Annotated in this window: 242 protein-coding genes, 10 tRNA genes and 1 pseudogene (1 of these 253 only partly in view); 157 read left to right on the top strand and 96 right to left on the bottom strand. The window is 44.4% G+C overall.

The features are described from left to right. Both WOA13_RS04435 and WOA13_RS04430 read right to left on the bottom strand, forming a co-directional pair. Window positions 1-487 carry the 5' portion of a phosphatase PAP2 family protein gene (locus WOA13_RS04435; RefSeq protein ID WP_342126757.1) on the bottom strand. The gene continues 383 nt to the left of window position 1, outside the view, so the window shows 487 of its 870 coding nt (coding positions 1-487); its start codon is at window positions 485-487; its stop codon lies beyond the left edge, outside the window. A 310-nt stretch (window positions 488-797) separates the two neighbouring features. Beyond that, window positions 798-1,001: a DUF5371 family protein gene (locus WOA13_RS04430; RefSeq protein ID WP_048204870.1), complete on the bottom strand. Its 204-nt coding sequence runs from the start codon at window positions 999-1,001 to the stop codon at window positions 798-800. 232 nt (window positions 1,002-1,233) lie between these two features. Between WOA13_RS04430 and WOA13_RS04425 the strand changes: the two genes are divergently transcribed. From WOA13_RS04425 to WOA13_RS04415, 3 genes are all read left to right on the top strand, one after another. Then, window positions 1,234-1,311, top strand: a tRNA-Arg gene (locus tag WOA13_RS04425). Between the two features lie 41 nt (window positions 1,312-1,352). After that, entirely contained in the window at window positions 1,353-1,805 is a 453-nt protein-coding gene (locus tag WOA13_RS04420; protein WP_342126756.1) for an N-acetyltransferase, read from the top strand. An 82-nt stretch (window positions 1,806-1,887) separates the two neighbouring features. Then, window positions 1,888-2,823 carry a nucleotidyltransferase domain-containing protein gene (locus tag WOA13_RS04415; protein ID WP_342126755.1) on the top strand — a complete coding sequence of 312 codons (936 nt, stop codon included), beginning with the start codon at window positions 1,888-1,890 and terminating at the stop codon, window positions 2,821-2,823. Window positions 2,824-2,923: 100 nt separating this feature from the next. Here the strand turns inward: WOA13_RS04415 and WOA13_RS04410 are convergent, their stop codons facing one another. Next, window positions 2,924-3,238 (bottom strand): DUF2098 domain-containing protein, encoded by a 315-nt coding sequence (locus tag WOA13_RS04410; protein ID WP_342126754.1) that lies wholly within the window; start codon window positions 3,236-3,238, stop codon window positions 2,924-2,926. Between the two features lie 14 nt (window positions 3,239-3,252). Next, window positions 3,253-4,206 (bottom strand): GTP cyclohydrolase MptA, encoded by a 954-nt coding sequence (gene mptA, locus WOA13_RS04405; RefSeq protein WP_342126753.1) that lies wholly within the window; start codon window positions 4,204-4,206, stop codon window positions 3,253-3,255. A gap of 320 nt (window positions 4,207-4,526) precedes the next feature. On the opposite strand from mptA, the gene WOA13_RS04400 reads away from it, so the two are divergent. Then, complete coding sequence (locus WOA13_RS04400) at window positions 4,527-4,823, top strand: non-histone chromosomal MC1 family protein (RefSeq protein ID WP_048204875.1); 297 nt, start codon at window positions 4,527-4,529, stop codon at window positions 4,821-4,823. 229 nt (window positions 4,824-5,052) lie between these two features. Beyond that, entirely contained in the window at window positions 5,053-5,943 is an 891-nt protein-coding gene (gene argB / locus WOA13_RS04395; RefSeq protein ID WP_342126752.1) for an acetylglutamate kinase, read from the top strand. A gap of 45 nt (window positions 5,944-5,988) precedes the next feature. On the opposite strand, the gene WOA13_RS04390 is transcribed toward argB, so the two are convergent. Both WOA13_RS04390 and guaA read right to left on the bottom strand, forming a co-directional pair. Next, on the bottom strand, window positions 5,989-7,029 hold the full coding sequence (locus tag WOA13_RS04390) for an archaeosine biosynthesis radical SAM protein RaSEA (protein ID WP_342126750.1): 1,041 nt from the start codon (window positions 7,027-7,029) through the stop codon (window positions 5,989-5,991). Beyond that, the gene (gene guaA, locus WOA13_RS04385; RefSeq protein ID WP_048204878.1) at window positions 7,029-7,943 is read right to left on the bottom strand and encodes a glutamine-hydrolyzing GMP synthase; all 915 of its coding nucleotides are present in this window, start codon (window positions 7,941-7,943) and stop codon (window positions 7,029-7,031) included. Before guaA ends, WOA13_RS04390 begins: the two co-directional genes overlap by 1 nt. Before the next feature lie 287 nt (window positions 7,944-8,230). Between guaA and recQ the strand changes: the two genes are divergently transcribed. Then, window positions 8,231-10,189, top strand: coding sequence for a DNA helicase RecQ (gene recQ / locus WOA13_RS04380; protein WP_342126749.1), 1,959 nt, complete (start codon window positions 8,231-8,233; stop codon window positions 10,187-10,189). A gap of 5 nt (window positions 10,190-10,194) precedes the next feature. On the opposite strand, the gene WOA13_RS04375 is transcribed toward recQ, so the two are convergent. Then, window positions 10,195-10,953, bottom strand: coding sequence for an A24 family peptidase C-terminal domain-containing protein (locus tag WOA13_RS04375; protein WP_342126748.1), 759 nt, complete (start codon window positions 10,951-10,953; stop codon window positions 10,195-10,197). Next, entirely contained in the window at window positions 10,953-12,176 is a 1,224-nt protein-coding gene (locus tag WOA13_RS04370) for a bifunctional hexulose-6-phosphate synthase/ribonuclease regulator (protein WP_342126896.1), read from the bottom strand. The genes WOA13_RS04375 and WOA13_RS04370 overlap by 1 nt, the downstream gene beginning before the upstream one ends. A gap of 178 nt (window positions 12,177-12,354) precedes the next feature. Between WOA13_RS04370 and WOA13_RS04365 the strand changes: the two genes are divergently transcribed. From WOA13_RS04365 to pyrI, 3 genes are all read left to right on the top strand, one after another. Further along, entirely contained in the window at window positions 12,355-12,801 is a 447-nt protein-coding gene (locus WOA13_RS04365; RefSeq protein WP_342126747.1) for a DUF5788 family protein, read from the top strand. An 80-nt stretch (window positions 12,802-12,881) separates the two neighbouring features. Further along, window positions 12,882-13,808, top strand: coding sequence for an aspartate carbamoyltransferase (gene pyrB, locus WOA13_RS04360; protein ID WP_342126746.1), 927 nt, complete (start codon window positions 12,882-12,884; stop codon window positions 13,806-13,808). After that, window positions 13,805-14,284: an aspartate carbamoyltransferase regulatory subunit gene (pyrI, locus tag WOA13_RS04355; protein WP_342126744.1), complete on the top strand. Its 480-nt coding sequence runs from the start codon at window positions 13,805-13,807 to the stop codon at window positions 14,282-14,284. The genes pyrB and pyrI overlap by 4 nt, the downstream gene beginning before the upstream one ends. A gap of 134 nt (window positions 14,285-14,418) precedes the next feature. Here the strand turns inward: pyrI and dapB are convergent, their stop codons facing one another. The 4 genes from dapB to WOA13_RS04335 form a co-directional block, all read right to left on the bottom strand. After that, window positions 14,419-15,210 carry a 4-hydroxy-tetrahydrodipicolinate reductase gene (gene dapB, locus WOA13_RS04350; RefSeq protein ID WP_342126743.1) on the bottom strand — a complete coding sequence of 264 codons (792 nt, stop codon included), beginning with the start codon at window positions 15,208-15,210 and terminating at the stop codon, window positions 14,419-14,421. Next, window positions 15,210-16,082 (bottom strand): 4-hydroxy-tetrahydrodipicolinate synthase, encoded by an 873-nt coding sequence (gene dapA / locus WOA13_RS04345; protein ID WP_342126742.1) that lies wholly within the window; start codon window positions 16,080-16,082, stop codon window positions 15,210-15,212. Before dapA ends, dapB begins: the two co-directional genes overlap by 1 nt. Window positions 16,083-16,102: 20 nt before the next feature. Further along, window positions 16,103-16,297: a 30S ribosomal protein S17e gene (locus WOA13_RS04340; protein ID WP_048204886.1), complete on the bottom strand. Its 195-nt coding sequence runs from the start codon at window positions 16,295-16,297 to the stop codon at window positions 16,103-16,105. Between the two features lie 126 nt (window positions 16,298-16,423). Next, the gene (locus WOA13_RS04335) at window positions 16,424-16,711 is read right to left on the bottom strand and encodes a hypothetical protein (protein WP_342126741.1); all 288 of its coding nucleotides are present in this window, start codon (window positions 16,709-16,711) and stop codon (window positions 16,424-16,426) included. Between the two features lie 158 nt (window positions 16,712-16,869). Here WOA13_RS04335 and dinB point away from each other — a divergent pair, with 158 nt between their 5' ends. After that, complete coding sequence (gene dinB, locus WOA13_RS04330; RefSeq protein WP_342126740.1) at window positions 16,870-17,961, top strand: DNA polymerase IV; 1,092 nt, start codon at window positions 16,870-16,872, stop codon at window positions 17,959-17,961. Between the two features lie 57 nt (window positions 17,962-18,018). On the opposite strand, the gene WOA13_RS04325 is transcribed toward dinB, so the two are convergent. Both WOA13_RS04325 and WOA13_RS04320 read right to left on the bottom strand, forming a co-directional pair. Further along, window positions 18,019-18,828 carry a heparan-alpha-glucosaminide N-acetyltransferase gene (locus tag WOA13_RS04325; RefSeq protein ID WP_342126739.1) on the bottom strand — a complete coding sequence of 270 codons (810 nt, stop codon included), beginning with the start codon at window positions 18,826-18,828 and terminating at the stop codon, window positions 18,019-18,021. Window positions 18,829-18,940: 112 nt separating this feature from the next. After that, on the bottom strand, window positions 18,941-19,378 hold the full coding sequence (locus tag WOA13_RS04320) for a Zn-ribbon domain-containing protein (RefSeq protein ID WP_342126738.1): 438 nt from the start codon (window positions 19,376-19,378) through the stop codon (window positions 18,941-18,943). Window positions 19,379-19,556: 178 nt separating this feature from the next. Here WOA13_RS04320 and WOA13_RS04315 point away from each other — a divergent pair. The 3 genes from WOA13_RS04315 to WOA13_RS04305 all read left to right on the top strand — a co-directional run bounded on the left by WOA13_RS04315 (window position 19,557) and on the right by WOA13_RS04305 (window position 21,386). Then, a tRNA-Met gene (locus tag WOA13_RS04315) sits at window positions 19,557-19,631 on the top strand. A gap of 148 nt (window positions 19,632-19,779) precedes the next feature. Beyond that, window positions 19,780-19,854: transfer RNA gene (locus WOA13_RS04310), tRNA-Met, on the top strand. 212 nt (window positions 19,855-20,066) lie between these two features. Further along, window positions 20,067-21,386 carry a signal recognition particle protein Srp54 gene (locus WOA13_RS04305; RefSeq protein WP_342126737.1) on the top strand — a complete coding sequence of 440 codons (1,320 nt, stop codon included), beginning with the start codon at window positions 20,067-20,069 and terminating at the stop codon, window positions 21,384-21,386. A gap of 158 nt (window positions 21,387-21,544) precedes the next feature. Here the strand turns inward: WOA13_RS04305 and WOA13_RS04300 are convergent, their stop codons facing one another. From WOA13_RS04300 to mbhE, 9 genes are read right to left on the bottom strand one after another with little or no spacing between them, the layout of a single operon-like run. Continuing rightward, entirely contained in the window at window positions 21,545-21,781 is a 237-nt protein-coding gene (locus tag WOA13_RS04300; RefSeq protein ID WP_342126736.1) for a hypothetical protein, read from the bottom strand. A 14-nt stretch (window positions 21,782-21,795) separates the two neighbouring features. Further along, complete coding sequence (locus tag WOA13_RS04295) at window positions 21,796-22,848, bottom strand: L-threonylcarbamoyladenylate synthase (protein WP_342126735.1); 1,053 nt, start codon at window positions 22,846-22,848, stop codon at window positions 21,796-21,798. A 19-nt stretch (window positions 22,849-22,867) separates the two neighbouring features. Next, window positions 22,868-23,227, bottom strand: a complete 360-nt coding sequence (gene mnhG, locus WOA13_RS04290) for a monovalent cation/H(+) antiporter subunit G (RefSeq protein WP_342126895.1) — start codon at window positions 23,225-23,227, stop codon at window positions 22,868-22,870. Between the two features lie 23 nt (window positions 23,228-23,250). Then, a complete protein-coding gene (locus WOA13_RS04285; RefSeq protein WP_342126734.1) occupies window positions 23,251-23,517 on the bottom strand; it encodes a cation:proton antiporter in 267 nt (88 codons plus the stop codon). After that, the gene (locus WOA13_RS04280; protein WP_342126733.1) at window positions 23,514-24,008 is read right to left on the bottom strand and encodes a Na+/H+ antiporter subunit E; all 495 of its coding nucleotides are present in this window, start codon (window positions 24,006-24,008) and stop codon (window positions 23,514-23,516) included. The genes WOA13_RS04285 and WOA13_RS04280 overlap by 4 nt, the downstream gene beginning before the upstream one ends. Continuing rightward, entirely contained in the window at window positions 24,005-25,543 is a 1,539-nt protein-coding gene (locus tag WOA13_RS04275; RefSeq protein WP_419095406.1) for a proton-conducting transporter transmembrane domain-containing protein, read from the bottom strand. Before WOA13_RS04275 ends, WOA13_RS04280 begins: the two co-directional genes overlap by 4 nt. Continuing rightward, entirely contained in the window at window positions 25,543-25,965 is a 423-nt protein-coding gene (locus tag WOA13_RS04270; protein ID WP_342126730.1) for an NADH-quinone oxidoreductase subunit K, read from the bottom strand. The genes WOA13_RS04275 and WOA13_RS04270 overlap by 1 nt, the downstream gene beginning before the upstream one ends. Beyond that, the gene (locus tag WOA13_RS04265; protein WP_342126729.1) at window positions 25,958-26,377 is read right to left on the bottom strand and encodes a monovalent cation/H+ antiporter subunit B; all 420 of its coding nucleotides are present in this window, start codon (window positions 26,375-26,377) and stop codon (window positions 25,958-25,960) included. The genes WOA13_RS04270 and WOA13_RS04265 overlap by 8 nt, the downstream gene beginning before the upstream one ends. Continuing rightward, window positions 26,374-28,746, bottom strand: a complete 2,373-nt coding sequence (mbhE, locus tag WOA13_RS04260; RefSeq protein WP_342126728.1) for a hydrogen gas-evolving membrane-bound hydrogenase subunit E — start codon at window positions 28,744-28,746, stop codon at window positions 26,374-26,376. The genes WOA13_RS04265 and mbhE overlap by 4 nt, the downstream gene beginning before the upstream one ends. A 118-nt stretch (window positions 28,747-28,864) precedes the next feature. Here mbhE and WOA13_RS04255 point away from each other — a divergent pair, with 118 nt between their 5' ends. The 4 genes from WOA13_RS04255 (at window position 28,865) to WOA13_RS04240 (ending at window position 30,114) form a co-directional block, all read left to right on the top strand. Further along, entirely contained in the window at window positions 28,865-29,638 is a 774-nt protein-coding gene (locus WOA13_RS04255; protein WP_342126727.1) for a HesA/MoeB/ThiF family protein, read from the top strand. Between the two features lie 174 nt (window positions 29,639-29,812). Further along, window positions 29,813-29,889: transfer RNA gene (locus WOA13_RS04250), tRNA-Val, on the top strand. Between the two features lie 66 nt (window positions 29,890-29,955). Beyond that, window positions 29,956-30,027: transfer RNA gene (locus WOA13_RS04245), tRNA-Phe, on the top strand. A 15-nt stretch (window positions 30,028-30,042) separates the two neighbouring features. Then, window positions 30,043-30,114 (top strand) — tRNA-Gly (locus WOA13_RS04240). A gap of 316 nt (window positions 30,115-30,430) precedes the next feature. Here the strand turns inward: WOA13_RS04240 and WOA13_RS04235 are convergent. Both WOA13_RS04235 and WOA13_RS04230 read right to left on the bottom strand, forming a co-directional pair. Continuing rightward, window positions 30,431-30,694 (bottom strand): winged helix-turn-helix domain-containing protein, encoded by a 264-nt coding sequence (locus WOA13_RS04235; protein WP_342126894.1) that lies wholly within the window; start codon window positions 30,692-30,694, stop codon window positions 30,431-30,433. A gap of 248 nt (window positions 30,695-30,942) precedes the next feature. Beyond that, window positions 30,943-31,590, bottom strand: a complete 648-nt coding sequence (locus tag WOA13_RS04230; RefSeq protein WP_342126726.1) for a cobalamin B12-binding domain-containing protein — start codon at window positions 31,588-31,590, stop codon at window positions 30,943-30,945. 233 nt (window positions 31,591-31,823) lie between these two features. Here WOA13_RS04230 and WOA13_RS04225 point away from each other — a divergent pair, with 233 nt between their 5' ends. Then, complete coding sequence (locus WOA13_RS04225) at window positions 31,824-32,057, top strand: sulfurtransferase TusA family protein (RefSeq protein WP_048204905.1); 234 nt, start codon at window positions 31,824-31,826, stop codon at window positions 32,055-32,057. Window positions 32,058-32,219: 162 nt separating this feature from the next. On the opposite strand, the gene WOA13_RS04220 is transcribed toward WOA13_RS04225, so the two are convergent. The 3 genes from WOA13_RS04220 to WOA13_RS04210 are packed head-to-tail and all read right to left on the bottom strand — an operon-like array spanning window position 32,220 to window position 34,713. Continuing rightward, window positions 32,220-33,227: a DUF169 domain-containing protein gene (locus WOA13_RS04220; protein WP_342126725.1), complete on the bottom strand. Its 1,008-nt coding sequence runs from the start codon at window positions 33,225-33,227 to the stop codon at window positions 32,220-32,222. Continuing rightward, a complete protein-coding gene (gene pscS, locus WOA13_RS04215; protein WP_342126893.1) occupies window positions 33,224-34,405 on the bottom strand; it encodes an O-phospho-L-seryl-tRNA:Cys-tRNA synthase in 1,182 nt (393 codons plus the stop codon). Before pscS ends, WOA13_RS04220 begins: the two co-directional genes overlap by 4 nt. A gap of 59 nt (window positions 34,406-34,464) precedes the next feature. After that, entirely contained in the window at window positions 34,465-34,713 is a 249-nt protein-coding gene (locus tag WOA13_RS04210) for a thioredoxin family protein (RefSeq protein WP_342126724.1), read from the bottom strand. Between the two features lie 98 nt (window positions 34,714-34,811). Between WOA13_RS04210 and WOA13_RS04205 the strand changes: the two genes are divergently transcribed. After that, a complete protein-coding gene (locus WOA13_RS04205; RefSeq protein ID WP_342126723.1) occupies window positions 34,812-35,039 on the top strand; it encodes a hypothetical protein in 228 nt (75 codons plus the stop codon). Window positions 35,040-35,166: 127 nt separating this feature from the next. Here WOA13_RS04205 and WOA13_RS04200 read toward each other — a convergent pair whose 3' ends face one another. Next, window positions 35,167-36,126 (bottom strand): inorganic phosphate transporter, encoded by a 960-nt coding sequence (locus WOA13_RS04200; RefSeq protein WP_342126722.1) that lies wholly within the window; start codon window positions 36,124-36,126, stop codon window positions 35,167-35,169. Between the two features lie 218 nt (window positions 36,127-36,344). Here WOA13_RS04200 and WOA13_RS04195 point away from each other — a divergent pair, with 218 nt between their 5' ends. The 4 genes from WOA13_RS04195 (at window position 36,345) to cysN (ending at window position 40,657) form a co-directional block, all read left to right on the top strand. After that, window positions 36,345-37,205 (top strand): 4Fe-4S binding protein, encoded by an 861-nt coding sequence (locus tag WOA13_RS04195; RefSeq protein WP_342126721.1) that lies wholly within the window; start codon window positions 36,345-36,347, stop codon window positions 37,203-37,205. A 135-nt stretch (window positions 37,206-37,340) separates the two neighbouring features. Further along, window positions 37,341-38,084, top strand: coding sequence for a phosphoadenylyl-sulfate reductase (locus WOA13_RS04190; RefSeq protein ID WP_342126720.1), 744 nt, complete (start codon window positions 37,341-37,343; stop codon window positions 38,082-38,084). A 120-nt stretch (window positions 38,085-38,204) separates the two neighbouring features. Then, window positions 38,205-39,113 carry a sulfate adenylyltransferase subunit CysD gene (gene cysD, locus WOA13_RS04185; RefSeq protein WP_342126719.1) on the top strand — a complete coding sequence of 303 codons (909 nt, stop codon included), beginning with the start codon at window positions 38,205-38,207 and terminating at the stop codon, window positions 39,111-39,113. Continuing rightward, on the top strand, window positions 39,110-40,657 hold the full coding sequence (gene cysN / locus WOA13_RS04180) for a sulfate adenylyltransferase subunit CysN (RefSeq protein WP_342126718.1): 1,548 nt from the start codon (window positions 39,110-39,112) through the stop codon (window positions 40,655-40,657). Before cysD ends, cysN begins: the two co-directional genes overlap by 4 nt. A 148-nt stretch (window positions 40,658-40,805) precedes the next feature. Here cysN and WOA13_RS04175 read toward each other — a convergent pair whose 3' ends face one another. The 3 genes from WOA13_RS04175 to thrC all read right to left on the bottom strand — a co-directional run bounded on the left by WOA13_RS04175 (window position 40,806) and on the right by thrC (window position 43,347). After that, window positions 40,806-41,714, bottom strand: a complete 909-nt coding sequence (locus tag WOA13_RS04175) for an ABC transporter substrate-binding protein (protein ID WP_342126717.1) — start codon at window positions 41,712-41,714, stop codon at window positions 40,806-40,808. 88 nt (window positions 41,715-41,802) lie between these two features. After that, window positions 41,803-42,078, bottom strand: coding sequence for a ubiquitin-like small modifier protein 1 (locus WOA13_RS04170; protein WP_342126716.1), 276 nt, complete (start codon window positions 42,076-42,078; stop codon window positions 41,803-41,805). A gap of 21 nt (window positions 42,079-42,099) precedes the next feature. Next, window positions 42,100-43,347 (bottom strand): threonine synthase, encoded by a 1,248-nt coding sequence (gene thrC, locus WOA13_RS04165; protein WP_342126715.1) that lies wholly within the window; start codon window positions 43,345-43,347, stop codon window positions 42,100-42,102. 312 nt (window positions 43,348-43,659) lie between these two features. On the opposite strand from thrC, the gene moeB reads away from it, so the two are divergent. Next, window positions 43,660-44,478: a molybdopterin-synthase adenylyltransferase MoeB gene (gene moeB, locus WOA13_RS04160; RefSeq protein ID WP_342126714.1), complete on the top strand. Its 819-nt coding sequence runs from the start codon at window positions 43,660-43,662 to the stop codon at window positions 44,476-44,478. Between the two features lie 76 nt (window positions 44,479-44,554). Here moeB and WOA13_RS04155 read toward each other — a convergent pair whose 3' ends face one another. Then, on the bottom strand, window positions 44,555-44,791 hold the full coding sequence (locus tag WOA13_RS04155; RefSeq protein ID WP_342126713.1) for a sulfurtransferase TusA family protein: 237 nt from the start codon (window positions 44,789-44,791) through the stop codon (window positions 44,555-44,557). A gap of 227 nt (window positions 44,792-45,018) precedes the next feature. Here WOA13_RS04155 and WOA13_RS04150 point away from each other — a divergent pair, with 227 nt between their 5' ends. From WOA13_RS04150 to WOA13_RS04135, 4 genes are all read left to right on the top strand, one after another. Beyond that, window positions 45,019-45,429 carry a threonyl-tRNA synthetase editing domain-containing protein gene (locus WOA13_RS04150; protein WP_342126712.1) on the top strand — a complete coding sequence of 137 codons (411 nt, stop codon included), beginning with the start codon at window positions 45,019-45,021 and terminating at the stop codon, window positions 45,427-45,429. A 96-nt stretch (window positions 45,430-45,525) separates the two neighbouring features. After that, the gene (locus WOA13_RS04145; RefSeq protein ID WP_342126711.1) at window positions 45,526-46,158 is read left to right on the top strand and encodes a hypothetical protein; all 633 of its coding nucleotides are present in this window, start codon (window positions 45,526-45,528) and stop codon (window positions 46,156-46,158) included. Between the two features lie 9 nt (window positions 46,159-46,167). Beyond that, window positions 46,168-46,863, top strand: a complete 696-nt coding sequence (locus WOA13_RS04140; protein WP_342126710.1) for a tetratricopeptide repeat protein — start codon at window positions 46,168-46,170, stop codon at window positions 46,861-46,863. 329 nt (window positions 46,864-47,192) lie between these two features. Beyond that, window positions 47,193-48,443, top strand: coding sequence for a PGF-pre-PGF domain-containing protein (locus WOA13_RS04135; protein WP_342126892.1), 1,251 nt, complete (start codon window positions 47,193-47,195; stop codon window positions 48,441-48,443). A gap of 166 nt (window positions 48,444-48,609) precedes the next feature. Here WOA13_RS04135 and WOA13_RS04130 read toward each other — a convergent pair whose 3' ends face one another. Genes WOA13_RS04130 through WOA13_RS04120 form a run of 3 tightly spaced genes read right to left on the bottom strand, consistent with a single transcriptional unit; the run spans window position 48,610 to window position 51,317 of the window. Next, complete coding sequence (locus WOA13_RS04130) at window positions 48,610-49,545, bottom strand: UDP-N-acetylglucosamine 3-dehydrogenase (RefSeq protein WP_342126709.1); 936 nt, start codon at window positions 49,543-49,545, stop codon at window positions 48,610-48,612. A 1-nt stretch (window position 49,546) separates the two neighbouring features. Continuing rightward, the gene (locus WOA13_RS04125) at window positions 49,547-50,623 is read right to left on the bottom strand and encodes a DegT/DnrJ/EryC1/StrS family aminotransferase (RefSeq protein ID WP_342126708.1); all 1,077 of its coding nucleotides are present in this window, start codon (window positions 50,621-50,623) and stop codon (window positions 49,547-49,549) included. Between the two features lie 40 nt (window positions 50,624-50,663). Further along, window positions 50,664-51,317: an acyltransferase gene (locus tag WOA13_RS04120; protein WP_342126707.1), complete on the bottom strand. Its 654-nt coding sequence runs from the start codon at window positions 51,315-51,317 to the stop codon at window positions 50,664-50,666. Window positions 51,318-51,636: 319 nt separating this feature from the next. On the opposite strand from WOA13_RS04120, the gene WOA13_RS04115 reads away from it, so the two are divergent. The 10 genes from WOA13_RS04115 to ftsY all read left to right on the top strand — a co-directional run bounded on the left by WOA13_RS04115 (window position 51,637) and on the right by ftsY (window position 57,775). Then, window positions 51,637-52,908, top strand: coding sequence for an adenylosuccinate synthase (locus WOA13_RS04115; RefSeq protein WP_342126706.1), 1,272 nt, complete (start codon window positions 51,637-51,639; stop codon window positions 52,906-52,908). Window positions 52,909-53,111: 203 nt separating this feature from the next. Then, window positions 53,112-53,561, top strand: coding sequence for a 30S ribosomal protein S19e (locus WOA13_RS04110; RefSeq protein WP_342126705.1), 450 nt, complete (start codon window positions 53,112-53,114; stop codon window positions 53,559-53,561). A gap of 108 nt (window positions 53,562-53,669) precedes the next feature. Further along, the gene (locus tag WOA13_RS04105) at window positions 53,670-54,023 is read left to right on the top strand and encodes a DNA-binding protein (RefSeq protein WP_048204924.1); all 354 of its coding nucleotides are present in this window, start codon (window positions 53,670-53,672) and stop codon (window positions 54,021-54,023) included. Between the two features lie 2 nt (window positions 54,024-54,025). Then, window positions 54,026-54,619, top strand: coding sequence for a DUF7411 family protein (locus tag WOA13_RS04100; RefSeq protein ID WP_342126704.1), 594 nt, complete (start codon window positions 54,026-54,028; stop codon window positions 54,617-54,619). Window positions 54,620-54,765: 146 nt separating this feature from the next. After that, the gene (locus tag WOA13_RS04095; RefSeq protein WP_135612636.1) at window positions 54,766-54,921 is read left to right on the top strand and encodes a 50S ribosomal protein L39e; all 156 of its coding nucleotides are present in this window, start codon (window positions 54,766-54,768) and stop codon (window positions 54,919-54,921) included. 10 nt (window positions 54,922-54,931) lie between these two features. Beyond that, window positions 54,932-55,198, top strand: coding sequence for a 50S ribosomal protein L31e (locus tag WOA13_RS04090; RefSeq protein WP_342126703.1), 267 nt, complete (start codon window positions 54,932-54,934; stop codon window positions 55,196-55,198). A 49-nt stretch (window positions 55,199-55,247) separates the two neighbouring features. Beyond that, on the top strand, window positions 55,248-55,901 hold the full coding sequence (locus WOA13_RS04085) for a translation initiation factor IF-6 (protein ID WP_342126702.1): 654 nt from the start codon (window positions 55,248-55,250) through the stop codon (window positions 55,899-55,901). A gap of 45 nt (window positions 55,902-55,946) precedes the next feature. Next, window positions 55,947-56,123 carry a 50S ribosomal protein L18Ae gene (gene rpl18a, locus WOA13_RS04080; RefSeq protein WP_342126701.1) on the top strand — a complete coding sequence of 59 codons (177 nt, stop codon included), beginning with the start codon at window positions 55,947-55,949 and terminating at the stop codon, window positions 56,121-56,123. A gap of 5 nt (window positions 56,124-56,128) precedes the next feature. Continuing rightward, the gene (pfdA, locus tag WOA13_RS04075) at window positions 56,129-56,545 is read left to right on the top strand and encodes a prefoldin subunit alpha (protein ID WP_342126700.1); all 417 of its coding nucleotides are present in this window, start codon (window positions 56,129-56,131) and stop codon (window positions 56,543-56,545) included. 60 nt (window positions 56,546-56,605) lie between these two features. Then, a complete protein-coding gene (gene ftsY, locus WOA13_RS04070; RefSeq protein ID WP_342126699.1) occupies window positions 56,606-57,775 on the top strand; it encodes a signal recognition particle-docking protein FtsY in 1,170 nt (389 codons plus the stop codon). A 183-nt stretch (window positions 57,776-57,958) separates the two neighbouring features. On the opposite strand, the gene trpA is transcribed toward ftsY, so the two are convergent. From trpA to WOA13_RS04045, 5 genes are all read right to left on the bottom strand, one after another. After that, window positions 57,959-58,738 carry a tryptophan synthase subunit alpha gene (trpA, locus tag WOA13_RS04065; RefSeq protein WP_342126698.1) on the bottom strand — a complete coding sequence of 260 codons (780 nt, stop codon included), beginning with the start codon at window positions 58,736-58,738 and terminating at the stop codon, window positions 57,959-57,961. Window position 58,739: 1 nt separating this feature from the next. Then, on the bottom strand, window positions 58,740-59,924 hold the full coding sequence (gene trpB / locus WOA13_RS04060; RefSeq protein WP_342126697.1) for a tryptophan synthase subunit beta: 1,185 nt from the start codon (window positions 59,922-59,924) through the stop codon (window positions 58,740-58,742). Beyond that, window positions 59,921-60,769, bottom strand: a complete 849-nt coding sequence (locus WOA13_RS04055) for an indole-3-glycerol-phosphate synthase (protein WP_342126696.1) — start codon at window positions 60,767-60,769, stop codon at window positions 59,921-59,923. The genes trpB and WOA13_RS04055 overlap by 4 nt, the downstream gene beginning before the upstream one ends. 67 nt (window positions 60,770-60,836) lie before the next feature. Next, complete coding sequence (locus WOA13_RS04050) at window positions 60,837-61,199, bottom strand: hypothetical protein (protein ID WP_048204934.1); 363 nt, start codon at window positions 61,197-61,199, stop codon at window positions 60,837-60,839. Then, the gene (locus WOA13_RS04045) at window positions 61,192-61,980 is read right to left on the bottom strand and encodes a hypothetical protein (RefSeq protein WP_342126695.1); all 789 of its coding nucleotides are present in this window, start codon (window positions 61,978-61,980) and stop codon (window positions 61,192-61,194) included. Before WOA13_RS04045 ends, WOA13_RS04050 begins: the two co-directional genes overlap by 8 nt. Window positions 61,981-62,218: 238 nt before the next feature. Here WOA13_RS04045 and WOA13_RS04040 point away from each other — a divergent pair, with 238 nt between their 5' ends. From WOA13_RS04040 to WOA13_RS04005, 8 genes are all read left to right on the top strand, one after another. Continuing rightward, complete coding sequence (locus WOA13_RS04040; protein WP_342126694.1) at window positions 62,219-63,004, top strand: archaellin/type IV pilin N-terminal domain-containing protein; 786 nt, start codon at window positions 62,219-62,221, stop codon at window positions 63,002-63,004. Between the two features lie 40 nt (window positions 63,005-63,044). After that, window positions 63,045-63,821: an archaellin/type IV pilin N-terminal domain-containing protein gene (locus WOA13_RS04035; RefSeq protein ID WP_342126693.1), complete on the top strand. Its 777-nt coding sequence runs from the start codon at window positions 63,045-63,047 to the stop codon at window positions 63,819-63,821. A gap of 200 nt (window positions 63,822-64,021) precedes the next feature. After that, on the top strand, window positions 64,022-64,963 hold the full coding sequence (locus tag WOA13_RS04030; protein ID WP_342126692.1) for a hypothetical protein: 942 nt from the start codon (window positions 64,022-64,024) through the stop codon (window positions 64,961-64,963). Window positions 64,964-65,067: 104 nt separating this feature from the next. Then, a complete protein-coding gene (locus WOA13_RS04025; protein ID WP_342126691.1) occupies window positions 65,068-65,310 on the top strand; it encodes a glutaredoxin family protein in 243 nt (80 codons plus the stop codon). A 12-nt stretch (window positions 65,311-65,322) separates the two neighbouring features. Further along, entirely contained in the window at window positions 65,323-66,243 is a 921-nt protein-coding gene (gene trxB, locus WOA13_RS04020; RefSeq protein ID WP_342126690.1) for a thioredoxin-disulfide reductase, read from the top strand. Between the two features lie 134 nt (window positions 66,244-66,377). Then, the gene (locus tag WOA13_RS04015; RefSeq protein WP_342126689.1) at window positions 66,378-66,770 is read left to right on the top strand and encodes a DUF2111 domain-containing protein; all 393 of its coding nucleotides are present in this window, start codon (window positions 66,378-66,380) and stop codon (window positions 66,768-66,770) included. A 167-nt stretch (window positions 66,771-66,937) separates the two neighbouring features. Then, window positions 66,938-67,825 carry a serine/threonine-protein kinase RIO2 gene (locus WOA13_RS04010; RefSeq protein WP_048204942.1) on the top strand — a complete coding sequence of 296 codons (888 nt, stop codon included), beginning with the start codon at window positions 66,938-66,940 and terminating at the stop codon, window positions 67,823-67,825. A gap of 45 nt (window positions 67,826-67,870) precedes the next feature. Then, on the top strand, window positions 67,871-69,847 hold the full coding sequence (locus WOA13_RS04005) for a DUF460 domain-containing protein (RefSeq protein ID WP_342126688.1): 1,977 nt from the start codon (window positions 67,871-67,873) through the stop codon (window positions 69,845-69,847). A gap of 39 nt (window positions 69,848-69,886) precedes the next feature. Here the strand turns inward: WOA13_RS04005 and WOA13_RS04000 are convergent, their stop codons facing one another. After that, window positions 69,887-70,432, bottom strand: a complete 546-nt coding sequence (locus tag WOA13_RS04000; RefSeq protein ID WP_342126687.1) for a ferredoxin domain-containing protein — start codon at window positions 70,430-70,432, stop codon at window positions 69,887-69,889. A gap of 88 nt (window positions 70,433-70,520) precedes the next feature. Between WOA13_RS04000 and mobA the strand changes: the two genes are divergently transcribed. The 3 genes from mobA to WOA13_RS03985 all read left to right on the top strand — a co-directional run bounded on the left by mobA (window position 70,521) and on the right by WOA13_RS03985 (window position 75,754). Then, window positions 70,521-71,135, top strand: a complete 615-nt coding sequence (gene mobA, locus WOA13_RS03995) for a molybdenum cofactor guanylyltransferase (RefSeq protein WP_342126686.1) — start codon at window positions 70,521-70,523, stop codon at window positions 71,133-71,135. Between the two features lie 618 nt (window positions 71,136-71,753). Further along, on the top strand, window positions 71,754-72,578 hold the full coding sequence (locus WOA13_RS03990) for a CbbQ/NirQ/NorQ/GpvN family protein (RefSeq protein WP_342126685.1): 825 nt from the start codon (window positions 71,754-71,756) through the stop codon (window positions 72,576-72,578). Between the two features lie 5 nt (window positions 72,579-72,583). Beyond that, on the top strand, window positions 72,584-75,754 hold the full coding sequence (locus WOA13_RS03985; RefSeq protein WP_342126684.1) for a nitric oxide reductase activation protein NorD: 3,171 nt from the start codon (window positions 72,584-72,586) through the stop codon (window positions 75,752-75,754). 91 nt (window positions 75,755-75,845) lie between these two features. Here WOA13_RS03985 and WOA13_RS03980 read toward each other — a convergent pair whose 3' ends face one another. The 12 genes and pseudogenes from WOA13_RS03980 to WOA13_RS03925 all read right to left on the bottom strand — a co-directional run bounded on the left by WOA13_RS03980 (window position 75,846) and on the right by WOA13_RS03925 (window position 86,916). Further along, window positions 75,846-77,081: an MBL fold metallo-hydrolase gene (locus WOA13_RS03980; RefSeq protein ID WP_342126683.1), complete on the bottom strand. Its 1,236-nt coding sequence runs from the start codon at window positions 77,079-77,081 to the stop codon at window positions 75,846-75,848. Window positions 77,082-77,102: 21 nt separating this feature from the next. Beyond that, on the bottom strand, window positions 77,103-79,325 hold the full coding sequence (locus WOA13_RS03975; RefSeq protein WP_342126682.1) for a DNA topoisomerase I: 2,223 nt from the start codon (window positions 79,323-79,325) through the stop codon (window positions 77,103-77,105). A 145-nt stretch (window positions 79,326-79,470) separates the two neighbouring features. Then, window positions 79,471-80,259 (bottom strand): succinate dehydrogenase/fumarate reductase iron-sulfur subunit, encoded by a 789-nt coding sequence (locus WOA13_RS03970; protein WP_342126681.1) that lies wholly within the window; start codon window positions 80,257-80,259, stop codon window positions 79,471-79,473. Next, window positions 80,259-81,935, bottom strand: coding sequence for an FAD-dependent oxidoreductase (locus tag WOA13_RS03965; protein ID WP_342126680.1), 1,677 nt, complete (start codon window positions 81,933-81,935; stop codon window positions 80,259-80,261). The genes WOA13_RS03970 and WOA13_RS03965 overlap by 1 nt, the downstream gene beginning before the upstream one ends. Then, on the bottom strand, window positions 81,932-82,282 hold the full coding sequence (locus tag WOA13_RS03960) for a hypothetical protein (protein ID WP_342126891.1): 351 nt from the start codon (window positions 82,280-82,282) through the stop codon (window positions 81,932-81,934). Before WOA13_RS03960 ends, WOA13_RS03965 begins: the two co-directional genes overlap by 4 nt. Before the next feature lie 30 nt (window positions 82,283-82,312). Then, window positions 82,313-83,287 (bottom strand): annotated as a pseudogene (locus WOA13_RS03955) (lyase family protein); the annotation flags it as partial. An 80-nt stretch (window positions 83,288-83,367) separates the two neighbouring features. Continuing rightward, on the bottom strand, window positions 83,368-84,858 hold the full coding sequence (locus WOA13_RS03950; RefSeq protein ID WP_342126679.1) for a glutamate synthase-related protein: 1,491 nt from the start codon (window positions 84,856-84,858) through the stop codon (window positions 83,368-83,370). Window positions 84,859-84,907: 49 nt separating this feature from the next. After that, the gene (locus WOA13_RS03945; RefSeq protein WP_342126678.1) at window positions 84,908-85,069 is read right to left on the bottom strand and encodes a rubredoxin; all 162 of its coding nucleotides are present in this window, start codon (window positions 85,067-85,069) and stop codon (window positions 84,908-84,910) included. 31 nt (window positions 85,070-85,100) lie between these two features. After that, window positions 85,101-85,538 (bottom strand): DsrE/DsrF/DrsH-like family protein, encoded by a 438-nt coding sequence (locus WOA13_RS03940; protein WP_342126677.1) that lies wholly within the window; start codon window positions 85,536-85,538, stop codon window positions 85,101-85,103. Between the two features lie 14 nt (window positions 85,539-85,552). Next, entirely contained in the window at window positions 85,553-85,774 is a 222-nt protein-coding gene (locus WOA13_RS03935) for a sulfurtransferase TusA family protein (protein ID WP_342126676.1), read from the bottom strand. Between the two features lie 100 nt (window positions 85,775-85,874). Beyond that, window positions 85,875-86,330 (bottom strand): TIGR00725 family protein, encoded by a 456-nt coding sequence (locus tag WOA13_RS03930; RefSeq protein ID WP_419095402.1) that lies wholly within the window; start codon window positions 86,328-86,330, stop codon window positions 85,875-85,877. A gap of 64 nt (window positions 86,331-86,394) precedes the next feature. Next, complete coding sequence (locus tag WOA13_RS03925; RefSeq protein WP_342126675.1) at window positions 86,395-86,916, bottom strand: DUF367 family protein; 522 nt, start codon at window positions 86,914-86,916, stop codon at window positions 86,395-86,397. Between the two features lie 389 nt (window positions 86,917-87,305). On the opposite strand from WOA13_RS03925, the gene WOA13_RS03920 reads away from it, so the two are divergent. The 4 genes from WOA13_RS03920 to WOA13_RS03905 all read left to right on the top strand — a co-directional run bounded on the left by WOA13_RS03920 (window position 87,306) and on the right by WOA13_RS03905 (window position 90,034). Continuing rightward, window positions 87,306-87,653 (top strand): DUF5518 domain-containing protein, encoded by a 348-nt coding sequence (locus WOA13_RS03920; protein ID WP_342126674.1) that lies wholly within the window; start codon window positions 87,306-87,308, stop codon window positions 87,651-87,653. A 70-nt stretch (window positions 87,654-87,723) separates the two neighbouring features. Beyond that, a complete protein-coding gene (gene sfsA, locus WOA13_RS03915; protein ID WP_342126673.1) occupies window positions 87,724-88,464 on the top strand; it encodes a DNA/RNA nuclease SfsA in 741 nt (246 codons plus the stop codon). Between the two features lie 33 nt (window positions 88,465-88,497). Next, complete coding sequence (locus WOA13_RS03910) at window positions 88,498-89,124, top strand: class I SAM-dependent methyltransferase (RefSeq protein ID WP_342126672.1); 627 nt, start codon at window positions 88,498-88,500, stop codon at window positions 89,122-89,124. Window positions 89,125-89,197: 73 nt separating this feature from the next. Continuing rightward, entirely contained in the window at window positions 89,198-90,034 is an 837-nt protein-coding gene (locus WOA13_RS03905) for an MBL fold metallo-hydrolase (RefSeq protein WP_342126671.1), read from the top strand. Window positions 90,035-90,068: 34 nt separating this feature from the next. Here the strand turns inward: WOA13_RS03905 and WOA13_RS03900 are convergent, their stop codons facing one another. Beyond that, a complete protein-coding gene (locus WOA13_RS03900; protein WP_342126670.1) occupies window positions 90,069-91,277 on the bottom strand; it encodes an MFS transporter in 1,209 nt (402 codons plus the stop codon). Window positions 91,278-91,403: 126 nt separating this feature from the next. Here WOA13_RS03900 and WOA13_RS03895 point away from each other — a divergent pair, with 126 nt between their 5' ends. After that, entirely contained in the window at window positions 91,404-91,580 is a 177-nt protein-coding gene (locus WOA13_RS03895; RefSeq protein ID WP_342126669.1) for a PLDc N-terminal domain-containing protein, read from the top strand. 135 nt (window positions 91,581-91,715) lie between these two features. On the opposite strand, the gene WOA13_RS03890 is transcribed toward WOA13_RS03895, so the two are convergent. The 3 genes from WOA13_RS03890 to WOA13_RS03880 all read right to left on the bottom strand — a co-directional run bounded on the left by WOA13_RS03890 (window position 91,716) and on the right by WOA13_RS03880 (window position 95,937). Next, a complete protein-coding gene (locus WOA13_RS03890; protein ID WP_342126668.1) occupies window positions 91,716-91,934 on the bottom strand; it encodes a hypothetical protein in 219 nt (72 codons plus the stop codon). 231 nt (window positions 91,935-92,165) lie between these two features. Then, window positions 92,166-93,440, bottom strand: a complete 1,275-nt coding sequence (locus tag WOA13_RS03885) for a Glu/Leu/Phe/Val family dehydrogenase (protein ID WP_342126667.1) — start codon at window positions 93,438-93,440, stop codon at window positions 92,166-92,168. A gap of 199 nt (window positions 93,441-93,639) precedes the next feature. Then, on the bottom strand, window positions 93,640-95,937 hold the full coding sequence (locus WOA13_RS03880; RefSeq protein WP_342126666.1) for a CDC48 family AAA ATPase: 2,298 nt from the start codon (window positions 95,935-95,937) through the stop codon (window positions 93,640-93,642). Between the two features lie 267 nt (window positions 95,938-96,204). Here WOA13_RS03880 and WOA13_RS03875 point away from each other — a divergent pair, with 267 nt between their 5' ends. After that, a complete protein-coding gene (locus WOA13_RS03875) occupies window positions 96,205-97,329 on the top strand; it encodes a hypothetical protein (RefSeq protein WP_342126665.1) in 1,125 nt (374 codons plus the stop codon). Between the two features lie 217 nt (window positions 97,330-97,546). Here WOA13_RS03875 and WOA13_RS03870 read toward each other — a convergent pair. The 5 genes from WOA13_RS03870 to WOA13_RS03850 form a co-directional block, all read right to left on the bottom strand. Then, a tRNA-Glu gene (locus WOA13_RS03870) sits at window positions 97,547-97,624 on the bottom strand. A 71-nt stretch (window positions 97,625-97,695) separates the two neighbouring features. Next, window positions 97,696-98,049 (bottom strand): helix-turn-helix transcriptional regulator, encoded by a 354-nt coding sequence (locus WOA13_RS03865; protein ID WP_342126664.1) that lies wholly within the window; start codon window positions 98,047-98,049, stop codon window positions 97,696-97,698. A 25-nt stretch (window positions 98,050-98,074) separates the two neighbouring features. Then, window positions 98,075-98,299 (bottom strand): LSM domain-containing protein, encoded by a 225-nt coding sequence (locus WOA13_RS03860; protein ID WP_048204964.1) that lies wholly within the window; start codon window positions 98,297-98,299, stop codon window positions 98,075-98,077. 218 nt (window positions 98,300-98,517) lie between these two features. After that, window positions 98,518-98,889, bottom strand: a complete 372-nt coding sequence (locus WOA13_RS03855) for a DUF3467 domain-containing protein (RefSeq protein ID WP_342126663.1) — start codon at window positions 98,887-98,889, stop codon at window positions 98,518-98,520. Window positions 98,890-98,977: 88 nt separating this feature from the next. Continuing rightward, a complete protein-coding gene (locus WOA13_RS03850) occupies window positions 98,978-101,455 on the bottom strand; it encodes a DUF5814 domain-containing protein (RefSeq protein WP_342126662.1) in 2,478 nt (825 codons plus the stop codon). Between the two features lie 170 nt (window positions 101,456-101,625). Here WOA13_RS03850 and WOA13_RS03845 point away from each other — a divergent pair, with 170 nt between their 5' ends. Continuing rightward, complete coding sequence (locus WOA13_RS03845; protein WP_342126661.1) at window positions 101,626-102,660, top strand: RAD55 family ATPase; 1,035 nt, start codon at window positions 101,626-101,628, stop codon at window positions 102,658-102,660. A gap of 121 nt (window positions 102,661-102,781) precedes the next feature. Here WOA13_RS03845 and WOA13_RS03840 read toward each other — a convergent pair whose 3' ends face one another. From WOA13_RS03840 to WOA13_RS03820, 5 genes are all read right to left on the bottom strand, one after another. Continuing rightward, complete coding sequence (locus WOA13_RS03840; RefSeq protein WP_342126660.1) at window positions 102,782-103,546, bottom strand: MTAP family purine nucleoside phosphorylase; 765 nt, start codon at window positions 103,544-103,546, stop codon at window positions 102,782-102,784. Window positions 103,547-103,564: 18 nt separating this feature from the next. Continuing rightward, on the bottom strand, window positions 103,565-104,692 hold the full coding sequence (locus tag WOA13_RS03835; protein ID WP_342126659.1) for a DUF373 family protein: 1,128 nt from the start codon (window positions 104,690-104,692) through the stop codon (window positions 103,565-103,567). 254 nt (window positions 104,693-104,946) lie between these two features. Continuing rightward, a complete protein-coding gene (locus WOA13_RS03830) occupies window positions 104,947-105,570 on the bottom strand; it encodes a 6-hydroxymethylpterin diphosphokinase MptE-like protein (RefSeq protein WP_342126658.1) in 624 nt (207 codons plus the stop codon). A 14-nt stretch (window positions 105,571-105,584) separates the two neighbouring features. Then, a complete protein-coding gene (ileS, locus tag WOA13_RS03825; RefSeq protein WP_342126657.1) occupies window positions 105,585-108,761 on the bottom strand; it encodes an isoleucine--tRNA ligase in 3,177 nt (1,058 codons plus the stop codon). Between the two features lie 187 nt (window positions 108,762-108,948). Then, window positions 108,949-110,100 (bottom strand): KamA family radical SAM protein, encoded by a 1,152-nt coding sequence (locus WOA13_RS03820; RefSeq protein WP_342126656.1) that lies wholly within the window; start codon window positions 110,098-110,100, stop codon window positions 108,949-108,951. 541 nt (window positions 110,101-110,641) lie between these two features. Here WOA13_RS03820 and WOA13_RS03815 point away from each other — a divergent pair. The 25 genes from WOA13_RS03815 to WOA13_RS03695 all read left to right on the top strand — a co-directional run bounded on the left by WOA13_RS03815 (window position 110,642) and on the right by WOA13_RS03695 (window position 127,952). Beyond that, window positions 110,642-111,130 (top strand): RNA-binding protein, encoded by a 489-nt coding sequence (locus tag WOA13_RS03815; RefSeq protein ID WP_342126655.1) that lies wholly within the window; start codon window positions 110,642-110,644, stop codon window positions 111,128-111,130. Between the two features lie 195 nt (window positions 111,131-111,325). Further along, window positions 111,326-111,706 carry a cell division protein SepF gene (locus WOA13_RS03810; protein WP_048204973.1) on the top strand — a complete coding sequence of 127 codons (381 nt, stop codon included), beginning with the start codon at window positions 111,326-111,328 and terminating at the stop codon, window positions 111,704-111,706. Continuing rightward, window positions 111,703-112,368, top strand: coding sequence for a ZPR1 zinc finger domain-containing protein (locus tag WOA13_RS03805; protein WP_342126654.1), 666 nt, complete (start codon window positions 111,703-111,705; stop codon window positions 112,366-112,368). Before WOA13_RS03810 ends, WOA13_RS03805 begins: the two co-directional genes overlap by 4 nt. A 70-nt stretch (window positions 112,369-112,438) precedes the next feature. Continuing rightward, window positions 112,439-113,875 (top strand): proline--tRNA ligase, encoded by a 1,437-nt coding sequence (gene proS / locus WOA13_RS03800; protein WP_342126653.1) that lies wholly within the window; start codon window positions 112,439-112,441, stop codon window positions 113,873-113,875. Window positions 113,876-113,903: 28 nt separating this feature from the next. Next, window positions 113,904-114,950, top strand: coding sequence for a nicotinate mononucleotide-dependent phosphoribosyltransferase CobT (cobT, locus tag WOA13_RS03795; protein WP_342126652.1), 1,047 nt, complete (start codon window positions 113,904-113,906; stop codon window positions 114,948-114,950). 187 nt (window positions 114,951-115,137) lie between these two features. Then, window positions 115,138-115,336: transfer RNA gene (locus tag WOA13_RS03790), tRNA-Trp, on the top strand. 197 nt (window positions 115,337-115,533) lie between these two features. Then, a complete protein-coding gene (locus WOA13_RS03785) occupies window positions 115,534-116,127 on the top strand; it encodes a 50S ribosomal protein L15e (RefSeq protein ID WP_342126651.1) in 594 nt (197 codons plus the stop codon). Next, a complete protein-coding gene (locus WOA13_RS03780; RefSeq protein ID WP_342126650.1) occupies window positions 116,124-116,579 on the top strand; it encodes an RNA-binding protein in 456 nt (151 codons plus the stop codon). The genes WOA13_RS03785 and WOA13_RS03780 overlap by 4 nt, the downstream gene beginning before the upstream one ends. Next, complete coding sequence (rnp3, locus tag WOA13_RS03775; protein WP_342126649.1) at window positions 116,572-117,303, top strand: ribonuclease P protein component 3; 732 nt, start codon at window positions 116,572-116,574, stop codon at window positions 117,301-117,303. Before WOA13_RS03780 ends, rnp3 begins: the two co-directional genes overlap by 8 nt. Next, window positions 117,300-117,662 carry an Rpp14/Pop5 family protein gene (locus tag WOA13_RS03770; protein ID WP_342126648.1) on the top strand — a complete coding sequence of 121 codons (363 nt, stop codon included), beginning with the start codon at window positions 117,300-117,302 and terminating at the stop codon, window positions 117,660-117,662. Before rnp3 ends, WOA13_RS03770 begins: the two co-directional genes overlap by 4 nt. A 114-nt stretch (window positions 117,663-117,776) precedes the next feature. Beyond that, window positions 117,777-118,550, top strand: coding sequence for an archaeal proteasome endopeptidase complex subunit alpha (gene psmA, locus WOA13_RS03765; protein WP_342126647.1), 774 nt, complete (start codon window positions 117,777-117,779; stop codon window positions 118,548-118,550). Between the two features lie 37 nt (window positions 118,551-118,587). Further along, window positions 118,588-119,280, top strand: a complete 693-nt coding sequence (locus WOA13_RS03760; protein ID WP_342126646.1) for a ribosome assembly factor SBDS — start codon at window positions 118,588-118,590, stop codon at window positions 119,278-119,280. Window positions 119,281-119,291: 11 nt separating this feature from the next. Beyond that, window positions 119,292-120,080 carry an exosome complex RNA-binding protein Rrp4 gene (gene rrp4, locus WOA13_RS03755; protein WP_342126645.1) on the top strand — a complete coding sequence of 263 codons (789 nt, stop codon included), beginning with the start codon at window positions 119,292-119,294 and terminating at the stop codon, window positions 120,078-120,080. A gap of 50 nt (window positions 120,081-120,130) precedes the next feature. Next, complete coding sequence (gene rrp41 / locus WOA13_RS03750; RefSeq protein ID WP_342126644.1) at window positions 120,131-121,156, top strand: exosome complex exonuclease Rrp41; 1,026 nt, start codon at window positions 120,131-120,133, stop codon at window positions 121,154-121,156. Further along, a complete protein-coding gene (rrp42, locus tag WOA13_RS03745; RefSeq protein ID WP_342126643.1) occupies window positions 121,137-121,928 on the top strand; it encodes an exosome complex protein Rrp42 in 792 nt (263 codons plus the stop codon). The genes rrp41 and rrp42 overlap by 20 nt, the downstream gene beginning before the upstream one ends. A gap of 92 nt (window positions 121,929-122,020) precedes the next feature. Continuing rightward, complete coding sequence (locus WOA13_RS03740) at window positions 122,021-122,308, top strand: 50S ribosomal protein L37ae (protein ID WP_048204984.1); 288 nt, start codon at window positions 122,021-122,023, stop codon at window positions 122,306-122,308. A gap of 4 nt (window positions 122,309-122,312) precedes the next feature. After that, window positions 122,313-122,453: a DNA-directed RNA polymerase subunit P gene (locus WOA13_RS03735; RefSeq protein ID WP_048204985.1), complete on the top strand. Its 141-nt coding sequence runs from the start codon at window positions 122,313-122,315 to the stop codon at window positions 122,451-122,453. A 5-nt stretch (window positions 122,454-122,458) separates the two neighbouring features. Next, entirely contained in the window at window positions 122,459-122,926 is a 468-nt protein-coding gene (locus WOA13_RS03730; RefSeq protein ID WP_342126642.1) for an rRNA maturation protein, read from the top strand. After that, window positions 122,923-123,177 carry a KEOPS complex subunit Pcc1 gene (locus WOA13_RS03725; RefSeq protein WP_342126641.1) on the top strand — a complete coding sequence of 85 codons (255 nt, stop codon included), beginning with the start codon at window positions 122,923-122,925 and terminating at the stop codon, window positions 123,175-123,177. Before WOA13_RS03730 ends, WOA13_RS03725 begins: the two co-directional genes overlap by 4 nt. An 84-nt stretch (window positions 123,178-123,261) precedes the next feature. After that, window positions 123,262-123,615 (top strand): prefoldin subunit beta, encoded by a 354-nt coding sequence (locus WOA13_RS03720; protein WP_342126640.1) that lies wholly within the window; start codon window positions 123,262-123,264, stop codon window positions 123,613-123,615. A gap of 81 nt (window positions 123,616-123,696) precedes the next feature. Further along, on the top strand, window positions 123,697-124,662 hold the full coding sequence (locus WOA13_RS03715) for a DHH family phosphoesterase (protein ID WP_342126639.1): 966 nt from the start codon (window positions 123,697-123,699) through the stop codon (window positions 124,660-124,662). 50 nt (window positions 124,663-124,712) lie between these two features. Continuing rightward, window positions 124,713-126,017, top strand: coding sequence for a phenylacetate--CoA ligase family protein (locus WOA13_RS03710; protein ID WP_342126638.1), 1,305 nt, complete (start codon window positions 124,713-124,715; stop codon window positions 126,015-126,017). Window positions 126,018-126,062: 45 nt separating this feature from the next. Beyond that, window positions 126,063-126,500: an ACT domain-containing protein gene (locus tag WOA13_RS03705; RefSeq protein WP_342126889.1), complete on the top strand. Its 438-nt coding sequence runs from the start codon at window positions 126,063-126,065 to the stop codon at window positions 126,498-126,500. A gap of 107 nt (window positions 126,501-126,607) precedes the next feature. After that, on the top strand, window positions 126,608-126,955 hold the full coding sequence (locus WOA13_RS03700; RefSeq protein ID WP_048204992.1) for a DUF2103 domain-containing protein: 348 nt from the start codon (window positions 126,608-126,610) through the stop codon (window positions 126,953-126,955). A 19-nt stretch (window positions 126,956-126,974) separates the two neighbouring features. Further along, entirely contained in the window at window positions 126,975-127,952 is a 978-nt protein-coding gene (locus WOA13_RS03695) for a methanogenesis marker 12 protein (protein WP_342126637.1), read from the top strand. Window positions 127,953-128,046: 94 nt separating this feature from the next. On the opposite strand, the gene WOA13_RS03690 is transcribed toward WOA13_RS03695, so the two are convergent. Further along, a complete protein-coding gene (locus WOA13_RS03690; protein WP_342126636.1) occupies window positions 128,047-128,838 on the bottom strand; it encodes a carbon-nitrogen family hydrolase in 792 nt (263 codons plus the stop codon). Window positions 128,839-128,975: 137 nt separating this feature from the next. Here WOA13_RS03690 and WOA13_RS03685 point away from each other — a divergent pair, with 137 nt between their 5' ends. The 4 genes from WOA13_RS03685 to WOA13_RS03670 are packed head-to-tail and all read left to right on the top strand — an operon-like array spanning window position 128,976 to window position 132,143. Beyond that, window positions 128,976-130,115, top strand: coding sequence for a methanogenesis marker 9 domain-containing protein (locus tag WOA13_RS03685; protein WP_342126635.1), 1,140 nt, complete (start codon window positions 128,976-128,978; stop codon window positions 130,113-130,115). Further along, entirely contained in the window at window positions 130,105-131,076 is a 972-nt protein-coding gene (locus WOA13_RS03680) for a triphosphoribosyl-dephospho-CoA synthase (protein ID WP_342126634.1), read from the top strand. Before WOA13_RS03685 ends, WOA13_RS03680 begins: the two co-directional genes overlap by 11 nt. Beyond that, complete coding sequence (locus WOA13_RS03675) at window positions 131,076-131,672, top strand: DUF447 domain-containing protein (protein ID WP_342126633.1); 597 nt, start codon at window positions 131,076-131,078, stop codon at window positions 131,670-131,672. The genes WOA13_RS03680 and WOA13_RS03675 overlap by 1 nt, the downstream gene beginning before the upstream one ends. 3 nt (window positions 131,673-131,675) lie before the next feature. Next, window positions 131,676-132,143, top strand: a complete 468-nt coding sequence (locus tag WOA13_RS03670; protein WP_342126632.1) for a nucleoside deaminase — start codon at window positions 131,676-131,678, stop codon at window positions 132,141-132,143. Here WOA13_RS03670 and WOA13_RS03665 read toward each other — a convergent pair whose 3' ends face one another. Next, entirely contained in the window at window positions 132,144-133,049 is a 906-nt protein-coding gene (locus WOA13_RS03665; protein ID WP_342126631.1) for a tetratricopeptide repeat protein, read from the bottom strand. 360 nt (window positions 133,050-133,409) lie between these two features. Between WOA13_RS03665 and WOA13_RS03660 the strand changes: the two genes are divergently transcribed. The 9 genes from WOA13_RS03660 to WOA13_RS03620 all read left to right on the top strand — a co-directional run bounded on the left by WOA13_RS03660 (window position 133,410) and on the right by WOA13_RS03620 (window position 142,452). Continuing rightward, window positions 133,410-135,929: a PAS domain-containing protein gene (locus WOA13_RS03660; protein ID WP_342126630.1), complete on the top strand. Its 2,520-nt coding sequence runs from the start codon at window positions 133,410-133,412 to the stop codon at window positions 135,927-135,929. 160 nt (window positions 135,930-136,089) lie between these two features. Then, complete coding sequence (locus WOA13_RS03655) at window positions 136,090-136,935, top strand: hypothetical protein (protein ID WP_342126629.1); 846 nt, start codon at window positions 136,090-136,092, stop codon at window positions 136,933-136,935. A gap of 216 nt (window positions 136,936-137,151) precedes the next feature. Continuing rightward, on the top strand, window positions 137,152-137,505 hold the full coding sequence (rpl7ae, locus tag WOA13_RS03650; RefSeq protein WP_342126628.1) for a 50S ribosomal protein L7Ae: 354 nt from the start codon (window positions 137,152-137,154) through the stop codon (window positions 137,503-137,505). Window positions 137,506-137,527: 22 nt separating this feature from the next. Further along, the gene (locus WOA13_RS03645; RefSeq protein WP_048205001.1) at window positions 137,528-137,743 is read left to right on the top strand and encodes a 30S ribosomal protein S28e; all 216 of its coding nucleotides are present in this window, start codon (window positions 137,528-137,530) and stop codon (window positions 137,741-137,743) included. Window positions 137,744-137,748: 5 nt separating this feature from the next. Next, on the top strand, window positions 137,749-137,937 hold the full coding sequence (locus WOA13_RS03640; protein WP_048205002.1) for a 50S ribosomal protein L24e: 189 nt from the start codon (window positions 137,749-137,751) through the stop codon (window positions 137,935-137,937). Window positions 137,938-137,950: 13 nt separating this feature from the next. Then, a complete protein-coding gene (gene ndk / locus WOA13_RS03635) occupies window positions 137,951-138,400 on the top strand; it encodes a nucleoside-diphosphate kinase (protein ID WP_342126627.1) in 450 nt (149 codons plus the stop codon). A gap of 159 nt (window positions 138,401-138,559) precedes the next feature. Further along, the gene (gene infB / locus WOA13_RS03630; protein ID WP_342126626.1) at window positions 138,560-140,335 is read left to right on the top strand and encodes a translation initiation factor IF-2; all 1,776 of its coding nucleotides are present in this window, start codon (window positions 138,560-138,562) and stop codon (window positions 140,333-140,335) included. Window positions 140,336-140,421: 86 nt separating this feature from the next. Continuing rightward, window positions 140,422-140,829 (top strand): 30S ribosomal protein S6e, encoded by a 408-nt coding sequence (locus WOA13_RS03625; RefSeq protein WP_342126625.1) that lies wholly within the window; start codon window positions 140,422-140,424, stop codon window positions 140,827-140,829. Window positions 140,830-141,060: 231 nt separating this feature from the next. Then, the gene (locus WOA13_RS03620) at window positions 141,061-142,452 is read left to right on the top strand and encodes a tetratricopeptide repeat protein (protein WP_342126624.1); all 1,392 of its coding nucleotides are present in this window, start codon (window positions 141,061-141,063) and stop codon (window positions 142,450-142,452) included. Between the two features lie 110 nt (window positions 142,453-142,562). On the opposite strand, the gene WOA13_RS03615 is transcribed toward WOA13_RS03620, so the two are convergent. After that, the gene (locus tag WOA13_RS03615; protein WP_342126623.1) at window positions 142,563-143,927 is read right to left on the bottom strand and encodes an MATE family efflux transporter; all 1,365 of its coding nucleotides are present in this window, start codon (window positions 143,925-143,927) and stop codon (window positions 142,563-142,565) included. Window positions 143,928-144,166: 239 nt separating this feature from the next. On the opposite strand from WOA13_RS03615, the gene WOA13_RS03610 reads away from it, so the two are divergent. Next, a complete protein-coding gene (locus WOA13_RS03610) occupies window positions 144,167-146,065 on the top strand; it encodes a formylglycine-generating enzyme family protein (protein ID WP_342126622.1) in 1,899 nt (632 codons plus the stop codon). Between the two features lie 96 nt (window positions 146,066-146,161). Next, entirely contained in the window at window positions 146,162-146,554 is a 393-nt protein-coding gene (locus WOA13_RS03605) for a thioredoxin family protein (protein WP_342126621.1), read from the top strand. A gap of 129 nt (window positions 146,555-146,683) precedes the next feature. Here WOA13_RS03605 and WOA13_RS03600 read toward each other — a convergent pair whose 3' ends face one another. The 3 genes from WOA13_RS03600 to WOA13_RS03590 are packed head-to-tail and all read right to left on the bottom strand — an operon-like array spanning window position 146,684 to window position 149,353. Next, entirely contained in the window at window positions 146,684-148,327 is a 1,644-nt protein-coding gene (locus WOA13_RS03600) for an AMP-binding protein (protein ID WP_342126620.1), read from the bottom strand. A 35-nt stretch (window positions 148,328-148,362) separates the two neighbouring features. Continuing rightward, window positions 148,363-148,764, bottom strand: a complete 402-nt coding sequence (locus tag WOA13_RS03595) for an acyl-CoA thioesterase (protein ID WP_342126619.1) — start codon at window positions 148,762-148,764, stop codon at window positions 148,363-148,365. 10 nt (window positions 148,765-148,774) lie between these two features. Continuing rightward, window positions 148,775-149,353 carry an XRE family transcriptional regulator gene (locus tag WOA13_RS03590; RefSeq protein ID WP_342126618.1) on the bottom strand — a complete coding sequence of 193 codons (579 nt, stop codon included), beginning with the start codon at window positions 149,351-149,353 and terminating at the stop codon, window positions 148,775-148,777. A gap of 137 nt (window positions 149,354-149,490) precedes the next feature. Here WOA13_RS03590 and WOA13_RS03585 point away from each other — a divergent pair, with 137 nt between their 5' ends. The 4 genes from WOA13_RS03585 (at window position 149,491) to WOA13_RS03570 (ending at window position 152,554) form a co-directional block, all read left to right on the top strand. Then, entirely contained in the window at window positions 149,491-149,937 is a 447-nt protein-coding gene (locus WOA13_RS03585; protein WP_342126617.1) for a cupredoxin domain-containing protein, read from the top strand. 29 nt (window positions 149,938-149,966) lie between these two features. Beyond that, window positions 149,967-151,127, top strand: a complete 1,161-nt coding sequence (locus WOA13_RS03580; protein ID WP_342126888.1) for a tRNA (guanine(10)-N(2))-dimethyltransferase — start codon at window positions 149,967-149,969, stop codon at window positions 151,125-151,127. A 134-nt stretch (window positions 151,128-151,261) separates the two neighbouring features. Then, window positions 151,262-151,840, top strand: a complete 579-nt coding sequence (locus WOA13_RS03575) for a MarR family transcriptional regulator (protein ID WP_342126616.1) — start codon at window positions 151,262-151,264, stop codon at window positions 151,838-151,840. A gap of 24 nt (window positions 151,841-151,864) precedes the next feature. Next, a complete protein-coding gene (locus WOA13_RS03570; protein ID WP_342126615.1) occupies window positions 151,865-152,554 on the top strand; it encodes a DUF2110 family protein in 690 nt (229 codons plus the stop codon). A gap of 1 nt (window position 152,555) precedes the next feature. Here the strand turns inward: WOA13_RS03570 and WOA13_RS03565 are convergent, their stop codons facing one another. Further along, window positions 152,556-153,290 (bottom strand): transcriptional factor MsvR, encoded by a 735-nt coding sequence (locus WOA13_RS03565; protein ID WP_342126614.1) that lies wholly within the window; start codon window positions 153,288-153,290, stop codon window positions 152,556-152,558. A gap of 126 nt (window positions 153,291-153,416) precedes the next feature. Here WOA13_RS03565 and WOA13_RS03560 point away from each other — a divergent pair, with 126 nt between their 5' ends. Then, window positions 153,417-154,451, top strand: coding sequence for a class I SAM-dependent methyltransferase (locus WOA13_RS03560; RefSeq protein ID WP_342126613.1), 1,035 nt, complete (start codon window positions 153,417-153,419; stop codon window positions 154,449-154,451). Window positions 154,452-154,560: 109 nt separating this feature from the next. Here WOA13_RS03560 and WOA13_RS03555 read toward each other — a convergent pair whose 3' ends face one another. Further along, entirely contained in the window at window positions 154,561-155,034 is a 474-nt protein-coding gene (locus WOA13_RS03555; RefSeq protein ID WP_342126612.1) for a DUF2124 family protein, read from the bottom strand. A 61-nt stretch (window positions 155,035-155,095) separates the two neighbouring features. Then, entirely contained in the window at window positions 155,096-156,058 is a 963-nt protein-coding gene (gene mch / locus WOA13_RS03550; RefSeq protein ID WP_048205020.1) for a methenyltetrahydromethanopterin cyclohydrolase, read from the bottom strand. 451 nt (window positions 156,059-156,509) lie between these two features. Between mch and WOA13_RS03545 the strand changes: the two genes are divergently transcribed. Together WOA13_RS03545 and WOA13_RS03540 are read left to right on the top strand one after the other, a co-directional pair. Continuing rightward, the gene (locus WOA13_RS03545) at window positions 156,510-157,586 is read left to right on the top strand and encodes a uroporphyrinogen decarboxylase family protein (RefSeq protein ID WP_342126610.1); all 1,077 of its coding nucleotides are present in this window, start codon (window positions 156,510-156,512) and stop codon (window positions 157,584-157,586) included. 457 nt (window positions 157,587-158,043) lie between these two features. After that, complete coding sequence (locus tag WOA13_RS03540; protein ID WP_342126609.1) at window positions 158,044-160,782, top strand: right-handed parallel beta-helix repeat-containing protein; 2,739 nt, start codon at window positions 158,044-158,046, stop codon at window positions 160,780-160,782. A 151-nt stretch (window positions 160,783-160,933) separates the two neighbouring features. On the opposite strand, the gene WOA13_RS03535 is transcribed toward WOA13_RS03540, so the two are convergent. Then, complete coding sequence (locus WOA13_RS03535) at window positions 160,934-162,028, bottom strand: DUF7544 domain-containing protein (protein WP_342126608.1); 1,095 nt, start codon at window positions 162,026-162,028, stop codon at window positions 160,934-160,936. A gap of 129 nt (window positions 162,029-162,157) precedes the next feature. On the opposite strand from WOA13_RS03535, the gene WOA13_RS03530 reads away from it, so the two are divergent. The 6 genes from WOA13_RS03530 (at window position 162,158) to WOA13_RS03505 (ending at window position 168,017) form a co-directional block, all read left to right on the top strand. Beyond that, window positions 162,158-162,649: a GbsR/MarR family transcriptional regulator gene (locus WOA13_RS03530; RefSeq protein WP_342126607.1), complete on the top strand. Its 492-nt coding sequence runs from the start codon at window positions 162,158-162,160 to the stop codon at window positions 162,647-162,649. Then, window positions 162,646-163,911, top strand: a complete 1,266-nt coding sequence (locus tag WOA13_RS03525; RefSeq protein ID WP_342126606.1) for a COG1361 S-layer family protein — start codon at window positions 162,646-162,648, stop codon at window positions 163,909-163,911. Before WOA13_RS03530 ends, WOA13_RS03525 begins: the two co-directional genes overlap by 4 nt. Window positions 163,912-163,923: 12 nt before the next feature. Then, a complete protein-coding gene (locus WOA13_RS03520; protein ID WP_048205025.1) occupies window positions 163,924-165,135 on the top strand; it encodes an ABC transporter permease in 1,212 nt (403 codons plus the stop codon). A gap of 1 nt (window position 165,136) precedes the next feature. Continuing rightward, on the top strand, window positions 165,137-165,832 hold the full coding sequence (locus WOA13_RS03515; protein WP_342126605.1) for an ABC transporter ATP-binding protein: 696 nt from the start codon (window positions 165,137-165,139) through the stop codon (window positions 165,830-165,832). Window positions 165,833-166,108: 276 nt separating this feature from the next. Continuing rightward, complete coding sequence (locus WOA13_RS03510) at window positions 166,109-166,300, top strand: TRAM domain-containing RNA chaperone (RefSeq protein WP_048206361.1); 192 nt, start codon at window positions 166,109-166,111, stop codon at window positions 166,298-166,300. A 214-nt stretch (window positions 166,301-166,514) separates the two neighbouring features. Beyond that, a complete protein-coding gene (locus tag WOA13_RS03505; protein WP_342126604.1) occupies window positions 166,515-168,017 on the top strand; it encodes a DEAD/DEAH box helicase in 1,503 nt (500 codons plus the stop codon). Between the two features lie 208 nt (window positions 168,018-168,225). On the opposite strand, the gene WOA13_RS03500 is transcribed toward WOA13_RS03505, so the two are convergent. Both WOA13_RS03500 and WOA13_RS03495 read right to left on the bottom strand, forming a co-directional pair. Further along, the gene (locus WOA13_RS03500) at window positions 168,226-168,543 is read right to left on the bottom strand and encodes a hypothetical protein (protein WP_342126603.1); all 318 of its coding nucleotides are present in this window, start codon (window positions 168,541-168,543) and stop codon (window positions 168,226-168,228) included. A gap of 142 nt (window positions 168,544-168,685) precedes the next feature. Continuing rightward, the gene (locus tag WOA13_RS03495) at window positions 168,686-169,306 is read right to left on the bottom strand and encodes a class I SAM-dependent methyltransferase (RefSeq protein WP_342126602.1); all 621 of its coding nucleotides are present in this window, start codon (window positions 169,304-169,306) and stop codon (window positions 168,686-168,688) included. A 158-nt stretch (window positions 169,307-169,464) separates the two neighbouring features. On the opposite strand from WOA13_RS03495, the gene WOA13_RS03490 reads away from it, so the two are divergent. After that, the gene (locus tag WOA13_RS03490) at window positions 169,465-170,085 is read left to right on the top strand and encodes a molybdopterin-dependent oxidoreductase (RefSeq protein WP_342126601.1); all 621 of its coding nucleotides are present in this window, start codon (window positions 169,465-169,467) and stop codon (window positions 170,083-170,085) included. Window positions 170,086-170,108: 23 nt separating this feature from the next. Here the strand turns inward: WOA13_RS03490 and WOA13_RS03485 are convergent, their stop codons facing one another. After that, window positions 170,109-170,306, bottom strand: a complete 198-nt coding sequence (locus tag WOA13_RS03485) for a hypothetical protein (protein ID WP_342126600.1) — start codon at window positions 170,304-170,306, stop codon at window positions 170,109-170,111. A 188-nt stretch (window positions 170,307-170,494) separates the two neighbouring features. Here WOA13_RS03485 and WOA13_RS03480 point away from each other — a divergent pair, with 188 nt between their 5' ends. Genes WOA13_RS03480 through WOA13_RS03455 form a run of 6 tightly spaced genes read left to right on the top strand, consistent with a single transcriptional unit; the run spans window position 170,495 to window position 173,361 of the window. Next, window positions 170,495-171,148: a hypothetical protein gene (locus tag WOA13_RS03480; protein ID WP_342126599.1), complete on the top strand. Its 654-nt coding sequence runs from the start codon at window positions 170,495-170,497 to the stop codon at window positions 171,146-171,148. Window position 171,149: 1 nt separating this feature from the next. Further along, the gene (locus WOA13_RS03475; protein ID WP_342126598.1) at window positions 171,150-171,941 is read left to right on the top strand and encodes a hypothetical protein; all 792 of its coding nucleotides are present in this window, start codon (window positions 171,150-171,152) and stop codon (window positions 171,939-171,941) included. Window positions 171,942-171,968: 27 nt separating this feature from the next. Further along, entirely contained in the window at window positions 171,969-172,133 is a 165-nt protein-coding gene (locus WOA13_RS03470; protein WP_342126597.1) for a hypothetical protein, read from the top strand. A 21-nt stretch (window positions 172,134-172,154) separates the two neighbouring features. Next, the gene (locus tag WOA13_RS03465) at window positions 172,155-172,565 is read left to right on the top strand and encodes a hypothetical protein (protein WP_342126596.1); all 411 of its coding nucleotides are present in this window, start codon (window positions 172,155-172,157) and stop codon (window positions 172,563-172,565) included. A gap of 17 nt (window positions 172,566-172,582) precedes the next feature. Continuing rightward, window positions 172,583-172,876, top strand: coding sequence for a hypothetical protein (locus WOA13_RS03460; protein WP_342126595.1), 294 nt, complete (start codon window positions 172,583-172,585; stop codon window positions 172,874-172,876). 59 nt (window positions 172,877-172,935) lie between these two features. Continuing rightward, window positions 172,936-173,361: a hypothetical protein gene (locus tag WOA13_RS03455; RefSeq protein ID WP_342126594.1), complete on the top strand. Its 426-nt coding sequence runs from the start codon at window positions 172,936-172,938 to the stop codon at window positions 173,359-173,361. 169 nt (window positions 173,362-173,530) lie between these two features. Here WOA13_RS03455 and WOA13_RS03450 read toward each other — a convergent pair whose 3' ends face one another. From WOA13_RS03450 to WOA13_RS03440, 3 genes are all read right to left on the bottom strand, one after another. After that, window positions 173,531-173,887, bottom strand: coding sequence for a hypothetical protein (locus tag WOA13_RS03450; protein ID WP_342126593.1), 357 nt, complete (start codon window positions 173,885-173,887; stop codon window positions 173,531-173,533). Window positions 173,888-174,121: 234 nt separating this feature from the next. Continuing rightward, window positions 174,122-174,207, bottom strand: a tRNA-Ser gene (locus WOA13_RS03445). Window positions 174,208-174,299: 92 nt separating this feature from the next. Then, window positions 174,300-175,019, bottom strand: a complete 720-nt coding sequence (locus tag WOA13_RS03440; protein WP_342126592.1) for a peptidylprolyl isomerase — start codon at window positions 175,017-175,019, stop codon at window positions 174,300-174,302. 384 nt (window positions 175,020-175,403) lie between these two features. On the opposite strand from WOA13_RS03440, the gene WOA13_RS03435 reads away from it, so the two are divergent. The 4 genes from WOA13_RS03435 to WOA13_RS03420 all read left to right on the top strand — a co-directional run bounded on the left by WOA13_RS03435 (window position 175,404) and on the right by WOA13_RS03420 (window position 179,912). Continuing rightward, the gene (locus tag WOA13_RS03435; protein WP_342126591.1) at window positions 175,404-177,080 is read left to right on the top strand and encodes a sensor histidine kinase; all 1,677 of its coding nucleotides are present in this window, start codon (window positions 175,404-175,406) and stop codon (window positions 177,078-177,080) included. A 217-nt stretch (window positions 177,081-177,297) separates the two neighbouring features. Then, entirely contained in the window at window positions 177,298-178,800 is a 1,503-nt protein-coding gene (locus tag WOA13_RS03430) for a homocysteine biosynthesis protein (RefSeq protein WP_342126590.1), read from the top strand. A gap of 2 nt (window positions 178,801-178,802) precedes the next feature. Beyond that, complete coding sequence (locus tag WOA13_RS03425; RefSeq protein ID WP_342126589.1) at window positions 178,803-179,189, top strand: 4Fe-4S binding protein; 387 nt, start codon at window positions 178,803-178,805, stop codon at window positions 179,187-179,189. A gap of 9 nt (window positions 179,190-179,198) precedes the next feature. Beyond that, the gene (locus WOA13_RS03420) at window positions 179,199-179,912 is read left to right on the top strand and encodes a UPF0280 family protein (protein WP_342126588.1); all 714 of its coding nucleotides are present in this window, start codon (window positions 179,199-179,201) and stop codon (window positions 179,910-179,912) included. Window positions 179,913-180,010: 98 nt separating this feature from the next. Here WOA13_RS03420 and WOA13_RS03415 read toward each other — a convergent pair whose 3' ends face one another. Then, window positions 180,011-180,709 (bottom strand): AIM24 family protein, encoded by a 699-nt coding sequence (locus WOA13_RS03415; RefSeq protein WP_048205040.1) that lies wholly within the window; start codon window positions 180,707-180,709, stop codon window positions 180,011-180,013. 643 nt (window positions 180,710-181,352) lie between these two features. Here WOA13_RS03415 and ftsZ point away from each other — a divergent pair. The 7 genes from ftsZ to WOA13_RS03380 all read left to right on the top strand — a co-directional run bounded on the left by ftsZ (window position 181,353) and on the right by WOA13_RS03380 (window position 187,506). Further along, window positions 181,353-182,540: a cell division protein FtsZ gene (gene ftsZ / locus WOA13_RS03410; protein ID WP_048205041.1), complete on the top strand. Its 1,188-nt coding sequence runs from the start codon at window positions 181,353-181,355 to the stop codon at window positions 182,538-182,540. A gap of 159 nt (window positions 182,541-182,699) precedes the next feature. Continuing rightward, window positions 182,700-184,166, top strand: coding sequence for a dihydropteroate synthase-like protein (locus tag WOA13_RS03405; RefSeq protein ID WP_342126587.1), 1,467 nt, complete (start codon window positions 182,700-182,702; stop codon window positions 184,164-184,166). Window positions 184,167-184,196: 30 nt separating this feature from the next. Then, window positions 184,197-184,655, top strand: coding sequence for a hypothetical protein (locus tag WOA13_RS03400; RefSeq protein ID WP_342126586.1), 459 nt, complete (start codon window positions 184,197-184,199; stop codon window positions 184,653-184,655). 206 nt (window positions 184,656-184,861) lie between these two features. Beyond that, window positions 184,862-185,056 carry a TRAM domain-containing RNA chaperone gene (locus WOA13_RS03395; protein WP_048206364.1) on the top strand — a complete coding sequence of 65 codons (195 nt, stop codon included), beginning with the start codon at window positions 184,862-184,864 and terminating at the stop codon, window positions 185,054-185,056. 218 nt (window positions 185,057-185,274) lie between these two features. Further along, window positions 185,275-186,465, top strand: a complete 1,191-nt coding sequence (locus WOA13_RS03390; RefSeq protein ID WP_342126585.1) for a geranylgeranyl reductase family protein — start codon at window positions 185,275-185,277, stop codon at window positions 186,463-186,465. Then, complete coding sequence (locus WOA13_RS03385; RefSeq protein ID WP_342126584.1) at window positions 186,462-186,833, top strand: gamma-glutamylcyclotransferase family protein; 372 nt, start codon at window positions 186,462-186,464, stop codon at window positions 186,831-186,833. Before WOA13_RS03390 ends, WOA13_RS03385 begins: the two co-directional genes overlap by 4 nt. Window positions 186,834-186,885: 52 nt before the next feature. Next, entirely contained in the window at window positions 186,886-187,506 is a 621-nt protein-coding gene (locus WOA13_RS03380; protein ID WP_342126583.1) for a TatD family nuclease-associated radical SAM protein, read from the top strand. Between the two features lie 180 nt (window positions 187,507-187,686). Here WOA13_RS03380 and engB read toward each other — a convergent pair whose 3' ends face one another. From engB to WOA13_RS03365, 3 genes are all read right to left on the bottom strand, one after another. Continuing rightward, window positions 187,687-188,310 carry a GTP-binding protein EngB gene (gene engB / locus WOA13_RS03375; protein WP_342126582.1) on the bottom strand — a complete coding sequence of 208 codons (624 nt, stop codon included), beginning with the start codon at window positions 188,308-188,310 and terminating at the stop codon, window positions 187,687-187,689. Between the two features lie 69 nt (window positions 188,311-188,379). Then, complete coding sequence (locus WOA13_RS03370; protein ID WP_342126581.1) at window positions 188,380-189,630, bottom strand: hypothetical protein; 1,251 nt, start codon at window positions 189,628-189,630, stop codon at window positions 188,380-188,382. 7 nt (window positions 189,631-189,637) lie between these two features. Then, window positions 189,638-191,230 carry a BatD family protein gene (locus WOA13_RS03365; RefSeq protein WP_342126580.1) on the bottom strand — a complete coding sequence of 531 codons (1,593 nt, stop codon included), beginning with the start codon at window positions 191,228-191,230 and terminating at the stop codon, window positions 189,638-189,640. Between the two features lie 272 nt (window positions 191,231-191,502). On the opposite strand from WOA13_RS03365, the gene WOA13_RS03360 reads away from it, so the two are divergent. After that, window positions 191,503-191,823, top strand: coding sequence for a transcriptional regulator (locus WOA13_RS03360; RefSeq protein WP_082087265.1), 321 nt, complete (start codon window positions 191,503-191,505; stop codon window positions 191,821-191,823). Window positions 191,824-191,896: 73 nt separating this feature from the next. Here the strand turns inward: WOA13_RS03360 and WOA13_RS03355 are convergent, their stop codons facing one another. After that, window positions 191,897-194,176, bottom strand: coding sequence for an ATP-binding protein (locus tag WOA13_RS03355; RefSeq protein ID WP_342126579.1), 2,280 nt, complete (start codon window positions 194,174-194,176; stop codon window positions 191,897-191,899). A 341-nt stretch (window positions 194,177-194,517) separates the two neighbouring features. Here WOA13_RS03355 and WOA13_RS03350 point away from each other — a divergent pair. The 16 genes from WOA13_RS03350 to WOA13_RS03275 all read left to right on the top strand — a co-directional run bounded on the left by WOA13_RS03350 (window position 194,518) and on the right by WOA13_RS03275 (window position 207,582). Then, window positions 194,518-194,588: transfer RNA gene (locus WOA13_RS03350), tRNA-Cys, on the top strand. Between the two features lie 87 nt (window positions 194,589-194,675). Next, complete coding sequence (locus tag WOA13_RS03345; RefSeq protein ID WP_342126577.1) at window positions 194,676-195,467, top strand: sulfide-dependent adenosine diphosphate thiazole synthase; 792 nt, start codon at window positions 194,676-194,678, stop codon at window positions 195,465-195,467. Between the two features lie 256 nt (window positions 195,468-195,723). Continuing rightward, window positions 195,724-196,893 carry a cysteine desulfurase family protein gene (locus WOA13_RS03340; protein ID WP_342126575.1) on the top strand — a complete coding sequence of 390 codons (1,170 nt, stop codon included), beginning with the start codon at window positions 195,724-195,726 and terminating at the stop codon, window positions 196,891-196,893. Window positions 196,894-196,923: 30 nt separating this feature from the next. Next, window positions 196,924-197,559 carry an iron-sulfur cluster assembly scaffold protein gene (locus WOA13_RS03335; RefSeq protein WP_342126574.1) on the top strand — a complete coding sequence of 212 codons (636 nt, stop codon included), beginning with the start codon at window positions 196,924-196,926 and terminating at the stop codon, window positions 197,557-197,559. Window positions 197,560-197,629: 70 nt separating this feature from the next. Further along, a complete protein-coding gene (locus WOA13_RS03330) occupies window positions 197,630-197,917 on the top strand; it encodes a hypothetical protein (RefSeq protein WP_342126573.1) in 288 nt (95 codons plus the stop codon). A 264-nt stretch (window positions 197,918-198,181) separates the two neighbouring features. Then, the gene (locus WOA13_RS03325) at window positions 198,182-198,775 is read left to right on the top strand and encodes an FmdE family protein (protein ID WP_342126572.1); all 594 of its coding nucleotides are present in this window, start codon (window positions 198,182-198,184) and stop codon (window positions 198,773-198,775) included. Between the two features lie 16 nt (window positions 198,776-198,791). Further along, a complete protein-coding gene (locus WOA13_RS03320; protein ID WP_342126571.1) occupies window positions 198,792-199,814 on the top strand; it encodes a 4Fe-4S binding protein in 1,023 nt (340 codons plus the stop codon). Beyond that, entirely contained in the window at window positions 199,814-201,568 is a 1,755-nt protein-coding gene (locus WOA13_RS03315) for a formylmethanofuran dehydrogenase subunit A (protein ID WP_342126570.1), read from the top strand. The genes WOA13_RS03320 and WOA13_RS03315 overlap by 1 nt, the downstream gene beginning before the upstream one ends. A 4-nt stretch (window positions 201,569-201,572) precedes the next feature. Then, window positions 201,573-202,382, top strand: coding sequence for a formylmethanofuran dehydrogenase subunit C (locus WOA13_RS03310; RefSeq protein WP_342126569.1), 810 nt, complete (start codon window positions 201,573-201,575; stop codon window positions 202,380-202,382). Between the two features lie 9 nt (window positions 202,383-202,391). After that, window positions 202,392-202,781 carry a molybdopterin dinucleotide binding domain-containing protein gene (locus WOA13_RS03305; protein ID WP_048205058.1) on the top strand — a complete coding sequence of 130 codons (390 nt, stop codon included), beginning with the start codon at window positions 202,392-202,394 and terminating at the stop codon, window positions 202,779-202,781. A 1-nt stretch (window position 202,782) separates the two neighbouring features. Continuing rightward, window positions 202,783-204,090 (top strand): formylmethanofuran dehydrogenase subunit B, encoded by a 1,308-nt coding sequence (locus tag WOA13_RS03300; RefSeq protein ID WP_342126568.1) that lies wholly within the window; start codon window positions 202,783-202,785, stop codon window positions 204,088-204,090. A 2-nt stretch (window positions 204,091-204,092) separates the two neighbouring features. Continuing rightward, window positions 204,093-204,941: a formate dehydrogenase accessory sulfurtransferase FdhD gene (fdhD, locus tag WOA13_RS03295; RefSeq protein ID WP_342126567.1), complete on the top strand. Its 849-nt coding sequence runs from the start codon at window positions 204,093-204,095 to the stop codon at window positions 204,939-204,941. 264 nt (window positions 204,942-205,205) lie between these two features. Beyond that, the gene (locus tag WOA13_RS03290; RefSeq protein WP_342126566.1) at window positions 205,206-205,649 is read left to right on the top strand and encodes a hypothetical protein; all 444 of its coding nucleotides are present in this window, start codon (window positions 205,206-205,208) and stop codon (window positions 205,647-205,649) included. Beyond that, on the top strand, window positions 205,555-206,472 hold the full coding sequence (locus tag WOA13_RS03285; protein ID WP_342126565.1) for a right-handed parallel beta-helix repeat-containing protein: 918 nt from the start codon (window positions 205,555-205,557) through the stop codon (window positions 206,470-206,472). Before WOA13_RS03290 ends, WOA13_RS03285 begins: the two co-directional genes overlap by 95 nt. 49 nt (window positions 206,473-206,521) lie before the next feature. Further along, window positions 206,522-207,214 carry a hypothetical protein gene (locus WOA13_RS03280; RefSeq protein ID WP_342126564.1) on the top strand — a complete coding sequence of 231 codons (693 nt, stop codon included), beginning with the start codon at window positions 206,522-206,524 and terminating at the stop codon, window positions 207,212-207,214. Window positions 207,215-207,219: 5 nt separating this feature from the next. After that, the gene (locus WOA13_RS03275; protein ID WP_342126563.1) at window positions 207,220-207,582 is read left to right on the top strand and encodes a hypothetical protein; all 363 of its coding nucleotides are present in this window, start codon (window positions 207,220-207,222) and stop codon (window positions 207,580-207,582) included. A gap of 1 nt (window position 207,583) precedes the next feature. Here the strand turns inward: WOA13_RS03275 and WOA13_RS03270 are convergent, their stop codons facing one another. Both WOA13_RS03270 and WOA13_RS03265 read right to left on the bottom strand, forming a co-directional pair. Further along, window positions 207,584-208,645, bottom strand: a complete 1,062-nt coding sequence (locus tag WOA13_RS03270) for a TolB family protein (protein ID WP_342126562.1) — start codon at window positions 208,643-208,645, stop codon at window positions 207,584-207,586. 54 nt (window positions 208,646-208,699) lie between these two features. Next, window positions 208,700-209,449: a winged helix-turn-helix transcriptional regulator gene (locus WOA13_RS03265; protein ID WP_342126561.1), complete on the bottom strand. Its 750-nt coding sequence runs from the start codon at window positions 209,447-209,449 to the stop codon at window positions 208,700-208,702. 233 nt (window positions 209,450-209,682) lie between these two features. On the opposite strand from WOA13_RS03265, the gene WOA13_RS03260 reads away from it, so the two are divergent. From WOA13_RS03260 to WOA13_RS03210, 11 genes are all read left to right on the top strand, one after another. Continuing rightward, window positions 209,683-210,741: a DUF4367 domain-containing protein gene (locus WOA13_RS03260; RefSeq protein ID WP_342126560.1), complete on the top strand. Its 1,059-nt coding sequence runs from the start codon at window positions 209,683-209,685 to the stop codon at window positions 210,739-210,741. Between the two features lie 127 nt (window positions 210,742-210,868). Continuing rightward, a complete protein-coding gene (locus WOA13_RS03255; protein WP_342126559.1) occupies window positions 210,869-211,096 on the top strand; it encodes a hypothetical protein in 228 nt (75 codons plus the stop codon). Between the two features lies 1 nt (window position 211,097). Beyond that, a complete protein-coding gene (locus tag WOA13_RS03250; RefSeq protein ID WP_342126558.1) occupies window positions 211,098-211,607 on the top strand; it encodes a hypothetical protein in 510 nt (169 codons plus the stop codon). Between the two features lie 90 nt (window positions 211,608-211,697). Continuing rightward, window positions 211,698-212,609 (top strand): hypothetical protein, encoded by a 912-nt coding sequence (locus WOA13_RS03245; RefSeq protein ID WP_342126557.1) that lies wholly within the window; start codon window positions 211,698-211,700, stop codon window positions 212,607-212,609. 784 nt (window positions 212,610-213,393) lie between these two features. Continuing rightward, complete coding sequence (locus tag WOA13_RS03240) at window positions 213,394-213,999, top strand: DUF4367 domain-containing protein (RefSeq protein WP_342126556.1); 606 nt, start codon at window positions 213,394-213,396, stop codon at window positions 213,997-213,999. Between the two features lie 328 nt (window positions 214,000-214,327). Beyond that, the gene (locus WOA13_RS03235; protein ID WP_342126555.1) at window positions 214,328-214,513 is read left to right on the top strand and encodes a hypothetical protein; all 186 of its coding nucleotides are present in this window, start codon (window positions 214,328-214,330) and stop codon (window positions 214,511-214,513) included. 646 nt (window positions 214,514-215,159) lie between these two features. Continuing rightward, a complete protein-coding gene (locus WOA13_RS03230; RefSeq protein WP_342126554.1) occupies window positions 215,160-216,341 on the top strand; it encodes a COG1470 family protein in 1,182 nt (393 codons plus the stop codon). After that, window positions 216,338-217,246 (top strand): ABC transporter ATP-binding protein, encoded by a 909-nt coding sequence (locus tag WOA13_RS03225; RefSeq protein ID WP_342126553.1) that lies wholly within the window; start codon window positions 216,338-216,340, stop codon window positions 217,244-217,246. The genes WOA13_RS03230 and WOA13_RS03225 overlap by 4 nt, the downstream gene beginning before the upstream one ends. Next, window positions 217,247-218,287, top strand: coding sequence for an ABC transporter permease subunit (locus tag WOA13_RS03220; protein ID WP_342126552.1), 1,041 nt, complete (start codon window positions 217,247-217,249; stop codon window positions 218,285-218,287). It begins immediately after the preceding gene. A 274-nt stretch (window positions 218,288-218,561) separates the two neighbouring features. After that, the gene (locus WOA13_RS03215) at window positions 218,562-219,440 is read left to right on the top strand and encodes a hypothetical protein (RefSeq protein ID WP_342126551.1); all 879 of its coding nucleotides are present in this window, start codon (window positions 218,562-218,564) and stop codon (window positions 219,438-219,440) included. Between the two features lie 22 nt (window positions 219,441-219,462). After that, window positions 219,463-220,077 carry a helix-turn-helix transcriptional regulator gene (locus WOA13_RS03210; RefSeq protein ID WP_342126550.1) on the top strand — a complete coding sequence of 205 codons (615 nt, stop codon included), beginning with the start codon at window positions 219,463-219,465 and terminating at the stop codon, window positions 220,075-220,077. A 63-nt stretch (window positions 220,078-220,140) separates the two neighbouring features. Here WOA13_RS03210 and WOA13_RS03205 read toward each other — a convergent pair whose 3' ends face one another. Genes WOA13_RS03205 through WOA13_RS03195 form a run of 3 tightly spaced genes read right to left on the bottom strand, consistent with a single transcriptional unit; the run spans window position 220,141 to window position 222,554 of the window. After that, entirely contained in the window at window positions 220,141-220,881 is a 741-nt protein-coding gene (locus WOA13_RS03205) for an endonuclease NucS domain-containing protein (RefSeq protein WP_342126549.1), read from the bottom strand. 44 nt (window positions 220,882-220,925) lie between these two features. After that, window positions 220,926-221,723, bottom strand: coding sequence for a Rossmann-like domain-containing protein (locus tag WOA13_RS03200; RefSeq protein ID WP_342126548.1), 798 nt, complete (start codon window positions 221,721-221,723; stop codon window positions 220,926-220,928). Between the two features lie 39 nt (window positions 221,724-221,762). Further along, window positions 221,763-222,554, bottom strand: a complete 792-nt coding sequence (locus WOA13_RS03195; protein ID WP_342126547.1) for a beta/alpha barrel domain-containing protein — start codon at window positions 222,552-222,554, stop codon at window positions 221,763-221,765. Window positions 222,555-223,145: 591 nt separating this feature from the next. Between WOA13_RS03195 and WOA13_RS03190 the strand changes: the two genes are divergently transcribed. Then, a complete protein-coding gene (locus WOA13_RS03190) occupies window positions 223,146-223,886 on the top strand; it encodes a Nif3-like dinuclear metal center hexameric protein (RefSeq protein WP_342126546.1) in 741 nt (246 codons plus the stop codon). A gap of 1 nt (window position 223,887) precedes the next feature. Further along, the gene (locus WOA13_RS03185; RefSeq protein ID WP_342126545.1) at window positions 223,888-224,100 is read left to right on the top strand and encodes a hypothetical protein; all 213 of its coding nucleotides are present in this window, start codon (window positions 223,888-223,890) and stop codon (window positions 224,098-224,100) included. 74 nt (window positions 224,101-224,174) lie between these two features. Here WOA13_RS03185 and WOA13_RS03180 read toward each other — a convergent pair whose 3' ends face one another. Together WOA13_RS03180 and WOA13_RS03175 are read right to left on the bottom strand one after the other, a co-directional pair. After that, window positions 224,175-224,711: a tRNA (cytidine(56)-2'-O)-methyltransferase gene (locus WOA13_RS03180; protein WP_342126544.1), complete on the bottom strand. Its 537-nt coding sequence runs from the start codon at window positions 224,709-224,711 to the stop codon at window positions 224,175-224,177. Window positions 224,712-224,716: 5 nt separating this feature from the next. Continuing rightward, on the bottom strand, window positions 224,717-226,237 hold the full coding sequence (locus WOA13_RS03175; RefSeq protein ID WP_342126543.1) for an AMP phosphorylase: 1,521 nt from the start codon (window positions 226,235-226,237) through the stop codon (window positions 224,717-224,719). Between the last annotated feature and the right edge of the window lie 157 nt (window positions 226,238-226,394).

Raw genomic sequence — 226,394 nt, 5'->3', positions numbered from 1 at the left:
GTACGACATTCGGTAGTGTAAAACCTGTTACCGGTACGGGTACGTAGATGTAAAAAGGTAGTGCTATAAGGTATATGGATACAAAAGCGATAGTATATTCCTGCAGGTATTCGTGCTGTTGTGTGTACATAAACAAGAGGAAAGTGAATATCAACAGGAATGAAAATCCTATCAGGTAAACGAAAGCACTGGTATATGTCAACAACGGCGTTGCAAAGTTCTGGAAATATGCGACCGCATCTCCTTCTATCCGTATCATGTAGCTTGCATAACTGGTTTCCGGAAATTTGCCCAGAAACATCACAAATGCGAGCTGGGATTTTACAAGAAGGTAAACAAAACAGGCTGATACCAAATATGGTAATGTTCTCAGAGAAAACATCTTTCTCCAGTTTGTTTCATGATCACGTTTGAAATCTTTTGGAACAAAGATGTAATATGCTACTGCTATAAGGCATATCAGTATCGGTGCCATTATAAAAGTCATTAGGTACGATGATGTCATTTATCTATCAGTCCTTCCAATGAATCGATCAGACTGTCTATATTTAAACATATTTCGTGTATAAATGTCTTATGTACATATTATCAAAATTTAGCAAACTAATAATATAATCTTGATAAAATATGTATGCTTCATAAAAATTTAATGCTAAAAAGCTCAAAGTGTTGGTTAACAAAAGGTCATTAGGATCACAGTCCTGATGATGTGACTTAAAAAAATGTTACATGATTTGCTGAAAACGCATCTCATGTAACGAGTAAAATATGTGTTAAAATGAGTTGTGGTTTTATGTTCAGTTCTGCAGTTCTTTCTTTTTCTGAACGATCTTCTCCATCTTTTTAGCCCACATGTCTTCGTTCATGTCAGTATACTCACATTCAAGATAGTGCTCCACAGCAATGGTAAGTGCTTCTTTTGTAGATGAGCTATTGCATTTTTTCTTCAATTCCATTAGTTGCTCTTCTGCAAGGACCGTTTGTGCGTGTACTATCTTCATTTATTTGTCTCCTGTGTTTGAATTTGTCCCATTCAACAACACCTCATAATTATAATGATATATAATTTTGTCGATTTTTCCACTGGTTAATTTCCAGTACTGGAAATACTTATCTCTCTACATCGATCTGTTCAAAACTTGATATGTTTCTCCAAATCTTAACAAGGTTCTTTTGGATTGTATTTTGACCAATAAGTTTAAAAGAATGATCGACATTACAGGAGTGTCGCGAGGGCGTGTGGCCTAGCCAGGATATGGCGGCAGCCTCCTAAGCTGTAAATCAGGGGTTCAAATCCCTTCACGCCCGCCAATTATTCTTTCATCATTTTTACAAACAAAGGAGCTTGCATTTTGATCAGGAAAGCTACTGTTAAAGACGTTGATAGCATTAAACGTATTATCAATTATTATGCAGATCTGGATCAGATGCTGCCCCGCTCTGTCAGTGAACTCTACGAGTCCGTGCGCAATTTCTATGTTTATGAGGTGGGCGGAGAGGTAGTTGGTTGCTGCGGACTTCAGGTCCTGTGGGTTGACCTTGCTGAGGTTCTCTCCTTTGCAATACTTCCGGAATACAGGGGTAAAGGAGTAGGTACCAGGCTACTGGATTCCTGTCTTGATGATGCTCGTGAGCTTGGGGTGACAACGGTGTTCACATTGACCTATGCTCCGGCCTTTTTTGAAAAGAACGGGTTCAGTCGTGTGGATAAATCATCACTTCCACATAAGATCTGGAGTGGCTGCATTAAATGTCCCAAGTTTCCGGATTGTGATGAAATAGCCCTTTCCATGGAACTTTCCTGATCAGGATATATTCTATGAGGGCAAATTATAAGTCCTGAGTTACATCTGTTGAATTGTTTCAAATAATCACGGGTAGATCACTATGATAGAAGCGCGTATCAGAGATTTCATTATTACAAAAGACGACTGGATATTTGCAGTAGCTGATTATTTTCATCCTGATGGTGTGAGGTGTGTACTAAGGTATGTTCCTGATGAATCCGGTGATCGCCAGCTGAATGGGCTCAAATACCGAAAATATGATTTTGATGTTGCTTTCGATTTTATGAAGGAGAACAGGCCTGAGTGGGTGCAGGATGTACATATAGTTCCCGAGGACCAGGTGAAGATGGTCCTGCATCCACCAGATCCTATTCCTGAACTTGTTAATCAGGATGAGAGGGTAAAGGCTGTTGTAAATGTATTGCTTGATGCCGACATCCCTCTTGAAAAGATGGGAGTTACCGGTTCATTTTTGCCGGGATTGCAAAATGAGCAATCAGATGTCGATTTTGTAGTATATGGTAACGAATGGTTCAAGGCAAGGGATGCAATTGCAGCTGCAAAGAAAGAGGATGGCTTTATCGAAGACATTGATGAGCAGATGTGGCATCGCATTTACAACAAGCGCATTCCTGAGATCTCTTATGAGGAATTCATTCTGCATGAGAAACGCAAAGGGAACAGGGGAATGGTCGGAGGCACTTATTTCGACCTGCTGTTCGTTAGGGACTGGGGCCAGATAGAAGGACCACTTCCACGAGGTGTTGATGTTGGGACTATGAAGATCGAAGCAAAGGTCACGGATGCGGAGCTAGCGTTCGATAATCCTTCTGTTTACAGGGTAGACCACGATAAGATCGACCATGTTCTTTCATACACCCATACCTATGCAGGACAGGCTCTGGAAGGGGAGGTAATTGAGGCACAGGGCGTTGTTGAGCAGGTTGGTGATATCAAGAGACTTGTGGTAGGCACTTCCAGGGAGCCGAAGGGTGAGTGGATAAGATCCCTTACATTGCTTGGGAAATGCGATTGAGAACAGCCTGACAGGATTAGATCAATGCTAAGAATTAAGCAATACTATAATTTGAATTAACATTTAATTAAAAAAAGAATGGTTATTGGAGGTGGGAGTATTAACCTCCTCCTGTTGCCTGGAACACTTCTTCCAGTGTGCTGGTCTGTACGTCTTCTGCCTGTTGTTTGATGCGCTCTTTTACATCTTCTTCGGAAATGGTATATTCCTTACCCGCACTTGCCTTCCGGTCTGTGATCTGCAGGGTGTCCACCCTGTAATAAAGCTGGGTAGTATCAAGAAGTGCCCAGGTGCCTTCATCATCGGTATTGATATCGATAATTTCTCCGATGGTATCTGTATTGATGTACCTTACATTACTTCCAATGCTTATCGGAGCACCATTTGCATCAACTGCTGAAGGCTCTTCTTCCACTTTCTGATCTCTCCTTAGTTATTTTCGATCTCTTCCCTTAGTTCGCCGAGGAGCGCAACCCTTTCGGCAAATGCATTATGTCTGTGTATGCTTTCTTCGTTTATCTGCTTGATAGTGACGACAGCATCATCAGGTACATGTCCGAATTCGCTGACAACCTTTTGTGCCATTGTTCTTACACAGTCTTCAACGAACTTAGGGTTCTTGTGAGCTCTTTCCACGACCATTGCTTCATCTGCGCGTTTCAGGAGCTCGACAATACTGGAGCTCATTGAGTTTTCAATGATCTCGATAATTGTGTCCAGTGATACCTCGACATCACCACTTACTTCAAGTGAGATTATGCCTCGTCCTCTCTGGTTGTGGGTTGCCATTGGCACTTTGTTCAGGAAATTAATAATGGTCTCCAGGTCAACACCAAGGTCACGCAGTGCTGCCTTTGCGTTATCCCTCATGATCTCCTGGGCACATGGACAGGCGGTCATGCCGACAACTTCTGCACCAATGAGTTTCTTGACGTCGATGTCTTCATCCCCTGGTCTTGTTGCAATGGCCTCTGCAAATATGTCCACAACTTCCTGGCACTGCATCTTTGTGGAAGGTGATTCCCTTTTGACCACATATTCACTTTTCATGCGTACTTCGGACCGGGTGGCGTATTCATGCCTTCCCAGCAGGTTCTTTGCAACATCGCTGCAAAGTTCCTCTATTTCATAAACCGGCATGTTGATCGCTTTTTCAAGGACTTCATCTATGGCCTCGAAATTACGTGAAAGGTTTGCACCTTTACGGTCTGAAGGCAGGTCTACGAAGATCTCAAAAGTTGAAATAAGCACGATCGGCCTTTTGTCTTTACGTTTGATCTCAACTAGTTTTTTAACTCCGGTCACACCTACACGTGTCAGGTTTACGGGTATATTTGGTTTATTTGCTTGTACGTCAGGAAATTGCGCAACTGGAAGCTCCATTTTTATGACCTCTAATAAAGAATTAAAATAAATTATGTTTAAGTTATGGTTTTAGATTGATACCAAACACAAACATATTCATTACATGTAAATGTTTTGTTATACTCCATCATTTTAATAGCAGTAATTGTATTTTTAAAATATATTTCTTGATCTCGGATATCTGTCTCTTAGTTATTTTATTCTTTTCCAGTATCAGCAATAATGTCAAATTAACTTGATTTACAGAAACATTATCATAAGGCTACATTAAAAGAAAACTATATATATTCGATAAGTACAACTACATATAACCAATAACGGGTACGTAAGGTGATAAAATGTCTGAAACAAGAAATTTTGTGTTACGAGACAGTAAGGGTAAAGAGCATGGAGTATTCACCGGTAAACAGCCACGGCAGGCAGCTCTCAAAGTTGCTAACAGGGGCAAGGGTACCAAGTCCAAGCCAGAAAAGATAATGCTTCGAGAGCGTGGCACCAAGAAGGTCCATGTATTCCTTGGATGGAAAGAAATGGTCAAGGCACCAAAGAACAAGCCTGACTGGATGCCTGACAAGATCAACAAGCCATTCGTGAAGAAACAGAAGCCAGGAATTATCAAACTGGACAAGATCTGATATTTACTATTAATTTGTTTGAGTCCGTTTACGGACTCTTCAAATTCTACTTTTTAGGTTCAATGTTTATTCTTTCATTTTCAAATATGTTTTCGATCCTTGTCTTTTGATCAGTTCTCCATGTTCCGATTTTCTCTTTTGTTTTAATTCATAATTCTCTTTTCATTTCATATGCTCATATGTCATATATCAAAAAGCTTTATAAAATGAGATTCGTTATTGTATCCATATGACAGGAAAAAGAGAGAATGTTCTGATCGAAGCCCTACCGTACATCCGGGACTTCTATGGTTCTGTAATGGTGATCAAGGTCGGAGGGCATGCAATGGTCAATCCTTCTGTTATGAGCGATATCATTCAGGATGTCGTTCTTTTGCGTTTTGTTGGTATTCATCCTGTGATCGTTCATGGCGGTGGTCCTGAGATCACTGAAAAGATGGAGCGTATGGGGAAGAAGCCGGAGTTTGTAGGTGGATTGAGAATAACTGACGATGAGACCATGGAGATCGCACGCATGGTCCTTGTGGGTAACATTAATACAAAGATCGTATCCCTCATAGGTAAGCATGGTGGAAAAGGCGTAGGTCTTTCCGGAAAGGATGGGAAAATGATCATGGCTAAGAAAAAGGCCACTCAGAAGATCATGATCGAGGATGTTGAACATGATGTGGACCTTGGCTGGGTCGGAGAGACCGAGATCATTAATCCCGAGCTTATCAACATTGTAACAGCCAACGATTATATCCCTGTGATCTCTCCTATCGCAATGGATGCCGAGGGTAATGCATTGAACATCAATGCTGATACGGTCGCAGGCGATCTGGCAGATGCCCTGCATGCGAAGAAACTGATATTGATGACAGATGTACCTGGTGTTCTCAGGGACCAGTCAGATACATCCAGCCGTATCTCCCGCATCAGTGTGGATGATGTGGAACCTCTGATAGAGGAAGATGTTATCGGCGGGGGTATGATCCCTAAAATGAGAAGTGCCAAAGCAAGTGTCCTTGGCGGTGTGGAACGCGTTCACATAATTGATGGAAGTGTATCCCATTCAGTCCTGCTTGAGCTTTTCACTGATAAGGGAATAGGAACAATGGTATATCAGGACACGGAATAAGCGTGTCCTCTAACCTTTTTTTTTCTATTTTTTACTTTTATCTTATTAATCCCGTATCGGACTTCCGTATGTAAGTCCATCCATTTCAAGGACCTTTTTCCAGAGCTCTTTGCAGCCACAGTCAAGTCCATCAAGTACGGTCAGGTCCTGTGTCCTGGAGAACAGGTGTACGGCATCCGACACATCCCTGCTGCACTTCTTGCAGTTATGCGGGCCGCGCTTTGAGCCTGCACCCACCGGATCGGAAGTTATCACAAGTTCAGGATGCTTCTGTTTTGCCCTCTGCAGTATCTCTACAATGCTCCAAAGCCAGGGTGGCCTGTACTGACCTCTTTGCCACATGTGCTCAACATAAGTGCCGTTCTGCACATTGCACAGGTTGATAGAAATGGTCTGTGCATGTCCTGCGACATCATCGATGGTATTCACAATGTCTTCCATAGCTTCCTTTTCCGAGAGGAAGAGGGGTTTTAGCAATAGATAAGCTTTCATGGCCACATTGTTGTTCTTAGCTGCTTCAGCAGCCCTGGTAAAATCAGCGAAGGTGAATCCTTTGTTAATAGAGTTCTTGCGGATGTTGTCTGAGCTGGTCTCAAGACCGATGGCAACTTCGAATGATGTATCTCCAAGAGCATCGCTACATGATTTCAGGATCTCGTCTGTGACAAACTCCGGACGGCTTTCCACGATCACCTTGAACACACGTTCATCGGCTGCCAGCTTCCCAAGGATTTTCTTCCTCGTTTCAACAGGGATCTCTTTTTCATCCAGGAAACTGCCTGATGTGAATATCTTGACCATGAAGCGCTCAAGCCTTTCGCCTTTTTGCATGGCATTCTCAAGCTGCTTCTCAAGCTCTTCCGGCTGTGGCGGGATCTTTGCGCTATCATAGACAAAACCGCACATGGTGCAGCCGCCTGCCTTTCCCCACCAGCATCCTGATGTCTTGAAGATGATGGTCAGCGTATCCACTGTTTCGCCGTTGAAGTGGTCAGTGCTCCTCCAGACGGCAGCAGGATACTCATTCGATGATGGCTTTATACGCTGGCGGTTGCGTATTTCCAGTACGGCTTTGTTGAGTGACATTATTCGAACTCGATTGTTGCAGGTGGTTTTGGTGACAGGTCGTAAAGCACTCTGGCAACAGATGGTATCTCGCCGGAGATCCTTGTTTCGATCTTCTTCAGGGTTTCCCATGGAAGTTCGAGTGCTTCTGCGGTCATTCCGTCCCTTGAGCCCACTGCGCGGACTGCGACGATCCAGCCATGTACTCTGACATCACCTTTGACACCGGTTCCTTTACCGACAACAGCAGCGAATGTCTGCCATGGTTTGAACTTCTCGAGCAGTTCTTCCTCAACGATTGCGTTTGCCTCGCGGACCACATCTACTTTCTCCTCGGTAACCTCACCGATTATCCTTACGGAAAGTCCGGGTCCCGGGAATGGCATCCTCTCACAGATCTCATCAGGGAGTTCAAGTGCCTTTGCAACCTCACGAACTTCATCCTTGTACAGGTCATCGATAGGTTCGATGATGTCTTTGAAGTCGATCTTTTCAGGTAATCCGCCAACGTTGTGGTGGGATTTGATTCCGCCTTCAGATTCGATCTTGTCGGGGTATATAGTTCCCTGGATCAGGTATTCTGCTTCAAGCTCGCGTGCTTCTTCCTCAAAGATGCGGATGAATGTCTCACCGACGATCTTCCTCTTTTCTTCAGGGTCCTTTACTCCCACAAGAGCTTCAAGGAAACGATCCTTGGCATGGATGACCTGAAGGTTCATGTCTGCGAAGATCTCCTCGATGACCTCTGTCTCTCCTTTCCTCATGAGGCCTGTGTCAATGTAGATCGGGAAGAACAGGTCCCCGAGGGCACGGTATGCAAGAACTGCACAGACCGAGCTGTCAACTCCGCCGGAAAGTCCTACAATCGTCTTCCCTTTGGCCTTTTCTTTGATCCTGTCTATCGCTTTAGGTATGAATTTCTCGACTTTTACCATGAAAATGAACTCCGGTTGTGATGTGATGATGATCAGTTAATCAATGTTAGTTAATATTAGTGGGTTTCTTAAATATGCTGTGCTTAATATGTTTGTTGGTTTTAATGCTATCGATGGAACATATGACTTAATAGTAGTTTTCCATTTTGTTTATTGTTGACAATTTATGTCTATCTGAATTATCCGTGGTTTTAAAGGGCTTGAACACTTTCACTCCGCATGCTCTGCTCTTAAATATCTGTAGCTTCTTTAGTAGAATAAACATCAGATGATCATCGGTATTCAACATGCACAGGACACTCCAGAAATACTTCGGCTACAGCGAATTCCGCCCCCTTCAGGAGGATATCATCAGGGATGTCCTTGACGGGAAGGACACTTTCGTACTGATGCCTACCGGGGGTGGGAAGTCCATCTGCTACCAGATCCCTGCCCTTATGATGGATGGTCTTGCTATCGTGGTGTCTCCTCTTATATCCCTTATGAAGGATCAGGTGGATGGCTTGGTCAGCAACGGGATAGCTGCTGCTTATCTTAACAGCACGTTAAGCTATCGCGAGCAACAGGAGACCACACGTGCCATAGTGGATGGTCATGTGAAAATACTATATGTTGCTCCTGAAAGACTTTGTATGAAAAGTACTCTGGAACTTCTCAAGTATGTGAATATCAGCCTGTTCGCCATCGATGAGGCACATTGCATTTCACAATGGGGCCACGACTTCAGGCCTGAATACCGTCGTCTTGGGTTTTTGAAGGAAAAGTTCCCTGACATTCCGGTTATTGGGCTGACTGCAACCGCCACACCGAAGGTCAAGGATGACACTATTAAAATGCTCAAGCTGAGGTCTCCTTCTGTATATGTGGCAAGTTTTAATCGCAGCAATCTTTCCTATGAGATCCGACAGAAAAAGAACACATTTGGTGATCTGGAAGATCTCCTCAAAAGCCATGATGGCGATTCGGGAATCATCTACTGCAACAGCCGAAAGAGCGTGGAATCCCTTTCCAGGAAGCTCAACAACAAAGGTTTTCATACTTTGCCCTATCATGCGGGCCTGTCAGATTCCAAAAGACATGAACACCAGGAACGCTTCATAAGGGATGATGTTGACATAATCGTGGCGACAGTGGCATTTGGTATGGGTATTGACAAACCGAATGTGAGGTTTGTCGTCCACTATGACCTTCCCAAGAACATTGAGGGATACTATCAGGAAACCGGTAGGGGTGGCCGTGACGGTCTTGAATGTGAATGTGTCCTGTATTTCAGTCGTGGTGATTGGTACAAGATCAAGTACTTCATCGATAAGATGTCGAAAAAGTCCGAACGTGATATTGCAACGGTTAAACTCCGGGAAATGATCGATTTCTGTGAAAGCACGACATGCCGCAGGAAGGTCTTGCTTGGTTATTTCGGAGAGGAACTGGAATCCGATTATTGTGGCGGGTGCGATGTCTGCCTTAAGCCACGTGATACTTATGATGCCTCGGAGGCTGCAAGGGTGCTGTTGTCTTGTGTGGACGAGGTCAATGAACGCTTTGGCCTGACGCATGTGGTGGATATAATCTCAGGTTCCCGGGCAAAGAAGATAAAAAGCTACAAGCATGACCGTCTCAAAAGCTATGCTACCGGTGAGGGCTACACGAAGTCCGAATGGCTCGATATGGCAAGGGAGATGGTTCGTCTTGGTTTCCTTGATGTTAAAGGGGCGAAATATCCTCTGTTAAACCTGAACAAACAGAGCCGGGAAGTTCTTGCGGGTGGAGAGGTCTGGTTGACGCGGCCGTCTGATGCGGTTGCGGCGAAACCCGGGAAACCCAAAACTACAATTTCAAGATCACCGACTTCAAAGAGCAATAGCTCAAATAATGCTCGTTCAAGTACTTCTGTTTCAAAGACTTCCAATTCAAAGAGCACCACTTCTAAAAAGACTACCTCTAAGACAACTGCATCAAAGAAGTCCACTGCTACTAAAAAGTCAAAGAGGGTTCCAACCCCTATATCACGCCCCGACAAAAAGTTGTTCGACCGGCTTAAGAAGTTAAGAAAAAGACTGGCAGAGGATGAGGACGTTCCGCCTTACATCATCTTTGCGGATACAAGTCTTCGTCAGATGGCGGTAAAGTATCCTATCAGGAACGAGGAGTTCCTTGACATTACAGGCGTCGGTGAGTTCAAATTAAAAAAGTACGGGCCAGTCTTCATGGAAGAGATCACCCGTTATTTGAAAGGTTCTAAATGAGCTTCTCAGAGCAGGAAGTTCAGTGTGAGCTGGAATATGAGGTCACCGTATACCACTGCTGCTATGAATCCGGCAGTTATTGGAATCATGAATGGCAGGCCGGGTGTGACCCATACTCTTTCATCGATAAGGCCTTTTTCTGCATATTCCTGTAGTCTGGAGATCGTCTCATCGTCAAGTTTTGTACCTGAAGTGGTGAACTTATTCCTGATCTCGTTGTCAATCTCTTCGAAAGCTTCCATCAGTCTTATGTGAGGTTTGTCAAGTTTTGAGACAGGCGTCCTGTATCCAACGAACATGTAATGTGGTTTCTTCAGTGTCTCTTTCAATGAAGGCTGTGTCATGTTGTAAAGGAATAGCCCTATAGGAACTATTATTGTCAGGATGACCGAATTTCCAAATACGCTGAATGTGAAAAGGTTAAGCGGTGGTATTCCGAAGATGGGCAGCTGTCTGCCGAAGAGTTCCATTGCAGGGTAGATCGGCAATATAAGTGATATCACCATCAGGACCTTTGCATCGGCGCCACCAAAGGCATTCAGGTAGAACAATATGTAAACGAATGTGAAGATAAGTATGAAGGAGATAGCTGTCCATTTGATGTATGGGATGCCAAACCTGTAAGCATCATATAGCATGAATATGGCGCCTGCTCCAAGCATTTTTGGCCAGAGTCTGTTGGTAACTCTTCTTGATTTTATATCGGAGTAGCAGGCATAGATCAGGAATGGGGCACAGACTAGTACCTTCAGAAGTTCGATCATCACATTTTCTCCCATTTTTTGAGTTTAAGTACCTCGGAAAGCGTACTTCCGCGCTTTATTTCTTCATAGAGGCGTTTCTCGTTCTTCTCCACCTCTTTTGCACGCCTTGCTATTTCATATGCACGTTCCTTTTGCACCACAACTACACCATTGTCATCGCCTATGATGTAATCTCCCGGGTTGACCACCTGGGTGCCACAGTTGATGGTGGCGTTAATCTCTCCAAAACCTTTCGGGTCGCCTGCATTAGGAACGTTGCTGGTTGCAAACACCGGAAGGCCGATATTCCTTATCTCATCAATATCCCTTACGGCACCATCAATGACGATCCCTGCAATGCCCTTGTTCAGGCAGCTGAGGGTGGCAAGTCCTCCCCATGGTGCAATATGAGGGCTTCCATTGTAGATCACAATGACATCCCCCTCGCCTGCAACCTCGATGGCTTCGACGCTTTTTGCCCAGTCTCCCTCGAAGGTCTGTACTGTGACAGCTGTGCCAACCATCTTTTTCCCATCGACCATTGAACGGATGTTCTTCATGGCACCTTTTCGGTGCATGGCATCGGTGATGTTAGGTGTGGATACTTCGGAGAACAATCTTCTTGTCTCCTTTTCCAGTGTCTGTCGTTTGAACTCGGGAATCTCGGTGGCATCAACACTCTCACGTATCTTTCTTGCAGATTCTGTCACATTATCCGATTGTGTGATGTTACCTCCAACAATGACGATACTCGCACCTGCTTTTACTGCCTGTGCAGACGTAACTGCATCAAGTCCTCCTGCGGCTGCCACCGGTATGTCAACTGCCTGAATTATCCTCTCAAGCAAAGGGGTGGGATCCTTTCCTGTCATCTGCTGGTCGATGCCTGCATGCATGTTGATGTAGTCAATACCCATCGTTTCCAGTTCCTGTGCTCTCTTTACAGGATCTTCTACTATGATCAGGTCGGCCATCAGCCTGACGCCGTATTTCCTCGCAGATCTTACTGCGTCCTGAACGGTGGAATCATCTGCATTCCCCAGCAACATCACAACGTCAGCACCTGCTTTGGCAGCCATTTCCACTTCAAAAGCACCGGTATCTGCGATCTTCATATCTGCAAGAATTGTGTGCTCGGGGAATTCCTTTTTGAGCTGTCGGATAGCGTTCATCCCTTCGCTTTTTATAAGCGGTGTTCCAGCTTCGATCCAGTTTGCGCCTCCTTCAACAGCTTCTCTTGCGATCTGTATGGCGCGATCGATCTCCAGCAGGTCAAGTGCGACCTGAATTATTGTACTAATATGATCACCTTTTGGAGTTTGATAAAGTAGTGTACCTGAATAAGTATAAATCTATCCGGGTATATGTTCATAGTACTTAATAATTAATGGTATTTGAAGCCACAAAAGGGATCTGAGGAGCATGGGGGACGATCAGCTTATAACCAAACAGCAGCGTGAAAAGCTTCTGGCTCGCCTTCACAGGCATTTGTTCTGGTGTGGTGAAAGAATACCTGATGAAGTTGAGCTCGAAGGGAAGAAGGTCCCATTGCATGAGATCACCTGGCAGCTGATCAATAAGGACAAGCTTACCGATGAAGACAGGGAACATATCGATCACTGCATTCTTGTCCTTAATAAAAAAGCGAAGTCCTGTGAAACTTACCTCGAGAAGACCGATATGACCCTCGATGAGGCCAAAGATGTCTTTGACGAGACTGCCGGGCTTCTGCGAGCTATTATGGACCTTAAGGACATTGAAGAGCTTTCTGGTCCGGAACGTATGAAAAAGTTCCGTGAGGAAGCTGAAAAGTGCAAGGTAAAAGATGCAAAGGGATGGATGCAGTTCCTTGAAGAACTGGAAGAATAATTCTATTGTGGTCTATTTCTCTTTTCTCTTTCATTTTCCATAGGCAAACATTATATTTCATGCAATTCTTTTTCTTATGAATGACATTCAAAGACCTTCATATCATTTCCATGAAATCCTTCTCAAGAGATATGATCGACCATATCCTTGATACTGCTGAAAAACTTGAGCCGATAGCAAGCGGCAAAACGAAGTCTGATATGCTCGATGGCAAAGTGCTGGCCGTCATGTTCTTTGAACCAAGTACCAGGACGCGCATGTCCTTCGAGACTGCGATGATGCGCCTTGGGGGTGATGTATTGAGCCTTGGTTCCGTTGATGCGAGTTCCATTGCAAAAGGCGAGACCCTTGCTGATACTATCCGTGTTGTACAGGGCTATTCCAACGCAATTGTACTAAGGCACAATAAGGAAGGTGCTGCCCAGCTTGCTTCTGAGTTCTCTTCAGTTCCGATAATCAATGCAGGGGATGGTGCAGGTCATCATCCTACCCAGACATTCCTTGATCTTTACACCATAAGGCGGGAAAGCCATCTTGAGGGGCTGAAAATAGCTCTTGCAGGTGACCTGAAGTATGGCAGGACGGTACATTCATTGTGCTATGCTCTTTCCCTTTACGGGGCAGAGATCACGTTGATATCCCCGAAAGAACTCCGCATGCCTGCGGAGATCATAGAGGATCTCAGGAGCCGCAACATAAAGGTCACAGAGACAGATTCCATCGAAGAGGCCATCGCAGATGTGGATGTTCTTTATGCCACAAGGATACAGAAGGAACGTTTCCCGGACCCTGCCGAATACCGTAAGGTTGCCAACAGTCTCCAGATAACCACTGAACTTCTGGAAAAGGCAAAACCGGACCTTAAGGTCATGCATCCTCTTCCAAGGACGAATGAGATCGATCCTAAGGTTGATGACACTCCCCATGCCTGCTATTTCAAGCAGTCCTTCTATGGGGTTCCGGTAAGGATGGCACTACTTGCACTTGTTATGGGGGCATTGGAATGAGCAATGGAGAAACTCCTGTACCTGAGATCAGGGTACATCCGATAAAGAATGGAACGGTCATTGATCATATTACTGCAGGACAGGCGCTGAATGTCCTGAACATCCTCAATATTCCTAACGCAGCTTCAGGGGTCATAAGCATAATTATCAATGCACCGAGCGTACATGGGATAAAAGATGTTGTTAAGATCGAAGGAAGGGAGCTTAATGTCGATGAGGTTGACAAGATCTCATTGATATCACCAAAGGCCACTATCAATATTATCAGGAACTTTGAGGTATCTGAAAAGACTCATGTGCACATCCCTGAGATAGTGGGTGGTGTGGTAAAATGTATAAATCCAAATTGTATTTCCAACAGTAACGAACCGGTTTCATCAAAGTTCACTGTAAGTACTGACGGACAGAGGATCGTCCTTCGTTGTTTGTACTGTGAAAGGATAATCTCGGAAGATATCGGGAACCACCTTCTCTGATATCTTTTATTTTAATTTTATAGTTCAGGTTTTTTGTATTGTCATCTCTTTAGTACGACATGTACGGATAGAATTCTCTATGCGAATATCTCTGGGTTTTTGATAGTAGAAATTAATTAAGGTCAAAAAAAGAGTTAGAATCCCAGGATATCATCCATTGTATAGATGCCTGGTTCTGCGTTTGCTATCCAGATAGCTGACTTCACAGCTCCTGATGCAAATGCATTCCTGGAATGTGCCTGGTGTTTTATCTCGATGCGTTCACTGCCTCCGGCGAAGAGAACTGTGTGATCGCCTACAATATCCCCGCCACGTACGGCATGAATTCCGATCTCTTTAGCCCTTGGGGCGAGACCTTCACGTCCGTATACGAAATCCTTACCTCCCAGTGTTTCACTGATGACCTCGGCAGCTCTCATTGCAGTGCCGCTAGGTGCATCCTTTTTCTGGTTGTGGTGGGCTTCGATGACCTCGATATCATAATCTGAAAGGTATTTTGCAGTTTCCTGCAGTATCTTGAAAAAGACATTAACGCCCATGGAATAATTTGGTGAGATTATGCCTGTGGTATTGTTCCTGGTAATTGCATCCTCGATAAGGGCGCGCTGCTCCGGGCTAAAGCCGGTAGTTCCTATCACGAGGTCAACACCTGCATCCGCTACGACCGGTGCGTTCACAACCGTTGCAGCTGCAATTGTAAAGTCTATTACGACATCCGTTTTTGATTCTTTGAGAACTGCTGCCATGTCTGCAACATCAGAGATCGGGACTTCAAGCTTTCCGAGCTGTGCAACCTCTCCGACATCCTTTCCGATGTTCACAAGGTCGAAAGCTGCTGAAAGCTGTATACCATCCATCTGGATGATGTTTTCGATAAGGAGCTTTCCCATTCTTCCGGAAGCACCGGTAACTGCTGCGTTTATCATCAGATACACCCGAGTTCTTTCAGGCAATCGACAAGCTTCTGTTCGTTCTCACTGCTGATAGGTGCAAGAGGCAATCTCAGGTGGCCTGTGTTAAGCCCGATCAGCTCTACTGCACGCTTGACAGGTATTGGGTTTGTTTCCGTGAACAGTGCACGGATGAGTGGTGCTATCTCGTAATGGATCTGCCTTGCTGTATTCATGTCACCTGCATTGACAGCGTCCACAAGTCCTACCATCTTTTCAGGTACAACGTTTGCGACCACGGAGATGACTCCGGTTCCGCCAAGGGACATCAGGGGCATGGTGAGGCCGTCATCGCCGGATATGATATTGAAATCTTCATCCATTGTGTTCTCGATGATCTGTGAGACCTTGTCAAGGTTGCCACTGGCTTCCTTGATAGCAACGATGTTATCCACTTTTGCCAGTTCGATTATGGCATCAAGTGGCATGTCCTGGCTTGTACGTGATGGTACGTTGTAAAGGACGATCGGCATTTCCACCGCGTCTGCGATAGCCTTAAAATGAGCAATAAGTCCTGCTTTGTTCGGTTTGTTATAGTAAGGAGATATTACAAGAGCACCGGCTGCTCCCGCATCTTCCGCGTGCTTTGTCAGCTCGATAGCCTCTGCCGTGTTGTTTGAGCCTGTTCCGGCAAGTATAGGTACCTTTGCACAATCAACTGCAATATCAATGAGTTCCATGTGTTCCGCAGTGGACAATGTGGCTGATTCGCCAGTTGTCCCGCAGGCGGCAATTCCTGAAACTCCACCATTTTCAACAAATTCGATATTCTGCTGAAGACCTGTCTTGTCTATGGTGTCAGCTTTTGTGAAAGGAGTTATGATGGCTGGTAATACTCCTTCGAACATAAAGATCCACTTCCTGAGAATTAGATCTTCTTAGGATGTGCGACCTTGCGTGTAACGTAGCCTGCGACACGGTTTCTGATGACCTTGCTCTCGATTGTTGTGTACTGTGAGACGAGAACCTTGTTCTGTTCAAAGTCTGTTGTGAATACGTCTCCGTGGTTGTCGATCAGGCGGAATGCAATGTTCTTGATGTTTGTCTGTCTAATATTTCCCATTGTATATCTCCAGTATGATTTAGATAGATATGATTAAGATTATCGCCTTTATAGAAAACCTTTACATTTATACCTTTTGGATTGAAGGGCCACACCTTGCAGCTTTTCACTTGCCGTGGTGCATCATCATATGTCCGTTTTCCCCAGAAGGCGGTCCAGGGTGTTGGCATCATTGAATACTTTTTCACGCATTCCTTTGCGATTGATGTAAAGGCCTATGAAAACAACGACAAGTCCTATTTCAGGATTCATGGACACAAGTACCGTTCCTGCAAGTATCACGGTAGATGCTACCAGTCCTTTGAGCGCACCTTTCCTGTATGATGGTATTCCTGTGCGGCGGAATATCCTGATATCTCTCAGTGTCAGAAAAAGAACTACACAATATGCTGCGATGGCTATGTATTGGTACATGATTATCTTCCGGTTTTTCCTGATACTTGTGCATGTATACTTATTAGTCATCTTCATATCTTCTATGCATAAAATCCTTTGCCAGGATCGACCGGGGCCAGAATTGATAACAGTATCATCCATTGTGATGTGCACAAACATTTTCAATAATGCCGCTCATGTGCCTGCAAGGTGAGAACATCAGGATAATATTCCATGTGGATATGGACAGCTTCTATTCTTCAGTAGAGGTTGCAGCAGATCCTTCCCTCAGAGGCCTGCCTGTGGTTGTAGGCTCTGATCCGATGAAAGGTGAGGGCAGGGGTGTTGTAAGCACCTGTTCTTATGAGGCACGAAAATATGGTGTACATTCAGCCATGGCCATCTCAAAGGCTTATCGACTCTGTCCCAATGCGGTCTATCTTCGCGTGAACATGCCGCTTTACAAAAAGGTCTCCTCCAGTATTATGGAGGCCCTGAGGGGATATTCTTCTAAGTTCCAGCAGGTAAGTGTGGATGAGGCCTATCTTGATGTTAGCGACCTGGTTTCGGATTATGATGCTGCTGCAGAGCTGGCATTGAAGATCAAGGAGGAAGTCCACTTAAAGGAGGGCATCACATGTTCCATAGGTGTGGCCCCGAACAAGTCCATTGCGAAGATCGCATCAGATTACCAGAAACCTGATGGCCTGACAGTAGTGAGCCCTGAGGATGTTCGAAGTTTTCTCCATCCGCTGGATGTCTCAAGAATATCCGGTATAGGTAAAAAGACCTCATCCATCCTTTACGAGATGGGGATTCGGACCATTGGTGACCTGGCAACCTATGATGTGCAGGTGTTGCGTGAGCGTTTCGGGAAATTCGGTCTTGTGATGCATCAGCTGGCGAACGGTGTCGATGAGCGTGTTGTAGTTGAGAGGGGCGATGTAAAGTCCATCAGCAAGGAGGACACATTTGATCGCGATACTTCCGATATGGAGTATGTGGAAACTGTGATAGACACCCTTTCAGAGAATGTGCATGGCTCCCTTTTGAAAAAGAAGTACCTTTTCAAGACCATTACTATCAAAGTAAGACTTGAGGACTTTACCACATATACAAGGGCAAGGACGCTGGGTGCTTACTCAAGTGATCTCACTGCCATCAAGAGGACGGCAAAGGTGCTGCTTCAGGAGTTCAGGGGCAGGGGCAAGCTCCGGCTGGTTGGTGTTGGTGTCACAAAGCTTGAAAAAATGGATGAGAAGCAGTCCAGACTTTCTGATTTCTTCTGACTTTAACTCTAGTTTAACTTTAGATCTTAATTTAATTGGTGGTTGCTAACTCATCATTTAACTGATGGGTGATAGCTGCCCGATGTCTGCAATTCCTGTAATGTATATCAATAGCACCAGTATCGGCTGGTGAAGCAGGTAGATCAGTAATGACCTTCTTCCCATGTAACAAAGCCCTTTAACAGGCAGGTATCCTGAGATATCCGGGATGCTGGACAGAAGTTGTGCTCTTTTGTAGTCCGGGTAAAGCAAGTTCCCCAGGAATATTCCGATAAGAAGGATGCCAAACCAGGGGAGGAGCGGGAAGTAGTCGTATGAGTGGAATCCTGAAGACCGGAGACCTGCCCAGAAAAACCAGTTGATTTCGAAGGTAATGTTCTGCATCCACAGTCCGGTTGCGATCACAGGTAATGCCAGTATCAGATTTGCTGTCCTGAATCTCAGGAACGGGTATGCAAGGATGATGCCAATTCCTATGAAATGGAGTATGCCGAACACTATCACTCCATCCCTGAGAAAAATATAGCTGCCGCCAGTTATTAGCATTCCCCAGAAGAATATTCTCAATCCTCTTTTTGCATATCTTGCAAATTCGCTTTTTTCGTATCTTTCAACTTTTTCCCCGGTGCTACCTGTGCCTTTCATCTGCCATTTCCTTGAATGGCTCAGTGTAAGTGAAATACCTGCAAGCACAATGAACAGTATTGCAGATACTCTTCCGACCATGAAAATAGATCCTGAGGTCAGGTTGATATCATAGGCATTAAAATATTTCAGGTCATACGCCAGATGGAAAGCGACCATCATGACGATGGCTATGCCTCTTAGAAGATCGATCTCCCAGAATCGTTCCTGAAGTTCTGTCATCCGCCCCCCGGCTTTCAGAATTTACGTGGCAATTTGTGAGAAGAGAATTGTAGGTTAAATGATAGGTGTGAATGTATCAACCACTCGTTCATCTATCCATCAAACCATCTGTTCAATCCTTTTTCTTATTTTTCCTGCGGAATGTGGATGAAAGATCAACAGCGTATGTTCCATCCTGTTTTATTGCCATCACGATCTCGTCACGTTCAAGAAGTGAGTTGAGGTTAAGCTCGTAGGACCCCGGGCCAAGTATCCTTACGGATTCTACTCGTTCCCCTTCCTCCTCGACAACTTCCCTTTCCTGATGCTCAATACCGATGATGTCATCTATTTCCTTGATGAACTTGTCTGCGGGGTCTTCAGCTTCGATCACTTCCTTCTCTTCCATCTCAGGCAGATCTTCAGCAACAGCTTCCTCTATGTCTGTTTTTTGCTCCTCCATATCCTTTACATAAAGGAACTTGTTCCAGCCACAGTTCGGACAGCCGCTTAGAATTACCTCGGCCCCGTCTTCAAATATTTTTTCGCATCGGGTACATTTGTGTGGCATCTATTCACCGTTTCCCCTATTGGTTGTGATATATTTAAAGATTTATGGCATGAACTTATTGAAAGGTGGTAATTCCTCTGGCAAAATTATCAAAATATAACTGCGGGAGCGCGATATGCGCAACCTTTATCTATCATCACCCCTTTAGAAGGGCTACAAGCGTGAATACTCACTCTGAAGCGGGGTGGGGTAGCCAGGAGATCCCGACGGGCTCATAACCCGTAGACCGATGGTTCGAATCCATCCCCCGCTATAAACTTTCTTTTTGAGATTGTTTTGCTAAGAGGTAACTTGATCTTTTCTTCGAGTTTTCGTATTGAGCGCGACGTTATTAGTGCGTTGGCAACCTTTATCTATCATCAAATCGTTAGAAGGGCTGCAAGCGTGAATACTCACTCTGTAGCGGGGTGGGGTAGCCAGGAGATCCCGACGGGCTCATAACCCGTAGACCGATGGTTCGAATCCATCCCCCGCTATGAACTTTCCTTTTGATCTGGTTTTGACAAGGTGGTGAGAGTTCTCTATGTTTTCCCCATGTTTCCCTGGTACTTCATGGGCTTTTACTGTTCTTTAAGATCCTGTTTTCAAAAGGTTATTAAATAAAGATGGCATTTTTGTGTCAGGTCAATTTAATTATTCACGACTTTCATATCAAACTTTCATATCAAAATTATAGGATGATTCTTAAATGGTAATGGACAAACTCGGCAGCTCCCTGCAGGACGCACTGAAAAAACTGGTTGGCGCCGGCCGTATAGATGAAAAGACGGTCAATGAGGTTGTAAAAGACATACAGAGGGCATTGCTTCAGGCTGATGTCAATGTCAAGCTTGTAATGAAGATGTCCAGTCACATCAAGGAGCGTGCATTGAAGGAGGAAGTTCCTTCAGGTATGAATCCACGTGAACATGTTATAAGGATCGTCTATCAGGAACTCATTAATATCGTGGGTAAGAGCGCAGATATTCCGCTAAAGCCACAGAAGATCATGATGATCGGTCTGCAGGGCAGCGGTAAGACGACCACCACATCAAAACTTTCCCGTTATTTCCAGAGAAAGGGTCTGAAACCCGCTGTGGTCTGTGCTGATACGTTCCGTCCGGGTGCTTACCAGCAGCTCAGTACTCTCTGTACCAAACTGAACGTACCGTTCTACGGTGAAGAGGGCAATCCCGATGCGGTCGGTATTGTGGAAAGAGGTCTGAAGGAGCTTGAAAAGAACGATGTCCTTATCGTTGATACAGCCGGAAGACACTCTCTTGAAGCTGATCTCATTGATGAGATGGAACAGATCCACAAGGTCGCCCAGCCGGATTATAAATTACTTGTCCTTGACGGTGCTATCGGTCAGCAGGCAAGCGAGCAGGCAAAGGCGTTCAATGATTCCGTTGGCATCTCCGGAGTTGTGATCTCCAAACTTGACGGTACCGCCAAGGGTGGTGGTGCACTGTCCGCAGTTTCCGAGACCAATTCATCAATCGCATTTATTGGTGTGGGTGAGACTCCCGATGATCTCGAGAAGTTCGAGCCTGACAGGTTCATCTCCAGGCTTCTGGGAATGGGTGACATTAAGTCACTTATCGAAAAGGCCGAGGAGACCCTTTCCGAAGAAGACATCGACATGGAAGCCATGATGAGGGGTCGTTTCACACTCAAAGACATGTACTCCCAGCTCGAGGCCATGAACAAGCTTGGTCCTATGAAGCAGATCATGCAGATGCTTCCTATGGGTGGAATGGGCGTGAAGCTTTCCGATGATGCTTACAAGGTCACCGAGGACAAGATGAAGGGGTACAGGATCCTGATGGATTCCATGACCGAGGAAGAACTTCTCAACCCGAGGATGATCGGCAGCTCCAGGATCAAGAGAATATCAATGGGTTCAGGCACCAACCCCGATGATGTGCGTGAACTCCTGAAGTATCATAAGATGATGCAAAATGCCATGAAAGGACTTCGTGGTGGCAAGTTCAACATGCAGAAAATGATGAAAAAGTTTGGAATGTGAACGGCGATGGAGTTTGAACCTCCTGTCACATAGCACACAATATCTTATTGAACAGAGAATTGCTAACAATTGTGATCTGTTAGCATTCATCCATTTTTGCAATTCTTTATTTAAAAATGAATTTTAGGTACGGATGTACCTTTCGTATTTTCTTTTTATCAAGGCTGAGCCTTTCTCAGCTCTGATTTTGCCATCATGTTAGAACCGAATACGTATACAATGATAATAAAACCAAGCCACATGAAATGTTTTCCGATCTCAGCCATCTCTAAATATTTGAGCAAAAGACCGGTACCAAGGATCAACATATCTATTTTAGCGATCTTCCTGTTTCGTCTTGTGATCTCCAGATATTCCTGCCTTGCGACATTATACTCTTTTTTCTCTGCTTTCAATTGATCCCTTCCGTTTATGCATTGATTATCCTGTCAGCTGCTTTCCTCAAACGATTAAAGACTGCTGCTCCTATACCTTCCTTATTCAGGGTCCCATCGACTACGATGAGATCAATATTTGTAGTATCAAGATGTCGCAGACCCATAAATATACTACGGGCTGCCTGGGACGGAACATTCCTTTTCCCAAGGGAGTATGTTTCATCTGCTTTTACTGATTCTGCAGTTTCATCTGTCACAAAGAGACCAACCCTTTCACCTTCTCTGTGGCATTCTGATACAATGCTTGCTATTGTTTTTCTTACGTCTTCGGCATCGCCTTCGATAAGGATGACCTTCGTTTTAGGTGAATAATGGGTGTATTTCATACCCGGGGAGCGTGCAATCTCTCCCTCTTCGAGTGTCCTGTCCTTGTATCCGACACGCACTTTGCCAATGCATTTCTTAATGTCCTCTGCGGTGACGTGTCCGGGGCGTAATATGGTTGGTACTTCCCCTGTCATGTCAACAACGGTGGATTCAAGCCCGATCTCTGCCGCTCCGCCGTCAAGGATGGCATCTATCTTACCGTCAAGGTCCTGAATTACATGCCGGGCAGTTGTCGGACTGGGGCTTCCGGATGTGTTGGCACTGGGTGCGGCGATCGCTCGCTCCGATCTTCTGATAAGCTCAAGAGCTACCGGGTTTTCCGGCATTCTCAGGCCCACCGTATCAAGCCCGCCGGTAGTAATATCAGGAACAATGTTCTTTGCTTTTAGAATAAGTGTTAGTGGGCCCGGCCAGAATTTATCCATAAGCTTGAGAGCATCTGCCGATATCTCTTCTGCAAGCTCGGAGCACTGCTCCTTGCTCTCAATATGGACGATCAGTGGATTGTCAGCCGGTCTTCCCTTTGCTTTGAATATTTTTAGTACTGCGTCGGCGTTCAGTGCATCGGCACCAAGGCCATACACGGTCTCTGTAGGGAAGGCAACTGTTCCTCCTTCCCTGATGATATCAGCAGCCTGTTTAAGTCCTGCCTCAAAGTCCTTATCACCACTTTTAAAGGCCAATGTCCTTCTTTTCATGTTCATCCTGCTGGATACTTTATTCAGACTTTGATTTTAAGTTACCTATTGGGCAAGATTCTTTTTCGCAGTCCTTGCCGTACTCATCGATGACCGATCCCTGGCAGAGGCCAACACCGTGCCTGTGAGCTGCTCTTCCGATCATGTGAGCTGCAATAGGTGCTGTCAGGAAAAGGAAGATGCCTACTGTAATGGCCTTTACTCCCATTGGGCTGAATCCTACCTTTACAAGGATGCTAAGCATTACACTAACTACTCCGAGAGTGCCTATCTTCGTGGTAGCATGAAGCCTGTTATATACATCCGGCAGACGCAGTAATCCGAGCATGCCCAGGAATACGAAGAATGCTCCTATGAGGAGCAGGATCGTACTTGCAATATCCAGTGCAATATCTATGTTTGTCAGAATACCACCCCTTCATCAAGGTACTTGGATATAGTAACCGTCCCGACAAATGAGATGATCGCAAGCACAAGGGCAACATCCATGAAGAACACGGATCCCTGTACATATGAGTATATACCAAGCATCGCAACGATGACTGTTGTCATGGCATCCACGGCGATCACGCGGTCAGGTATTGTAGGTCCTTTGATGACCCTGTATATGCATGGTATGATCGCAATGACCATGAAGGTCAATGATGCGTCAAGTAATAATGAGTTCATTCGAATGCCTCCAGTACATATTTTTCAAGATCTTCCCTGATGGATTCACGTACGTCCTGTGGATCGGATGCATCGATGGCATGTACATAAAGCACTTTCCTGTCATCCGATACATCGATTGTAAGGGTTCCCGGTGTCAGGGTGATCGTATTGGCAATAGCAGTTATGCCTGTGTCGGTCTCTGTGCGGATCGGGACTGCAATTATTCCCGGGTTGATGTTCAGTTTTGGACTGAGCACAATCTTTGCGACCACGATGTTCGCTTTTATGATCTCGATCAGAAGGACTCCCAGGAACTTTAGCTGTTTTGGTATCTTTTGTATCGTGTTAGCATATGATTTCTTTCTTGTGAAGTCATACAGTTCCCTGAACGGATATATCACGAAAGGTCCGAGAACCAGTCCCACCAGGAAGTTGGTGGCGCTAATTGTTCCATGGACAAAGCACCAGATCAGTCCAAGAGCTATTGAGTATATGATATATCGTTTCATCTTACCACCCTCGTCATTACTGCATCAATGTAGGGTTGCGGATCGATCAGTTGTTCTGCGATCGCCTGTGAAAGGGCGATAAGCGGTTCGGCATAGATCCCAAAGACGAATGCCAGTGCTGCAAGTGTTACTATGGGTATTACTATCATGTAGGATGGTCCGTGTGAGGAATATTCTCCGTATTTTTCCACATCCCTGATCTCACCCCAGAACATCAGCAGCCATGCCCTGAACATGTAAAACAGGGTGAAGACTGCAAAGAACAGGGCTATTGCAATAGGTATGTAGTACTCTGCAAGAAGTCCTGCATCAAAGAGCACGAACTTTGCGATGAATCCTCCCATTGGTGGAAGTCCTGCAATGGACATGGCACCTATCAGGAAGGCCACGCTCATTACCGGGCTTGTCTTCATCATTCCGCCCATCTTAGTCATGTCCCTTGTACCTGCGTGGTGGATTATTCCTCCTGAGGTAAGGAACAACATGGACTTTGCGATCGCATGGTTCACAAGGAATACAAGGGATGCTGCAAGTGCGTAGACTGTACCGAAGCCGATTCCAAGGAAAACGTATCCGATCTGGCTGACACTGGAGTATGCCAGTAGTCTTTTGACATCCTTCTGTCCAACTGCTGATACTGCTCCTATTATGATCGTTGCAAGTGCCAGGAAGATTATTATCGGCTGCAACAGGAACATGGCATCCTTAAAGATAAGGAAGAACACCCTGAGCACTCCGTAAGCACCGACCTTGATCATAACACCACTAAGCATTGCGCTGATGGGTGATGGTGCGGTGGGGTGCACATCGGGGAGCCAGTAGTGCATAGGGAATATTGCTGCCTTGTTTCCGAATACAACGATGAACAACAATGCAATGGCATATATGTGCCATGGGAGTGTTCCTGCAGCGCTCATTGCACTTACCTTGACTGAGATGTCCGCCATGTTGAGAGTTCCCACGGTGGCATAAAGGGATGCTACTGCAATAAGCATAACAATGGAACCGATCATGTTCAGTACAAGGTACTTGAACGTTGCTTCCATCTTGTCTGATATTTTTGTGACGCCTCCGTTTTCGTTGGCGACCACCAGTGCACAGGAGGACAACAGGAGTATCTCAAAGAATACGAACATGTTGAATATGTCGCCTGTCAGGAAAGTTCCGTTAAGACCTGCCACAAGCAGGTTGAAGAGTGAATGGTAACTGGAACTAAGTGACTTGCCTTCTATGTAGTCCAGTGAGTAGAGCAGTGCCAGGAAGGATACCAGTGAACTTAACACAACCATTCCTGAACTGAGCAGGTCGGCTACAAGTATGATGCCGTACTTGCCCCATTCTCCGACCTCATAGACCTGGATACCTCCGTTCCAGACCTGCCAGAGGAGTATGAAGCTGAATAGCATCATTACGAATGAGACACCTATGTTCAATGCTTTCTGAGCTCCGGTATTGGAGCGCAAAAAGATCATGATGGCAGCCATGAGTATCGGCACGGCTATCAGTATTATCGGAAGGTGGGATATATCTTCCATCATCCCCACAGCCTCCTGAGCTCACGTATATCAGTCGTTCCATATTCCTCGTATATCCGGTATGCAAGGATCAGTATGAATGCTGTTGTAGCGAGGCTGATAACGATGGCCGTAAGTACCAGTGCCTGGACAAGCGGGTCTACGAAATCAACATGTGTTGAAGCTGAGACCACGGGTGCCAGTACACCATCGGCAAGATTGTCATTGAATATTGTTCCGGATGCCTCTCCTCCGTGTCCGTCCCCTGTGATGATGGGTACTTTTGTACCATCGAACAAGCCTGTGGAAACGATAAGCAGGTTAACTGCATGGGACAGGACGGAAAGTCCGATTATAACTTTTATGATATCCCTTCTCAGCATTAGGAATGTTCCTATGCCGAACAGGAGTGCGATCGTAAGGGTAAGTAATGTATTATTCATTGTCATCACCTACATTTTTGAAGATGAAAAGCAGTGATCCGATCACTACGAAATATACGCCCAGGTCAAACAGGCCGGCAGATACGAGTTCGATCTCTCCGAACAATGGGAGGTGGACGAACTCCACAGCACTCCTGAAGAAGTTATGTCCGAAGATCATAGCTGCAAATGCTGTAAAGGATGCAAGTGTAAGTCCGAATCCGAACCATTTGCCCCAGTCGGGGTTGAAGAACGTTTTTACATATTTCAGTCCGAACACTACGTACATAAGTGAAATGACCGAAGCGAACATCACACCTCCGATGAAACCTCCTCCCGGGTTGTTGTGTCCTGCAAGCAGGAGTGATATGGAGAACAGAATCACCAGGGGTATGCATATTTTTGTTATTGTTTTCGTTATTATTGTGGTCATTGTTCCTCACCCCGGCTGTGTATAAGGTTGTATACACCAAGTGCTGCCAGACAGAGTACAGAGATCTCTCCGAGAGTATCGTATCCTCTGAAGTCCACGATGATCACATTGACAATGTTGTGGCCCCCTGCAAGCGGAAGGCTGTTCTCAATGAAGTAGTGGGAAAGGGATTCGAATGGTGGTACAATTCCCTGTGTGGCGTTGAGCAGTACGACGAATACGCTTGTTGCGACCGCCAGGGATATTGTAACGTCCCTTATAAGCACCGATGTGCTGATCTTCTCTTTGTACTTTTGCGGTATCTTTGTGATAGCAAGCAGGAAGATTATGGTTGAAAGTGTCTCGACCAATACCTGTGTCAGTGCAAGGTCCGGTGCTTTCAGGTAGATGAACAGCAGGCTTACGCCGTATCCCAGTGCAGATAGTGCTATGATTGCCGGCAGGTATTTTGGAAGGACTGCTGCTGCCAGGGCTGCCACGACCAGCAATATCAGGAGTATGGCTTCATAAGGTGGAATGCTAAAGTTCAATGTGGATGGTATTATGTTCGTGGCAAGTATGATCACCGGAACTGCTACCAGTGCTATCATGAGAAGCAGCATTGCGTTAATGTAATTCTTGATGTTCCCTGGCTGTGTGAAAGAGGAGAACTTAAATGCCCTGTCCTTTGCGGAATCCACTGCATTGTCATAGTAGTAATTGACACTGATCCATGGGAACTTTGCATTGAAGCTATTCTGCCAGTCTGCGATCCTGTCATATTTGGTGTATATGAGGATTCCAAGTATGAATGTGACAATGGTCATCATCAGGGATGTTGTGAAGCCATGCCAGAGCTTTACGTGCAGGTGTGCGGTCTCCAGCAGGATGCCTGAAACGGTGGGCTCAATAATATGGTGGATCGGCAGTGATGGTACCACTCCGAAGAGTATCACAAGTCCTGCAAGGAATGCAGGTGGGATGAGCATTGTGAGTGGTGGTTCATGGATGTGCTCAGGGAGATGTTCCTTTGAGCGCTCTCCGAGGAATATGCCGTCGATCAGTTTGATGGAGTAAGCAAAGGTGAAGACCCCACCAAGGACTGCGCATGCAGGGATGATGAAAGTGAAAGCTCCTCCCAGCAGATGTCCCATCTCAAGGGATGATTCATAGAACATCTCCTTGCTCAGGAAACCGTTGAGTGGCGGCACACCTGCCATTGCAAGTGCAGCAATGCTCGCCACTATGAACGTTATCGGCATCTCCCGCCGCAACCCGCCGAGCTTTCGTATGTCACGCGTGGCAGCCTCGTGTGCCACTATACCCGCGACAAGGAAAAGACAGGCCTTGAACGTTGCGTGGTTAAGAAGGTGGAATGTTGCAGCTGCCACACCGATGCCGGGTTCGTGGTGTGTGGTGTAACCGTACATGGTCATCATGTAGGCCAGCTGGCTGATGGTGGAGTATGCCAGGATTCCTTTAATGTCGGTCTGCCTGAATGCGAGGAACCCGGCTACCAGCATTGTCAGGATACCTATTCCACTTACAAGGATGAACCATGCATCTGTTCCGGAGAAGATGGGGTGTATCCTTGCAACGAGGTAGATACCTGCCTTGACCATTGTTGCCGAGTGCAGGAAGGCACTTACCGGTGTCGGGGCTTCCATTGCGTTAGGGAGCCATATGTAGAAAGGACCCTGTGCAGATTTTGCTGCTGCACCAATTAAGATTAGTATAAGTGTTATCAGGAAGAGCTCGTGTTCCTTGATCGCATGAATGATCTGCGGGTCACTGAGTATTTCTGCAAGGTCGAAAGATCCTGTGATGCTGCGCAGAAGCAGGAAACCTGCAAGCATTGCAAGTCCGCCGGCGGCAGTGATAAGAAGGGATTTGGTGGCACCATAGATGGATTCAGGCTTGTGCCTCCAATATCCGATAAGCATGAATGATGTGATACTGGTGAGTTCCCAGAATATGAAAAGTTGTATCGTATTTGCGGAAAAGACCATTCCGATCATGGATCCCATGAAAAGAAGCAGGTACTGGTAGTATCTTTTAAGGTCCTCTTTCTGGGACATGTATCCGTTGGAGTAGGACATGATAAGGACGCCGATACCGGATGCGATAAACCCGATGAGCATTGCAAGCCCGTCGGCGTATATCGAGAAGTTCACGCCTGCAGAGGGTATCCAGGAGATCGTACCCTGAACTATGTGTCCTTCTTCAAGTACTTCCGGTGCTGCCATGCCGATAAGTATGAAGGATGTCAGGGCTGTGGCTGCTGCAAACCAGCCCACGCGTTGCTTTAATATCTTTTCCATTACGGGAACAAGCCCGGCAAATATGAACGGCAGGAATATAGCTACCGTTATTGCATTAAATGAATCCATGTCTCCTCACTAAATATAGTCCCTATATATAACTGTTTTTCATTACAATTATAAACCATGATAAATTCCTGACAATCTTCTGTTTATTTATAGGGTTTTATGGGTATATATTAGATTTATGAAATTAACTCCCGATCAAAAGGAACGATATGCAAAGCATATTATTATGAAGCCCATGGGCGAGGAAGGGCAGAAGCGCCTTCTGGAATCAAGGGTATTGTGTGTTGGTTCGGGCGGGCTCGGCTCACCTGTGATACAGTACCTTGCTGCTGCAGGCATTGGGAAGCTTGGAATAATTGATGATGACGTTGTGGAAATGAGCAATCTGCAGCGCCAGGTTATCCATGCAGGCAACCTTGGAAGGCCGAAAGTCGAGTCTGCAAAGGAATATGTGGAAAGTCTGAACCCCGACGTTACGGTAGTATCCTACAACATGCGCCTGAGTCCCGACAATGTTGAGGAACTTATCGCTGATTACGACGTTGTTGTGGACTGCTCGGACAATTTCGCCACCCGTTATCTCCTCAACGATGCATGTGTGCTCCATAACAAGCCCCTCTTCCATGGCAGCATCTTCATGTTCGAAGGGCAGGTAATGACAATCCTCCCTCATGAAGGGCCATGCTACCGTTGCATCTTCTCCACATCACCTTCCACAGATGCAGCCAGGACTGCCGGTGTCATGGGAATTCTTCCCGGAGTAGTGGGTACCATGCAGGCAACAGAGGTCGTGAAGTATATTTCCCGCCTTGGAAAGTCGCTGGTAGGGCGCATGATCTACTACGATGCCCTCGGAATGAGGTTCGATGAGATAACTGTGAACAGGAATCCAAAATGTCCGGTTTGCGGAAATAATCCCTCCATTACGTCTATTGATGCTGAAAATTACTAAAATGCCTCCGTGTCTTTCCCGTAGTGAAATAATACCCGAAGTACCGATTAGCAACAAAGTTTTTATACCATAAATCGGTTATAGGAGTTTGCTTCGGGCAGCATGGTTCGAAGCAAACAAGAAACAGAAGCGTTGTTCAGGATACAATTTTACTGGACAACGGAAAAGCAAAATGGGCTCGTGGTCTAGATGGTTATGACGTCGCCTTGACATGGCGGAGGTCCGGAGTTCGACTCTCCGCGGGCCCACCACAATCTTACAATAGTGTCTTCCGATACCTTTATATCAAAAAAGGACATGTATCGGTTGCTCTCAAGGCCTAGGTAGCTCAGTGGGAGAGCGCTGCCCTGAAGAGGCAGTTGTCCCCGGTTCGAATCCGGGTCTGGGCATCAAAAATTCAGTTCACACCAGTAGTGTAGTGGTTATCACCGGGCGTTGCCAACGCTCGAACCCGGGTTCGAGTCCCGGCTGGTGTATTTACTTACTTCTTTTTTTAGTTATTACTTTATCAAAACAGTTGTTCTAATGTAATCAATCATTAAATGACCATTTTTCTCTTAATGATCGATGATCTTCTTAGTGTACGAAATCTCTCTTTATGAAATGTCTACTTTTGTAGTGTAAACGCTGAACGATCTCTCCTGAATATGGTTAGGCTGGATCGTGATAATTAAATGAAAAGAAGTGATGACCCATTGTTCTCACAATGAGTCCTTTATTGGTTGCAACACCTTTCTACCAATTACATTTTGGTTTGAAGGTTGTTGAGTTGATGGTTCCGGATCATGGAATTTATGTTGCCAATACTTCGTACTCCTTCGGAACGGTATACACATTGGCGAATTCAAATTCTCCCTGTGGGGATGCTTCACCTGTGACCTGTTGTCCGGGTATTTCTTTCAGACCATACAGGCTTTGCCTTGCGTCTTTGAAGTAGAATCTTTCCTGCAGGAAATCCTCGTCCTTCAGTCTGCCCAATGCATATCGAATAGTACGTGGGGGAAGATAACTTTGTTCGGCTATCTCTTTTTGTGTCAGGAGACCGCCGTATTCCAGTACTTTATAGACAAGTTTTGCAGAAGGTGGCAGTCCTTCTATCGTTTTTCTAAGGCCTTTGTCCTTTGGATCTTCGATCTTTTTCTTTATCTGTACTTTTTCCTTGTGATTATCAACAAAAACGATCCCTCATTTTATTGGCTCCTTTTTTTGTAATGTTTTTATATCGGTTGATATGAGAAATTCACTATAGTGAATCACAATCGTGAATTGTATTATCTACTATATAAATGTATCTCCATTTTGGCTTAATTCATAAAACTTTCAGCGGCTTCTACTGCTTCCGTGGCAGTCCTGACACATGCATCAGCTCCGATGGAATCTGCATATTCCTGCGTAACCGGAGCTCCGCTAACAACCACTTTTACATTTTGCCGGATTCCCTTCTCTTCAAGGAGCTCGATCAATTCTTCAAGTTTTCCCATCGTTGTGCTTGTCATGGAGGACACTGCAACAATGTCGGCCTTATTGTCAATTGCCGCGTCGATGATCTCTGATGCAGTACGGTCCTTTCCGATATCAATAACATTGAATCCTGCGATCCTCAGCATACTTGCTGCAATGTTCTTCCCCAGGTCATGGGTATCGTTCCTGACAGTTGCCATTACGATCGTTCCTTTACTTTTAATTTCCACACCTTTCTCAGCCATCTTTTCAACAATGAGCTTGTTTGCTTTGTCAAGGATCAAAGTGGAGTTCATCAACTGGGACAGGAAATATTCCTTTTCTTCGAACCTTTTGCCAATTTCACTAAGGGCTTCTGCGAACTTTTCTAAAAGGTCTTTGATCTCATATCCATTTTCTATCCATTTTTCAATGGCATTGAAGACCCTCTTTTCATCGATCTCTACCAACGATGCATATGCTTCCCCAAGCAGTTCTTCTTTTGATGGCATTCTGATCCCTCTTTAAAACATATAATAAGTTTTCAGAAGACATGCTATATCTGTGTTTCTTCAGTAGTTCCGGTTTAACAGGTTCACTTCCCTATGAGATGGATATCCACACAGTCCATCATGTCTGAATTTCCCAATCTGGAATAATTCTGTCCTTATTTGCCTGTATCTTAGCCCTTATATCTTTACAGACTGAGCTATTTATTATAATAACAAAGACCAAAGGTGGAAATATGACTGAAGAACCAATTGAATTAGATCTCAGGGGGGAGATTTGTCCCTTTACTTTTGTAAAAACAAAATTACAGTTAGAAGAGCTGGAAAGTGGTGATAACCTTACTGTTATCTTTGATTATCCTCCTGCAGTGTCGAATGTTCCTAAAAGTGTGAAGAACGAAGGGCATACTATTCTTGGTATCGATAAAGAAGAGAACAATATCTGGAAAGTGCATATCAAAAAAGCCTGACTTGCAGGATTGTTTCATATTTCGAATTTAAAATTTAATTTTTAATTTTATCTTCTCCTTCTTCGTCGTTTACTTTTAAATTATTCTTCTCAAATAAATGAACTAAAAAATAGATAAAATGCAGATCTGCCATTGTTCATGGCAATCTGCTTTTGTTTACATTTAATGTATCGTCTTGCGCTTGAATTTGCCAACACGTTCCAGCATTACCTCTATTCCGTTGTTGACGAGTTCATTGAACTTTTCAGTTTTCATGGCTGCACGCCTGATGGGTTCGTGCAGATCGATCAGTAGTATCGCATCGACCCAGTTATCCCTGAGGCGATAGTTCATGGGCTCCTCGAAAAGGTCGGTTGCAACTTCTTCTGAGGATTTTGATGCATCTGCATCTTTGAATTTCACAGGAACATGCAGGGTTACTGATGAGCTTTTCCCGCTTTCGTCCTTTGGAATGTACAGCCTTACGATCTCATCCCCGAAACGTCCGATGAAATGGTCCGTTCCTTTCGTGAAACCAAGTGCAAGGATAGCCTCCACCAGACGTGCCGGCAGGTCGTCCATAAGACAGCCACAAAGCGCTTTCGTGATGGTTTCTTCTTTCAGTGACTCAGCGAGATCAACAAAGGCTTCCATGGGGAATCCGAACACGATCTCATCGTTCCTGTAATCGCTGAACATGCGTGCTCCGGAACACAGGAGTGAGAGGTTCACCTTGTTCTCCATTACCGGGATGGTGGTACATTCTCCACAGACAGCGAACTCTCCCTTGAACTTTGCATTCACCATGTCACCTTTCACTTTGGACAGGGTTGCAGCCACACGCATCAGCTTGCTGGCGGTTCCCACCACCACCACCACATCGGGTTCGAACTCACATTTATCAAGTGGTGTGACGGTCATGGTCTTTGTGTCCGCAGGCTTCATCCTTGGATACACATCGCCATAAGCAGGTTCTGTGAAACCCAGTGCCAGTTCCGCGCTTGCACAGGACATGTCATCAGCTGAACATGTATAGGATGTTCCAAAGGCTGCAGCTTTTCTCACGATCTCACAGTAACGCATGGGATGCGGTATATCTGGCTCCTCATTACTGTTGAACTTGACAGCGACCGGTGTAAAAGGCAACTCAAAGAATTGCCTGAACTGCTTTGTCAGTTCCGTATATTTCATGCTTCATCCTCCACCGGTATGTCGTATTTCCTTGCGATCTCAAGGAAAGCTCTGGCAACGTATTCTATCTGCTTTCTGCTGAGCCCGAACGTATTCAGTTTGAAACTCTTGCTCATGCCCGGCTGTATTCCCATTATCTTTCGTTTCTTCAGTTCATGGTACAGGAAATAACCACGTTTCTTTGATTTGGAAGCAGCTTCGAAGAACGGAAGGGATTCGAAAGCTACAAGTGTATGCTCTGTAGGCTTGACACCCATCTGGTGGAATCCTTCGATACGTTCGATCTGTGATGCAAGGTATCTTGCATTCTCTACTTCCTCATCCCAGTGCTTCACACGTTCCACAACAGCAGGGAATGATGCCATCAGTGACATTACCGGTGCTCCGAAGACAGGAGAACAGCCGAACAGGGCTACTTCCTTCTTGGTGAAGCCACGTCCGCTCCAGTCTCCTCTGATTGTAGATTTGTCGAATACCTGCTGGTTCCATTCGAAGGTTGTTGCAAGTATTCCCATTGGTGCGGATGCTGCCCAGCTTTTGTGTCCTGAAGCACAAAGGAAGTCAACGCCAAGTTTCTTCCCGTCAATTGGCATAACTCCTGATGAGTAAGCTGTGTTCAGCAGGAACGGTACGCCGTATTCCTTACAGATTTTCCCTACGGATGCTGCATCTGCCACATTCCCATAACGATAGTCAACATGTGTCAGCAGCGCCAGCGCAGGCAGTGACCCGGTATTGCGCTCTACTTCCTCGAACTTTTCCGCATACTTCTCAGGATCGATAGTAAATTCAGGGTAGCCACTATGCGGTACCTCTACGACCTTTAGCTGGTTCGCTTCTGCTGCAAGGTATGATGTATAATGTGCAAGTGAATCCAGTACAATGGTATCGCCGGGTTGTGTGACCATGTGCATAGCCGCCCATTTCGCATGTCGGCATCCGGCTGTGAACCTCACGTCGTCCATGTTCAGGAATTCTGCTATATCTGCTGTAAGGTTCCTTACAGGCGGGTTCTGGACCAGATCGACCCTTGACTCGAAACAGTAGTCACAAACTGAATAACCATCTGCGAATTCAAGTGTTGCTTTTCTGGCTTCAGCGGTAAGTACTCCTCCCCGCTGGATAGGGTTCAGGTTGATGTATGTGCTTTCAACCCCCCTGCTCAAATTTTTATAAATATCAAGGTTCAGTTAGGAATTCCCCCTGGATTCTTTTGTTCTGCTACGATTCCGTTTGATCAAAGGAACTCTTCAAGTTCCTCCAGTATCTCGTCCTTTTCCACTCGTCCGATCAGCGCGACCTCCCCATTAATAGTAATAGTAGGTACTTCTTCTATCCCTAGTTGCTTTGCTCTCTCAGCTCCTTCTGAGCTGGTTACGTTGATCTCTTTGAACATAACTCCTTCAGGAAGAACTTCGATTATCTGGTTCCTGACATAATGGCAGTTCATGCAAATATCGGAATAATATAGCTCTATTAATGTCATCGATGGTCTATTAACTGTCAGATAAATAACAAATGGTATCACGACAATTATTGCCTCCCCCATTACCTTATTAATATCTTGCATATATAAGGAGTTTCATGGACGCTACAACGATCAACAGAACAAAATCAGCGATAGATGCCCTTATCGAAGTTCAGCAGCTGTGGATAGACAATGTTCCTGAGTATGAGCTATCAGACAGGGAACTTGTAGTGCTGAAAAAACGGCTCAACCGTGCAATGGATAATGTCCGGAAGATCTATGAAGACAATGAAGAACTGATGAACAGGGCTGAAGAATCACTCAAAAAAGAAAATGCCAGGTGAAGCTGGCAGAGCTGATCAATAAGATTAATGTTAATATTTCTAGAGGATCTGTTAAAGTATATGATTCATCGAACCGGCATAAATTCATTCGTACCGATCCAGACTGGCAAACTATTGTTTTTTCATTTCAGGAAATAAGGCTGATGGCAGTATATGCCATCAGACCTGCTACCAGTGGTGATATTACCCACATTACCACAATTCGTCTTACCATCCTATTCTTCATCGTAGCCATGCCATTGTTGGCACATCCGATTCCTATAACCGCTGCCGGTACCAGCTGGCCGAGTGCCACAGGTATGCCGTAATGGGATGCAACGTGTACGATGATTGCCACGATCACTTCGATGAAGATTGCACGTATGGTACAGATCTCTGCTATATCCGTCCCGACGGTCTGGAGGACACGACCTCCTATCACTATAGCTCCAATGCCAAGCGTAAGACCTCCGATAACAGCTCCTGTTGTTGCGTCCACAAATCCTGCTCCTACGAGAGGACCGACAGCATTGGCAGCATTGTTTGCACCTGCCGAATAGGCAACATAACAACCGGTCACCGTCAGGAGTTTTCCGATAGTGCTTCTTATTTCTGCTTCCGATTCATGTTCCACAAGCCATACCACAAGTCGGGGGTGAATATATTTGCCGGAAAGATAAGCTAGAACGAATGCAAGTATCGGAGTAACGATCCACCAGCCTGCTATCTGTGAAAGCAGTTGGGTATCGAGTATCCCGTAGAATATACCGATTCCTACAATAGCACCTACTGCTGACTGGCTTGCTGATATCGGGACCTTTAGTATGTTCCCTATGAACAGGCTGATGGCAGCTGCACTTGTTGCAATGATAGCTGCTGTAATGGTAATTGTATTGCCTGGAATAATTCCTTCGCCAAGGGTCCTGATGACCTCTTCACCACTGATCAGGGCACCGAGAAGGGAAAATATTGCTATCAATATCACTGCCTGTCTTTTAGTACGGGCCCTTGCACCATATGCTGGCCCCATGGCAGCAGCTGCATTGTTCCCGCCGATGTTGATCCCCATGAAGATCGCAGATGCAATTGCAGCCAGTGCTATGATCATTTAGTGATAACCCCCTTTCAATAGTCCCGTTTAATTTTATATTTCCCGATTTACTTAGCTTTATTTACACACTTTTTCTGGAGTAAATATATAGCAAATGAAAGGTAATTTGTTATATAGCAATGGGGAATGGGGCTAAAATTACCACTAAAAGAGTGCAACTTTTGCCTTTTTATGTACCTATATATCTCAATCTGTGGAAGTTAGGGTGATAATACATGGGTAATAAGACTATCAACTATGACAGGCTCAAACAAGGCGGTTTTCTTCGCCAGAGGCAGAAGGAAGACCTTTTCTCAATGCGACTTCGTGTCGTTGGGGGTCAGCTGACCGCTGATCAGCTCAGGGCACTTGCAGATGCTTCCGAGAAGTATGGAAGAGGGGAGGTCCACATAACTGCACGGCAGGGACTTGAGATCTCATATGTTCCGTTCGATGATGCAGAGGACCTTCTTGATGAGCTTGAGAAAGGAGATGTTCATCAGGGTACCTGTGGACCCAGGGTCCGCGGAGTAGTTGCATGTCAGGGAAATCTCATTTGTCCGCGTGGACTGATCGATTCGGAGGATATTGCAAAGAAGATCGATGAGAAGTACTTTGCCATGGAACTTCCCGGCAAGTTCAAATTTGCAGTTACTGGCTGTCCGTCATCATGTATGAAGCCACAGGAGAATGATCTTGGAGTAATGGGGGGACTTGAGCCGGAATGGGTAAAGGATAAATGTACCTATTGTGGCCTCTGTCAAACAGTGTGTCCCGTGGATGCGATAAAGGTCGAGAATGGTGGCCTGGAATTTTACAGGGACAAATGTAATCTCTGTGGACAATGTCTCCTGATATGCCCGACAGAAGCATGGGTGAAGTCCCGTGAAGGTTACACGGTCTATGTTGGTGGCAAGGTCGGTAAACATCCAAGGCTTGGTGTCAAACTGACCGAGCTTGTGGATGAGAACACCCTGTTCAGGATAATCGAAAGGTCCGTGGAGTTCTTCAAGATCGAAGCAACTTCAGGAGAGCGGTTTGGAGATACTATCCAGCGTGTGGGCTTTGAAGAGTTCAAGGCTTTTGTGCTGGAATGAATTGAGTTTTCCGGGTAAGCAGCAAGAGGCTCATATCCGGATCTCATCTCTTCATTCCTCCTCATTACTGACACTTGCTGATACTATATGTCCAAGCACGGGATCATTCAATGAAAATCATCAGGAAATGGAACTATGCCGGAGCCAGATAAGGAATTAATAAAAGAAATGGAACAATTTGCTGAAGAATATAAGAGCAGATCACCACAGGAGATCCTTGAGTATGCACTGAACAGGTTTGGTTCAGGTATCTCTATCGCATTCAGTGGTGCTGAGGATGTTGTGCTCATTGATATGGCGACAAAGATCATGTCAGATGTGAGTGTATTCTCCATTGATACGGGGCGTCTTCATCCTGAAACCTACAAATTCTTCGAAGTGGTGCGGGATCATTACAACATTGATCTGGAGGTCTTCTTCGCGAACAGGGAAAAGACCGAGGAACTGGTTCACAAGAAGGGTATGTTTTCCTTCTACAAGGACGGGCACAAAGAATGTTGTGCTGCCAGAAAGGTCGATCCACTCAATCGTTCCCTTAGCAGGAGGTCTGCATGGATCACAGGCCAGCGCAAGGACCAGAGCCCCAACACACGTGCCGACATTCCTGTTGTAGAGTTAGATCCTGTATTTGGAGACGGCATGCTTGTAAAGTTCAATCCTCTGGCGAACTGGACCTCCAGGCAGGTCTGGGATTACATCAGGGAAAACGATGTTCCGTACAATGAACTCCATGAGAAGGGATATGTCAGCATTGGTTGTGAACCATGCACAAGACCCGTTCTGCCGGGACAGCATGAACGTGAAGGACGCTGGTGGTGGGAAGAAGCCACTAAAAAAGAATGTGGACTTCATTCGGGGAACATCAGTTCCCGGGATTGAAACTTAGTATTTGGACTTCTGAATCAATTCATCACAATTAGCACTTCAGAAGAAGGGATCACAGGTCCGATTGAGTACGTTATTGAATATCATTATGAATAAAATTAGTGGAGGGTCAAAATGGCAAGTGTGGAAGAATCTTATCATCTTTCAAATTTAAAGACACTTGAAGCCGAAAGCATAGGCATTATCCGAGAGGTTGCTGCAGAATTTGAAAATCCGGTGATGTTGTATTCTGTGGGCAAGGACTCGTCAGTGATGGCCCATCTGGCTATCAAGGCCTTTTACCCGAAAAAGGTGCCTTTCCCCTTATTGCACATTGATACGGGATACAAGTTCCCTGAAATGTATGAGTTCAGGGATTACTATACAAAGAAGCATGATCTTGACCTGAAAGTTCATAGGAATGAGGAGGCTCTCAAAAGAGGGGTAAATCCCCTTACAGTGGGAACGGTCAAATGTTGTGCCGAGCTTAAGACGAAAGCTCTCCTTGACGGACTAAAGGAAGGCGGCTATGATGCAGCCTTTGGTGGTGCCCGAAGGGACGAAGAGAAATCAAGGGCAAAGGAGAGGATATTTTCCTTCCGTGACAAACATGGGCAGTGGAACCCAAAGGACCAGAAACCCGAATTGTGGAATCTTTTCAATTCAAAGATCGATCCCGGGGAGTCTATCAGGATATTCCCGCTCTCAAACTGGACAGAGCTTGATATCTGGACATATATCTACCATGAGAATATTGAGATCGTTCCACTTTACTTTGCGAAGAAAAGGCCGGTCATCGAGAAGCATGGTCAGCTAATTCCGGTCTATACGGATGAGCACGAGGAGGAGGTCAAGGAGGTCATGTGCCGTTTCAGGACACTGGGATGCCATTACTGTACAGGTGCAGTAAGGTCAGAGGCAGACACCCTCCCGAAGATAATTGAGGAGATGATGGTTGCCCGTCATTCCGAGCGTATCACAAGGGTGATCGATCACGACCAGGATAGTTCCATGGAGCAAAAGAAGAAGGAGGGATACTTTTGAAGGATTCTGGCTCTTTGATAGAACAAAATCAGAATATCGACCTGTTAAGGTTTGCCACTGCAGGAAGTGTGGATGATGGCAAATCAACCCTTATCGGGAGATTGTTATATGATTCAAAATCAATATTCGAGGATCAGCTGAATCTGATAAAGACATTCTCGAAGACCCACAGGAACCAGGAGATCGACTACTCACTGGTAACCGATGGTCTGAAATCAGAACGTGAACAGGGAATCACGATCGATGTCGCATACAGGTTCTATTCGACCCCCAAGAGGCGTTTTATTATTGCCGATACTCCCGGGCATGAGCAATACACAAGGAACATGGCAACAGGTGCATCTAATGCATCCCTCGCCCTGATCCTTATTGACGCCAGGAATGGAGTTGTGACGCAGACAAAACGCCATTCGTTCATCTCGTCCCTTCTCGGGATCCGGAACTTTGTGGTAGCGGTTAACAAAATGGATCTTGTGGATTATTCAGAAGAAGTGTTCGAGAACATTGTGAGCGAGTTCAATGCTTTTGCTGATAAGTTATCAGATGAATCAATTTACTTCATACCCATAAGTGCCCTTAAAGGTGACAATGTCATCGATCGAAGTGAAAATATGCCCTGGTATAAGGGATCCACATTGCTTGATTATCTGGAGAATGTGAATGTAACAGGTGGTCGCAACCTTAATGATTTCAGGTTCCCAGTCCAGTATGTTAACTGGGGCGGAGGCGATGATTTCAGGGGTTATTGTGGTACAATAGCTTCGGGAGTGATCCACAAAGGAGATGAAGTGAGAGTGCTCCCATCAGGTAAGACAAGCAAAATTTCAAGGATCGTTACGTATGACGGTGACCTTGATCATGCCTTTGCTCCCATGGCAGTGACCCTCTGTCTTGAGGATGACATTGACATAAGCCGCGGTGATATGATCGCGAAGGTTGATGATCTTCCTGTAATTGCCGGAAGTCTGGAGGCAAACATCGTATGGATGGACAGCGATCCCATGGAGATTGGGAAGGATTATGTGATCAAGCATACTACCAGCATGGTAAAGGGAAGTTTCTCTGAAGTGCTTCACGAGTTCGACCCAGAGGATATCAGCATGAGATCTTCGGAGTTCCTGAGCTTAAATGAGATCGGAAAGGTCAAGGTCGAGTTAAAGGCCCCGATATTTGCCGACATTTACTCTGAGAACAAGATCACAGGTTCGTTCATTGTGATCGATCCTCACACCAACCAGACAGCTGCTGCTGGTATGGTCACTAAATACAAGCAGGTATCTCCTGACAAAGCCTGCAAAGCTGTCAAGCCCAGGGTTATCAGGTATCTGGGAGACAAAAAAGAAGAGGCACAGGCGAATTATGATCGCCTTTCCATGCAGGGTACGCATTGTATCTATGTGGATGATGAGCTGCTACAGGAAAACATCTGCAAGGGAATTCCGGTTGATAGTGCGCAATATTCCGACACTATTGAGGGTCTGTGTGAGATCGTTACAAGATCCGGTGTTTCTGTGGTCTTGTGTTCTGATCATGTGAACAGTTGAACTCATTGAGGTGGGAACTTCTGCATTTGATCGATGCATTGGGAGTTTTTCCTCCTCTCTTTTTTTCTTAAGCGTGCAGGTATGCGATTGAAAAAATACCAAAAGGTCTGAAGAGTAAAGCTATGGAAAAATGAATGGCCTATTCGTGTTAAAGTTCCAGCTCTTCAACAAAACGAAGGTCAAAGATATCTTTCTGCTCGAGCTTCTTTGAGATATATCCGAGTTCGTTCAACACATCTACGAATCTCATAGTGGAACCAATGTAATTTTCTGATATGCCTGCTGAGTATTTTGGTGATACTTCATACATCTCTTTCACAAAGTCGGCATCTATTATTTCAATGGTATCGGAAACGAGCTTTGATGCCTCTTTTGTATTTTCACGAATGAATTCACAGGCATTTTCATGCAATTTAATGAACTTCAAAAGAGTATCAGGTGAGTTCTCGATCATGACACAGGTTGCAACTATCCCGTAACTTGGATTATCAGGCCACAGCTTTTCAGGCGGTATCACCATTTTTGTATCACAGTACCTTTTTGCCACAACAGCAAGTGATGGTGTCCCAACTGCAACTTTGATCTCCCCGTCTGCTATTGCTTCGGGGATCATGTCTGCCCACTCGTAGTTCAGGACATCGATGTCATTCTCAAACCCTGCTTCCTTAATATAGTTCCTGATGATCACATCATGAATGGAGCCGGAAGGTGGACAGGCTATTAAATGCCCTTTAAATTGTTCCAGAAAATTTCTCTTGTCATATCCACATTCTTCGAGGGTCCGGAATTCAGGAGTGGCTATCATCACAGTTCCTTCAACATGACCGCCTGCAATACACCTGACATCTAATCCGCCATCGATCCCTATCATTGTGGGAGGCAGGCCGATATATCCGATGTCCAGCTCGTTATTCTCGAGTGCATGGACGATCGCAGGTCCTCCTCCAAAAAGTTTCCACTCAGGTTCAATGCCTGCTTTTTCAAGCCAGTCTGTCCCCATCAGTATGAATGAGGTATGGTACATGGTAGAAAGGTGTCCGATTCTCAATTTCATCATAGGTTCACCACTTCGGGGAATGGCAGGCTTTTAGTGGTCCATTATCTTCCGGATCAACAGGCCTGCTCTTCCACTGTACTTTTAAGGATCAGCCACCGCTTACTGCTGGCAAAATTGATATTTCGTCAGTATCGGATATTTTGGTGTCAAGTCCTGAAAGGTGTCTTATGTCTTCTCCATTGACATAGACATTTACGAACCTTCGTACTTCACCGTCCTGAAGCAGGCGTCTTTCGAACTCATCCCCGTACTCGCGTGTAAGTCTATCAAAAAGGGTCTTTATTGTAACAGTACCCAGATCGATATTTGCGGATCTCGTTTTTGTTATGTTGTTAAGTGCTGATGAAAATCTTATAGATACCATTTTGTTTCACCTCTAGATTTATTAATTGTTGGTTTTTGTGATATTGTTGAGCTTCTTTGTGAATTCGGAATATGATGGTTTTATGGACTCCGGTCTCTCAACTGCCCCCGCAATCGTATCCTGTGCTTTCAGACCATTACCTGTTACATATACAACTGTTCTTTCATCGGGGTCAATATGGCCGCTTTCTACAAGGCTCTTAAGACCAGCAACTGTTGTTCCGCCGGCAGGTTCTGTGAAAATTCCTTCAGTACTTGCAAGCAGGCGGATAGCCTCAAGTATCTCCTCGTTCGTTACGGATGCAGCATAACCTCCTGAAGTCTGGATCGCCTGCTTTGCATAGTATCCGTCAGCAGGATTTCCGATAGCTAGGCTGTGTGCAATTGTGTCAAGTTCCCTTATCGGGATGACTTCTGTATCGTTCTGAACAGCGGTCGATATTGGGGAACATCCGCTTGGCTGTGAACCGGATATTCTGATGCAACTGCTTCCATCTATGAACCCTATCTTTTCAAGTTCCTTGTAACCTCTGGTCAATGCACAAAGCAGTGCTCCGCTTCCAAGCGGTGCAACGATGTGATCAGGAGCATTCCATCCAAGCTGCTCGGCAGTTTCAAACGCAAGGGTCCTGGATCCTTCCGTGTAGTATGGTCTGACATTTATGTTTACAAATGCCCAGTCGGGATTCTGGTCAGCAACCTCACTTGCAAGGCGGTTTGCATCATCATATGTCCCGTCAACAGCTATGACGTTTGGATCGTATGTGAGCATCTGTGTTATCTTACCGGTCTCAATGGAGGAAGGTATGAAGACGTATGCCGGAATTCCAGCTTTTGCAGCATGTGCTCCTACTGCGGATGCGAGGTTTCCGGTGGATGCACAGCCAATTGCAGTGGCACCGAGTTCCAGGGCCTTGCTTACTGCAACTGAAGTGACCCTGTCCTTGAATGAATTCGTGGGATTCACGGAATCGTCAAGAATGTATAATTCCTTAAGTCCCAGTTCTTTACCGAGGTTCTTTGCATGATGCAATTTATTGTAGCCTGAACCAAGATCAACATAATTCGTTCCATCTATCGGAAGAAGGTCTGCATATCTCCAGATAGATGGAGGACCTCTTGCTATCTTTTCTTTACTTGCCGTGTCCTGTATTTCATCCCAGTCGTAGTGTACTTCAAGTGGTCCGAAACATTCGTAGCAGGTATTTTGGATACCAGCCTCATATTCAGCACCACATTCTCTGCATTTTAATCCAATTACTTTACTCATTTTGTAACTCTCTCCTGATGTTCAGATTATTAATTATTCGTAATAAAAACACGTTATAATATTACCATTAGTTATTAGGCAATACTTACCTGTATCTTACTATGATGTCTCATTGATCTGTTTTTGAGACTCTTGGAGTAAAAGTAAACAAAAATGAGCAAATTTGCCGCTTTCTATATCTATTTATCAGGGAATTACAGTTTTTTGAAAATGCTGACACGAATTGAACTTGCAATATAGCATTTCAATGGCAATTAGGTTGGCTACGACCGATGTAATTCAGCATGATTTATGATTTTCAGGGAGGCAAAAATGTTAGGTGAATTTACTGAAGAACAGATCAGGCGGTATTCAAGACACATAATACTGCAGGAAGTTGGTGGTAAGGGACAACAGAAGTTATTGTCTTCCAGAGTGCTCTGTATAGGTGCAGGAGGTCTTGGTTCTCCTATTATACAGTATCTGGCAGCCGCCGGAGTTGGGGCTATCGGTATCGTTGATGACGACGTTGTAGACCTTAGCAATCTTCAAAGGCAGGTCATACATGGAGGTAATTTGGATGTTCCAAAGGTCGAATCTGCAAAACAGTATGTTGAGAACCTGAACCCTGATGTGAAAGTTATAACTTATCAGGAACGGATCAGTCCTGACAATATCCTGGATATAATAAACGACTACGACATCGTAGTGGATGGTTCTGATAATTTTGCCACCCGCTACCTGGTCAACGATGCCTGTGTGCTTGCAAAAAAACCTCTTTCTCACGGTAGCATCTTTCGTTTTGAAGGTCAGGTTACGACAATACTTCCTGATGAAGGTCCATGTTACAGGTGTCTTTTTGAACATGCTCCGCCTGCCGGAATGGTCCCAAGCTGTCAGGAGGCCGGAGTCATCGGAGTACTTCCTGGTATAATTGGTGTCATCCAGGCAACTGAGGTCATCAAATACTTGCTGGGATTCGGGGATCTGCTAAAAGGGCGACTTATATTCTATGATGCCTTCGGCATGTCATTTGATGAGATCAAGGTACGTAAGAACCCTTCATGTCCGGTATGTGGGACAGAGCCTTCTATAATTTCAATTGAGGATGAGAATTATCAGCAAGGAGGCGGGGTCTGTAGTATTGGATGAACTCTTATCAGAGTGTCAGGAATAAAGGTCCTGCATATCAAAACTCAAAGTATCAAAATATCAAAGGGAATGAACATCAGGCCTTGCGGACGTATATGTTGAAGACTCCTCCCTTTTCTTCAACCGCAAGCAGTACATTCCCTGTCTTTTTTGTCCATGTGGCGATGTTCTGTGGGGTCATGGCCTCATTTGCTATGACTAACAGAACTTCACCTTTTTCCAGCTCATCCATTAGTTCTTTTGTTCTGATAAGTGGATACGGGCAGCACTGTCCTCTCACATCAAGTTCAAAGTCTGCTATTATTTTATCCATTTGAATCAACCATGATTATAATCTGTTTAATATTGTAGATATTCAATGAGGCAATATTTACATTGTTCTTATTTTTTACAATGTTCCCCTGTTTCTTTCTTCATTGGCAGTTCTTACCTCAATCATTGTGGTTATGTAGGTGCTTGCTTCTTACTAGCATTGTTCAACGCTTTATCATATTAGATCCAGAATATGAATATCATTCTACTAATGGAGGAAAAAGGACCATGAAAATGTTAATGTTCGATACGGGATCTTTTTGGTTTGAAACTTTCAGCAAGACCCTTGACCACGTAGATGATATCGAAAGAGAGGAATCTTTTACGGATTCTGCAGTTGTTTTCATTCATGTTGAAGCAGAGGATGAACCAAGAAAGAACAAAGTGGTAAAAAGTGCAGTTGCAAACCTGAAATGGTACTTAAATAAAGTCAATAAAAAAAGGATCGTACTGCATTCATTTGCTCATCTTTCTTCAAGCAAATCCTCTCCTGAGTTTGCAGTAGAGGTCATTTTGGCAATAAAGGATAAGCTGGAAAGTAAAGGGTTCGAACCCCATACCACCGCTTTCGGTTATTTTTCAGAATTCTCGATCCATGTTCGTGGTGAATCTCTGGCAAAAGTGTTCAAAGAGATCTGAATGCATATTCGTGCATCCTTGCATTTCCATTCTTTCCGTTTTCCTCGGCCAGTTTTCAATACCTATAATTAGCAAAAGTAACATTCTTGAATATGTATGGGCGATGAGGGTGGACTTCCCGAGAGCGAGGGTTTTGAAGAACTCATAAAGTACACTGTTCCAGGCTATGTATTGGGCCTTATTGCAGGCATCTTTCTTGATATGCAGGGTTATCAGACAAGCCCTGTGGGACAATGGCTGGTCAGGACGCTTTCAGGAGAAGGCGAAAGTATACTTGAAGGGATATATTCGATACGCCAGCGCTTTCTTGGAGGTACAGGCACAATGGCTGAAGCCTACGGCTGGGGCAAGTTGTTCGGGCTGGCAGTGCCATGGATCATTGATCTTGCAAGCCGTCTGGCAGGTGTTAACGTTTATGGTGTTGAGGGTTTCTACATTCCTTACTTCTATGCACTTAGTGACCAGATAGGAGCAAACATTTCCGGGATGCTTTTCCTGAGAAGAAAAGAAGGTGTTTGGTCCGGAGCTTTCAGCAGGTATATACATCATCCGGTTATGCTTGCAAGTCTTGCAATAATCGTGATCGTACCTGTGGGTCTTTTGCTTTTACGTTTATATGGTTTCAGTCCGACAACCCAAACCTTTACTGCACTTGAGACCATTGTGGCAAACCTATGCTGGGTCCCACCTCTTGTGGGCTGGTATGTTCAGAGAAAAAGAGATATCTGAGGATATTATATGGCAAAGGATGATGTAAATAAGGTCGTTGAGAGGTATATTGCCTCCGGCAGGGCGGAAAAGGATGTTAATAAGAAAGAACATTATTTCCGGATGGCTTTGCAGCTGCAGCCCAAAAATGTGCACGCATTGAATAATCTGGCTCTTCTTTTGCAGCATGAACGCAAGTTCAGAGATTCAGTTGCCCTTTATGAGAAGATCCTGAGCATAGGTGTTGTGGCAAGACCTTATCCTGTATACTACAATATCTCAATTTGCCTGAAGAACCTTGGTAACCTTGAAGGTGCAAAAACATACATCAACCGGGCACTGGGAATAAAACCCGGTGATGAGATGCTATTGGAACTGAAAGAAGAGATAACTGACCTTCTAAACAGTGCCCCAAAGGGTTCAGCTCCAAAGATGACTTCCAGTTCTCCGGGTGTTGGAGAGGTTTACGATCACTGGGATCCTCCTGCGGTTTCGACACTTACAAGCCAGATGTATTATGCTGACTGGAATGATTACAAGTATCATCGTGGGCTGGGTGAGACCGATCTTCATGAAAAGGTTGTCAGGGAGAAACTGGAAAAGCGAGTTTATTGCTGTAGTTCTTGTCGCTATTTCTCTGCAGGGGCCTGCAGGAAAAAGGGGAAAGCTGGCAGGAAAGTGCGGTCTGATTCTATATGCAAACAATTTATTCCGCAAAAGGATTGATTAGTTTTGCTTTGATTGAATAAAGCGGCACTCCACATTTAAAATTTAATTATGTGGTCAGAATGTATATTAATCATGTCTATATATATTTTGGGAAACAAATCCTTTTTTAAAGGAACCCGTTTATTTATAGAAAGGTTTATCTATAAAGTTGTTGTACTCTAATTTGCCTTTAGGAGAGAACGTTGAGACCATTCCTGAACACAAACAAATTACTATTGTACCACCAACATATTCCCCCACTCAACTCAAAGTTCTCTTCTAGTGGTTCCATTCAAAAGATTCATATCTTATATGGAACTAATTTTTGATTGTAAGTGGTGATCAATATGAAAGTAAAATCTTTACTCACAAATAGTTTTACGAATAGTTTTTCAGGCCCCCCTGGCAACAAAATTTTCAGTCACCTTCTTGTGGTATTTTTATTTTTGCTGTCAGTGTTCACCTTTATTGACCCAGTCTCTGCAGAGACTTTAGTGATCCTATCTCCGGATAATCAATCTGCAGAAGTGGGATCTGAATTTGTTGTTAATGTCTATGTAGAATCAGATGTGCCTATCTCGGGGATGCAGTTCGACCTTTATTTTGATGGGTCTATGCTTAATGTAAAAAGTGTGTTAGAAGGTGATCTTTTTAGCAAGACTGCGACTACTTTTTTCAATAAAGGCACTATTGACAATACAGCAGGTAGTATCATATATTCTCATGGTGTAATTCTTGGGAAAGAAGAAGTTACTAATCCCGGCGTACTTGCAACTATTGTTTTTGAACCTCTCAAGGCGGGTACTTCAGATCTGAACTTTGCAAATGTTATAATAAGCAATTCCAGTGGATCATCGGTTCCGATATCTGTGAATGATGCTGTTGTGATAATATCTGATACATCATTTACAGGGGTAAATACAGGTAGTAGTGGTTCCGGAAGTAGTGGTGGAGGTGGCGGTGGTGCTACCGGTGAAGCTTTTGACAATATTCTTGTGAAAGATGCTTCTACTTCCAATGTGGTTGCAGGGGAGCTGTCGAGATACGAATTCAGTGAAGAAAAATCCCCAATTGGCTATATTCAGTTCAAGGGTGTGAGCAATGCAGGTCAGATCAGTACACTCATTGAAGTTTTGGAGGGAACTTCTAAGCTTGTAGGTTCACAGGCCCCGGGCGTTGTATATCAGAATATGAATATCTGGGTAGGTAATGCCGCATTTGGTGATGATAAGATTGAGGATGCTGTTATAGGTTTCAGGGTAAGTAAAGAATGGCTCTTTGAAAATGATATTGAAGCATCAAGTGTTGTATTATATCGTTATAGTGATGAGAAATGGAACCGGCTTTCTACGATCGATATTGAAGAAGATGATCAATACAGCTATTTTGAAGCAGAAACTCCTGGCTTCTCACCATTTGCAATAACTGCGATCACGGAAAAGCCAGGCTCAGCAGAAACTGGGGATTCTGTTGATGAAGTTTCTTCAGAGGACGCTGGCATCAATGATAACGATGATCAAACCCTGAGTCAGAATATGGTTCTGGTGATTTTCATTGTTTTCATGTTCCTGGCTGTAAAGCGTGGCAGAGGTCGTTAACCCTCTGTCATATTTTCTCAAAATAATTTCAATTTTTAGCAATTCTCCCGGTAGTTTCGTTATATTATTTGTCAAGAGAAATCGATATACAAGAATAAGGTGAGTTGAATAAAGAAAAGAAGTGAAGAGAAATGAAAAGAAAAAGGAAGAATGAGCTAGAAACAAGTCAGTCTATCTTGATTATACTATCACGATTGTAAGATTCTATGGCTGCGAGTGCAACTTTAAGTGCATGCTTTCCATCAATACCTGATTCGAGTGGTGTCTTTCCTTCTCTCACACATGTAATGAAGTGCTCAAGCTCTTTTTGAAGTGGTTCAGCTTTCTCAACCTTTGCATCTCTTATCCATTTTTCATCGTGTATAGTAACAGTCTGGTCTACATAATCCAGATAGCCAACACCTTCTACTCCGATAACTTCCATTTTCCTCACTTTATGGGGGGTCAGCCAGTTAATGTTGACAACACCTGCCTGTTCTTCGTCAAATCTCAGCATCACGGATGCATGGTCTTCTTTAGAGTGTATGTCCTTACCTGCAATAGCATATACTTCAGAGACATCACCGCCGTACATGTATGCTATGGCATCGATATCATGTACTCCGAGATCCAGAATAATTCCTACATCCCTTATCCTTGGATTGTATGGGCCAACTCTCTTTGTCGAGATAGAAACGATCTTTCCAAGCAGTCCGCTATCTATTATTTCTTTCATTTTTGTTGTTGCGGGGTTGAATCTCTCGATCTGGCCTACCATAAGGATAACTCCTGCCTTTTCGGCAGCTTCTATCATTATATCGGCGTTTTCAAGGGTATCTGCAATTGGTTTTTCTACAAGTATATTGGTATCTGCATTTATGGCATCCAATGTGACAGCTTTATGAAGTGTTGTCGGAACGACAATACTGACTGCATCGAGTCCTTCCATCAAAAGCTCTTTGTGGTCAGTAAAGGCTTTGGCACCATATTTCTCTGCCATTTCTTCGACCCTGTATTTGTCAACATCAGATATCCCTACAAGTTCCACTCCTTCCATTTCACTGTAGATCCTTACATGGTGCTGCCCCATGGCACCGACTCCGATAACTCCTACACGCAACATTTTACTTTACCCCCGCAATTACATTTTCAATTATCTGTTCAATATTCTGCTCTGAAACACCAGGATGTACTGGTAGTGAAACAACTTCCTTAGCTGCTTTTTCACAGATCGGCAGATCATAATTGTACCCTGCTTCAATATATGTTGGCTGCATATGTATTGGTATCGGGTAATATACACCCGTGCCGATCTCGTTCTGTTTCAATTTTGTGACTAGTTCATCACGGTTGGCTACTCTTATTGTATATTGGTGGAACACGTGCCCACTCCCTTTCCTGATGGTCGGGACAGTGATTCCGGGTATGTCTTTTAGTCTTTCAGATAGCAGGGATGCATTGTTTCTGCGTGCAGAGTTGTATCCCTCGATCTTTTTGAGCTGAACCAGTCCGATGGCAGCTGCAATATCTGTCATTCTGAAATTATAGCCAACCATCTCATGCAGATAACGCTCCTGTGATCCATGTGCACGTATCATTCTTGCTTTTCGTGCGACCTCACTATCATTAGTAGTAATGATGCCGCCTTCGCCCGTGGTCATATTCTTTGTAGGATAGAAGCTGAAAGCACCTGTTCCAAAAGAGCCAACTTTCCTGCCATGATATGTAGCACCATGGGCCTGGCATGCATCTTCAATAATGGCAAGGCCATGGTCTTCTGCAATTTCATTTATAGCTTTCATCTCCGCCGGATGTCCGTAGAGATGTACCGGCATCAGTGCTTTTGTATCGTTGGTTATACTGTCCTCTATCTTCTCCGGGTCGATATTGAATGTTTCAGGATCTATATCTGAAAATACTGGTTTTGCACCAGTATACAGAATGCTGTTAGCAGTTGCTATGAAACTGAATGAAGTTGTGATGACCTCATCGCCTTTACCGATCCCATGTGCCAGAAGGGCAGTATGAAGTGCGGCCGTTCCTGAGTTCACTGCCACTGCATGTTCTGTACCGATATAGTCAGCAAAAGCAGATTCGAATTCTGCAACACGTTTGCCTTCTGCAATAATCCCTGATGTCATTACCTTAGAAACTGCATCGATCTCCTCTTTTCCAATGTCCGGTTTTGCTATTGGGATCATTATATCGCTCCTGTGTTCTTCTTTTCTTCATCAGCAATTATCAGATATTATTAAGTGAACGCATTTCTTCCGGCAGTTCCTGGATTTTTGCAGGGCTTCCGATCGCAAGTTGCCACGGTGGAACCTCTTTTGTAACTAATGCACCACCGGCTACGAAGGCACCCTCTCCGATCTCAACTCCTGGAAGTATGGTGGCATTTGCACCAATGGATGCTCCTTTTCGAATAATGGGGCCTTCAGGATTGTACTCTTTACGTATTGGATACTTATCATTCGCAAGGACTGCACAGGGGCCGATGAAGACGTTGTCCTCGATGGTCACATGGGTGGGGATATATACATTGCCCTGGATGCTGACATTGTTTCCGATGGTCACATTCCCGTCGATGATAACGTTGGTCCCTATCAGGACATTGTCTCCGATATTGGTGTTCTCGCGTATCATACAGTTGTGTCCGGTCCTGAAGTTGCTTCCAGTCCTGACATTACTGAAGATCGTTGTGTTCGGTCTTATGAAGGATCCCGGTCCGATCTCACATCCGGTAAAATCAGAATCTTCGATAGATCTTCCGTTCTCAAGTATTTCTGTAAGGATACTGTGCTCTGGATATCCAATGATCACGTTCTCAAGTATTACTGAATTATCCCCGATAATACTTGACCCATATATCTTTGCAGAACTATGTATATTCAAATTATTATCTCCCTGCGAGATCCCTGATACCTAACTCCCCGAAAGCTTGAATCTCTTAATAAGATATTACGTTCCCATTATATTATAATTTTCTAATTAATGGTGCAACATTTTAATTGTATTTACTTATTTTCTGATTTGTACTAATATGGGATTTTTGCAGTAATTCTCAAGGAGTTAAGTTGTTATTTGGATCGATCGGATGTTTTTATTTTTATCTTTGAATTTTTTCATCTTTAATGATCGATAATGTTCTGTTTTTTCAAATCGTTTGATGTTGCCAAATCCTTTATATGTATAAACTGCAATTCCACCCTCTATGTTTACTATTCTGACAGGATCACAGTTTGGTGATGAAGGAAAAGGAAAGATCGTTGACCTGCTTTCAAAAGACTACGATCTTGTCGTCAGGTTTCAGGGTGGCGACAACGCCGGTCATACGGTAACGGTTGGTGAAGATGTCTATAAACTTCATTTGATACCTTCCGGGTTCTTGCTTGATTCAAGGGTGTTGATAGGTCCGGGCACTGTACTGAACCCTGAGGTTCTGGCAGAAGAGATCGATATGCTTGCTGAAGGCGGTGTAGACGTCCATTCCGATAAGCTTGGTATCGATGCCAAGACCAGTATCATTATGCCATATCATATTGAGATGGACGGTCTTCTTGAATCATCCCGTAAGGAAAAGATCGGCACTACCAAGAGAGGTATTGCCTTTGCTTATATGGACAAGATCGCGAGGGATGAGATCCGCATGGGCGACCTGGTTGATGCCGAGAAACTTATGAACAGACTTTCGTTGATAACAGCTTCCAAAGAGGCAGCGATCAAGGAGCTTGGCGGCGATCCTTCAATAGTTACTGATAAGGAACTTATAGACAAGTATCTGGAACTTGGTCAGAGGCTGGCACCTTATGTTACTGATGTATCATATGAGATCAACACAGCTATTGCAGATGGTAAGAATGTGATGGCTGAGGGTGCACAGGGTTCCCATCTTGATGTAATTCACGGTACTCAGAAGTTTGTAACCTCTTCAAGCACCATTGCAGGTTCCGCATGTGCAAATCTTGGTGTTGGGCCTACAAAGGTGGATGAGGTTCTTGGTATTGTTAAGGCTTATATTACAAGGGTCGGTGAAGGTCCGCTTCCAACAGAGCTTGATGATGAGGCCGGCAAACATTTACATGATGTGGGGCATGAGTTTGGTACAACTACGGGCAGGTCCCGCAGATGTGGATGGTTCGATCTCCCACTTCTGAAAAAGGCAATTTTCCTCAACGGCTACACAAGTGTCGCATTGACAAAACTGGACGTATTAACAGGCCTTGACACCATCAGGCTTTGTGTTGCCTATGATCTTGATGGGGAACGCCTCGAGTATCCGCCGATCGACACTTCCGATCTTGGCAGGTGCAAACCTATCTATGAAGATATGCCGGGTTGGTCTGATGATCTTACGGATGTCAAGAGCTATGCAGAAGTTCCTGAGCTTGCCCGCAATTATGTCGAAAAGCTTGAAGAATTGATGGGTGTGCCTATTGAGTATGTGTCTGTAGGGCCTGGCAGGGAGCAGACTTTCAGGAAATAATCTGTTAAAGATATAATCCACTGCATGGGTTGGGGCTGTATATATGGAGGCTGCCGAAACACGTATATACTAACCGATAAATTACAACCCTATTTCCATGCACAAATTATGGTAGATAATTATACTTGCTGGCGACAAGTTTATCGAATAAACCAAATACAAACAAAAACCTAATCAATACATTTCATTCCAAGGAGGATAAAATGACTACAGCATATGATGTTCCTGCTGCAGATATTATTGCAAAGCTGGCAGAGAAACTAGAAGAGAACGATCAGATCAATGCTCCCGAATGGGCAGCTCACGTTAAGACAGGTGTTCACAAGGAACTGCCACCTATTGATAATGGCTGGTGGTACACCCGCTGTGCAGCTATCATGAGGACAATTTACATGAAGGGTCCTATTGGTGTTGAGAGACTCAGGTCTGTCTATGGTGGCAAGAAGAACAGAGGTGCAAACCCATCCAAGAAAGCAAAAGGAAGCGGTTCAGTTGCAAGGGAAGCACTCCAGCAGCTCGAGAGTGCAGGCTTTGTGCGCACTTTGAAGAGCGGAAGGGTAATTGCTCCTGCAGGGCAGTCCATTCTTGACAACACAGCAGTAGAGGTCAAGAACGATCTTGTCGAGACAATTCCGGAACTTGCAAAGTACTGAATGGCTTGTATGGGAGTTGATCTCCCCTGCTTAAGCTACATGATAGTTGCTTATAATGATCCTTTGTCGGATCATTTATGATTAAATCGGAAAGGAAGTGATGAAGTAATGGTGGACGATCTTGAAGCTATTCGAAGGAAAAGACTTGCTGAGATGCAACAACAGCAGGCAGCTCCTCAGATGGAGAATGATGCCCAGGCTGCATATCAGCAGGAACAGGCACAGGCTGAAAGGGACGCCCAGGTCCAGGCGGTCCTTCGTCAGATAATGACTCCTGAGGCAAGAGAAAGGCTTACTCGCCTGAAACTATCACGCAAGGAACTGGCAGAACAGCTTGAATCCCAGCTTGTGATGTTAGCTCAGAGTGGTCGCCTGCAGTCTAGAATAGACGATGAAAGGCTAAAATTGCTTCTTTCACAGATGCAGCCCAAAAAACGTGAACCTACCATCACACGTATGTGAACATGAAAGCTCAGGTACTGTTCAGTGGAGGAAAAGACAGTTCATTATCTGCGATCCTGCTTGACCCATTCTTTGATGTCGAACTCGTGACCTGCAGTTTCTCGGTCCTTCCGGTTGGGGAAATTGCAAAGGTTGCCGCAGATGAGCTGGGTTATTCCCACAGAGTACTAGAACTTGATAAAGGTATACTGGAATCGGCTCTGGCTATCATTATTGAAGATGGATATCCGAGGAATGCTATCAATTACATACACCGTATCGTGATCGAGACCCTTGCAAGGGAAGAGGATGTCTCTTTGATCGCAGATGGTGTAAGGCGTGATGATCGCGTTCCAAAGCTCACTGATGCAGAGGTCCGGAGCATAGAGGATCGCTTCGGTGTAGACTATGTATGCCCTCTTCAGGGCTATGGCAGAAGTGCAGTTAATAAGCTGGTAAGTCGGTATCTGGTTATAGAGGAAGGTCAGAGTGACAGTATTGCGAAAGCGGACTATGAGACCGAACTTCGTGAACTGATAAGGCAGCAATATGGTGATGATAAAGTACTTGAGATCTTTCCGGAGCATGTTCAGTCAAGGGTTATCGGGCGTGTCTGATGATGTCCGACCGGGCAACTCTTTATGTAATGGTACTTAAAAACAGGAATTGATCGTACATAGATTAATAATTTATAGGATAATCGATTTATAGACGCAAATCTTTTAGATTGGCGTTACAATTAATCAAATCACAGGTGAGATAAGTGAGCCACAATACAAAAGGACAGAAAATGAGGTTGGCAAAGGCGCATAACCAGAATCAGCGCGTTCCAACCTGGGTTATCATAAAGACTAACAGACAAGTTGTTAGCCACCCTAAGAGAAGACACTGGAGAAGAAATAGTTTAGACGTAAAGTAAGGTGATGACAATGGCAGAAGACGCGGTAAAGGAACAGATATACACAATTCCACTTCGTGAGGCAAAGCTTGCACCAAGGTGGAAACGTTCCAGCAGGGCAGTTTCACTTATCAGGAAATTCCTGATAAGACACATGAAGGCAGATCCTTCACAGATCAAGATTGATGCTTCCGTCAACCATAAGGTTTGGGAAAGGGGTTCTCAGAAACCACCATCTTCCATACGCATTCGTGCAGCTATGTTCGATGATGGTGAAGTTCAGGCAGAACTTGCCTGATCCCTCTTTCAATTGATGGATATTATTTAACAAAAGTGTAAGGACAATAATGATCAAAACAGTGAACATTTATGACAATCCCGTGTTAGGGGTTTTTGCTACATGTACTGAAGATGTGGCAGTTGTTCCTATCGGTACAACTAAGAAGGTCGTTGATATGCTTACAGAACTGCTTGATGTAAAGGTAGTTTCTACATTGATCAATGGCAGTACTGTTGTAGGTTCTCTTTCCAGGGGCAACTCGAATGGTTTTTTACTATGCAGGGATGCCAGTGTCAACGATCTAAAAGACGTTGATGTCCCTGTGGAAGTGCTTCCAGACAGGCTCACAGCCACTGGAAACGTGATCCTGGCAAATGATAACGCTGCACTTGTGCATCCGGATATCAGTGACAGGTCAATGGAGATTATATCAAGGGTTCTTGGTGTTGATGTTCACAGAGGTACGATCGCAGGTCTCGGTACTGTCGGGATGTCCGGAGTAGTTACCAACAGAGGTCTTCTGGTTCACCCAATGGTGACACAGGAAGAGCTTGCACATCTTGAGGAAGTATTTGATCTTCCTGTGGATGTGGGAACTACAAATTACGGCTCACAGGCAGTAGGTTCAGGCTTACTGGCCAACTCAAAGGGTTATGTGGCAGGTTCAAGTACTACCGGACATGAACTGGGCAGGATCGAGGATGCTCTGTTCTTTGATTGATCATAATATTGTCTAAAATAAACATTATAAAACAGGTGATTCCGTATGCAGAATTATGTTGTCAAAGGCACATTCAAAGCAGGTCATTCTTGGGAAAAATTCACAAAGACCATTGAGAGCCAGAACGAGAAGAATGCTCGTGAAAAGACGTATTCTATCTTCGGCAGTAAACATGGTCTCAACAGGTCATTGATCAAGATCGATAGTGTCGTAGAGGCGTGAAGTACATGTCAGAAATAAGTGAGCAGGATGTGAGAAATCTCGCAGTTCAGCACCGTGAGCTCCAGCAACAGGCAGAATCCCTGCAGCAGCAGATGGGAATGGTTCAGATGTCCATCGAAGACTGCACACGTGCTATAGCAACCCTTGATGAGCTTGATGCAGTTTCAGGCGCCATCAATACGATGATCCCTCTGGGAGGTGGAACATTTATACATGCAGATGTTTCCAACGTCGAAAAGGTTGTTGTAGGTCTTGGCGCAGGTATCAGTGCGGAGAAATCCCCGTCTGAAGCAAAAGAACTCCTTAACAGACGCAAGGAGGAGCTCGGTAAGGTCATTGAACGCCTGAATGGATCACTTTCTCAGATCGGACAACGTATCCAATCCATAGAGTCTATGATTGGTAACAGAAGTCCTCAGTGAACCCTGTTCATGAAGTTCTGATACTCTTTTTATTTTTATTATTTTTAGGGATGAGTTTGCGTGTTCAATAAACTCAAGGATAAACTCAATAATTTCAAGCAATCCATCGGTAAGACCATCGATGAGAAGGCAGTTGATCTCGAAGAACCAATAGTGGAGTCTGTAGAAGAGTCTATAGGAGAAACTACAGAAGCACCTATTGAAGACACGATGGTTGAAGAGGTCACAGAGGTTGTTAAGGAAGTTCCTGCTGAACCGGTCAAGGTAGCCGCAGAACCTTCCACACAGGGACAATCAGATGTTCCTGAAAGCCAGCCTGAAAAAAAGGCTTCATTCAAGCAGAAGATAGGATTTGCTCAAAAGGCAAAAGCGCTTGTTTTTGAGCGTGAGGTCATACTTGATGAGGATGACATAAGTGATGCTCTCTGGGAGCTTGAGATGGCCTTGCTTGAAAGTGATATTGCTATCACTGTGGCTGAAGCGATCGTTGAGGCCGTCAAGGACGAACTTGTAGGCAGCCGTAAGAAGATCGGTAGCAATACCGGCGAGCTTGTGGAGCAGGCACTCAGGAATGCTATATACAATGTGATGGCAGCCAATGTCTTCGACCTTGATGAATACATCGAGAAAGCTGACAAACCTGTTCACATCGTTTTCATTGGTATCAACGGTACCGGAAAGACCACTACTATCTCAAAGATGGCAAAACGGCTGAAAGACATGAACTATTCTGTTGTTATTGCAGCAGGCGATACTTTCAGGGCCGGGGCAATCGACCAGATCGCCATCCATGCAGAAAGGATCGGTGTCAAGCTGATAAAACATCAGGAAGGCGGGGACCCTGCCGCAGTCGTCTATGATGCTGTGCAGCACGCAAAGGCCAACAATGCGGATGTTATCCTTTCTGATACAGCAGGAAGGATGCATACAAATGTCAACCTCATGGCTCAGCTTGAGAAGGTCTGCCGTGTGAGCACTCCTGACCTGATCATCTTCGTTGATGAAGCGGTTGCAGGTAATGATGCTGTGGAACGTGCAGAACAGTTCAACAGTGCAGTACCTATTGATGGTTCCATACTGACCAAAACAGACGCAGATTCAAAAGGCGGTGCTGCGATCTCAATTGCATATATCACCGGGAAGCCTATCCTTTTCCTTGGAATGGGTCAGGGATATGATGATCTGCAGAAGTTCGATCCGAAATGGTTTGTGGACCAGCTGTTTGAATAAAAAAGTGCCTTAAAAAGACCTGAATCTTAGGTTTAATTCTTTCTAAGATCGGGCTAAATTAAGCAAAACAAGATCTTAACAAAAAAGGTCTTTGAGATATAATATTTCAAAGACCTTCTCAGTTATTTTTGAATTAATCTTATTGTTCTATTTGGAAAATTTCAGGATATTGTCAGGATATTATCAGTTCGTCCTGCATCCATCCTTAATATCCTTTGCAAGCTCCTCAAGCCTCTGGTTAACATTTTCCCCGGATGCTATGATATCCACGAAAGCAGATCCGACAATTACTCCATCTGCTCCGGCAGAAACCACTCTTGAGGCCTGATCTCCGTTGGATATTCCAAAGCCTACAGCTTTTGGTACATCGGTCTTAACCCTGGAGAGTATCTGTGCTGTTGCATCCGTGACATCTGAACGTGCTCCGGTAACACCAAGTCTTGATACAATATAGACAAATCCGGAACATTTCTCCAGTATCATCTTTATCCTTTCGTCGGTGGTGACGGGTGAAATCAGGAATATCAGGTCAATGTCCTTATTAGCACATGCCTTTGCAAGATCTTCACTTTCCTCGGCAGGCAGATCTGGTATTATGAGTCCGCTAATCCCTGAGTTGACACAATCTTCTACAAAACTGTCAAGACCTCGCTGGAATACAAGGTTGTAATAGGTCATGCATACAAGGGGGACATCCACGTCAAGAGATGCAACAAGCTCAAAATACCTGTCAGGGTTCATTCCGGCTTTCAGCGCTCTCTCGGATGCTTCCTGTATGGTAGGTCCGTCTGCGACCGGGTCGGAAAATGGTAATCCAAGTTCAATTATGTCTGCACCGCCTTTGATCAGTGCATCTACGATCCCCGGAGTTGACTCGATATCCGGATCGCCTGCACAAACGTATGACAATAATGCAGCTTCATTCTTACCTTTAAGTTCATTGAATTTAGTAGATAATTTCATATTACTCACCCAGGTCGATCTTTCGAACAGCTTCAAGGTCCTTGTCTCCTCTTCCTGAGAGGTTGATCACCACAAGCTCACCAAGGTCACCTGATTCTGCTGCTTCCATAACATGGGCAACAGCATGTGAGGATTCCAGTGCAGGGATGATGCCTTCCATAAGGCTCAGTTCGTGGAATGCATTGAGTGCCATATCATCATTTGCAACACGAGGCGTGATCCTGCCAATATCTGCAAGGTATGCCAGTTCCGGCCCGACTCCTGAATAATCCAGTCCGGCAGAGACCGAACTTGATTCCAGTATCTGTCCGTACCTGTCCTGAAGGATCCGGGTGCGAGCGCCCTGAAGTACACCATCCTCTCCTACAGAAAGGGATGCTGAGTGAAGTGCAGCTTTTTCTGTTTGTTTCATACCACTTCCACCGGCTTCCACAGCAACGAGGTCTACCTCCTTGTCTTCAACGAACGGGTGGAATATTCCCATTGCGTTACTGCCGCCTCCTGTACATGCTACAATGGAATCGGGGTATCGTCCTTCTTTTTCCATTATCTGCTGTTTGACCTCGTTCCCGATCACGCTCTGGAAGTCCCTTACCATCATCGGATATGGGTGTGGCCCCACTACAGAACCTATCAGGTAATGCGTGTTCTCTACGTTAGAGACCCAGTCCCTTAAGGCCTCATTAATCGCATCCTTGAGTGTCTTTGAACCGGATTCAACCGGATGGACCGTGGCACCCATAAGCTCCATGCGGTAAACGTTCATTCGTTGCCTGACGGTATCCTTTGCTCCCATGTAAACGTGGGTTTGGAATCCCATGTTCGTACCTGCCATGGCAGTTGCAGTTCCATGCTGGCCTGCTCCGGTCTCAGCTACCAGTCTTGTTTTTCCCATGTATTTTGCAAGTAGTGCCTGGCCGATGGTGTTGTTCAGTTTGTGTGCACCACCATGTACGAGATCCTCCCTTTTCAGGTAGATCTTGACACCGTACTTCTTGCTCATGTTCTTCGCATAATACAATGGGGTCTCACGCCCTGCAAAGTCTTTGAGGTAATAATCCAGTTCCTTAAGGAATTCGGGATCGTTCCTGTACTTTTCATATCCTTCCTCAAGCTCCTCAAGGGCCGGCATAAGTATCTCGGGGACAAATTGTCCTCCATACTTGCCATACTTTGGTCCACTCATATTATTTCCTCCTCATTGTCATTTGTATCTGGTTCAAGAGCATCAACAAGTTCCTTTGTCTTGCTGTATATGTCGTCATTTTTCACAATGGATGTTCCTATCAGTATTGCATCGGCACCAGCTGAGATCATCCTTCTAACGTCGTCTGCAGTATGAACTCCGCTTTCACTTATTATGAGGTGGTCAGTGCCGCTTTTGCGATCATGTTCCTTTATCAATGGTATAAGTTCTTCTGTCGTTGAAATATCAATTATCATGGTTGTAAGGTCTCTGTTGTTGATCCCGATGATCTTCGCAGAGGTCTCAAGGGCATTGAGCAATTCTTCTTCGTTATGTACCTCTACCAGAGGTTCGAACCCTTTTGAGCGTGCATACAGGATGAACTCTTCAAGCTTTTCATTCAGAAGACCTGCTATGAGCAATATAAGGTCACTTTTAACTTCGTCGAACTGGGCCTTGTCGATGATGAAGTCCTTCCTGAGGACAGGTATTGATACATTTTCCCTGACCGATCTCAGGTTATCTATCGTCCCATCAAAAAATTCAGGTTCAGTCAGGACGGATATTGCAGCTACTCCTGCTCTTTCCATTTCCACAGCTATTCTTTTTGCTTCTGAAGGATCTATATCCCTTATTTTCATTGACGGGGATGCCGGCTTTACCTCTGAGATTATAGGGGCTTTACCTTTCTGTTTTTTTGATAATATTGAGTTGATAATGGTATTTGTATCTCTGGCTGTATCGTGGGCTGAACTAATTGGCAGAACTTCATTGCTCTTCATTTTGTGAAGTTCTTTGACTCGCTTTTCAGTTGAATTGACAATTTCATGTATTGCAGAATGCATATTAACCACTTATGTACAACAATGCTCAATGATGTACATAAAGTTAATAGTATATACGTTTTGCGGATTATGGTAGTCGTTCAAGCATCTTTCTGATCATCTTTGTCTTCTTGTAGAATGCCGAACTATCCTTTAGGAAATTAGCAGCTATAAGTCCTTTATCCGTAATGATATATCCGCCACGTTGTACCTTTTCAGCAAGACCTTCAAGCTGGAATACATTCTTCATCTTGCTTCCTATGCTTCCGCGATCAGCGATCTGGTCTGTGTATTCCCTGATCTGTGAGAATTCCGTGATCTTTCCTTCGTTCTTCTTGAGCACAAGCAGAATCACGCGATACTGGATATCTCCGGGTCCCTGATTGATGCCAAGGGACTGGTAGAATTCTGCAACTTCTTTCTCATGAGCAATATCGATCACTTCAGGCATTTACATCTACCTCGGGATCGTTCTCTTCTGCTTCATTGTATGGCTCATAGTTCTTTTCTTCGATCCCAAGCTTTTCCTGGAGTGTCATTGGTGGGAAATAGGATAGATATGCAAGGATCGTGCCGATCAGTATGAATATCCTTGCAACCAGCTGCATTACATCGAGGTTGGTGATCATGTCTATGAGCATGAAATCTATGACAAAGGATATGGCCACGAGTAGTAGAGCTGTATGGTATAGCTGTTTTTTTGGGACTTTCCTGAGAACGATCAATGCCATTATTCCCAATATCATTGCAGTTGGTAATATGAACAATCCCACAAGGTAGATATCGATTGCAATATCGCTATTCACAGTTATAATGGAGGTCCAGTATGAGGTATTTGGTTGCATGATTCCTTGATTGAACAGGAACATCAGGTATGCTAATCCGAAGGTAGAGAAGATAACTCCTGTGAACGTACTTATCTTTTTATTGCCTGTAAGTATATATATCAATGTATATACCAGAGGAACAGAAGTGAATGTAAAGGGTACTGCTGCTGCATAATAAATAGACATATCAAGTCCTGTATTGCCAGAGTAAGCAGATATCATACGTAGTGCAGTGAAGAAATATGTAATGGCGATAAGTACCCAAAGGGCCGTCAGTGCTCTGAGTGAGGGTTTTGTATTATCGTTCCATAAAGGTTTTGTCTTTACGATCACTGCTGCAAATGTAATGGATATGATCGTGATGGCAAAACATATCGTAGTGTTTAAAAGTAGTCCTGCACTCATTTTATTACCCTTTTTAAGCAAGTAATGACTTTTTAACATCAAATTATTTATTCTGTTTGGTATGTATGTGTTATTTGTTTGAAATTTCCAACCGGAGAGTATATATACTAATTATCTCATACTCATTATGATAATTATATCTTTAAGTACTATATAGCATTGTTTGTTCCGGTTGAACTTGAACGAACGTGTGTTGAGTACTTGATACCAACCCATACTCTTAATTTGGAGGCCCAAAGTGAAATCTGAAAAATTAAATTTCATTCGCAAAGATTCCTGTGGACAGGTTGGTATTGGAACCCTTATTATCTTCCTCGCCATGATCCTGGTGGCTTCTGTGGCAGCTGGTGTGCTTATCCAGACTTCCGGTGTACTACAGCAAAAGGCACAGGCAACCGGCACCCAGGCAACCGAGGAGATCACTTCAAACCTGAAGATAATAGGTATTGAAGGTATCAGGGCAAATGATGGCGGATCCAATATGTCCGACTCAATTGACCTTCTAAAGATAAAAACGGGTTTGAGTGTTGGCACCAGTGAAGTCGATCTTAGCACACTTATAATTACCATTTCAGATGGTCAGGTGACCAATGATCTGGTCTATGGTAGTAATACTATCCTCTATGGAAGTCAAATGGATGGTTTTACCGGTGATGTTACCACCGGAGATCTTTCAGCACTGTTGAACAATACGCATGCAGTTGCAGGACCTAACATCGCATCCTTTTTCACAGTTGAAAGGATGAGGGATGAGGATAATTCCCTGGCTGCTTCCACACCTGTACTTAACTCAGGAGATATTGCTATCATCTACATCGGAACTGCAAGTTCTGATGCAGTAAGTTACACTTATCTTGGTGACTTCAACGCGACAGAGTCCGGTGTAAGCCTGAAGGATTCCGGCCTTGTCCTTAATTCAAGGACAGAAGTGGATATCCAGATCACTCCGGAAAAAGGAGCACAGACGATCTCAACTTTTGTGATCCCTACTTTGAATATAGATGAAAAATACATGATAAGGTAAAATTTCGATTATCAAATTAACTCTATGAGGAGATGAATAAATGAAAGCAAACAACAAACATCTGATGAAAAAAGATGAGCGTGCACAGGTAGGTATCGGCACACTTATTATCTTCATCGCAATGGTATTGGTAGCCGCAGTCGCTGCCGCAGTATTGATCCAGACATCTGGAGTTCTCCAGGAAAGAGCATCATCAACCGGCCAGCAGGCTGCTCAGGAAGTATCATCCAACATGATGATCAAGAGTATTGAGGGTGTAAGATCAGCTGATGCTGGTGGCAACCTCTCTGATTCCGTAGATCTTCTTAAAGTCAAAGTCGCACTCAATATTGGTAGCTCTGACATAGACCTTAACCAGGTTGTTATCACTGTAACAGACGGTGTTACTACAAACGATCTTGTCTATGCTGGTAACGAAAAAACATATGTTACTGATATGGATAGTCTTGACACAGCAAACGCTACAGCAAGTATGGTTGCACTGCTTGAAGGCAACACAACTGATATTGGTGACAACGGCAAATACTTCTTCACTGTTGAAAAGATAAGAGATGAGGATGAGTCATTCTCACAGGAAAGCCCTATTATGAACCAAGGGGATCTTGTTACAATCTACATATCAACTGCAGCAACTGATGCAACCAGTAACACTGTTGTTGGTGACGTATCTGTAACAGAACTTAAAGACACTGGTATTACGATTGAGCCAAGATCAGAACTCAGCATACTGCTGACACCTGAAGCAGGTTCATCAACCACTGCTTCATTCACTGCACCATCCTTCGGTGTAGACACAAACATCGGACTTTACCCATAAGGTGAACTAATTCACCTTATTCTTTTTTCTTTTTAGATCCCTAAATTCTAAAAATTGCTTTTTTGTAGTTATCAATTTATACTTGTTTCTTTATACTAGGTTCAAGTTAGTAAGCTAGAATCTATTAAATCATACATGGTTTTTACATATTAGAAATTGCATAGCCTTATGCAAGGGGTTATTTTCATATGGTGGTAGTATTGGAAAAAACGTTATTCTGTACGATGATGTGTGCGGTCATGCTGCTTGTAGCAGGTAGCGGATGCCTTGGTTCTGGCGGTGATGAAGCGGTAAATGAAACTGTCACATCATTCCTTTCCTCTTTTAATGAAGGGGATGTTGACATTGCTTTCTCTTACTATGAAGGAAAGGACTTCCTTGTGCCTGCAACGCTGGAGATCAAATTCAAGAACAAGGATATTTTAGTCGGTTCCATAGAGCAGTTCGAACTGAAAGACACAGTTGTTCAGGATGATGTCGCTTACACAACTGCAGTATGTACGGTCACACGCTTTGAAAGGAACAAGGCTGCAGGTACAGATGAGAAACTGATATATTTCAGGCTCCAGAAGGTCGGTGGTATCTGGATGATCACGAAAGTAAGTCTCGATGGTCCGATCTCAACTGCTGAAGCACTTGAAAATGTAGAGGCCGATCCCACACCGCTTGATCCTATTATAAACAATATTCCGATTATCTCGGGTGTAACGGTTGCTATACTGGTCCTTGGGGTCTATCTTAACAAGAAGGAGAAATCCGGCGGAGGTTCCGGTGCTCCAGTGGTGGATATATCCACTGCTGTTCCTGTTGAGAAAGAGGCTCTGGCGCAATTCATCAGGGCTATGCCAGCTCAAATGTATTCTCCAGGCTCGAAAGCTCCGGTGGATGTATGGATCAAGAACTTCTCACAGCAACCGTATGACAACGTGACGATCATTGGTAACTTCCCGGGAACGGTTAAAGTAAAGAAGCCTGCATTATCATTTGGTAAAATTGGTCCGGGTGAGACTGTGAAAAAGACCTGGGATGTCACTCCGTCTGTTCCAGGTTGGGTGGCCATAGAAGATCCAATGGTCGTTTTCGATTATGCAGGTACAAGATATTCCGGTCAGCTTGATCCTGTATGGCTTAATGTGCAGTGAAATGAAGGTATCTTTTACCTTTCTTCTTTATTTTTTAGTGTGTATTTTTAATAGATGAGTTACATATTCTATTCTGTTATTTAACAAATCAGGGGAGATCGTTTATGGTAAAAGTAATTCTTGTTCATGCTTCATGGTGTCACGTATGTCCTGCTGCTAAAAAGTTATGGAATGACCTTAAATCTGAACATGACTTTGATTATGAAGAAGTAGACATTGACACTCCGGAGGGTGATGAGCTCTCTGAAAAGTATTCAATAATGTCAGTTCCGACGACTATTATCGATGGTGAGATCGCTTTTATTGGTGTTCCTGATAAAGGTGAAGCGCTTTCAAAAATATCCTGAGGGGGAATTCAAGTGGTCTATGATCTTATTATTGTAGGCGGTGGTCCCGGTGCTCTTTCTGCCGGCATCTATGCAGTACGCTACGGATTGGACACGCTGGTACTTGAGAAAGGATTCGTAAGTGGACAGATATCAACCACCGGTGATGTTGAAAACTATCCGGGTTTCATCTCAATAAAAGGCATGGACCTGATGGAAAAGTTCTCCGAACATGCGAAAGCAGCCGGTGTGGTAGTGGAGAATAGGGAGGTTATTGGAGTAAAGTCCGATGGTGATCATAAGATCGTTACAACGGATTCCGGGGATCTGAAAGCAATTAGTGTAATAATAGCTACGGGGGCAAAACCACGGCATCTTGGGGTTCCGGGAGAAGAGGAGTTCCGTGGAAAAGGCGTTTCCTATTGTGCTACCTGTGATGGTCCTTTCTTTAAGGATCGCAATGTAATAGTTGTAGGTGGAGGAGAATCTGCAATTACAGATTCATTGATCCTTGCCGATCGTGCAGCTTCTGTCTGTGTAGTACATCGCAGGAATGAGCTTCGGGCTTCACAGGTATTGCAGGAGAGGGCATTTGGAAAGCCTAACATCGAATTCTCATGGAACACGATTCTTGAAGAGATCATCGGTGATTCCGTTGTCAGAGAGGTCGCTCTTAGAAATACCTCTACTAATGAGGAATGGAGAAGTCTCATTGATGGGGTCTTCATCTATGTTGGTAATGAGCCTAACACCGAATTTGTTGATGTTGAAAAAGACGGATATGGTTTCATTGTGACCGACGAGAGAATGGCTACCTCAGAAGATGGAATATTTGCAGTTGGTGACTGCAGGAAAACTGTCCTGCGTCAGGTGATCACTGCTGCCAGTGATGGTGCCATAGCAGCATATGAGGCTTATGAATACGTATCTGCTATGAAAAGCAAAGGCGAATAACTTTATCCTGACTTTTTATATTTGTCGGGCATCGTGAGATATATAAACAATAGCTAATAGTTAGTAGCTAACAAATAACATGTGCTAAATAACAAATAATGACCTAAGATTTCAATTTCAGGTGGGATTTAACTATGATATGTTTGAAGATTTGTCAGGATTCTACTTCAGAGGATCTCAAGCCAATTGCAGAAGCAGTACATTCACTTCTTGGTATCCCTACTACTATAAGAAGCAAGAACTTCCATGGGATCAGGATGGAGAAGGGCCAGATCATTGATGATGATTATACCGGTCCTGTTCTGGAAGAGGTTCTGGAAAAGAATGAAGTAATCAGGAAAGTTCCTATGGACGGTGTTTATAGAGGCAAGGCCGTGGTGGTGGTTCCTATAAGGTCTAACGATGGTGAACTGTTGGGTGCTCTTGGCCTAGTGGATCTAGTAGCAGCTCTTGATATTCTCTCTGTTTTCCGTGAATATCCTGACATAGTGGGTGAAGTTGAGGACGCTAAAAAGCGTATGTCATGATGGCATACGGTCCTTTTCATTTGTTTTTATTCCTTTCTTATCTTCCTTTTCTTTTTATTTCATTAACGTTCTTTTCACCTATTTTCGTTTCATTTTATTCTTTATATTTCGTTTTATTTTAGACACGACAACAAAAGACTCTTTAATATTCAGGACAATTACTGGCGATGATAGATGACGTACTCAAGGTTTTCAGGAAACTGGATAGTAAGGACCTTCGAATTCTGACCGGTATCGAGATCGGGATGAAAAATTTTGAATGGGTTCCTCTGGAAGAGATCCGCAAATATACCAAAATGAATTTCGATCAACTTGAGTACAGGCTTCTCAGGCTTTTTAAGTCCAATATGGTAGTGGGGACAAAAACTCCTTATGAAGGCTATCAGATCTATTTTGACGGCTACGATGCACTTGCACTTAACACATTCGTCAAAAGGGAAAGTGTCAGTGCCATAGGTGAAGAGATCGGTGTGGGCAAGGAATCAGTTGTCCATGAAGCCATCAGGGAACCCGAGCTTGCTATTGCAGATCCTATTCCTGTTATTATCAAGTTCCACAGGGAAGGCAGGACAAGCTTCAAGCGTGTAAAGAGGGTCCGTGACCACCTTGTTGACAGGGAGCATTTTTCCTGGATATATGCAGCACGTCTGGCTGCCAAAAGGGAATATGATATCCTTCAGGAATTATACGGCAAGGTTTCCATACCCAAACCCCTTGATTACAACAGGCATGCCATCGTCATGGCTCCTGCGAAGGGGAGTATCCTTGTAAAGACCAAACTTCTGGAACCGGTATGGGTCCTCGATGAGATCCTTTCACAGATCAAGGTCGTTTACTCTCTTGGGATCATACACTCAGACCTCAGTGAATACAACATCTTCGTCAGTGATGAAGGTGTGGAGTTCATAGACTGGCCACAATATGTTACAGTGGACCATCCACATGCAGATGAGCTGCTTGAGAGGGATGTGTTCAATGTGCTGACACATTTCAGGCGGAAATATAATCTGGAAAAGGACATGGGCGAGGTTCTCAGCTTTATAAAAGAAGACTGAACAGTATGCTATAGTTATATGCTATAGCTACCAAATTTTAATTATATGGTTATTGATAGCGGGGTAATATTCGGCATCGACATAGCAAAAGGCTCCTCCCGGGCAAAGGAGCTGCCAAGGTACGCGGTCGCTGTGCTGAAAGAGGGGGAAATAACCCATCATAAAATGGTGCGTCTTCCACGCATCCTGAAGATGGTCCGTGAAGAGCATCCTGAATACATTGCAGTGGATAACATTTTCGAGCTCGCACCGGGAAAGAAGGAGCTTGTGCGATTCCTGGAGAAGCTTCCTCAAGGGGTCCGGCTTGTACAGGTCACAGGCGGTCTGCACAAGAAATCCCTGTTGCATCTTGCAAAGGAGAATGGATTGTCCTTCAACCAGTTCGATCCCAATGAAGAGGCGGAGACCTGTGCACGTTTAGCAAGTATGGGAATTGGTTCTGAAGTCTCCCTTTTTGAGGATATCACGAAGATCAAGGTGAGTCGTGCACGTTCCCTAGGGCGTGGAGGCTGGAGCCAGAACAGGTATCGTCGAAAGGTCCACGGTGCTGTGAGAGAAAGAAGCCGGGAGGTCGAAGCGATACTTAAAAAAGCCTCAAAAGAGCGTGGATACACGTATGATACCAGGATCTCAAAGGGATTCGGGGGCTATGTGCGTGCGGAGTTCACAGTATTTGCCAGGAGGGATCAGGTACCGGTTGGTTCCGGTTCCACAGCGGATGCCCAGATCCGTGTGAGCAGTGTGGTTCGTGACAAGATCCAGTATACTCCTTTGAAGAAGCTTAAGCGTCGTCCTACCATAGTGGGCATTGATCCCGGTACCACGGTGGGGATTGCTATACTATCTTTCGATGGTGAACTTCAGCTTTTGAAAAGTATTCGTGGGATCTCCCACGATGAAGTTGTCAAGCTTATAGCTGAATATGGTAAGCCTGCGGTCGTAGCTACGGATGTCACCCCGACACCGGGTGCTGTGGAGAAGATCAGGCGCAGTTTCAATGCTGTGATAAATACGCCTTCTACGGAAATATCCTCTGAGGAGAAGATCGCTCTTGGAAGGCCCTATGGTTATTCCAATGACCATGAGCGTGATTCCCTCGCAGCGGCCCTTTATGCTTACCGCAATTACAAGAACATGTTTTCGCGTGTTGAGAAGAAAGCACCTCCTCACCTGGATCTGGACCAGATAAAGCTGTATGTTATACAGGGCGCATCCATTGGCGAAGCCATAGAAAAGGTCTCTGGAGTACCGGTTCCAGCGAAGAAACCTGTTGGACCACCAAAGGTCATTGATGAAGATGCTGAAGAAAGGGAGAGGAAGGTTTCAGAGAAGCTTAAGCTAAAGGATAGCCAGATCAGCAATCTCAAAGATTATGTGCGTGAGCTCAAGAAGGACCTGAAATCAAAGGATAAGCGTATCTCAAAACTTGAACTCAAATTGGAGAAGATGAGGGAAGCCAACCATTTAGAGATCCGCAGGGACAAGGAGATCGAGATACGGGACCATAAGATCTCAGCCCTGAAAAAGGACTTGCGAAGGTCTAAGAAGTCATTAAAGAGGGCTCATAATGACATCAGGAAATTGAAGCAGATAAGGAAGATGGAGATCAAGGGTGAGGGAATCCCTGTAAAGATCCTTCCTACTTTTACTCGTGAGGCCATCCTGGAAACAAAGGATCGTCTTGGTATCAAGAAAGGGGATGTCATCTTCCTGGAGGATGCAAGCGGTGGCAGTACGGTGACAGCTTCGATGGTGGTTGAATTGGGAGTACGTGCAGTGATAACTTCCTCAAGTGTGACCTATGCTGCAGAAGATGTGTTCTTCAGGGCAAATCTGCCTCTGCTGAAAAATGTCAGGATACAGAGAGTTGACGATCTTGCAGTGGTCGATCCGGAACTTCTTCAGAAAGCTCTGGATGAGTGGGAGAAGCAGGCTGAGATAAAGCGTCAGGAAGAAAAAGAGAAGAAACTGAAGCACCTTGTAGATGAATACAGAAGTGAGAGGCGCAGGGGTCTTGCCTGAGTAGCGTAATCCTTATCTCTAACACTTCTCAATAAATTATTATTTCCTGTCAAAGAACAGGTTCTTGCCCTTGATACTGAGGGGCATCCCGCATACGACGTCAGCGTCCAGAAGTCCGGCTGCCAGTGCGCCTGCGCCCACTGAGTACATCACTCGGTTGTCCACACAGAGGTCCTTTGCTTTTGCAGCAGCGCTTCCCAGTGCAATGCCCATGTCGATATATTTGAAAGAACAGTTAGGTCCGGTAAAATCAACATTTACTTTTGATTGCTCGAGCATGTTCTTGCAGCTTTCAAAGCCACAGGCTCCGCAGTTGAGCCCTACGACACCTTCGGTCTTGAAGCCAATAAGTATGACTGCATCTGCATTGCGGACGTTCTGTGCGTCACGTTTGAAGAAAGCAAAACCTTCGCCTTTCTTTTCTGCCATCTCTTCCATGGAAGAGGCAAGTACCTCAATATCGTTCGCTTCCAGCAATGCTGTCACGATATCATCTTTCCCTTTGGCTTTAGGAGCTGTCCTTGCTGCAACAAGTATCGACTTTGCAAGCATATCAATAGTTTCGGATTCAGGATTCAGTTTCATGAACATCTTTATGTTATTTTCAGACTTAATATTTCTGCATAACAGGAACAAGCATCTATTTGTATTATCGTCCTAATTAAAGTTCAGGATGACATTATCTGCACTTATCCTTGCAGGCGGACGCGGCAGGCGTCTCGGGAATATGGAAAAGGCCCTGATGAACTGTGATGGAAGATCTTTACTGGAGCGTACCATCAACATACTTGATGATATCGTTGATGAGGTTCTGGTCTCTGTCAGGGATGAAGAGCAGGAAAAAGAGTTTGAAGCGTATGCCTGTGGCAAGCAAATGGTCCGGGACAGCTATTCTGACATCGGTCCCCTCGCAGGAATTCTCGAGGGTTTCAGGGCAGCAAAAGGAGAGTATATCTTTGTGACTGCCTGTGACATGCCTTTCATTGATCCTAAGGTTGTAGAGTTCATGTTCCGCTGTGCAGAAGACCATGATGCGGCAGTGCCGCTTCGTTCGGACGGATCAATGGAGCCATTGTGCGGTGTCTATCGTGTTGAACCGATGCTGCCTTTGATAGAGATGTCGATAGCTTCAGGCAAGAGGTTCATACTTGCTCCTGTGTTTGAACTGGACGATGTTGTGGGCGTTGAAATGGAGAATATCCGTGAGATCGATCCTGAGTTAAAAACTTTTATTAATATCAACACGTTTGATGATATGGATGAACTGGACATCTGCCAGGACGGTTGAAGCCAAAATGTGCTGACATTCTGCATTTCTCTTTATTATCTCTAAACCTGGCAGAAATAAGTTATTTTTGATGTTTCTTTTTGATGCTGATTTTTTCAATCTCGATGCAATATCTATTTATATAATCACTCCTCATCATTATTATGGGGATGTTAATACATCCCATAAATGCAGGCAATTAAGCTTGATACAAGAGGGGAACAATTTGAGAGATTCAGAATCAGCACGACAGGAAGAAGAGTCCGGGCAGATGATGTACGAAGAAGAATATGACGGCTTCTATTCAAGTTCAGGGCAGGCGTTTATCAGGATACCGATGAAATAATTGGACTTCCAATATTTCACCATATATGGTCGGTTAATTGGTCAATAGATCGATCAATTTGGTAATCTGTAGTAAGCAGTTTGTTCAGCAAAAGGAATTTTCTTTTTTAAAATCTTCTTTTTGCTTTTCACTATTTTATTTTGATCAGCTCACTATCATTTCATTTCAGGTTTCAATTATATTGTTCCAACTTAATTCTATCTGGTCATTTGTTTTCGACTCATCTCTTTCATCTGCAAAATGTTATCAACTTTGAGCACCAAAAATATATTAAAAATTTAAAAGTGATCCCTATGACCGATATTATCTGTTCCCAGCAGCGTGTTGAAGAATGCGTTATCAAAGAAGAGCCATATTACGTTCCTGTGGGAAATGAGGTAGAGGTGTTCAGGGTTGCTTATGAGAACAAGCTGCCTGTGAGCCTTAAAGGACCAACAGGTTGCGGGAAAACACGTTTTATCGAATACATGGCCTACCATCTGGGAAGGCCCCTTATTACCATCTCGTGCCACGAGGATCTCACAGCTAACGATCTCATTGGAAGGTTCCTCATAAAAGGCGAAAGCACCGAATGGAACGACGGTCCCCTTACCGCTGCCCTGAAAAGCGGTGCCATCTGCTACCTTGACGAGTTCGTTGAGGCAAGGATGGATACAAGGGTAGTGATCCACCCACTGACGGATGACAGGCGGATCATGCCCATTGAGAAGCTTGGTATCGTACTTCAGGCGCCACCCGAGTTCATGCTGGCGATCTCCTACAATCCGGGCTACCAGAGCGTGCTGAAGGACCTGAAGCAGAGTACAAGGCAGAGATTCGTTTCCATTGATTTTGACTACCCGCCGGCAGAACTTGAGGCCACCATCGTTGCCCATGAGAGCGGTGTGGATGAGGATACTGCCCGGACCCTTGTGGATATCGGACATCGCATACGCAATTTCAAGCAGCATGGCCTTGAGGAAGGGGTAAGCACACGTTTGCTCATATATGCAGGCATGCTGATCAATTCAGGCATAGAACCTCGTGAAGCATGCAGGGTTGCCATGATAAAACCGATCACTGATGACAATGATCTACAGAAAAGCATCGATGAGATCATATCAGCTATCATGGAGTGAAGAAATTGTCGCAGGATGAAGAGAAATCCTCTCATCTTAAGGCTATAATTGAGAGCCTGGACTCAGCAGCCCTGCTGGATGGTCTTTCCTCTGCAGAGGTTTCAGATATTTCTGATGGATTTGAAAAACTTCCTGTGGAAATCCTTTCATCTTTCATTAAAGACCCATCCTTGATTGAAGAATGGATGGAAATGACAGGCGAAATCAGGTACCTGAACCTTAGTGCCGGGAAGACATTTCTTGGAAGTATCGGAGCTCTCTATCCTTTGCTGGATAAAGATTTGCTGGATATCTGGTATCCGATGGTAAAAGATGTGGCCGGGAGAAAATGGAGGATTGCTGTTGAGTTTATCGAACAGACAGCAGATGTATTTTCTGTTCTGCCGGAACACCAGCGAAAGATCATTTTGTTAAGATCAAAGATATTTTCAGATATAGATCTTCATCTCTTTCTCACGTTCTTCTCAAGCGCACCTCTTGTGGTGGCCGCAATCAACAAAAGCGAGTTTGACGGGTGGGTGAACATTGGAAAGGAGCTTGCCGATGAGGATGTTGAAGTGGGGAATTTGTTCCTGAAACGAACGCCAAAGTTCATTGGCAGGATCGATATTTCAGAACTTGAAGAGTACATGGAAAAGGGCAAAGACCTCTTTTCACACGAGGAACATGAGTCTACAATCACTTTCTATGATTCTGTTCTCAGGGGCCTTGAAAAGGATCTCCGAAGGTATGACCGGGAAGAGACAGTACATCTGATCGATATTGGCGTGCAGCTTACTCAAATCTGCTGGAGATGTGTTGAGAGCTTCTTTGAGAATGCTCCTGAGGCGCTTACTCATCTGGAAGATGAGGAGTTCGAAGAGTGGATCTCTGTTGGGATGAGCATTTCAAGAAGCTCTACATTCTACGGTTCGAACTATTTCCACAGTTCTCTTTCTGTATTGAAGAACATGGGCCGGAAATACTATCCTCTAATATTTGCAAATGCCAATCTCCTGACGGAAAAGAATAGTATGCTTGCAGGAATCTATTTCTCTATCCTGTCGGATGTACTGCTTAACATACACCCAAAGGAGATCGGGAAATGGGTACGTATAGGCATTGAGGTTTTCAGAAATGACAGCGAAAGCGCATTCAATTTTTTCAGGAATTCCCCTTCCCTTTTAAAAGATCTCGATGTAACAGAACTTGATGAATGGGCAGAAAACGGCCTCTCAATTCTCGGATCAGACAAAAGTGGGGGTAGGTCTTACTTCTCCCTGAGGTCAAAGAGTGCGACGGAGTTTGTTGAAAAACTGATGAGTGGTGTTGCTCTCAAGCGTGTGTCAAAGGTTCTTAAGTATTACTCAGTAGGTATAGCGGGAGTTAATTTCACTATACGCTCAAAGAGCTTCCTTCCCGGTGATTTCAGCAGGTATCCCAATCCTATAGTGTCAGGCAGGACGATCTATCTGGAACCCACTGTAAAGGGATATGGTGATTTCGAGGAGAACTTCACGATCTACAAATTGAGTGTGATGCATGAAGTGGGCCACATCCAGTTCGGAACTTCGGCTTTTGAGCCGGATTCCATCCTGCCAATACTGGAAAAAAGAAACATCCGACTTCCTGAAATTTCCAATATGTCTGAGGGCGCAGAGGTGTCGTCCTCCCCAGAAGATCCCACTTTTGAAGTTCCGGGAATTGCCTCCATTATCGGAAAACTTCCTGCACCGTTCATTGCGGCTGACATAATGGGAATTATAGAAGATGCAAGAGTAGAATACATGACAACATCATTCTACAGGGGATTGCGCCGGGAATTTGAGAAGGTGAGATTGCAGATGTCACAAAAAAGACCTGCACCTGCCTCTGATATTGGCAGTTTCATGGAAGCTCTTCTGTTTTCTTCTGCAGGTATTGAGCTTTCTTTCGACATAGGAAATGATCTGAAGGGTCTCGTTGAACAGGCTCAAGAAGATCTTCAGAATGAAGTTTTCAGGCCGGGGTCATCCACACTTGATTCACTTGAGGCAGCTTTTGATATCTATGACATGCTTGTCGATCATTTAGGTCCTATGGAATTGCTGGAATATGAACCGATCAGGAATTTTGAATATCGTGGGATGGGTGTTGGTTATGTTAATGTCACCCGGACTGCTGATGAGGAGTTCACAGAACAGGTTCTGGAATCATTTATCCCTCTGGCCGTCCTGCCGGATGACGAGGAGCTCATGGAGGACAGGCAGGGCAAAGGTCCGGAGTATGCAAATTCGAAGAACTGGGAAGTACTTGGCAGCTATAGTTACGATGAATGGGATTCCCGGATGCAGGATTACAAGAACGATTGGTGTACTGTCTATGAAGTATCTCCTTCAGGTACTGACAATGAGTTCTACCTCGACTCCAGGGAACATTATGCACGTGAGATCACCCAGATAAATCGCATCTTCAAAATGATGAAACCTGAGTCCTTCCGCAAATTAAGAAGGCAGCTGGATGGGGATGATTATGACCTCGACGCTTTGATCGAGGCTTTTGCTGACAGGAAGTGCGGTATCAATCCTACGGACAGGCTATACATAAGAAGGGACAAGCGTGAGAGGGATGTTGCAACCCTTTTCCTTCTGGATATGAGTGCATCAACGAAAAAGAAGCTGGATAATGGCCGTCGGATACTTGATGTGGAAAAGGACTCCCTTATTATTATGACACAGGCACTTGAGAGCATAGGCGATAAGTACGCAATAGCAGCTTTTTCCGGTAATACAAGGTCAGATGTCGAGTTCTACACAATAAAGGAGTTCAATGAGACCTTCTCAGAAGAAGCGGAATGCAAGATAAGTGCTCTTGAACCTGCACTGAACACGAGACTTGGTGCTGCTATAAGACATTCTATCTACAAGCTCAAAGGCATTGATGCAAAGGTAAAATTGCTTGTACTGCTTTCAGATGGCGATCCTTATGACCTTGGTTTTGCCGATGGCAAATACGAAGGTCAGCATGCTTTCGAGGACACAAGGGTTGCAATACAGGAAGGCAATGCTCTTGGAATGCACTTCTTTTGCATAACGGTTGACAGTGAGGCTGGTGAATATCTGGATTCCATCTTCTCAGATGTGGGTTATACAATAATTGATAATGCAGCCACACTTCCGGAAAGGCTTCCTATGCTTTACAACAGAATTACAAGTTGATGTGATAAAAATAATTGATAGTTATTTTCTAAAAAGAAAGTGAAATTGCAGCATTTTAAGCTACAATTCATTGGTGAGAACCTGTGGAAAGTTAGATCGTAATTTCTTCACCGTTGGCCGGCGCATATCCTTCCACACCGATCTCTTCAGTGACCCACTCAGCAAATTCCTCAGCGTTCTCTCCGTGCATTGTGAAGACCCTTTCTCCACCTTTGTCACAGAAATCCTTTACAAGCTGCTTGAGCTCGCGGTCACCGCAGTGGCCTGAAAAATCATACTGTTCGACCTTCATGCGGACTTGCTGGATAACTCCATCGTTGTCAATGATGCCGGTGTCCAGAAGCATCCTTCCGTTGGTGTCCTCTACCTGGTATCCTGTAAGCATGATCTTGGAATTCGGATCCTTGTATAGCTGGTTGAGGTAGTAAAGTACGGGTCCGCCATTGAGCATTCCGGCAGTTGTTACTATCACTGAACCGTGGAGTGAAACACTTTGCCTTTTCCTGCCCCTGACGAATATTGCCTTATCGAATGCATGTTTCAGGTGTGTGGGGTTCTTCAGGTAATCGGGATGTTTCATCAGGAGCTTGTAGATTCCTACTCCCATTCCGTCCACATAGCAGGGAATTCCATAGTCACTCAGGAGCATGAGTATTTCCTGTGTTCTTCCGATGCCAAAAGCAGGGATAAGGACATTTCCTCCCATGTCCAGCGTATCCTTCAGGGAGTCGATGAATTCTCTCTCGGTCTCCTTCCTGGAAGGATGGTCTTCATTGAAGTATGTGCTTTCTGTTATGAGGGCAGTTGCCTTTGGAAGTTCTTCTGCTGTGGGAACAAGCCTTGTATCGAGGGTATTGATATCACCTGTATAGACTATGCTCTTCCCTTCCTTTTCAAGATATACTGCTGAAGAGCCGGGAATGTGACCTGCATTATAGAACTGGGCGGTGTACCCGTGGGTATGGAATTCCACACCATAATCTATCATTTTAGTGCACAGTGTCATCTGCTGGAGTTCCCAGCCGGTGTATGGTGCGGACCTACCTTCCCTTTCTGCTATTGAAAGGGTGTCCTTTGCCAGTACATGTGCAAGATCCGCAGTTGGTGGTGTCATAAAAATATCTGGTTTCATGTCCATGAGGTTTGCAACAGCACCACAGTGGTCCAGATGGCCGTGTGAAACAAAAACAGCTTTAGGACGGACATCGTTTATTGGGTAGAGTGTATTTTCCCCCGGCTTGATCCCGTAATCGACCAGTATCTCGTCATTCACAGTAACTGCAGAACGTCCGACTTCCTTACAACCGCCTTTGAATCCCAGTTTCATCTTATCACTTCTTTTGTTTGTTTATGCAATTGCTTCCTGCCATTTCATGATCTTTCCCACGGATATTCCCGTGCTCTTTGAAAGTTCCCTGGCATTGACCTCTTCAAGTTCATCCACAGTTGAAACGCCTGCATCCTCCAGCTTTTTAGCTGTAACTTTCCCGATGCCGGGAACATCCGTGATCTTCTCGGGTTTCGGGCTTTCAGGCTGCTTGCGCTTCTCTTCTTCCTGTGTCTTCTTCCATTCGATGAAATTACATTGAGGGCAACCAAGATCCCATGGTCGCTTACCTGGATTTATGATCTTGATGTGGTTGATACCATGCTCCTCACAGACTTTATCGGTCACAATGACCTGTCCGCTCTTTGGAAGTGGCAATGAGAAATTACAGTCAGGGTAACCGTCACAACCGATGAACCTCGAACCTCGTTTTGAACGCCTGACCATAAGCTTTGAGCCACACTCCTTGCAGATACCGATGACCTTGTCCTCGCGAAGGCCTGCACGCAAAGATTCTGATATTTTTTCCGTATTCTCCTCGAATTCGGCAAATACATCATGTAGCATCTTCCTTGATTCGGTAAGGACATTCTCTTCCTGTATCTCGCCTTCAGCAATACTGTCCATGTCCTCTTCCAGCTTGCTCGTCATGTCATGTTTTGTAATGGTAGGGGCATATTTCTCGAGCGCCTCTACCACTGCAAAAGCCGTTTTTGTAGGCTGGAGCGGGTTACCGTGGACGTATGCCCTTGAATAGAGCTTGCTGATGATATCGTGACGTGTTGCCTTTGTTCCAAGTCCCAGCTCTTCCATGAGCTTGATAAGTCTTCCCTGTCCGTATCTTCCAGGTGGCTGTGTCTCCTTGTCCAGCATTTCCTTGCCCTTTATGCTGAGCACATCACCTTCTTCAAGTGCAGGTAGAAGCCTGTCCTGTGGAGCATTGTATGGGTAGTACCATCTCCATCCGGCATGAAGCAGTCTTGCACCGTTAGCCTTGAACTCCTCACCTTCGATGTCGAACCTGACCTTCAGGGTCTCCCACTCTGCTTCTTCAGCAAAGGTAGCAAAGAACCTTCTGACCACCAGTTCGTAGAGCTTCCATTCCTGGTCGTTGAGCTCGCTCTTCTTTGCAAGGGATGCAGGATAGATAGGAGGGTGGTCGGTGGTCTCTTTCTTACCACGGGTCGGTACGAGCTTGTCCTTTGCGAGCAGTTTTTCAGCATATTCCTTGAAAGTGCCTTTCTTGAATACCTCGATCTGTGCTCGCAGGTCAATGGATTCCGGATAAACTGTGTTGTCAGTTCTCGGATATGAAATGAAACCGCTTGTATAGAGCGATTCTGCGATCCTCATGGCATTAGCGGCACTATAACCGATAGAACTTGCAGCTCCGATGAATTCGGTGGTGTTGAACGGCGTAGGTGGCTTGTCCTTCTTCTTCGACCTGACAACTGAGGAAACAGTTGCATTGTCACCTATGATGTCCATTACCTTTTCAGCCTCTCCCCTGTCCCAGAACTTCTGGGTCTTGTGCTGGATATTGAAGAGCTCTCCACTCTTGTCCCTGAGGGTTGCATAGATCTCCCAGTATGGTTTCGGGACAAAGGCCTGCCTTTCCTTTTCCTTGTCAACGATCAGTGCAAGTGTTGGTGACTGAACCCTTCCTACGGAGAGGAAAAGCTTGCCCAGCCTGCCTGCTGAAATTGAAAGGTATCTTGTGAGCGATGCACCCCACACCAGGTCAATGACCTGTCTGGAATGACCTGCATCAGCAAGATTGAAGTCAATGGCTGCAGGATTTGCAAATGCATCATCGATCTCCTTCTTTGTGATCGCACTGTAGAACACACGGTCAAAGTCAACTTCCGGATTCACTTTCTTGATGATCTCCAGTGCTTCGACACCAATAAGCTCTCCTTCCCTGTCGTAGTCAGTAGCAATGGTTACGTGAGTTGCTTCCTTTCCCAGTTTTTTAAGGGCATTCACGATCTTTACGTGGGTAGGTGTGGTAATGACATCTGCATCGATGAGCTCCTTTGACTCTACTTTCTGCCAGTTGTTGTATGCTTTAGGGAAGTCCAGCTGTACAATGTGTCCGCTAAGACCCATAACAACTGTCCTGTCCTCGTCCTTGAACTCATAGGTGTCCATTCCGCTGACACGGACCTGCTTTGGTTTCTTAGGTGCAAGGATGGCTGCTATCCTTTTGGCTGCAATGTGCTTTTCTGCTATGATAAGATGCATCGAAAACTCCGATATGATCAATTTGTAAATATATGGAACGTCATGACGTTGCCGGTGAATTTATAATAGGTATGCAGATGTTGAAAAATCTTTATATAATAAAAAGTTTTGTATCACACTAATATATTACTATGCTATACCAGTGTTATAATTTCATATCATTCTTTTTGTCTTCCTTTTTACCGCTTAACTCTATCCTGTTTCGAAGTTCATTGATACTCAGGGTTGGTGCCACTTTTTTCGGGCACACTGCAACACATTTGTATACAGTATCACAACCCCATACCCCGGAATTCGAATTAACTATGTCTAGACGCTGTTCTCTGTGTCCGTCATCTTCCCTGGGGTCAAGGTCAAAACGCCATGCTTTTGCAAGGGCTGCCGGTCCGTAGTATTTTTTATCCCTTGCTGCAACAGGACATGATCCGTGACATATCGCACAGAGGATGCAGTTCGTATATTGCTCAAGCCTTACCTGCATCTCCTGGTCTACAATGTTCTCCTTTTCAGGAACATCCTCTCTTAGCTCAAGCCAGGGTCTTACACTGTCAAGAAGGGAATAGAACGCTTCCATATCCACAACAAGGTCTCGTATGACTTCCAGGTTTGGAAGAGGTTCGATCAGTATCTCATCATTGCCCTCTTCGTTCATCTTGTTCGCGATCAGTACTTCCGGGTTACCTTCGTTGGTCGGTTCTTTTCTCAGATCAGATATCTGCGTCCTGCAGGCAAGTCTTGGGACCCTGTTGATAAGCATTCCGCAGCTCCCACAGACAGCACCCCTGCAGGAGTATCGGAAGGTCAGGCTTCCGTCCAGCTTTTCCTGGACATAGAACAATGCTTCCAGCACGGTCATACCGGGTCTGTCTTCGACCTCAAACACCTCGTACCAGACCTTTTCCCCATCCTGTCTCCTGATCTTCAGTTTCATCATCAGTACGTCCTCCTCTGTGGCTGGAATGTCGTTATGTTTACATCTTTGTATTCCAGTCTGGGTCCTTCCGGTGTAAGATAGGCGAGTGTATGCTTCAGCCAGTTCCCGTCGTCTCTTTCAAGGAAATCCGTCCTGTAATGGGCACCCCTGCTCTCCTCACGTACAAGTGCCCCTAATGCGATCGAATGTGCCAGGTCCAGCATGCCCTTAAGTTCGATAGCATTGAGCAGTTCAAGGTTGAATTCCTTTGCAGTTGTCTTTACCTTCAGGGACTTTGCTTTTTCTTCCAGTTTTTTGATGTCTTCGATTGCCTTCTGAAGCTTCTTCTTTTCCCTGAAAACACCAACATTCTCCTGCATGGTCTTCTTTAATTCCTCACTGATGCCGGAGTAGCTTTCACCATCGCTTCCCATCATATCCGAAATGGCAGTTCTTTCATTGTTAAGGGCCTTCTCCAGAGGATCATCATCTGCTTCTTCCAGTGATGCAACATAGCCTGCTGCATGAACTCCTGCCCTTCTTCCAAAGACCACGGTGTCAAGAAGGGAATTTCCTCCCAGTCGGTTTGCACCATGAACACTTATACAGGCACATTCGCCAACTGCATAGAGACCGTTTGCAGGGGTTGCACCGTCCTTGTTAGAACTGATTCCCCCCATGGAGTAATGCTGTCCTGGCTGTACTGGAATAGGTTCCTCAACGGGATCGATGCCTGCAAAATCGATGGAGATCTGTCTTATGCCTCCCAGCCTTTCTTCAATAAGATCTTTCCCGAGGTGTGTGATGTCCAGATGGACATATCCTCCGGGAAAACCTCTTCCCTCATCGATCTCCTGTTGTATGGACCTTGCAACGATATCTCTTGGAGCAAGTTCCATCGAAGAGGCTGCATAATCTTTCATGAACCTTTCATGGTCCTCGTTGTAGAGGTAACCGCCTTCACCCCTTGCACCCTCGGTGATTAATATATTGGTTCCCCAGAGCGTTGTGGGATGAAACTGCACGAACTCCATGTCCTGCAATGGCACTCCTGCGCGGTAGGCAAGGCTTATTCCAAATCCCTTGTTGATGATAGCATTGGTAGACTTCTCGTAGATACGTCCGTAGCCACCTGTGGCAAGGACCGTTGCCTTTGTTTTGAAGACTTCCAGTTCGGAGTCCAGCAGGTTCATGGCCACAAAGCCCAGACACCTTTTGTCCTCGATTACAAGTCTTGTCACAAGCCATTCTCTGTATACCTTGATACCTGCACGCAGTACTCTTTCATGAAGAGTATGGAGAAGGTTGTGTCCGGTCCTGTCCCCTGCATAGCAGGTCCTCGGAAAACCCGCACCTCCAAAGGGGCGCTGTGCGATAGTACCGTCATCCTTCCTTGAGAAATTGGTACCCCAATGTTCCATTTCAAGGACCCTGTCTGGGGCTTCCCTGCAAAGAATCTCCACCGTATCCTGGTCTGCAAGGTAGTCGCTTCCCTTTACGGTATCGAATGCATGGGATTCCCAGCTGTCGTCTGATCCCAGGGATGCGTTGATCCCTCCCTGTGCGGCTCCGGAATGGCTGCGTATGGGAGGTACCTTGGAGATGATAGCAACATCAACTCCCTTTTCGTAAAGTTCGATAGCACATCGCAGACCTGAAAGCCCGCCTCCTATCACTACTACATCGTGTGTTATCATTTTTTCACTCCCGTCATACTGAGAGGATCAAGAAGCTCTTCTGCTTCCTTTTCATCCATTATGTCCATCTCCTTTACGATCTCGATTATGCTCCTGTTCTTCCGGTGTGCAGTGTATGCGATCTCTGCTGCTTTCTCATAACCTATGCTTGTTGCAAGTATAGTGACAAGAGCAAGACTCTGCTTTGATAGTTCCTCACATTTTTCCCTGTTAGCGGTGATTCCCCTAAGGCACTTTTCCGTAAACGATATGGATGCACCAGTGAGTATTTCTATTGAGCTGAGAAGATCATATGCAAGAACAGGGGTGAATACGTTAAGCTCGAACTGTCCACCCTGTGCCGCCATGGTTATTGCCGTATCGTTCCCGATGATCTGGAAGCATGCCATGTTAAGCATCTCGGCCATTACCGGGTTCACTTTTCCGGGCATGATGGACGAACCGGGTTGTACTGCCGGGAGGTTTATCTCCCCGATACCTGTTCGCGGACCGCTTGAAAGAAGACGCAGGTCATTTGCTATCTTGATGAGGCTAACTGCAATACCTCGCATTGCAGCCGATGCTCCGAGGATCGCTTCTGCGGACTGGGTGGCCTCAAAAGGATTATGGGCAAGCCTGAAATCCTGCCCGGTGATCACTTCCATCTCTTTTATTGCGATCTGACTGAAATCTTCCGGCGTGTTAAGTCCGGTACCGACGGCAGTACCACCCATGTTCAGTTCCTATAGGCCATCAAGAGAAACCTCGAGCCTTTTTATTCCAAGCTCTAACATTTGTGCATATCCGGAGAATTCCTGGCCGAGCGTTACGGGTACTGCATCCTGCAGATGTGTTCTTCCGGGCTTGACAATGTCCATGAACTCAGATGATTTCTCGGCAAGAACGATCAGCATTTCCGCAAGTGCGGGCATGAGCTCTGCATTGATGGTTTCCACAGCTGCAATGTGGATAGCAGTGTGTGTGGTATCATTCGAGGACTGTGACATGTTCACATGGTCGTTCGGGTGAACGATGTCGTAATGTCCCTTTTCAAAACCAAGGATCACAAGTGCCCTGTTGGCAATGACCTCATTCGCGTTCATGTTCTGCGAGGTCCCTGCGCCTGACTGGAATGCGTCCAGCACGAACTGGTCATCGAACTTACCTTCCCTCACTTCGGATGCGGCCCGGATGATGGCATTCCCTTTTGTGCTGTCAAGCTTTCCAGCTTCCATATTGGCATGTGCGGATGCCATCTTTATTGCAGCCTGTGCTTTTATGAATGAAGGTGGAAGCCTCTGGTTGCTGACCTTGAAATTTTCAACTGCTCTTGCTGTCTGAGGACCATAATATGCATCCTCAGGTACTTCCACTTCCCCAAGTGTATCTTTCTCTAAACGGATATAACCCCCCCGTTTGCTTGCTTTCTATTATTTGCTGTTTACATTATGTATCAGACATGTTCTATCTGCGTATGATCTGAAATTTCAGAATTCGTAGTGCAAAGATCGTTGATGCTTAATTTGTGGACATCATCATTTCCTGTTAGCCTTGCGAAGTTCTCCAGCTCCTGCGTGGACACTCTCAGGAAGTTCTCCAGCTTCTTTGCAGAAATATCGATCTTCAGTCTGGCACGAAGCTCAGGGTCCTGTGTTGTGACTCCTACCGGACATTTTCCAGTATCACATTGCCTGTATTGCTGGCATGCACATGCCATGAGTGCCGCTGTACCTATGGCAATAGCATCTGCGCCAAGTGCCAGTGCTTTTGCAAAATCGGAAGAAACCCTCAGGCCACCGGTGATGATAAGAGAAATATCTTTAATGCCTTTCTCATCAAGGAATTTCCTCGCACGGTAGAGTGCAAATATGGTCGGGATGGATGTTGAGTTCTTGACGAACTTCAGTGCAGCAGCAGTTGCTCCGGGTCTGCCATCGATTGTTATGAAATCGGGCTTTGCATAGACAGCAACCTCCATGTCAGCTTCGATATTGCCTGCTGCCATCTTGATGCCGATGGGCTTTCCTCCTGAGGTTTCCCTAAGCCATTTGACCTTTGCCTTCAGATCATCCTTGTCCCTGATATCATCAAAATGAGCCGGACTCACGATGTCAGTGCCTTCGGGGAAGCCTCTGATCTCTGCCAGCTCGTTTGTGACCTTCTCTGCAGGCAGGTGTCCTCCCATGCCGGGTTTGGCTGACTGGCCGATCTTGATCTCGATGGCATCCACTTTCTTCAGGTTATCTTCGGTAACGCTGTACCTGTTCGGCACGTACTCAAAAATGTATTTGTGAGCTTTCTCCATGCTCTCTTTAAGTATTCCGCCTTCACCTGAGCACATTGCGGTCTTAACGGCAGCACTTCCCATTGCAAGGGATTGTTTCACTTCCTTTGACAAAGCCCCGTAGGACATATGGGTAATGAAAACAGGAGTTTCAATGACAAGAGGCACTTTTGCTTTTGGTCCGATGGTAGTTGTAGTATTGACAGGTTCATCTTCGTTGAGGGGGATCTTTGCAAGCTGTGCTCCTTTGATGAGGATATCGTCCCAGGAAAGTACATCCCGGGTAGTTCTCATCGGCTCGAGGACGGATTCGCCGGTAATTGAGATCCTATGGATGTCGTCCATATAGGATTCGATAGTGTCTGAAGTCCTTTTCCACTCTCCCAGGTAACCGCTGATATCTACTTTCCCATACTCTGAAACGGTGATCTTGCTCTTTGTTCCACATTTCGGGCAGGTCACGACCTCTTCCCTGGAAATTTCCTCTACCTCTTCTTTTTCAACAGGCTTCTGATGGCTTTTGTCTGCACCACATATCGGGCATCGCCAGTCATCAGGAAAGTCGTCCGGCTTTGCACCGGGTTTAACTCCGGTGTTCGAGTCTCCTCTGGAATCATCATATTCAAAAGCACCACATACGTCACATCGGTATTCGGTCATCCCGAAAAACGCCCCCTGCTATAATTAGAAAATTAAAAGAAAAAAGTGATCAGACTGGCATCAGGTGGCTTTTATCTGCACCGCAGATAGGACATTTCCAGTCATCCGGGAAATCTTCCGGTTTTGTTCCCGGTGCGATGCCCATTTCAGCGTTTCCTTCCTCGTCGTCGTACTCAAAGACGTTGCATACGTTACATTTGTATCCTGTCATTTTAGTTCCCACTCCTTTTGTTAACTTTTATTTAAATGAAAAGTGTTATCTTCGCATCTCTTGCCTCATTGACATAGGTGCCCACTGCGCCGTACTCATCGATCCATTCGGTACGTAGCTCGTCGGCCTTAACTCCCATGATCTCCATGGTCATCTCACAGGCGAGTATCTTTCCACCCAGTTCCTTGTAGTCGTTCATGAGCTTTTCAAGAGAAGCGACATTTGCTGCTTTCATGCGTTTCTTTATCATCCACTTTCCAAGTCCCAGCATATGCATCTTTGAAAGAGGGCCTTTTTCAAGTCCGCCTTTCTTAAGACGCTGAAGTCCCCAGAAAGTAAAATACATGGAAACATCCATTCCCATTGCAAGTGCCCCGTTCCCAACAATAAGAGCACTGTAAAGTTTATCCATATCCCCACTATGGACAATAATGACGGCTTTATCGGCAGTCTCTGCCATGTCGGTCATATTAACCTCTCAAGTTATCTGCGTATCTTTATTTTCCATTCATCGTCCTTTCCTTCAACATCAATAACCTCAAGTCCAAGTGCTTTACAGGCCATTGGTATTTCTTTTTTGGACGCTGGATGTGTTCCAAGAACAGTTACTTCATCTCCCGGAGCTGCCTTCCTCAAAGCTTTTCGGCACTCTACGAGAGGAACAGGACATGTCTCTCCTCTGGTGTCTATTTCAATTTCTGCCATACTTTTTACCTCCCCTGTAAGTCTGTTCAGGTCATAAATGTGATGTAGCACCACAAATAGGTCCCAAATAAAATATCATTATAATACTATTAAAGTATTGTTACCTTGTCAAAATCAGCCGCATTGCGATCTCGACCGCATCCTCGGGGCTTGCTGCAACCCATGTGCCCTCGATATCCCACTTTGATCCAAGTGTTACCACAGGCTTTCCCATCTTGAGTGAAAGGGCGATCTCAGAGAGTGTACCATATTCCCCGTCCACTGCGATCAGTGCATCACAGGACTGTGCAATGATGGCATTCCTGGCATGTCCCATTGCGGTGACGATAATATGATCGATATACTGGTTAGCATCCTCTTTTTGCTTGCCGGGAAGGATGCCGATCGTCTGTCCACCTGCTGCTTTGCAACCCTTTGACGCAGCTTCCATCACACCACCAAGGCCTCCGCAAATAAGGGTAGCATTTTTCTTTGCGATCCCGGTACCAACGGCTTCAGCCATTTTTGATACCTTTTCATCACATGAACCTGCACCGATAACGCCTATTTGTATCAATATACCGTCTCCTTTGTGCTTATCAGATCTACTTCACCCGATGTATTTTTCCAAATTCAGTTTGTCAGAAATATTCAGCCTGTATCCTGACAATATCCTTGCTGTCCTTTGCTTTTGAATAATCTTCAAGGGGCTCTTTATTGACCTCGAGGAACGTATGTCCCCAGTTGAACTTTGACAGGATCTCCTCCGCATGTTCCTTATTGCCAAGTATATATAGGGCTGCTGCAAATGCTTCTACAGAGTTGAGTTTGAATGGGCGGCCAAAGTTCACGGGATTGGCAGCCACGAGATAGGGTAGGGCCCGGTGCTTAAGTTGCAGTCTCAAGAGCTGCGGGAAAACTTCCTCAACGGTTTCCCAGGAGCAATCAAGAACAGTGATATTTTGCTCGTTCCTGTCTGCCGGGGACAGTGCCTGTTCTGCCATTGGGTCGAGAAGAATTGAGCCACGAGGTATCTTTTGTACTTTGTCGAAAAGCCGTGCAAGATCAAACCTTGCCATCTTTTTCCCGGTACACTTCTTCGGATCACACTGTCGGGCGTGATAGATGTGAAGATGATATTTTTTCACTTTCTGGTTATCCATGATGCATTAATAGTTGTATTTGAGGTTATACTTTTTGGAATCCTGATATTGCAAAATGTAATTATTATTTTAAGAATATCAGTCAACAACCTGTATGTACAGAATAGGCATGAATTCTGATACTGAGAAATCCCAGTATCAGATTCAAAGCGGTGGTAGTATTCGTTTTTCCTCAAAGACATTCTCAGGTTGTTTACAGTTATGTCTTTCAGTATATGCTGATAGGATATACTAATATATAAATGTTAACGGCGTAAACATTATAAAATAACATCGTGATATTCAACCATTTCTCTGATTTTTGTACTTCTTCGATCTTACTTTCCGACAGATAACTAAATAATATGTTCAGCCGTTATATGCACTATATAATTACAGGAAATGTTCTTATGAATATTATAAAAGGAGCAATTGTCGGACTGGTTTGCACAGTGATTCTGTATATGATACCATTGATAAACGCACTTTCTCCTTTCTTTGGAGGCTTCATCGGAGGGTATGTTGCCGAAGAAGGTGCTTTCGGCGGCTTCAAAGTTGGAATATTGATGTCTGTACTGGCAGCAATTCCCGGATTCCTGCTTTCAGGTATTCTTGCAGTCATGCTTGCGGATATCCCTATCCTGGGTGCTATCCTTGCAGGCTCAGGTATTCTCATCACTCTGGTGATCGTCATCTACACTGCGATATTCGGGATCATCGGAGCCGTTGTTGGTGGGGCTGTAGCTGATAACAGGTGAATTGGGTTCTATTCTTTTTTCATTCGCCCTTTTCATTCTATTTTTGGTATCGAAATCATGAGGCAGCAATATGTCTGAAAAAGAAGTGGTTATGGAGATACCCTGGGATGCGGAGGCCAGATTACTTTCCAGGCCCAACCGTTTCTTAGGTGTGGTGGATATTGTATCCTATTCAGGGTCCCCTTCAGAAATACGGGAAGAAAAGGTCCACATACATGACCCCGGCAGGCTTGAGGACCTGCTTTATCCGGGAAACGAACTGTTGCTGAAAAAAGCTTCCAATCCTGACAGGAAGACCGGCTGGGATGTCATTGCTGCTAAAGCTGATGATGGCTGGATACTGATCAATTCAGCATTTCATCGAAAGATCGCGGAATGGGCTATAGGGAACGAGGTCTCACCTTTCCTCAAAGGGCTGGATTCGGTTGCGGCCGAGCAGAAGTTCGGGGATAGCAGACTGGATTTCCTTCTCTTAAAAGGTGAAACTAAGATATGGGTGGAAGTGAAGGGGTGTACCCTGACCAATGGTAACAAAGCAATATTTCCCGATGCACCGACCGTCAGGGGAAAGAGGCATATTGAAGAGCTGATCAAAGCGGTGAAGGGTGGCGATGAATCCCTTCTGATTGTTCTTGTGTTCAGGCCTGATGCAAAATGTTTTGCACCGAACGAGATCATTGATCCTGATCTTGCAGAGGTTTTCAGGGAAGCGGTCAAAGAGGGTGTTAATGTCTGCCCCATGGTGTTCAGTTACGAAGGGCAGGAAATTATTTACAGGGGCCTTATCCCTTTGTGTGACGGATGGGGCTGAGAGTTGTTTATTGATAATATGGAGCTGATGTGATTGGATATCGAGGAAGTTGTGAGAATTCATGCAAAACCTTCAGGTGAGGAAGGCAAGAAAGTCGGTCTTGAGATGAACGAGCACCACTTTGATCTGTGGAAATGGGGTGTAGGGCATATTTCCTTTGAACCGGATTCATGGATACTTGATGTAGGTTGTGGCGGTGGCCGGGCTGTTAGCATCCTGGCAGATCTCGTGGAAGCCGGTAAGGTCTATGGTATCGACCATTCCCCTGAAATGGTAGGTCTTGCGACCGAGCTGAACAGGGCTGCAGTTGAAAGTGAGCATGTGACAATAATCCATTCTTCGGTCTCAGAGCTTCCATTTCCTGATGGGATGTTCGATATGGTCACTGCTTTTGAGACATGTTACTTCTGGCCGGATATCGTAGAGGATCTCAAAGAGGTCAGGCGCGTGCTCAAGGATGGTGGCAGGCTGCTGATAGTCAATGAGATGTACGAGCATACAAGTTTTGAGGATAGGAACACGCCTTACGCAAAAGTGGATGGGATGAATATCTTCTCACCTCAGGACTACATGGATATGCTTGAAAGTGCAGGCTTCTCTTCTGTGGATATCGATGAGGCACCGGAGAACAACTGGATCACCGTTGTCGCAGTAAAATGAAAAAGTGATCAGGAATAACCAGAGGAAATCAACAGTAATCAAAACTGACCAGAATCCCGGACGGTGATTAAAGATGCAGGTAACAGAACACGTACACGCTTTAAAGATACCTTTCAGTCTCACCACCGACTCGGGTATCGTTGTAGAGCGCTTCGTATATTCCTATCTCATCTATGGAAAGAACGTCTACCTTGTGGATTGCGGTGTTGCATCTTCGGAGCATATTATCTTCGACTACATGAAAAGGACAGGAAGGGATCCTGAAGAGATCTCGCTGATAGTGCAGACGCATTCCCATGCAGATCACATAGGTTCTACTCCTGCAATAAAGGATCTGACAGGATGTGAGGTCGCTGCCCACAGGAATGCGGTTGGGTGGATGGAGGATCCTGATCTGCAATTCCGTGAACGTCCGATTTCTAACTTCAGCAATCTGACAGGAGGTCCGGTGAAAGTAGACCGTGTACTTGAGGATGGGGATTTGATCGAGCTTGATGAAGCCCTGTCCCTGCGGGTAATCCACACGCCAGGCCACTCGGAAGGCTCGATATCTCTGCTTTTATCCCCTGATGATGTGCTTTTTTCAGGTGATGCAATCCCTCTTGTTGGTGATATCCCAATCTATGATGATGTTGAAGAGGTCATTTCATCTCTCAGGAAGCTCAGGGAGATCGAAGATGTAAAGTTGCTGTTGTCATCATGGGATGATCCGGTAGGAGGTGATGATGTCTACAAGGAGATAGATAATGCTATCGATTATGTAAAAAAGGTCCATGAGGCGGTTCTGGAATTCTCTCCGGTTTCATGGGAGAGGATTCTTGAAGAGATCGGACTGAAAGATGTGCCTCTCAATCCGCTTGTAATGAGAACTTTCGAGGCTCATTTGAGGACGAAGAAAGATATTTCCTGATCTTTTCAATGGTCTTCTCAGTAAATTTCGTTCATCAGCTAACACTGCTGCCATGAGCTGCATTTCCATGGCTTTTCCTTAATGCGACCCACACCGGGATACCGGATAGGACGATCAGTAGGCTGCTAATGTTGAAGGGTGTCTCAAAGCTGATATATCCTCCAAAGATCCCTCCGATCAGAGGTCCGACGGCCACCCCTGCTGCCTGTGCGCTGGTTATTGTGCTTACCCTGCTGCTCACCTTTCTCTCTCCTGAAAGTTCCACTGCAAGAGCAAGGAGGGGTGTCTCAACTGCTGCCATGGCTATTCCCTGCAGTAACCTCAGCAGGATGAGGGAGCTCACATTGTCCACCTGACCGAGGGCATAGACAATGATCGCGTTGAAGAAGATGCCTGCAAGTATGGGCAATTTCCTTCCGAATTTGTCAGAGAGGATGCCGATAGGTACCTGGAAGACGATCCTTGATATCACGTATGCAGAAATTGCTATCCCCAGGAGGAACTCGCTTGCTTCAAGTCTTGTCTGGTAGGCAGGCAGGAGGGAAAGTATGAGCATTATTCCTACGATCATCATGAACATTGCAATTGAAAGTATCCTGATGATGAAAGGTCCGTCAGTAGAATTATCATCCGTTGTCTTGATCACGGGAGCTTCTGTTTCTTTCACAAAGAGGGTTATGAGTATGGTACTCAGGAGGACCAGACCTGCACTGATGTAGAATCCGGCAACGAACCCATGGTAGGTGATAACAGCACCACCAACCACTGAGCCTATTCCAAAGGCTGCTCCCCTGAGGCTGGAGTAGATGCCTATTGCCTGACCCCGGGCCGTTGAAGCTGACAGGTGCGTGACCATTGTTACGATAGCTGGAATTGTGGCTCCTATGGCAACTCCCTGAACTATTCTGAAGAAAAGTATTGATTCAAAGTTACCTGAGATTGCATAGATGTAGCAGATGATCGCGAATGCAATGTAGCCGGTTGTCAGGAAGACCTTCCTTCTGTCAAGCCGCTCACTAAGCCTTCCCATATATGGCTGGGAAAGGGAATTTGCCAGCCCGAAGACAGTTGTTGCAAGTCCTGCCTTAAGGACGGCCGGCATGTCCTGCAGTATCAGGGAATCCATGTTCGCAACGTACAATGGTATGATGAAGACCAGCATTCCTGTAGCAAGATCCTTGAAGAGCTTGGATATAGAAAGAATGTAGAGCTGGCGATCAATGGGATGGTCTAAAGACGCCATATATTCATTTATTTATGATGTATGGTATAAAAGGAGGTAGGGTTGTGGCCTGTTGCTGTTTTTAAGACTTTTTTAAAGATAAATTTAAATATTAACTCTGTGAATATAACATTGGAGGTTTAATCAATGTTAGAAACAATTTGGGGTCTTATAGTATTAGCTTCAGTTATCTGGGTTATTTATGACGTAGTGACACAGAATCAGAGATTAAGTGGCGGAATGAAAGTGGTTTGGATACTCGCTGCACTTCTATTCGGTATCCTCGGTGCCGCTGTATACTATTTCATAGGCAGGAAAAAATAATTCTGCCAACTTTTATTTATTCTATTCTAATTACCAACAAAAAATATGTTTTTACGACTTCTTTTGAAATGATACCTCGGTTGGCATAAGGTATGTTTTTAAGAAGCCGTTAGCCTGGATTCTGTGATCAACGATTTACTTTTTTTTGGAACGGGCAGCAAGTCCGCCTGCAACCAGTTTGTAGGTCATCAGGTATAATCCGAGGATCAATAATATTATGTTCTGGAAGAGACCAATTCCACTGTTGGACAGGATTGGTATGTTGATACCAAGGAAATTGCTTATGCTGGCAATGACGAATAGGAATCCTGCTACCTCACTAATAATGCTCTGTCTTTTGTCTATTATTCCCATAATTGATCATCCGTGAATCCGATAGTTAGTTCGAAGTTTGTTTGTTATCTGGAAAGGTTTCTTTAAGCATTCGATCTGCACATTTTGGATGCTGACAAAATTGGTTACTGATCTTCTACTCTAATTGGGCTTTATTTGTATTTAATTCCAATGTATGAAATTAATGTGAGAATGGGGAATAAAGAAAAAAGAAGCAACAAAACAAAGCAGAAGAAAAGAAAAAAGGAAGTATCAGAGGTTTCCGCGCAACCTTTCAGCGTACAGTATCCTCTCAACTGAGAACTGCAGTGCTGCACGCCTCATACTGCAATTTTGCTCAAGGCATATCGTGTATACCTTTTCAAATGCTGTTTTCATTTTCTCCCTGAGCCTTTCAAGGACCTTTTCCTCTTCCCAGTAATCCTGGCTGAGGTTCTGTATCCATTCAAAATAACTGACCACAACACCACCGGCATTCGCGAGTATGTCGGGAATCAGCAGTACTTTCCTGTCTACCAACATTCGGCTTGCTTCCATTGTGATGGGTGCATTAGCAAGTTCAAGGATTATCTTTGCTTTAACATCGTTGACATTCTCACGCTTGATCTGGTTTGAAAGTGCTGCGGGTATGAGTATCCCGCAATCGAGTGCCAGAATTTGCTCATTTGTTATGTTCCGGCTCTCCGGGAAATCTATAACGCTTCCGGTTCTGGTCTTGTGGTCGATGACTTCTGTGATGTCCAGGCCATCTTCATTGAATATCCCTCCCGCAGAGTCGCTTACTGCACATATTGTAAATCCCTTTTCATAGAGGATGCGTGCAGCGTTAGATCCCACTTTTCCGAATCCCTGCACCGCAACGCAAAGCTCAGACCTGTCGATCTCAAGCTTTTTCAGGGCTTCTTCAAGTATGAAGACCCCTCCAAGGGATGTGGAATATTTCCTGACGTGGCTTCCTCCCAGTTCCACGGGCTTTCCTGTGACAATGGATGGCGTGTGCTCTCTTCTTATCTTTTCGAACTCATCGAGGATCCAGATCATTATCTGGCCGTCGGTGTATACATCAGGAGCAGGAATGTCCTTGAACGGTCCGATATAGTCTGCGATCTCTCTTATGTATGCTCTTGTGACCCTTTCAAGTTCTCCCCTGCTGAGCTCTTTGGTATTGGCAACAATGCCACCCTTGGCGCCTCCGAAGGGGATGTCTACAAGAGCACACTTAATGGACATAAGGAATGCAAGGTCCTGGAGATATTCAACGGTAAGTTCCGGATGATATCGAATTCCACCTTTGGTAGGGCCTCGTGCATCATTATACTGAACCCTGTGGCCGATGAACATCTTCACCTTGCCGGAATCCATGCGAACAGGGAAATGCACAGTAAATGATCGCTTTGGCACGTCGAGGAGGTCGATTTCTTCTCTTGACATAGCAAGGTGCTCATAGAGGGTTTCCATCTCCTGCATGCAAAGTTTACAGGTAATTGCACTGTCCGAATGTATTCTTTCGATATTATTTGGTATCAAAATCGCACTTCCTGTTCTTCCTTTATGATGCTATTCGATAAAAATACATTTTTCCAAAACAAAATATCCTCTGCCAGGGCCATGTAAAGCTGGCAGATGATCTTAAGGTATTTTTAATTGGTCTGTCTGGCCAATGATCTCTCTTTCTATGCTGAATTACTGTGTTCTGAACACCAATACCAGCATCAATTATCATCGATCAGGCATATACCGGACTCTCTATTTCCCTGGACCTCTTTGTCTTCAGATCTCCTTTCAGGTCCTCGTAATATTTCATGGTGTCAGAGGTAACGGATGCTCCGGTCTCATCGATGGCTTTTAGGAAATGCTTTTGTGTCACCTCTTTTGCCAGCAGGTCCTCGCGAAGGGCAAAGCGTCCTGCTTTTTTACAGACGGATGCAATGTCAGCTCCGGTGTATTTGTCTGTTGTATCCAGGAGCTCCTCAATATTCACATCATCTGCAAGTGACATCTTCCTGGTGTGCACCTCAAAGATCTTACGCCGGGTGGGCAGATCCGGTACCGGAACAAGTATCAGTTCATCGAATCTTCCCGGGCGGATCAGCGCAGGGTCGATAATATCAGGTCTGTTGGTAGCACCTATGATAACAACACCATGGAGCTCTTCAAGACCGTCAAGTTCAGAGAGCAGCTGGTTGACGATACGCTCGGTGACCTGTGGTTCTCCCATTGCTCCTCCACGTATGGGTGCAAGCGCATCAAGTTCATCAAGGAATATAATGGATGGTGAGACCTGTCTTGCACGGGAGAACATTTCGGAGATATGCTTTTCCGATTCACCGTACCATTTTGAAAGCAGGTCACTTCCCTTTGCAGCGATGAAATTTGCATTAGATTCATGGGCTATAGCCTTTGCCAGCATTGTCTTACCGGTTCCCGGTGGCCCGTAGAGCAATACTCCTTTAGGGGCTTCCACTCCGATACGCTGGAAGGATTCAGGATTCTTAAGTGGCCACTCAACAGCTTCCTTGAGCAGTTCCTTGACATCTTCCAGTCCGCCGACATCGTTCCAGCCAACATTCGGGGTCTCGATCATGATCTCACGCATGGCTGAGGGCTCTACATCCTTCTGTGCCAGTTTGAAATCTTCTGCTGTGACGCTCAGCTTTTCAAGAATGTCTTCAGGAATATGTTCTTCTTCGAGATTGATCTGTGGCAGGATTCTGCGGAGGCTTCCCATGGCCGCTTCACGGCAAAGGGCTGCAATATCTGCTCCCACGAAACCGTATGTTGTCCCAGCCAGTGTATTGAGGTCCACGTCATCTGCCAGCGGCATTCCGCGGGTGTGTATCTGGAATATTTCCAGCCTGCCGTCCTGGTCCGGCACATGCAGTACTATCTCGCGGTCGAACCTTCCGGGACGGCGTAGTGCCATGTCCAGTGCCTCCGGGCGGTTGGTCGCACCGATAACGATGACGTTCTTGCGCTCCTTCAGGCCGTCCATCAATGAGAGTAGCTGTGAGACCACCCTCCTTTCCACCTCTCCGGTGACCTCTGCCCTCTTTGGTGCGATGGAATCTATCTCATCAAGGAATATGATTGCAGGTGCATTTTGCTCTGCTTCATCGAATATTTCACGTATCTGGTGCTCGGACTCGCCGTAGTATTTTGACATGATCTCCGGCCCGTTGACCGAGATAAAATAAGCATCAGACTCATTGGCAACTGCTCTTGCCAGCATTGTCTTACCGGTTCCCGGTGGCCCGTGCAGCAATACACCCCTTGGAGGTTCGATACCAAGCCTGTCGAACAGTTCCGGATGCTTCAACGGTAGCTCAATCATTTCCCTTACTTTGGAGATTGCCGGCTTGATACCTCCAAGGTCCTCATACATTACTGTGGGAATGGACTGTTCAGGTGGGAGTTCCACAGCTTCGGGTAGCAGCTGGAGCTCTGTCATTTCTGTTATCTTTACAATGCCCTTTGGGGTCGTTGAGATCACCTGCATCTTGATCTCACCAAGACCGAAGGAATAATCAAAAAGGTCGCTGAACATATCCTCGAGCATCATTCCTCTGGCAGGCTGCTTTTCTTTCGATTTCCTGAAATGTGTGGTGGATATGAAATCTCCCTTTGAAACGGTCCTGTTCCTGAATACGGATGCAAGGATGTTGCTTGAGGCCGAGATGTGCATTCCCTTGCTCACAGGTGCAAGAGTAACATTGATCGCTTCCTTCCACTCTGCTTTCCTGACATCTACATAATCTCCGATACTGATCTTCGCATTGGCACGTATCAGACCGTCCATTCGTATAATATCAAGCCCGGCATCGGCAGGATCAGTATTGATCGCAAGTGCCGAAGTGACACGGTCTCCTTCGATCTCCAGAACCCCATATTCACCGACTTCAAGCTTGTCCCTGTATGCCGGATCAAGGCGTACGATGCCTTTTCCCACATCTTCCTGGGTTGCTTCAGCAACCTTTAGTTTGACACTGTCCCCGTTAGAATTGCCTTTCTCCACACTCATCGGCATCTAGCCATCTCCCACAGATGATTCTACTATATAATATATCAGCTTCAAGTATTTATTATTGTTTGGGAGTTAGCTTTATACATTTGACATGAATATTGTTTGATTAAGATCTGATTATTAAAATTGAAAATAATTCAAATACCAAAGATTTGCACATTACGAATAAAAAATTGGATTACTAGTCATCGAAAAATTAATATTATTTTGTAACGATTAAATGATACGCTTATATATGTAATCATCACACTCATATTTAATTAGAGTATCATGCCATCAACAAAAATACGTCAGGTGAAGGAAAGGGACTTTTCTGAACTTGCAGTTCTCTTGAAGGAAGGGCTGGGATTTTCTACTGAGGTCTGGAGACGCCGTTTCGATATGTGGTGGATCAACAATCCCGTTATGGATCCGGCAATCTCTTATGGGTGGGTCATTGAAGAAGATGAATCGGAAATTGTTGGTTTTCTGGGAAACATCCCTGTAAAATATCAGATAAAAGGGAAAGATGATATTGCTGTGGCTGCTACTTCATTATACGTACGACCTTCGGTACGAGGGGTTACCAGTATACGGCTGACACTTGCGTTTGATAGGCAGGAAAATGTCAGACTTTTGCTCCATACAACGCCTAATAAGGTCGCTGCAAAAATATACTCTAAATTTGGATCTTCTGAGACGGATGTCCCGTTTAAGAATATGGAATATTGGCATATTCGGGATTATGGGAAAATCTCTGATCTATATGTGCAAACAAACCTTATGTCCCACAGGTTACTGCCTTTGATAGAAGCATCGTTGGTTCCCATAAAGTTAATCTCGCCCTTTTTTCGATGGTTTACTGATAAGATGAATTCTAAGTTGCCTCCAGATTATTACAAATGTTCTATAGCTGCAGATTGTGATGATTCTTTCACTGAATTGTGGGAAAACAACAGAAAGGAAAATGTGACGACAATATGTAGGGATGTAGAGACATTAAGGTGGTTATATTTCTCAGAAGCAGTCGCTGACAAGCGATATTTGGTCAAGTGTGTGGATACGCGAAATGGTGAACTGGTCGGATATTTCGTATTTGATATTGTATTCTCTGAAAAAGATATCAAGACCATGCAGTTGAAGGATGCATACGTACCACAGTTCGATAAAGGCATAATTCTATCATTGATTGAGTTCTCATTGGATCTGGCTAAAAAACATGATGTTGCTGGATTATTATTCTGGTCTATAGATCAAAAAATGGATGATGTCCTGAATAAACGATTCAGGATCAAGAGAAAGCACAAAAAGATATATATGTACAATTTTGTCAAAGAAGATGATAATATGTGTCAGGAAGGGCATGGGGATGTATTCATTCCCTCATCCATTGATCCCGATAGAGGTGTATTATAAGAAAGGGATGTGGATTTTTGTTATGTAGAATTCCTTTTCTCTAAAGCACTTATGTTGCTACTATTTTTATAATAAGAAGTTCCCTGTGTACTTTGCGAAAGAAACTTATTGTTGAATCCGTTGAAAGATGCGTTGGTTACATTGTGCAGGCTGTGCATCACAGCTAAACCTCACTTCAAACATGATATATCTGAACAAAAATAAGTTAAAAGATATTTGGTGCTCCGGCCGGGATTCGAACCCGAGTCTTCGGCTCGAAAGGCCGGAATGATTGGCCGGACTACACTACCGGAGCACGCTGTTTTTTGCTTACCTTGAAGCAGCCCCTATAAAGCATTTTAGCTATATATACCTTTCGGAGAGGGCTCACTCTTCGGCTTCTTTTTGTTCGTCTTCCAGGGTTAGCTGTTGGATCCACTGGGATAGCAGTTCGCAGTGTTCGGGCTGGCAGGCTAACCTGCAGCCTGCACAGGGGGAGAAAATTTCTCCTGAGAGGAGGAGATCGAAAGATTCCTCTTCAGGTGCAACTACTTTGATCAGGTAGGTCCTTGCGCCGTTGTTGACGGCGGACTCACGGGTGATCAGGTTAGCGTTCATCAGCTTGGTGACGACCCTTGAGCACTTGCGGCTGTCAATCTCCAACAGCTTCCAGAGCTCGTTCTGGAAGACACCTTCTTTGCTATCGCTTATCAGTTTGAGAGTCTTATCTTCTATTTCCATGGTCTATGTCCGGAAAATAAAAGGTTTAGTTCTCTACAGGCACGATCAGGATAATGTTGTTTCCTCTCAATACAACGGAACCGAGAGAGCGCAGGCGCTGTCCGTCAGCTATCTCAACAGTGTCCACAAGGTGAAGGTTAAGATAATCGTCAGCACTTTCCAGTTTACCTTCAAGAATATGCTGGTTGCCTTTCATCTCTACCTGGACCTTAGATCCTACCAGTTTCTGAACTTTCTTATTTGGGAACAAGTTCGTATCCTCACACTCATTAATTCAAAGATAATAATCAATATGATCAGTAATATCTATTACTACGTATCGGGAAAAGTAAACTGTCCAACCTACTATTTATGACTGCCGATTAGAAGCCTGAATAAACTACTATGAGTCTGTCCTTCAGCCTGAAATCGAGCTTTTTAATAAAGCAGATCGGTAATTTACTAATTTTTAGCTTCCTTTTTGCTTTTTCAAATGTAGCCCTGTATCTCGGATGTGTCTTCAGGCTGCTTTACCTTCTGCGGCTGCTTCTGCACCTTTGTGATAGGTCCGAACATCGCCTGGTAGTCCCTGATGTGCTGCTCGAGCCAGTGGGAAAGCTCCAGTGCCGCAAGAGGGGAGAGTATTATTTCTGTCTCAATGCTCCTCTGTACCACCTGTGAATTAGAAGACTTGTCAAATCCCTTGGGGCTATCGTTGTAGAATCCGATCCTGAAATCATAAGGGCTATGCCCACCAAGGGCCCCGATGGCGTAGACCTGTTTGAAATCCTCTGGTTTTCGGATCTCTATCTTCAACTTCTTTGCCATCTTACCTTCAGGATTGTTATTCTCTTCTGTCATGGTAATATATCCTTAAAAAGCCATATCTGATTTTGAAAGTAATTGTTAGCATAACTTAAAGGTTTTGTTATTGTAAATTCGCGATTCATCAACCCACGATAAGCTTCTTGAGGTGCTTTGCCGAATGTGCCAGGTCCTTCTTTGAATATGCCCTGGCTATCTTTTCAACAGCATCAAGGTTGCGTATTGCATCATCCAGGTATCCCAGCAGATCTCCCGGGTACGCTGTGATTCCGTATTTGTCCTCAAGATATCTTACGATCTGTATCGGATCATAGCCATCAACACGCAGGCTGATGATCTTCTCCGAGAACAGTCTCTCAGGACAACCGCAGTAAGGGCTTTCCTTGCAGCCGCATGTCAGGAAATCCGTAGCAAAGTTCAGGATCTGGTCCTGCATCTTCATCTCCAGCTTTGAGAGGTTCTCGCCCTCAAGCACAATGTCCATGGAAGCTCCCTGGAACACCCTTGAAGGCATATTGATCTTCAGTGCAGTTGATATCTGCGCTGCATACTTGAAATAGACCGCTTCAAAGAACTCGAGGTTAGTTATTATCTCCACAGGCCTGCGCTCGGAAAGCACTGCATCCCGTATCAGGAATGCCTTTGAGACTGAAAGGAAATGGCCCGCAGCAATGCCTCCGAACTTCGTAAGTCCAATATTATCCCCTTTGATGTTCAGGAACTTTTTCTTCTGGAGCCTTGCAACGAGCTCTTTCAATGAATAGGTCCCGAGCATGTTCCTGTGTATAGCTTCAAGGTCGCTTCTGGATGCTGTTACTGCCGCAGTTGCCAGTATCTCCTCCATCTGCTCCTCTTCACCGTATTCCACTTCGGTATGTTCCATCTCACCGTTGAGAAGCTTTATGGCGATCTCTTCCTCGGTACCGGTCTGCTCGCTTGTGTAGCTCTTCTGCGGTGTGGCAAGCACCACTACAATACCCCTGTCATGGAAATCCGGCCTTCCCGCACGTCCCAGCATCTGCAGGAACTCCTGCATTGTGAGCCACTCTATGCCCATGGAAAGGGATTCGAATATTACCTGTGATGCAGGGAAATCAACACCTGCTGCAAGTGCTGCTGTGGTGACAACCACCGGCAGGTCTCCTTTCTCAAAACGTCTCTCCACCTTCTTCCTTTCCTGCATGGACAGGCCTGCATGGTAAGGGGCAGAGGATATGGGAAGTGCCTGGGCTATGCGGTGGCAGTTCCTTCTTGAATTTGTGAAAATAATGGTCTGGCCCTTGTGGCCTTTGGATGAAGTTTTGTTATACTCGTCCCGCACAAGCTTTGACATAAGTCTTATCTTGTTGCTCTCCGGGCAGAACAGCAGGTGACGTTCAATAGGTACCGGCCTGTACTCGTATTCCACGAGGTCTGCACCCAGCTTCTTCGCAAGAAGCTGTGGTTTGGCCACGGTGGCTGAGAGATAGATGAACTGTGCTCCGGATGCCACATATTTCAGCCTTCCGATAAGTCCGTCAACCCTGTGGCCACGCTCGGAATCTTCGATCATGTGTACCTCATCGATAACAACAGAGCCTATCTGTCCTAAAAGATCTGAATCCTGTGACCTAAGTATGTAGTCAAGACCCTCATATGTGGCCACAATTATGTCCGAATCAAGTGTTCTTCGCATAGATTTCGTCTTTGAGGTCCGTATCCTTGAACTTCCCACTCTTATGGAGGTCTTGATGCCGAGTTCGGAATAGCGTTTGTTGAACTGGTCATATTTCTGGTTCGCCAGCGCCACAAGCGGTACAAGGTACAGCATCTTCCCCTGTCCACGGAGGATGTTCTCAATACCTGCGATCTCTCCGATCAATGTTTTTCCGGTAGCCGTCACAGACGTTACGAGCTGGTTCCTGCGTTTTAACAAACCCTTTTCCACTGAAAGTGATTGCACTGGCAGGAGAGTATCGGATTTCTTAAGCAGGATCTCCTTGAGCTTCTTTGAGAGGGGGATGTCCTTGATCTTTATCTGCCTGATCTGGGGCTGGGCCTCGATGGTATCAAAACGGGTGTATTCAAGGTCAAGGTCCTCAGGGCTTAACATTCCTATCGTGCGGTCAAGGTCACGAGTGGTGAGCATTATCTGCTGGATACGTTCTGCTGCTTCATCCCCGAAATAGCTGTGTGCATTTCGAAGTGCACGGTCCAGTTCTTCTTTTGCACATTCCTCGCAGATCAGCTCATGGTGATACTTGATCGATTTCTTATTGATAAAATTGAATCTGCTCTTAAGGACGCAGAACCTGCACACGTGTACATGCTCCCAATCGAGGTGGAAGCCTGCCAGAAGTTCCTTCACATCGTCTTCTCTTTTTTTATCGCTTTCAATGTCGATGAGGATGCGTTCTGACATCCGTAACAGGTCTATGAACTCCTCAGGTGGCCTGAGCTCATCCTTCTCGTCCCTGAATATACGAAACTTGTGTGGGCGGGCTCCTGCATCTGTTTTACGCAATATGAGCTCTCCTGTAAACTGGGGAAGGCGTTTCCTGTCCTTGATGACCATTACAATGACCTTTGCCTTCTCGGCTTTGAGAAATGTCCACAGAGTCATTTTCGCGTTTCAAAGTGATGTACTTGTATATAAATCATGTTTATTCGGAATTATCAGAATGAGGATGGTTTGTGTGTTCACATGTGTTCATATCCTTTATATGCATGTCCATGCCTACAGTTACTTGAGTAGAAATAGCTAATAGTATGCTCTCGGTGGAGGCAAAAAATATGGCAAGTCAGCTTTCTGTAGGTACGGAGGTAATCGTTACCCCAAGAATGTCGCAGCGTAGAAAGGCGGCAGAACAGGATCAGTCTCTCGCAGAAGAGACTCCCGTTGAGAGAAAGCTTGAGCTTCGTGCTATTCCTAATGATGATGAAACATTCACCGATGTAACTGGTTTTAACGAGAATGAAGCATTCACTGAGACTGCCGATTTCGCAGGGTCGGTAGCGTCTGTTGAGGTCACAGGATCCGCTGATGTAATTGAGACCAGAAATGAGATCATAAACACAGGTTCAACCGGATTATGTGAAGCTCCTCAAAATCTCTCCGGTGGACTGGTTGTTGTACCTACTGGTATCTATGTTTTGGACAGGACCCTCGGAGGAGGCCTGCCCTTAAGTTCCATGGTATATTTCTCTGCAGACCCAAGGTCTATGTCTGAGATATTCTTCTATGAGTTCACCCAGTCCCGTAAAACATATTATTTTACCACATCCCGCAGGCCAAAATACCTGCGCCAGGACATCATGAACATGAACCTGGACCCTTCAAACGTCATATTTGTGGACATATACAGTGAATATTACTTCACTTCCATGGGTGATATGGTAGATAATCTGGGTAACGGACATGTTGATTCCAAGATCATAGAATTTACCGAATACAACCTGAGGACCATATTGAGCGAATCACAGGGTGAAGAGATCAATATAATTTTTGATAACTTCTCTTTCTTCATGAACCTCAATGTGAACCGCGGACTTCTCAAGCGCCTGACCAATCTGCTTTATGAAACTACCAAAGAGACCAACAGCATTACCTATCTTTATGCTTTGAAAGGCAGTCATGATGAGCAGGCTGAGAATGACATCCTCAATTCATCGGATGTTATCTTCGATGTGGATGTTGAAAGGCATCCTGACAAGCTCATGAACAAGCTTTCAATACCCAAGATAAGGGGAATGTCCCCAAAGACAGATGTCATAAAGTTCAACGTTTCAGAAGGCATCAACATCGATACTTCAAAGGATATTGCATGATCAGGTGTGCTGCAGGCACAGCTTCATAACATCTCCTTTGCTATCTTCCTTTTTCTTTATGTTTTTAGAGATCTCTCTCAGATATTCCTATCTAAAAATCGCTCCGAAAGCTCCCTCTATCTTAAAGTCGTGCTCCCTGGGTAGCGTTCATGCATTCACACTCACGTGTTTCAGGAAGAGAATCGATAATATCCATAAGTACATCCATAAGCAGATCTTTTTTCGTACCAAGCTCATCCACGACCTCATCGGCTGTGATCTTATTATCCGTCAGTCCGCAGGCCTGGTTCGTTATTGTGCAGATGGATGCGTAACACAGCTCCAGCTCCCTTGCAAGCACAACTTCCGGCAGTCCTGTCATGCCCACAATATCCCCGATCATGCTCATCATCTTTATTTCCGCACGTGTCTCAAAGCGTGGGCCTTCGGTACAGACATAAGTTCCCCGGGTATACTGGAGCCCTTTCTTTTCAAGTGTGTCCATAATGCATTTGCTTATCTGTGGACAATAAGGTTCTGTCATATCGACATGGACTGTGCTCCTGTCATAGAATGTGGATACGCGGGTCTTTGTGAGATCGACAAAATCATCAGGAACTACAAAACTGCCAATACCGTGTCCTTTCATGGTTCCGACAGAATTGGTTGCTATTATCTTTTTTACTCCAAGTTCCTTTATGGCCCATAAGTTAGCACGGTAATTGATCATATGAGGGGGAACATGTTCAGCAGCTCCGGAGTGCCTGGGAACGATGGCTATGGTCTTACCGCTTAGTTCGACAACATATACTCCAACATCTCCGAAAGGTGTATTGATGATCTTTGCTGATCCTTCTAAATAAGAAGCAAAACCTACACCACCAAGTATTGCTGCATCTATTTTCATGGGTGGTAATAGGACAGTTTACTTTTTAGCTTTATCCTTGCCTTTTTTTGGCAATTTTTCGGATGATGTTCCGGTCATTGAGATCTTGATTCCCAGAAGGGCGATCATTATAGCACCCACTACCGAGTAAACGAAGTACTGCAGGCTCAGCTCAGAATTCAATGTTTCACCTGCAAGGGCACTGACAGAAAGTATGTAGCTGCTTGCACCCCAGAAAAGTAGTCCGATAGCTATTATGAACAGGGCAGGTGAAATCTCCTTTATTGTAAAGCTCTTGCTCAGCTTCTGGTCGACCATCTTGCCAAGGTCTGCAAAAAGGATGGCTACAACGTACCACCAGATCGTCACGTTAATGTAAACGGTGATGAGTGTGATTATGCCATAGTACCAGCTGCCGCCTGTGATATAGTATTGCCACAACGTTACTGCTCCTATCATGGTAGCGATAATTCCCATGATGGCGGCAATTGTGTAGGTCACAAAGGTCATCTGGCCTTCATAGAAAGAATTCTTCATCCTTTCTCTCAAAAGAGCGAATGGCTGGTCAAGGTTGAATCCCCTGTAAAGCATGTAAAGTCCGATCGCAGCTGAAATTCCGATGATGGCACCTTCAGGATATCTTGCCAGCAGGAAGATGGCATAGATCATTGCTGCAAGTCCAAGAGGTACAAAGAATGTCTGCGAGATCTTCGGGTCGTTCAGTGCATGTTTGAGGATATAATATGTACTCTCAAGGTTCGCACTTTGCTTTACGACTATACGCTTTACAGAATCGATCTTGATACGGGACTGGACGATCGGCAGGAGTGTCTCATCTTCTGCCCCGTCGGAAATGAAAATCGCATTTGTGGCCTCATTCTCGTTAATGAATGCATCAAGCTGGGCAGAGATCTTCTGGTCTGATATGATGCCCACATTCTTGTCACCTGCAAATGTGATTATCTCAGCATCAACTCCCTTTGCCAGCAGTTCATCAAGGACGTTGACTCCACCAAAGATCGTGTTGCTGTCGGAATCCTCCGGGTCTGCAGTTGCAAGTTTCACTGCTGCATTGATGTTATCTTCACGTCCTATAAGTGGGGTGGTAACATTTGCTTTTTCACCAAGGTCATCGTCCCTGTCGATGCATATGATTAAAGTTTGCATAAAACCTCATATAATTGCAATTCGTCCGTATCGGTACATCTGCATAATATAATAATTGTACATATCTTTCCAGCATGCTGAAGTGATACAAGTATAGATGTATTACACTTGAAAGAATATAAAAGATACTGTAACACTGTTTTTTGATCAGGTGTGTTCTGATCTTTTATATCTGTATTCCAGACAACAGCAGGAAGTTTCTTGCCAGGAACTATGATATTCGTAAGAAATAAAAAAGAAGGAATGAATAAATTTCAGAAAGCTCCTAAGAGCCTCTGTGCCCATTTGAGCTTCTTTTCCTTCATCTCAGTTACGTTCTTGTCATAGAAATCAAAACCCACAAGGGTTATGCTTTTAGCATTGAACTCGTGTGCAAGGAACACACATCTGTCTCCGTCCGTGAAACCGCCGAAGTTATGGATATTCGCGAAAGGTTCTGCCTGGGTAGTGCCGATCACGTTCTTGAACTGCGGCACGTATCTTAGCAGTTTTTCAGTATTATCGCCATGTGCATGGACTACCATTATGGAACCCTGCTGGTTTGCCTCGATCTCTTTTTCCACATCGCCGTCAAGGTCTGTGACAATTATGTGAGGTACAATGCCATTATCCATAAGGTGTGCTGTGGCGCCATCGGCTGCGATGATAACGTAGTCCTCTATATTGACTTCCTTCAGGTCGATCTCAAGCTTCGGGGCATTACCACATACAAGGGCGTCCTTTCCGCTTATCAGTTCCTCAAGTGTGGATGTATCAACGGTGGTAGGTCCGACCAAAAGATGGGAAAGGAGGGTGGCGGAATTCTCGTCATCCTCCCTAGAGAATTCGAAGTCCTCCAGGATCTTCTCGTAGACCGGTTCCCACTTTTTAAAATCCATCATCTCACCTGTTCTTACTCTGCCCTTGAGATCGCGATGTGCATTGAAATGCCTTCCACATTCCAGTCCTTTACAAGATCTCCGGTGACATCAACATCGAGGCCGATCACGAGAATATTTGCACGGACCTCTTTTGCGATGTAGTTCTCAAAGTCCAGTACAAGGTCTAGGACCCTTTCATCGTCGATCTGGATGTGTGCCCTGATGTTCTCATCAACGTCAAGGTCAAGTTCCTTACGCATGTCCTGTATCCTGCGGATAACTTCCCTTGAGTATCCTTCGGATTCGATCTCACGGGTAAGGTTTGCGTCCACGAAGACCACACCGCCTGCAAAGTCAGCACTTGCCACAGCTTCAGGAAGTGTTTCGCTGAAGTTAACCATCTTCTCAGTGATTGTCACATTAGTGCCGTCTGCAAGAGCGATCTCCATTTCACCGTCTGCGAGTCCTTTCTTCAATTCCATGGTATCCATTGAACCAATAGCTGCATTCACTTTGCCGGCATCGCCCTTAAAGACAGGTCCTATAGCTCCGGGGTTAGGTGAGGATTCCACTCCGAGCTCGGCCCAGCTTTCTCCGATGGCTGTAACTTCAACATCCTTGGAATTTGTCTGGTCCATGAGCACGTAGCGCAGCCTGTCCACAGCAGCAACTGTGTTCTCGTCCTGCGGATTGACAATGATGCGTGATACCGGCCACCTGAGCTTGCGTCCTACCTTCTGGCGAGCGTTGGATGATGCTTCCACAATGGAGCGGACAGCCTTCATTTCTGCTTCAAGGTCGGTGTCCACAAGTGACTCGTCGATCGTTGGCCAGTCACAAAGGTGGATGGTAGCAGGTGCATTCACATCGACACTTCTGACAAGGTTCTGGTACATCTCCTCGGCAAGGTGTGGCATGAATGGTGCGATCACCTTTGCAGTTGTAACGAATACATCGTAGAGCACCCTGTAAACTGCCAGTTTGTCAGGATCATTTGCTTCGACCCATGTCCTTGGCCTGATAAGCTGGATGTACCATCTTGAAAGGTCCTCAAGTACGAACTCATTGATGGCACGCATTGCCTTGTGGAGCACTCTTTCCTCCATGGCCTTGTTCACGTCGGTGATGACGGACTGCATGCGTGAGAGTATCCATTTGTCCTCTTCCCTGAGGTGTGGTTTCACGGATTCGAGTGTGACTTCCTGTGGGTTGAACCTGTCAAGTGCCATGTATGGCAATGGGAAGCGGTACACGTTCCACAGGATGTTGTTTGTCCTGTGCATTGTTGCGATCTCATCCCAGTTGAACTTCAGGTCTTCCCATGGTGCGCTGGAAGAGAGTACGTATGCCCTGAGGGTGTCAGCACCGAACTTGTCGATGACCTCTGCAGGCTGTACAACATTTCCAAGGCTCTTTGACATCTTCTTTCCGCTGCCGTCAAGGGTAAATCCGTGCATGAGCACGCTCTTGTATGGTGCTTTTCCAAATGCCACCATACTTGCTCCAAGCTGTGAATAGAACCATCCTCTGGTCTGGTCATGTCCTTCTGTGATAAAGTCAGCAGGCCACCACTCATCGAACTGCTCTTTGGTATGTGGGAATCTGAGTGTAGCCCAGGATGCCACTGCAGAGTCGAACCATACGTCGAAGACATCTTCTGCACGCTTCATAGTTCCGCCACATTCACAGGGTATTGTGACATCATCAACATACGGCCTGTGAAGTTCGATGTCCGCATCTGCGCCGGAGCGCTCCACGAGCTCTTCCCTTGTACCGATCACATCGATCTTTGCACACTTTGAACATTTCCATACTGGTATCGGGATACCCCAGTAGCGCTGCCTGGAGATACACCAGTCACGTGCGCCCTCTATCCAGTCCTTGAACCTTGCAGAACCTGCCCATTCAGGGGTCCAGTTGACCTTCTTGATCTCTTCGAGCATAGATTCCTTGAGCTCGCCGATCTTCAGGAACCACTGTTCGGTTGCGAGGTAGATTATAGGTGTCTTGCATCTCCAGCAGTGACCGTACCTGTGGCTGATGGTCTTCTCGGAGATAAGCAGTCCTTTTTCGAGGAGATCGTCCATGACAACGCGGTTTGCGTCACGGATGTTCATGCCGGTGTACTTTCCTGCTTCATCTGTGTAGCTACCATTGGAGCCTACAGGACAGAATATTGGCAGGCTGTTCTTTACACCGACCTCGAAGTCGTCAACACCGTGTCCGGGAGCGATGTGGACACAACCGGTGTTCTCTGCTGTAACATAATCTGCATTGTATACCTTGTGTTCGATCTCTGCCTGCACTGGCACGAGGTCGGCAAGCGGATGCTCATAAGCAAGACCCTGGAGGTCTTCTCCGCTCATGGTCTCAAGGATCTCGTAGTCTGCGTACCTTCCTATTCTCAGTACATTTTCCACAAGCTCGGTAGCCATGATCAGTGTTTCACTGTCACCCTCTGCGTTGTATGCCTTCACTCTTGCGTATTCGAACTCAGGGTGGACTGCCACAGCAATATTTGATGGGATGGTCCACGGAGTTGTGGTCCAGATTACGATGAAGGCATTCTCCTCATCCTTTAATTTGAACTTGATGTAGATTGAAGGGTCATCACGGTCCTCGTACTCGACCTCTGCATCAGCGATAGCGGTTTCACATCTGGGGCACCAGTTGACGACTCTCTTTCCGGTATCAAGGAGGTCTTTCTCATGTGCCTGCTTAAGTGTCCACCATGCTGCCTCGATGTACTCATCCTTGAGTGTCATGTACGGGTCTTCCCAGTCGAGCCATGCACCAAGTGTACGGAACTGGCCGGTCATGTCATCTTTCTGGCGAAGTGCGAACTCCTTACATTTCTCAATGAAATTGCCGACGCCATAAGCCTCAATGTCCTTCTTTGATTCAAAGCCAAGTGCACCTTCTACCTTTACTTCGATAGGGAGTCCGTGCATGTCCCATCCTGCCCTGTCAAGGATGTCATGGTCGTTCATGGACATGTATCGCAGGATGGAGTCCTTTATGATCTTGTTCCAGGCGGTACCGAGGTGAATATGACCTGTGGTGTATGGTGGTCCGTCCACAAAAAAGAACTTCTTGGCGCCTTTCCTGTGTTCACGCACTGCCCTGTAAGCATTGTTCGCTTCCCAGAACTCGTGAACCTTCTCTTCGATCTCTTTAGCATTATACTGATCAGTAACTTCTTTTATCACGCTGGTGACCTCCCGGATGGGTCCAGTTTCTTGGCTACGTTATTATAGATACCATCCTAATGCAGTAACCAATTTAAATATTATTGTATGATCTCGCCACAATCTTAATTAAAATAAAATGTGTGTGCGCACAAATGTGCGCATTTTACTATCGTTCTTCCGGCTAATTGGTGGCTTTTGCTGATTTTTAGTCGAAGAAGAACCTGTCATTACCAAAAGCGGGTTTCAGGTCTGTGAGCCATGAAGCTGTCTGGGAATATTTTGCAAAGAAAGGCTTGCGCACCCAGTTGCTTTCCCGTCCCTGCAGGAACTCAAGCACAAAGACCTTTTCATTGTTTATCTCCTGAACTCCGAGTATATTGATCTTTCCGGGGTCAGTAGACATACTTGGACCGCGCACAGTTCTTGCAAGCCCGCTGACGTTCTGGTATGCATTCTGGAAGATCTCCCATGCTTTTGCCATAGGTACGTCGAAGTAGTGTTTTGCACCTGTGTTCCTTACCATGAACATATAATACGGGATGCATCCCAGACGCACCTGTTCTCTCCACATCTGTTCCCAGAGGGGAGCTTCGTCATTTATGTGCGCTATCAGGGGTGACTGCGTTCTTATCTGTGTGCCTGTTGAACGGATGTTCTGTATAGCCTTCTTCACGACATCAGTGGTAAGTTCCCTGGGGTGGTTGAAATGTGCCATGAGTGCCATGTGCTTATTGTGTTCCGTAACATTGCTGAAAAGGGCAAGGATCTCCTCACTATCTTTGTCAGAAACAAAGCGATAAGGCCAGTAACTTAAAGATTTGGTACCTATCCTTATGTTCTCAATACTGCGGATGTCCGCTTCAAGGATCGGTTCGATATATCTTTTGAGGAGACCTGCGCTCATGGTCATGGGGTCGCCGCCTGTGAAAAGCACATCCTTGACCTCCGGGTGTTCCTGAAGGTACGATATAAGGAGCTCTACATCCCGGCTGGAGAACTTCAGGTCATCCATGCCTATGAACTGTGCCCATCTGAAGCAGAATGTACAGAATGCATGGCAGGTCTGTCCTTGGGCAGGGAAGAAAAGGATAGTTTCGTCATATTTGTGCTGCATTCCGCGAAGGATCTGCCCTTCATGTTCAGGTACATTTTTCTCAAGCTGGCCTGCAGGGTGAGGGTTCATGCTCATTCTAATGTTCTGTATCTCACCTTCGACCTCTTCTTCCGGAGCATCATTTCTCAAGAGGGTTTCCATCTTCTGGTAATGATGTGGAAGCAACATGTGCCTGTTAGGGAAGGTCAGAGTAAATATCGGGTCATTCGGAACATCGTCCCAGTTGATGAGTTCCTCGACCACATAATTGTTAACACGGAACGGAAGTATCCGGGCAGAGATCTCTATCTCTTCCAGATGTTCCGGGCTCAGATCCTGTATCTGGGGGATATTTTTGTAATTCGAAAGAGTATATGCAGAATACTTCTTTCTCTCAGCATCAATTATGTTAGAACCTCCATAATTCGTTTTTTAGAAGAACCGATCGATGTGATCGGTTGTGATGCAATCAGTATGGTGCATCTGTCTTGAGTTAGTATCTTATGCTAATCAGTAATGGTTGTAATGCAATAGTTAATTGTTCAATCACTTTTTCAGGTCGTTATTATGAATCAATCCTTTTAATAATAACGATTATTCAGGTATTTCTTTCATCTGGTATACGCTATCATATAATATAAGCAATAGTTCGTTTTAGTAAAATCTTAAAAAAACAAAATATGTTTTTTGATATGATTGGTTTATTTTGCTTTGTCTCCTTTTCGCTATCGATTGCGCGAAACGTTTAAACACATATGGTGCTTAATATGGTGCAAGCTAATATTTTCCTATCAAAGGTGGTAAGTTGAAAATAAAATCCAGAGTTCAACTGCGAAAATCTGTAAAGAACAAACTGTTGACTTCCCTTAGTTCATCCTTTGGCGATGTCATTGACAGGATTGCTGATAAAAAACTGGAAAGCGCTATGGCAAACTGGTTCAAGATCATAATAGTCGATGGCGCTGTCCTCTTCTTCCAGGATGAGGGCGCCGATAAAATGTTCCCGACCGTCAAAGGTGTGCTGGATCTTGGCATTGATTCCCCTAAAGTGACAGTTGATGCGGGTGCAGTGAAATTCGTTGTTAACGGTGCGGACATTATGGGTCCTGGTATCGTGTCTGCAGATCCTAATATCAACGAGGGCGATCTTGTGATCATAGCAGAGGAAACTCATAACAAACCACTTGCTATCGGGCGTGCACTGGTTTCGGCAAGTGATATGGTGGGCAAGTCAGGCAAAGCAGTAAAATCCATACATTATGTAGGGGATGAACTTTGGAACCTTGAGGTATGATCTGTTGGTGGTAGATGCATCGACAAAAGCCATCATTAAAATATGATGAGACTGAATAATAACAGAAGTAATGTTGATGAGTAGTATTATCGATGCAAAGCCGGAATCCTTTAATGGCTAATGGCTTAAATATTAAAAGACTTAATAATGATAGTATCCTAATATTCATTGAATTTTAACACAAAGGTGTGGACTATGGCAAATTTCATGGACAAATTATTTGGAAGCGGATCAAAGGGTGTAACCGATGCTGACGAATATACCGAGCTTGATCTCGGCAAGTTCGAGCAGGAAATGGCAGATGAACCTGCAGAAACCTATGTCAGAGTGGCAGAACTTACGAACCTGAACGAGCTTCCAGGTCTTAAGAAAGAGGTTTATGATGGTAATATTCTCATGATCGATATCTCTACCATCAAGGCTGACAAGCTTATGCTTGACAGGGCACTCAAGGATCTCAAGGACGTTGTCATTGATGTCCATGGTGATATTGCAGGTATCAAGGATGATCAGGTACTTGTCACACCAACAGGCGTAAAGATAGACAGGTCCAAGATAGTTGGTGGAAGGTATTGAGCACAGAAAATGATTCCGGGAATGAGTCCCGGGACTCTTTTGAGACAAGGACATCCTGCCCTCTATGTCATGAGGAACTTGTCGTTAAATGGCAGGGTGATGAGATTCCCTATTTCGGGGAAGTAATGTATATTACCACTTCCTGTTCTAACTGTGGTTTCAGGTTCGCTGACACCATGATCATGACGCAAAAGGACCCGGTACGTTTTGAACTGATGGTCGAGGGGCTGGAAGATCTTAATGCAAGAGTTATTCGTTCCACCTCGGGTACAATTCGTATACCTGATCTGGGCATTGACGTTGAACCGGGGTCTGTATCTGAGTCCTATATCACAAATATCGAAGGCATCCTTGAAAGGGTGAGGTCTGTTGTAGTGACAGCTACCGAATGGGTAAAGGATGAGCCAGAGGCACACGAGCGGGGACTTGAGCTACAGGGGCTGCTTGAAAAAGCAATTCAGGGCGACCTCCCTTTGAAAGTGATCATAGAGGATCCCTTGGGCAACAGTGCCATCATTTCTGAAAAAGTGATATCACGTACTCTTTCCGCTGAAGAGGCAGCTAACCTGCATAGCGGTATGATAGTTTTTGACGTTGATTCTTCCGAGCTGGAAATGGATTCTTCCGAGAAGGTCGAGCCGATCGGAAATGACTATAAATGATGCATGTATTTGCTGACACAATTCTAATTGAATATTCTAATTAAATCATTTTGATCTTATTGGTGACATTATGGCCGAACAAGAAAAAGAAGCAATGCTTCCTCCAAAAGAGAGCTTCAGCGAATGGTATAACGATCTGCTACAGGTAGCAGAGATCATGGATGTACGCTATCCTGTGAAGGGATCCTATGTATGGTATCCTTTTGGTTTTTCCATTCGAAGGAACGTGTACGGAATCATCCGTGAACTCCTTGATAAGGACCATCAGGAAACAATGTTCCCTCTTTTGATACCTGAAAATGAGTTCATGAAAGAGGCCGAGCACATCAAAGGCTTTGAGGATGAGGTCTACTGGGTACTGAACGGAGGTACAACTCCACTTGATGTGAAGCTGGCACTTCGCCCTACCAGCGAGACTGCGATCTATCCTATGTATCGCCTCTGGGTACGCTCACATGCGGACCTTCCATTGAAATTATACCAGATAGTCAATACGTTCAGGTATGAAACAAAGCACACCCGTCCTCTGATACGTCTGCGTGAGATCACATCTTTCAAAGAGGCTCATACGGTACATGCCACATGGGATGATGCTGCCGCACAGGTGGATGAGGCCATACGATTATATTCCGAGTTCTACAGGAGGCTTGCAGTTCCTGTGCTTCCGTCAAAGAGGCCGAACTGGGACAAGTTCCCTGGGGCTGACTATACGATCGCTGTTGATGCATTGATGCCTGATGGAAAGACCCTTCAGGTCGGTACTGCCCATCATCTGGGTGACAATTTCGCAAAGACCTTTGATATCAAATATGAGGATCCTGAAGGCGAGCAGGTCTATGCTCACCAGACATGTTATGGTGTTTCTGAGCGCTCTATCGCAGCCCTGATCTCCATCCATGGTGATGATAAGGGTCTTATTATGCCACCTGAGGTCGCACCTGTCCAGGCAGTGATCATCCCGATCCTCTTCAAGAAGTCCGAAGCTGTCCTTGCTGCATGTAATGATGTAAAGGAAAAACTTGAAGCTGCAGGTGTCCGTGTAACGATCGATGATAGTGACAAGCGTCCTGGTTCCAAGTACTACAAATGGGAAATGAAAGGTGTTCCTCTGAGGATCGAGATCGGTCCAAGGGACCTCGAGAAGGAAGCAGCTATGCTTGCAAGGCGTGATACCGGTGAGAAGGAACAGGTGCCTCTTGCATCTATCGTTAATGAGGTCATTGAAAGGTTTGCTGTTATCCAGTTCTCTCTTCTGGAAAAGGCAAAAGAGGAGCTTGGAGAACGTATCTTCGAATGTGAAACACTGGATGACGTACGTGAGAATGTTTCAAAAGGCATTGCACATGTTCCATGGTGTGGCGAAGAGAAATGCGGACTTGAGATGGATGAGCAGGTAGGTGCAGGTATTCTTGGAATTCCGACCGATCAGGATGAGAATGGTAATTACAAGTGCCCTGTGTGTGGAAAGGATACCAGCATAAGGGTTTACGTGGCAAGGACATACTGATATATGGGTAATAGGAGGGTGATTGATAATGGGATCTCAGATAGCTAATGATAAGAAACCTGAAAAGCCACTTTTCATTTGTGTGCTGGCAAATACGGAGACTGCTTATATTGAAAAGATATCTGCAGCAGGGAAGACTGCCAAACTGACGGACTATACGCCCACAGGTGATGCAGAACTTGTGGAGACCGGTGGCATAATCAGCACTCCGGTCCTTCCGATGACCCCTCCGTACAACACCCCTACTCCCGGCCTTATCACCCGCGCATCCCTGCAGTTGTCAAAAGTGCCTCATCTTTTCGTGAACTCAGGTCTGAAGATCGCTCCTAAGGTCTCATTTGAAGACCTTAAGGCAAAGCCTGGTGAGGATATTCGTCAGGAGACTGCAGTTCATGATGTTGAAGGTATCATTGAACGTGCACGTCAGGTGGGCGAGAAGGTGCGTGATGAGCATGATATGTTCGTGATCGGAGAAAGCACTCCTGCCGGAACCACTACTGCAATGGGTGTGCTCAATGCGCTTGGATATGACGGTCACGTGAGCAGCAGTTCTTGCGAGAATCCTGTTGACCTAAAGCAGAAAGTTGTCTGTGAGGCAATGGCTGTATCCGGTATTACAAAAGGGAGCATGGAGTCAGATCCTGTACGGGCGGTTGCCTGTCTTGGCGATCCTATGATGCCTGCAACTGCAGGTCTTGTGGAGGGTCTAAAGGGCAAGCGTATAATCCTTGCAGGTGGTACTCAGATGGCAGCTGTCTATGCTTTCATGAAGCACATGGGTACTGACCTCAGCAATGTTTCCATTGTGACCACCAGTTATGTTGCAGAGGACGAAAGCGCTAATTTCACAGAGATCATTGAAGCACTTGGTGCAGACATGCATGCTGTTGATCCCGGATTCGGACGCTCTTCACACAAAGGCCTCAGGCAGTATGAGCTTGGATATGTCAAGGAAGGTGTTGGTGCAGGCGGTGCACTTTATCTCGCAGGTCTTCTGGGAGTTTCTGTGGACAGCATCCGTGAAGAGATCGAGAATATCTGTGTCGAGCTTGCTGACCTTATTGATGAGGAATAACTAAATTGCTGGATCTATTGATTGATTGATTGATTGATTGATTGATTGATTGATTGATTGATTGATCGATCGACATTATTGTGTTTCCGGGTGTGCTCTGGCATATCCCGGTACGAGATTTTAGCCCTTCATACCGATACCTATATTATTGATGAGATGTATTTGAGGGGTGCAATCGCAAGGTTGCGGGGTTGTGGCCTAGCCAGGAATGGCGACGGGCTCCAGCGGATAAATGATGAACAACGGGTCTGCTGAGATCTACCCGACGGGGTAGGTCGGTGAGGAACCGTTGGAGCACTGATGTGTGTTCTTTAAGAACATTTACTGTCGTAATGGCAGTGTTCGGAGAGACCCGTCGATCGTGAGTTCGAATCTCACCAACCCCACATTCTTTCTTTTATTTTCTTTATCATTTCAATATCAAGTAGCTCTGCTTATTTTGTATTTCTTCTCATACAAAGCTTTAAATGGTATGTTGTATGTACTAACCGATGTTTCATTGTCGGGATGAGAGTCCCGTAGGAGTGTGGCCGAAGTAACTTTGGCTGAACCGTGAAACTAACATGAAACTAAGGTGAAAAATTTGTCAAAATCATTTTACAGCTATGTAAGAGATGCATGGAAGAACCCAAAGGACTCATATGTTCGTGAGCTCAGGTGGGAAAGACTTCAGGACTGGAGAAAGGAAGGCTCCGTTACAAGGGTCGAGCGCCCAACCCGTATCGACCGTGCACGAGCACTCGGATACAAGGCAAAGCAGGGTATCGTCGTTGCACGTGTAAAGGTACGAAGGGGTAGCATGAGGAAGTCACGCTACATTCGTGGAAGGCGTACCCAGCACATGGGTAAGAACAAGATCACTGTCGCAAAGAGCATCCAGAGGATCTCTGAAGAGCGTGCTAGCAGGAAATACCCTAACATGGAAGTCCTCAACTCTTACTGGGTCGGTGAAGACGGTAAGCAGAAATGGTATGAAGTCATCCTTGTTGACCCAAGCCACCCTGTTATCAAGAGCGACAAGAACCTCAACTGGATCTGTGACAAGACTCACTCCGGAAGGACATTCCGTGGTAAGACCAGCGCAGGCCGCAAGGGCAGAGGTATGAAGAAGCGCGGCAAGGGTACTGAGAAGACCAGGCCAAGCGTCAGATCAAACATTAACAGCAGCAGAAAGTGATTCACTATATCTCTGTGCGCGTAAGCGCACATGCTACTGAGGACGTGTCCAGAGTGCGAGATGCTCTGGACCTCTTTTTATTGAATTCATTTGATAAGGGCAAGTGCACAGATACTGGAAAGTATGTTGAAGCACTTGAGATCGAAGGCCATTATGGCAATCCGATAACCCTTTTCAGTTCTACTATCAAACGAAAGCCTGATACGAAGGCCTTTGCGACCTTTGTACGCGGGAACATGACCGATGAGGATGTTGAACTGCTCAGGAGTGAGATGCCTGACAGGCTGGATGATGACCAGATGTTCCACTTAAGGTTCGATAAACAGGCAGCATGTGAAGGTAAGGTCAGGCTGTCCTCTTCTTCAGATGCAATTATTATAAAAATGAAGATCGAGACCTATCCGAAAGATCGCCAGCAAGCCGGGCGAATTGTGGAGGAATTGTTTGGCTGATCCTGTGTTCTATGATCTTTGTGTGCACTGTGCACCTGATGGCAAAAGCACACAGGAGGAAATGGCTGCAATGGCAAAACATCTTGGTTTTGCCGGAATTGGCATGACCAATCATTCTAACTCAGACCCGGTTGCTAAAGTTGGTTCTGAAGCAGGCATTGAGATCTTTCGCGGGGTCGAGCTTGTGGCTAGCAATCCTTCAAAGCTCCACGGACTCGTCGGGAAGTTCCGCCACAAAGCGGATGTCCTTGCAGTACATGGCGGCGATGAAGGTATAAACCGGGCAGCGGTGGAAAATCCTAACGTTGATGTACTACTGCATCCTGGCACTCCAAAGAACAGTGGCCTGAACCATGTGCTTGCGAAATCTGCAAGTGATAACAATGTTGCCATCGCATTTGATATGGCTTCACTGATCACATTACGTGGTGGACGACGTGTACATGCTCTTTCCCATTTCAGGGAGAACCTGATGCTTGCAAGGAAATATGATGTTCCTTTCCTGCTTACCAATAATGCATCATTTTGCTACGAGCTGCGTGCTCCTCATGAAATGATGGCCCTTGCAACACTTTTTGGCATGGAGCGCGATGAGGCGAAAAGTGCATTGAGCGAAACTCCTGCGGAGATCATCAGCAGAAGTCGCCGGGGACATAACTTCATCTGTGAAGGCGTGGAGATCGTTGAAGGTGTAGCATCAGAAAATGAAGGTGATCTCGAATGAAGATACTGCCTCCTACACAGCGTACCAACAAAAGGTACTTTGCCTTTGAACTGATAGGCGGTGAAGGTGTGGAGAGAAGCGACCTTCTGCGAGAGATATTTTCATGCGCAGGAGCTCTTATTGGCGATAAAGGTTCCAGTGAATGTGATATAAGACTGCTTGATTTTGAGGATTCTAAAGGTGTTGTGCGCTGTATAAGGGAAAGAGTTGATATGACACGTGCAGTGCTTGCCTCGGTTACCTCAATAAATGGTAAACCTGTTATGGTCCATGTTCTGGGCATATCGGGAACTGTTCATGGAGCAACAAATAAGTATTTAGAAGGGTGTATGGTATATAATCCTGAACAAGAACCATGAACAGTCATATATATAATAATTTAATTAAGTTATAATTGAACAAGGTGAATGTACAGAAACTCTATTCATACGTTTTTTAGCATCACGAAAGTAAATAGTAGGAGATAAAAGATCATGCAAATGGCACCACAAATGGGTTATGATAGAGCAATTACTGTTTTTAGTCCTGATGGAAGGCTCTTCCAGGTAGAATATGCAAGGGAGGCTGTTAAGAGAGGAACTACGGCAGCCGGCATAAAAGCAAAAGATGGTGTGGTCCTGCTGGTGGATAAAAGGATCACAAGCAGGTTGATTGAGGCAGAGTCGATTGAAAAGATCTTCCAGATAGATGAGCACATTGGTGTTGCAACATCAGGTCTTGTTGCAGATGCACGTGCACTTGTGGACCGTGCAAGGGTCGAAGCCCAGATAAATATGGTCACATACGACGAACCGATAGGTGTAGAGGTACTTTCCAAGAAGATCTGCGACCACAAGCAGACATACACCCAGTATGGAGGAGTTCGTCCTTACGGTACTGCCCTTTTGATAGCAGGCGTTGACGACAACAGGCCAAGGCTATTCGAAAGTGATCCTAGCGGTGCACTTCTTGAATACAAGGCAACTGCTATTGGTGCAGGACGCAACACATTCATGGAGACCTTTGAGGAGAAATATGCAGAGGACATGTCCATGGATGAAGCAGTTATGCTTGGAATGGAAGCTCTCTACAGGGCAACGGATGTGAAAATTGATGCATCCACGCTTGAGGTCGGCATGGTAACCCTTGAAGATCGCAAGTTCAGGAAATGTCCTGAAGATGAGGTCGCATCCTTTGTGGAGCGTATTCTTGAAGAACACAGGGAAGACGACGAAGAGGAAGTAACAGAGGAACAGCCGGAAGAGTGATTTTTACATTGCTTAGTAAACTAGGAGGGAGTAGAGTATGGTATCACTTGATGAATCATTGGTTGCAAGGTTGAAGAAAGGCAGCAAACATTACGAAGTGCTTGTAGATCCTGACGGGGCACTGGAGTTCAAAAAGGGCGGCGATGTAAAGATCGAGGACATTCTTGCAGTAGAGTCAGTCTTCGAAGACGCCAGTACCGGGGACCATATAGCAGAGTCCGATCTTGCCAGTGCATTCGACACCACTGACGTGTTCGAGATCGCAGCACACATTATCAAGCACGGTGAACTTCAGCTTACTAAAGAGCAGAGGAAACACATTCTTGAGGAAAAGACCAAACAGGTAATTTCCATTATTGCACAGAACGCTATCAACCCACAGACAAGGACACCTCATCCACCTGCACGTATCGAGAAGGCAATGGAAGAGGCAAAGGTTCACATCGATCCGCTCAAGAGCGTTGATGAACAGGTGAACATTGTCATGAAGGCTATCAGACCTATCATACCTATCCGCTTCGAGGAAGTAGAGGTAGAGGTCAAGATCCCTTCAGAGTATGCCGGAAAATCATATGGTGATATTGCAAAGTTCGGCACTATGCTCAAAGACAGGTGGGAGAATGACGGTTCATGGGTTGCTGTTGTAAAGATGCCTGCAGGATTGCAGAATGATTTTTACGGTCTTGTTAACCATCTGACAAAAGGGGATGCAGAAACCAAACTTTTGTAAGAGGTTAGTTCATGGATAGGAAAATCGTAATCCCCGGCCAGCTCCTTTCTGATAAAGAGGGCATGTCCGGTGCTGGAACATATGTAAAGGACGGCAAGGTCTATTCCCTGCTGTACGGAATTGCAAACGTCAAGAACAACGTTTCAGTTGTACCTTTTTCAGGAAAATATCTTCCTTCACGCAAGGATTTCATAATTGGTACTGTAATTGATGTGACACCTTCGAACTGGATTCTGGAAACCGGTTCCCCTTATGACGGATTGCTTCATGTTTCCGAATACCCGAAACGTGTCGACTCCTCGGAAATGAGGAAATATGTTGATGTCGGGGATTGCGTGATCGTTCGTGTAAAAGATGTCAGCAAGTCCATGAAGGTGGAGCTTACCATGCGTGAGCCCGGTACAAGGGTGCTGACAAAAGGCCGTATCATCGATATTATGCCTGCAAAGGTACCTCGTGTGATCGGTCACAGTGGTTCCATGGTCTCGATCCTTAAGAAAGAATCAGGCTGTGATGTGTTCGTAGGAAAGAACGGACGTATCTGGATCAATGGAAAAGCAGGTGATATGGATCACCTGGCAGATGCGATCGAAATGATCGAACGTGAATCTCATATATCCGGTTTAACGGATAAAGTGAGCAGGTTCCTTAAAAATGAGCCCGAAGAGGTTTCAGTGTCTGATGCGGATGAGCTGATAGAGGAAGAAAGGTCATCTCTGCCCGCAAAAGAGGACAACGTTTCAGAAGAAACCTATCGTAAGGTCGATGCCCTGTTAGATGAAGATGTAGATGAGGCATAAGAAGGCCCTGCTGAATTATGGGAGTAAAGAGATGAAATTGGAGATTGAATATGAGTGATAAACCGGAAAAATTTATTGATGAGAACGGGATTCGCCTTGACGGCAGGCGTGCTGATGAGATCCGCCCTATGACCGTCGAGATGGGCGTGCTCTCAAGGGCCGATGGTTCCTGTTATCTTGAATGGGGTAACAACAAGGTCCTTGCTGCTGTCTATGGTCCAAGGGAACTCCACCCACGCAGGCTTCAGCGCCCGGGTGAGGCTCTGGTGAGATACAGGTACAATATGGCAGCTTTCTCTGTAGAGGACCGCATAAGGCCTGGTCCAAGCAGGAGAAGTACCGAGATATCAAAGGTAAGCGGAGAAGCATTCGAACCTGTTGTCATGAAGCAGTATTACCCATCTGCTGTTATCGATGTATTCGCAGAGGTCCTTCAGGCTGATGCCGGAACAAGGACAGCTGCTATCAACGCTGCAACACTTGCATTGGTTGATGCCGGTATTCCTATGAAGGGACTGGTAGCTGCCTGTGCTGTCGGTAAGGTGGACGGTCAGCTTGTTCTTGACCTTAACAAACCTGAGGACAACTATGGTGATGCTGACCTCCCTATTGCAATGACCGAGGATGGCGACATTACTCTGTTGCAGATGGATGGTAACCTTACTGCTGATGAGATCACCAGAGGTATCGAGATGGTAAAGAAAGGCTGTGAGCAGATATTTGAGATACAGAAAGCTGCTCTTATGTCAAAGTTCGGTACCATTGAAGAGGAAGAGGTCCTGGAAGACGCTGAACTTCAGGCCGAGCTCGAGTCCGAGGAAGAAGAGGTTTCCGAAGCAGTTGAGGAAGAAGAAGCTGTTGAAGAAAGCGAAGACCTTGAAGAGGAAGAGGACGAAGAGGTCGAGGATGCTGAAGAGGCTGAAGCTATGTTCGAAGAAGACGTCACTGAATTTGAAGTGACCGAGGCTGAGAATGAAGAAGAGGTAGAGTCAGTCGAGGAAGAACTCTCTGAGGAAGCAGAATTAGATGAAAGTGCTTCAGTGCCTGAGGAAGAAGGTGAGAAATATGAGCAATGAAGCTGTATCAAGACTTAAAAAAGATTATATATTCAATCTTGCTCTCAAGGGTGAGCGTGAGGATGGTCGTGCATTTGACGAGATTCGTGATATCAGGCTTGAGACCAACGTTATAGACAAAGCAGAAGGTTCTGCAATGGTATACATGGGTGATACCCAGGTACTTGTAGGTGTAAAGCTTCAGGTCGGCACACCATTCCCGGATTCTGCTGACCAGGGTGTTATCATCACCAGTATGGAACTGAACCCTATTGCTTCCCCTGACTTCGAAGCAGGTCCTCCAAGGCCAAAGGCCATTGAAATGGCACGCGTGGTAGACCGTGGAATCCGTGAATCAGGCGCAATTGATTTAAACAAGTTGTGTATTACGGAAGGAGAAGAGGTCTGGATGGTCTTTATTGACGTCCATGTCCTGAACGACAGCGGAAACCTGCTGGATGCAGCATCACTTGGTGCAATCTCAGCTCTCATGACTGCAACCGTCCCGGCAGAACGCGAAGGCCGTGGAGAGGACATGAAGATGCCTATTCGTGAGATGCCTGTATCACTTACCTTTGTCAAGGTCGGTGGTGAGTACTTCATCGATGCAAGCAACAACGAAGAATCAGTATGTGACACAAAGGTTACTATTGTTTCAAACCAGGATGGTTCGATCTGTGCTATGCAGAAGAGCGGTGCAGGTTCGCTTTCAGAAGAGAAGTTCCTGAAAGCTGTTGAAAAATCATGTGAGATAGGTGCTAAGATAAGGGAGGAATTCCTTCTTAACATCTGAATTGATCGATGCTCATCGTAGTGATTCATGACGATTATAACGATCATTATAAGCCCGATTATTAAGGAATCCATATCAAGGAGACGATTATAATGGCAAAAAAATACTCAAGGAAAGGACGTGTGTCCCGATCTGCAGGAAGGTTCGGCACACGCTATGGAAGAAGAGACCGTAAGCTGGTTGCGGATCTTGAAGAAAAGATGCACATGCCACACAAGTGTGCAAACTGTGCACGCCTGACTGTAAAGAGAGTTGGGACTGGCATCTGGAAATGTAAAAAGTGTGGATATACCTTTGCAGGTGGCACATACCTTCCAACTACTACAGTAGGTAGTACTGTAATGAGGTCTGTTAAGAAAGCCACTGAACAGGTTGAGTAATCATATGGACTACAAGTGTACTCGATGCAAGCGCCCGGTCGAGATCGACTATGAATATACAGGTATCCGCTGTCCTTACTGCGGACACAGGATACTTGTAAAAGAAAGGCCACAGGCATCGATCAAAACAGTAAAAGTCGAGTAAGAAGTATGTTAATAACTTCTTCTCGCAAACCTTCTGTCAATACTCGCACTTTGTGCAAGTATTTGGCATCCTTTTTTAATTGTAAATATCTGACCCGGGGAAAAATGGGTCTTGCTGAAGTGATGTCATATTCCGATGATCCTCATGTAATGGTCGTCGGTGATTATCATGGCAGTCCCGGCAGTCTCTTGTTCTACGGTGAGGGTGGAGATGAGCTTTTATCCATTCGTCTGAGCATGTTCTATCCCGAGGACTATAAGTTCACGAATTTAAAGTCCTTTGAACCGGTCATTATGGGTGAATCGGAAGTTGGAAATCTCCTTGCACATTACTTTGATATTTATCAGGATGACTGTTATGGGGAAGGTAAATGTATTAAAGTTGAAGGTGACCATTTGGAGTTCTTCTATTCCGGAAAGTTGCTTTTCAGACTTAATATAAAGAGCTACAGGGTTCCGGGGGCAGACAATTGAAGCTATCTTCTGAATCGGTCATACTGATGGATGATCCTGAAGCTGTTTACCGGTCTATTCTCCCTGAACTTGAAAGTACCGTGACCGACCGTTCTTCTGTGGATGTGGAGGTAAGGGACTCCTCGCTTGTAATGAGGGTGAATTCAGATGACATCATTTCCATGCGTTCCACGTTAAATACCTGGCTTCGTCTTATACAGATCGCGCACGACGTATGTGTGGTCGGCAGGAGTGCCTTCAAGGGCGCATAAGATACCCTGCTTTCTGTTTTGCTTTCTTATTAATAGAAACATTAAAATCATTTCAGGTTTATTGACTGGTCAGGTGAAACCAAAATGAGTTCAGAAATACCCCCACAAGTACAGAACCAGCTTGCACAATTGCAGCAGGTTCAGCAGCAGGCGCAGTCTCTTGCAATGCAGAAGAACCAGATGTCTTCCATGCAGAAAGAGATCGAAATGGCGCTTGAAGAGCTTGAAAAGCTTTCCGATGATGCTGTTGTTTACAGGGCTGTAGGAGACCTTCAGATCCAGTCCAACAAGGAAGAGACCGTAGCAAAATTGAAAGAAAGGCTTGAGACACTTTCATTAAGGCTTCAGTCAATCTCCCGCCAGGAAGAGCGCATCTCAAAGCGTTTTACCCAGCTTCAGGAACAACTTCAGCAGTCAATGGGTACACAGGGACAGTAATCCTTGTAAACCCGCCTATTATCTTTTTACGTGAACTCTGTTCCTCCGGATCATGCTTCTGTAAAAAGATGAGAGGTAGCAATGCAGGTTGATGAAGTTGGCTTCTACAATCGACTTCTGGATTATCACAATATCTTATATCTATGCCATCGTAATGCCGATCCCGACGCCATAAGCAGTGCATTTGCACTCTCTGAGGCAATCGGGGGTACCGTAGGGCTGGTTGACGGGTGTAACAGGGTTGCATCCCTTCTTGTAGATAAACTGGAGATCGATGTAGTAGAAAGCCCGGATCCGAAAGATTATGATCTGGTAGTCGTAGTAGATACATCTACCAGCGCACAGCTTAATGATATAGAACTTTCCAATTACTGCGTGATAGACCATCATGCAACCACCGCACTTACTGAAAATGCTTCTTTTTATCTTCACCGCAATGCAACGTCGGTGGCAGAGATCGTTTACGATGTCCTGAATTGTATGGGTGCTCCCATTATGCATAGGATGGCACTGGGATTGATGGCAGGCATTGTTACTGATACCGGTCATTTCAAACATGCAACAAGCAAGACCTTCAAGACCTTTGGCGAGATCATCGAGTCAAGTGGTGTGGAGTATGCAGAAGTGCTTGACATGATGGCATCCACTCCACAGGATGTTTCAATGAGGATCGCAATGCTCAAGTCTGCTTCACGTGCAACAATAGAGCGTGTGGGCAACTGGCTGGTTGTGACCTCAAATGTAAGTTCCTTTGGAGGCTCTGCATCGTCCATGCTGATCAATATTGGCGGTGATGTTGCTTTTGTGGGAACTGCCCGGGGTGAAAGCATAAGGGTAAGTGGTCGCGCAAAGCGTGATGCTGTGAATGCGGGTGTTAACCTTGGCAAGATCATGGAAGAGATCAGTGGTCACTATGAAGGTACAGGCGGAGGCCATGCAGGTGCTGCAGGTATTGATGTTGTTGCCGATATGGATACTGTGCTCTTTGAATGCGTCGAGTCTGTAAAACAAATATTGCAAGGAAAGGAAAACCCGTTGAGTTTATAAATGGTTATGACAAAACCATCATCAATATTAATCAACAATAGTGTGATACTATGATAGAATACTGGAATCCACAGATCGAGAGAATGCCTGTCGACGAGTTAAAAAAAGTACAGGAACAGAAATTATGCCAGCTCGTGAAATATGTTTATGAGCATTCTCCTTTTTACAGGAAGAGGTTCGATGAAGCAGGTGTAAAACCCGAGGACATAAAGACACTGGATGATGTTACAAAGCTTCCGTTCACATTCAAGCAGGACCTTAGGGACACCTACCCGACAGGTATGTTCTGTGTTCCCAACAACAAGCTTGTACGATTCCACGTTTCATCCGGAACTACCGGTAAGCCAACAGTTGTCGGTTACACTGATAATGATATCAAAGCATGGTCTACTTCCCTTGCACGTGCACTGACATCCATTGGTGTCGGAAGGGACGATGTCATGCAGATAGGTTATGGCTACGGTCTTTTCACAGGTGGTCTTGGTATGCACTATGGTGCTGAGGAAGCAGGCTGTACTGTTCTTCCAACAAGCTCCGGTAATACTGAAAGGCAGATCGAGCTTATGCAGGACCTTGGCTCCAGTGTGATCGCATGCACTCCTTCCTACCTTCTGTTCATGATCGAGGCAGCAAGGGAGGCAGGTATCAGCTTTCAGGATGACACAAAACTTCGTGTGGGTGTACTTGGTGCTGAGCCATGGTCAGAGGAGATGCGTAAGAGGATCGAGGATTCCACAGGTATCAAAGCATACGATATTTTCGGAACATCCGAACTTAGCGGCCCCCTCTTTACTGAATGCCAGTACCAGAAAGGTATCCACATATGGGCAGACCAGTTCCTTGTGGAGGTCATCAACCCTGAGACCGGTGAACCTGTGCCGAACGGAGAACGTGGTGAGCTTGTGATCACAACACTTGTGAAAGAAGCATTGCCACTTATCAGATACAGGATCGGGGACATAACCGTACTTAACTGGGACGAATGTGAATGTGGACGTACACACCCACGTATTATGCGTGTGCTCGGACGTGCTGATGACATGCTTATCGTTCGTGGAATCAATGTATTCCCCGGACAGGTCGAATCAGTCCTTATGAAGATCCCTGAGGTAGGTGAGCACTTCATGATCATCGTTGACAGGATCAACGAACTTGACGTCATGAAGGTGCAGATCGAAATGAATGAGGCTGCTTTCAGTGACAAGATCAATGATCTCATGGACCTTGAGAAAAAGGTGGGTGGAGCCCTTAAGAGCGTACTGAACATTGCTGTCAAGGTCGAACTTGTTGAACACGGTTCACTTCCACGTTCAATGGGCAAGGCAAAGAAAGTGATCGATAACAGAAAGATATAATACATTAGAAACAGTCATTCTAATAGAACTTAAGGGGTTGATCTCATAGAAGAGAAAATGATCAAACAGATCTCATTATTTGCAGAGAACAAGCCGGGAAGGCTTGCAAACATTGCTGAGAAGTTCAAGGAAGCCGGCATTAACATTCGTGCATTTACCATTGCAGAGGCCGGAGACTTCGGAATAATCAGGATGGTTGTGGATGAACCGGATATGGCTCACAAAGTACTCCATGATGCAGGATTCACTGTATCGGAGACCAATGTCCTTGGTGTGGAGATGGAGGATATTCCGGGGCAGCTTGCAATGATCGCAGATGTTCTCAGTGAAAAGAACATCAATATCGATTATGCTTATGCATTTGTCACAAAGACCGAGAAGGCTTTCCTTATCGTACGTGTGAATGACATCAGGGGTGCTGTAAAGGCCCTTGATGGTGCAAGCGTTCGTTTGCTCGACATGAGTGACGTACACAACATTTAACTGGATAAATGCACTGTGAAGGTGCATATCCTTTCCTTTTCTTTTCGTTTCTTTTTTGATTTATATATCTCAGTAACGTTTTTATATCAGCTTTTCAAATTTCGTGCATGGAAGATAATTCGATTAAAAATTGGGAATCGGTTTTAAAAGACAAAGTTCACGGTGCTCACACCACTGTTATTGGTGAACGCCAGGGAAAGAAGGTTCTTGGTATCATAGGTCAGCATGAAGAGGTCAAGAGCATTATTCCATCCGTCATAACCGTTAAAGGGAAGAGTTCCCCGGGTGGGAACCTTGTTGCAAAGGTTCTGCGTCCTGATGAGAGAGGCAACCTTCGAATGCTTATTTCTCATGGAACCTCATCACAGGAAATAAGGATCGTTACAACCGTTGCCACTCACGATGAAGGTGAGCGTGTAATGGAAGAACTTAACGCTATGCTTTTTGATATCTAAGTCTATACAGGTGTATACTATGTTCATCGGGGTTGATCACGGTACAAATGCGATGCGTTTTGCCGGGATCGATAAGGATGGTGTAAGGACATTCGAGCTGCCACGTTCAGAAGTGGCTACCATGTCAGGAGAGGAGATCCTCGGATCATTTACATCCGGTCTTGGAGTTGATATCTCCGATATCGAACTTGCTGCTGTCACCTATTCCATGGGCGATGGTATAACTGCCATTGAGGATCTCAGGAATGTCAAATCCCGCGGAGTCGTAAGCATTGAAGGTGTCGGGAAGAAGACCGGTGCAGGTACTCTTGTCTTTGATGCGATCAAAGACTCGGTCATACCTGCTGTGCTGATCCCGGGAATCCATTCGAAGAGCAATACTGACCCCCGATTGAACGTTTTCTCACATTCGACCAGTCCTGAAAAGATCGGGATCGCATACAATGCCAGATGCAAAGGTGTGGACAACCTTGTGGTCTCCGATATTAGTTCCAATACAGTGACAGTTGGTGTTTGTGGAGGCAAGCTTACAGGTGCCATAGATGCATGCATATTTGCTCCCGGTACCCAGCACGGTCCTCTTGACCTTGAGGCTATCAGGGATGTCGATGCAGGCAAATACAGTGCCAATGAGGCCTTCATGAATGCCGGGGTATTGAGCCGCAGTCCTTATTCCAGTGTGAATGAGCTTCTCAAAGCATTGGATGATGGTGAGGATGAAGCTGTGCTTGCAATGGAACGCATCTCACTCTTTGCGGCCATGGAGATCGCCGCAATGCAGGTTCTCATGGAAGACCTCGGATCGCATGGTAAAGTATTCCTTGCCGGTTCCATGGGTGAGCATGAGTTCGTCGTGGAGCGTATAGGAAAGCATCTGAGTGTTATGCCGGAGGTGCTTGGTAAATGGAGTGCTGCAATAGGTTGTGCAGAGATCGCCCGTGACATCGCCGGCGGTGCTAATCATATCCTTGGACTTGAGGTCCATTTTGAATCCTGAAATTCAAAATTTAATAATAGGCTTATGATCTTTCATATCTGTAATTCCTACTTCTTATTTTTTTAAAATTCCCGGTCTTGACCATAAGGACCTTTTAGTAAAGGTCAGGTCTCCTATCATCGAATACAGGGATCGCTTTTCTTGTTTTTTCCATTATTTCCGTATCGATCTCATGGATGATGTAACATTCTTTATCTTTTGAATCTGCAAGGACGTTTCCAAGAGGGTCAAGTATCATTGTAGCCCCGAAGAATGTGGAATCCGGATCAGAACCTGTCCTGTTGCAGGCGATATGGTATATCTGGTTCTCAACAGCACGTGCTGTGGCAAGGGATCGCCACTGGTATTCCCTCGGATTCGGGAATTCGGCAATGGTCACGAGGATATCGGATCCTGCGATCACCAGTTTTCTTGCTATTTCGGGGAAACGCATCTCATAGCAGATCTCCAGGCCGACGGTAAGGTCATAGCTCTTCAGGTATATAGGTTGGATATCGTTTCCGGCTGTGAAATACCCCTTTTCCCTTCCGAATGGATGTGTTTTGGTATAGGTTCCAGCAAGTTCACCCTTTTCGATGCAGAACCCAAGATTTGTGAATATGGTTGTGTCTTCCTGTTCTTTTTTTTCGATTATTGAACCTATCATGACACATGAGTTCTTTTTTGAGAACTCTTTCAGCCTTTCGATCGTAGGGAATGGTTCAGACTCGCCTGCATTTTCCAGATCCTCATAGCAGAAGCCGGTAGAGAATACTTCCGGGAGGACGATGAGGTTTGCACCTTGTGAGATAGCCTTCTCTGAAAGCATGAGCGCTTTGCTGATGTTTTCATTTTTATTGCACTGTGAGATGTCCATCTGGATGGCTGCAGCTTTGATCTTATTCACTTGAAGTCCCTCTGCTCATTTTGGATTGTTTCTCTTGTTCTCTGTATATATTTATTTGCTGTAACGTTACATTAATATGTATCTACTTTCTTTTAGAGCCCAAATTAAGCTAAAGCAACCTTAATGAGGCTATTATTGTGAGTGATGAACTTTTTGATCTGCAGGTCGGTTATGTCAAATTCAGTAACCCCATAGCCCTTGCACCAATGGCTGGTATTACCAATAGTGAGTTTGCGAACACCCATGCAAAGAATGCCGGTCTTGCTGTGATCGGTGGCTATAATCTGGACAGTGAGACGAATGCAGCCGCTTCCAAACTTGTTGAGAAAGGCCGGGATGAGTTCATAACAGATTCTCCGCTGGAATTCCTTGAAAATGAGGTGAAGGCTGTCAATATTAATGGTGCTGTGGCTTTCAATGTCAGGAGCACGACCCTTGAACCATTGCTCAAAGCCGCTGAGATCATAAAAGATGCCGGTTATATTCTTGAGCTGGATGCTCACTGCAGGCAGGAAGAAATGGTCTCTATCGGTGTTGGCGAAGCACTAATGAAGGATATGCCAAGACTTGCGGACTGGATTTCTAAGATAAAAGAGACCGGTGTCGTCCTTTCCGTAAAGGTAAGGGCAAACGTTGTTGATGATATCGCCCTTGTAAGGGCCGTGGAAAATGCAGGTGCGGACATTCTTCACCTTGATGCTATGAAGGAAGGTGCAGGCGCGGACCTGAGTGCGATACTGCGTGTACGTGATTCTTCCAGGCTTTTCCTTATTGGGAATAATTCTATTCTTGATTTCTATGATGCCAAAGAGATGTTCTCAAGAGGCGCTGACATGGTCTCTGTCTCAAGAGGCGCTCTTCAGGATCCGCATCTGATCGACGATCTTGTCGAGGAAATAACCTTGCTTCAGGAACAGATCGGCTGGTATAATTCACCCAAACACGTCTGTCGCGGCGAGGGAGACCTTCGGGGACTTGCATTCTGCTGTCTTCCGGTCAAACCCTGTGCTGTGCACAACAAGGCAGGACAGCTTGGCTACAGCCCCAAGGAGTTTGCTAACATCAAAATGGAGTTTGCAAAGGGAACACCTCTTGAATTCGGAGACAGTACCTGTTTTGGCAGTCTTGTATGGTGTTGTAAGATTTCAAAGCCCTGCTACTTAAGGGACGGTGTCCTCGACCTTCTCGATCTTTCTGCATCAGATTATATGAAACTGAAGAAAGACCTTGCAACTTATATATTAGATAATGCTAAAAAACCTGTGAATGAATTCTGATTACTGCGGGCAGGTATCTGATGAAGCTTGCTGCAGCTACAGTTCTGCAGCATCATACATCGCACGCTGTGCCCAGCTTGCAATGGTCCTGGAGGTCTCATCATCCCCGAAACCGGGAAATATAGACCGTCATCATGACTATGATGACACCAGGTATGAGCATTTTCTTGCATCGGCTATCAGCGTCTCTCCTGTAATTGAGAATGCCGCCCGTGGGTGTGCATCTATTGGTGAGAGCCTTAAAAATGCCGTTTACCAGAGCAATTGCTGGCAGAGCGGTGGTAACACCCACTTTGGGGCATTCCTTCTGCTTATACCGCTTTCCATGGCCGCAGGTCAACTTCTGGACAATGGCGGGGAATTTGATGTTGACCGGCTTGTGAGCCGTGCCCATGACATCGTCCGGGCAGCAGATACTGAAGATGCCCTGGACTTTTACCGCTCCTTCAGTTCAGCAGGAGTTCGTGTGAACGATGTTGATGAGTTCGACCTTCAGGATGAAGGCTCCCTTGCTTCATTAAAAGAAGATGGCGTGACCTTATATGACCTGATGGGGATCTCGCAGGATTATGACCAGATCGCCAATGAGTGGGTTAGTGGTTTTAAGAACTGTGCATATTGTGCACAGACAATAATTCGCCTGATGACGGCTTCCGAAGGTGAGGATAGAATTGATGACATCAATCATGTGATCGTTTATACATTTTTGAAATTGCTTTCGGAAAACCCTGATACGTTCATCAGGACAAAGACTAATATAGAAACAGCGGAAAATGTTTCTGTGCAGGCAAAGTATATTATTTCAAAAATAGAAAATAACGGTTATGATCTCAACGCGTTCCGGGGAGACATTGAAGATTTCGATGAGAAATTGCTGGAAAAGAAATTGAATCCGGGATCGACAGCTGATATCATCATAGCAGGCATTTTCATAGCATTGCTTGGGGGTTTGAGATTTTAATGGCACATATAGATCTTGATACGTTTGGAATAACTGAAGGCATAAATGAAATGATCGTGACCACTTATCAGGGATGGTCTCCAAATGCTGCTCCAATGGGAATTGTCCGAAAAGATGATGAACTGCTGGTGAGGCTTTTTAAAGGTTCGACAACATACAGCAATGTAATGGCAGAGCGCATGCTTGTGGCAAACCTTGTCTATGATCCTGTTCTTTTTGTGCGCACCACTTTTGGTGACATTGATGATTCGGAGTTCGATGTTTTCACACATGATGAGCGCCATTTTTCAGTGCTTAAGGATGCCGTTTGCTGGGCTGTCTTTGAGTGTACTGACGTAAAGGAAACATCTGAAGCACTGGTGGCAAAACTTAAACCTCTGCATGCACGGATGAACCAGCAGGTCTTCAAGTCGGTGAATCGTGGGTTTAATTTGCTGATCGAATCTTGTGTGCATGCAACACGCTACGAGCTGACAAAAGATGAGAAATATATGAGACTTATTAAGGCCTATTCCTGCACGGTGAACAAATGCGGTGGCAAACCTGAAAAGCAGGCAATGAAGCTTCTTCTGGACCACCTTGGGGAGAATAAATAACGTATGTCCGGACGTTTCATGGAAATTGCCGTGGAAGAAGCACGCAAAGGAATTCGGAACAATGAAGGCGGCCCTTTCGGAGCTGTTATTGTAAAGGACGGCAAGATCATCTCCAGAGGTCACAACAAGGTCCTTAGCACCAACGATCCTTCTGCACATGCTGAAATTGTCGCGATACGCGAGGCTTCTTCAATTCTTGATACCTTTGATCTTTCAGGTTGCGAACTTTATGCAACCACAATGCCCTGTCCAATGTGCCTATCTGCCATATGCTGGGCACATATTGGGAAAATTTACTATGGGACCAGTACCGAGGACGTTGCTTCAATAGGGTTTGATGATGGCAAGATATATGAGATCCTGAGAAAAGGTGCTTCAGCATCCGTATTGGAAAAGTCCAATATCGAATGTGAAGGCTGCCGTAAGTTACTGGTTGAATGGGAGAAAAAACCGGATAAGATCATGTACTGATCAATTACCGGAATCAGATTCATAGTCGAGCGTTTCTTTTGCTTCCTCTTCCCTTCCAAGTTTTAAGAGAATTTCTGCTTTATTTTCACGTGCTGCGATGAGGTCCGGCTCTATCATAATCGCATTTGTGAAAGCAGTTATTGCATCCTCATCCCTTCCAACCTCTGCAAGGCAGTTGCCAAGGCTGTACCAGGCATCGGAGAATGACTGTTTTATCTCAAGAGCATTCCTGTATGCTTCTATGGCCTCTTCCATTCTGCCAAGTTTATTGAGTGTATTTGCTTTACTGTACCAGACCCCTGAAGCATTTGTCTTCAATGTGGGATCCGGGTTGATGTTCAGGAAGGAATATCTGGGGAACTCAAAGTTCAGAATGCCTGCATATTCAATAGCCTTTTCATATGCTTCAAGTGCATCTTCGAAAAGCTCCATCTGGTAGAGGGCATTGGCCTTGCAGTACCATGGGTCAGGCATTTCCGGTTGCATTTCAATAGCCCTGTCAAGTACCTGTAATGCTTCTTCATATCTGCTGATGCTGAATAGTACGAAACCTTTGCTGAATGTGATCTTTGGATCATCCGATCTCTTGCTCAGTGTTTCATCAATGATATCAAGGGTATCTTCGTATCGCTGAAGCCTGAAAAGAATGAAACATTTGTTGAACCTGATGTCCATTGCCCTTTTGTCAACGTTTGCTGCTTCTTTTTCCATGCCTTCTTTCAGGAGCATTTGCTGCATTTCATCCAGCATATCTGCGGCTTCATCGTATTTTTCCAGTGCTTCTTCATATCGGCCAAGTTCAAAAAGGACGTATCCCTTCCCATATGTACTCTCTGCCATTTTTTCCATCTGTTTGAGCTTTCGCCTGAAAGATGACTGGTCAATTATATTCTTGAAAATGCCCATAGGTTGAATTACTCTAAGAATAGTGATATAGTTTTTGCAGGAAGGCCATGTCTAATTGTTTCTTCCTTATGTTTCCATCCTGTTATTTTTCCCGACGAGGTCTGGGTCTGATTCTTTATTGCAATTATATATTGTGAGCAATGTATTCACTTAAATTGCGAATTATGTCCTATTAAGGGCAATATATCATTAATATGGGACATATCTATAAAAAACAAAACGAATTTTTGTATGTTTCTTGTATTAATGTATAAATAGGTTCACTATCTTATACATGTTTACAGACCTGGAGTTGATCGTATCACTGCCAAAAAAACGGATATTGGTAAGGCAAAAAAACCATTTCTTGATGCAGAATCCATGGAGGAGGTGTTTACTTCTGTGATCAACTCAAGTCCTGCGATGGTCTTTGTCTGGAGAGAAGATGAAGGCTGGCCCGTGGATTTCGTTTCTGAGAATATCTCCCAGCTTGGTTATGATGCAGACGATTTTGTCTCCGGTAAGCTTCGCTATATTGATATTCTCCATCCGGATGATGCAGGAATGGTCATGTCCGAAGCATTACGTCATGTGAACAAAGAGGATGCAAGCTTTGATCTGAGATATCGTATTCTCACAAGATCGGGTAAGGTTCGTTGGGTTGATGAGAGGACCTCCGTTCATTATGATGAGTCTGGCAATATCAGGTTCTACCATGGTATCGTGGTTGATATTACTGAACAGAGGATGGGCGATATGGCTTTGCTGGATGGCGCCCTTGAAATGAAGAGCACGCTGGAATCGGTCATCAATTCCAGTCCTGTTGTCGTATTCCTTTGGAGGGCAGACGAGGACTGGCCGGTAGAGTTCGTTTCGAAGAACATTGATATGTTCGGTTACTCTGTGGAAGATTTTACCTCTGGTAAGCTTGTTTATGGGGACATTGTACATCCGGATGACATTGGTCGTGTGCGTGCAGGAGTATCTAAATCTGCAGAAGGTGGTTATTCTGATTTCTTCCAGGAATATAGGATACTCACAAAAGCAGGTGAGATCAGGTGGGTTGATGAAAGGACGCACCTTCATCATAATTCAAAGGGTGAGGTCACATATCTTCAGGGTATCATCGTTGATATCACCGGGCGCAAGAAAATAGAAAATGCGTTGCATGCCGAAGAGATGCGTATTGAGGCCCTGCTTAACCTCTACCAGATGACGGATTCATCCATTCAGGAGATCGTTGATTTTTCATTGAATGAAGCGGTCGGCCTGACAGGAAGTGAGGTTGGTTATCTTGCTATTGTTGGTGAGGATGGGAAGACCGTTTCTATCGAATCCTGGTCCGGGGAAGCAATGAAGGAATGCTTCGTAAAGGGCAGGAAAGCATCATCTCATATTGATCATGCGGGTCTTTGGATAGAGTCCATGCAGCAGAAGCTTCCTGTTATTATCAATGATTATTCGGAGGAGAATCCCTCTAAGAAAGGTTATCCTGAAGGTCATATAGGGATCACAAGGTTCCTGAGCATACCTATATCTGACAGGGATGAAATTGTTGGCCTTGTTGGGCTTGGTAACAAGAATGAGGACTACGACCTTTCGGATGTGAGGCAGGTCACTCTCCTTATGAATGGTATGTGGAACATACTGCTTCACAAGAAGGCAGATTGGGAACTTCGCCGCTCCCTTGATATACAGAACATCCTTGGGGATGTTATCAAAAGCAGCCCTGCAGTTGTCTTCTTATGGCGTGCTGAGGAGAACTGGCCTGTTGAGTTCGTTTCAGAGAATGTTGCCCAGTTTGGGTATTCTGTAGATGATTTCATCTCAGGCAAACTCGTGTATGGTGACATCGTGCACCCCTATGACCTGGAACGTGTGCAGAAGGAACTTGCCAAGAGAGTGGATGCAGGTTTCATGGACTTTAACCAGGAGTATCGCATATTCACCAAGTTTGGCGATGTGCGCTGGGTCGATGAGAGGACCTTTATTAAACATGATGAGGAAGGAAATGTGAAGTACCTGCAGGGTATCATCGTGGATGTGACCGACAGGAAGCATTCTGATGACTTCATGCATATCCAGCTTGATCTTGATACGGTACTTAATTCTGCTAATACCATTGAGGAAACCTTTGAACAGATGCTCAACTTCAGCCTGAAGGTGGACCCGGTGGATTCCGGAAGACTTTATCTTCTGGATAATGTGACGGGTGACATGAAGCTTGTAGCACACGAAGGCCTGTCGGAACGCTTTGTGAGGGATACTGCTGTTTTTCCGAAGAGCTCCGTCCAGAACCGCCTGATTATGACCGGGCAGCCAGTTTACAAACATCATTCCGAACTTAATGCTATTGGTACAGGGGAGAAGCTCCGCTATGAAGGACTTCATGGGACTGCCATCATTCCTGTGAAACATGAAGGTAATGTCATAGCAGCCCTTTGTCTTTCATCGCACAGTGAATATGAGATTCCTGACAACTCGCGCAGTTCTCTTGAAACGATAGCTAACCAGATCGGTATCGCGATCTCCAAAATGCATGCCGAGTCCGGTATCTCTCAAAAATATGATGACTTGCGGTCACTTGTTGATATGATGGATGAGTTGCTGGTGGTTATGGATATGGATGGCTATGTCCTTTATGCCAACAAGGTGGTAGGGGACTATCTGGGATTTGTCGAGGATGAAGTTTCTGAAATGCATTATCTTGAATTGCATCCTGAATCCGAATGGGACCAGGTGGATTCGGTCCTGTCAAAAGTAAAGGTAGGGAAGACCATTGTCTTCGAGACGCTCATGGTAGGTATTGAAGGATCGCCGTATAAGGTTGAAACAAGGCTTGTGTGCGGGGAATGGTCGGGGCAGCCATGTATTCTTTCTACATCACGTTTCCTTGACTAACATTGGTTCTGTACGTTATCATGTAAACTTCAATATGCTTTCTTTTTGTATGCCGGAACACAACAACGAGCCTTATATACGAGTATGTAGATAGGATGTTCCAGCTTTTAAACGAGTGCTTCTGTTGAAGTACTTCTAATGTTTATCACGGAGTGTACAAATGAATCAGAAATATATAGCGATCTTTTTAGCGGTCATTATGGTCATGTCCATATTGCCTTTCTTTTTCACTGGGAATTCGAACCAGGCAAATGGGGACAGTTCGTCTTTTGAAGCAGCCAGTTTTGATTCCATACCTGGCAAGCATGTGGACTACGAACTGAACTCTATTGAAGACGGACTTGCACTGACAGCTGAGGATGCTGTTGCAGTGCAGTATTTTGATTTCCAGGCTATCAGTGGCACTCCACTAGAGCTGATCACGGGAAACACCTCACAGCTTGATGGTATCTATGGAGCACAGGTCACTAAGATGTATCGCGCACAATACATTAATGGAACAGAACTTAACATGCATTCGATCTCACCGCAGGTCGTAGCATTCCAATATTACCTTGCTCCTGAACTGTATAACGGATACCAGCTCCTGTCACGTGGGAACAATGTATACAATGTGGTTGGTGAACCAATGCTGTTTGGTGAGAAATCTCAACTTGAGTTTGCTCTTGACGCAATCGAAGGTGAAGCTGCACCAAATACTGAGTTTGGCAGGATCCTCGAATTCACAGATCCTGGGGCTGAGGTACAACAGTTGATTGTAGTGGATGACGGTTTTGCAGATCAATACTACTTTGAGTTAAATTTTGAGGATGAATCAACTCTCTCAAGGACCACGGTCTACCTTAACCCAACAGAAGGTACTATGAACAATGTAACAGCTCTTGCAGCTAACAGTTCAGAACGCGCTCTATCCTATGATGTATATTCAGAGGACGATATCCTGAAAGTTACTGTAACTTCAGATGTATCCAATTTCTATTCCCTGGCCATGGAGCCAGCATGGTGAGACTTTTCTCACCTTCTTTTCTTTGTTCATCTTTTTTACGTGATATGTGTCGTATTTTGGCGCAAGCTATATATGTGACTGTCACGATTCATAGCAAATACTTTGGTGGATGTAAGTGTGGTCCCATTAGGGAAAATACCCTTTCTTACTAAAGTGAATCACAATGAATAATGACAAGCCGTAGCATAAGATACGGTTTCGAAGGAGAATATAAACATGGCAAAATTTGACGTTCCTGACGAATTAGCAGATAAAGCACTTGAAGCAATCGAACTCGCAAGAGACACCGGTAAGATCAAGAAAGGTACAAACGAAGCAACAAAGGCTATCGAGAGAGGCATTACAAAACTTGCTGTCATTGCAGATGACATCGAGCCATCTGAGATCGTTGCTCATATCCCTGCTCTTTGTGAGGAAAAGAATACCCCATACATTTTTATTAAGCAGCAGAAAGAGCTTGGTGCAGCCTGTGGAATCGGAGTTGGCTGTGCAGCTGTTGTGATCACTGATGCAGGTAAGGGCAGCGAACTTGTAGAAGACGTTGCACAGAAAGTAGCTGCACTCAAATAAACGATAACCGGAGGCATCTCAAATGGCAGATGATGATACAGGCTTTGCAGCCGAGGTTATCGATGTGATCGGCAACACCGGTATGCATGGTGAAGCAAGCCAGATCCAGTGCAGGGTACTTGAGGGTCGTGACAAGGGCAGGATCATTACAAGGAACTGTGTAGGTCCGGTAAGGATTGGCGATGTTTTCATGCTTATGGAGACATCAAGAGAGGCTAAGAAATTAACTACCAGGTGATGATAATGGAACAGAGAAAATGTTCATTCTGTGGCGAGTTGCTTGAGCCGGGAACCGGCTTACTGTTCGCAAAGAAGGACGGTTCTACCTATTATTTCTGTTCTTCAAAGTGCAAGGGCAACTTCGATCTTGGAAGACTTCCAAGGCGTACTGTCTGGACAGAACAGGGCAGAATATTCCTGAAGAAAGCATAAGTAGGTGTATCTGATGGAAAGAACTTATGTTATGGTCAAGCCTGATGGCGTACAGCGCGGTCTTGTCGGTGAAATTCTTTCAAGGATCGAGAAGAGAGGACTCAAGCTCGCAGCTCTTAGGATGAATGTAATGGACGAGGCTATCGCAAAGGAGCACTACAAAGAGCACTCTGAGAGGCCATTTTTCGCTTCACTCGTTGAATATGTGACCTCTGGTCCATCCGTTTCAATGGTTGTTGAAGGTAAGGACTCTATCAAGATCATGCGTGCTGTGAACGGCGCGACAAATCCTGTAGAGGCAGTACCAGGCACCATTCGTGGTGACTTCTCAATTGAGACCGGAAGGAACGTTGTCCACGCATCCGATGCTCCGGAGTCAGCAGAACGTGAGATCGCTCTTCACTTCGAAGAGTCTGAGATCACAGGCTACACCAGGATCGATGAAGGACAGCTTTACGAGTAAGCTCAAAGGATCTAACCATCTGACAACTAAATGGTGTTCGGAAGCTTCAGGTCGGCAGATTTCCGGCCTGATGCAGATGGCATCTTTAAAGGGCTTTTAAGGCCCTGCTATATTTTTCGCTGATCAGATCAATATGATTATTCCAGAGGAATTTGCACTATGGCCGTAAACGATAACTTAAGGACCCCAATCGTATGTGTGATGGGGCATGTAGACCACGGAAAGACCTCACTGCTCGACAACATTCGCGGAAGTGCTGTTGTATCCGGAGAAGCTGGTGCTATAACCCAGCACATAGGAGCAACAGAGGTTCCTATTGAATCCATTGTGGAGAAATGTGGTGATCCCGGTCTGCTTAATAGGTTCATCGTTCCGGGACTTTTGTTCATTGACACTCCCGGCCATCATGCTTTTACGACCCTGAGGAGTCGTGGTGGAGCTCTTGCAGACCTTGCTGTTGTTATCGTGGACATCAATGAGGGTTTCAAACCCCAGACCATTGAAAGTCTGCACATATTGAAGCAGCATAAAACACCTTTTATAGTGGTTGCAAACAAGATCGACAAGATCCATGGCTGGAACCCGCAAAAAGGTGCTCCTTTCCTGGCTTCTTACAACAAGCAGAGTGAACATGTGAGGGCAAGCCTGGACACCAAGTTCTATGAGGTCGTAGGTGAACTGTATAATCATGGTTTCAGCTCGGACCGATATGATCGTGTGGCTGATTTCCAGCACAACATCGGTGTCATACCTATCAGTGCTATGACAGGAGAAGGGATTCCTGATCTTTTGATGGTACTCCTTGGACTGGCACAGAGATTCCTGGAATCTAATCTGCATTACGATGCAGAAGGTCCTGGTGTTGGAACCGTACTTGAAGTGAAAGAAGAGCGTGGTCTTGGAACCACTATTGATCTTATACTTTACGACGGCACACTGAGAAAAGGCGACACTATTGTTGTTGGAAGCCTTGGTGATCCCATACAGACCAAAGTACGTGCAGTTCTTAAACCCCGTGTCCTTTCGGAGATCAATGTTGAGGACAAGTTCAAGCAGGTCAGCAAGGTAACGGCTGCTATTGGTATCAAGATCTCGGCACCAAATCTCGATGGAGCCCTTTCGGGTGGTTCTGTAAGAGTAGCGACCCCTGATACCCTTGATACTGTTGTTGAAGAGGTTCGCAGCGAGGTAGAGGATGTTCAGATCGACACTGACCAGAGTGGTATAACCATAAAGGCAGACACGATCGGTTCCCTTGAAGCTCTTGTGAATGAGCTGAAAAAAGAAGAGATCCCTATCCGTAAGGCAGATGTGGGTGATATCTCCAACAGGGATATCGTGGAAGTTTCAGCTATTGAGGAACCACTCCACTCTGTAATAGTCGGATTCAATGTTAACATTCTTCCTGATGCAAAGGAGAAGTTGCAATCTACGGATGTCAAGTTGTTCATGAACGATGTCATCTATCGTCTTATTGACGATTACAAGGACTGGATCAAAGAGCAGCGTGCACTATCTGAGAAAGCTATCTCTGAGACCATCGTTAAGCCGGCGATGTTTACCATTATGCCTGATTGTACGTTCAGGCAGAGCAAACCGGCTGTCGTGGGTGTAAGGATCATAGGCGGTGTTGCCAGAACCAAGGTCGATGTGGCCACTGAGGACGGCACCGTTGTAGGTACTATAAAAGGCCTGCAATCCCACGGTGAGAATGTTGGTGAAGCGCGCATAGGCATGGAAGTTGCTATGAGTATTGAAGGTCCCACAGTGGGAAGGCAGATACACGAAGGCGATATCCTGCATGCGAACATACCTGAAAGACATGCTAAGATCCTTGAGCATGAACTTTACGATTCACTTTCGGCGGACGAATTAGACGCAATGGATGCATTCCTTGAGATCAAAAGAAGGGGTAACCCCTTCTGGGCGAAATAAATATAAAACAGATGTCTGTTAGACATATACCAGATTCAAATTAACTTAAAAATACATTAAATATTACTAATATTCGGAGGCAAATCATGGCAGATTTCAAAGTTGTAGTTTCAGATCCAAAGACCAAGACCTATCAGTTCGATATCACTGGTGCTGAGGCAAATCAGTTCATCGGCAGGGCTATTGGCCAGACAGTGGATGGTTCAACAGTAGGTCTGGACGGTTACACCCTTACTATTACAGGCGGTACCGATAACAGTGGTTTCGTAATGAGCCCTGACCTTCCAGGTTCAAAGAGGCAGAAGGTCCTCGTTGCAAGAGGCGTAGGTTATTCAGCAAAAGCAAAAGGTGTACGCCGCAGGAAATTCCTTCGTGGAAGGGAGATCGCAACAGATCTTACCCAGATCAACACAAAGGTAACCGGCTATGGCGACAAGTCCATTGAGGATATCCTCGGTGGCGGCGCTGAAGAAGAAGCACCTGCAGAAGAGTGATATTCTCACTCTTTTCTATCTTTTTTTACTAATTAGACTATAATCTTACAAATATCTTCTTTAGCAGTGGATATGCCCTGTTTTCGGGTTGAATTAAGCCGGATTTAATCCGGTAGCTTTATTATCAAGTCTTTTTCTCTTTTCTTTGCTCACTGAAAAAACATATATCTGATGCATTATTTCTTAGATTATACTTTTAATTTATATTTAATAATTTACAAAGGTGGTTAGTTGTCAAACGATATGAAATTGGTCGGAATGAAAAGATCAGATCTTAAAAGGAAATTGCTTCTTCCAGTTTCACTTTTATTTCTATTGATGTTGCTGTCGGTTCCCGTAAGTGCTTCTACTGTGACGGAATGGGTAGCAAGCGGGAATGATATGCTTGAAGAAGGAGATTACGAAGGTGCTTTGAACGCATTCGATTTTGCGATCTCATTACACCAGACACATGCGGCTGCATGGCTGGGAAAAGGAGATGCACATTATTATCTTGGTGACTATGAGAAAGCTATAGAAGCCTATGATAATGCTCTCCAGTATGATCCCAATTCTATGAATGCATATGCAGGCAAGGCGGATTCTCTCATAAAACTTGAGAGATATGGGGAAGCCTGGACTATTTATGATGAAGCAACGGCCATTGGTGCCGATGATGCCCAGATATGGTACCGGAAAGGAAGGATACTTTATGAATTTGGGCAGTATGCAGGGTCTATTGAAGCATACGATACTTCCCTGTCTATCGATCAAAAGTTCATCTACTCATATTCAGGTAAGGGTTATTCACTTCTTAGAATGGGCAGTTACTCAGAAGCACTCGATAATTTTGAGACTGCCATTGGCCTGAATGAGGAATATCTGGTTGCATGGGTAGGAAAAGCGGATGCTCTCTATGGTCTTGGGCTCTATGAAGATGCCATTGCTGCTTACGACCATGTGATCTCAAAGGACTCTGAATATGTTTCAGCGTGGTCAGGCAAAGGTTACTCTCTCTACGAGATGGGAAAATATGAGGATTCAATAGAGGCCTTTGATAATGCAATAGCCATTGAGTCGGATTACGTAAAGGCATTAAGTGGAAAAGGTTTCTCACTCTTTGCTCTTGGAGAATATGAGCAGGCTATCGAGGTCTTTGATGCAGCAATAGATGCTGATCCAAACTATGCAAAAGCATGGGCCGGCAGAGGTGATGCTTATTCTGAGCTTGGTTTCCCTGAAGATGCACTGGAGTCCTATGAAAGGTCTGTTGAGATATTTGCAGGTGATGCGGATGCTCTTTACAACCTTGGTCGTATGCTGTATGACCTTGGACGCTATGATGAAGCACTTGCTGCCTTTGAATCTGTTCTTGAGATCGAACCAGATCATTCCCTTGCACTCATCGGTCAGGGTTACAGCCATTATGAGCTTGGTGACCACGAGGATGCATTGGAATCCTTCGAAGAAGCTCTAGTCATTGATCCTGAGGACAAAGGAGCCCTTGAAGGCAAGAAAATGGTCGAGGCCCAGCTAAAGATGGGATGGCTCAGAAGTCCGCTTTCAATCGCATTAATTCTAATTGCTTTCTCTTCACTTGTGGTATATTTCTATTACCGGAAGAAGAAGCAGGATGCTAAATAATTTGACAATTAAGTGGTTGAACAGGTGAAATATAGAAAACATCTGTTTACCATTGAATAATGGGAATCACTGGGATTTCCATTTTCTTTTTTCTGATCTGTTATTGTTTTTCATACCTTTTCCGCATTTTCATGCTTCATCATGGAGATCTCTTTTCTTGTAATAAGAACCGCAACCACACAGGCAAGGAAATCCGATATAGGGAATGATATCCATATGCCATTGAGTCCGAAGAACCAGGGCAGTATTATCACAAGCGGTGGGAGGAATATGATCTGCCTGGAAAGTGTGACTATAAGTGATCCCTTTGACTTGCCAAGGGATTGCAACAGGGCTGTGGCTACCACCTGGTAACCGATGAATGGCATCATCAGGAATGATATCTTCAGGGCAGTGATTCCCATTTCTATGAGCTGCGGGTCATTGCTGAAAATACGCATGATCTGCCCCGGTATGAGGAACACTACTACGGTACTTAGGATGCATATTCCTGTGACGATGTAGTTTGAAAGGGATATCGTTTTTTTGACCCTTGCAAACTCGTTCGCTCCGTAGTTATATCCCACGATAGGCTGTATTCCCTGTTTTATTCCGATTATAGGCATGAGTGTCAGCATGAACACCTTGATGACGATACCAAAGACCGCGATGGCCACATCTCCTCCGTAGAACAGCAGGCTCTGGTTAAAGAGAAGGAAGAGGCTGCTCTCCACAACATTGAACACGAACTCTGACATTCCTATGGAAATGGTCTCGGAAAGTATTCCCGTGTCCGGTCTCATGTAGGCTATTATCAGGTTCACCCTGCTCATACTACTTGCATAATAGTAGATGACCATGATACAACCGATAACCTGTGATATCACAGTGGCAATGGCTGCTCCCTTTACTCCCATTCCGAACTCGAAGATGAACAGGGGGTCAAGGATGATGTTTGCAATGCTGGACAGGACCATGATGGCCATTGCAAAACGCGTATTTCCTTCTGCACGTATTGCATTGCTCATTGCTGCCGAGAATGTGAAGAATGTCGTCCCTATGACTATGTAGCGGGTGTACTCATTGGCAAAAGGAAGTACTGTATCTGATGCACCAAATACCTTCAGCATGGGGTCAAGGAATACTAAAGCAAGTGCTGTGAAAGCAATACTGGCTACGAGTACCAGTGTTATCATGTTGGCAACCGTTCTCTCGGCTTTCAATATATCTTTCTTCCCAAGAGATCTTGAGATTATGGACGAACCGCCGATCCCAACTCCAAGGGCTATTGCCATCATGAGGATTTGTACCGGGAAAGCCACGGAGATTCCTGCAATTCCCAGCATGCTCTGCTCTCCCAATCCTCTTCCGATGAAAATTGTGTCCACAAGGTTGTATAGTGCCTGTACCATCAGTCCTACGATCGCAGGTACAGAAAGTTTGACTATAAGGTTGCCTATGGATTCATTTCCGAGCATCACATCTTTAGCATGCATTTTCTAATTCTCTTTCAGGCTGTTTTGAAGGATTACCTGATAGAGAACTTCTTGTACTTATATTAGTTGGAATTGTGAAAGAAATGGTGAACTCGGAGAAGTTAGTTACATATATGAATATTATGGATATTATATTGGTGAGTATCAGATATATCAGCAGATCAATTAATGTGACGATAATCAGAGAGGTTTATTGTGGCGGATGCATATGTAATGGATGATATTAAAGGGATAATATCATGAAGAACGAACTCGGGGTGGAAGTACCCCTATCTGTATGTAAAAAGGCAGAAGAGTGGGGTTGCTATCAGGGAGTTAAGTACGTTTATCCTGATGGAAACTATGGTGGTGAGCTTCCGGCATCAAGTATAGGTGGCGGCAAGAAAGCCACACGTTTTGAACACATTAATATTGCAAATGCTAATAAAGTTTATCTGGTGGATGGCTGGGTTGCATTTACATCGCCATTAGATGCTGATTTAAATGTTCCACTGAACGGGGTCAGTAAACAGATCATTAAACCTGGCAAGAGTTCCATACCGTCTTCAGCTTCTTCTTCCTCCTCTACTTCTCTTCCCTCTTCTTCCAATAAAACTGAATTAGACCCTATGCTATCAAAGGGATTAGGGGCTACAGATTTTGAAACCAAGTTGCAGGAAGCAACAAGGATGTGGAGAGAAAATGAAGAGGAAAAGAGAAAACGAAATGAAGGAGGAAAATTGTGGGATGAGCTGGATGAAGAAGAAAGAAAGCGTCGTGAAGAAGAATTCTTGAAAAAGTGGGATGAAGCAGAAATAAAGCAGCTTGACGATGAAAATCTGTTGGAAGCGTGGAATGAGCCGGAAATTGAGCAGCTTGGTGAAGTTTTTTCCCAGAAAAAGCAGGAAGAATTACCACTAAATGGATTTGAAGACGATAAGTCCCGTAATGAGTTTAGCAATGCTTCAAAAGATCAGGTTTCAGATACTCATTCTAATCAAATACGGGAAAATACACTAAAAAAGCAGGTTGAAGATGCTAAATTCTCTACGAAACAGGAAGCTGTGGGGAAAAAAATGCAGAAGGACGCCCGATTCCACAAAGAGAATGGCAAGACGGCAAAAAAGAAGAAGGTAGATTCCAGGTTACATAATAAACAGGGGATGTCTTCAAAAAAACAGATTGCAGATAAGCGTTTAAAGAGAGAAAAGGAAAATGCGAAGGAAAAGCGGCAGGATGTTGTGAAACCGCATAAATCGATGAAAGGCACTCTGGTTAAATGGATGGGTGTCATAGTAGCAGTCTTTTTGGTCGTTAATTTTGTTTTAATTCCCCTTATTGATGATTCTGAAGCAGTTCCATCTCAATATCTGGAAGCATTGGATAAGAATTCAATTGTTACTGCATCTGAAAATGGTAATGATGAAGTTGCCAACAATGAAGAAGTAATGGCTTTGCAGGAAATACCTGAGAAATATATCAATTCTATTGGTATGAAATTTGTACTTATTCCGGAGGGTGAGTTCCTGATGGGCTCGCCTGACAATGAAAATGGTAGATATTATTACAGGGAAGGGCCTGCCCATGAAGTGACGATCGAAAATACTTATTATATGGGTAAATACGAGGTCACTCAGAAGCAATGGGCTATGGTCATGGGTAGTAATCCCTCTTATTCTATAGGTGATAACCGTCCGGTTGAAGGAATTTCATGGGATGAGGTACAGGATTTCGTCGAAAAACTGAATTCAATGGAGAGCACGGACAAATATCGTCTTCCATCTGAAGCTGAGTGGGAATATGCCTGCAGGGCAGGTACGGAAACCAGGTATTACTTCGGGGACAATGAAACCTATTTATCAGAATATGCATGGTATAGCGGCGATATTTATTCAGCAGGGCATCTTAATCCTAATGAATGGGGCCTGTATGATATGCATGGTAATGTCTACGAATTTGTCCAGGATGAATGGCATTTAGATTATGAAGGTGCTCCGGATGATGGAACTGCCTGGAACAATGGTGTTCCTGATCTAAGGACACTGAGGAGTGGCAGTCTGAATGCAGATCCCAACACCTGTCGTTCTGCCAGCCGTACATCCATCGAATCGGATCTCCGTCGAAATAATGTTGGATTCCGCCTTGTTATGGATCTCTGATACACATAAGCAGATTTCAGATATAACGTTGTACAATTTCCTTTTTTGTACATGAATTATTTATTTCATCACTGGCATTAATTAATTGGGGATATTATGCAGGACGAACTTATCGCTGAAGCAACTGATGGAAACTGGGAAAAGCTGGTCGAAAAGGAAAAACTTCCGGTAGTGGTTATGTTCTATCTTACAACATGTCCGCACTGCAAGGCAATAGATCCCTATTTTAAGGACTATGCAGAGGAATTCGGCAAGTCCTGCAAGTTCATTAAGATCGATGCAGAACAGAATCCCTGGACTGCGGAAAGGTATGGAGTTGAAGGAACGCCCAGCTTTGTTTTCCTTTGTGGTGGAAGTGTGACTCTGGGACTTGCCGGAGTATCACATCCTTCAGTACTCAAGGGGCATATCGAGGATTTCGTTAAAAACGGAGCAAAATGTGCTGCTAATGTCACGAAACTGAAGTACGATATCTCTCTGTATGAATGAATGAATGAATGAATGAATGAATGAATGAATATTCGTAGTTAAAGTCTCTATTGAAAAACAGAGTCGATTGTCGGGTACTAAAAATAGAATATTAAGGGCCTTCTAAAGACCCTTTTGATCATTTCTGACTTATTCGTCCTTATTCTCCAGAAGTTCCAGTGCCAGATCCCGCAGTTTGAACTTCTGAACTTTTCCGCTTGCTGTCAGTGGGTACTCCTCAACGATGAAAACGTGTTTCGGGACCTTGTAGCGTGCGATCTTTGTAAGGCTGTAGTCACGGATGTCTGTCGGTGTAAGGTCAGAGTCTTCGTTGAGGACCACGAATGCACCTACGATCTCACCATATTTCTCGTCAGGGATACCGACTACCTGTGCATCCTTTACGCCGTCGATGGTGTAGAGGAACTCCTCGATCTCCCTCGGGTAGATATTCTCCCCGCCACGGATGATCATATCCTTGATCCTGCCTGTGATGCGGTAATAGCCGTCCTCATCGACCGTTGCCAGGTCGCCGCTGTGCAGCCATCCGTCCTTATCAATGGCCTTCTCGGTCATTTCAGGCATCTTGTAGTAGCCTTTCATTACGTTGTAGCCACGGCAGCATATCTCTCCCTGTTCGTTGGGCTTGACGATCTCACCGGTCTCAGGGTCCACTATCTTGACCTCGATGTGGTCCATTGAAGTGCCCACGGTACTTACACGGCGGTCAATTGTATCATCAGTACTTGTCTGGGTGAACACAGGCGATGCTTCTGTGAGGCCGTAAGCTATTGTAATATCCTTACAGTTCATCTCATCGATGACCTTCTTCATAGCCTCGATCGGACATGGTGATCCCGCCATGATACCGGTTCTCAAGGAGGACATGTCGAACATCTCAAACATTGGGTGTGAGAACTCTGCGATGAACATTGTCGGGACACCGTAAAGTGCGGTACATTTCTCCTTCTGGACAGCTGCCAGTACAAGGAGCGGATCGAACAGTTCGATCATCACAAGGGTTCCGCCATGGGTAAGGGTTGCAAGAACACCGAGAACGATTCCGAAACAGTGGAACAATGGAACCGGGAGACACACTCTGTCCTCTTCTGTGAACTTCTGCCTCTCTCCTATGTAGTATCCGTTGTTGAGGATGTTCTTGTGTGTTAGCATTACACCTTTCGGGAAGCCTGTCGTTCCTGAAGTGTACTGCATGTTGATGACATCTTCGCAGTTGAGCGTCTTCTTGATGCGGTCCAGCTCGTCCCTGTCAATATGCGTTCCGAGAAGAAGAAGTTCGGATGTGTTGTACATTCCTCTGTGCTTTTCCTGTCCGATGTATATGACGCTCTCGAGGTTTGGATATTCCTCGCTCTTGAGTTTTCCTCTCTTACACGTCTTCAGTTCCGGCACCAGGTCGTAGACGGTCTCTACGTAATCAACATCCCTGAAGTGATCAACGATAGCCAGCGCCTTCATGTCAGACTGTTTCATGACATAGGCAAGTTCGTGGCTCTTGTATGCGGTGTTCACTGTGACCAGTACTGCCCCTATCTTTGCAGTTGCGAACAGGAAGGTCAGCCAGTCAGGGACATTACGTGCCCATATACCGACATGGTCACCTTTTGTGATACCTATGGACATGAGTCCCTTTGCAAGGTCATCGACCCTTTCATTGAAGTCCTGGTATGAAAAGCGCAGGTTTCGGTCAGGATAGACTATGAAATCCCTGTCAGGGTCGTTCCTAACCTGTTCCTCAAAGAACTCGCCAATAGTAGATTCAGTAAATAGCATGATATCAGGTCCTTTTTATTGTTCGTTCGCCTTATTCAATCCGTGACGAGGTGTTCACTTAATGCCTCTCTGATGTCATCCGGTAATGGGACTGATTTCTTGTTAATGAAATCATAATGCACTATAACGGCAGTTCCCTTTGTCTTTAACTCACCTTTTTGCCAGGCCTCATGTAATAATGTGAAGGAACTGTTGCCGAGTCTCTGGACATAGGTCCTTATTTCAACGTCCCCGTCAAAGAACATCTCCCCAAGGAAGTCAAAGTCGATCCTTGCCATTATCAGGTTCCACTTCTCATAACTCAGGTCAAGGTCAGGTTGGAACATCCTGAATAAAGGGTTCCTTGCAAGTTCGAACCATTCCGGAAGTACGGTATTGTTTACATGGCCAAGGCCATCGATGTCGCCAAATCTTGGTGTCACAGTTGTAACGAACATTTCTTATCCCTTAGAAAGGTGTGTAGACTACAGCAAGTATTCTTGCTTCTGATTCTGTTGCATGGACGTCATGTGGCACAACGGAGTCATAGTAGATGCTGTCTCCTGCGGACAGTTCATAGTTCTCCTTTCCATATGTCACTTCGATGTTTCCACTGAGGACATAGATGAACTCTTCTCCTTCATGGGATGAAAGCTCATGCTCCTCTTCATGGCTGAACGGATGGACATCAATGATGAATGGCTCCATGTTCCTGTCCTGCTTGTCTGCTGCAAGTGAGTGGAACTCGAGTGCACTCTCTTCAGGGTTCCTGGATTTTCCTGAAAAGCGAACTACATTGGCTGAAGCTCCGTTCCTTACGACGACAGGACCGGTCTGTGGCATATCATCAAGGAATGTGCCCAGACGTACTCCCAGTGCACGTGCGATCTTCAAAAGAGGTGTCAATGATGGAATTAGTTCACCTGCTTCAAGTTTCTCTATGAGTTCCACACTGCTCTGACTTTCTTTTGCCAGCTCTTCCACGGACATTTCCTTTGTTTCACGGAACTGGCGTATTTTCTCTCCGACGCTGTTTTTTTCTGTCAATTCATTCACCTCTTTCGCATAGGTCAACGCAAATAAATGGTATTTCAAATTAGAATCGTAACTTAAATATGTATCTGTCAGCTTTTCAGGCAACCTTTATAAGATATTGAAAACCAAATATATCATTGTGAATTCAAATGAAAAGTAAAATACTGGTATTGATATTGGTGCTATCATCTTTATTGATGGCAGGATGTATCGGGGACAATGGGGACGAAGTTCCTGTCGATAATGAAACTCCTGTAGATGTTCCTGATGAGAACATCTCAGAGGATGATAATGTTCCTGTTGATGAGAACGGAGATGTCATAGAACCTCAGACTTACATGATAAGGCTTGGAAGGTTGGATAGGTATGCTGCAATACCTAATTATCTTGAGATCAATAGGGGAGATACTATCATCTGGAGAAACGAGATGAAAGAGAGGAAAATACTATTTGAGGTTATCAGTGAAGACAATCTCTGGGAAGAAGAGAGGATTGCTCCAGGTATGCAGTTCAACTATACCTTCACTGAGAAGGGTGCCTATAATTTCACAGTTCCTCCATGGGATGCTATGAACCATACCGTTATCGTTAAATGATGGCGGAATGTACAGCGTGCACTATGCAGATGAAGAGCACAAAGGTCACCGAAGGTACAACTACGGTCCTTGTTCCGGTGCCTCCAGAGGGCGTATCTTTTCCGCCATCTGAAGCACCGGTATTCTATAATCCTCACATGGAGTTGAACCGCGATATATCCGTCGTGGCAACTTTAGCGTATGCAAAGAGGCTTTCAGCCCAGAAGGATATCGGGATATCAGACATAAGCTATGTTGATACCATGTCCGCATCGGGGATCAGGGGACTTCGTATTGCCAATGAGGTCGGTGTTTCAGTAACGTTGAACGACTGGAGTGATGAGGCCTTTGAGCTTATTCTTGAGAATATCGAACTTACCGGTCTTTCGGAGATCGCAGAGGCCACATGCAAGAATGCTAACGTGCTGATGCATGAGAGGCGTTTCAATATTGTGGACCTGGACCCTTTTGGAAGTCCTGCACCTTATCTGGATGCTGCAACACGGTCAGTTGTGCATCTTCTTGAGGTTACGGCTACTGACACTGCACCTCTTTGTGGTGCACATTTCAATTCAGGGATGAGAAAATATGCTGCTGTGCCTTTGAACAACGAGTTCCACAGTGAGATGGGCGTGCGTATTCTCCTTGGTAAAGTTGCAAGGGAACTTGCAAAGCATGACAAGGGTATGACACCTCTGCTTTCACATGCCACAAGACATTATGTGCGCAGTTATCTTCAGGTCAAAAAAGGTGCAAAGCAGGCCGACAGGACCTTGAGGAACCTTGGGTTCCTCGTCCACTGTGAACAATGCGGCCAGAGGAAGTTCTTCAACGGCATCGCTGCTGTTATAAATGATACCTGTCCTTCCTGTGAAAGCAATATGCAGGTGGCAGGTCCCCTGTGGCTTGGAAAGCTTCACGAGAAGGAATTCTGCGATGAGGTCCTTCTGGAGATCGAATCCCTTGAGCTTGGACAAAAAGTGCAGGGAAAGAAGATCATTGAAGCATGCAGGGATGAACTGGATCTCCCTTTCTTTTATGACCAGCACCTTATGTGCAAAAAGCTCGGTGTTTCAGCACCTGCTATGGATGTTTTTATCGAAGCGCTAAGGGCCACAGGAGCCAGCGTTTCGAGGACACATTTTACTGGTACTTCCTTTAAGACGGATGCGGATCTTGATAGCATAAATGAAGTCCTCAGGTCACTGTAACCCGGTGGGCTTACATTAATTTATGTTATTACGAACGATCAATGTACTATAGAAAGTAATATATATCAAATTAGATAATCATTGTTTTGTCGGAAAAATATTAAGTTATTAATATATATTCAGAGGAGATTTGAATGGCAAAGGAAAATCCGGAATATCTGTTCTTGCAGGAGAAGCCAACACTTGCATTACTGGCGATCTGGTTCTATGGAAGAACATATGCCTCTGTAATTACAAAGGAGATCAATTCTACATTCGCTCACACGACAAAGATACTGTCAAGAATGGAAGAGGACGGTCTTGTGGTATTCAGTGTGGAAGGGCGTATCAAGTATGTTGAGCTGACCGAAAAAGGGTTTAATGTTGTTTCACTTCTGAAGGAGCTTATTGTATCTCTGGGTGGAGAACTTCCGGATGAATATGACCTTGAAGGCCGCCATGAGGTTAGTGAGCCAGAACTTGACCCGGCATCGACCGAGATCATGGAAAAGATCAAAAAACTGCGCCTCAAGGTTGAGACAATCTATAGGGAACTGGTGTCCTCTGATGCTGATGAAGCTACCACAAAGAGGAGGCTTGGACCTTTCAGCCGCGAACTTGCTATGATAGGCGAAATGATCGATTCTGCTGAGGTACCTGTGGACGATGAGGTCATTGATGCTTTCAATGCCACCAGAGAAGTCTTCCTGTCGCTTCTGAACAAAAACGGTTAAATGCATCCTGTTCAATGAGTAGCCATGGAAACAGCAATTCTGAATATCAAATTATATTCTAATTTTGAACGTGCATTGAACTCTGCGGCGTTCATGCTCGAGAACGAGCTTAAGGACCTTGATGCAGGGGTCATACTGTCTGTTGATCCGGAAGGGTGGCTTCAGCTGGAAATCTTAGGTGAGGATGATGTGTTTGCAGCCAATTTCCTTATCGACAAGTATGGAACTCCTGTCAAAAGCGTGGAAAATGGAAGTATCTACAAGGGTTTCATTTCTTCCATCGATGATGAAGGGATAACTGTGGATATCGGTACTGGTGTAAAGGTCCTGCCTGAGGCTCTTAAAGTTCTCGGGGTCGGCAGTGTATCACAGATCGCTTCCCGCTTTGGCCTTATCCCACACCTGCCGGTTTCTGTGAAGATCGAAGGCCAGGATGGCATGATCACAGGCAGTTTCACCAGAGAACAGGTCGATCTTTTCTGGACCTGGAAGAAAGCAACCACTGACAGGCTTATTGTGAACTCTGTTACACGTTCCGAACTTAAGGCCGCTATCAAGAAAAAAGGACATGGAAGGGATATTTACGGCATTGAAAGGCTTGGCATCCTGGAAAATGCGGTAGTCTGCCGTGAAGACACCGATGGTCCCGGAATTGTTGCTGAGATCGGTCCTCTTGTGAAAGCAGACATCGGTGTTATAAGGGGTACACACTGATTTATTGCATTACGAAAAGGCAGTGGTCATAACCATTGCCATGACATTCTATCTCTACAATGTTGCATTGCATGTTGAGCTTGCTGTATATTATTCCCTGAAGCAGGCCTTCACTAAATGAGCAGAGGTTCTGGCCGATGTCAGGTGCACCTTTGCACACAAAGCAGTCATCGATATTTATTGCGAGGGGGTCATAGGATAGGACAGAAAGGTTTCCGAGCTTGTGCATGTCCCAGTAATCAGCTACTTCTTCAAAAAGTCCCTCAAGATATGTTGAGTTGAAATTTTCGGCAAGTCTTATGCCGATATCCTGTCCGATGGTCTCCATTATAGGCCGGTGGTTGATCCCCTGTGCCTCAAAGCCACTCTGGACGGCGTGAAAAAAAGTTGTAAGTATGTCAATTTCAGTATCGAAAGTGTTCGTAAATCGTTTCAGTGTCTCATGATAGTGCTCGACTACGGGTTTCTGGGAACACGCAGCATACTGGGAACACATTACATAGGTCTTCTTGCGCCGGTCGTTGGGATCGATCCGTTCTTCGAGGAGGTTATGTTGCTTAAGGTCACTCAGGTGCACAGAGATGGTGGATTTTGCTTTTCCCGTATATTTTACGATCTCATCGAACGATCTGGAACTTTCTTTCAATAACTCCATTATCTGGAGTTTTACCGGTCCCTCGATGGCAATAATGCCGTCACTGTTTGAAAATAGGGCAGTGTGACCTTCTCCTTTCATATCTAGTAATTGCTTATTCGATATATAAAAGTTCGGTAGTATCCGAATGATCACAGTTTTCCTCTCCGATCACATGTATTATTTGCACAAAATTCACCTGTCTGACCGATAGTTTATTTTCCTCCCATGACAGATTCAGGCAGGTCTATGAAAGCAGTAGTGATCCCTGTGAGGGATGTTGAAAAGGTAAAGGCTGAACTTATTTCCAGGGACGTTCTGGACAAAAGCAGAAAGATAAGGATAGTTGAACATCCGGATGGCAGGTTTGCTGAAGTTCCTGTGACTGCCTGTGTTGATGGATTTGAGATCATCGAACAGGAGGAGCCGGAATTCTATCGTGCTGCCATGTCCCTGAAGGAGCACCTGGATGGGATCATCCCTGAGGATCTGCTCGGCCGCGTCCCGTCAGGCTGGCAGGTGCTCGGCGACATCGTGATCGTTACCATCCCTGAGGAGCTGCAAAGCTACAGGGAGGACATCGCAAGGAAACTACTGGAGATCAATCCCAGGTGCAGGTGTGTTTTGCAGGATTTTGGCATCAGGGGAACTTTCAGGGAACCTGATCGTGAGGTCATCATTGGAGAGGACACCGAGACCATTCAGAAGGAGCATGGCTGTTCCTTCAAACTGGATGCGACTAAGATCATGTACTCAAAGGGCAACCTTGCCGAGAGAAAGCGCATGAGCAAGCTTGGCAGGGATGAGGTCGTGGTGGACATGTTCGCAGGCATCGGCTACTTCTCGATACCACTTGCAGTCCACGGCAAGCCCAAAAAGGTCTATTCAATTGAGCTGAATCCGGTGTCCTACAATTACCTGCTTGAGAATATCCGCCTGAACTACCTTGAGGGAGTTGTGGAAGCTATCAATGGTGATTGCGGTGAGGTAACTCCGCAGGGAGTTGCTGACAGGGTGATCATGGGCTACGTGGGAACCACGCATCATTATCTTGACAAAGGTATTGGAGCTATCCGAAAGGAAGGCGGAATGCTGCATTATCATGAGACCACACCTGAGGCACTGGTTTTCGATCGTCCGATCAGGCGGATCAAAGATGCTGCCTCTGCTCTTGGCAGGGATGCAGAGATATGCGGATGTCATCACATCAAGAAGTATTCTCCCGGCGTCTGGCATGTTGTGGTTGATGCTTACATCAAATGATTCTGTTGTGCCCGTGAGCTATGCAACAATTTTCTCATGAATATGGCAGTACCGTTGCCATTTGCGATCGTAATTGCAAAAATAAGAAAGAATAAGGTGTGCTTTTGGCTCACACCTTGATAGTGCTTACTGCCATGTCGGAATCGATGATGTAGTCGAAGTCGATGGGTCCGATCCAGCACTGGGTATCGAACATTGACTGGAAGCATACTCCTATCACAGTTGTGCTGTCAGCACCTTCAAGAATGTCTTCCATGTTCTTTTTGATATCATTTACGTCGATGTTCATCTTTGGCATTGCTAGTCCGCCCAGAAGGACGACGGTATCTGCGTGATAGTCGACATCTTCACCGATCTGCATGCCGCTTGGTGTGGATACTATTGCCTTTGCTTCGTGGTTGCGGATGTCGGGAATGAAGCCTACCTCGATAGGTGTGTCTCTCAGGACGAATGACATTATCTCTGCAAAAGGTGTGCAGAAGCCAGTGGTTCCGATGAACATTACTTTCTTTGAATCCTTAACAAGCTCTCTGAAAGATGTCAGAAGTCCGCCGATGCCGTTGGCATTATTGATTACTTCCATGATAACTCCATTAAAAAAAGAGATTATACAGCCATATCGGCTGCATATCGAATTAATAAGATTATACGTTCTTGATGCCGAATGATTCGAGAAGGATGCCAGGGTTGATGCGACCGCTGGTGAATGACTTCTTGGTTGCGACATCGTTGATGGTGATCTTTGCAGGAGCGAACATACCGGCATCGACCTTGAAGAAGTCGAAACCTGCTTCCTTGAAGGTTGTGAAGAATGGCTTACCGAAGTCCCTTGATGTGGTGGATGGTGCCTTCTTTACGAAGTCTTCGAGCTTCTCTGCGTCTCCGTAGTCAACGGTGTAGTAGGTCTCACCACAGTAGATGATACAGTCGTTGGTTGAACCCATGCACTTTGTGTCGTCTCCGACAATTGGTGCGATAGGTGCTACACCGAAACCGCTCTTGATGGTGTTGATGTCAAAGCCGATGGACTCGAGCTTGTGGATACCTGTTTCAACAACCCTTGCGGAGATCTGTACTGAACCTGCGATTGATGATGTTGGTGCTACTGCGACGTAAACGTTCTGTGGTTCAACACTGCAGTGCTTTGCGATGTACTCAACGATCTCCTCGGTTGGGAGCTTGTCGGATTCCATTACGAGAACTGCTGCATCTGCATCGTCCTTGTAGCCGATCTCTTCGTAGAGCTCTTTTGGCTTAAGACCGAGGCCTCTTGCAGGACCGGAGCCCATACCGAAGTAGTCACCGACTGCAATTCTCCATCCTGCATACTGGGATGCCATGCATGCGATGGTAGGGTGGTCTGTAGCAACCTGAATAGCTGGTACTGGAAGACCATCGAGGTCGACCTTTGTGTATGAGATCTCTGCAAGGTCTGCAAGGCAGAGGCGTGAGAGGTACATACCTGCATCATAGCCACCCTCAACATTGACACCACAGTCAATGATGGTAGCGCCGTTCTCAAGTTCCTTTGACTCGACCTTGATCTCTTCTTCCCAGTCTAACATCTCATCAATAATAGCTAAGCCCTTTTCGTTGACACTTATCATCTTAAATCCCTCTACATGGTTAGGTGTCAATGATTGGGTAGGTTAGAATATGAATTTATCGGTGTTTAGGAAGTTAATGGAGAGTGGTTTTTATTTTTATGTTTACTGCTGAGTAAAATTATGCAGAATATAAGTGAAAGCTATGATCGTTGATAAATGCTCTTGGCACTAATATAAGTAAATCTTTGTTTTTGCTGAGGTCTTCTAAAGGACCTTGTTTATGAAATTATGTAAGCTCTGGAGCTGAGGTCTTTTGATTATTATTGGTCATTTTTCTGTACTAATCTAAGATTTGTATATTTTTCTAACACTCTGATTTATTAGGAAGTTAAACAGAGTTCTTATTGGTGATATTTTGGGGGATATTAGCTTTCAGAATTTAGATAATATAGTATTGTAAATCTTCCAAAAGCTAAAGCCAAAACAGTAGTCTATAAGGGGGCAATAAATAATGGCACAGAGGATGACATCACCTGAACGGATGATGGCAGTTATGTCCGGACAAAAACCGGATCGTGTACCTGTGGTTCCTTTTGCTTTGGGATATTCTTCAAAGATTCTTGGTATATCTCTTGGTGATTGGTATGCAGATGGAAACAAGTGTTTTGAAGCACAGTTAGCTTCAATGCGCCTGCATGGTTATGAAGAGACACCGATGTATGGATATGCTTCCTGCGGTGCCTGGGAATTTGGAGGCAAAATAGGTTTTCCTTATGGCAAAGGACAGGGTGCTCCCTATGTTATAGAACATCCTGTGAAGAACATTGATGATATTGAAAATTTAAGTGTACCTGACTTCAAGGATTCACTTCCTGGTGCATATAAAGAAGCGGATAAACTAGCTTCCAGATGTGCTGAGTTTGGTATGCCGGTCTCTATACAGGTAGGCAGTGTATTTACAACTGCTTCAGTTGTTGCGGATACATCTGATTTTTTGACCTGGATTATGATGGAACCCAAATCTGTACACGTATTACTTAGTAAGGTTGCGGATATGTTCATCAATGCTATAGATTATTTCGCAGACAAATATGGTGCAGAAAACCTGCTTCCTTTCGATGGGGGTCCATCTGAATCCAATACTATGATATCTCCTGATATGTTTGGAGAATTCGCCTTTCCTTACATGAAGAGAATTCATTCTCATATGAAAGAACTGGGAGTACATGCTGTACTTATGCACCCGTGTGCAAACCAGAATGGTAACATCCCTTATTATGTAAAAATGAGGGACGAACTTGGATGGGCTGGAAAATATGTATGGCTCTTTGGTCCGGAAACACCTGTAAGTAGTCAGGTAAAAGCATTTGGTGATCATGATGTTGTCTGTGGTAATATAGATCCGTCACTTTTCATTACCAAATCATATGAAGAGTTAGTGGAAATATGCAGACAGAATATTCTTGAAGGGAAAGATTCTCCCTCAGGTTTCATACTGGCTCCAGGCTGTGAATTCCCTGTTGGCGCACCGCCGATCAAATTGATGGCTATGATGGATGCTGCCGAAAAATATGGCAGATACGAATAAATGGCCATTATGAGCAATGGTCATTGCATCCTTTTTCATTTTTTAAAAAGTCTTATAATTGAAGATTGAAACAGGAAATCTTTGACAAAAATAGTTTGGTCTAATCATGATTCTCCAGCCTAAATATTTTGTTTTTCAATCTTGGAATTATGTCTTTTGATAAAATACTGAAGGAATATTTCTTAAAGAATCCATATTTTTATTATCTCTTTTTGTTAACAGCATTTCTTCTTATATAATCGCCTAAATATTATTGCAAGACTTATACAATTCATTCATAATTTTCTTATAATATAATATACAACCTTTAAATAAGGGTTAACATTTGGCTGTGGGGACAGCAAGGTAGCACTGCCTTTATTGTAGCTGATGGTTTTTGGCACGTACTGCCTTATTGATAGCGATCTCTGCAGATGTAGGCGATTTGGAAGATCGTTAGAATAAGGTGGTGGATGCAATGAGATTAAATCAAACTATACTGATTTGTTTTGGAATAGCTTTAGTATTGATGAATGCAGGCACTGCTGCAGCAGCGACTTTCAACGTGACAAGCATTCCTGGTCCACAGAACTACACTACAATCCAGGATGCGGTGAGTGCTGCCGCCTTCACAGGCGATACCATTCTTGTGTATCCTGGCACGTACAATGAGAACGTGGACGTGAATAGACAACTAAACATCACGTCAACAGGTGGTGCTGCCGTCACAAATGTCATTGCTGACGACTCTTACAACGCTGTATTTTATGTTACTGCAAATCAGGTGACCATCAGCGGATTCACTGTGAGTGGTGCTACGGATGGGGGTGCACCTGGCATCGAACTGCGGTCCTCCAGTAACACCTTGGTCAACAACACGTTGTCGGGCAATTGGGACGGTATCTATCTGTCTTATTCCTACTACAATAACCTGACTAACAATACAGCGTCGAACAACCACTATGGTATTGTTTTGTGGTATTCCAGTAACAACACCCTGACCAGCAACATGGCGTCGAATAATACCCAATATGGTATCGATCTGGATTATTCCAGCTACAATACTCTGACAGACAACACGGTGTTGAACACCAGCTTCTCTGGCATCAATCTGGGTTGGGATTCCAACCACAACACTCTGACCAACAACACGTTGTCGAATAACCTCGCTGGCTTTAGCCTGTATCAATCCAGCAACAACACTTTGACTAATAATACGGCATTGAACAACCGCGGTAGCGCCATCAGTCTGTGGATCTCCTGCAACAACAACACCCTGACCAGCAACATGTTGTCGAACAACAGCTTTGGCATCCATCTGAGTGATTCCTGCAACTACAACACTCTGAGCAACAATACAGCATCTAACAGCGCCAACGCTGGCATCCAGCTGACTGATTCTTCCGACTACAACACTCTGAGCAACAATACAGCGTCTAACAACGCCGAGGATGGCATCGGTTTGACTTCTTCCAGCAACAACAACACTCTGACCAGCAACACGGTGTCGAACAATACCGATAGAGGCATCTGGCTGTCTTCCAGCAACAACAACACTCTGACCAACAACACGGCTTCTAATAACAACGATACTGGCATCTTCCTGTGGTCCTCCAGCAACAACACCTTGACCAGCAATACGGTGGAGTACAACGGAAACGTGGGTTTTTATCTGGACGGCATCTATCTACGTAATTCCGACAACAACACGTTGACCGGCAACACGGTGTCGAACAACGGCGACGAAGGTATTGAGATGGATTATTCCAGCTACAACACGCTAGCCAACAACACGTTTTCGTACAGTAGCAGTGATGGCATTGATATGGAAGACTCCAGCAACAACAATATTCTAATCAACAACACGGTGGAGTACAACAGCAATGGCGGTATTGCGTTGACTGATTCCGACTCCAATACATTGACCAACAATACAGTGTCGAACAATCTTGGAGATGATGGAATCCATCTGGATTATTCTGACCACAACACGCTGACCAGCAATACAGTGTCGAACAATGTTGAGGATGGTATTGATCTAGAGTACTCTATCAATAACAGCGTGGTCGGCAATATAATGTCGGACAATGCCGGATCAGGTATCGATCTGGATGATTCCGACGACAACACCCTTACAAGCAACATCGTGTTGAGCAATGCTAATTTTGGTATTGAGGTGGGTGATTCCAGCAACAATCTCATATACAACAACAACTTCAACAACACGAATAATGCTCTATTTACAGGGATAAATTCAGGAAATATCTGGAACATCGCTAAGACCGCAGGCACGAATATCGCAGGTGGTTACTATCTTGGAGGTAACTACTGGTCAGATTATGGTGGTGTTGATAACGATGGGGACGGAATAGGTGATTCTCAGTTTGATCTTGACGGGGTTAACATCGACTATCTGCCACTGACGGGTGTTACGAATCCGATTGTGGTGGAAACACCTCAGAACAATTCAATCTATGCCACAAGCACAATTCCGCTCAATGTTTCCTCTTTCGAAGTAATGGATGCCTGGTGGTATAGTATCAATGGCACTGCCAATGTCACCTTCATACCCAACTTAATATTGCCGGCACTGCCTGATGGGGATCATACCATCATAGTCTATGCCAATGATACCATAGGCGATGAGTACGTATCACCCCTGATCAATTTCAGGGTCGATACGATACCTCCTGCAAACATTACAAATCTCACGATTGCAGGAACTACAAGCAGTTCAATAACCCTTTCATGGGACGCTTCCCCTGACACGGATCACGCGGAACTGTGGAGGGACAACGTATACATTACCGATGTATTCGGTGTCAGCCATGAAGATACAGGATTGGCTTCTGCAACATCCTACGATTACAGTCTGCGCCCGGTTGACGCTGCTGGAAATATGGGTAACTGGTCAAATATCACGGCATCTACCAAAGAACGTAGCACTGGAGGTGGAGGCGGTGGTGGATACATACCGATGCCGGAAGAACCTGAAGTGCCTGAAGAAAATGTTACTTCCAGTTCAGATGGAATCAGTAATGCAACCATAGTATCTCCTGAAGAGATAACTCCTGAAGAGGAAGCTGTTGAAGAAACTGATGGGGGGGAAGATGACTCTGGAGCAACTTCTGTAATCGGTGTAGTGCTGCTATTCTTTGCACTGATGATCGTGTTCTTCATCTTATGGAAGAGGCGGAAGGATAAGGAAGAAGAATGAATGGGGGGAAGGAAGGATTGATAACAAATCCTTCTAACTCTTTTTTTATTTCTAGTCTTGAGATTCCTTCTGTTCTGAGATAATTGAAATATTATTAGAAATCACATCAGTTTCCCACATTGCTGTGTGAAGTGTCGGATTTCAACATCTTTCAAACTTCTCTATCGGACTCTTCTACTTCTATTTCCTCTTCCTCATCATTCTGCTCCACATCAAACACCGGAATCTCCACTTCAGGATACCACTGCTGCAGGAACGTGATCATGTGATACTTCATGAACACTCTTCCAGGTAATGCAATAAATGCAAGCAGGAATATGAAAAATACCAGTTCGATCAGGATGATCGGTGCGAGGACTATCCATATGGCGATATCCGATCCGGGCAGGACTGTTGTAAGGATAAAGTACAACAGCAGGTCAGCGAGCAGGAGGAAGAGCCCCACTGCGATTATCACTATCAGCATGAGGATGCCGATTATTATGGCAACGGCAATCCCGAGAATTATTCTTCCAAACCAGTAGCCGATTATTTGTTTCCAGTCTTTCCTGAACTGTCCGAATACGTTGGCGAATGCGCGGAAGATGCCAGTTTCGGTGTAGATGGCAACAGGGATCGAGAGGTTGACAAATGAACTGATAATTCCTCCGATTACTGCTACTACCAGGATTATGCCGATCAGCAGGAAGATTGCCGAGACAATAGCAACCATGATGGTTTCTTCGAAGTTCTGGCCTGTGGAGGCTATCAACGGCAGCACAATTGGAAGGGCCATAGCTGCAATGATGGCAAGCAGAAGGATGCCCACCAATAGCCTGAATGTGAGCAGTCCCAGGCCTTTTCTCAGGTACTTGCGGGAGTATTCCCAGAATTTAACTTCATTGCTCACAAGGGAGTCAACGAACACGAATTCCATCACGCTTGAGACGTATGAGAAGAATAGTATAAGGGCAAATATGAAAAGAATTATTGCGATTATCAATCCCAGGTCCGGGGCGCTGGTGGGGATCTGGTCGGCCAGTCCTCCGAATGAGTCAGCAAATCCCTCGAACGGACCTGAATCATGGAAGTCGTAATCATTGGACGAATAGTTATTCCCACCGCCATTAAAATTACCTCCGCTTCCGCCTATAAGCATAACGATGATTGCAAGTTTCATCCATTTCCAGAAATCAAAGGGCTCAAAAAGGCATTTCTTTGTTCTGGAAACGGCTTTATCCACAGCTTCGACTACATACAAGTCCATATGTCTAAATATCGTCAGGTTGCATAAATAGTTTCTGATGTATTTTGTGAGATCTAACGATCGTAACATATATATTCAACATCTACAATATCTATTAATTACTGGAAATAACAAAAATAAGGCGTTGAAATGGAAACTGCAAAGAAAGAATTTCAGAACCTTGTATACCAGAGCATGAAGTCCTATGGGCTTGATGAGCTTTCCTCTAAGTTACTTGCAGTACTTTATTCCGCACCTGATCCGCTTACCCTTGATGACCTTTCTAAAAAAACCGGATATAGTTTTTCAGCAGTCAGTGCGGCAATGAAACTGCTTTCCGGAGTAAAGTTGGTGGAAAAGACAAAGAGGTCCGGTTCCAAGAAATTGTATTTCTCGGTTCAACGGGATATGCTGACACTGAGTATCAATGCGATACGGTCCAAGAATGAACACATGGTGGTCCCTGCACTCCAGAATCTCCCTGCAATGATTGAAAGATGCAGGAATAGTGACGCTGAGGGATCCGAAGATATGCTCAACATCATCGAGGACTATTATCAGCAGATGGTTGCACTGGAACTTATCTTCAAGAAATTGATCGAATACACAGAAAATATCAGGGCTGAGGTGAATAAAAGATGAATCCGAATGTAAGACCTTTATGTTTGTTACTGCTCGTTCTTGCTGTTGCTATAACCGGAGCAACAGCAGCATCAGCAGACGATTCTTTTACTGGTGGGATAATATGTCTAAATGCAGAGATAAAGGAACTAAGCCCCAGTTCGGTAGGCATCGATGAAGAGTTCACCCTTGCCATCGATCTTGAGAGCTGCGGTTCCGAAGCTCCTAAAGATATTACCTTTGAGATCATCAGCATCCCTCCGGATATCATCGTCACAGAAGATCTTGTAACCAGAATTGCTGAATTCTCATACCCTTCAAGCGAAAGGAATCTGATATACCACATGAGGACAACCCCGGATGCAAATCCCGGCCCTCATATAATCAAGATGAAACTGACATATGCAAATAAAGAGCTTGAGACCACGAAGTATTATGAGGTCGATGTCAGTGTGACAGGTGAGGATGCCGAACCAAGGATCTCTTCCGTCACCACCAATCCTGAGTATATCTATGAAGGGGATACTGTCGACCTGACACTGGGTATAGAGAACTTCGGTGAAGCAATCGCAAAATCCGTATCTGTTAGTGTGGATCATGATTTCAAAGGCATTAAGAATTCTACTATCGGAACCCTTGGCCTGAATGGTGGTCAAACTGCATTGTTCAAGTTCAAAGCAGACAGTGCCGGTGAATTCAACATCCCTGTCATCATCAGGTATGAAGACGATTTCGGAATACAGCAGGATGAATACGACATTACGATAACCGTGCTTGACAAAAAAGGAAGCCTGCATCTTGCTTCTGTAAAGGTGGATCCTGTAATTCCTTCTGTTGATGACACTGTGGAGCTGACCATGAGGATAGAGAACTCCGGAGACCGCAGGATCAATTCGATCAGGGTCTATGCCGACCATCCGTTCATGGGCTTAAAAGAATCCTTTATCGGAACCCTTGATCCCAATGAGGATGGTCCTGCAGTTATCACTTTCATAGCTGATGAAGCAGGGGAGTATGAGATCCCTGTTACCATTACCTATATCGACGATTTTGGCGAAGAGCAGGTCGAAACAAAGGTCAGTATTATTGTCATGGAAAGCAACAGTCGTGCAGGAACAGTTCTGTTGGCCCTGCTTGTTCTGGCAGTTATCGGAGGACTGGTTTACTATAACTACAGGATGAAAAGGTCAAAGGATGAGATCATCAAGCAGTTAATGGAAGGTAGCAATAATCCTGCTGGCAAGAAAGTAGAAGAAGAAACTGAAATTGAAGATGAAGAATAAGAGGTCTTCAATATGATAGATGATATCAGGGTGGGAGCTCTCATTGCAGCAAGTACTGTAAAAAGAGGGAACAAAAAAACACTGATGTTCATAGTTTTTGTTCTCTCGCTCATTTTTATGAACTTGGTGTTCCTCCCATCAATGATCGGAGGAATGATGGTTCTATTTACCGGGTATATGCAGGACTACCCTTACGGGGATGTTGTCATTGAACCATCAGGCGACAACACCTATATCAATAATGCCGATGGCGTCTTGCAGAAGGTCCGGGCTGTGGAAGGAGTAAGGGCTGCAACAAAGAGACTGGATGTGGGGGCATCTATTGAGCATAAACAGAATGTTGTAGGTGTAACTTTAACGGGTTTGGTTCCGACGGAAGAGTATGAAATTTCGCGATACCCGTATATTATCACTGAAGGCGATTTTTTAGGTGATCTTTCCAGGGATGAAATTATACTTGGTGCTGCAATTGCAGGTACAAGTCCGGTTTTTGGAGAAATTTATGATGACCTGGGTGAAGTCAGGGCAGGATCGCTTGTTGAAGTAACGTATAGCAATGGCGTAAAAAGGACCTATAAGGTCAAAGGTATTATGGAAGGAACATTTGAACTTGTTGACCTCAATGCTCTGGTTCACTACAAAGAGATCGAAGATGTTTATGGTCTGGAAGGGGGTAAAGCCACCAGTGTAGTTGTAAGGGTTGACCAGCCGGAGAGTGAAGATCAGGTTAAGGAAAAAATAAGAGATGCCGGGGTGAATGAGGAGGTTTTCACGTGGGCTGATAAATCAGAGACTCTCATAAAGCAGGCAATGCAAAGCATGGGTGCTATTGATACCATGTCCAAGTTTGTGAGCCTTATCGTAGGAGCAGCATTGATACTGATCATAATCTATATCAACATACTTAACAGGAAGAAAGAGATCGGCATTTTAAAAGCAGTAGGCATCACCCCGAGATCGATAGTATTGTCCTATGCTTTCCTTAGCATGTTCTATGTTTCCCTGGGGATTTTCGCGGGATTGATCCTATACCTGTCACTTATGCTTTACTTCCAGGCGAATCCGGTGATATTCTATGAGACCATGGAAATAAGGCCCGTGATCGATCCTATGTTGCTGATCCAGAGCATAGTTACCATGCTTACACTTTCAGTGATAGCCGGAACACTTCCTGCATGGAGTGTATCAAGAGAGAGCATACTCAAAGCCATATGGGGTAGATGATATGATCGTTGTGAAAGACCTCAAAAGGTTTTATGGGTCAGGTGAGACCACTGTAAAGGCTCTTAATGGTGTTTCTTTCGAAATAAAGAAAGGGCAATTCGTAGCGATAATGGGGGCATCCGGTAGTGGCAAGACAACAATCCTGAGGATTCTGGCATTACTGGATGATGCAACGAGTGGAGAATACACCATTAGGGGATTGCAGGTTTCCAATCTTCCTGAAGCAGAACGAAGTTATTACCGGCTGACGCAGGTTGGTTATGTGTTCCAGGATTATGCACTCATTAACGAAATGACGGCTGCAGAAAATGTCTATGTTCTTTCTATGATGGAAGGAAAATCAAAAAAGGAGTCTTATGAAACTGCTCTTGAAGCACTGGACAAGGTTGGTCTGAAAGGCAAAGACGACAGGATCCCCGATGAGCTCTCGGGCGGAGAAAAGCAAAGAGTAGCAATTGCAAGGGCCATTGCAAAGAAACCCGATATAATGTTCGCTGACGAGCCCTGCGCGAACCTGGACACCAGGAACTCGAAGCAGGTCCTTGAAGTTTTCAAGGACCTGAATGACAACTATGGCCAGACAATTATAATGGTAACACATGAACCCTGGCATGTTGAGTATGTCGACAGGGTGATAACTCTTGAAGATGGGAAGTTGGTAAGTGACGAGCTAACAGAAGAAAGCGGGAGTGAATGAAAACAGATTTCATGTACTCCCTTTTATTTATTAATAATTATTCTTTTTTTGCGAGTGGCATCATCTGGCAACCGCATGAAGTAATCATATGCTGTACGACAGACTTATATATCATCCTTGTTTGTTAGGATTGCTTTTAGAGGCTAGAACTATTTTGATAAATTATAAGTTTAGATGGTATTTCCTTAATTGTATCTACTGTTTTTTCGTATGTTTACCACTCTGGTTATTATCTTTTTAAGCACTTTAAAGGAAGTGAAATATTTGTTCAACAACATGGAACCAACTGCACCAGTAGAAGCTGGCGAAACATACGACGTGACAATTGAAGATATCGCAAGAGAAGGCGACGGAATTGCTAGAGTAAGCGGTTTTGTAATCTTTGTCCCTGCTGCAAAGGTCGGCGACGAAGTGACAATCAAAGTCACCAAGGTCATGAGAAAGTTCGCATTTGGCGAATTAGTATAATTAATCTAATTAATAAAAAACGTTATTTGAAGACCAGTTTCTGGTCTTCGATCCTTATTTTTTAATTTCCTATCATACATTAATTAACTTTATAGACTTTCACCGTGTGAAACAACTGGATCTTGATCCTTAAACCAGCAAGATTATCTCTTATAAGTTGAGATGGGTCCGATTGATCACTAATAAGTTTTTACACTTCAATTCAGGGTATAACATGTCATTTGATAATCTTAATCTAATCTACCCGCTCCAGCGGGCATTGTCCGAAGAGGGCTACGTAGAACCCACTCCCATACAGGAGTTATCCATCCCTCATCTGCTGAACGGCAGGGATATGATCGGGATCGCACAGACCGGTACCGGTAAGACTGCTGCATTCATTTTACCAATTCTTCACAACATGTCTGAGTCCTACAAGGCACCACGTCCGAGATTCCCCAAGGTGCTTGTTCTTGCACCCACAAGGGAGCTTGCAGCACAGATCGGGGATAGCTTTTCCACCTATGGCAAGTTCACCCGTTTCAAGCACACAGTGGTATTCGGTGGCGTTGGGCAGATGCCACAGGTAAAGGCTCTCTCAAAAGGTGTCGATTCCCTTGTGGCCACTCCGGGCAGGCTTCTGGACCTGATGGAGCAGGGACATGTCAATCTCTCGAATGTGGAATATTTCGTACTTGACGAAGCGGACAGGATGCTCGATATGGGTTTCATCAATGATGTGTACAAGGTAGTTGACCTGCTTCCACAAAAACGCCAGTCGCTTTTCTTCTCAGCCACTATGTCACCTGAGATCTCCAAACTCGCCAGAAAATTGCTCAGTAACCCTGCTCATGTAGAGGTCACTCCACAGGCAACAACTGTTGAACGCATAGATCAGTTCATCTTTTTCGTAGATTCAGAGGACAAGAACGAATTACTTTTGCATTTGCTGAGAGGTAAGCATCTGGAATGTGTTCTCATATTTACACGTACAAAGCACCGGGCCAACAAGGTCACAGAGATGCTCAACAAGAATAACATCCCTGCAGGTGCGATCCACGGTAACAAGTCCCAGACCCACCGTACAAAGACCCTCCAGAGCTTCAAGACCGGAGAACTGCGTGTACTGGTTGCAACTGACATAGCTGCCCGTGGAATTGATATTGAGGATATCTCCCATGTGATCAACTACGATCTGCCGAACATCCCTGAAAGCTACGTGCACCGCATAGGACGTACAGCAAGGGCAGGAGCCGATGGTACAGCATACTCCTTCTGTGCAGCTGATGAGCGAGACTTCCTTCGTGATATCGAAGACCTCACCAACATGGAGATCGAGGTCGCTGAGCACAATTATCACTCCGAAAAGGCCCGGAATGCCACAGGAGATGCGGCAAGGCCGGCCCCTAAGAAACAAAGAGGCAGAAAGGCCACTCCTGGAAACAAGGGCAGAGGAAGGGGCAGGAAGGCTGACGGCAAAGGTAAAGATAAGGATAAAGGTAGTCGTGGTAATGCCGAAAGCAAGTCCAAAGGTGGAGATGCCAGAGGCAAAAAGGGAGCTGGTAGTGGCAGATCTGGTGACAGCAGGAGCAAGAACACAGGTTCCAAAGGCAAACCTGGCGGCTCTAAAAGTGGAAACAAGACTGGTCGGTCAGGAAGTTCCAATACCGGGCAGGGCAGGAATAAGAGTGGAAACCGGTCTGGTCAGAACTCCGGCAGGTCCGGTAATCGCAATTGATCGTGCTTATTCAGCTTTTAATATCGAGGTTTGATTTATTGGGTCGTTGAGTTATTGCATCTTGGAGTATTGGCTTGTATGTTGCTGGCCATTGCTCCATGGACAAAGCTCAATAGCAAGATCAAATAAAAAGAACATTAAATTGTATATAAAAAAAGCATAACAAAAAAGAAGGATGCCACACCATCCTCCCTTTGTAAATATCTCTTCAGCCTTCCCTGTGGTGCTCGGTTGCTGCCAGAAGATCAATACCGGCATCAGTGAGCCTGTATATGTCTTCTTTGATCACAACGATGTTGGCACTTTTCAGGAAGTCCATGTGATATTTGAAGGAATTGTCATCAACCTCAAGTTCGGCCTTAAGCTGTTCTTCGGGTTTACCGAAAGCGCCTATGGTCTTTACCATCTTTCTCCTGATTGGGTGTGATGCAGCTTTGTCAAGCATAGCATGTTCGTTCTTTACCCTTTCTCCTTCTGAAGGTTTCTGCATTATGATGTCATCAAGTTCATCGTAATCATCGTCCATTTATTTTCACCTCGATTATTCAGTTGAGCGGATTATCTTTAATGATTAATCATTTATAATACTATCGTTTTCATTTTGTTGTTATTTTACTTTCTTTTTGTTGTACTAGTTATATTTGAGCATTGAGGAATCTAATACAGTATTATTTTTCTGGTCTGCTGACAATAAGCCTGAATATATCAATAAATGTCATGTGCCTGTCTTCTATGATGATTGCTCCTCCTTTTTTTAAATTGCCAGGTGTATCCCTATTTATGTTAAGGGCAACGAGCATGTTTGTTACCGGGGTGATAATGTCCTGCATGAAAGCTATCAAACGGTTACTGGAGCGAACATGTTCCAGGTCGATGATCTTTCCAGCCGGCTTACAAACTCTCACGCATTCTTCCACAGTTTTTACAGGGTCAGGGACTGAGCAAAGTACAAGCGTCATCACTACAGAATTAAAGGCATTGTCCTTAAATGCGAGATGCTGGGCGTCCATCAGTATAAGATCAATATCAATACCTTTTGCTCTCTCTTTCGATCTTGCTGCCATTCCCGGGGAAAGTTCAATGGCCACCATGCGTACATCTTTCTCCTTTGGGTAGTATCTGAAGTTCCTTCCTGTGCCGAAACCTACCTCAAGGCATCTGCCTTCGACTTTTGAGAAAACCGTTGGTCTCCATCGTTTAAAGGCAATCTGTTCTACTATGCCTTCCACAATATCATAAAATCGAGAAAAGCGGTTGAATCGATGAAGCACTGCTTTTGTTTCTGCCACTTTTATTCCCCAATCCAATTCTGTTCGGATGTTATATTTAGTTTCTGAAATGCTCACAAAAGATATTTTATCCATCAAAACCAATTCTCTTTAGGGAGGGTAAATTCATGAAGCAGTTACTCAGTTTAATTTTGGTTCTTCTTATATCTCTGATAGTTATGGCCTCTGGATGTGTTTCTTCTGATACCAATAATGGTAGTGACGGCACCTATGATGGTGAAGCGGAAACACTTGAATACCAGGGTGTAAAACTGACTCCGATCAGTGAGCAGAGGGACAATTCCATAAAGGGAACTCCGCAAATAAATATCAACAACTATTTCCTGACGGTCGATGGAATGGTGGACGATCCGCAGTTCCTGACGTACGAACAGATCACTTCTTACCCGAACGTTTCAAAGTTGGTTATGCTTGATTGTGTTGAAGGCTGGAGCTACGTGGCAAAATGGACCGGTATTCCCGTAAAGACCCTTCTTGATGAGGCCGGTGTTCAGGACGGTGCCACCACTGTGATATTTTATTCTGCAGATGGCTATTCCACAGCTCTTGAGCTGGATTATCTTGTAGAGAACAACATCATCCTTGCTTACGAACTGAATGATGTGACACTCCCAAGGGATCATGGTTACCCGTTCCAGCTTGTGGCAGAAGACAAGTATGGCTACAAATGGGCCAAATGGGTTACCGGCATTGAGGTCACTGATGAACCTTATGAAGGCTACTGGGAAAGCAGGGGCTACAACAATAATGCCGATGTTGGCGGGCCAAGGTTTGACTGAGTTTCCACCAGCATCTTTTCTTTTTAGTCCTTAGAGTAGATCGTGTATTCCACTATCAACAGGAACAGCGGGAACAAAGTGCTCAACAGGATCTGTGTATCCGCTCCGATCACTTCCACCTCGCTGATCATGTTCAGCGACCTGAATATCAGGAAGATTATTGCTCCCAAAGTAATGCTCTGGAGAATTCCAAATATCCAGAATATGTTCTTGTTTTCCATAAATGGCACCTCACATTTCTATTTTCACTCTTCTGATCTTTATTGTTTTCTGAATTAATTGGTCCTACAATTGTTCGGCCTTTGAGAACAATTGCATTTACATGTCTATAATAAATACAAATCAACCATAATTATTATATCGTTTGCAGTAATATTTTTCAATAGTTTTCGGAAGTGGAATAATTGCTATGGAACATACAAAGAAGTTGAAAATATCTCTGGCATGTATCTCAGCCATCTTCTTTTTTATGGTATTATTTTATGGATTGACAATATCCGGTTTTTCTGAACGGATAGTTTCATCCGATGTTGCATATCTGTGGTTGGGACTGACACTTCTATTGGGTGTTATCTCATTAATTGGAGCCATTATATTTTTATCTGATATCAGGAAAATGTCTGTAAAATGGTATCTGGGCGTACCACTCTTGTCGGTAATGTTTACGATCGTAGTTACAAGTATTTTTTTGTTATATTATGTGACTTCTCTTCCAATAGATCCTGCTGAGCCTGTAGGATTCATTCACATGGCTTCATTACTAGCACTTGCTCCGGCTTCAATACCATTTTTCTTTTCATTTCCGGATTCTTCGGATGTGCGATACATTTCGGGAGTACTGGCTGGTTTTATGAGTATTTTTGCAGTTGCTGATCTGTTTTTTATAATAAAAGACGTTTTTTTGTATCCGATCCCCTGTTCGAATGCTCTGGCAGTTGGATTTGTTTATTATCTTATTGGAGTTTCGATGATCGGATTCTGTTTTTTATTGCTTGCTAAAAAATTCCACAGGAAGAATTACATGCCGATATCAAAACAGGATGAAATAGGTGGGAAAAATTAAAATGACAAAGCTCGGAACTCATGAGAGATACCTGATAATTTTTGCACTACTGCTGGTATGTGTAGTGATCTTAGCATCGGCAGGACTCGGAGTCGTAAAACAGAATGAGGATGAAAGTGGAATTGAAGCTCTTACAGATGGGTCTGATGATGGCTCATCTGAAAGTAGTGAGATGCCATCACCATCACCAATCCCGGGTGAAGATGTTCTTGGTTCCAGCATCAACACAAGTGACGAACAAAATCCGGAACCAATGAATGAATCTGCAATAGAACCAGTGTCTGATCAGAGCAATGCGAATAGCGATAAGGTTACGCTTACTGTCAGCGGAAGTCTTGAATATGTATCTCCTGAAGAGATGAGCAAGATGTCGGATGTAATTATTATCGGTACAGTAAAAGAGGTATTACCGAGTGAATGGAACACCGGGGACGGGCAAATACCTAACGATGATATCTATGAGCTGGAATGGTATGATATCTACACTGACGTGGTGATTAATGTAGATGAGTATCTCAAGAATCCGTTATCTGAAAAAGAAGTGATAGTCAGGACACTTGGTGGTGAAAAAGATGTTATTTCAATTGTTGTAGAGGATGAGGCTTCCTTTAATCCCGGGGAAAAAGTGTTCCTTTATCTAAAGAACGACACATGGCCAAATACTATGTCCAATGGTCCTGAGCACTTTGTGGTCACTGGTGTTTCACAGGGCAAGTTTACCCTTACGGAGGATGGCAGAGCGATCCATTTCGGGGAATCTTTCACACTTGATGAGCTTTTGGAGACGATCTGATCTAAGCAGTGTTTATCGGGGGATATCATGACTTCTTCATATCTATACCCATTGTTCATGGGAATTATCATGTTCCTTTTAGGTCTCCCTGCTAACTATTTCATGTTCCGCGAAATAAGGTGGAAGTACACATTGGTTATGGCGATCAGCATGGCAATTGGAACGTTCATAGGTATCTTATTGTTTGAGTGACAGGCATGCTTAGGTGGAATAATGCAAAGAAATAATCCGGTAATCGTTGCAATTGTACTGATCGCGGTCGTTGGCCTCATCCTTCTTGCTTTCATGGTTGCTGTACCCAAAGTACAGATCGATGGTGCAGTGCTGAGCATTGAGAACGAAGATATTGAAGACCATGAAGTGCGAGTGGAGATCATTGATCCGAAGGGCGTGCGGCTTTATGATGAGGTGTATGTGATAGAAGCAGATACCCGGAAAGGAATCAGAAAATCAGTTCCTGAATTGGGGATGTACACTTACAGGCTCACACTGGATAATGGTTTTATCGTAACTCAAAATGGCAGTGTTGAATATTCTACCAACTTAGGAAGTTCAGAACATCTGGAATTTGTGATTCCTTCCGGAGGGGAACGCATCGTTTTTGATGGTGCTACGATCGCTTGATAAGGTTGGGGTAGTATATGCAGATCGAAAGTAAGAATATAAATGAAAATCTAATTGGTGTCTTTGTTGTTCTCGGAACGCTTGGAGTTTATCATTTGCTCTCCATTGAAACAAATATCATTCCCGGCTTGTTCCATTACTTGCCACGAATGTTGGTTCCTTCACTTTTCCTGATATCTCCGGGTGTTGTTTGCGGTTGTATATTTGCCATGTTCACAAGGAATATTTTCAAGATACTGTTTGCGGGGGTCGTAACGATTATACTGTGGATCTACTGGTTTTCCGCCATATTTCCGGCTTTGATTTACTGATGTGTTCCGGGAACCTTCCCATAGTATATTAAAAAAGATAGGTATGTTAGGAGTAAATCATGAAAATAAATGAAAGGGTGCTTGTTGCAGGAGTATTTGGTGCACTTTTTTTGTTGATTCTTTTCATCCTTTTGATCCCATTCATATTTACCGGACCTGCATCTTCCTTCTTTGTAGTTCACAACCATGATGTCAATGATCATACCGTAGTTATCGACGTATTTGATTCACACAACAGGTCCATAGTAACGGAGACCTATGAATTAGGGCCTAAAAGCGACATCTCACAAAAGAGGCCTTTGAGATTGAGTCTGCCATTCTCAAAAGGTGAATTTAATTTTAAGGTAACTGTGGACGACAAAATAATAGGGATATATCCTGTGAAAATACCGGATCCATATACAATGGTAAATATCCGGCTGTATTACGAAGACTATACAGGAAATATGACTCCGGTATCTCTGGAAGTGGTAGAAATTTGTTGAATTTGTATTAAGTGAACTGATAATGCGATTAGCTCTTGAAATTCATGCTAAAGACGATCGGATGGTAGGAATACAAGATTTTTTTAAAAAAGAAAAAGGTAATTCAAGCTTCATGGAAACGTTAAACAACATTGTTTTCATAAAGATTCTGGTGCCATGTTGCCTTGAATTAAACTGCCGTCAAAACAGAAGGGAAATAGCCATCAACCGCGTCTAAAACATTCCAGAAGGTCTTTGCATCTTCGAGGGTTTCAAAGAAAAAGACCTTATCATTGTAGGAGGTCATGAAGAATTTTGCATCATGATCCGCTTCTTGATCAGAGAGGATGGGGTCCTTTTCACCCATAAAACAATATTCGATATATTCTGTAACCGGCTCCACAAAAAGCTTCCCTTCAGGGGAATACTTCCCATCCTGGCAGTAAACACCTTGATCACTCTGGAATTTCCTGTAGGCTACAACAGCTCTTTCAAACTTCTCATTGTCAATTCCAAAGTTCACAATTTCTAATTTATACTCGCTCATATCTTTATATCCCCTATTATCTGAGGGAATGTAGGTTTATGAGCATATATATTTATTTGAGTATCTGAATAATTATATACTAGTCCGGTTTATTCTATTTACTTTATAGTATCTCGAATTTACTTATTTTACAAATCACAACTTTCCTTTTTTGGTTTGATTCCGACAATATGGGGAAAGTACTGTTCAGTAAATAAATATGATCAAGTCAAGAATTACAAAAAAAGATATGGACGCTGAGGGGGAGATTCGAACTCCCGCAGCGCGTTAGCACTACCGGTTTTCAAGACCGGCGCCGTAGTCCACTTGGCTACCTCAGCAAATGAATGGTTCCTAAATAGTGTTTTCAGGTATAAGGCTTTTGCTCCAAAAAGGTGTTGTAGACCCTTTTTTGAAAGAAATGTGAAGAGGATTACTCTTCACTTTCTGTAACTTCTTCAGCTTCTTCCTCTGCAGCAGGTTCAGGGGTTGGAAGCGGGTATTTCTCAACGTAGCTTACTTCTTCAAGACCTACGTATTCTACAAGTTCGCTTGCGACCCTTCCCTTTGCCATGAGCCAGCGCTGGTTGAATGAAAGCATTGCAGGTACGGTTATAGCTACCTTTTTGTCATTGACCTCTACTTCAAGGTCAGGAATTCCGGTGTAGAGTGCAAGAAGGCCCTGTACCTGTTCGTTGATGTCCTCGAGCTTCTCTTCGATGGTGTAGTCGTAGGTAACTTCCTTGCCTGCGAGTGGGTGGTTGAAATCAACACGTACCCTGCGGCCGATGACCTTTGTGACTGTTCCTCTCTTGTTGTCGATCTCGATGTTCATGCCAGGGTATGCTTTCTGGTCTGTGAACTTTGTAATGGAAACGTTCTCAACAAGTTTTGGGTCGTGTGCGCCAAAGCCTTTTTCTGGTGGTATTATAACTGTACCTGTGAATCCGACCTCTTTGCCTGCGATATCTTCGTCAAGACCTGCAATGGTGTGTCCTGCACCAACGATAACTACGTCGCCGCCGTACATGCCGCGTGGGTTGTAAATCTCGTTCTCCTTTGCAAGTTCTTCATTGGTTGTATCGAAGATCTGTTCTTCATCGAACTTTCCGGTGTATGATAGTTTAATAACATCGCCTTTTTCTATTGCCACTATAATCAACTCGATCAAATTTGTAAGTCTTTAGTTATATCAAAGCGTTTGATTCATCTAAGGAATTTCTTCTGGCTATACTCTTTTGCCTTTAATAAGTTTTTGGGACGATTTCTGGTAGATGGTATCCACAAATTATGTTTTTTTTTCAGCGTGTTCCACTCTCGGTAAAAATCAATCCGTTTTTTGCTTATTTTAATTTTCTAGCATACAAGAATCGATAGCATCCATAATGATAATTATGATAATAATTCATATGGGTTATGAGCTTTACCCACTTGGTATATACTTATGATTATACAAATCCAAACATATACATATTTATATATGTTTATAACAATTGATTATATACAGTCTACAATCTGGCCAACGGGATGAGGTCGTATGAATGAAGAACAAGATGTGTCTATGGGTATTTGTGGAAAGGTCGACCTGGAGTCGGTCCTAAAGCAATCACTTGAAGAAATTAAAAACTCAGCCGAGACCAAGGCTCTGCTGGAATCTATCATTAACAGAAGCCCTGCAGTGATCTTCTTCTGGTCTGCAGAAGATGATCGTCCTGTAGAGTTTGTCACAGAGAACGTTGAAAGGTTCGGATACAATAAGGATGATTTTGTATCTGGTACTTTGCCTTATCACAATATTCTGCATCCGGATGACAGGGAAGATGTCCGGAATGCCATCAGCACTTCGGTTGCTGAAGGAAAAGAGCAATTCAACTGTGAATACCGGCTTCTGACAGAGTCTGAGGATGTCAGGTGGGTTTATGAGAGCACGCTTATAGAGCGGAACACTGACCAAAGCGTAAGTCATTTCTATGGAATTATTTTTGATATAACGCATCGCAAGCTTGCTGAAAAGGAGATTGCGGATAATGAACGTGATATTTCTGTACTGTATTCCGCGGTAACTCTGGCATCAGAGTCGCTGGACATCGATGACCTGCTATCGGAGATCCTGATGGAGATCGGTGATCTTCTGGACATCGAGGCAGGAGGCGTATATATTATTGATCACGATCAAATGGAGGCAAATCTCAGGGCGCATATAGGGCCTGAGGGGGAGCTGGCATCCAGTATATCTTACTCTAAGGAAGAGGATATGTTCAAGAATGTTGCAGACCTCCCGAAGCATGCCACCATCTCTGAAGAGGTAGTCCGGAGAGGTTCACGCTTTGTAACAAGGAACAACCTTACATTCTACCTTTATTCTCACGATAAAGTGGTTGGTTTTGTTCTCCTGCTGACCTCTGATAAGGATTCGCTCAATGAGAAGAACATAAAGGTCCTTGAGCATGTTGGCAAACACATTGGTATTGCCATCGAGAATGCCCAGCTGTTCGAGAAGACGCAGGGTGATTATGAGGACCTCCGTTCTGTCGATAAGATGAAGAACGAGTTCTTTGCAAACTTAAGCCACGAACTGAAGACGCCTATGATATCTATCAAAGGCTTCAGTGAGCTTCTGGGTGAAGGAAAGTTCGGTCCATTGACAACCGAGCAGAAAAGGGCTAATGATGCTGTTGTAAGGAATGCTGAAAAGCTCAGGAGCCTTATCGATTCCCTTCTTTACATGAGCATGGAAAAAGAAGGTAAATACAAATACAATTTCACCACCGTTTCAGTCAGGAGATTCATAGGCAATTCTATAGAGGTTGCACGCGCTCATGCAGGTGCGAACAACATTGTCTTCAAGGAAGATATCCCTGAGAACATTTCGAACATATGTGGTGATGAAGAGCGCCTGTCAACTGCTTTGAACAATATTATTGATAATGCGGTCAAGTTCATGTCCGAAGGGGAGGTCACTGTTTCTGTCCAGGATGAACCGGATCAGATCCACATTCGTGTGAAGGATAATGGTATTGGAATTCCCAAAGATGAAGTTGATAAGGTCTTTGACAGTTTTTACCAGGTGGATGGCTCTCTTACAAGGGTCTATGGCGGTACCGGTCTGGGTCTGCATGTTACCAAGAGGATCATTGATGTCCACAACGGTAAGATCTGGCTGAAGAGTCTGGAAGGGTTTGGCACTACTGTGCATATCACATTGCCAAAGTAATCTCTTCCACTATCTTTTTACAATCCTGTGACCATTTTTCTTTTTTTCTTTTTTGAGTTCAGATTCTATTTTAGCTTCAGCATCCGATATTTCTGCAACGATGTTCTTTTTTCATGATCGGTTTTGATCTTCAGGTCATATTATGCATGGCTGTAAATTACCGGAAGTAATATATGCAACTGCGATTATTACCGAATATAATGCAGAGGTACTAGAAATGGTCAAAAAAACAATTCATGAGATCAATGACAGGATACGTGATGGCAGTGTTAATGTTGTAACTGCCGAAGAAATGGTCGATATTGTTGGCGAATTGGGGGCAGAAGGTGCCGCTAAGGAAGTGGATGTTGTAACTACAGGTACCTTTGGCGCCATGTGCTCATCAGGCGTATGGTTGAACTTTGGTCACTCGGAACCTCCTATCAGGATAAGCAAAATGTGGCTCAATGACGTGGAAGCGTATTCCGGTGTTGCTGCCGTGGATGCCTACATAGGTGCGACCCAGCAATCCCAGTCAAAGGGAATGGACTATGGTGGTGCTCATGTAATAGAGGACCTTGTCCGTGGCAATTCCATTGATATACACGGGATTTCCCCCGGAACTGACTGCTATCCCAGGAAGGTCATTGATACGACCATCAACATATATGACCTGAATCAGGCGATCATGCTCAATCCTCGTAACTCATACCAGAAGTATAATGCTGCGACCAACAGCACAAACCACACTCTGCACACTTATATGGGCGCTTTGCTGCCCCATAACGGAAATGTAACTTACTCCGGTGCCGGTGTCCTTTCGCCGATGCATAATGATCCAAACTATGAGACCATCGGTACAGGTACACGTATCTTCCTCGGAGGGACTCAGGGTTATGTTGTAGGAGAAGGTACTCAGCACTCACCTGCAGCAGGCTTTGGTACTCTGATGCTCAAAGGTGACCTCAAGGAGATGAGTCCTGAATACATCCGTGCTGCAACTTTTAAAGGTTATGGCTCATCACTCTATGTTGGAATGGGTATTCCTATCCCTGTCCTCAACGAGGATATTGCAAAAGCTACTGCTGTAACAGATGATGATATTGTTACAAATGTCCTGGATTATGGTGTCCCGAGCAGGGACCGTCCGGTTCTCAGGACAGTAACATATGGTGAACTTCGCTCAGGTTCCATAGATATCAATGGTAAAGAGGTTCCGACCTCTCCAATGTCAAGCTTCAAGAAATCCCGTGAGATAGCCAATGAACTAAAGCAATGGATCCGTAACGGTGAGTTCTTTGTAAGCATGCCTGTGGAGCGTCTTCCCCGGGATACCGCCTGCAATGCAATGAAACAGACCAATGCCAATCCGCATGTGATGGATATCATGTCCTCTGATGTGACAACAATCCGGGAGGATGCAGGTTTCCATGATGCTGCCAAGGTAATTATGGAAAAACAGTTCAACCACCTGCCTGTGGTGGATAGTGGCAATCACCTTGTTGGTATTGTAACCGCATGGGATATCTCAAAGGCAGTTGCAAAGGATGAACATAATCTTGTAAAGGACATAATGACGCGGAAGGTCGTTACTGCAAGCCCGGATGAGGCCGTGGACGTCTCAGCTTTCAAGCTGGACAGCAACAATGTCTCTGCACTCCCGGTTATCGATTCAAACAGGCATGTGGTGGGTATAGTCACAAGTGATGATATCAGCAAACTGCTTGCAAGGAGGCACTAATCATGATGATAAAGATAAACATAGCTGCGGACATCGTTACAAAGCCCATACTTGCAGAATCAATTATGGAGACCGGTGCACTGTTGAACATTTCTCAGGCACATTTCGACCCTACCCGTGGTGAGGTCGTGGCAGAGATAACTTCCGACCAGTTCCGGAAGATAAAGGACTCTCTTGTTGGCAAGGGCGCTGAGGTGCTTGTGCTTGACACTCCGATCAGCAGGGATGAGGAAGAATGTGTGGAATGCGGCGCTTGTATCTCTGTGTGCCCTGTAAAGGTATTCTCATTTGCAGATGACTGGAGCCTTGAGGTAGATTCAGACAAGTGTATCCAGTGTGGTACCTGCATTAAGATGTGCCCGCATAACGCTTTGACACTCGGTCACTAATATCTGTCTATGAAAGAACATTTCCAGCTTAAGGAGACCATTGTCACCATAGTAGGTGATGAGGGGTCTCATATTAAGGCAGCAAAGGATGCTATTGCACTTCACAGGGCAAAACTGGAGAGTTACATCCTTCGTGATCCTTACTTTAAGATAACACTGGAGCCTCACAAATGCAGTGATGATGCACCTGAGGTCGTCAAAAGGCTTGTAAGGGCAGGTAATGCCATGGGTATTGGTCCCATGAGCGCGGTCGCAGGTACGATATCGTCACTTGCCGTAGAGGCCATGGTCGAGGCAGGTGCTTCCTATGCCATTGTTGATAATGGCGGGGATATTGCCATGATCAATGACCGGGAGGTAATCATTGGGATCTATGCAGGTAATTCTTCCATTAAGGATATCGGACTTGTTATCGAACCTTCCTCCGGAATTCGTGGGATCTGCACTTCTTCGGGTACCGTGGGGCCGTCCATAAGTTTTGGTATGGCGGATGCTGCTGTGATTTTTTCAGATGATGTATCCCTGGCAGATTCTGCAGCAACTGCCCTGTCGAATGCCACAGATATTGGCAGGGGTGCTGTGGAGAAGGCTTTTGATGTTGTGAAGGATGTTCCGGGAATTGACGGTGCTCTTCTGGTACAGGGCGAGTATATGGGAATGTGGGGCGATGTGCCAAAAATAAGCCGGGCCGATGTACGTTATGAGTGTATAACAAAAGGATGAACCTGGCTCGCAGGTGCATTTCATCAAGTATTTAGTTAGAAAAAGTCTGGAAGGTGCATTGTTGCACCTTCATTTTAAGTTGCTATTGTTATTGAACTTCAGGCCGGAGGTGCCGTCTGGAATGGTAATTCCTCGTATGGCTGTATCACGACAAATCCTTCGCCTTTAAAGGCCATCTGTACACTTTCTCCGCTTGATCGTCCGACAAATGTCTTCAGGGAGACGTCTGTTTTAAGGTCCGGCTTAAGATTTCCTGACCATGCGACCGTTGCGTTAGGGTCGGTGAATACCGGTCTGTCCTTTGTCACCTGGAGTGTAAGTGGGTCATAGTGTGTAGTGATGGCAACCATTCCGCTTCCCTCAAGTTTGACGTTGAAAAGTCCTCCGGCAAGCATTCCAGTGACCTTCTTCATTATCTTGATGTCCCAGTTTATCCCGTCTTCAAATGCAAGCAGGTCATTGCCGTTGACAAAGATGGAATCATTGTCCAGTTTGAGGATAGAGATCTTCTTACCTTCGTCAGCAAGGTATACTTTTCCCCTTCCTTCTGCTTTGGTAAGGCTGACTCCCTCTCCAGTGACTGCTTTTTTCAGCATCTTGCCAACACCGTGTTCGAGAACCCCTTCCCTTGTGAACTTTACATCGCCAAGGTAGGCGATCATTGAACCGCGTTTTGTCCAGACCCTGCCATTGAGATTAAGCTCAAGCATCCTGTCCCTTTCAAGTTCGAATAATCCTTCTCCTAGGTCTCTCTGGCCAGTCTGATCGATAAATTCTTCTATTGAATATCTTCCCATGCTATCATGTCCTTTGATGTTTCAACTTTCTATTGTCCGGTCCAGATCTTCCCCCGGTCTGGAATAATTCCTATGTATTCAAAACATTAAATATATTTAAAATATCTTATCGTCCTATCTTTTAATTATACCTGGGATTTTTGTCTGCTCTATTATTCCTGCATGATCGATAAAATTCGACAATATTCTAAGTTTGGATCGTGCTGAAACACAAATCGATTGCAGTGATGTCCAAGACGTTTGCGACAATTGTCGATAGCCTTATATATTAATATCTATAAATAGTATTTTCAGACGACAGTCATACTTGGAATGGATCCGGTAAATATTTATGTTTGGATATTTGTCGATAATGTCTGTTCCATATGCCAGATTTATTTCTGGCAGCAAGAGAGGGCGATGTGAAGAATATTATCGGGTTTCCGATAGTAGTTACTAATGTGTGTAGTGACTACTCTATACAACTTCATTTTTGCCGGAACATAACCGTTCGCTTACAACACGGACGGCCGCAAGGATGCTTGCGGACAAGAGAGGAAGATCTCCTGACATTATTGAAAGGAGAATAATATTAATCTGAATACAGTCGGCGTGGAAACACGTAAATTGCAGTAGAATGCGATATCCAAGAGAGGGGATGAACGTGCAGTCTATAGTACAGGAAGCATTAAAACACTCAGAAAAAGAAAGAGAGTACAGACAGTCAGTATCAGCAGACGACCAGTTTGAAGGATTCGGAATGCCTCGGATCACCATCGTTGGTTGTGGCGGTGCTGGAAACAACACCATCAACCGATTGTACAACATCGGTATCGAAGGTGCAGAGACTATTGCTATTAATACCGATAAACAGCATCTGGATCACATCCGTGCTGACAAGAAGATCCTTGTCGGTAAGACCCTTACAAGAGGTCTTGGTGCTGGCGGTTATCCTGAAGTTGGTGCAAAAGCTGCAGAGCTTGCACGCGGTACCCTTGAAGAGATCTTCAAGGAAAGTGACCTTGTTTTCGTAACAGCTGGTATGGGTGGAGGAACCGGTACCGGTGTAGCACCTGTTGTTGCAGAGATCGCAAAGGAACAGGGAGCTATCGTAGTAGGTATGGTGTCCAGTCCGTTCAGGGTAGAGCGCGCACGTACCGTAAAGGCAGAAGAAGGTCTTGAGGACTTCCGCAGGGCAGCTGACACAGTTATCGTTCTTGACAACAACAGGCTTCTTGATTACGTTCCAAACCTGCCTATCGAGCAGGCATTCTCCGTTATGGACCAGCTTATCGCTGAGACCGTAAAAGGAATCACTGAGACTATCACACAGCCATCTCTTATCAACCTTGACTACGCAGATATCCGTGCTATCATGGGCTGCGGTGGCGTTGCTGTCATGCTTGTTGGAGACAGCAAGAATCAGGACAAGAGCAACGATGTTGTTCGCACAGCACTCAATCACCCACTCCTTGATGTTGACTACAGAGGTGCAACAGGCAGCCTTGTACACATCACAGGAGGTCCAGACCTTAGCCTGAAGGAAGCAGAAGAGATCGCAGCATCCCTTACCTATGAGCTTTCACCAAATGCAAATGTCATCTGGGGAGCACGTATCAGGGACGATTACGAAGGAAAGGTACGTGTCATGGCTATCATGACCGGTGTGCAGTCTGCACAGGTACTTGGTCCTCAGTTCCAATCAGGTATTGTTGAGAACACATCAACAAACACAAACACCAACACGAGGTCCTCCTCTTTTTCTCGGGCCGAGCGGGGACGAAGAACGGTCGTTGAACCGATCGGTTCCCAGGGATCACACGGTGGTTCCATAATTGACATAATTCAGTAAGTTCTGTTCTATGGGGCTGGTGTGAAATACCACCGGTCCTATTCCACCACTTTTTTAGACCACTTTTTAACATCACTATTTTACAACTTTTTGATCTGCTTTTTTGATCTTATTTTAATCAATGGATATTCTTTTTTACGATGCAGCTAATCTTAGGTCATGGAAATCCTGGTCGCAACAGGCAAGCTTGCAGAGAATACCGTTCGTTTCTCTGTAGTTGACAACGCCGATGTTCTTGTTCTGGATATTGAAGTAGCTGCCTTTCTAACTCCTCACAGGCTGCTCTCTGAACTAAAAAAGCAGCAGAAGAAGTATGATGTGATCTTTGTACCTGGCCTTTGTTCCGGGGATTTTTCACTGGTTGCAGAGGAACTGGGGTGCAAGATATACCTGGGCCCCAAACATGCTTATGATCTTAGCAATGTGCTCCGCTTTGTTGGTGAAATGGAATTCTCTCTGGAGGTTCCGGCATGCGAGCTTCTAACTGATGTGTGGAGGGACATTGCCCTGGAAACCCTTGCTGAGATCGAGAAGGACGCTGAACCTATCATGATGCTTGGAAGTGTAAAGCTTGGTGGCGGCTCGCGGATGAAGGTGATGGCTGAAGTAGTGGATGCAACCGGTTTTGGTGAGGATGAGCTTTCCGGGAGGATTGCTTCCTTTATTAAAAAAGGTGCAGACATAATCGATCTTGGTGCTTCCCTGACTGCATCTCCTGATGATATAAGGAGGGCTGTCCGCACAGCCCGTGAGGTTTCAACTGTTCCCATAAGCATTGATACGCTGGAACCTGCGTTAATCAGGGCTGCACTGGAAGAAGGTGTTGATCTTGTGCTGAGTTTGAATTCCAGCAATATTGATGCTGTTGCAGGGGAAGTCGCGGGTGCCGATGTTGCAGCGGTTGTGATCCCCGATGCAGGGGAGGGCTTTGAGAGCCTGGTTGCAAATATTGATGCCGCCAGGTCTGCAGGCATTAGCAATATAATCGCAGATCCTGTGCTCGATCCGATCGGTCATGGGATAACCGGATCCATTGTAAGATATTCCAGGTTCCATGGAAAGTATCCGGATATACCTGTCTTCTTTGGTGTGGGTAATGTTACTGAACTGATCGATGCAGATTCCGTGGGTGTCAATGCAACTCTGTGTGGCATTGCTGTAGATGTGGGTTCATGTATCCTGTTCACGCCGGAGTTCAGTGAAAAGACACGTGGTACCATAAGCGAGCTGAACACAGCGGCCAGCATGATGATACTGGCAAAGGAGAGGGGAAGTTCCCCGAAGGATCTTGGGATCGATCTTCTTCGTCTTAAGGAGAAACGCCGCCGTCCGGAAGTCGAGGTGCCGGAGAAGCATGTGGTGGCACAGAAGTTTGCGGGTTGGACTCTTGATCCACTTGGTCCTTTCAGGATCGGGATATCTGCAGACGACAATGGTGGTGTTATCGTCGCACAGCATGAGAAGGCGACCATTGTGGGAAAGAGTGCAAGGGATATAATGGACACTATTATGAGGATGGAGCTCATATCAAAGGTGGACCATGCATCTTATCTGGGATGCGAGCTTGAAAAAGCTGAAATAGCCCTTCGTCTTGGAAGGAGCTATTCACAGGATGATGATATTTGATCTTTTAGTTTTTATTTCCGGGTGTTTATGATGAAACTGGATATTGATGATAAAAAAGCAATTGTTGAGATTCTGGCAGCAAGGTACTTTGCACAACAGAACTGGAAATGGATAAGTCTCAAGCGTGATGTGGATCGGATCTACAAAAGCTTTGATGAGCTTGTGGACCAGTACAATGCCTATCCGTACATGAGCAGGGACTGGTATGTGGAGAACTCCGCATCAAAGAACATCCACCTGTGCAACAAATGGGACGAGCTTAAGGAGTTCGTTGATTTCCTTAAGGCATATTCCGAGGATTTCGATTTCCTTGTGAGCAACAACGACAGGAAGATGTTCTGCATTACTACGTCCGATGGTGAGATCACAGATACTCAGAAGCGTGCCATTACAGAGGCCCGGAATATGAGATGCAATGTGTTCGTATTCAAGGCAAATGTTCCTGAGGAGCTGGATTTCGAGCTTTTGCAGGTTGGAGGGGGGTACTAAACCCTCTGTTGTTTTTCCTTACCTATACCAGAATCCTTATATCTAATACATACTATCTATCGTTTGCTTTAAAGTAAACTTCTTGCTTCGAACGTAAGGTATTAAATAGTATTTACTCACGTATGTGCTGCTTTTTCCATTATGTTTTTCAGCTTAGTTAGTTCTTTCAAGCATCACAAAAGGATGTGAAATATTTGTTCAACAACATGGAATCAACTGCACCAGTAGAAGCTGGTGAAACATACGACGTAACAATTGAAGATATCGCAAGGGAAGGAGACGGCATCGCAAGAGTAAGCGGATTCGTCATCTTTGTACCTGGCACCTCCGTCGGCGACGAAGTTACCATCAAGGTAACCAAAGTAATGCGCAAGTTCGCTTTCGGCGAAGTAGCTGAGTAATTACTCAGCTTCTTTTTTAATGTAGGGAATAGAGCGATCTATTCTTTTACACAACGTTTTTTCTTCCGTCATTTCTTATCATTTGCCAGCTTTGGCTTTTAACTTCTAATATTGCCTCTTTTGCTCTCGTCTGGCCATAAACTTATCCATTCCGTTAGATGAATGGCTGAGCGGTTGAAACAGATTTATAATATATCACTATTATAGAAGACATCCTCATGAAGCCTGAAAACTCATATGATCTCATCATTGTCGGTGCAGGACCTGCCGGTTCCACAGCTGCAGCGTATGCAGCAGAGGCAGGTGCATCCGTCCTGCTTATTGATAAGAAGAAGGATATCGGAATTCCTCTTCAATGCGGAGGTTTCCTTCCTCATCTCGACACTCTGCAGGAGCTTGTTCCAAGTGCAGAGCTTCCTTATACTCTTGAGTCAATACCTTCGGAATGTATCCATGCTTCAAGCAGTGTACAGCGTTTTATCGCTCCCAATGGGTATTCCAAGGAATTTGAGGTCGATGCTGATGCCATCGACAGGCGCAGGTTTGACAAGTATCTTGCAAAAGAGGCAGGCAAATGCGGCGCAAAGCTGATGGCAGGTACCAATGTCCTTGAAGTTAATGGTACTACTGTCGAGGTAGATGGTGTCTTCGGAGAACACACTATACGCGGAAAAGTTCTGATCGGTGCCGATGGACCGAATTCCATTGTTGGAAAAGCAAAGGGACTCGTTCGTGATCCCGATCCCATGGGCACAGGAACTGCATTTGAGTATGAAATAAGCGGTGTGGACGTTGACAGGGATGCCGTTGAGATGTTCTTCGGGAAGGATTATGTTCCCGGTGGTTATGCCTGGGTTATCTCCCAGGGAGGCGATACAGCCAATATCGGTGTCGGTATAAGGGAGATCCTTTTCAGGAACGGGATGTCTGCAAGGGACTATCTTGAGAAGTTCATGTACGAGCACCCGATAGCCAGTAAGAAGCTTGAAGGTGGTTCCATCGTTTCAGTAGTTTCCGGTCTTGTACCGGTTGGGGGTGCTCCGAAAGTGACCGCTACCAAAGATACCCTTGTTGCCGGTGATGCAGCAGGCCATATCATAGCTACCAATGGCGGAGGTATATCCACTGCAATGGTCGGCGGGAAGATAGCCGGTCAGACTGCGGTTGATTTCCTCGAAGGAAAATGCAAACTGGAAGACTATGATGAGCGCTGGAGGAAGGAGATGGGCCTTGAGATCAAGACGGCAGTTTATGTAAGAAAACTGATGGATAACCTCATGCGCTCCGACTCAATGATGTCAGCAGCTATCAAGATGATCGATCCTGAGCACATGAAAGCATTACAGTGCGGACAGCTTCCGGATGCGGTGAGGAAAGGACTGCTTAAGATGAACTTCGGGATAAGATGAGCCTTCTATTTGTTTATGGAACTTTGAAGAAAGGGTGTTGCAACCATCACCTGCTCGAAAATTCGGTTCCTGTTTCTGAGGCTTTTACAGAGGATCGTTTCAGGATGCTGAACCTTGAATATTTTCCAGGTGTCGTAAAAGGAAAACCTGTTTCAAGGATATCAGGTGAAGTTTATGATGTGGTCAATGAAACACTGGATGTGCTGGATGAGTTTGAAGGGAAATGGTTCTACAGGGAAGATGTATTGCTGGGCAATGGCTCTAAGGCTGCGATGTATTTCCTTTCCGCGGAAGTTCCCTGTGAGAGGTATCCTGTGATCGGATCGGGAAACTGGATGGATCATCCTGTAAGCGAAGATAAATATTAAATGAATATTATCTTGTAGAGCATCATATTTTCCTACAGAAAAGAGGCGACAAATGACAGAAGACAAATTTAACGGGGAACTCGAGGATGTTGGCACTCTATGTTATGAGGGACACGATAACCTATACCTTAACATAACCAACAGGTGCAGTGCAAGTTGTGTTTTCTGCATACGTGATGTCTCAGACGGCGTTTACGGTTACGACCTGCGCCTCAAAAAGGAACCTTCTCTTGAGGATATGCTGGAAAAGCTCAGTACTCTGGACCTGGGGAAGTACAGGGAGGTCGTTTTCACAGGTTTTGGGGAGGCAACACTCCGTTTTGATGTTCTTCTTAAGATCACTCACTGGCTCAGGGAAAGGGGTGTCAGGACGAGGCTTGATACGAACGGGCATGCGCAGTTACTTTATCCTGAAAGGGATGTTGTGGCAGAACTGAAAGAAGCCGGCCTTGATGAAGTATCCGTAAGCCTGAATGCCGAATCCGAAAGCAAGTACAATGAGATATGCAGGCCTGCTTTTGAGGGTTCATATGATGCAATGCTGGATTTCACAAGGAACGCTATCGCAGCAGGAATCCAGACACGTATGACCGTTGTGGGCTTTAATGATATTGACATTAAAAAATGTGAAGAGATTGCACAGGAGATAGGTGCTGATTTTCACGTAAGGTGATAGAACGAATGGATGAATGGCTGGATGAATGAAGGAATTAATGAGTTTTCATTCATCGCTCGTTCCATAGATCAATCAATTAATCAATCGATTTTTCTTACTTCAACCTCTTCTGAATTTCAACATCCGATCACTTTGTTTTTTGATCCCGAAGTTTTCCGGATTTAGCTTCGATTGCTTTCAAATATACTTAAAAAGGTCATCCCTTTTTTCATCATGAAGGCGCTTTCTCAATAGACCCTTGAGTGATTTGATATCTCCCTTTTTTGCACTGGTGGGTGCGACTATGTAATTCCACTGGTTCCATGGAGGGGTCAGTCCAAGCTTTTCAACGATAGCATCGAGCCTTTCTTCGCGCTCGGAATCTTTTATCCTGTCCATTTTATTTATGGCAATGATGGTGTCAAATCCAAGCTCATTGAAAAAATCGAACATCTCGATGTCAATAGGGATCTCATTGCGGCTCTCCCAGCGTTCAACCACGTCAACGAATGATACAGCATCAGTTACAAGGACTGCGACCTTGATCCTGTCTGCATTGTTCTCGATATAGCGCACGATCTGGTCTTTTACAATATCCTGCTTGCGGTCCTTTACACCACTCATGAAACCGAATCCGGGCAGATCGGTCACCAGCAGGTCTGATCGCAGGGTGTGTGCAGGTTTTAAGGTAACTCCGGGTCTTTTTCCTACCTTTACTTTCTTGCCGGTCAGTTCTCTTATGATGGATGATTTTCCAACATTTGATCGCCCTGAAAGAATTATCTCGAACTTGGCTTTTTCAAAGCTCTGGTCTTTTTTCATATTTCATTCCCGTAGTCCAAACCATTGAAATAGCTAAATAGATTTCGTTCTGAGTGCTCAAAAAAAAGATTATTTGTATTCAAGTGCTTCATTGATAATCCTCATGGTATTATCGATGATATCTCTGACTGACCTTATTGGTCCGAACTTCGGATATTCAATGTCTTCTTCGGAAATAGCCGGTTCTTCGGTTTCCTGGACTTCTTCATTAATATTTACATCAGGTTCCAGGACCTCTTCTTCCTCTTCTTCAAGTATATAGAATTTTTTCGTTGTGAATGTATCAGAATATCCTTTTGAATCTGAGAAGTAGATCTCTGCTGAAGGCACTATTGTATTAGCTCTGAGATCTTCGCTAGTTACCGAGTACTCCATCTTTTTGACCTTGTTCGGGAATATGACCAATTCGGTTGATGTTTTTCCCTCTTTAAGGACACAGCCCGTCAACATCTCATCCTTAATTTTCACATAAGCGGCCCTGTTGCCCTTATTTTCAATTTTGATGCTGATATCAAGGACCTGTGGGTCATTTTCATCAACGGTGGCCGTTTTTTCAGCAATGATGTCCGGGCCGTATACTACCAGTTTTGTTGAATTTGTATACTGGTGATATTTTACTCCTCTATATTCAAGTTCTATTTCCGTAGGTGGGATGGTATAATTTCCCGGTCTCAGGGCTTTGACGGAGTACTGGATGGTATTTTTTGAATATGGGCTGATATCTATGATCTGGTCCACTTCTATATCGGGGTCAGCCAGAACATTTTCAGGTAACGTTTCGTTTATTGTGACATTCCGGAACTCAAGATTTCGGAGATTTTCGACCTGAACAGCGATAAAGACCCTTTCATCGATATAGGTATCTTTGTATATCGTCTTTGAAACGGAGATCGTGTTGTTGATCCAGCTGCCGGTCTCTTCTTCTGTAATGTTCAGGGTCGATACTCCTATCTTTGTATATGGTGCAGGGATATCGTTGCCTGTCACGACCTCAAAAGCAGTTATGTTCATCCTTTCGCCGAAGATGCCACTGTCAGGTATCTGGGAGTTATTTACCGCAAGAAGAGCACTCCATTCATCTGATCCATCGGAGGCGATGGTAAGCATTACGTAGTCAGTCTCGACATCAAATGCTCTTGCCTTTGAGAAATCGTTCGCCTTGATCAGGAAGCCATCCACTTCTATACTATCTCCCCAGTAAAGGGTGTAGTTGACCGATTTGTTCCAGTCCGGATCCTCGTCGGAGGCGGCAATGGCAGTATTTGCACATATTGCTATGGCAAATAATACGATCAGGCAAACGTGTATTCTCATTTGCATTACCTGTTTATCTTCTCCTTCTTATTGCGATGTAAACGCCAGCAAGTGCGGCAATTGCAAAGATCGATTCAAAGCCTGGTTCAACAACCTCTTCATTGGATTCTGTTCCTGGCTGGGAGGTGCTGTCACTGGATGGGTTGCTTGTACTTGATGAAGATTCGCTTTGCTCAGGCTCCGGGATCTTGACCGTTATCTCAGGCATATTGGAGATCTTCTCTCCTTTGTAGCTTTCCATATCAATGAATGTTGCAGTTGCTGCTGGCAGTTTGAACGTTCCTTCGTCGTTCATCTTCAAGACGTAGGAATAGCTTCCGGATTCTCCTTTGCCAAGTACTTTGTCAAAAGAAGTATCACCGCTTACAAAGGTTGTACCTTCGGGGAAGTCAGTAGATGATACTCTGGTGCTTGCATCCCTATTACCTTCGTTCTTGGTGGAAACCGTGACCTTAACTTCTGTTCCAGGTTGTACGTTTGTTTTGTCCACGCTCTGTGATAGGACTACGTATGGGCCGTTAATCTCTATCTTTGGTTCCTCAGAATCATAAGTGTATGTTTTACCGTTAGAAGCGACATAGGTTGCAACTACTTCAGGTGATGTATATGTTCCTGGCTTGATAGGCTTTAGTGCATAGGAGAATACTTCAATTGTTTCCCCGGGCTTGAATGATACCGTTTTTTCAAGTGTTACACTGTCTTTAAGCTCCATACTGGAAAGTACAGTGTCTTTTATTGTTACAGAATTCATGCTGTAAATGCCATAATTGCGGATAGCTACCGAGACATATGCGGTCTCATCCATGTAGATCTCCTCAGTAATTGTTTTTGTAACAATTAGTTCAGCTTTTGGCATCACGGTTATTTCCTTATCCTCAATGTCTTCGTGTATGTCGCCGTTGATGTCTTTAGCTCTTACAGTTACTTCAATATCAAGATCAGTTTCTTCCCAGAGGTGGGGTACTTCAAGTTCGACCTCAATTACTTCAGCTGTCTCATCTTTAGCTAAACTTGTTATTCTGGTCTTGAGATCTCCATCGGCAAGCTCCATTCCTGCAGGATCAACAATGACCTCAACATCTTCTGCTTCCGCATATCCTTTATTTTTGACAGTTATTGTAGTGACAACTTCTTTTGGATTGCTTGGTGATCTTGGGTCGTACTCATTTTGTTCCGTTTCGATCTTAATGTCAAATTCAGGGACACCTCTTCTATATACTTCGACCTTCACAGTAGGGTCTTCCATATTACCTGTCCACTGGTCAACATTGGTCTTAATTTCCTTGATAAAGAGTTTTACATCCTGACCATTCTCTTCATCCCTGTATTCCCAGCTGTCAGCCATGCCAAGGGATGCAATATCTTTGATCTGCCCATCTTTTGATAGGGACAGGGAAACAAATCCATCAACTGAAAAATCTTCTGCTTTGATAACATATGTGTCATAAGAGTCATCTTTTGCTTCCCCGTTCTCGAAGCTATGTCCCCAGTGAAGTGTGGCTGTTTCTGTCGATTTCCATTCGATATCATCAAGTGTGTATGCAGATGCCGTAAGTGAGAACACACAAAATACCATAAGTAATATGATCAAAGCTTTCCTGAACATGAGACCCCTCTTTAATAACTAATCATTGTGATTATTGAATTCTAATTTTTATTTATCAATAGACAATATATAATATCATATTTTATTTAACTCTTATACCTATGTTGCAGACAATACGAATACGTCTAAGAGTGCCTACCATTACATACATCTTTTATTTATATAATCTATTCTTTAGAATTTCACAATAGTGAATACCTATATATGTTACGAAGGTATATCCTATAAATGCCATTCGAAACTGTAATGGCTACAATTCTGTTAGTGATATCATGAATCTGGAAACTCCCTGTCAGGCAGTTGTGTGGGATATTCTTCCTGCGATCCGTGCGGCTCTTGCAATGGAACTTGTAAAGAACGGGATCTCACAGAAGGAAGTTGCAAAGATGTTTGGCATGGCCCCATCTGCCGTATCCCAGTACCTGACGAAAAAACGAGGTTACCGCATAGAGTTCGATGACGATGTGAAAGAGTCGATAGCAAATCTCGCTCTTGAGATACAGGAAGGCAAGGTGGACAATGTGGCTGCAAAGATCTGTGAGATCTGCAGGTACTTAAGAAGAGGTGAGGGCGCCTGCCCTGCAGATGAGTGATGGTCTTTTAACCGGAGATATTCGGAATTCACTATTCCTTTTTTGTCTTTATGACCCATTCTTAATTTCTCACTTATTCATGATCCTTCATTCCTTTGGAAGGTATTTTAAATGAGAATGTACTTCCTGATCCTTTCTTGCTGTCGATGTTGACACTTCCGCCATGCAATTCGACAAAATTCTTCACAAGGGCCAATCCGAGTCCGGTTCCCTGGTAATTTCTGGAACTATCTGAATCGATCTGACTGAAAGGCTGGAATAATTTCTCAATATCTCTAGGATCAATTCCAATTCCGTTGTCTATAACATCTACTCTAAGAATGTCGTAGGATATTGTTGCTAACAGTCGAATTTCTCCTTTTTCAGATGTGAACTTGATCGCATTGCTAAGAAGATTGTAAAGTATCTGTTTGAGTTTTGTCCTGTCTGCATTTATTGTTGATAGGCAAGGTTCAATATTGACTTGCAATCCGATATTTTTCTTCAATGCAAGTGGTTTTATTATCATTACTACTTCATCGGTCACTTCTTTGAAGTTGAATTCTTCATATAGGACTTCCATTTTTCCAGCTTCGACCTTAGAAAGGTCAAGAATTCCATTGATCAGGTCTAATAGATGTTCTCCGCTGTTCTTTATGTTAGTAATGTACTTTAGTTGTTTTTCGTTGGTTGGGCCTGGAATATTCTCGATCAATATGTCTGAAAAACCGATTATTGAATTGAGTGGCGTTCGCAGCTCATGGCTCATATTTGCCAGGAATTCGCTTTTTGTCTGATTAGCAGCTTCTGCAGCCATTTTAGCTTTAATTATCTGATCCTGTGCGATCTTTCTATCTGTGATATCAACGATAATTCCCAGCAGGTACTTCATGTTCGTCTTCTTGTCGACCTGCAAAAGTGTTTGTTCTTCAACCCAACGGTGCTCTCCGTTTTTTGTTATTATGCGATATTGACTGGTAAAATGTGGTATGCCTTCTTCAAGTCTCTTTGAAAGCGTTTCTTCTACTCTCTTTACATCATCTGGATGAATTATATCTGCATAATCGATTTCCTTTGAGATGAAATCATTAGCAACATATCCAAATTGCTTTATGTTACCTGATACGACCTCAACAGGCCAGCCCTTTTCATTCTTCCATTTGAAGACGGTCACCGGACTGTGGTCGATGACGTATATCATCTGTTCGTTCAGTTCATTTGAACTCTGAAGATTGTCAAGCAGCTGATTCAATCTTTTCGTAAATTGCTTGAAATCAACATCGGTTTCAGTTTTCGCTCTTGCATCAAAATTACCTTTCAGGGCGGATTCAGAGATGTCTTCGAAATCATCAAGAATATTGCCTATGTTTTTGCTCAGAGAGTTTGCCGTGAAGAATGCAACCAGTCCCATGAACAATATTGCTATTACTGATATTGAGATAAGTTCGTTCCTCAGGTTCACAACACCTTCGAGCATGTCTTCTTCCGGAACCACGAGTATGAATGAATAATTTCCTTCTTTTGTAGGTTCGTAGAATGCAACAACTTCTTTTCCTGTAACCGGATCGATAGTTTCAATGTGACCGCTTTTTCCTTCTTTGATATCAAGTGCCATTTTAGCGATGTCATCATTGAATTCATAGAGTGTCTTCTCACCTATCCATTCTTTTTTAGTAGGGTGCGAAAGAATAACGCCCTGGTTACTGCTCAATATGGCATATCCTGCATTAAAGGCGGTTACGTTACTTACAACGCTGTCCATTCCATTAAGTGTAACATCAACACCACCTATCCCAATGAACTCATCCTCATTGAAGATCGGTGTTGAATGACTTATAATGATCTTATCTTCATACCAATATGGCTCGGTGAGTACATACTCTCCCGTTTCTTTTGGTAATCTGTAGTAGTCAAGTTCCTCATAGTCGTGTAAAGGATCAAGGGTTATATTTCCATCCAGCTTGTTCCAGTATGGTATGAATCTCCCTGTAGAATCATGGCCATAGGTGTTTGCATATTTTATATCTTCGCCATCGTATGCATCAGGTTCAAAACAAACGTATGTGCCCACGATCTCTGGATTCTTTGTAAGAATCTCTCTTAGAATCATGTTTGCTTCGTTTCGGTCACATATAAGGCTATCAGAAATCATGTCTGCGATGATCTTTGACGCGGTATGATATTTTACCTGATCTGCATTGAACTCATTTGCATGCTTTCTTGCTATTTCTATGGATTGTTGATATGCAAGTTCTTCATGTTGTGATGTTGTGGTTGAGATTATAACTGAAGTTGATGCAATGAAAACAAGGAATGTTCCAATAACAATATACATTGTGAGTCTTTTTCTCAATGTGATATCTTTTAGATTCATTCAGCAAACTCCTTCTTAGAACTTCCTGTTTACGGCGGATCAATTTAATAATTGTTAAAGTATAACTTAGCTAATTATATTAATTTGTATATTCCATAAAAAGATATCAGTAGTATCGCTGTATATGCTTAAAATTTTTGAAATATCGATAGGTTATTATTTAGCAATATTCAGATATTATTCTTATGCCAAACAATTAATCTTCTATTCCGTATATGTCTAATTAGATTTGTTTAAAACTTCATTTGTTGAATTTCCCTTATTTTGCTCACAACATAATCTATAAATAGTATCGTCATATATTCACGATTGTGATTCACAATAGTGAATTATCGCCAATTGGCTGGATGGCAGAGTGGTTATGCGTCCGACTGCAGATCGGAGTATGTGAGTTCGATTCTCACTCCGGCCTTTGGAATTAGGTGTAGGGCTGAATCCTTTTACTTTTCTGCTTTGCATCTCCTGCACTTCCCTATCATCCTATAAAACAGGTGAAGAAATGAATCAATTCGCACAAGCAACTGAAAAAGATATTACTCGTTCGATAGTTGAAGAATTCCTTGGAGATTTCCTTAATCACATTGAAAGTGATGTGATCATTGTTGGCGGCGGTCCAAGTGGTCTTGTAGCAGCACGTGATCTTGCTTCCAGTGGTTTAAAGACCGTTGTACTTGAGAGCAACAATTACTTTGGTGGCGGTTTTTGGCTAGGTGGGTACCTGATGAACAAGGTCACAGTCAGGGCACCTGCCCAGAAAATATTTGACCAGCTAGGGGTTCCTTACAAGGAAGTTCCGGACATAAAGGAAGGTCTCTATGTTGCAGATGCTCCTTCTGCGTGTTCCAAGCTGATCTCAGCTGCCTGTGATGCAGGTGCTTTCATGCTTAACATGAACAAGTTCGATGATGTGGTCCTCAGGGACGGTCGTGTTTGCGGTGCTGTTACGAACTGGACGCCAGTATCAGCCCTTCCACGTGCTATCACCTGTGTTGATCCGGTGGCCATTGAGACAAAATGCGTTATTGATGCGACAGGTCATGATGCAGTTGTAGCTAACTCCCTGGCAGACCGTGGTCTTGTGGACCTTAAAGGCTTCTTAGGAATGGATGTTGATAATTCCGAGGATGCTGTGGTAAACAACACGTCAGAGCTTTACCCGGGACTCGTAGTTACGGGAATGGCTGCAGCTACATGCTTTGGTCTTTCCAGAATGGGTCCTACATTTGGTGGAATGTTGGAGTCCGGTGTAAAAGCTGCAAAGATAGCCGAAGAGATCGTAAGGTCCAGATGATACCTTATGCATAAGCAGTAATTACTGCTTATTCTTCTCTATCCCTTCCCACCAGTTAAATGATTCGTTTCCAATATCTTACCCTTCCTCTCCGGTATTAACTTAACAGTAAATGGTTAACGCTTTATACAGTTGCCAATATAATCTCTGTATATCATTTACTCTCTGCTATGGCTGTTTTATTTCAGCCATCTGTTGTATTTCGGCAGAGTATGTCCGACATTAGAATTTATTTGATCAAAGAGGTGTTTGCCAGATGTTCGATAAGACAGTATATCTTGACAATGCTGCCAGTACCCGCCTGGATGAAAGGGTGCTTGAGGCAATGAAACCGTATTTTTTTGATACTTATGCAGTTGCTACTTCCGAGTTTGGTTATTCCATGGGAATTGAATCCAAGGAAGGTCTTGAAAGATCAAGGAAGGTAATTGCATCGGCTCTTGGGGCGGATGCCAATGAGATCGTGTTCACTTCGGGAAGCACCGAATCGAGCAATATGGCCATAAAAGGAGTCCTTTCTGCATTGAAGGGCAAGAAGGATGATCATCTCATCGTATCCCGTCTGGAAGACTTTGATGTGTTGAACACTGCAAAGATGCTTGAGAAACAGGGCTACAAGGTCGATTTCATAGATGTTGACAGTGAAGGTGTCCTTGACCTTGAGATGCTCAAGGCTGCTATCACCCCGCAGACAGCACTGGTATCCATCCAGTATGCAAACCAGGAGATAGGTACTGTACAGGACATCAAGGCAATAGCAGACATCTGTAAGGAAAAGGGTGTATTGCTTCATACTGATGCTACTCATAGTTTTACAAGGCTTCCACTCGATGTAAGCCAGGTCTCTGTTGACCTTGTGACGGTCTCAGCCCATACTATCCATGGCCCGCGTGGTGTTGGTGCACTGTATATTAGAGAAGGCACCCCTATCAACAAGTGGATGGATGGTGGCTTCCAAGAGTTCGACCTGCGTGCGGGTATTGAGAATATCCCGGGTGCCGTGGGTTTTGCAACGGCCGTTGAGCTGGTTACTCCTGAGGAGAACGAACAGCTCAAAGCCATGAGGGATCGCATTATTGAAAGAGTACAGTCCGAGATCTCACATGTCACTCTTAATGGCAGTGCTACCAGCAGGTTGCCACAGAACGCTAACCTGACCTTCCATTATGTCGAAGGTGAATCCATCACATTACATCTGGATATGATGGGATTTGCCGTGAGCACCGGATCAGCATGTTTCAGTCGTTCCCTTGAGGCAAGTCACGTGATCCTTGGTATCGGCGGCGATCACGAGCGGGCCCATGGTTCATTGCGCTTCAGTTTCGGAAGGTTCAACACCATGGAAGATGCAGATGCCATCATTGATGCATTGAAGGAAGTTGTTGAAAATCTCAGGGCTATCAGCCCGCTGTCAGCAGACGATTAAACCAATAAAGAGGAAGAGGTGAGTGGTTTTATGACATTTCCATATAGTAAAGAGGTACTTGAGCATTTCAGAAACCCGCATAACGTGGGTAAGATGGAGGACCCTGACGGAAAGGGTCTTGAAGGCAGTGCAGCCTGTGGGGACATGGTTGCGGTTTACCTGAAGGTGAACCCGGATACCCTTATTATTGAGGATATCTCTTTCGAATCCTATGGTTGTGCATCCAACATTGCCACAGCTTCCATTATTACTGAGCTTGCAAAGGGCAAGACCCTTGAAGATGCCAAGAAGATCACATGGAAGGAAGCGGCAGAAGCACTTGGAGGACTTCCTGCGGTGAAAGCACACTGTTCTGTGCTGGCTGTAGAGGGACTTCGTTCCGCTATCCGTGATTATGAGGAAAAGCACGGAATGGTGGTGGAGGACGAGCCCACCGACGAGGAAGTTATCAAAAGGCGCCTGAAACATGTGATGAACCCGATCAAGGGACTTGACATCATCAGGACCGAGCTCGTGATGAAAATTGAGGTTAATGAAGGCAACGTGCGCGTGGTTATCGACCTGCCGTCCCACCATCAGTTCGCAGCTGCAATAAAAGAGGACATCATCGAGAAGCTGGAAGCTCTCTGGGATGTTGAAAGTGTCACGGTTGATTTCATCTCCTGATACTTTCTTTTTGATCTTTTATTTTTAGCTTCATTCTTTATGTTAAATTTAAAACGGGTTTTTGGTTACCATGGAAATACGATCTATTACTCCCTGCAAGAGCGGTCCGGATATCCAGCATGTAATAGCACAACTTGATAATGAGATAGACATATCAAAAGCATGTGAGTCTTTGAAAACAGAGGGTGAAGATGTCATCAAGTTCCTGAGATGTTCGGAGGAGCTTGGAGCGATTCGTTTCACTTCCGGTGCTATGATGGTTCTGGTCTATAAGAGTGGCAAGATCACTGTCAGACATGCTCCCAGTAAGGAAGCTGCGAAAGGGTTGCTGGGCAGGATCGCTGAGCTTGTGGAATAAGGTTGTGTTAAGATTACTGTTTTTGGGAGTACAGCACAAAATCTTTTTTTTCTTACATATTGACAAATTTCGATTTTCTTTATATACTCTTCATTAACTCTATTCATGAGTATTTAAGCACCCCTGCCACGTTTTTACCGGCAACGATAAACTATATATAATTTTCACCATTATGTTCCTTAGCATTAGAGACGATGTTATAGAACTATCTCTTAAGGATCCGGCCGATCCTATGCTATACTTTCATATTCAAGAGGTCTTCAAATGGATGATGAAATGGATAATATTCTAAAACAGATTAAAGAACAAGATCCAGAGCTATTTTTACAGGTGGAGAAGATCATTCCTTTCCACGGCTATTTGAGCACAGGGGCACTTATTGGTCTTCAGATGCTCAATATGTCAAAGAGACTCCTTGATGTTAAGGAAGGTGAACGTATCTACGCTACAGCAGAGACATACAACTGTGTTCCTGATCCTTTCCAGATACTTGAAGGTGCTACCACCGGTAACAAGGGACTGAAGGTGAATGACTACGGGAAGATGGCTGTGACTGTCAACAAGCGTGGTGCACCGGGTGAGAAAACAATGCCTGCTGTCAGGATATATCTTGATCCTGAAAAGACAAAGGCATACCCGAAACTTTATGCATGGTACATGAACACTGAAAAAGTGCCGCATGAGGTAGTTGTTCCGATCGTCCTTGAGGCGGGAGAGAGCATTTATTCTTATTCTTTTACAGAGATCGAAGTACCGATCAAGAAACGCAAGCAAGTAAAGCTTTGTGACAAGTGTGGAGAGAGCTTTGTCTGGTACGAGGGCGAAGCGCTTTGTGAAGCATGCAGACATGAGCAATAATTACGGAGTAGATTAGATGAACGAAATAGTGGTTTCGACAAAAGATAACAAGCAAGTGGTCTACATGCCACACAAGTGCATTGGTTGTGGAACCTGTACAATGGTCTGTCCTAAGGACACACTGATCATTGGTTCCGTAGGACCTGTTGCCAGAGGACTCATCAACAAGGAGTTCCTGGAAATTACAGACACCTGCATCACATGTGGAATGTGTACCAAGATTTGCCCAACAGGCGCTCTTGAGATGAGAGAGGATGGAAAGCCTGTATGCAACGATAATTTCCTCTGCAGCACCATCGCACCAACAACCGTGAACGATGACTGTGTGCACTGTGGTCTCTGTGAACAGATCTGTCCACAGGGAGCTATCGAGGTCCAGCAGTGGTTGTCAAATGATAACAGCGCACGTGTGGATGGTAAGACAATCATCGACAACGACAATTGTGTACACTGTGGATGGTGTGCTGAGGTATGTCCAAAGGACGCTATCACTGTCCAGAAGCCTTTCGCAGGCACATGGACACGCGAAGAGGACACCTGTCAGGCATGCCGCACATGTGTTGATGTCTGCCCATGCAATGCACTCTTCAACCCTGAATGGGATATTGGTGAGAGGGTCGACAAGGTTGCACAGCGTCCAGATGCATGTCTCTACTGTGGTGCATGCGCAGTCGCATGTCCTGTACAGGCTATTGACGTGCAGAAGACCGAGATCCTTACAGCTATGGAAAAGAAGACCGTCTTCGAAAAGAAGCTGCTCAACAAGCCATCAGCAACACCTGTTCTGACATCCGTGCTCAAGACAGACGAAGATGCCTGCCTTGGCTGTGGAAACTGTGTCATCATGTGTCCTGTCAATGCTAACTCTTCAAAGTTCCTGGCAGCTGGTGCACTCAACGATCTTGATGAGAAGCCTTTGCTTGAGGTAAGGAACGGTAGTGTTAAGGTCCTTGACCAGGAAGCATGTGGCTCATGCGGTGCATGCGCACTGATCTGCCCGACATCTGCAATATGGCTTGAGAAGAGAGAGGTGGAATAATGGTTGGAACTATTGTAATTAAGAATGGATCTGTTTACGACCCGCTCAACGAAGTGAACGGTGAGAAACAGGACATTTTCATCAAAAATGGTAAGGTCGTATCTGAACTCTCAGATGCTGACATGAAAGACGCTAAGATCATTGATGCAACAGGCAAGACCGTAATGCCTGGTGGTGTTGACTCTCACTCACACATTGCTGGTGCAAAGGTCAACGCAGGTAGGATGATGCGTCCTGAGGACGGTTACAAGGCAACTATGGCAAAGACCGATATTGCACACTCCGGATCAGGAGAGACCGTACCATCAGTCTACATGGAAGGATACGAGTACTCACAGATGGGATACACAACCGTCTTCGAGGCAGCTGTTCCTCCAATGGAAGCACGCCACACACACGAAGAGATGCGCTCTATCCCAATGCTCGACATGGGTGGATATCTTGTTCTCGGTAACAACTGGTTCATGATGCGCTACCTCAAGGAAGGCGACATCGAAAAGGCAGCAGCATACGTTTCCTGGATGATGAAGACCCACAAGACATACGGTATCAAGTGTGTCAACCCGGCTGGTGTAGAGAACTGGGGATGGGGTAAGAACGTATCTTCCCTTGACGAGGCAAACATCCACTTCGAGGTAACTCCAAGAGAGATGATCGAAGGCCTTACCGAGGTCAATGAAATGCTCGGTATGCCAATGTCAATGCACCTTCACGCAAACAACCTTGGTCACCCTGGAAACTTCGAGACCACAAAGGAGTCCATGAAGATCTCCAGCAACGTGAAACCAAACCAGGACATGGGTGTAGAGTGGGCAGAGACAAAGATCGATGCAAGCAGGGACCAGTCCGTGTATCTTACACACATGATGTTCAACGCATTTGGCGGTACATCCTGGCGTGACTTCGAGTCCGGTGTCAAGCCTCTTACAGATTATATCAACAGCACCGACCACGTTGTAATTGACAGTGGTTGTGTCCCATTCGGTGAAGCAACATGTATGACTGGTGATGGTCCGTCCATCCACGATCTGTCTGTGCTTACCGGTGGAAAATGGTCAAACACCGATGTTGAACTCGAATGTGGTTCCGGTGTCTGTCCGTTCACATACCTTAAGAGCAACCCGGTCCACAGTACCCAGTGGGCAATGGGTCTTGAATGCCTGCTCCTGGTCGATGATCCATGGAAGGTAATCATGACAACCGACAGTCCTAACGGTGGTCCTTTCACCAAGTATCCACTCGTTATGAGCTGGCTTATGTCCGAGAAGTTCAGGGACCAGACATTCAGCGAATGTCACCCATGGGCAAACGACAGAAGCACACTCGGTGGAGTGGACAGGGAAATGTCCCTTTACGACATCGCGATCCTTACCCGTGCCAACACAGCTAAGACAATCGGTATGGCACACAGGAAGGGAAGCTTTGGTATCGGTGCAGATGGTGATGTGACCATCTATGACATTGACCCAAGCAAGATCGACACAAGGGAATACTCCGATCTGATCAACAAGTTCAGCACCGCTGAATACACCATCAAGGACGGAGACATTGTCTGCCACAATGGTGAGATCACAAAGATCGCAGACAGGAGAACCTACTACACTGACGTGAGTGTTCCTGACGCAAACGAGAAGGAAATGCTCAAGGATGTCCAGGAATGGTTCAGGTACTATTCACACGGATTCAACCACTATCCAACACCTGAGTCTTACCTCAAGAACCCAACAGCGATCAAGCTCAACACGGAGCAGTGATATCATGGCAGAAGTTATTCTTACAGTAAATACCGAGATCGGTATCAAAGTAGAGGCAGATGTCATCACTCCTGATGCATTCGCCGGCAAGAACAAGAGCGATATTGAGTCCCTTCAGGTATGGCAGGGACCAAAACAGCTTCCTCTCTCTGCATTTTTCGATGTAGAGGGTGATGCAGGAAGTTCCGCAGAGGACACTTCCATTGTCATCAAAGGTGACACTTCCAGAGTAAAGCGCATCGGTGAAAAGATGACAGCAGGCAAGATCACCGTGGAGGGATCTGTTAGCATGCACGTAGGTTCCCAGATGGAAGGCGGCGAGATCCTTGTAAAGGGCGACGCAGATTCCTGGGCAGGAATGGAGATGAAAGGCGGACTCCTCCACATCGAAGGTAATGCAAAGGACCACGTTGGTTGCGCATACCGTGGTAAGTGGGTAGGAATGTCCGGTGGACGTATCGTCCTCGACGGAAACGCAAACAACAACCTTGGTGGCGGAATCAGCGGCGGCGAGATCATCGTCGGCGGAAACGTCGGTCACTACTGTGGTATTCGCCAGAACGGCGGACTTATCGCTGTAAAGGGCAATGCTATCCGCGCAGTTGCTGCAGAGATGACAGCCGGTACAATGGTCGTTAACGGAACCATTGAAAGGTTCTCTCCAGGATTCGAATACGTGGCAAATGAAAGCGACCTTAAGTTCGATGACATAGAATGTCCGGGTGAGTTCATGAAGTTCCTCGGTGACAATGCGATCACAAAGAGGCCAAAAGGTTCACTCTATGTTAACCAGGCTGCAAACATGGATCTGTGAGGTGTGATGATGAGAGTATTACTTAACACAGGAAGTACCATTGACGAGGGCAGGCTTGCAAAAGGCGGTGACAAATATACAGAGGATTACAGGCAGGAATGTGCTGTATGCTGGATTTCACCATGCGATTTTGAAGCACTTGGAAGCCCGGAAAAAGTAAAAGTAACAAGTAAGGACGAAAAACATTCCATCATTGTGTTCACAAAATGCACAGATGTTGTAATGGAAGGAGATGTATTCATGCCAAGGGCTATCTGGTCCAACGTGGTCATCGACCCTGACACATTCTCAACAGGTTCCCCTCTCTATAAGGGTAATCCTGTAACCATCGAGGCTGCTGAAGGCGAGGTACTAAGCGCAGAGGATGTTGTCCTTCAACTGTACATGGGAGGTAACTGATATGGTTTTTAAGAACATCATGTGTCCGGTTTGCGGAGCATCATGTGACGACATTCAGGTAGAGCTCGGCGACGGCGAGATCACCGTTAAGAACGCATGTAAGATGGGTAATGGTAAGTTCCAGGAGATCGTAAGCACACACCGTCTCAAGGACCCACAGGTCAGGAAAGAAGGAAAGCTTCAGAAAGCTGCATGGGACGAGGCACTTACAAAGGCAGCAGAGATGCTTGTAAATGCTGAGAGACCTCTCTTCTTCCTCGGAAGTGAGACCTCCTGTGAAGCACAGGAAGTAGGTCTTCACATTGCAGAGTACCTCGGTGGTGTAGCTGATTCCAACGCTACCATCTGCCACGGTCCTACTGTGATGGGTATCCAGGAAAGCGGATGTCCTGCAGCAACAGCAGGTCAGACCAAGAACAGAAGTGACGTTAACATCTACTGGGGAAGTAACCCTCTGGCATCCATGCCAAGACACATGTCAAAGTATGCTGTGTTCCCAAGAGGATACTGGTCCAAGAGAGGAAGGTTCGATCGTAAGGTCATCACAGTCGACCCAAGGAGAACCGACACTGCAGTAGCATCAGACCTTCACGTCCAGCTCAACCCTAACACCGACTATGAACTTTTCAGCGCACTGCTGACCATCATCAACGGTAAGAGGCCACACCCATCTGTCGAGCAGATCACCGGTGTACCTATCTCCGTGATGGACGAGATGGTCGAGACAATGATGAATGCAAACTTCGGTAGCATTTCAGTAGGTCTTGGTCTTGGTTCCTCAATCGGTAAGCACAGGAACGTTGAACTCGGACTTAACCTTGTCAAGGAGCTCAACAACAACCACGGAACAAAGTTCGTACTCGGTGCACTGAGAGGTCACTGTAACGTAGCAGGTTTCAACCAGATCGCATCATACCTCTACGGATACCCATTCGGTATCGACTTCTCAAGAGGCTATCCAAGGTACAACCCTGGAGAGACCACCTGTGTGGACGTTCTGAGGGAGAAGGACGTAGACGCTGCATTCGTAATGTGTGCTGACCTTGTCAACCACATCCCTGCAGACGCTGCAAAATACCTGGCAGACATCCCAATGACCTGCCTGGATATTGCACCATGTCCAACAGTCACTGCTTCAGATGTTGTTCTTCCTGGTGTCATTGACGCAATGGAGAATGATGGTACATTCTACAGGCTCGACAACGTGCCAATGTACTTCAAGCCATTCACAAGCTCTCCATTCGAGTTTACCCAGAGCAACGAAGACACACTCAAGCAGCTCTTCGCAAAGATCAAGGAAATTGCATAACCATGCCGTTGGATTGGCACGTCGAGAGGAAAACTGCCCAGAACAACTTCTGGCGGGATGAGGAGAGGGATGCTTCCGCTCCTTATCTTCCTTACAGATGTGTCGAGCTTACGGAAGATGGCAGTAACGAAATAGACGTGGACGTCATCGTTGAGAAAGAATTCCATCTTTCCCTCAATGATGTCCCAATTGCTTCTTTTTTTGCTACCCCGAGAGAGTATAGGGAACTCGCAACGGGATTCTTATTATGTGAAGGTTTTATCGATCATGCTATTGATCTCCTCTCAGTTGAGGTCGAAGATGACAAACTGATATGCCATGCGGATATCTGCCCGGACCGCATCAAAAAGACCAGACGGGACATTGATCCGGATTCAAGGTTCGACTTTTGCAGTTGTGCCATCGGCTCCAGGCCATGCGGGAAAAAGATCGGAAGCGAAACTGATTTCAAATTTGACAGGAAGATTTTCTTCAAGGCAGTCGAACACCTCAAAAAGGATGCAAAGACATGGAGACGTACCGGAGGTACACATTCGGTGATCGTCTGTGACAACCAGGGCGAGATACTTGCATTCTGTGAAGACGTAAGCAGGGCCTCAGCTGTGGATAAAGCAGTTGGCAAAGCAGCCCTTTCAGGTGTTGAAATGTCAAATTGTGCACTTGTAGCTACCGGAAGGCTGTCGGTCACAATGGTCTCCAAGGCCATCAATGCAGGAGTTTCCGTACTTGCCAGCAAGGCAGGTCCGATAAATGAAGGGATCGATCTTGCAAGGGCAACAGGCCTGACACTGGTTGGTTTTGTCCGTCCTCCGAACATGTATGTCTATAATGGCATCGAGAGGATTATCTGAGTATTGTTTGAAGTTTCTTTTCTTTATGAGTTCATTTTCTAATTTTCACTCAAACTTTGTTTATTTTTAAGTATAAAGTTAAAAATTTATATAGTTGGAATGCTTATTTTCATATGCAAACTAGGAAATGATTTATACTCCCCGCAAGCGATTCGCTTAAATTTAAGCACAGCCGCTTTGGCAATAATCTGGACAATCGTCCGGTTGAAGATCCAGAGTTTTAATAGAGAAAAGCCGATCCTGAATGAAAATAAAGGTGACAGTATGAAACTAATTGAAAGATATTGGATGCCCATGCTGTTCATTGCAATTCTACTGATAAGTATGGTGATTGTAGTATCAATGGACGCACAGGATGTTGTTGAAGATAACAAAAATGAGCATGCTGAGGCACCCTGTATCGAAGGAGTCGATGACTTGAATCGGCTTAGTGCGGATGAACTTCTTGCTCTTGCCGAACAAAACGAGACCGTACGGAAACTGGTCGAAGAAAGTAGAAAGATTCATCCGGTGCGGATCGAAAGTCTTGAGGATTTAGAAAACTTACCGGATAACTATCCAGAAGATATAAAAAAAATAATGATAGATGATTTCTATACTAGACTCGGTGGCGATGATAATGGAACTATTGAAGGGGAGAACATGTCTGACTATAATAATTTGTCTTGTAATGACTCTGGTTTTTATGATAGTGCCATTGACCGTTAATGCGGCCACGATCACTGTGGATGATAACGGACCTGCAGATTTTGTTTTAATACAGGATGCTGTTAACTCTTCAAAAAATGGAGATACGATCGTGGTCTATCCCGGTTCGTATGTCGGAAACTTGTATATTGATAAAGAAATTAAATTGACATCGGAAGCAAACGACCATGATGAAGTCTATGTCTATGCAACCAATCCCGATGATCCTGTTATCCATATAAACGCAGATAATGTTATTATCCGCGGGTTTGCATTATTGGGTGTTGAAGAATTTGACCAGACAGGAATATTTCTCGATGAGGTTTCCGGAAATGTAATTGGAAATAATGATGTTTTGATCTTGAAGTATGGTATTTGTCTGTTAAATTCCAGTAACAATACAATTGCTGGCAACACTATTAATCCGGATAACTATGAGGTGTTTAGCTCCTCCGGCCATAATCCGGCTGATATCGGCATCAAGCTCTATCTCTCGGATAACAATATTCTGTCCAACAATGTTGTAAATTCAAATAATGATATGGGCATTTCTCTCCAGATATCCGGTAATAATACCCTGGACAATAATCGTATATCCCAAAATGGGGTCGGTATCGATCTGGTTTCGTTTAGTCAGGGCAACATAATAACGAACAACTCTCTTTCTAACAATTTGAAAGATATTGAGTCAGATGGTACTGCTGTGAATAACATCTCCAATAATGAGGTCACATTTCGAGAGGAAAAGGAAGAAAGATCTTTTAATATCTCAATTACTCTGATCCTGTTTTCAGCAGTGTTTGTTCTATTTATAATGCGCAAAATGCGGGGTATGGCATTCTAATGCTATCTATTGGAGAATTTGATGTAATGTGTAAACAGGAGTTGATCTCATGAAAGTAAATGTTAAAATTATAATCTGTCTTCTAATTCTATCCGCACTTACAGCAAATGCCTGTGCAGATGTATTATTTCCCGGTACACGAGGGATGGAAAGATGCGTTAAAATAGTGAATCTTGATGAATTCCCGGAAATTGTCCTTGTAGGACACATCACTGGTCCGGTCATACAGTGTGAGAATCCTTACATAATCAGTTCTGATGAGTGCCTGACTAAATTTTATAAGGCCAATGACCTGACGATCTATGCGATAGACAAAGATTATCTGGAGGCCAAAGGGCTTGAGAATATCGATCTTGAAACAGATCCGAACCTGTACTCCTATGAAGTTGAAATAAATCCTGAATGGGATGTTGTGAATGAGGAAGATCCGCTTATCAGGGAAGACATCGAATATTCGATTGCCGGGTTTTCAGAGGACAAGCTAATCATCTATATTTCAAGAAAAGTTTCAAAATATAATGATGGCACTCCGGATCGGGTTGAAATATTTGAAGAACCTGATATTCCGGGTATCAGGCTGTCGATAAAAGAAAATACCTCTTCTGATGAAGACAATATACCTTCTATAGATGATGATCTGCCTACAGATGAAGGGTCGGTTCAGGATGGGGATAAAGTAAAAGATGAGGGTATTCTGGATTCCATAATTTGTTTTCTTAAAGGTCTGTTTAATGGTAAGTGACATGAATGATCTATGAGTACCACTTTCTAATTGCATTGCTTGTTACGGTGATGATGGAGTTAACGATACTCTTTGCCACTGTACGTTATCTCTTCAAAATAAACCGAAACCTGATCCCTGATTCATTGTTGTTATTTACAGGAACATTTTGTTCATTTTCAACACTTCCGTACCTCTGGTTCGTACTGCCAATGTTCATCAGAACATATTCTCATCTGGTTGCGATTGGAGAGGTTTCAGTGGTCCTTGTGGAAGCTGTGATCTATTATTTTGTGTTGAAGGTCAGAATGGACAAAGCACTTTTCTTCTCCTTCATCTGTAATATTGCTTCCTTTTTGGCAGGAATTTATCTATTCTCTCTTTTTTGAGTTATTCCTGACCCCTTTTCCTGAGATACAAAATTGCTGCTATACAGAAAATAACGAAGACACTGGTCATAAAGAAAGAGCTTATCCGGGTTTCCTTTGAGACCGTGGTTTTTGTATCCGTGGAAATATCATACATGTAAACATCATTGTGCTCGTTCTTCCATACGATGTTGTTACCATATATCACTGGATGTCTGTGGTAACCGGAATCATCGATCGATTTTGTTACCTCGGTAGATATGTTATACATGAAGATAGCATTGTTTCTGTTTGTTTGATCATGCCACACGACATAGTTGCCATAGATTGCAGGATCATTTTGAGATCCAGTTAAGGTGATCTCTTCTACTTTCCCTGCGGAAATATCATATATGCAAACATTCCAGTAGTCTTCATCTTCGTGTCCCCAGGACTGCCATACAACATAGTTACCATGAATTGCAGGGTGTCTGCTAGAGGTCATATCCGTTAGTTGCTTCTCCGTTCCTGTAGAAATATCGTACATATATATGTCAGAATGGCTTCTATTGCGACGATCTGTCCATACAATATAATTACCACTTATTGCGGTTTCTTCCTGATCACCGGCAGCAATGCAAATTTGTGTTTCTGTTCCAGTATCAAGGTCAAACATGTAAATGTCCCATTGTCCATTTCGGCTATCCTGCCAGACAATATGGTTTCCATGGATTGCAGGGTTTTCCTGATCACCGGGATCAGTACATATTGGAGTCTCTGATTGTGTAGAAATGTCATACATGTAGATGTCATAATTTCCAGTGCGATGATCTTCCCAAACGATGTAGTTCGTATCGATTTCGGGATTCCCCTGATAACCAGCAGCTGTACATATGGGCTTCTCTATACCTGTGGCAAGATCATACATGTATATGTCCATACTCCCATTGCGGTAATCGTGCCATACAACCCTGTTCTCATAGATGGCTGGCTGCCCCTGATAATCAGGATCTTTATACTTTAGTGGAGGAACATCGGCTGCGGCTATTCCTGCAATCATTGCCAGAACCAGAATACTAATAGCAAAGCATACTTTTAGTTTCATGTATTTTCGTTCCTATATTTTATGATAGCATTCCGATTAATTCAGTCGATCTTCTCATATTTCAGCATGAATCACCGTGTCAAGTTCTGATTCCATCCGTGGGTCCAGAGAATATCTTCTGTATCTTCCGTCCTTTTCTGCCAGCAACAGTTCGTTTGTGGTCATCTTTTTCAGGTGGTATGAGACGGTGCTGTTGGTGATGCTCAGGGCCTGTGATATCTCGTTGTTTGTCATGCCCGGCTTATCTCTGATCATCAGGAGGATACGTTTCTGATTCTCATCCTGCAAAAAGGGAGCTATGATCCGGGCTTGATCGCTGTAGTTCGAATTGTTCTGAAAGAACCTTGGAGAGCTTCCATGATCTGATACTATGATCTTGTGTTCGTTGTGCAGCTTTTTCAGATGGTACTTCACAGTACCTCGGTTTAGCTCAAGACCATGTGATATATCAGCTACACTGCATCCTGGATTACTTACGATATGATCAAAAACATCGTTCCTGTTCTTATTTGCAAATATCAGATTGAACTGTGCCAGTATAAGGGGGGATAGTTTGGCAAGGCCTACCACTGCCAGGAATACGGTAAAGATATGTATCATCTGTAATTTTAAAGGAAGTTCCCAGAAAGTTAAGGTTCCGTCTGCTCCTTCATAATTGTAACCTGGTTCATACATCTCCTCGCTGGCTGGCACTACGATGTATTCACCTGTGTCTGTATTGTATTCGGATTCCACATATACGATCCCGCATGCCAGAAGTGGTACTAAAAATAAGATCAGGATTGCTAGTATCCATTTATTCATTTAGTGCAAATAAGATTTTATAATGTATAAACATTTCTTAAATTTAAAATAATTGCCAAAAAAGAATCTCTCTGATTTTTGTGTATATTTTTCAGTTCGATGAAATGGACATAAACAATTTATAAAAGAATGTTACATCGGTTACATTATAAAAATTTAGTAGGTCATCACATGTTGATAATTGGAGGATAAGGTATTTGAAAAGGACTAAGATTTTACTTTTATTGCTCTTGATGTGTTCTGCATTTTTCTCAGTGGGCTGTGTGGATGAGCAGGTCACGGCAGAAGAGATAGCAGAGCAAATGCAACAGAAAGAAGATAGCATTGAGGACTACTCGTGTACTATGTACATCACATCTTCGTTAGGCGAAGAGGATACTGTGGTGGTATATGAAATGCTCTTTAAAAAGCCACGTAAGATGAGGTCAGTTGTAATACAACCTGCCGAGAAGGCAGGAAGTCTTGTAGTTTCAGACGGAGAGACCCTCTGGATGTATCTTTCACATGAGAACAAGGTCGTGCAAAAGGGAATGCCTGATATTTCGGAGTTTGGTCATATGGATTATGTCGGAATGATCGGAGATGTCCTGAATGAGAATGATGTTTCATTTTTGGGTTTTGAAGAGTTTGATAACAGGGATGTTTATGTGATCGGTCTGATTCCAAAAGAAGAGGATGAAACCCCTCTCTTTGGAAGTAACGGAAAAGCCTGGATTGATAAAGAAACCTGGGTGCCGCTAAAATATGAAAGGTACGATGAGGATGAAAATCCGATGCTCTCATATGAGATTCGGAACCTGAAGGTGAACACCGGCATTTCAGATGATGAATTCGAGTTTAAAATACCAGAAGGTGCAGAGGTGGAGGTCATTGATCCTATTGATATAAATGAAATTGCAGCTCCGGAAGAGGTAACATTGGAGGAAGCTAAGGATACTGCAGGTTTTGACTTACTTTTACCTTCATATATTCCGGAAGGCTATGAGTTTGATAGAGCACTGATCTTTAACAATAGTGCTACCTTTGAAGAAGATATTTTTGAAAAGGTCACATTGGTATACAATAAGGGAGATGACTGTATCCGTATATCAGAAGTGGTCTATGAAACCGGTTCTTCGGATATATCTGACTTAGATGATGCGGAAACAGTTGATATCAATGGTTCCGAGGGGGAATTTGTGGCTTTTGTTCAAACCAATCTCTTAAGATGGACAACAGGGGATATTGAACTGAGCATACTTGGGATGGAGGATAAAGATGAGATCGTGAAAGTGGCGGAATCCATGGTCTGATCTGATTAAGTTGTTTTTTATGTCTATTTCATCGGACTTTGTTACCTTTCAGTTCGATGAAATGGACATAAACAATTAATACCAAATTTATCGTTATAATTATTAAAAAAAGTAGAATGATGACCTTATGAATAATCCTGGTAAAATACAGCTGAATTACATACTATATGCATTTGTATGTGCAGTCGTTGGTGCAAATCTATTTCTGGCTTCCATTGGACAAATGCTGACATCAAACATCTTTTACCAGGAATATCTTTTTGGACCGCTTCTTAGCTGGACAGCTTTTGGTATCGGCTTTGTACTTCTGGTAGCATCAATATTTTTTGTAAGGGAATCTTTTGGAGAATTGTAAGATGATGGACAATTTAACTGATATACAAAAGAAATACATATTTTTCTTCTTCATTGGAATTTTCACGTTCTATCTCAGTGGTTATGTTCTCAGAGGTTTCCATCCACCTCAGAACATCTATTTGATGCTTCTTATCTACGGGATACTATTCGGTATCGGGATACTGTTCAGCAAGGAAAGATCCAGTGTTTTTGTCGTAAATGCATTCGTAATATCTTTTGTGGCTTTACTTCTGATCTCTGCAGGTTTTTTTGCATGGAGTGCATATGGGCATATGAATTCTAAATCGATAAGTGCTGACCTGTTAGACTATACTCCTGAGGATTTTGTCACTATAACGGAAGAGGAGCTGAACGACTACCCTGCCCTGAAGGAAACCATCGAAACCCAGAGATATGTGAAAGCAAGTCCCGGTGAATGGAGGCAAACGATTGAGTTCCTTGAAGAAAAGGGATCCTATGAAATTAAGGTGGGGAATGAATATTATAGGATCAGCTTTGCGACTGCGTGAGTACAGCAAATTAGTTTAACATAATGAAACAATAAACTTTAGATAAAATGTTAGGTAACATGATATGATGAACTCTAAGGGACAACTATTATGAATCGTCTGAATCTTGTTACTGGAGCTATTATACTTTGCACCATACTTACTGCCGGATGCTTTGATACGGGAGTAGTGAATTATGATTCATCAGTTATTGATGTCAAATTCGAAGCAAATAACCTGACCATTGCGGATGTGAAAACACAGGCTTCACAACACTATTCTGTTGAAGAGGTTTTTCCGGGAGGTGGTGTAACTTCTACAAATGTTGAGTTGTTGAACTCGCAGTTCAACACGGAATATGTTATTAACAGCATGAAAGTACTGGTCCCGGCTGATAAAAAAATGACCGATGATGACAATCCTGAGTTTTTTGTACTCTTTGCTGAGCAGGAATTTACTAACATGGGCTGGTATTCGCTTCCCCGAAGTAACAGTACTTATCCGCAGGACTATGTTGCTGATACGATAAAACTGTCGTTCAATATATCGGATGAGGAGGCTGGTAAATATGCCGAAAAGTTCGGTGAAAATATCATGGATACCAACAAGAGAAATGCCGGTTTGGAGGATGACATAATAGCATATGAACCAATGTTCATCCCACATCAACCTGATATTGGGGCGATCGTTGGTCACCTGAACGAAAGAGGGGATCTAAATTCCAATCCTCTTGGAAGCGGCTATTATGTAGTCGATTTTTACAATTCATCTCTACCTTATGGATCCAGGTCAGCCGGAAGTCTCTATGTTCATACAGGGTACGCAAAAATAACTCACAATGCGGGAAATACTGAATATGTGATCATGATCGATGACATGGGCAGATTGAATGTGGAAATTAACCCCGGGCACGATAGCTTCTCACTTGAAGATGGGAGAGTTGTTCTTAAAGTCATGTTCGAAAACATTGGACATGATGCAGGGCTTGTGGATAAACTTGAATTCGGGATGGATGTTGTATGAAATATGGATAAATTTGCTATTCCTTTATTGTTTCTGAAGTTACACGAAGTTTTCCTGTAATCATTGAGATGCTTGAGCAAATAGATTGAATACCTTTTATTCCTCTTAATACGGCGATTTGTGGACTATAATAATTTGAGAGTCATTTGATACTGTTTCTTCAAAATCTCTATATTTGATGTATAATGATCTTTTTCGGGGCTTATTGATTGCTGAAACACGTTTCATTATTGTGAAACTTTTGCCTTTAATATGCTGGAGCGTTTTGTTTTTTAATTCGGTCACTTTGTCTTGTTAGTTGCCCTGCTAAGTTAACTCGAAAGATCTGGTTCTTGCATTTTTGTTCTTTTCTAATACTTATCTATGACTTATTTCGTACAAAAATAAAGATATTTTACACACTTGTTAGCTTCTGTTTTTAGTATCTGAATATTAGATCCGCTTCTTGAGATCCATCAAAATGTAATGTTGTTTGAAACAGTGAATAAATTGTCGGATTATTCTGCTGTCTTCGATGATGTTTTTGGTAAAAAAATCTTTCTTTATATACTGTATCGCTCTCCAACAATCAAATTTCGCATTGCTGCAACATGTTTCAGGCGAATTCAAAATACCGTTTCAGCTTATTGTGTTTTGATCATAAATGTCAAGGATGGCATAAAATTGGTCAAAATCACAAGTCATTGGAAAAATGATCTTACTTGTTCTTCCTGGCAATTTTCCGGGGGTTCGGTGTAGAAATTCCATAGGCTTGATTATATCAATAAATTGGAGGATGAAATAATTGACAAGGATTAAAAATATACTTGTGTTGCTCTTGCTGTGTTCTGCATTTTTCTCAATGGGATGTGTTGATGAGCAGTTCCCGGAAGAAGAGATTGAAGAGCAAGTGCAACAGAAACTTGATGATTTCGAGAAGCAGAAGAATGATGAATTTGAAAGTTCGGATTGGTTGATACAAGTCACTGATCAAGATGATGACATTCCAATTCCGGAAGAGCCGGAAGAGCTAACATTAGATGAAGCAAAAGATATTGTCGGTTTTGAAATACTTTTGCCTTCATACATTCCGGAAGGACATGAGTTCGATCATGCACTGGTTTATAGTAATGGTGCTACGTCTGAAGACAACATTTATGAAACTGTTACTTTAGTCTACAAAAATGGTGCCGAATGGCTTCATATATCACAAGTATTTTCTGGAACTGAATTTTCAGAAATGCTTCCGGAGGGTGATGTAGAAACAGTTAGCATTAATGGTTCTGATGGACAATTTTTATCTCATCCTAAAACCAATATTCTACGATGGACAACAAATGATCTGGAACTGAGCATAACGGGGAAGATCGATAAAGATGAGCTTGTGAATATGGCTGAATCAATGGCCTGAGCTGACAAAGTTTTCCATGTCCTTTTCATCGAATTGTATTACTTTTCAGTTCGATGAAATGGACACAAATAGTAATCAAAAATTATTTGCCATTTACTATAAATATGTTCATTACCATTATGAATTCTTCATGAACGGTTATGTTCTAAAAGGCTTCCATCCACCAGAGGACATCTATTTGATGTGGCTTATTTTCTGGTAATTTTTATTACTGTGTGATAGTTAGCAGAGAAAGATCCTGTATTTTTACCTTAAATGCATTTTTAATATCGTTTGTGGATTTACTTCTGATATATATATCGTTTTTTTCTTGGGTGCATATAATCACATGCATTCTAAATCGATAGATTCTGATCGATCAAATTATGTTCCTGAGGTCTTTGTTGTTGTAACAGAAGAGAAGTTTAACGCTTACTCTTCCCCGAAGAAAATCATCGAGACTCGGGCCTATATAAAAGCAAGTCCCAGTGAATGGAGGCGAACAATTGCGTTCCTTGAAGAAAAGGGGTCGTAAGTGATTAAGGTGGGGATGAATATTATGGGATTACCTTTGATACTGCATGATTAGTCGTAATCTGTTGGATTATTGTTCTTACCATCAGTTATAATGGCGATGTATGGGGCACATTTTCATTTCGGAGGCTTATCAGTGATGAAATCGGTTTCAATATAGTGAAACCTTCTTTATTTAATAGTCGCAGCATATTGTTTTTTGTGAGGGGTGAATTTTGCCCTATCTGATTACTTGCCAACTTGTCGTAAAGTCTTAATATTTGTATATTCAATCGATTTTCTGAATTTCTCTGGATTGGTGTTCTGAGTAAGTAAGTCTTTTCAATTGTAAGCCTTTGTTTTTGAGCATATTCTCATAAAATCAGTTGCTTATGGAAAAATAAAATGTGGTGTGTATTGGAACAACGGCCAAATATCTGAGTTCTTTCTATTTTTCCGAGTATAATTATTTCACTTAAATACTGTATCGATTACCAATTACAATTTTTCGCATTCATGCAACGTGTTTCAGGCTAATTCAAAATACCGTTTCATCCTATTGTGGTTTGATTAAAACTGACAAGGATGAATTAAATGGATCAAAATCACACGTTATTGGAAAAACGATCTTACTCGATTTTCCTGGCAATTTCCCCGGGGGTTCAGGTTTGATAGACAGAAAGATAGTATTGTTATCATTTATTGTGACAACTTTTGTACTTGCCGTTCCTTCACTGGCTGCAACTAATTCTGTAGAAGTGTCTGATCTGGATGATATCGACTATGAAGGCTGGTTCAAAGAGGAGATCGAGCTATCAGCTAATGAGGAAGTCAAACTTGGGAACTACACTTTGAATTACATTTATCTTCTAAATGGTGGTTTCTTTGTTGTAGATCTAACCGTTCAGGAAAATCGGACAGATGCTGCTGGAAATGAGGGTTTCTATCAGATAGCACATTTCAGTGGTCATGAAGATATTTATGATCTCAAAGGCAAGGTCATCTTTATTGAACGTTCATCTCTGGCATTCAGGATTAATGAAGTCGAGGATGGTGAGCTTAAGCTGACAGTCTGGTCAAAAGAAGATGTCTTTTCGGATGTTGGGATTTCAACGGATGTTCCTGAATTCGTCCAGTTCTATAAAGACGAATCAATTAACATTCCTCTGGAGATAAACAACTCAGGTTCTATTGATGAAATATTTGATCTGGAGATAACTGGTGATGGGTTTTATTCTTATGAATTTATTTCTAATGGCTACAAGGTATCCAGAATAAGTGTGGAACCTGGGGATGTGGAAAACCTGGACCTCAGTCTTCACATCGATAAGAATTGTCCAGCCGGGGATTACAATTTAAGTGTAAGCGCTTCAGGAAGAAGTTCAGATACTTTGTACTTACCTTTTAGCGTTATAGAGGACCTGAATGCTACAATTGACCCGGAACTTAAGATGCAGCTCTCAAGTCTCTATGTTTCCGGTGAAGCGGGATCTGAAATAATTGTACCTGTAAGGGTGCTCAACTCTGGTAATGTCAATCTTGAAGATATTGATCTTGAAACGGATTCTCCTGGAAATAACTGGGACCTGGAGTTTTCAGAAGATAAGATTGAAAAGATCAATTCTGAAGAGTACATGAATGTCGATCTAAGGATCAGGATCCCTTCAGAAGCCGAGAATGGTGATTATTTTGTGGATATCAATGCTGAATCCGGGGATGTTGAAGCTGATGAGGTGAAGTTGCGTGTCAATGTCAAAAGCAGCTCGAACTCAGCATGGATCGGATTGTTGATTATTATACTTCTGGTTGCAGGTCTTGTCCTTGCAGCTAAAAAATATGGGAGGAGATGAAAATGGAAAAGGTACTTGAAATACAGGATCTGACAAAAAGATATGATAACTTTACAGCCGTTGATAATGTGTCCCTTGATATTAATGAGGGGGATCTTATAGGCCTCCTTGGCCACAACGGTGCAGGAAAGACAACCCTTTTTGTAATGCTCACAGGGCTTACAATACCAACCTCTGGGAGCATAAAGTTACTGGGTGAGGATATCGAGAAGAATATAATGATGTTAAAGGAGAACATCAGCTTCCTTCCGGATAACACACTTTATTATGAGAACCTGACAGCAAAAGAGAATCTGGAGTATTTCTGCGATCTGGCGGATGCTGATCGTTCTAAGGTCCCGGAGCTTCTTGAGCTCGTTGGGATGAGCAAGTGGGCAGACAAGAAAGTCGGTGAATTTTCCAAGGGAATGGTTCAAAGGATAGGATTCGCACAGGCTCTTGTAAAGGACCCTAAAGTTATCTTCCTTGATGAACCGACAGCAGGTCTTGATCCCGAAGCAAGGGTCGAGATGAACCAGCTTTTAAAGAAACTTAATGAAAGAGGAATTGCGATAGTAATTTCTTCCCATGTACTATCGGAGATCAAGGATATTTGCTCAAAGATCGCTATCATGAAACAGGGTAAGCTTGTTGCTTTTGATACTCTTGAGAATCTCTGCAGAAAAGAAAATAGCAATGTCTTTCTGCTGGAGACAAAGGATCCGGAGACCACAGTGGAAGTCCTCAGTTCGGTCGATTCTATCAAATTTGTTCGTGAAGGCAATATCTTCAGGATAACTTCTGAAGAGGATGTCAGGGAACGTATCAGTTCGGAATTGAACAGGATGGGTGTTATTATTTTGAACCTCAGGTATGAAACTGAGGACCTTTTCGACATTTTTAAGAAATATTATAAGGTGGATTAAATGAACTTCGACAAAATAAAGACCATAGCAAAAAAAGAGTTCTTTGATAGTGTAAAGAGCAGGTCTTTTGTAATCGTATTTGGAATTTTTTTAGTGCTGATGTTGACATCTTCAATTGCCGGTGTAAATCAATATAATGAAGATCTTCAGAGTTATCAGGAAACCATGGCAAGTTTTGGGAATATGAAAAGCAGTGATAAATTCTTATCATTTCCCGAACCGGAACTGATGTCTGTACTATTTGGAAATATCGTATCTAACATTGCAGTGATGGGTGCGATACTGGCAATAATGCTTGGATATAATGCAATTTCCGGTGAAAAAGAAAGAGGTAACCTGAAATTACTGTTGTCCTATCCTCTTTACAGGGACGATGTTATCAATGGAAAGTTCCTTGGAAAGATCGCAGTACTTGTCATGACACTGATGATAACCGCCCTTATATCGGTATCTGTTGCATTGGTCATGGGTCTGGTTCCGACAGTTGATGACATCATAAAACTGATGTTGTTCATGGCTGTTTCCATAGTCTATCTTGTAACATTCTTGGGAATAAGCATCTTCTTTTCAACTGTTTCCAAAAATGAGACCAGCTCGATGCTGAACTCATTTATGTTCTGGATCATCAGTGCAATACTGATCACCTCGGTTTCGGGTTTAGTTGCAGACACCATGGTTCCGGAAGCTCAGGGTGGTAATGGCTTAACTTTCATCGTATCTGGAGATACTGACATGTCAGACTTCGAAGATGCGTCCCAGGGGATTGGGATGGATAGATTTGATAGTTATGAAAAGAAGTGGAAGGTCCAGAAAATGATCGAAGCTTTGATCTCGCCCAGTCTGAATTATGAGGAGGTAGCAAATGCTATTCTGGGAAGTTCGGGAGATAAATTTTCACTTATGGTCAATGATCCGACACAAGACCTTTCGGTCTTTGAGATTCTCATGGGTAAAATGACAAATCTGGTTAGCATGTTCCTCTGGGCAATAGTTTCTCTCATCGCGACTTATTATGTTTTTATGAGACAGGACATCAGGTGATATGATCGATTGATTTCTTGCTTGAATGAATGATTGATTGATTGATTGATTGATAGAGATCAAGGGCTAATGGCGGCATGGTTTCTTTCCGTTATTAGTCCTCGGACTCTGTTATGGTCATAACGGTTCAATTTAATCCGGGATCAAAAAAGTAAATGTTGAGGCGTTCCAAATGTTTCTCGCTCACTTGCTCTGGATGTATCTTCTTGAAATAATGATTCAGTTGTTCAAACACATTGTCTTATATATTATAAAATAAAAGGGGTTTATGCCTATGATGGATCTCAATAATGGAAAAACGGCTGTTCTACTGATCACGATGTGCATACTAGCTGCGATCGCAGGAGCCGCAGCCAGCCAGTTCCTTCTGGATGACGACAATTCCGATAATCCTGTTAAAGAAGAACTACGAATTCCCGTTTCTCTTGTGAATGATGATGTCGGGATAATTATTAAGGATCTGGAGAGTTCAGATCCGGACAATGTTGTGGTAGTAGAGGAAGGATTTATACTTAAGGGTTCAGCTGTATCTGAATTCGATGAATTCTATTTTACCGATAGAGTTAGGTTTAATGAAATTCAGGTTGCAGCTCCTGTTGGAATTGAATATATTGTAAGTGATGGCAATATCAAATACTCTCAGGACCTGACCAAATATTACCTTTCTGACGATACTATCACTGAAAAGTTGTTTATTCCGGAAAGCTTCCTGAATGAGAACATCAGTTCCATACTAGTTGAGCTAAATTCAACTTATGATGATGCTATCGATACATCCGACGATCCTATCATAATCTCCGGAAGGTTGCCAATAAATGACTTCAACAAGCTTTATTTCTCGACCGGATCAAGCTTCGGGTGGGATCAGGCCAAAGTTTCTGGAGAAACTGTCACATTGAACGTCTATGAAGATGATAATCTGTTGTATTCGGAAGATTATACATATTTCTATAACAGGAATTCATTGATCAAAGTTGATGCGTTTGAAGATGGAAGGTTTGTTGTGCTTTCCTACGATGAACTTGAAAAGCTGATCGAAGGCGATGAAGAAACGATCGAACACTTCAGCTCGGTACTTGAGAACATGAACAATTTTTCAGTGACCACAGGTATTATAGAAATTGGTACCACTACCGATGTAGGATGGGTCTGAACTTACATTGAGGGGATCTGGCATGGAAAAGAAAGATACATTTTTTGCGATAATCCTTGCAGTATCCCTGTTCTCATTATCATTGCTTCTTTTTTCACAGGGTATGTCAGATCTTTCTGTTTCCCTGAAGGACGGAAGCACCGTCGGAGTGGAAGTGCCTCTTATGTTCCCGATTAATTCGGTATTCCTGATGCTTATAATGGCGTCAGTTGCAACCTATTGTGCTACGATGTTCACATCGGACATATTCAGTTCGGATAAAAAGAATCTGCCTGAAGCGGGGGAGTATCTTTCTGATTCGATTGTCAGCTCCGAATCGTTCAATGATACTGGCCCAATCCCGGAATTGCATAATTCAGCCACTGACATATCATTATCTGTCGATCCGGTCAGTAATGTTGAAAAGCCAGATGACACTGAACACAAAAAGGACCTTGTTGCAAGGGTTCTTGATGGTGATTCTCGAAAGCTGTATAGGATAATAGCTGAAAAAGAAGAGATCCTCCAGAGTGAACTGGTTCTGGAATCCGGATTTACCAAAGTGAAGGTAAGCCGTATTCTTAAAAAGCTTGAAGATAAATCACTGATCGAAAGAAAGCCTTATGGGAACACGAACAAGATCACTGTTTCATTGTAAGATGGACAAAAAAATTGCTGTTCCCATCGATTACGTATGATCTGTTTTTTCAATCAATTTCTTTCATTCCATTTTCTTCAGACAAAGACAATATACCTCGATCCCCGCACCACGACATGCTGTCATCCTGCTGTTGTCAATACTGGCACAGACGATTCCCAGTCGTATATCCTTCGGATCAACTCCGTACTTTTCAGCATAAGGCAGATTGAACCTCTGCACCTGGCCAATGGCATTGTCCCTTGCGTTGATCTCGATCTCTATCAAGAAGTGCTTTCCCTGCTCGTCAATAAAGACCGCATCGATCCTGCCGCCATCGACCTCAACTTCGATCTCTTTGAATGTCAGGCCAGATTCGATCAACTCCGGTAGGCTGGTGATCATCCTTGAGATATCATCTTCAGTAATATGGTTCGAGTCCAGTGCATCTTCTACACTGGATGAATTAATGATAAGGTTTAGGTACTGGGCAGCGGTTGTTAATTTGTTGTTCTTCACATTCGGGTGGACTGAAATATCCTTCCCATCCCGGGAATGGATGAGAATGCCTACATTGCTCAGGTTCTTTTTGCGTGAGATTGGTAGTGAACCCCTGCCTTTGCTGACAACACCGATTGCTTTCTTTCTACTGATCACCCGGATGGCTTCGATAAGTTCGTCCTTTTCGTCATCCCTGAGGTCCTCTATGGCCAGTATCTCAAAGTTGCATTGATGGCTGTCCCTGATGTTCTCCAGTGAGTCGACGATCTGCCTGATCGTTTCAGCTGGTGTATCTTCTCTTGTGTAGAACCTGAATGTATCCATTCTCTGTAATTCCTTTTCCGGCGGAGATTCTCTCTAATTTTGTCTTACTTCACAAACGAGAACTTCTCACCGCATTTTTTGAGCAAATGTTTCGTGCCGCCTGCTTCACTGACGACCTTTAACATAGTGTCGGTATCGTTTATTCGTGTTCCCATCACCGCAGTGAACCCCTTTTCATAAAATGGCTGCGGCAGCATCACTGCAGAAGGGCCGAGAAGGACTGCCTCACGTGCATTTCCTTTCATGGATATCAGTTCTTCTGTTGTTCCGTTCACCAGTGTACTGGCAGTGATTATGACAACATCTGATCCTGAGAGTACTTCGGCAGCCTCGTGCTCCTGAACAACATTTATTCGGTCATCAAATATGTCCTTCTTTTCGATAACTGTCAGGCTGTCAGTGATCTTCAGTATCCTTGGTATCATAGGGCTGAAATGGCCTACCATTCCAACTTTGTCGCCTGGCTTTATAAGGTCAAGTACATCGGTATCGGAGAATGTGTACTTCTCAGGATGGCGGTCGCATATCATGGTTGCCAGTGCATTTATCGTTGCCACTCCGACAACAGATTTGAGAGTGTTATCCGAAAGTGCCATTTCCATGATCTCTGACGCAGGCTTTCCTGTCATATCTCCTGCTTTTGGCAGTGTAGAACAGTGAGCTGAATTTGATTGTGGTGATTGGGGCTGTGTGGCTGCAATCCCTCCGTAACCACCTGTGATCTTCACGCCACTGTAGACGACACCAACCCTGACATCTTCCACGTAGATATCATCAAGTGCTTCGTCGAGTTCCTGCCTGATCTGCTCAAGTAGCATTGTCATTAATGAATTATTTCCCATCTTCGTTCCGCCTGGAGATTTTGTCCTTTTATCTCTTTCTCAGACCCTGTCTATCTTTGTTGTAAGGTCAAAAGGCTTTGCATAGTATGGTGCAGTTGTTACGACGATATCAACAGCTTCTGCATATGCTGGTATGTCCTTGAACTCGATGCCTCCCACTGCGATCTCAAGTTTCGGATTGATCTTGCGAAGCTCAGGAGCAACTTCCTTTAGCTCTTCTGGTGTGTAGTGATCAAGAAGCAGTACATCCGCGATCGGGGCATATTCGAAAAATTCATCCCTTGTCCTTGGCTCGATCTCGATCTTCCTCATTGAGTTGAGTTTTCCAAAAGTTCCGACAACGTTAAAGTGATTTTGTGTTATCAGGACTGAATCGCTCAGTGAGTTGCGGTGGTGATCTCCGTCTCCTGCTTTTACGGCCTTAAGTTCATACTTGCGGAAACCCGGGTGTGTCTTCCTGCTGGTTGCAATTATCACATCAGGGTTCACTGCCTTTGCAGCATCAGAGATCATTTTTGTCTTTGTTGCAATGGCACAGGTCATGGAAAGGAAGGTCTGGGATATTCTCCAGAGTTTGAAGATAGTCCTGAGGTCGCCTTCTGCCTCGAACAGTATGGAATTTTCGTCAAACTTCTCCCCATTGTCCCGATATGAGGTCACCTTCAGTCCCTTTTTCTCATGGAACTCTGCAAGGTCGTCTGCACAGGCTGAAATGCCTGCATCTCTTGACATGATCTTTATTGTTCCTTCTCCCTCGATCTCCAGGAGTTCGGTTGTCTCATCCCCATAGGGACAATCTTCAAGTAAATAATGTTCGAATTCTTCTATCATCCTTTCACCTGTTGTTATAGATTGATGTAGCCAGTAGCCTGTTTTATGGAGTCTGCTATATGCGTGGCAATATCAGGGAGTCTATAAAAATGTTGTTAACTTTCTCTGAAATTAACGGCGTTACATAATTATTCGACACAGTCTGGCGATCAGGAGAATAAAAGAATTACAATTCAAAACAGTAGTTGGGATTTTAATTCAGTCTGACTGACTACGCGGTCCGGAAAAGCTGGCAGATATGAAGATAGCCGGATATCCGGCAGCAAGCACGCCAGATATTCCGGTATTTCTTCATAAGTGATGTTTGTTTTTTTCCGGTCCTGTCAACATGTCGATCAGTATGCTCCCCGAGTTACGGAGTAGATGGTGTACGAGTGCAGACGAGTGGCATGTGAAAGACAGAAGAAATTCCGGCCTTGTCATCTTAATGCTAGATGGGACATTCGGATCATTATTTCATTTTGATCATGTCCTGTTCAAAGCGTTATGTCTTCGATATGTATGAATGAACATATCGGTTATAAGTTTATCGATTGAACGATGGTCTATTTTTCCGACAAATTGATATTTCCAAAAAATTATTGCTATAGCATGGAACTATCAGAAATAGTAGGAATACTGGAAGAGATCGCACCCCCTGAGCTTGCAGAGGAGTTCGATATTGGAAGGATCGGCCTGACCCTTGACCTGGACAATGATGTCAAAAGGATCGCAGTTGCTCTTGATCCTACGGAATATGTATTGGAACGTGCAGCCCAGATCGATGCAGATCTGCTTATCACTCACCACACACTGATATTCCATTCTGTTAACCTTATCTCAAAAGAGCTTGCAGGTCTCTTAAAACTAGCTCTTGATAATGGTATTTCCCTTTATTCCATGCACACGAACTACGACCGTGCCGAAGGTGGTGTCAATGATGTGCTGGCCCGTCGCCTTGGTCTTGTTGACGTGAAGGATGTTGGTATGGGCAGGGTCGGCAGGATCGATGAATGCTCTGCAGATGTTTTCGTGAATCACGTTTCAAAAAGCCTCAACACCCATCTGCAGTATGTGGGAGAGAAAGATTCCATAAAGAACGTGATGGTCTTTGGTGGAAGCGGATTCAAGGATGATTTCCTTGAAATAGCAAGGGAGAACGATGTGGATGCCTATGTTTCTGCCGAGCTTAAGCATGATGTGCTGCGCAATTACGATGACATCCTGCTTGTGGATGCAACCCACTATGCCACCGAGAACCCTGCAATGGAAGAGCTCTGTGAGCGTCTCAAGAACATGCTTAACATCGATGTGGAATTCATTGATAACGATCCGTTTATCGGAGTGATCTAAAATGAGCTCAAAAGAAGAATTAGATGAAGTCGAAGTGCCAGAAGAGGAGATGACTGACGATGAGTTGGATGAGTTGATGATGCAGCAGTCTAAAACCCCTGGTTGCAAAAAGCATAGGGGCTATGGCAAGTTTGATAAGCCTGCTGTTAATCGTGGGGTTTCGGTGAGTTCTGATTCTGATAACGCAAAGAGTGAAAAAGAAAAGCAGAACTAAAATTCAAAAAAGATGGAAGAAAGGATTCATCTATTGATTCATTTTCCTCTTTCACATCTTTTGAACTTTTGGAATTATTCTTTTTTCTTGTTGTCAATAACTCTTTTTCCGCATTCCATCGGTACGATGGTCAGTTCCGCATCACCGAACTCCTTCTTGAGTGGTTCTTCCTGTGCGATCCTGTCCATAGTAAGGGCAACTGCAGCTACTTCTGAGTGAGGTTGGTTTCCAACAGCAACGTTCCAGTCGGCCAGATCATATATTTCAGAAGGCACTTTCTCAGCACCAACTACGATCATTAATTTCTCGCAGCCTTTGATCTCCTCGGTTGCATCGGGAAGATTTATTCCATACATGGAAAGGTGGCAGACCTTGCCTCCCTGTTCTTTCCATTTTTTGATCTCGCCCTTCCAGCTGACATCGTTCTCAACGTAAAAGTTTCCTCCCCAGCGATCGGCAACATCTTCGATAGCATTCTTGATGCCTTTATCGTTGGATGCAAGGAGCATTCCCTCTGCACCAAGTGCCCGGGCGGTCAGTCCTACGTGAGTTGTTATTCTCTTATCTCTCTCTGGACGGTGTCCCAGGCGGAGTATTACCACTCTTGGCATTTATCTCATATCTCCTTGAAGCTCTGGATGCGTTCCAGGAGCATTCCTTCTGCTATGAATGGTGGTCTTGTATTTGCACTCTGGAAAGCAGTGTCCATTTTACCCTCTTTCTCTGCGTAGATAGTCAGGATCTTCTCTCCTTCTTTGATCGGTTCGCCCTGCTTTTTGTGCAGTACAAGTCCCGCTCCTTTGTCATTTGGAGCACCGGCAAGCCTTGCGATCTGGACGAGTCTCTTGTTGTCAAGTTCCAGGATATATCCGTTGGTTGGTGCAATGATGTCTTTGTTAAATTCGCCCACAGAGATGTCCTTGTGAGTAACGTTTGGGTTTCCGCCCTGTACCTCGATGATCTGCTTGAACTTTTCAAGTGCTTTTCCGTTCTTCAGGGTCTCGATAGCAAGGTCGTATCCCTGGTTCTTCATGGCTACTCCTCCCATCTCGAGGAGCATTCCTGCAAGGGATGCACTCTTTTCGATAAGACTGTTAGGGCCATCAAAGTTCTCAAGGACCTTCAGGGCCTCGATAACCTCAAGAGCAGGACCAATTGTGCGTCCTACCGGTGATGCTCCATAGGTCAGAGCACAGTCCACATCCATTCCGAGCCTGTCTCCAAGGTTGATCAGGTCCCTTGCAAGCTTTCTTCCTTCCTGGACGTTCTTTATCTTTGTGCCGGGACCGGTAGGTATGTCCATGACGACGTGGGTAGCACCAATGGCGCCTTTTTTAGCCATAATGGAAGCCAGCATCTGGCAGTGAGGGTCAATGGAAAGCGGGTATTCGACCTTAATGAGCTTGTCATCAGCAGGTGCAATGTTTGTTGCTCCTCCCCATACAAGTACTCCTCCTACTTCTTCCGTCATCCTCTTGATCTCATCCGCATCGAACTCTACAGGTGCAAGTATTTCCATCAGGTCAGCAGTTCCACCGGCACCCGTTATTGCTCTTGAGCTGGTCTTTGGTATTATCAGTCCGTTGGCTGCAACTATCGGTACGATCAGCAGTGAGATCTTGTTTCCGGGTACGCCACCTATGGAATGTTTGTCCATGATGACCTGTGAGTCGAACTCAAGTTTGTCTCCTGTCTCGATCATGGATCTCGTAAGCCATTCAGTCTCATCATCTGTCATGTCGTTGATATATGTTGAAGTAAGGAAAGCTGCAAGTTCGATCTCACTGAGGTTCTCCTCTACAATATCCTTCACAAGTATCTCGACTTCTTCCTGGGTAAGCTTGTTGCCGTCCATGACCTTTTTGATTATATATGTTGATCTTGGCCTTTCTGCAGGAAATACCTCGATGGTCTCGGTCCATTCCCTTTGCATTGCCTCTTTTACCTCATGGTAAAGGCCGATCATTCCCGGTGAAATCATATCCTCGGTAAAATCCACGATAGCAGTAAGTGTTTCATGATTCTTTATTCGGACACGGTCTCCTTCATTTACGCCGAGTTCCTTTGCATCGATGGTATTCAGGATAACTTTGTATTTACCGACCTTGATATCAATAGGTTGTACTTTTAGTTGCATTGCTTTCACCTTTAACTCTGTGCTACTTTTGTTTTTGTGGATAAATAGATTTACATTGGTAACGCCGTATATTGTTCAATTATTTTGTCTGGTATGACCAATATACTTTTATAAGCAAAATTATAATAATTATAATGATGAGAATGGGGTAGTATCT

The sequence above is a fragment of the Methanococcoides sp. LMO-2 genome, assembly GCF_038432375.1.
Taxonomy (GTDB): domain Archaea; phylum Halobacteriota; class Methanosarcinia; order Methanosarcinales; family Methanosarcinaceae; genus Methanococcoides; species Methanococcoides cohabitans.
Note: the sequence above shows the minus strand (reverse complement) of the source record. Positions and strands in the feature narration are given on the sequence as shown.

What these genes read in the sequence shown, in the direction of transcription:
- WOA13_RS03260 (WP_342126560.1), top strand. Translation starts at nt 209,683, where the DNA reads ATGTGTTCTGCATTTTTCTCAGTGGGCTGTGTGGATGAGCAGGTCACG.
- WOA13_RS03185 (WP_342126545.1), top strand. Translation starts at nt 223,888, where the DNA reads ATGAGCTCAAAAGAAGAATTAGATGAAGTCGAAGTGCCAGAAGAGGAG.
- WOA13_RS03365 (WP_342126580.1), bottom strand. Translation starts at nt 191,230, where the DNA reads ATGTTCAGGAAAGCTTTGATCATATTACTTATGGTATTTTGTGTGTTC.
- WOA13_RS03470 (WP_342126597.1), top strand. Translation starts at nt 171,969, where the DNA reads ATGACTTCTTCATATCTATACCCATTGTTCATGGGAATTATCATGTTC.
- WOA13_RS03385 (WP_342126584.1), top strand. Translation starts at nt 186,462, where the DNA reads ATGAGCCTTCTATTTGTTTATGGAACTTTGAAGAAAGGGTGTTGCAAC.
- WOA13_RS03640 (WP_048205002.1), top strand. Translation starts at nt 137,749, where the DNA reads ATGGAACAGAGAAAATGTTCATTCTGTGGCGAGTTGCTTGAGCCGGGA.
- WOA13_RS03405 (WP_342126587.1), top strand. Translation starts at nt 182,700, where the DNA reads ATGGAAATCCTGGTCGCAACAGGCAAGCTTGCAGAGAATACCGTTCGT.
- engB (WP_342126582.1), bottom strand. Translation starts at nt 188,310, where the DNA reads ATGAAAAAAGACCAGAGCTTTGAAAAAGCCAAGTTCGAGATAATTCTT.
- WOA13_RS03975 (WP_342126682.1), bottom strand. Translation starts at nt 79,325, where the DNA reads ATGCATCTTATCATAGCAGAAAAGCACATTGCAGCCAAAAGGATAGCA.
- rpl18a (WP_342126701.1), top strand. Translation starts at nt 55,947, where the DNA reads ATGCAGAATTATGTTGTCAAAGGCACATTCAAAGCAGGTCATTCTTGG.
- WOA13_RS03320 (WP_342126571.1), top strand. Translation starts at nt 198,792, where the DNA reads ATGAACGAAATAGTGGTTTCGACAAAAGATAACAAGCAAGTGGTCTAC.
- WOA13_RS04115 (WP_342126706.1), top strand. Translation starts at nt 51,637, where the DNA reads ATGTTTACTATTCTGACAGGATCACAGTTTGGTGATGAAGGAAAAGGA.
- WOA13_RS04200 (WP_342126722.1), bottom strand. Translation starts at nt 36,126, where the DNA reads ATGATCATAGCACTGGCTGCAATTGCATCTGCGATCTTCATGGGGATC.
- WOA13_RS03305 (WP_048205058.1), top strand. Translation starts at nt 202,392, where the DNA reads ATGAGAGTATTACTTAACACAGGAAGTACCATTGACGAGGGCAGGCTT.
- WOA13_RS04100 (WP_342126704.1), top strand. Translation starts at nt 54,026, where the DNA reads ATGAAAGCTCAGGTACTGTTCAGTGGAGGAAAAGACAGTTCATTATCT.
- WOA13_RS03655 (WP_342126629.1), top strand. Translation starts at nt 136,090, where the DNA reads ATGAATCAGAAATATATAGCGATCTTTTTAGCGGTCATTATGGTCATG.
- WOA13_RS03615 (WP_342126623.1), bottom strand. Translation starts at nt 143,927, where the DNA reads ATGCATGCTAAAGATGTGATGCTCGGAAATGAATCCATAGGCAACCTT.
- WOA13_RS03290 (WP_342126566.1), top strand. Translation starts at nt 205,206, where the DNA reads ATGAAACTAATTGAAAGATATTGGATGCCCATGCTGTTCATTGCAATT.
- WOA13_RS03175 (WP_342126543.1), bottom strand. Translation starts at nt 226,237, where the DNA reads ATGCAACTAAAAGTACAACCTATTGATATCAAGGTCGGTAAATACAAA.
- WOA13_RS04055 (WP_342126696.1), bottom strand. Translation starts at nt 60,769, where the DNA reads ATGCATTCTGCAATACATGAAATTGTCAATTCAACTGAAAAGCGAGTC.
- WOA13_RS03565 (WP_342126614.1), bottom strand. Translation starts at nt 153,290, where the DNA reads ATGAAAGGAGAAGGTCACACTGCCCTATTTTCAAACAGTGACGGCATT.
- WOA13_RS03855 (WP_342126663.1), bottom strand. Translation starts at nt 98,889, where the DNA reads ATGACAGAAGAGAATAACAATCCTGAAGGTAAGATGGCAAAGAAGTTG.
- WOA13_RS03270 (WP_342126562.1), bottom strand. Translation starts at nt 208,645, where the DNA reads ATGAAACTAAAAGTATGCTTTGCTATTAGTATTCTGGTTCTGGCAATG.
- sfsA (WP_342126673.1), top strand. Translation starts at nt 87,724, where the DNA reads ATGTCTGAAAAAGAAGTGGTTATGGAGATACCCTGGGATGCGGAGGCC.
- moeB (WP_342126714.1), top strand. Translation starts at nt 43,660, where the DNA reads ATGTTAGGTGAATTTACTGAAGAACAGATCAGGCGGTATTCAAGACAC.
- dapA (WP_342126742.1), bottom strand. Translation starts at nt 16,082, where the DNA reads ATGTTCGAAGGAGTATTACCAGCCATCATAACTCCTTTCACAAAAGCT.
- WOA13_RS03845 (WP_342126661.1), top strand. Translation starts at nt 101,626, where the DNA reads ATGGCAAGTCAGCTTTCTGTAGGTACGGAGGTAATCGTTACCCCAAGA.
- WOA13_RS03515 (WP_342126605.1), top strand. Translation starts at nt 165,137, where the DNA reads ATGATCGTTGTGAAAGACCTCAAAAGGTTTTATGGGTCAGGTGAGACC.
- WOA13_RS03525 (WP_342126606.1), top strand. Translation starts at nt 162,646, where the DNA reads ATGAATCCGAATGTAAGACCTTTATGTTTGTTACTGCTCGTTCTTGCT.
- WOA13_RS03235 (WP_342126555.1), top strand. Translation starts at nt 214,328, where the DNA reads ATGCATTCTAAATCGATAGATTCTGATCGATCAAATTATGTTCCTGAG.
- WOA13_RS03595 (WP_342126619.1), bottom strand. Translation starts at nt 148,764, where the DNA reads ATGTTCGTTACAACTGTGACACCAAGATTTGGCGACATCGATGGCCTT.
- WOA13_RS03980 (WP_342126683.1), bottom strand. Translation starts at nt 77,081, where the DNA reads ATGAAACTGGGATTCAAAGGCGGTTGTAAGGAAGTCGGACGTTCTGCA.
- mch (WP_048205020.1), bottom strand. Translation starts at nt 156,058, where the DNA reads ATGATAAGTGTCAACGAAAAGGGCTTAGCTATTATTGATGAGATGTTA.
- WOA13_RS04085 (WP_342126702.1), top strand. Translation starts at nt 55,248, where the DNA reads ATGATCAAAACAGTGAACATTTATGACAATCCCGTGTTAGGGGTTTTT.
- WOA13_RS04320 (WP_342126738.1), bottom strand. Translation starts at nt 19,378, where the DNA reads ATGCCACACAAATGTACCCGATGCGAAAAAATATTTGAAGACGGGGCC.
- WOA13_RS03960 (WP_342126891.1), bottom strand. Translation starts at nt 82,282, where the DNA reads ATGGCGGCACAGGGTGGACAGTTCGAGCTTAACGTATTCACCCCTGTT.
- WOA13_RS03830 (WP_342126658.1), bottom strand. Translation starts at nt 105,570, where the DNA reads ATGGATTTTAAAAAGTGGGAACCGGTCTACGAGAAGATCCTGGAGGAC.
- WOA13_RS03535 (WP_342126608.1), bottom strand. Translation starts at nt 162,028, where the DNA reads ATGGACTTGTATGTAGTCGAAGCTGTGGATAAAGCCGTTTCCAGAACA.
- WOA13_RS04265 (WP_342126729.1), bottom strand. Translation starts at nt 26,377, where the DNA reads ATGACCACAATAATAACGAAAACAATAACAAAAATATGCATACCCCTG.
- WOA13_RS03355 (WP_342126579.1), bottom strand. Translation starts at nt 194,176, where the DNA reads ATGAATCTAAAAGATATCACATTGAGAAAAAGACTCACAATGTATATT.
- WOA13_RS03465 (WP_342126596.1), top strand. Translation starts at nt 172,155, where the DNA reads ATGCAAAGAAATAATCCGGTAATCGTTGCAATTGTACTGATCGCGGTC.
- WOA13_RS03735 (WP_048204985.1), top strand. Translation starts at nt 122,313, where the DNA reads ATGGACTACAAGTGTACTCGATGCAAGCGCCCGGTCGAGATCGACTAT.
- WOA13_RS03760 (WP_342126646.1), top strand. Translation starts at nt 118,588, where the DNA reads ATGGTATCACTTGATGAATCATTGGTTGCAAGGTTGAAGAAAGGCAGC.
- argB (WP_342126752.1), top strand. Translation starts at nt 5,053, where the DNA reads ATGACAGGAAAAAGAGAGAATGTTCTGATCGAAGCCCTACCGTACATC.
- cysD (WP_342126719.1), top strand. Translation starts at nt 38,205, where the DNA reads ATGGCAAGTGTGGAAGAATCTTATCATCTTTCAAATTTAAAGACACTT.
- WOA13_RS03560 (WP_342126613.1), top strand. Translation starts at nt 153,417, where the DNA reads ATGACAGATTCAGGCAGGTCTATGAAAGCAGTAGTGATCCCTGTGAGG.
- dapB (WP_342126743.1), bottom strand. Translation starts at nt 15,210, where the DNA reads ATGATAAACGCAGCAGTTACCGGTGCTTCCGGAAGAATGGGAAAGCTC.
- WOA13_RS03675 (WP_342126633.1), top strand. Translation starts at nt 131,076, where the DNA reads ATGGCACATATAGATCTTGATACGTTTGGAATAACTGAAGGCATAAAT.
- WOA13_RS03400 (WP_342126586.1), top strand. Translation starts at nt 184,197, where the DNA reads ATGAAACTGGATATTGATGATAAAAAAGCAATTGTTGAGATTCTGGCA.
- WOA13_RS04025 (WP_342126691.1), top strand. Translation starts at nt 65,068, where the DNA reads ATGGTAAAAGTAATTCTTGTTCATGCTTCATGGTGTCACGTATGTCCT.
- WOA13_RS03895 (WP_342126669.1), top strand. Translation starts at nt 91,404, where the DNA reads ATGTTAGAAACAATTTGGGGTCTTATAGTATTAGCTTCAGTTATCTGG.
- proS (WP_342126653.1), top strand. Translation starts at nt 112,439, where the DNA reads ATGGCCGAACAAGAAAAAGAAGCAATGCTTCCTCCAAAAGAGAGCTTC.
- WOA13_RS03940 (WP_342126677.1), bottom strand. Translation starts at nt 85,538, where the DNA reads ATGACCGACATGGCAGAGACTGCCGATAAAGCCGTCATTATTGTCCAT.
- WOA13_RS03390 (WP_342126585.1), top strand. Translation starts at nt 185,275, where the DNA reads ATGAAGCCTGAAAACTCATATGATCTCATCATTGTCGGTGCAGGACCT.
- WOA13_RS03990 (WP_342126685.1), top strand. Translation starts at nt 71,754, where the DNA reads ATGACCGATATTATCTGTTCCCAGCAGCGTGTTGAAGAATGCGTTATC.
- WOA13_RS03575 (WP_342126616.1), top strand. Translation starts at nt 151,262, where the DNA reads ATGGCAAAGGAAAATCCGGAATATCTGTTCTTGCAGGAGAAGCCAACA.
- WOA13_RS03265 (WP_342126561.1), bottom strand. Translation starts at nt 209,449, where the DNA reads ATGAATAAATGGATACTAGCAATCCTGATCTTATTTTTAGTACCACTT.
- WOA13_RS03340 (WP_342126575.1), top strand. Translation starts at nt 195,724, where the DNA reads ATGTTCGATAAGACAGTATATCTTGACAATGCTGCCAGTACCCGCCTG.
- WOA13_RS03695 (WP_342126637.1), top strand. Translation starts at nt 126,975, where the DNA reads ATGTTCATCGGGGTTGATCACGGTACAAATGCGATGCGTTTTGCCGGG.
- WOA13_RS04175 (WP_342126717.1), bottom strand. Translation starts at nt 41,714, where the DNA reads ATGATGAAATTGAGAATCGGACACCTTTCTACCATGTACCATACCTCA.
- cobT (WP_342126652.1), top strand. Translation starts at nt 113,904, where the DNA reads ATGGGATCTCAGATAGCTAATGATAAGAAACCTGAAAAGCCACTTTTC.
- WOA13_RS03950 (WP_342126679.1), bottom strand. Translation starts at nt 84,858, where the DNA reads ATGACCGAATACCGATGTGACGTATGTGGTGCTTTTGAATATGATGAT.
- trpA (WP_342126698.1), bottom strand. Translation starts at nt 58,738, where the DNA reads ATGAAATTATCTACTAAATTCAATGAACTTAAAGGTAAGAATGAAGCT.
- WOA13_RS03585 (WP_342126617.1), top strand. Translation starts at nt 149,491, where the DNA reads ATGAAAAGTAAAATACTGGTATTGATATTGGTGCTATCATCTTTATTG.
- WOA13_RS03900 (WP_342126670.1), bottom strand. Translation starts at nt 91,277, where the DNA reads ATGGCGTCTTTAGACCATCCCATTGATCGCCAGCTCTACATTCTTTCT.
- WOA13_RS03840 (WP_342126660.1), bottom strand. Translation starts at nt 103,546, where the DNA reads ATGAAAATAGATGCAGCAATACTTGGTGGTGTAGGTTTTGCTTCTTAT.
- WOA13_RS03770 (WP_342126648.1), top strand. Translation starts at nt 117,300, where the DNA reads ATGAAGATACTGCCTCCTACACAGCGTACCAACAAAAGGTACTTTGCC.
- rrp4 (WP_342126645.1), top strand. Translation starts at nt 119,292, where the DNA reads ATGGATAGGAAAATCGTAATCCCCGGCCAGCTCCTTTCTGATAAAGAG.
- dinB (WP_342126740.1), top strand. Translation starts at nt 16,870, where the DNA reads ATGTGCCTGCAAGGTGAGAACATCAGGATAATATTCCATGTGGATATG.
- WOA13_RS03545 (WP_342126610.1), top strand. Translation starts at nt 156,510, where the DNA reads ATGGCACAGAGGATGACATCACCTGAACGGATGATGGCAGTTATGTCC.
- WOA13_RS03890 (WP_342126668.1), bottom strand. Translation starts at nt 91,934, where the DNA reads ATGGGAATAATAGACAAAAGACAGAGCATTATTAGTGAGGTAGCAGGA.
- WOA13_RS04220 (WP_342126725.1), bottom strand. Translation starts at nt 33,227, where the DNA reads ATGAAATATACGGAACTGACAAAGCAGTTCAGGCAATTCTTTGAGTTG.
- WOA13_RS03485 (WP_342126600.1), bottom strand. Translation starts at nt 170,306, where the DNA reads ATGGAAAACAAGAACATATTCTGGATATTTGGAATTCTCCAGAGCATT.
- WOA13_RS03730 (WP_342126642.1), top strand. Translation starts at nt 122,459, where the DNA reads ATGTTAATAACTTCTTCTCGCAAACCTTCTGTCAATACTCGCACTTTG.
- WOA13_RS03605 (WP_342126621.1), top strand. Translation starts at nt 146,162, where the DNA reads ATGCAGGACGAACTTATCGCTGAAGCAACTGATGGAAACTGGGAAAAG.
- WOA13_RS03370 (WP_342126581.1), bottom strand. Translation starts at nt 189,630, where the DNA reads ATGCAAATGAGAATACACGTTTGCCTGATCGTATTATTTGCCATAGCA.
- WOA13_RS04325 (WP_342126739.1), bottom strand. Translation starts at nt 18,828, where the DNA reads ATGACAGAACTTCAGGAACGATTCTGGGAGATCGATCTTCTAAGAGGC.
- WOA13_RS03645 (WP_048205001.1), top strand. Translation starts at nt 137,528, where the DNA reads ATGGCAGATGATGATACAGGCTTTGCAGCCGAGGTTATCGATGTGATC.
- WOA13_RS04400 (WP_048204875.1), top strand. Translation starts at nt 4,527, where the DNA reads ATGTCTGAAACAAGAAATTTTGTGTTACGAGACAGTAAGGGTAAAGAG.
- WOA13_RS03285 (WP_342126565.1), top strand. Translation starts at nt 205,555, where the DNA reads ATGATAATGGAACTATTGAAGGGGAGAACATGTCTGACTATAATAATT.
- WOA13_RS03570 (WP_342126615.1), top strand. Translation starts at nt 151,865, where the DNA reads ATGGAAACAGCAATTCTGAATATCAAATTATATTCTAATTTTGAACGT.
- WOA13_RS03875 (WP_342126665.1), top strand. Translation starts at nt 96,205, where the DNA reads ATGCCATCAACAAAAATACGTCAGGTGAAGGAAAGGGACTTTTCTGAA.
- WOA13_RS03905 (WP_342126671.1), top strand. Translation starts at nt 89,198, where the DNA reads ATGCAGGTAACAGAACACGTACACGCTTTAAAGATACCTTTCAGTCTC.
- WOA13_RS03665 (WP_342126631.1), bottom strand. Translation starts at nt 133,049, where the DNA reads ATGGGCATTTTCAAGAATATAATTGACCAGTCATCTTTCAGGCGAAAG.
- mobA (WP_342126686.1), top strand. Translation starts at nt 70,521, where the DNA reads ATGACATTATCTGCACTTATCCTTGCAGGCGGACGCGGCAGGCGTCTC.
- pyrB (WP_342126746.1), top strand. Translation starts at nt 12,882, where the DNA reads ATGACATTCAAAGACCTTCATATCATTTCCATGAAATCCTTCTCAAGA.
- WOA13_RS03180 (WP_342126544.1), bottom strand. Translation starts at nt 224,711, where the DNA reads ATGCCAAGAGTGGTAATACTCCGCCTGGGACACCGTCCAGAGAGAGAT.
- pfdA (WP_342126700.1), top strand. Translation starts at nt 56,129, where the DNA reads ATGTCAGAAATAAGTGAGCAGGATGTGAGAAATCTCGCAGTTCAGCAC.
- WOA13_RS03255 (WP_342126559.1), top strand. Translation starts at nt 210,869, where the DNA reads ATGAATAATCCTGGTAAAATACAGCTGAATTACATACTATATGCATTT.
- WOA13_RS03680 (WP_342126634.1), top strand. Translation starts at nt 130,105, where the DNA reads ATGAATTCTGATTACTGCGGGCAGGTATCTGATGAAGCTTGCTGCAGC.
- WOA13_RS03425 (WP_342126589.1), top strand. Translation starts at nt 178,803, where the DNA reads ATGATGATAAAGATAAACATAGCTGCGGACATCGTTACAAAGCCCATA.
- WOA13_RS04105 (WP_048204924.1), top strand. Translation starts at nt 53,670, where the DNA reads ATGGTGGACGATCTTGAAGCTATTCGAAGGAAAAGACTTGCTGAGATG.
- rrp41 (WP_342126644.1), top strand. Translation starts at nt 120,131, where the DNA reads ATGAGTGATAAACCGGAAAAATTTATTGATGAGAACGGGATTCGCCTT.
- trpB (WP_342126697.1), bottom strand. Translation starts at nt 59,924, where the DNA reads ATGAGTGGACCAAAGTATGGCAAGTATGGAGGACAATTTGTCCCCGAG.
- WOA13_RS03360 (WP_082087265.1), top strand. Translation starts at nt 191,503, where the DNA reads ATGAATCTGGAAACTCCCTGTCAGGCAGTTGTGTGGGATATTCTTCCT.
- WOA13_RS03315 (WP_342126570.1), top strand. Translation starts at nt 199,814, where the DNA reads ATGGTTGGAACTATTGTAATTAAGAATGGATCTGTTTACGACCCGCTC.
- WOA13_RS04050 (WP_048204934.1), bottom strand. Translation starts at nt 61,199, where the DNA reads ATGCCTGAAGTGATCGATATTGCTCATGAGAAAGAAGTTGCAGAATTC.
- WOA13_RS03970 (WP_342126681.1), bottom strand. Translation starts at nt 80,259, where the DNA reads ATGATGAAACTGAAGATCAGGAGACAGGATGGGGAAAAGGTCTGGTAC.
- WOA13_RS03435 (WP_342126591.1), top strand. Translation starts at nt 175,404, where the DNA reads ATGAATGAAGAACAAGATGTGTCTATGGGTATTTGTGGAAAGGTCGAC.
- WOA13_RS03540 (WP_342126609.1), top strand. Translation starts at nt 158,044, where the DNA reads ATGAGATTAAATCAAACTATACTGATTTGTTTTGGAATAGCTTTAGTA.
- WOA13_RS03280 (WP_342126564.1), top strand. Translation starts at nt 206,522, where the DNA reads ATGAAAGTAAATGTTAAAATTATAATCTGTCTTCTAATTCTATCCGCA.
- WOA13_RS03195 (WP_342126547.1), bottom strand. Translation starts at nt 222,554, where the DNA reads ATGATAGAAGAATTCGAACATTATTTACTTGAAGATTGTCCCTATGGG.
- WOA13_RS03660 (WP_342126630.1), top strand. Translation starts at nt 133,410, where the DNA reads ATGGAGGAGGTGTTTACTTCTGTGATCAACTCAAGTCCTGCGATGGTC.
- WOA13_RS04295 (WP_342126735.1), bottom strand. Translation starts at nt 22,848, where the DNA reads ATGAAAAGAAGGACATTGGCCTTTAAAAGTGGTGATAAGGACTTTGAG.
- WOA13_RS03720 (WP_342126640.1), top strand. Translation starts at nt 123,262, where the DNA reads ATGAGTTCAGAAATACCCCCACAAGTACAGAACCAGCTTGCACAATTG.
- WOA13_RS04255 (WP_342126727.1), top strand. Translation starts at nt 28,865, where the DNA reads ATGAAATTAACTCCCGATCAAAAGGAACGATATGCAAAGCATATTATT.
- WOA13_RS03505 (WP_342126604.1), top strand. Translation starts at nt 166,515, where the DNA reads ATGTCATTTGATAATCTTAATCTAATCTACCCGCTCCAGCGGGCATTG.
- mbhE (WP_342126728.1), bottom strand. Translation starts at nt 28,746, where the DNA reads ATGGATTCATTTAATGCAATAACGGTAGCTATATTCCTGCCGTTCATA.
- WOA13_RS04145 (WP_342126711.1), top strand. Translation starts at nt 45,526, where the DNA reads ATGGGCGATGAGGGTGGACTTCCCGAGAGCGAGGGTTTTGAAGAACTC.
- WOA13_RS03220 (WP_342126552.1), top strand. Translation starts at nt 217,247, where the DNA reads ATGAACTTCGACAAAATAAAGACCATAGCAAAAAAAGAGTTCTTTGAT.
- WOA13_RS04340 (WP_048204886.1), bottom strand. Translation starts at nt 16,297, where the DNA reads ATGGGAAATATTAGACAGACAAACATCAAGAACATTGCATTCCGCCTG.
- WOA13_RS03325 (WP_342126572.1), top strand. Translation starts at nt 198,182, where the DNA reads ATGGATGATGAAATGGATAATATTCTAAAACAGATTAAAGAACAAGAT.
- WOA13_RS04135 (WP_342126892.1), top strand. Translation starts at nt 47,193, where the DNA reads ATGAAAGTAAAATCTTTACTCACAAATAGTTTTACGAATAGTTTTTCA.
- WOA13_RS03215 (WP_342126551.1), top strand. Translation starts at nt 218,562, where the DNA reads ATGATGGATCTCAATAATGGAAAAACGGCTGTTCTACTGATCACGATG.
- WOA13_RS03300 (WP_342126568.1), top strand. Translation starts at nt 202,783, where the DNA reads ATGGTTTTTAAGAACATCATGTGTCCGGTTTGCGGAGCATCATGTGAC.
- WOA13_RS03490 (WP_342126601.1), top strand. Translation starts at nt 169,465, where the DNA reads ATGGCCTCTGGATGTGTTTCTTCTGATACCAATAATGGTAGTGACGGC.
- WOA13_RS03275 (WP_342126563.1), top strand. Translation starts at nt 207,220, where the DNA reads ATGATCTATGAGTACCACTTTCTAATTGCATTGCTTGTTACGGTGATG.
- psmA (WP_342126647.1), top strand. Translation starts at nt 117,777, where the DNA reads ATGCAAATGGCACCACAAATGGGTTATGATAGAGCAATTACTGTTTTT.
- WOA13_RS03330 (WP_342126573.1), top strand. Translation starts at nt 197,630, where the DNA reads ATGGAAATACGATCTATTACTCCCTGCAAGAGCGGTCCGGATATCCAG.
- WOA13_RS04125 (WP_342126708.1), bottom strand. Translation starts at nt 50,623, where the DNA reads ATGATCCCAATAGCAAAACCGGACATTGGAAAAGAGGAGATCGATGCA.
- WOA13_RS03835 (WP_342126659.1), bottom strand. Translation starts at nt 104,692, where the DNA reads ATGCAAACTTTAATCATATGCATCGACAGGGACGATGACCTTGGTGAA.
- infB (WP_342126626.1), top strand. Translation starts at nt 138,560, where the DNA reads ATGGCCGTAAACGATAACTTAAGGACCCCAATCGTATGTGTGATGGGG.
- fdhD (WP_342126567.1), top strand. Translation starts at nt 204,093, where the DNA reads ATGCCGTTGGATTGGCACGTCGAGAGGAAAACTGCCCAGAACAACTTC.
- WOA13_RS03345 (WP_342126577.1), top strand. Translation starts at nt 194,676, where the DNA reads ATGAATCAATTCGCACAAGCAACTGAAAAAGATATTACTCGTTCGATA.
- WOA13_RS03670 (WP_342126632.1), top strand. Translation starts at nt 131,676, where the DNA reads ATGTCCGGACGTTTCATGGAAATTGCCGTGGAAGAAGCACGCAAAGGA.
- WOA13_RS04275 (WP_419095406.1), bottom strand. Translation starts at nt 25,543, where the DNA reads ATGGAAGATATATCCCACCTTCCGATAATACTGATAGCCGTGCCGATA.
- ndk (WP_342126627.1), top strand. Translation starts at nt 137,951, where the DNA reads ATGGAAAGAACTTATGTTATGGTCAAGCCTGATGGCGTACAGCGCGGT.
- guaA (WP_048204878.1), bottom strand. Translation starts at nt 7,943, where the DNA reads ATGGTAAAAGTCGAGAAATTCATACCTAAAGCGATAGACAGGATCAAA.
- WOA13_RS04305 (WP_342126737.1), top strand. Translation starts at nt 20,067, where the DNA reads ATGGTAATGGACAAACTCGGCAGCTCCCTGCAGGACGCACTGAAAAAA.
- WOA13_RS04365 (WP_342126747.1), top strand. Translation starts at nt 12,355, where the DNA reads ATGGGGGACGATCAGCTTATAACCAAACAGCAGCGTGAAAAGCTTCTG.
- WOA13_RS03460 (WP_342126595.1), top strand. Translation starts at nt 172,583, where the DNA reads ATGCAGATCGAAAGTAAGAATATAAATGAAAATCTAATTGGTGTCTTT.
- WOA13_RS03600 (WP_342126620.1), bottom strand. Translation starts at nt 148,327, where the DNA reads ATGCTATTTACTGAATCTACTATTGGCGAGTTCTTTGAGGAACAGGTT.
- WOA13_RS04390 (WP_342126750.1), bottom strand. Translation starts at nt 7,029, where the DNA reads ATGTCACTCAACAAAGCCGTACTGGAAATACGCAACCGCCAGCGTATA.
- WOA13_RS03945 (WP_342126678.1), bottom strand. Translation starts at nt 85,069, where the DNA reads ATGACAGGATACAAATGTAACGTATGCAACGTCTTTGAGTACGACGAC.
- WOA13_RS03520 (WP_048205025.1), top strand. Translation starts at nt 163,924, where the DNA reads ATGATAGATGATATCAGGGTGGGAGCTCTCATTGCAGCAAGTACTGTA.
- WOA13_RS03200 (WP_342126548.1), bottom strand. Translation starts at nt 221,723, where the DNA reads ATGGGAAATAATTCATTAATGACAATGCTACTTGAGCAGATCAGGCAG.
- WOA13_RS04280 (WP_342126733.1), bottom strand. Translation starts at nt 24,008, where the DNA reads ATGAAACGATATATCATATACTCAATAGCTCTTGGACTGATCTGGTGC.
- WOA13_RS03475 (WP_342126598.1), top strand. Translation starts at nt 171,150, where the DNA reads ATGACAAAGCTCGGAACTCATGAGAGATACCTGATAATTTTTGCACTA.
- WOA13_RS03335 (WP_342126574.1), top strand. Translation starts at nt 196,924, where the DNA reads ATGACATTTCCATATAGTAAAGAGGTACTTGAGCATTTCAGAAACCCG.
- WOA13_RS04190 (WP_342126720.1), top strand. Translation starts at nt 37,341, where the DNA reads ATGCCGGAGCCAGATAAGGAATTAATAAAAGAAATGGAACAATTTGCT.
- WOA13_RS03740 (WP_048204984.1), top strand. Translation starts at nt 122,021, where the DNA reads ATGGCAAAAAAATACTCAAGGAAAGGACGTGTGTCCCGATCTGCAGGA.
- WOA13_RS04035 (WP_342126693.1), top strand. Translation starts at nt 63,045, where the DNA reads ATGAAAGCAAACAACAAACATCTGATGAAAAAAGATGAGCGTGCACAG.
- recQ (WP_342126749.1), top strand. Translation starts at nt 8,231, where the DNA reads ATGCACAGGACACTCCAGAAATACTTCGGCTACAGCGAATTCCGCCCC.
- WOA13_RS04010 (WP_048204942.1), top strand. Translation starts at nt 66,938, where the DNA reads ATGATAGATGACGTACTCAAGGTTTTCAGGAAACTGGATAGTAAGGAC.
- WOA13_RS04415 (WP_342126755.1), top strand. Translation starts at nt 1,888, where the DNA reads ATGATAGAAGCGCGTATCAGAGATTTCATTATTACAAAAGACGACTGG.
- WOA13_RS04285 (WP_342126734.1), bottom strand. Translation starts at nt 23,517, where the DNA reads ATGAACTCATTATTACTTGACGCATCATTGACCTTCATGGTCATTGCG.
- WOA13_RS03415 (WP_048205040.1), bottom strand. Translation starts at nt 180,709, where the DNA reads ATGGGAAGATATTCAATAGAAGAATTTATCGATCAGACTGGCCAGAGA.
- WOA13_RS03395 (WP_048206364.1), top strand. Translation starts at nt 184,862, where the DNA reads ATGGAATCAACTGCACCAGTAGAAGCTGGTGAAACATACGACGTAACA.
- rpl7ae (WP_342126628.1), top strand. Translation starts at nt 137,152, where the DNA reads ATGGCAAAATTTGACGTTCCTGACGAATTAGCAGATAAAGCACTTGAA.
- WOA13_RS03810 (WP_048204973.1), top strand. Translation starts at nt 111,326, where the DNA reads ATGGCAAATTTCATGGACAAATTATTTGGAAGCGGATCAAAGGGTGTA.
- WOA13_RS03580 (WP_342126888.1), top strand. Translation starts at nt 149,967, where the DNA reads ATGAAGAGCACAAAGGTCACCGAAGGTACAACTACGGTCCTTGTTCCG.
- WOA13_RS04430 (WP_048204870.1), bottom strand. Translation starts at nt 1,001, where the DNA reads ATGAAGATAGTACACGCACAAACGGTCCTTGCAGAAGAGCAACTAATG.
- WOA13_RS03935 (WP_342126676.1), bottom strand. Translation starts at nt 85,774, where the DNA reads ATGGCAGAAATTGAAATAGACACCAGAGGAGAGACATGTCCTGTTCCT.
- WOA13_RS03880 (WP_342126666.1), bottom strand. Translation starts at nt 95,937, where the DNA reads ATGCCGATGAGTGTGGAGAAAGGCAATTCTAACGGGGACAGTGTCAAA.
- WOA13_RS03925 (WP_342126675.1), bottom strand. Translation starts at nt 86,916, where the DNA reads ATGGATAACCAGAAAGTGAAAAAATATCATCTTCACATCTATCACGCC.
- WOA13_RS03430 (WP_342126590.1), top strand. Translation starts at nt 177,298, where the DNA reads ATGGTCAAAAAAACAATTCATGAGATCAATGACAGGATACGTGATGGC.
- WOA13_RS03610 (WP_342126622.1), top strand. Translation starts at nt 144,167, where the DNA reads ATGAAGAACGAACTCGGGGTGGAAGTACCCCTATCTGTATGTAAAAAG.
- WOA13_RS03625 (WP_342126625.1), top strand. Translation starts at nt 140,422, where the DNA reads ATGGCAGATTTCAAAGTTGTAGTTTCAGATCCAAAGACCAAGACCTAT.
- WOA13_RS04375 (WP_342126748.1), bottom strand. Translation starts at nt 10,953, where the DNA reads ATGATCGAACTTCTGAAGGTACTAGTCTGTGCCCCATTCCTGATCTAT.
- mptA (WP_342126753.1), bottom strand. Translation starts at nt 4,206, where the DNA reads ATGGAGCTTCCAGTTGCGCAATTTCCTGACGTACAAGCAAATAAACCA.
- WOA13_RS04140 (WP_342126710.1), top strand. Translation starts at nt 46,168, where the DNA reads ATGGCAAAGGATGATGTAAATAAGGTCGTTGAGAGGTATATTGCCTCC.
- WOA13_RS04005 (WP_342126688.1), top strand. Translation starts at nt 67,871, where the DNA reads ATGGTTATTGATAGCGGGGTAATATTCGGCATCGACATAGCAAAAGGC.
- WOA13_RS03450 (WP_342126593.1), bottom strand. Translation starts at nt 173,887, where the DNA reads ATGAGCGAGTATAAATTAGAAATTGTGAACTTTGGAATTGACAATGAG.
- WOA13_RS03700 (WP_048204992.1), top strand. Translation starts at nt 126,608, where the DNA reads ATGGAAGATAATTCGATTAAAAATTGGGAATCGGTTTTAAAAGACAAA.
- WOA13_RS03190 (WP_342126546.1), top strand. Translation starts at nt 223,146, where the DNA reads ATGGAACTATCAGAAATAGTAGGAATACTGGAAGAGATCGCACCCCCT.
- WOA13_RS04110 (WP_342126705.1), top strand. Translation starts at nt 53,112, where the DNA reads ATGACTACAGCATATGATGTTCCTGCTGCAGATATTATTGCAAAGCTG.
- WOA13_RS03710 (WP_342126638.1), top strand. Translation starts at nt 124,713, where the DNA reads ATGATAGAATACTGGAATCCACAGATCGAGAGAATGCCTGTCGACGAG.
- WOA13_RS04210 (WP_342126724.1), bottom strand. Translation starts at nt 34,713, where the DNA reads ATGACATTAATAGAGCTATATTATTCCGATATTTGCATGAACTGCCAT.
- WOA13_RS03510 (WP_048206361.1), top strand. Translation starts at nt 166,109, where the DNA reads ATGGAACCAACTGCACCAGTAGAAGCTGGCGAAACATACGACGTGACA.
- WOA13_RS03225 (WP_342126553.1), top strand. Translation starts at nt 216,338, where the DNA reads ATGAAAATGGAAAAGGTACTTGAAATACAGGATCTGACAAAAAGATAT.
- WOA13_RS03500 (WP_342126603.1), bottom strand. Translation starts at nt 168,543, where the DNA reads ATGGACGATGATTACGATGAACTTGATGACATCATAATGCAGAAACCT.
- WOA13_RS03850 (WP_342126662.1), bottom strand. Translation starts at nt 101,455, where the DNA reads ATGACTCTGTGGACATTTCTCAAAGCCGAGAAGGCAAAGGTCATTGTA.
- thrC (WP_342126715.1), bottom strand. Translation starts at nt 43,347, where the DNA reads ATGAGTAAAGTAATTGGATTAAAATGCAGAGAATGTGGTGCTGAATAT.
- WOA13_RS03205 (WP_342126549.1), bottom strand. Translation starts at nt 220,881, where the DNA reads ATGGATACATTCAGGTTCTACACAAGAGAAGATACACCAGCTGAAACG.
- WOA13_RS04225 (WP_048204905.1), top strand. Translation starts at nt 31,824, where the DNA reads ATGACTGAAGAACCAATTGAATTAGATCTCAGGGGGGAGATTTGTCCC.
- WOA13_RS03310 (WP_342126569.1), top strand. Translation starts at nt 201,573, where the DNA reads ATGGCAGAAGTTATTCTTACAGTAAATACCGAGATCGGTATCAAAGTA.
- WOA13_RS04170 (WP_342126716.1), bottom strand. Translation starts at nt 42,078, where the DNA reads ATGGTATCTATAAGATTTTCATCAGCACTTAACAACATAACAAAAACG.
- WOA13_RS03210 (WP_342126550.1), top strand. Translation starts at nt 219,463, where the DNA reads ATGGAAAAGAAAGATACATTTTTTGCGATAATCCTTGCAGTATCCCTG.
- WOA13_RS04335 (WP_342126741.1), bottom strand. Translation starts at nt 16,711, where the DNA reads ATGTACCAATACATAGCCATCGCAGCATATTGTGTAGTTCTTTTTCTG.
- WOA13_RS03480 (WP_342126599.1), top strand. Translation starts at nt 170,495, where the DNA reads ATGGAACATACAAAGAAGTTGAAAATATCTCTGGCATGTATCTCAGCC.
- WOA13_RS03920 (WP_342126674.1), top strand. Translation starts at nt 87,306, where the DNA reads ATGAATATTATAAAAGGAGCAATTGTCGGACTGGTTTGCACAGTGATT.
- WOA13_RS04045 (WP_342126695.1), bottom strand. Translation starts at nt 61,980, where the DNA reads ATGAGTGCAGGACTACTTTTAAACACTACGATATGTTTTGCCATCACG.
- WOA13_RS03380 (WP_342126583.1), top strand. Translation starts at nt 186,886, where the DNA reads ATGACAGAAGACAAATTTAACGGGGAACTCGAGGATGTTGGCACTCTA.
- WOA13_RS03965 (WP_342126680.1), bottom strand. Translation starts at nt 81,935, where the DNA reads ATGATAACACACGATGTAGTAGTGATAGGAGGCGGGCTTTCAGGTCTG.
- WOA13_RS03250 (WP_342126558.1), top strand. Translation starts at nt 211,098, where the DNA reads ATGATGGACAATTTAACTGATATACAAAAGAAATACATATTTTTCTTC.
- WOA13_RS04205 (WP_342126723.1), top strand. Translation starts at nt 34,812, where the DNA reads ATGGACGCTACAACGATCAACAGAACAAAATCAGCGATAGATGCCCTT.
- WOA13_RS03865 (WP_342126664.1), bottom strand. Translation starts at nt 98,049, where the DNA reads ATGGAAATAGAAGATAAGACTCTCAAACTGATAAGCGATAGCAAAGAA.
- WOA13_RS04195 (WP_342126721.1), top strand. Translation starts at nt 36,345, where the DNA reads ATGGGTAATAAGACTATCAACTATGACAGGCTCAAACAAGGCGGTTTT.
- pyrI (WP_342126744.1), top strand. Translation starts at nt 13,805, where the DNA reads ATGAGCAATGGAGAAACTCCTGTACCTGAGATCAGGGTACATCCGATA.
- WOA13_RS04090 (WP_342126703.1), top strand. Translation starts at nt 54,932, where the DNA reads ATGGCAGAAGACGCGGTAAAGGAACAGATATACACAATTCCACTTCGT.
- WOA13_RS03555 (WP_342126612.1), bottom strand. Translation starts at nt 155,034, where the DNA reads ATGGAAGTAATCAATAATGCCAACGGCATCGGCGGACTTCTGACATCT.
- WOA13_RS03245 (WP_342126557.1), top strand. Translation starts at nt 211,698, where the DNA reads ATGAATCGTCTGAATCTTGTTACTGGAGCTATTATACTTTGCACCATA.
- WOA13_RS04150 (WP_342126712.1), top strand. Translation starts at nt 45,019, where the DNA reads ATGAAAATGTTAATGTTCGATACGGGATCTTTTTGGTTTGAAACTTTC.
- WOA13_RS04230 (WP_342126726.1), bottom strand. Translation starts at nt 31,590, where the DNA reads ATGCCATCAAAAGAAGAACTGCTTGGGGAAGCATATGCATCGTTGGTA.
- WOA13_RS03455 (WP_342126594.1), top strand. Translation starts at nt 172,936, where the DNA reads ATGAAAATAAATGAAAGGGTGCTTGTTGCAGGAGTATTTGGTGCACTT.
- WOA13_RS04270 (WP_342126730.1), bottom strand. Translation starts at nt 25,965, where the DNA reads ATGAATAATACATTACTTACCCTTACGATCGCACTCCTGTTCGGCATA.
- WOA13_RS04155 (WP_342126713.1), bottom strand. Translation starts at nt 44,791, where the DNA reads ATGGATAAAATAATAGCAGACTTTGAACTTGATGTGAGAGGACAGTGC.
- WOA13_RS03530 (WP_342126607.1), top strand. Translation starts at nt 162,158, where the DNA reads ATGGAAACTGCAAAGAAAGAATTTCAGAACCTTGTATACCAGAGCATG.
- WOA13_RS04015 (WP_342126689.1), top strand. Translation starts at nt 66,378, where the DNA reads ATGATATGTTTGAAGATTTGTCAGGATTCTACTTCAGAGGATCTCAAG.
- WOA13_RS04130 (WP_342126709.1), bottom strand. Translation starts at nt 49,545, where the DNA reads ATGTTGCGTGTAGGAGTTATCGGAGTCGGTGCCATGGGGCAGCACCAT.
- WOA13_RS03715 (WP_342126639.1), top strand. Translation starts at nt 123,697, where the DNA reads ATGCAGGTTGATGAAGTTGGCTTCTACAATCGACTTCTGGATTATCAC.
- WOA13_RS04000 (WP_342126687.1), bottom strand. Translation starts at nt 70,432, where the DNA reads ATGAAACTGAATCCTGAATCCGAAACTATTGATATGCTTGCAAAGTCG.
- WOA13_RS03420 (WP_342126588.1), top strand. Translation starts at nt 179,199, where the DNA reads ATGAAAGAACATTTCCAGCTTAAGGAGACCATTGTCACCATAGTAGGT.